We start from the raw sequence: 230,686 nt of genomic DNA on the forward strand, positions 1-230,686 counted from the left end.
GAAAATCGGACCGATAAATCCGCCAATATTTTTTAGTTGGGATGCACCTAAATAAGTGGCTTTTTGTGTATCTGGTGCAATCTCCTCAATCATGGCATTCATCATAGGAAATGCAAAAATCTCACCAATCGAAAAGACAATCATCGCTACAATAAATAATGTCCAACTCGATGCTATGTTAAATAATATGAAGCCAGAAGCGAAGAAACACATCCCTAAACTCAAGCTTTTGAGAGATGAAATTTTTTCCGAATACACGCTGATTGGTAACTGGAACAATAAAACGATTGCAGCATTGATCACAAGTAAGGCTGAATATAATTGTACGCCATCTTCCACTGAAAGATTTACCAGCTGAGGCAATGTGGAATCGTATTGTGAGTAACCTAGACTAATAAGCACGCCGCCAGCCAGTAAAAGAAGTAGCTTTGTATCTGTTCCTACCACTCTTAGCATCTGGGAAAGTGTCTGTCTTTCGGCCGCTAATTGCTGACGCATTTCAAAGTGGTTTAATAAAGCAATAAGGACAAAACCATAAACAGCATACATCACGCCGGTAATAATAAATGGCATAACCGCACTCGATAAACTAGAAATCCATACACCTAAAACAGGCCCAATCACACCAGCAATGTTGATGCTTGTATATCGTATTGAAAATAGCCTTCTACGTTTCTCTTTTTCTGTAAAATCGATCATTAAAGCTTGCGTTGCGGGCTCAAAAAAGGATCGACATAATCCGTTTATACTACTAAGAACCGCAAATAACACCACACTCTTAACTATAGCAAAGCCAATAAAGACACCGCTCCAAACAAAAATAGTAAAAATAATAACAAGTTTCCGACCTAATTTATCTGTTAAAAATCCCCCAAAAATCCCTCCAAAGGTTGCAAATAATTGAGCCGCCCCCAGAGTTATTCCAATAACTAGCGGCGAAGCATTCAACTCGTTATGTAGATATAATGCGAGAAATGGAATGGTCATAAAGCTTGCTGCACGAGTGAAAATAGTGCCAAGTAAAATACTCCATACTAAAGGATGGAAATAACTTAATCCCTTCAAAATAAACACCTCTATTTGTCCCACTACTGTAACTTAGTGACCAATAAAAACAAAGTGCATTTAGCACTATTTGGATATTTGGAAATTTGGAAACTATTTTATCAACAAAAAATGAGTGTCTCCGATTGAACCGGCTTTGACACTCATTGCATGGTATTTAGACTTACTTTCTTACCATTCCTTGTAGTTGTTCTGCAACATCAGCTAAAGAACTAGTTGAAGAGGACACTTCATTTAATGCATGAGAATTTTGTTCGGATGCCGCTGAAATTTCCGACATTTTTGAAGAAGAATTAAGAGCTAATTGTGATACATCCTCAAATGATGCATTTACTTGTTCTGTACTTGCAGACATTTCTTCCACTACTGCGGACAATTCTTGTGTTTGAGCACTTACATTTTCAATAGATGTTATAATTTGAGTAAATGTTTTACCTGTAACCTGTACTAATTCCAATCCGTTTTTCGTCTCTTCTGTTGCTTTATTCGTCATCACATAGGCCTGATTTGTATCTTCTTGAATTAACTTGATAATTTCCTCAATCTGTTTCGAAGCTTCCTTTGACTGTTCCGCTAAGAGCCTTACTTCGTTAGCCACAACCGCAAACCCTTTTCCATGCTCACCCGCACGTGCAGACTCGATTGCTGCATTTAATGCTAATAGGTTCGTTTGATCGGCAATCCCTGTAATTACCCCTATAATGCTGCCAATTTTTGTTGATTTACTTTCTAACTCTTTCATAACAGAATTCGTTTCATGATTTACTCTATAAATAGAGTTCATTTGTTTATCAATTTCTTGGATATACTTATTCCCTAAATTTGCTTGAGTGGTTGTTTCTGAAGCGGATTCAGCGACGCTATTTGTAGTTTGAGCTACACGACCAATTCCAATAGTAATCTCACTCATTGCCGAGGCACTTTCTTGTATGTTCTTACCCTGTATATCTACACTACTAGCAACCTCTTGAATGGACGCTGCCATTTGGTTAGTTGATACATTTGTTTGCTCAGTTGATGACTTTAAACTACTTGATGATTCTACCAATCGTTCAGATAAGCTATTTAATTGACCAAAGATTGATTTAAGATTCTCACTCATACCTATTAAAGATTGAGATAGTTCGCCAATTTCATTTTTCATTTTTGATGTTTTATCAATATTTAAATCACCACTCCTAATCTGTCTTGCATTATGTATTGTTCTCTTCAAAGGTAGGGAAATAGATGTATATGTATAGATTGTACTAACCACTAAAATGACGATTCCAACAGCACTAATGATCAAAGTCTGGTTAGATGTTGCAAACAGCATATTAACTATTGATAAACCAAGTAATAACAGATTACCTACAAAAATTCCTTTGGTCGCTTTAATGCCCATATAGTTTACATCTCCTTATAAATTTAGTCTCTTTATAACAAAATTAACATTTTTCTGAATACTTAGCCATAGAGCTAAAGTAGTCAGACAAGGACTTTAGAGGAATAAAAAAGAGAAGTATGTTAGTTCATACTTCCCATTTATCTTCTTATTAGTTTTAAAGAATCTTATAAAACTGAGGAATTCTCATGATTGAATCGTCCTTCTTCCGATTGACACTTCTCTTTATATTTTTCTTTGTATTTTTCTAAGACTCTATTAAATTGTGAAGCAAGGATTTGCTGGAACAGCATACCAAATACTACCGGCATTACAACTTTGGGCGGGAAGTAAGTCGTTGCAATTACTACCCCCACGGCAATATTCCGCATTCCTCCTGTAAAAACAACGGTCGTAATGATTTCAAAGTCTTTGAATAAGTAATGTCCTAAAACTAAGCACATTATATAACCAGAGATGGCCATCAAAAAAACCACCACGATAATCCAAATGATTTCCCACGTAATGTTTTTTAAGTATGGAGCAATGGCACTACTATTAATTCCTACAATAAGAAATAAACTTAGCTTCTGAAATGGCGCTAGTGTTTCACCAAGGGTTCGGTTTATTTCACCCTTGGTCCACTCGTTTAACAAAACTGCTAAAATTGAAGGTATTACGATCATCCACAATAAATCGAGCATAATGGACATGGTATTAATTTCAATTTTTTCACCGACAACAAAGTGAACTATTATTGGTAAGATAACCGGCGAAAGGATTGTATCTATTAAAATGATGGATAAGCAAAGCGGGAGGTTCCCTTTACTAATACTAGCCCAGATAAAGCTAGTTACTCCAGTGGGAACGGCCACCGAAAGAATAAATCCGATTACCAATAAATGATCATCAAATAAAAGATTTGAGATGAAGTACGCCCAAACAGGCATGAGGATATGTAAAAATGCGATGGTGATGAGAATAACCCAAGGGTACTTTATGAAACTTCGCAAGCCTTGAAAATTCATGCTTAAACTACCAGCAAACGTCATAAATGCGAATAACCACGGTACAAGAAATACTAATTGCCCTCCAATATCCTCGAGAAGAACACCTATTATTAAACTAAGCGGTGTTAAAATCGGCATTAGTTTTTGGAGTTGTTTATTGAAATCGGCTAACATCGAAGTCCTTCTTTCTAAATTCTATAAACTTTACTATACGCCAATTTACATTAGTTAGTAAGTAGTTGTTTAAAACAAAAGTAGCTTGCGGCATCAATATTCGCAAGCTACTTTTATTTATTAATAATTTGATAATTTATCATTTCCAAAATTTCCACCATATTCTCTTATTTTTTTCATTTTCCTTTTCTCTTTCCGCTTCGGCAGCTGCAGCAAGCTGTCTTCTTGTTTCCATGGACTCCTTCATGGCAAACATTAATTTTTTGTCGCGTTGTTCAATGCTGTTTTTTATATAATGTTCCTGTTTAATTAATTGTTCTAGAAGGGTTTTATTGAATTCCATTTGTTCATTTTTGAATGCTGCAAATTCTTCAAGAAGAGTATTTATGTCCCTCTTCTCTTCGGAATTCTTTTGATGGCTTTCATGGAGTTCATCTATAGCTGTACCAAGGATTTCACTTACAGCTTGTTTGATTGTCAGGGAACTAGAGTTTTTTAGGTCAACTATTTTTTTTATGATTTCAATGTCTTTTTTGTAGTAAATGCGATGTCCATTTTTGTTCTTTTGAAAGTCGTAATGATGTTTTTGCATCAAGGTACAGTAATTCCTAAGAGTCCTTTCGTGAACACCTACTATCTTACTAACCGCCAACGTATTATAAATAAGATCTTCACCCGTTGATATATCCGCTACTACTATTACATCTGACATACATATCACCCCTTACTCCATACAATTCGCAAAAAAATACTATACTCCTTTAAAAATCGTTCTACAAATATAGACAGAAATTTCAATTTAGGCATAATAAAAACTCACAAGGAATCTCCCTTTGTGAGTTTCTATTTTTAGATTCTATTTTTAAAATCAAATGTGTCATCCGTAATTGGCGCCATTTTCGCTTTCGCGTAAGTAGATCCCTTCTGACTAAAAAAGTCATAGGTAGATCCTTCATTACGAATGCCATTCATGACAATTGGATTTACTTCTTCTTCAGGGAACATTGCCTCAAAGCCCACATTCATCAAGGCTTTATTGGCGTTATATCGAACGTAAGCTTTTACGTCTGGAGAAAGTCCCGTTTCTGCATACACATCATCCGTATAGCTCATTTCATTTTGATATAAATCAAGCAGGAGATCATATCCCCAAACCGTTAACTTATCTTGCTTTTCCTTCGAAAATTGTTTGAAAAGATTTTGAGCAAAGAAGCCTACTGCAACACCATGGATGGATTCATCACGTAATATTAATGAAATTACTTCTGCTGAGTTACGTAAAATTCCTTGTCCCCCTAAATAAAGTGGATAGAAAAATCCTGAATAGAATAGGAAGGATTCCAGCATCACAGAAGAAAACATTGCCTTCCATAAGCTTTCTGGATTCCCTTCTTCAATACCGTTATAGATATCCCCTATTTTATTGGCCTTGTATTGTAGATACTCATTTTTCTTGACCCATTCAAATAATTCATCAATTTCCGTATTTGTGCAAAGGGTAGTAAATATATATGAATAGGATTTGGCGTGAATAGCTTCAAAAGCTCCAAAGACAGTAAACACAGCTTTCTCTTGTAAATCTGTTGCATACGTAGCAATTTGATTCATGCCAATATTGGTTTGAACCGTGTCCAGTAATGTCAGGCCAGCAAATACCTTTTTATATGTTTCCTGATGCTCGAAGCTTTGCCACTGCTTTACATCCTTACTAACAGCAATTTCTTCAGGGAACCATATTTGTTTCCATTGCTGGTCCCAAAATATTTGAGCGAGCTCACTTGTTGGTTTATTCCAATTGACTGCCTCATAAACTAAATTTGACATGCTACACACTCCTCTAATGTTTGCAAACGTTGTCGTACATAGTAAACCGACTTGATTCCTCTCATCCAAGCGTAAATATAAATTTTTGCTAGTTGTTCGGTTGTCCACGCATCAGTCACATATAACGTCATCGAAATCCCTTGATCGACATGCTTTTGTGCAGCAGCGTACAAATCGATTAAATCATAAGCATTCACATCATAAGCCTCCACATAGAGGTGTGCATTATCATTCGTTAAATATGGCATTGGGTAAATTGTGCGGCTATCTGCGTAATCTCGCACTTCTACGCGTTCTGTGCATGGTGAGATGGACGCCGTGCAAGATCTTATATAACTGATTGAACCAGTTGGAGCAATTGCCATTCTATAGCTATGGAATAAACCATATTTTTTTACATCTTCCGCTAATTCCTTCCACATTGCTGCAGTAATAATCGGCACATTCCCTAGCGCACGAATCGTTTCTGAATGGAATGGCTCTTCTACTTTGTTGATATATGGTTCAAAGTAGTTCCCATTGGCATATTCACTTTCTTCAAATTGGTAAAAGGTTTCTCCACGCTCTTTCGCAATTTCCATCGAACTTCTTAGAGAATAGTAGTTTAACGCTTCCATAAAACCATCAATAAATTCAACGGATTCCTTTGAACCATACATTATTCCTTGTGTCACTAAATGCCCATGTAAGTTCATGACACCTAAACCAACTGAATGCATTAACTTATTTGCTTTTGCAACAGAAGGAACGTTTTTGATATAAGTCATTTGAGATACATTTGTTAATAGCCTCATTGACGTATCGACTAGTTTCCCAAAATCAGCTACTTTACTCGCTTCATGTATATCAATGGAACCTAGATTACAAGATACATCTAATCCATACTCATTTGGTTCGTCTTGATCTGTGATAATACTCTTTTGCTGGACTTGTAAAATTTCCGTGCACAAATTCGACATTTGCACTCGACCTATGTTTTTTAGTGGATGCACTTCATTTACGTTATCATCAAAAATTTCAAATGGGTAACCCGATTCAAATTGAGCTTTTTTGACTTCTGTATAAAGCTTTCTTGCATTTAATCGTTTTATTTTGCGGATTTTTGGATTATCCAGCAACTCGTAATACATCTCCGAAATAGAGATTTCAGACATCCGTTTACCGTATTCTTTGTAAATATCGTAAGAGCTAAAGAGAACGATATCCTTATCTCTTTTCATGAGTTCAAAGAAAATGCTCGGAATGATAATACCTGTAGATAGTGTCGCCAGGCGGATTTTATCATCAGCATTTGGTTTTTTGGATGAGATGAAATTCTCGATATCTGCATGGAAAATATTTAAGTATACAACGCCTGAACCATTGCGTTGACCGAGTTGATTGGAATAACTAAAGGAATTTTCTAGAAGCTTTGCAACCGGGATAACACCACTTGCACGATTAAGTATCCCTTTTATAGGATCTCCTAATGGACGCAGATCTGTTAAATTAACACCAACCCCACCACCAAGGCGAGATAGTTCCAAACAGTAACCAATATTTTCGGCGATACTGTTCATTGAGTCATCCATCGATAATTTAAAGCAGCTTACCAGCTCCCCACGAGCTTTCTTTCCACTATTCAAAGCTGTAGGTGTAGCAGGTTGGTAGCCTTCCATCATGGCTTCCACCGCTCGTTCTGCTAGGTCTGCATCACCTTGCGCTAAATACAATGCAATAATCACAATTCGATCTTCATATTTTTCAAGAATCTCTTCACCATCACGGCTTTTCATAGCATAGCTGTCATAGAATTTACTCGCACTCATAAAAGAAGGGAAGCGGAAGTTGTAATCATATGCTTTTTTATATAAGTGTTTAATAAATTCTAGGTCATACAGTTCAATAAATTCTTTTTCGTAATACCCTTCTTCTACTAAATAACGAATCTTCTCTTCTATATCGATAAAGTAGCGTAAGCGTACGTTTACATATTCTAAAAAGTAACGTCGTGTCGCCTCACGGTCCTTTTCCAGCTCTAATTGCCCGGTTGTGTTATAACGATTCAGCACATCATTATTTAGTTTCAAATATGTTTTCATTCAATGACCCTCTTTTCATAAAACTGTTGAATCGCATTATAATCTTCCTGATACCCACGCAAGTCTAGTTTACGTACTAACGGGATACGGTAACTTGATGCAATTTTTTCCCCTGCGCCACCAAATACATGATGTCCAAAGTTGCTATTTCCGCTCACAACGACCCCTTTACAAAAGGCTCCATTTCGCTCTAAAAATTGCGCAACTTTCAGTGGAATGTCCCCAAGCCCATCTGTATATGTAATCAAAAGAAAGGGCTTGTCCAACTGCAATCCTTCTTTTATCTCAACGGCTTCACCCTGTATTTTTGAAGCAATATAGCGTACGTTTCCAGTTCGACTCGCATAAGCAATCACCCTGCGATCAGCTCAATTTGAGAAACAATCTCTTGCACATCCCCTACCAGTTGTCCATCAAACTCTAAAACAGGTACTGAAAGGAAGCCTGCGTCTATAATCGTTTGCTTTGCTTCTTCGTCTTGATCGATATTCACAACTTCTACTTCAAGCCCTGCTCTTTGCAGTTCTGATTTTACCCACATGCATTTTGGACAGATTGTTTTTGTATATAATTTCATAAAATCCCTCTTCTCTATTAATCTCTTTTTTTCTTCAATACCACCTTGTACAATGTGTAAACAGAGGTAGAAATTACTAATTTTTAGTAAAAATTAAAAGGTTATCTCTTCGAAAAAAGATAACCTAAAATTGGAAACGTCCTAAGTGAATTGTATAAAAAGGATGCGTCCCCATTTCTCAATCCCCGAAGAAATGATTGATCTGTTTTACTAGGCAGGTCTCCTGGCTTAGCTTCACACTTTGATTCCCTTCCCATGTATTTACACAGTGGCACACGAATCATTGTCAGCATTACAGTTGCGGGGACAGCGTCGGATTTTCACCGAACTTCCCTATTAAACTACATATAGTAGTACCTACATAAAACAAACACAATATATAGTTTTAATTTACGAAGATAAGTGTAGCACATATCCCAATATGATGTAAATGAGTAAAATTTCATTTACCATATTAAATATATGCTATCAAAATAAAGTCCATATGGAGGTGAAATTTATGGCGGTATCCGTTTTAATTACGAGTGATTTACACGGAAGACTGGATCGCTTTGAACATTTAATAAAAAAAATGAAGGCTTTGAATCCAGATTTAGTGATAGATAACGGGGATTTTTTAGATGGAAGTCCAGCATCTTTTTATTACAAGCATTTTCATAAAAAAAGGCACCCGATGATTGAGCTAGCAAACGAAATCTATGATGTTGCCATTTTCGGTAATCATGAATTTCATAATAATCTAAAAGCTATAGAAAGCTTTCGTTTCGATTGTCATTTCCCTTGGATTAGCTGTAATATGGGGGACTTTGCCAAACCCTATTTTATAAAAGATATTGGTGGAAAAAAATTTGTTGTTGTTGGTGCGACAACTCATTACACACGCATTTGGGACGAGCATGGATATCTAGAGGAACTTCAATTTGAAAATACGTTAAAGGCTCTACAACACTGGGTGGAGGTTGTAAAAACAAGTGAAAAACCAGATTATCTCATCGTTTCCTATCATGGCGGTTTTACCGAGGATCCCACAACAGGCACCGTGTTTCAAGAACGCGTTGGTGAAAATCAAGCAAATGAAATTTTAGAATTGATCCCTGACATCGATTTACTCATTACTGGTCACCAACATCTATCTATAAACACAAGAGTAAAGGATACTTTAATTATTCAACCTGCCTCTCATGGAAACGGGTTCTTCGAGGTACAAATAAACTTTGAAACAAGGCAGCATGAAGCAAAGTTTCACCGATTAAAAAAAGGTGAATTTTCATATCCGCAAGAGGTAGAAGAGTGGCTTGAAAAAGAGGTTGCATACATTATGGATGATTATTCTTATAAGGGTTTATTGTCATCCCGACTTTCAAGCCATCCCTTTATACAACTTATTCACGATATGCAACTCAAAGCTACAAATGCTCAAATCTCAGTTTGTGATTTATTGTATCTAGAGAATGGAGGATTTTTTGGTAGGATCACGAATCGAGACTTAATTAATAACGCACCTCGAGAACATAAGCTAAGGGTTATTTCACTATTAGGGAGTGAAATAAAAGAGTTAATGGAACAAAGTGCTGCCGTATTTGCACTCAATCAAGAGGGTAAAATTGATTTTAGTTCAAACGTGTATCCTGATATTCCCCAGCCTTATCAATACGATTTTTGGGGAGGGATTTCCTATATCATCGATGTGAAGGAACCCGCAGGCCATAGGTTGAAGAATGTGACATTCCAAGGTGAGCCTCTGGTAAATGAGCAAAACTATAAGGTTGTATTGAACAGTTACCGGTTAACAGGATATGATTTTCCTTTATTGAAAAATCGGCAGTTTTTCTATGAATCAACTAGAACAGTTCCTTTTCTATTAAAAGATTATGTACAATCTGACTTTCCTTCGACTGTTCCTACTCATGGAAATTTTAAGGTGATTTATTAGAAAGACTCACCTCGAACAAAGCCTTAGTTATACCTAAGTGAATTTAGAAAGGTTATCTTTACCCTATAATAAAGCCCTCCAAGGGATTTGGAGGGCTAGTTTTTTCTATTTTGTTTGTTTAATTATTAGTAACCATATCCACTGCTAAAGTAGTATGCACCAACAATAATTAAAAGAATGAATAGTACTACTAATAAAGCGAACCCTGAACCATTTCCACCATTGCTATATTCATACTCACCGCCACTTTGTTTACCCATTCTAAAACACCTCCTCAATTTCGAACTCTGTACAATATATGCACCCAGGAAATTGTGTTCTAGACGAATGTAATGGTGTAAATGCCTAGTTTGTAGCATCCTCCCTATTCACATAGCTAAATTGCTTGCAAATACTCTTTAGCAAGGGGCATTTCCTTCATTTAAAAAATGTTCTATTTAAATTAAAAAAGACCGATAAGCAAGTATAAGGCTGTACCCCAGATAAAAAGGGCGGAGCATTTATTAAATAATATAAATATTTGGTTCTGTATATGGATTTTCTTCAAGGTTGATCCTAAAATTGCCAATCCCAAAAACCATATCCATGACACCAAAACGCATGCAAATGCAAAAAGTATTTGTTCTTTCCCACTATATTTCATAGCACTTGTCCCAATTACACCGATCGTATCTAATAATGCATGGGGGTTTAATAAAGAGACAGAAAGCGCAAATATGATTTGCTTTTTTAAAGGTAATGCTTCTTCGCCCTCAACAACAGCTTGCGGCGAGTACCATATCACTTTTCCCATATATAAAAGAAACAGGATCCCTCCTACTAATAAAACAATCCTTAACCACTCAAATTGCAGAACAACTAGTGATAATCCCAAAATAGCAAGCAAAATCAGAACCGTATCACATATTGCCGCAGTGATTGTTGCTGGTAAAGCTTTCATAATCGTCGGTTGCGTAACACCTTGCGTAAATACAAAAACATTTTGCACCCCTAAAGGTAAAATAAGTCCAAATGCCAGTAATATTCCATGTAATAAAGGTTCCATCTTTCAAACTCCTTTCCTCTCTATCATACATGTGATATAAATAGAAAAAAGGTCCAATTGGGTGGACTTCTTCCCACCCAATTTTAAAGGAGATATAAAATGAACTGGCAACCGAATCGCTCCTTAACCACAAGCTTAACAAAACAAATTGTTCAATGGATTACAGAACAAATACAAAATGGTGATTGGCCACTCGGAACGAAATTACCTCCACAACGTCAGCTGGCACTGTCCTTCGGCGTTAACCGCAGTACACTTCAAGAAGCGATTGATGAGCTAAAGGCGAATGGTCTTTTATCTTCTATAGCCGGCTCTGCTACATATGTAACGAATGATTCCTGGAATGTATTTGTGAAGCAAAAACAAACAAATTGGCAGCACTATATTGAAACAAGCATCCATAGAGCAAACTACCAAACCATTCAATTAATTAATGAATTCGAGCAAGATGAGCACATTTTACGATTAGGTACAGGTGAGCTAAGTCCATCGTTATTACCAACTGCTGAACTTCAGAGCTCCCTTAGCGAGGTGAATTTAGATGGTAAAGCAATCGGTTATTCCTCCCCTCAAGGAAGCATGAGTTTACGTCAGGCTATTTGCCAATATGTGAAAAAGCGAGGAATCGAAACGTCGCCCGAAAATATTTGTATCGTCTCGGGGGGCCTTCAAGCACTTCAATTAATTGCTCTTGGACTATTAGAAACAGGTTCATTTGTTTTTCAAAACCAATTTTCTTACTTAAATTCCATTCATACTTTTCAATCCTTTGGTATGAACCTATATTCTCTAACAAATAATCTGCTTACTACCGAAGCAATCGAAAGAATCCGCAAAAAAAGACAAGCCATTTTATACACAATCCCTACTCTTCATAATCCAACTGGCATGAGCATGACTCTAGAAGAGAAAAAAAATTTATATAATTTAAGTGAAGCGATACAATTACCGATGATTGAGGACGATGTTTATTTTGAATTGCTCTTTGATGAGCCGACGCCTGCTATAAAATCCTTTGATCAAGCAGGACAAGTTCTTTATATTGGGAGCGTATCAAAAACTTTGAGCCCCGGCTTGCGAATTGGCTGGGTAATCGCCTCTACCCCAGTTATTAAACGATTAGCTGATATTAAAATGCAATTGGATTATGGCTCAAGCGCAATCTCACAGCAAATCGTCGAATACTGGTTAAGGACAGGCAAATATGAAAAGCATATTGAGCACTTAAGAGTTGAACTAAGGAAACGGGCAGCACTTATGGAGTACTTATTAAAACAGTATTTTGGCAATATTGCTTCATGGGAATCTCCCAAGGGTGGATTTTATGTATGGTTAAAATTCCATAAACCTATTGTTACCACCGAGCTATTTATGAGATTGCTCAAGAAAAAAGTACTTATTAATCCCGGCTATATTTATGGACCGAATGATGCCCACCATATGCGCCTCTCTTTTGCATATAGCTCTGAAGTGGAGTTAAGAAAGGGAATTGAAATTCTTTATCAAGAAATAAATCATATGCTAAGCATTTCTTATGATTATCCTAAGGAAAAAAATTAAAGACCTGAGCCATAATCAGACTTAGGTCTTGGAACCGCAAAATCAAATAGAACATCTTCAAGGAATTAACCTCTTTCTCCTACGATATATACCCCATTTTATATGCATTCGCCACCATATGGGTACGATTTCTGGCATTCAATTTCGTTAACAAATTTTGAACATAATCTCGAATCGTATACTCACTCAAAAATAATAAAGAAGCAATTTCTTTATTGCTATATCCCTCTGAGATTAAATACAGAATACTTTTCTCCTTTTCGGTTATACTGACTTCATTGTCAATTCGATAGGTTGAAGGCTTTCTAGCCAAAAACATCCCTAATCGAATACCCGCTATTTCTAAAGTATCAAGTAACGGTTTTGAATATTCAAAGGACTCTCCCTTTTGGTCGAAAGAGAGCCATCCAAATAATTGTTCACGATATATGACCGGTATGAAAATAATAGAGGATAAATTAAAATATTGGATTACCACATCTACGACATAAGAAGATGGATCCTGTAAATATAAAGGAATTTTCAGGTTAAATACTGGATGTTCCGCTGTTAACTTTCCTTTAATTCTCTGAACCAGCTCTAAATCATCCCCATATATACCATAAAATTCATTTGACCATGCATTATAAGCGTAAAAGTTACAGCGCTTAAAAGCAAAAATTTCCTTCATTTCATTAATAATAATGGGAATTTCTTCGGATCCTGAGGATGAAATGAGAATTTCACTCAATTTGTCTAATTTTTCCAGATAGATCGAGTTTTGATTTGATAGACTATTGATTTGATCAATGGAAGCAAAGTATTGATTGGTTAAATTTGTGATGAGCCTCGACTGAAAAATGAAAATTTGTTCCGTTTGTGGATGACGTTGGTTAAAAAGTAAACGAATCATGGCTTGTTCAATAATGGAACGGAAATGGCTTAAAAACATTCCTGAAATCTCGTGGGTATAGACTTGAATAAATAAATGTAATTGAGTCGATAAATCATTCGTATTTTTGACATCAATTTGCTTAGAGATGAACTTTAAGAAATCCTCAATAAATAAAGCTAGATTCTCTTTCTCCTTTACTGACAGCTCTTTAGTTTGTTGAATATAGGAATTTGTATTTTGAATAATATGAGTGCGATTGATTTTACAAAACAGTACATATTGTATGGCTGTAATCATCTTACCCTCCCTATAAATGTAGGTGATTTTTCTAATATAATACCCTATTTTAAGGGTTATCTGTATGTAAAAATAATTATAAAATAGTTTATGAATATAATATGTGAGGAGAAATGATAATGAATCTTCAAAATGTAAGCGTTGCCGGAAGTGGCGTTTTAGGCAGTCAAATTGCATTCCAAACTGCATTCTTTGGCTATGCTGTTACGGTTTATGATATTAATGATCAAGCTTTAGAAAGTGCAAAAGAACGCTTTACTAAGTTAAAAGGTATATACGGTGAGTATTTCAACGATGCAGAAAAGGCTGAAGCTGCTTTCAATCGTCTAGTTTATAGCTCTGACCTAGCTGAAGCAGTTAAAGAAGCAGATTTAATCATTGAAGCTGTTCCCGAAGTTCCAGAAATTAAAATAAATTTCTATAAAAATTTAAGTGAGGTAGCACCTGAAAAAACGATTTTTGCTTCAAATTCTTCTACAATGTTACCAAGCCAATTTGCAGAGTTTACAGGTCGTCCCGAGAAATTTTTAGCTCTTCATTTTGCTAATGAAATTTGGAAAAACAATACAGCTGAAGTAATGGGACATGTAGGTACCGATGCTAAAAATGCGGATATCGTAGAGGAATTTGCAAGATCTATCGGTATGATTCCATTCCGTTTACACAAAGAACAACCAGGGTATATTTTAAATTCTTTATTAGTGCCATTTTTAGATGCTGCAATGAATTTATGGGTAAAAGAAGTAGCAGATCCTCATACTATTGATAAAAACTGGATGATATCAACTGGAGCCCCAACTGGTCCATTTGCTATTTTAGACGTTGTAGGTATGGCAACACCTTATAATCTGTCTTTGGCAAAAGCTGAAAAAGGTGTACCGTTTGCTAAAGAAATTGCAGAAAAAATTAAAGCAGAATATATCGATCAGGGGAAAATGGGCGTAAGCAGTGGAGAAGGCTTCTATAAATATCCGAATCCCGCATTCACTAATCCAGATTTCTTAAAATAAACTAATAGAGAACTTTACAGCCAGTTGCCGACGTTGTTCGGTAACTGGCTAAAGATTTTTCGCATTTTTATCTTTCCAATGAACGTCCCTATAACGATTTTAATGAAATCCTTGTCCTCATTAATGCATCTGCTAATTCAATATTTCTTTTTAAGTAAATGGGTACCTCGGGATGGGACAGGATTTCCACTGTACTCAACCAAATAACAGCCTCAACTTCATCGGGACTTTTTGCGAAAGGCTCACCCGATTCAAACTCACAAAGAAAAACGATATCAACCACATTTTGTCCTGCGTCTGTCACAAAGGAAGAACTATTTACATATTCAAGGTCCTTAACTGTTATCCCTATTTCTTCAAATATTTCACGTTTAAGAGTTCTTTCAAGGATATCTGTTGAATCTCTTTCTTTTTCCACCTTCGCGCCAACTAAGGAAAGTGTTCCTCCTGCATGTTCTTCCTTTTTGCTGCGTTCAATTAATAGCCAATTTCCATCCTTATAAATGGCACCTTCAACATTTACGATAAACATTCTATGACCCCCTTCAAATTAAGTTGATTCAAAAATCGCCTAATGAAATTAATTAATGTCCCCTAGATAAACGGATAAATTCTTGCCTGCCATGTAATCAATGATCGACTCTCGCATTGTCTGAGGGTAAAGTCTGAAATCTAATAACTCTTTCAAAGCTAGCCATTCCACGCCAATTTGACCTTCATCAGGGACTATTCCATTGCCGATATCTTTACTTTCTTCACTAAGCTTACATAAAAACATATACTCTGTTTGATGGACATTTGAATCAAACTCAAAATGCTCATGATTTTTCCCAATGTATTCCCGTATAAAGAGCAGATCGCCTATTTCCACTTCAGTATTTATCTCCTCAATGCACTCTCTCTTTAGAGTTTCATGAAGATTTTCTCCATGCTCCTGACCGCCACCAGGTAAAATATAATAGTAGCCGTCCTTATCTTCTTTTTTAATGGCTAACAGCTTATTATCCTTTACAATAATTCCTTTTGCCGAATTTCTTATTGCCATTTTTTCTACCTCCATCTCAACACTTAGTTTTGATCTTTATTTACTCTCAATTTGATTTCGTCCATTTTTTTATAGAAGCTATCTTCTAAGTCAATATCTAAGTAGTTTGCGAACTTTACTAAATACGCGATACAATCCGAAAGTTCCTTCCCGATATTTTCTTTGTGCTGATTTTTGGCGATATTAAATGCTTCCTCCTCATTCATGCCTTCATCTGAAACTAGTTTGTATGTTTTATTAAAAATAGCTCTAAACTCTTCAGCTACCTCACTAACTTCAGTTGTCAGTAGCATATAGTTATGTAAGATTGAATCTTTGGACTCCCTATAGTTTTCTTCAGAGATTTCCCAATTCATCTCTCTTTGAAAGTTACTCAAAAATGCTTGTATCTCCCGCATCGCTTGCACCTCTAATTTGATTGGTTTTAACGACTATTTTAACATAAATATCCAAATTATTATGAATAATAAAATAAAGTTGCGTTTTGTCGTAGACTATTAACGGTGTTTCTCGAGCTTTATTGTCCACGAGATTGTTTATCGCGGACTATTAACATCGTTTCTTGAAATTTATTGTCCACGAGATCGTTTATCACGGACTATTAACATCGTTTCTCAAGCTTTATTGTCCACGAAATTGTTTGTCCCGGACTATTAACATCGTTTCTCAAGCTTTATTGTCCACGAGATCGTTTATCACGGACTATTAACATCGTTTCTCAAGCTTTATTGTCTACGAGATTAACTATCGCGGACTATTAACGGTGTTTCTCAAGCTTTATTGTCCACGAGATTGTTTGTCGCGGACTATTCACATCGTTTCTTGAGCTTTATTGTCCACGAGATCGTTTATCACGGACTATTCACATCGTTCCTTGAGCTTTATTGTCCACGAGGTTGTTTGTCGTGGACTATTCACATCGTTTCTCAAGCTTTATTGTCCACGAGATCGTTTATCATGGACTATTAACATCGTTTCTTGAACTTTATTGTCCATGAGATTGTTTGTCGCGGACTATTAACGGTGTTTCTCAAACTTTATTGTCCACCAGATCGTTTATCACGGACTATTCACATCGTTCCTTGAGCTTTATTGTCCACGAGATCGTTTATCGCGGACTATTCACATCGTTCCTTGAGCTTTATTGTCCACGAGATCGTTTATCGCGGACTATTCACATCGTTCCTCAAGCTTTATTGTCCACGAGATTGTTTATCGCAGACTATTCACATCGTTTCTTGAGCTTTATTGTCCACGAGATCGTTTATCACGGACTATTCACATCGTTCCTTGAGCTTTATTGTCCACGAGATTAACTATCATAGACTATTCACATCGTTCCTCAAGCTTTATTTTCCACGAGATTGTTTGTCGCGGACTATTCACATCGTTTCTCAAGCTTTATTGTCCACGAGATCGTTTATCGCGGACTATTCACATCGTTCCTCAAGCTTTATTGTCCACGAGATTGTTTATCGCGGACTATTCACATCGTTTCTTGAGCTTTATTGTCCACGAGATCGTTTATCACGGACTATTCACATCGTTTCTTGAACTTTATTGTCCACGAGATTAACTATCATAGACTATTAACATCGTTTCTCAAGCTTTATTGTCCACGAGATTGTTTATCACGGACTATTCACATCGTTTCTCAAGCTTTATTGTCCACGAGATTATTTATTGCGGACAGCTATCGTTAATCTAAAATTTTTACTGTTTCAAAATATTTAATATTGACAAAATTCACACACTTGCATACAATATGATTCAATAAAAGCATACAAATTCGTTGATGAGAAAGAGTAGTGTTTCGTCTTGTTCCCCAGAGAGCTGACATTTTGGTGAAAGTCAGTGTTCAAGTGTTGCATGAAAATCCTCTCTGAGAAGGTTAGCTGAAATCAGTAAGCGAGCCCGGGTGTCTACCGTTAATAAGAACACGTATGATTGTACGTTGCTAAGTGCTATTGGACCTGCCTTCAATAGAATTAGGGTGGTATCGCGGTTAACTCCGTCCCTTACTTGGGACGGAGTTTTTTGTATGCCTTTTATACAAATCGTATAGGAGGAATGACTTTTATGGGGAAAGAATCGCTGCAACACCGAGAACAAAGAATTCGACAGTTTTGGGAGACGGAGAAGATTTTTGAAAAGTCCATTCAAAACCGGAAAGACAGTACACCCTTTGTCTTTTATGAAGGCCCACCGACTGCTAATGGTTTACCACATGTTGGTCACTCATTGGGGAGAACTGTTAAGGATGTCGTTGCTCGCTACAAAACCATGCAAGGCTACTTAGTTGAACGGAAAGCCGGCTGGGATACCCACGGTTTACCTGTTGAATTAGGTGTTGAAAAACAGCTTGGCATTTCAGGGAAGCAAGAAATAGAGCGTTTCGGGATTGAGCCCTTTATCGAAAAATGTAAGGAAAGTGTATTTACTTACGAAAAAATTTGGCGTTCATTCACAGAAAAACTTGGCTATTGGGTCGATCTTGACAATCCATATCTAACATTAAGTAATGAGTATATTGAAAGTGTCTGGAATATTCTTAGTAAGGTTCATCGAGATCAAATGCTTTATAAAGGGCATCGCGTTTCACCCTATTGCCCTAGCTGCCAAACTTCTTTAAGCTCACATGAAGTAGCTCAAGGTTATAAAGATGTAAAAGATTTATCCGCCACGGTTAAATTTAAACGAGTAGATGCAGACGAATATTTCCTTGGCTGGACTACAACACCCTGGACATTACCCGCAAATGTGGCACTTGCCATCAATCCTAGCCTGACTTATGTAAAGGCTGAGCATAAAGGCGAAACATATATTTTATCAAAATCGCTTTTATCATCTGTAGTTGGGGCTGAAGCAAGGGTAATTAGTGAACATAAGGGAACTGAATTTGAAGGAGTAGCCTACAAAGCACCCTTAAACTATGTGACTGTTGAAAAAGGTCATATTGTAGTAATGGCTGATTATGTAACAGAAACAAGTGGTACCGGGATTGTTCATATGGCACCAGCTTATGGTGAAGATGATTACCGGACTGTTCAGCAAAATGGGCTATCTTTTGTTAATGTAGTCGACCAACAAGGGCGTTATACAAAAGAAGTTACAGATTTAGAGGGACAATTTGTAAAAGAATGTGATGTAGAAATCATCAAATTATTAGCTGCTTCAAACACCCTTTTCCATAAGGAGAAATACGAGCATAGCTACCCCCATTGCTGGCGATGTGATTCACCTTTACTTTACTATGCAACAGATAGTTGGTTTATCAAAATGGGGTCACTTAAAGAGCAATTGCTTGAAAATAATGCATCCGTAACCTGGTATCCTGAGCATATTAAAGAAGGCCGCTTTGGAAATTTCCTTGAAAATGTAGTGGATTGGAATATTAGTCGTAATCGCTATTGGGGTACCCCTTTAAACATTTGGGTTTGTTCCTCCTGCAAACACGAATTTGCACCTGGAAGTATAGAGGAACTAAATAGTTTAGCGACAGGAAAGCTGCCAGAAAATCTTGAATTACACAAACCATATATCGATAACGTCAAATGTTCTTGTCCTAAATGCCATAGTGAGATGCAACGAACACCTGAAGTAATTGATGTGTGGTTCGACAGTGGCTCCATGCCATTTGCCCAGCATCACTATCCTTTTGAGCAAGCTGCATTCCAAAAACAGTACCCTGCAGATGTGGTCATTGAGGGGATCGATCAAACACGAGGATTTTTCTATAGCTTGCTAGCCGTTTCAACACTTTATAAAGGGAAAGCCCCTTATAAAAATGTTTTATCCCTAGGCCATGTTTTAGATGAACACGGGCAGAAAATGTCGAAAAGTAAAGGAAATGCATTAGATCCTCTCGAGCTAATGCAAACTTTCGGTGCCGATGCATTACGATTTTCCTTATTAGTTGATAGCTCACCTTGGAATCCTAAACGCTTCTCAACGAAAATTGTGCAAGAAGCAAAATCCAAATTACTGGATACATTTGAAAATACCTTTCACTTTTATCAGCTGTATGCATCCATCGATGGATTTATTTACGATCCTCTGCGTCCCGGCAAAAAGACGAAATTGGATGAATGGGTGCTTTCCCGACTCCACATCACCATTGGAAAAGTGACAGCTCTAATGGATGACTATCAGTTCACTCAAGCATGTCGTGAAATGGCTAACTTGGTGGATGAAGTAAGTAACTGGTATGTACGGAGATCTAGGCAACGCTTTTGGGCATCAGGCTTTACAGAAGACAAACGTGCAGCCTTTAATACTTTATACGAGGTGTTAAGTGAGGTTTGCAAATTATTAGCCCCCTTTACACCATATATTGCTGAGGATATCTATCAGCAATTACATGGAAACAGTGTTCATTTAGAGGACTATCCAAAAGTGAAAAAAGAGATTATCCAAGGTAATTTAGATGAAGAAATGAATACCGTACTCAAAATTGTTGAGTTGGGTCGTAGCTTAAGAAATACTAAAAGTCTAAAAGTCAAACAACCTCTAGCTGAGATGATTATTTGTTCGACTGCTTCCCTGGAGAAATATCAAAAAATTATTCAAGAAGAGCTTAATGTGAAGAAAGTTCGCTGGACAGCAAATTTAGTTGGACTGGAAGAAATAAACTTGAAGCTTAATTTTAAAACAGCTGGTGCTGCGTTTGGGAAAAAAGTAAATGAAGTAAAAAAACATATCGAAAACCTCTCGTCAGCAGAAAAAGAGAAGTTCCTGGCTGAAGGCAAGCTAAAAATAAAGTTAGCCGAAGAAAGTGTTGAAGTACTTCAACACCATATTTCAACGGATTCCCAGTTAAAAGATGGTTACGCACTTGCTGAGGATGGGTCATTGAAGGTATTACTTAAAACTGTATTAAATGAGGAATTAATCGCAGAAGGTCATATTCGTGATTTTATCCGCTGCATCCAGGACAATCGAAAGAAGATGAATTACCCTATCGAAAAATATATTACCCTTCACATTTATTGCCCTCCTGAGTGCCAAGAATTGATCACTAGATTTGAGCAACTTATAAAGGCGAATGTATTGGTTGAAGATATTTTATTCGTTCATGAAAACCATTCATATTCCGCTATTTCTTATAAACTAAATCAGTATGAACTCAACTTCGCGATGCTCTTGAGATAACCAAAAATCAAAACGCATTTTACTTAACTTTGGTAAAATGCGTTTTTTCTATTTTATACTTATTTAAAAATTTAACAGCCGCTTCATTCGTTTTATATGAAGAGGTGCCAAGCCAAATTAAGTGACCCCATGTATCAAGTAAGCATAGCTCTGAACTAGAAATGCTTTCATGTGCAAAATAAGCATGGTCCAAAGGGACAGACCCATCAAATTTGCTATGCATAATTAATGTTGGACAAGCTACCGATTCTAAATCATCTACGGTTAAGTCATTCACCTGTTGCAAGTCGATTAAAAAACCGTAACCTGATCTTTGACGATTATTCATCTTTCTAATCTCCTCTGTATCCCACTCAGCTATTTTTTCCTTTGCTTCCTTATAGTTTAAAGAACTAAAGGAGGGAAACATTTGCTTGAAGATGAAAGAAGGAAATTTGTTGTTCATGAACGAAATTAACTTCCATGTAACTTTTTCTGCTTTAGGATGGAATATTTTACTTGCAACCTTGTATTCAATATCCTTTGGGGTAAGCCATTCCTTTGTTACAGCAGATTGCAGGATTAATGTTTTAACGAAATGAGGATATTTTGAAGCGAAATAAATACCACTAGGTCCACCAGCTGAAATAGCTAGAACATGAATTTTATCTAGGTTTAGGTGGTTTAATAATTTCACATAGAAATCACAAGCCACCGATATACTTTCACCCATTTCTTTTGAGGATTTTCCATAACCAGGTCTAGATGGCGTAATTAATGAGTAACCTTGTTCAATTAAAAAGTCATAGCCAAACTCCTCATTACAATTCGAATGACCGCCGTGCAAAACGAATATAGGTTCACCTTCTCCTACAATTGTAAATTCCACTTGAAATCCTTCTAGTTGAATCACTTCTGTTACTCGTTCTTTCACTGATACACCAACCTTCTTCTTGGATTAACTTTCCTTGTACAAACCAAACTATTTAACCTAAATAGAATGGTGTAATTTCTGTTTCAATAACTTTAGAATCTACTTTTTTAACGAAATAAGCTTTGGCTTCCACTCTAGAACTTACTGTTTTGGTTAAAACGTCATCGATAAAATGCAAAGCTACTCCATCATCAACTGCATAGCCTTCTTTTATTTCACCATTTAAGATAGATTGTCGATAAGCGGGCTTTCTTTTATTTTCACCATCATAATGAGGACAGTTGCTCCCCTCAAGTAAACCTAAACAATCAATTTTATGTAAGGGGCCATTTAATGGGTCTGTTAGTCCTTCTTCAAACCAACAAATTGAACCTGCACTTAAACCAGCAAGTATGATTCCTTTTTCATAGGCAGTTCTCAATACTTTGTCCAAACCCCAATCCTTCCATAATAGAAGCATGTTTCTTGTATTGCCGCCCCCCACATAAATAATGTCTTGTTCGAGCACAAATTTTTCAAGATTATTGAAGTTCGCATCAAATAATGATAAGTGACTTGTTTCACATTCCAATGTCTTAAATGCTTTATAAAATCTCTCTATGTAATTATCCTGATCTCCACTGGCCGTTGGGACAAAACATACTTTGGGTGATTGTTTTCTAGCTTGTTTTAAAATAAATTGATCTAGCAAAAGATTTTTTGGTTCCATAGAGAAACCACCGCCACCCATGGCTATAATTTGCCTCATCCTATACTCCTTCCTATACAATTTTCTTAAGCGTTACTTATAATATTTTAATTTCTACAATTTTCAATTAATACCTCTGTTTTACGTTGAAAATTACTTATACCTATCCGTTTTGTAAATAAAAAATGACAAAAAGTTCTATAGGAACTTTTTGTCATCTTTTCAATCTATTTAGTATAACAACTATTTTTTTCTTCGCATAAGAAGGAAAGCTCCAATAATGACTGCAATTAAGACAATCATGATTACTGGAATTAACGGCGATGTTTCTTCATTACTTTCTGCTTCCTCAGTTGCTTCCTCAGTTGCTTGTTCATTACTTTGTTCTACTTCTTGAGTCGTTTCTTGTTCTGCTTGTTCATTTGCTGCTTCAGTTGATGAAACCGAATCGGGGACATTCACTGTAAAAGAGTAATCTCCTTCCATTAAGTGGCCATCTGCACCAATAATACTCCAATTTACAAGATACTCTCCATTTTCCAATGGACTTGCCATGGTACCAGTCATTATTCCTTCTTCTATAGTAATATTTTCAATAGGAATATTTTGTCCTTCATTACTCAACTCAAATGAACTGCTTTGTTCAATCTTCCCTTCAAAATTTAATGTAATTTCACTAAGCTCTTCCGTCACTTCCTGCCCATCTTCTGGTGAAGAGCTACCTAAATGCGTATGTGCAAATGCGTTTGTTGAAGTAGCCAATATAAATAAAAATGTAGCGAAAATTATTTTCTTCATTTTAAAACCTCCATATACAAATAATTAATAACTTACTGAACTACGAATATACTCGTTTCTTCGTACTATCCGTTCCATGAACTCAATGATGATGTTCATGTACTCCTTCATTTGTAGGTATATCTTTTTGTAAGTATTCCAATTCCTCTTTAGATAAATCCCCTACCACAAACTGTTTTTGGGGCATAATGATGGAACCGTTCTTACTTGCATGAACTTTTATATAGTATAGACCGTTACTATCAAAATCCTTGCTTAAAGCATAAATACCGTTCCCCATTTCCTTTGCCGGTTCCATATAATAATGGAGAGTTCCATCTTGTTTCCATATCTCAAAGTGAACATAATCAGCACCTTCAACTTTTTCTCCATTTTGAGTCAGGACCGCTTTAATAATCTCCTTCTCATTATTTACAAAGGTATCAGGTATAATTATTTCCGCTTCCATGGGACTTTCTTTTTTGTAAAGTTCGGCAACATCCTCTTTGAGAGAGCAAGCACTTAACAGTATGCACGACACCGAAACAAAAAATATATACTTCATTCTCTTCATGGTTCTACACCCTTATCTTTTTTATGCATTCATAAATTTTTTGACCGCAGGAATTCTTTGAATCACTAAAAGATCAAGTATCCATACGAATATTAGTGATAAACCAACTAGCGGAAACAGTAGACCTAAACCAATCAAGACAATCAGGAAAAGTTTCATTTTTTTAATGCTAGGTGCTTTTGGTGCCCCCATCTCTTTTTTAGGCTTTCTTTTCAGCCATAAATAGAACCCGCTAACCGTTACCAAGATCATGCCTAAACAGATAAGAAGGCTAACTATTTGGTTAATCATTCCAAATTGTGTACCTTTATGTAGGGTAATACCCCAAGCAATGATCTTCCCCATTAAACCATAGTGATCATATCTGTAATCAGCTAAGATTGCCCCTGAGTATTGGTCTATGTGCATCGTTACCTCATCCTGTGCTTTTGGAGGAAAGGCTGACAATGTATATACGCCTTCTTTTTCATTTGGAATATAGATTGTATAACTAGGATGTATTCCTTCTCTATTAGCTATTGATACCACATCGTCAATAGGAAGCTTAATCAATCCTTGTATGTCTGAAATTGGTACATCCAGATTTTCTGCTGCCCAAGGGACTTCTGCTATGTCTTTTGTTTTTACGTCAGACGCAGGAGCATTTCCTACCCATACTGAAGGTGGGTATCCTGTCCCTGTATTTGTTACAATCGTTTGGAAGTTAGTACCCCAAAATCCAGACCACGGTAAACCGGTCATTATTAAAAACAACATCCCCCCTGTAATCCACATGGCAGGAACAGCATGCAAATCTCGACGCAAAATTCTTCTTCCTTTATTAAAGCGAGGTATTACAACACCGAATATTTTTTCTTTCTTCCTCGGGAACCATAGAAATAAACCTGTTATGATTAACACTACTGCCCAACAGGCTACCAATTCCACAATGCGGTCACCTATCGTACCTGCCATAAGTTCTCCATGAATTTCTTCTATCTTATCCATAATTCGATCATCGTTATTTAATGTGCCCAATGAATCACCTGTATAAGGATCGATGAATACTGTTAGGGACTCGTTATTTTGGCTAATACCTACTTCACTTGAGCGAGTCTCCGTTTCACCAGGTCGATATGTTGTCACTATGGCATCTGGATATAACGCTTTCACTTCTTCAATTTGTTGTGACGCCGGGAGTTTTTCACCATTTTGTGTAACCACCCAGTAATCTTTGTAAATCATTTGCTCAATTTGGGGCTTAAATAAATAGACCGATCCTGTTATTGCTAGAATAAGAAGAAACGGGGCAAAAATAATCCCAGCATAAAAATGCCACCTCCAAATCGTACGATAGACCGAATTGGCCGTTTGTATCTTATTATCATTAGAGGTACTTTGAACTGTTCCCATCGACTTCTCCTTAAAAAAATGTTTTTGATGACTACGTGCATAAAATCTATGAAATCTTCATAACGAATGTTCATTTTGCTTTTCATTTACACTTGTATCGAAGCTTATTGTAAATTCACAACACTTTTTATGTAAATAGCTCACACGGGCTATTAGAAATAATGACTTTTTAGTTATACTTATTAGAGATTTAGATTTATTAAGGAGCGAACTCACTTGTCTTATCGACTTTTACAATTTCTCTGTGTACTATTGCCAACCTTGTTAATTGGTGGATTCGAATATGTACGTCATGATTTCCTTTTGCACTCGCTATCAATGGAAACCGGAAATTTATATATTACAATTCTTACTTTTGTACTTTCTCTTTTATTTTCAGCATGGATGTTCCGCATTATCAAAGCGATGAATGAAAAGCTTGTTAATGAGCAGTCCAAACGCGCAGTATATGAAGAACGGGAAAGACTAGCTCGAGAGCTGCACGATGGAATTGCCCAGTCCATTTTTTTTATGAATATCAAACTTAAACAAGGTGATATGGAAGCAGCATCTCGAGCCCTTTCTACTATCGATAGCCATGTTCGTCAAGCGATTTTTAATCTAAGGTCAGAACCAGAGATTGATGATTCCATTAACTCGAGAATAACTAAATGGCTTTCTGAATGGAGTTCTATGACAGCAGTTGAAGTAGAAGAAGATTCTCAGATTCCTCCTAATTTCTTCACAACGAAGGAGGAAATTCAAATTTTCGCCATTATTCAAGAAGCATTCGCGAATATAAGAAAACATGCAGAAGCTTCAAAAGCAGCCATTATTATCAGGGAAACAGAAAATGGATGGCAATTGAGGATAAATGACAACGGAAGAGGCATCGATTCCTCAAAGAAATCGAGCCGGCAATATGGTCTGACGATGATGCAGGAGCGTTCAAAGCAACTCGGAGCAATATTAACAATAAGAGATAGTGAGTTTAGCGGTACGGAGATAATCGTAACAAAGGAGGACCATTAAAATGCAATGCTACAATGTGATAATTGCGGATGACCACCCCTTGGCAAGAGAAGGAATTCGAAGTGTACTTGAATCAGATCAGTCTTTTTGTATTGTAGGTGAAGCCACTGACGGCCATGAAGCCTTTGAACTTTGCCGTGAACTAGAGCCCGATCTACTCCTTTTAGATATCAACATGCCTAGATTAAGTGGACTGGAAGCAGTAAAAAAAATACGGTTATCCTTCCCTCAAATACACGTTGTGATGTTAACAGTATCAGATGATGTAAAGGATTTGTTCACAGCCATACAATTTGGAGCACAAGGTTATTTACTGAAAAATATGGAGCCGGATGACTGGATTGAGTATTTACATGCCCTCCTCGGTAATCACACAGAAATTTCCCGTGAGATTGCAAGTCAATTACTCTATCGTTTTCGTAGCGGTAATAGCTATGCTGACGAACCAAGCCCTCTTAGTTTGACGCCTAGAGAGTGTGAGATTCTATCAAGAGTAGCAAATGGCGACACGAACAAACAGATTGCCCATCAGCTTTTTATAGCTGAAAATACGGTGAAAAACCATATTAAAAACTTGCTCGAGAAGCTTCAGCTTGATAATCGCGTACAGCTTGCCGCCTATGCTGTTAGGCATGGTTTGACCTTAGAGTAAGAAAACATTAGAAGCCAACTTATCTTTCAGGTTGGCTTCTCTACTAGCGGATTCTATTTTTTATATCGTTAGCAGTCTGCTGAGGTATCCGTTTCAAGAGACTCTATCGATTTTTTAGCTTTCGACGAAGTTTCACTTGTTCATGGAGAAGCCGATCTTCTTCAGTTTGAATCTTGACTTGTGGTACCTGACGAGGTTTACCATTTTCATCAACAGCTACCATCGTCACAAATGATTCTGTAGTTAATGTACTTTTACCTGTGTCGACTTGAAAAGCCGTTACACGGACAAATACTGTAATAGATGTCTTTCCTGTGTAAACTACTCTACCTTCCAATTCTAGGAGATCACCAACTCGTGCTGGCGATAAAAAATCAACAGAGTCAATGGATACTGTTACAGTATTACTACCTGCATGCTTCATGGAAGTAATCGCTGCAACTTCATCGATATAAGCAAGTACTTTTCCACCAAAAATAGTACCATGATGATTCGTATCAGGCGGTAAGATTAAATGTGCTTGAATCGTTCGCATATTTCCTCCTCATTTTCGCTACCATTATTAAAACCCGTTAACTCATTTTTTACATTTAAAAATGCATAATTAATTACATGATCATCTTCAGGATATTCGCAAATTAAATCTTTTAATAACTGATTGAAAGAAATTAACTGATCATCTGTCAAAGCTTTCATAATATACTCTTTAAACTTCTCCTCATAATAATAAATCGATTGGGGGGACATAAGTTTTCGCTCCTTCTATTCATCGAAAGATGTAGCAATGAAGATACCTTATAGTATCCTTCTATAAAAATCCAGTTATATCATTATATCAAAATAGCAATTTACATCGAATAAAAGGTACCTACTTTCTAATAAAATTAGGTACCCCAAATCATTGCTTTTAAGTTAATTTACGATTGTCTCCTTAGAAGCATCACGTAATAACTTCGCTGCTTTTACCATATTCGTAAGTGCAGCAACCGTTTCTGACTCCTGTCGGGTTTTTAAACCACAATCTGGATTCACCCAAAACTGGTCCTTTGATAATACTGCCAGACTTTCTTGTAAAATATTCTCCATTTCAGCTACATCAGGAACACGTGGACTGTGAATGTCATAAACACCTAAGCCAATCCCCAGCTCGTATGGATTTTCTTTTAATGAGGATATCAATTCACCATGACTTCTTGATGTTTCTAATGAAATCACATCTGCGTCAAGTGCTCGAATTGGTTCAATAAAATCATTGAATTCACAATAGCACATATGTGTGTGAATTTGCGTTTCAGTCTTTACACTAGATGTCGCAAGTTTAAACGCATTAACAGCCCATTCTAAATAGCTTGACCAATTTTCTTTTCGAAGTGGTAATCCTTCACGAAGGGCAGGTTCATCGACTTGAATAATTTTTATGCCTGCTTGTTCTAATGCTTCTACTTCTTTGCGAAGAGCTAGCGCAATTTGATTGGCAACCGTCTCGCGAGGGAGATCATTCCGAACAAACGACCAATTTAATATGGTAACAGGTCCAGTGAGCATGCCTTTTACGTGTTTTGTTGTCAGTGTCTGTGCATGTACTACTTCCTTTACTGTCATAGGCTTCGTCCATTCTACATCTCCATAAATAATTGGCGGCTTCACACAACGTGATCCATAGGAAACTACCCACGCTTTTTCAGTAAATGCAAATCCTGTTAATTGCTCACCGAAATATTCGACCATGTCTGTTCGCTCAAATTCCCCGTGAACAAATACATCTAAACCAATATCTTCTTGAATCGAGATCCAGCGTGCTGTTTCTTCTCTTATAAATTGTTCATATTCTTCATCTGACAGCTCATTTTTTCGCCAGGCTGCACGAGTTTTCTTTACTAGTGCCGATTGTGGGAAACTCCCTATCGTTGTAGTTGGAAAATCCGGCAATGATAGTGCGCACTTTTGTGTTTCACGACGCACCTCAAAGCTTTCCATCCTTACAAAATCTTTATTTGATATCATTTTGATTAAATTTTCTACACGATTATTGTTTCGTACCGGGTGTGTAGCAAGCGCTTCGATGCATTGCATACTTTCCGATACAACACCCTCTTTTGCCCAATGCTGTGTACGTATGAAATGCCCAACATGGACAATCTCATTTATTTTTTCATCGGCAAATGATAGAGCGTTAAGCAAAACGGAATCCAGCTTTCGCTCGTTCACCGTTGTAACAGGTACATGCTGTAAACTACAAGAAGAGCTTAGCCATACATTGCTAGCTCCACTTAAAATAAGGACAGCCTGCACATCACTTGCTACCTCTGCTAAATTGGCCGACCAAATATCTCGACCATTTACAATCCCGATATTTAAAACTTTATCTTTCGGGAATCCCGATTTTCGAAGTGCCTCAAGGTTTTCTTTCTTCCCATGTACAAAGTCGAGTCCAATACCCGCAACTGGTAACTGAATAAGATTTTCATAGGATGTTAATGCCTCAAAATAAGTTTGCAGCATTACTTTGGCTTCTGGGACACTTTCTGTTAGCTGTTTATATATCTCTTCTACTAACTGTACTTCAGTTGAAGATAAATTTTTCGTTAGGGAGGGCTCTTCTAATTGAATCCACTCCGCACCAGCCTCTACTAGCTCTTTCAAAACTTTTGCATAGAGCGGAATTAACGCTAAAATAAACGCAGCCCGCGATTTTTCATCGTAACCTTTCGATAAATCAGCAAATGTATAGGGTCCGATTAATGTCGGTTTTGTTATAATGCCTAGTTCATTTTTTGCCTCTAAAAAATACGTTAGCAATCTATTTTCTGTTAAGTGTAGGTGTTGTCCCTCATATTCAGGCACAATATAGTGATAGTTGGTGTTAAACCATTTTGTCATTTCACAAGCAACTACCTGATCTGTCCCTCTTGCCATCGCATAATAGCGAGTTAATGTGGATTCATTTTCTAACGCACTGTTATAGCGATCTGGAATCACATTAAACATCAATGCTAAATCCAGCATACGATCGTAATACGTGAAATCCCCTATCGTTATTAAATCCAGGCCTAAAGCTTGCTGACGACCGATATGCTGCAAACGCAAAGCCTTCATCTGCTTTTCAAAATCTTGCTCAGTCATTTCTCTTTTCCAAAATCCCTCAACAATTCGTTTCCATTCACGGTTTTCTCCTATATAAGGATAACCAACTACAGTACTTACGATCTTCATATAATACGCCTCCTTTTCCTTTGCTCTACATAACCCCAAAAGAAAGAAGCTATTTCTTTGTTGAGAAATAGCTTCGGACATATCTATGCATGACTAAAAAGCGTAAATAAATTTACGTTCATTTCGCACAGAACACCACCTATTTCCACGTAGGTTTGGGTGTGTACTAGAACTAGGCAGGTCTCCTGACTTATCATCAACGCGCCTCATGCCTTCCCGTTTTCACAGTGGCTAACAGATTTGCTCCGAATTACAGTTGCGGGACAGTGTTGGATTTTCACCAAGCTTCCCTTTTAAGCTTACTCTCATAAGCACCTAATCTTACACGTTATGTAATTGGTTTACACTATAACATAAAAAGATATACTTATAAACTAAAATTTCCGACTTTTCAAACAGGATAATAGATAGTAAGTAATTATACCAAGTTAATCAAATAGTTTATTAAGTTAATTACCCTATAAAATAATATAATTCTCAGTTTAAAAATATATAATAGGATAAAGAATAGCACAATTTGTCAGTTCGTTTTTAAAGGATACCTAACTCAGCGATATTGCAATTAAATATTCAACTAAGGGAAGAAGGGTTCTGATGAAAATTAGTAAGTTTGGACAAGTAAATAACTTAACCATTGATGCCATACGCCATTATATGGATTTAGGATTGCTTGTACCTGAGAAAAAAGGCGGACATTACTTTTTTGATGATAACTGCCAAAAGGACTTAGAATTGATTATCGAATTTAAGTCAATGGGGTTTAGCTTGAATGAGATCAAAACAATTTTGACTTTCAAAAATCTTGGAATGCTTGCAGGGTATGAGGAAAATGCCTATTATCAGTCTTTATTCAATCATAAATACGAGAAGACAGAAGAGGAAATTGCAAGATTAACAGCCGCGAATGAAAAAATCAAAAAGAAAATCGATGAATTTAACGAGAGACCCGGACACTCCAAAGTGCCTATGGGGATTAATATAAACAACCTAAACCTTCTAGTCTGTCCAAAATGTGATGCTCCTCTTTCTCTTGAAAATGGCTCAATCAATAGAAATCAAATCATTGATGGAGACCTTGTCTGTAATTGCCAAACATATAAGGTTGAATCTGGAATCCTTTTATCCGGTACTTCCAATGAGATAGTTCCAATTTCAAGTTCAGATGAGTACATATCAGATTATATTTTAAATACTGATTCTTTTTATCTGGAGACTCTTCAAAAAGGACTACAAACAGTAAAGCGGAAAATTACAGGACTCGATTTAGAGAGTAAGGTAGTTCTTGAACCTGGTACTGGAATTGGATTCTTACTAAGAACGATTTATAATGTCCTTCCAGATAACTGTTTATATATTGCGGTTGATTATAATATTGAAAAGCAGAGGTTTCTAAAAAGCATCCTAGAAAGAACTGGAATCAAGAAAGATATTCTATTTATCTGTGCTGATTTCTCAGCAATCCCTATAAAAAAGAATTCTGTTGATATTATTATAGATAATGCGGGGACAAGCAATTACAGTTTTAAGCATACTGATTTTCTGATAGAGATGCTAGAAGATCTCATTAAGAAGGAGGCCTACCTACTGGGGACATACTTGGCCTTTAAGAAGTTTAGCGTCAATAGTAAAATTCTTCCCCAATATCGTGACAACTTCATTCCATTAAAAATACGCAGCAAAATCGAAGGACTCAAATTTAAGCTCATTGAGGAATTTGCATCGGATGTTTTAAGCAAAGGCGGTATCTATGAGGATTATTTCGTCCAAGGGGAAGAGGTTTTTAATTATTTGTTCTTTGGAAAAAGATAGGGTCCTCCCTATCTTTTTTATTTTTTTATTTAATAATTAGTTTTCTTGCCTATTGTTCCGGGGTTTAGCCAACCACTTACACTTGGTTTAACAAATGATTTAGTGATTGATAGTCACTGATTTAAGACCAAAGAGTATACCAGGAGGCAAAACTATGGAAACACGTTTAGACGAAAAAAAAGAAATTAGAAATTTGGGGCTCTATTCATCGGGGAAAATCATTTCCGTTTTCGGAACATCAATATATAACTTTGCCATCAGTTTCTACGTATTAAAGTTAACTGGTTCGGCATTAAGTTTTACCATTACATTGTTGCTTGGAATATTGCCGATGATACTTATTAATCCTTTTGCAGGAGTAATTGCAGACAAGGTTAATAAAAAGAAGATGATTATACTTATGGATTTTCTTAGCGGAACATTGTTTATTTCAATGTTTATCGTAAGCAGTTTTTGGGGCCTTCATCTATTACTCATTTATCTAACAGCTTTCTGTTCAACTATTTTTGTCACTTTTTTCGGAGTTTGTATGGAAGCGGCCAAACCGAATATCGTTTCTAGCAAAAGGTTGATGAATCTTAACTCTATTGGAAAAATCATAGACTCTATATCTTCCATACTTGGTCCAATGCTAGGTGGAATGGTCTTCGCTTTTTTCGATATAAGGATATTTATCATATTTAATGGGATTTGCTTTATTATTTCAGGATTGTCGATGCTGTTTATTGATTTTAACTTCAATAAGAGTTTACAGGAATCGGTCAAAGAAGCTGTAAAAATCGATTTTATCAAAGATATAAAAGACGGGTTTCAATATTTGTACGAGCGAAAGAATATTATGGGCCTGTTCCTGATTTTGATTTCATTAAACTTCTTTTTGAGTTTAGCAGTCACTATCCCTGTTCCATATATAATAAATACCATTCTGGAGCTAGGATCAAATACCTTCGGAGTCATCCAAGCTTCACTCCCAGTCGGCCTAATTGCTGGAGCCCTTGTTGTCAAGAAACTGACAGAGCGCATCCCTTATTCAGAACTAATAAGGGTTGTGACAATCTTCTTATCTGTTTGTATGATTGCGGCAGGACTTCCGCTAATATTTGAGGGTGCTCCATTCAGTCATATGATTTATGGCATTTATTATTCTTTACTGATGTTTAGCTTGGGGATTGTGATAGCTTTTATTGATATTCCTATAGCATATTTCATGCAAAAAGAAGTGCCCGAAGAGTACAGGGGCAGAGTAATGAGTATTGGAATAAGCATTGGAAAGACTATGACACCTGTGGCAATGGTAGTCTCCGGCTTTCTTCTCGAATTGATCCCACCATATGTCTTACCGATTGGGGGAGGGATTTTTTATTTGCTACTTAACCTCCTATACTCCAGAAAGATATCAATTAATCTATCTACCGAACTTAAATCTTCGTCCAACTGAGTTTTTCCTTGAGTAGCTAAAATTGATTTCCGTTGTGGAGAAGCGCATCCAGGGCCAGGCTCGAGCCTGTAAAATAAAAAGAGTTGGCTCCGGTTCTTAAGGAGAAGCCAACTCACGAATTTTTTTAGGGTGTGAAATGCAATGCAATAGTCACTTATTGAAACTATACATTCGATCGATTATTTACGCCAAAAAGTATTACAGTCTGCCTTGTCCAAAATGTTAAATTCAATAATTTTCTCAAGCAATTCATAGTTTACTGGCTCATTCCATTTAATTCGAAAAAGCCCTTTGGTAGCACTGTAGCCGGCTTGTGCAATGTCATCCGCAAAGTGCCCCATCCCAAATTCTTCAGGTGAAACGCTTAAATGATGCTTCGCTGTGGAAAAGCCGATAATATATGTGCCATGATCGGTAAACATAGGCTGATTCCATTTAAGTTCTGGTTGTAATTTAGGGAATTTTTCCAATATCCATTTAAAAATTTCTTCTACACGTTCCCGCTCTTGTGGTTCATCGATACCCGACAAATACTCTGTAAAAGCTTCTATGCTAATCCCTCCTACAATAAAAAATCCCTTTTGGATAATGATATCCAAAAGGGACGGGACGATGCAACTTTAAAAATTTCAGTCTCTATTTCTTACAAAGAATAGTCTGTCCACTTGAATAATGATTAATGGTACTATCGCCAATCCATAAACCATTAATAATTGTGAGCGACTTAATATTGCTACATCGAATAACCCAACTATCAAGACGATATTTAATAAGACGAAACCAATAAGAAACGCTATCCAAACAGTTAAATTAGAGAATAATCCGATCTTAAATATTGATTCATCTGAACGACAGTTAAATCCATGGAACAATCTTGATAAACATAAAGTTGCAAAAGCCATCGTGGTAGCTACCATTGAATCCCCGGTGGCTAATCCTATTTGGAAGGCAATAATGGTTACGGCTGCAATGATTAAGCCTTCCATCCCTACCTGAGAGACAAACTTCTTATTTAATAAAGACTCATCGATATTTCTAGGCTTTTCATCCATTAGTTTTTTGTTATGTGGCTCTAACCCAATGGCAATAGCAGGTAAACTATCTGTTAACAGGTTAATAAATAACAAATGAACCGGTGCAAATGGCGCTGGCAAGGCAAATAATGTTGCATAGAGCACGACCAAAATGGCTCCAGTATTACCTGATAGTAAAAACTTAATCGCATTTTTGATATTCGCATATAAACTTCTACCATTTGAAATGGCTTTAACAATAGTCGAAAAGTTATCATCCGTTAAAACCATGGAAGAGGCATCTTTTGCAACTTCTGTACCCATGATGCCCATTGCTACGCCAATGTCTGCTTGCTTTAACGCAGGTCCATCATTGACTCCATCCCCCGTCATCGCCACGACATTCCCTTTGTCTTGCCACGCTTTTACAATACGAATTTTATGTTCTGGAGACACTCGGGCATATACTGAGATGTTTTGAACTTTATCTCTCAATTCTTTATCTGATAAATGTTCTATTTCCTTACCTTCAATTGCTTCTGAAGGGTCCTTCAATATCCCGATTTGTTTGGCAATCGCTGCTGCCGTAATTTTATGATCTCCTGTAATCATCACTGGTTTAATGCCAGCTTTGATACAATCGGCTACAGCTTGTCTTGATTCTACTCGTGGTGGATCCATCATCGCCACTAAGCCGACAAAGGTTAAGTCCATTTCATCTCTTAAACTTATTCCGAGGGACTTTACTTCTTTATAGGCAAATGCAAGTACTCGTAATCCTTCATTAGAAAACTTATTGTTTGCTTGTTTAATAGCCTCTATTTGCTGCTTTGAAATGTTGGATACCCCTTGAGCATTTTCAATTTTTACAAGTCGAGACAGGAGGACATCAACTGCCCCCTTTGTAATCATAATATATCGATCGCCTACTCGGTTAACCGTACTCATTAATTTTCTGGTTGAATCAAATGGTACTTCTCCAAATCTCTTATACATCTCTCGTATATTCAGCTCGTCTATATTATATTGGTTACCCATCCGAACTAACGCTATTTCTGTTGGATCTCCTATTTCTTTCTCTTCGAAGGTAACCGAATTATTACATAGTAAAGCCAAGTGCATCAATTTATGGTGAACTTTATTATCCAGGTGCAGCTGATCATGTTGGACAACCTTTTCACTTACATATAATTTTTGCACGTTCATTTTATTTTGAGTAAGCGTTCCTGTTTTATCGGAACAAATAACCGAAATACTTCCTAGACTTTCGACTGCATGAAGTTTGCGAACAATTGCATTTTCCTTAGCCATTTTCTGTGTTCCAAACGCGAGAACAATGGTCACAATAGAGCTTAATGCTTCTGGTATTGCGGCAACCGCTAATGATACTGCGAACATAAATGAATCTACTAACTCACGCCCACGTAGAATATCCAGTGCAAAAATGATTAGACAGATGACAATAATCCCGATTGCAAGCCGTTTTCCAAAATCTTCGAGGCTTACTTGGAGAGGTGTTTTCTTCTCTTTGGCATTATCTAGTAAGTTCGCAATCTTACCAATCTCCGTCTCCATTCCGATAGATGTCACTATCGCTTTTCCACGTCCATTTGTTACGAAACTGCCAGAGAAGACCATATTTGTTTTATCACCGAGAGCCACTTCTTGATCATGAATCACATTCACCATTTTCTGGATCGGAAGTGATTCCCCGGTTAGAGAACTCTCGTTGATCTGTAAGCTATGACTTTCAAAAATACGTCCATCCGCGCTAATAAAATCGCCAGCATCTAACAGAAGAATATCTCCCACAACAACCTCTTTTGAAGGGATTTCAGCAACTTGTCCATCCCGTAATACTCTTGCTATCGGAGCAGCCATTTCTTTCAAGCTATCCAACGATTTTTCAGCTTTTATCTGTTGTACTGTACCAAGTATGGCATTTAAAATGATAACCACCCAAATAACGATTGAACTTTCTACTTCTCCTAAAAATACAGAGATTAAAGCAGCTACCATTAGGATAATCACTAAGAAGTCTTTAAATTGTTCTAGAAAAATAATCATTGCACTTTTCGGTTTGCTCTCACGAAGTTCATTATAACCATACTTTTTGTGCCTCGATCGAACTTCATAATCTGTCAATCCTTGCTGTGTTACCTCAAGTTCATTCATTACTTTTTGTATAGGTTCCCTGTAGTATTCTGACACATTCATATAATTATATCCCCCATATTCTAGTAATTCGTTTTCCTTGATCACTGGCAAAAGGAACTCTCAATAAAACTATTTTTCCCCATAATTCATGAACGACTTTGCTATTAAACTCCCTAATAGGAAGCACCCCTGTGAGTGAAGTACTATAAAATTATATGTAGGAGAAGGTAAAATATGAGAATTTATTTCTAATAATATAATTAAAAATATGAGATCAAATCTAACTAGAGATTACAAATAGAGAATAATTACAAAAAGCGCTAATTCATTTTTTTGAATTAACGCTTATGTAGACATATAAAACTTCTGAGATACTAGATTTTGAATATCCCTATTAAGATTAAAGCAATTCCTGGCAGGAAAGTAAGTTTCTTCACCCATTTCATATTTCTAAAGATTAAACCTATATTAATACCTGCTATAACAAAAATGACACTCGAAACTGTTACAACAATTGAGAATAATATAGGCGGCAAATCAATTAAAGCCGCACCGATCCCTGCACCAAATGAATCCAAAGACAATGCCAAACCTAGAAATAAGGCTTCAGTGCTTCCAATAGTTCCAGAGCGATCAAAATCGGCTTCTGTAGGTTTTTTTAATATCTTAATGATCAGGCCCAGCCGTTTAATCTCTAGATCAACAATTTTAATAGTACTTTTTCGTTTTTCCGAAGTATCCTGGGAAGTTAGGAATTGGTAAAGAACCCAAATCCCGATTGCTATCAGGATGATTCCACCCACTCTTTCCGCTGCTTCATAGGAGATAAATAATTCGATAATCGAACCAATACCCATTGCCGTTAATAATACAATGAAAGTGCAGGCAAAGATGATCACAAATGATTTAACTGGTATCGTAACCTTACGCATTCCATAAGTTAAGCCGACAGTGAAACTATCAAGACTTACTGCAATCCCTAAGAGCAGTAGTGAAAGTAAGTCACTCATTTTTTTCTCCTTTCAGACGTTACTACCCTCTTATCGTATGAACTGACTTTGAAAAGTGTCCCCTCTTTCACACTACCTCTAGAAATCTACACTAGTTGTTGAACCATTTATTGTGGGAAGGCTTCTTGTTTAGAAACGCGTACCATATTGTCAGGAAAGTATTTCTTAAAATACTTCTCTACTTTTACATGTAATTCTTGTTGATACCACTGCGATAATTCATGAGCCTCAAATAATTGAGGCATTCCTAAACGTGCAGAACGTTTCCCCATAGAGCCATCGCCAATGCTTAATGTATCAATCCAAATATGATCAACAACTCCTTCTAACATATTGGGGAAATCAGGGGTAAATGGCAAAGCAGGTGAAATAGAGGCTTGAGTAGGTATTCCCGCATCATGCACTGCCTTTAAAGCTTTTAACCTCAATTTTATACCTGGAGCATATGGAGCAAATATCCTCTTTATATCTTCTCTGTCTGTTTCAACCGTCATTGAGACAAGAACTTTACTTTTCTCCTTCAACCTTGCTATTAGCTCAATATCCCGTTCAATTAGCGGACTTCTTGTTTGAATTTGTAGAAAGTCTGGTGGATCTTCAATCATCGCTTCTAATAATCCTCGCGTTATATTGCTTTTCCTCTCAATTGGTTGATAGGGATCTGTTGCAGAGGACATAAATATATTCACAGGGTTATTTTTCTTGCGAAGCTTCTTGATTTCATTCCGATAATTTTCTGCAGCATTTATTTTAATATCCACCCATTCTCCCCAGGGAATGTCTTTAAATTTTTGAATCGGCATTTCCCTGACATAACAATAAAGGCAAGAAAAACTACATCCACTATATGGATTAAGAGAATGGGTGAATCCAACATCCAAATATCCTTTTGCTTCCGTTAATATTTTTCTGGAAAGTATTTCTTTTAACTGGATATTCATTTTTATCTCTCCTTTCCATTTGCTTTGATCATGAGTACTTTTTATCCATTCTCTTCGATATAACTGATTTAATAGATGTTTCTTTATAGAGTTAATCCTTAGCTTGGTATTTTCTTTTTGCATTTCACAATTAACTAATTTTTTTAAAGTCACGGTTAATCTAGTTAAAAAATATTAGAGGAATAATAAACAAACCTTGATGCAGTATATGGTAATACTGCATCAAGGTTTGTATTGATATAGGTGATTTTATACTATTACTTCGTCATGAAGTTACTGCTGTATGATTTGAATCAGGTTTCCACATGTATCGTCAAAGATGGCTATTTGGATTTCGCCCATTTTTGTCGGTTTCATCGTAAACTTTACACCTTGTTCTACTAATCGGTTGTATTCTGCTTGAATATCCCCAACTCCGAACATTGTGACTGGGATACCTTCAGCAAATAACTTTTCTTGATACTCTTTTGCAGCCGGATGGTTATTCGGTTCCAGTAATAGTTCGGTACCCTTTTGGTCCTCGGGGGAAACTAGCGTTATCCATCTATATTCTCCTGTAGGGACGTCATGCTTTAATTCAAATCCGAGCGTTTCTGAATAAAATTTCAGTGCCTTCTCTTGGTCTTCTACAAAAATACTCGTAACAATAATTTTCATACTGTTTTGGCCTCCTTTGATAGTTATAGTTATAATGCATGGTGTGCTTTACTGATAATCTGGGTGCAGGCAATTCATCATACACATTTGTCAGAATTGCTGTTCCAATAAAATTATTCTATCCATCCTTTCAACAAATCCTTGAGTGGTTCATTGTTGAATACAAGTACTCGATATTTTCCCTTTCGCTCTGATATGACGAGTCCCGCCTCTTCCAAAATGGAAAGATGTTTTGCAATCGCTTGTCGCGAAATGGAAAGATTATGATTCATAATCAATCGTACTGTGAGCTCATACAACGTTTGCTCGTTGCCTTCTTTTAGTTCGTCTAATATTAGCCTTCTAGTCGAGTCGCCTAGTGCTTTGAAGATTGCGTCTTTGTTCCAATTCATCTCTTGAGTATAAGCAACTATTTGGTTGCTTGTCAAACATAAGAAACTATTTGGTTGTGTATGATTTTAGCTTTGCTTTTATCGATACAAACGCAATAATCTATATTAGTTTGAATATAAAAAATCGTATTTAAAAGGAGATAGTATCCTTTTAAATACGATTATCTATTTTAATTAAGATATAATTATTTTAAGTCTAGTCTAGTCTTATTCAACCGTAACGGATTTAGCTAGGTTACGTGGTTTATCAACGTCACAGCGACGGTGAAGTGCTGCATAGTAGCTGATTAGTTGAAGCGGTACTACAGATACAAGTGGTGTTAGTAATTGGTGAACTTTCGGGATGACGAAGCGATCGCCTTCTTCTTCGATTCCCTCCATTGAAATAATGCATGCGTTAGCTCCGCGCGCTACGACTTCTTTCACATTACCACGAATATTTAACGACACTTGCTCTTGTGTAGCTAAAGCAAATACTGGTGTACCCTCTTCGATTAGAGCGATTGTACCGTGCTTTAACTCCCCACCAGCAAAACCTTCTGCTTGAATATAAGAGATTTCTTTTAGTTTTAACGCACCTTCTGAACTTACATAGAAGTCTAAGTTACGTCCGATGAAGAATGCATTTCGTGCAATTTTTAAATAGTCTTCTGCAATTTGCTCTAGCTCTTCTTTCGAATCAACCATTGTTTGAATGCCGTTTGCAGCAATCGCTAATTCTTGTTTTAAGTCAAAATCGATTTCTTTCCCTTTTGCTTTCCCTGCAACATAAGCAGCAATCGAAAGTACAGCAACCTGTGCCACATATGCTTTCGTTGATGCAACCGCAATCTCGGGACCTGCATGTAATAACAATGTATAGTCCGCTTCACGAGAAAGCGTAGACCCCGGTACATTTGTAACTGTTAATGCTGGGTAACCCATTTCTTCTTTTACTTTCACAAGTACTTGACGGCTATCTGCTGTCTCCCCTGATTGGGAGATGAAGATAAATAATGGCTTTTCAGATAAAAGTGGCATATTATAGCCAAATTCACTTGAAATGTGAACCTCTACTGGAATTCCAGCAATTTTTTCGAAATATTGTTTTCCGATTAAACCTGCATGGTAACTAGTTCCTGCCGCAATAATATATAAACGATCCGCTTCTTTAATCGCTTCTAGAATATTGTCATCAATTGTTAAGTCATCATCAGAATTGCTATATGCTTGGATGATTTTACGAACAACAGCAGGTTGCTCATCCATTTCTTTCAACATGTAATGAGGGTATGTTCCCTTTTCAATATCACTTGCATCTAGTTCTGCTTTAAATGGTTTACGTTCAACAGGTTTGCCTTCTAGTGTTGAAATTTCAACTTTATCTCTGTGAACTAATACTACTTCTTTGTCGCGTAGCTCTACGAATTGATCTGTAACTTGCAGCATTGCCATTGCATCTGAAGCAACAACGTTAAAGCCATCTCCCACACCTACTAATAATGGAGATTTGTTTTTTGCTACGTAGATTGTATCCTCATCTTCTTGGTCAAGTAGTGCTAACGCATATGAGCCATGTAATAGGGATAACGTTTTACGGAATGCCTCTACTGTTGATAATCCTTCTTTTGCAAATAAATCAACTAGCTGAACAATAACCTCTGTATCTGTATCTGATTTCATTTGAATGCCTTTAAGGTAAGCTTTTTGCAATAAGTGATAGTTTTCAATTACCCCATTGTGAACTAAAGTATAGCGACCTGTTGTACTTTGATGAGGGTGTGCATTTAATTGGTTGGGTACCCCATGAGTTGCCCAACGAGTATGTCCAATTCCAATTGTTGCATCAATATCATCGTCTACGGCTGTACGTAAATCAGCAATACGCCCTTTTTCCTTAAACACCGTAATTCCTTCGTCGTTGCGAACAGCGATACCAGCTGAGTCATATCCACGGTATTCTAATTTCTCTAATCCTTTTAATAAAATTTCCTTTGCATCAATTTCACCATTATATCCAACGATTCCACACATAATATATTAATCCTCCATTTTTAAAGCAATACCAAAAAAGACAAACTAAAAAGAGTGAGCTTTAGAATACTATGCAGGAATTCTGTCTAATTCCTCTTCATAGGTATAGCTCTATGTTTTGATATTGCTTTTGCTATTTAGTTGCCTTTTCGTTTTTCTGTCCATAGAATTACTTCTACGTTTTAAAACGAAACTATCGACCGGGCATGCGATCGGGAGGTATCCGCCGAAGATTCGATAATCCTCCACCTCGTCAACTAAGGATGAAAACTACCATCCGATTTCCTTAGCTCAGGCGCTATAATTGTTTTCCTTTTTACTTGTATCGCGCTAAACCTTTCCTCCTTACGATGCGCTAGCTTGAAAATTTGAAGAAAACTGGAATATTCTTCAAAATGTTTTTTTCAAGCACCTTCATCATACAGAATATGCTTCAAATCGTCAATCATCCAGTCATATTTCCTAATTTCTGATATATTAATCTCTAATTTCAGCCACTAATTTCAACGATCACCTTCACTTTCATGTTGCCTGAAAAAATCCACTGGAGGCTCAAGCTGAAAGCATCCAGTGGATAGTTTAATTAGAAAATATAATTTAAACTATAGCTCTTTTTCTTTTAGTAAATTTACGATTTCACGATTGAATGCTGGTAAATCCTTTGGTGTACGGCTTGAAACAAGCTGTTTTTGGCATACAAAAACTTCTTCGTCATGGAACTTAGCCCCAGCATTTTCTAAGTCAACTTGAATTGACTTATAGCCCGTAATATCGCGACCTTCTAAAGATCTGGCTGTAATTAAAAGTTGTGGTCCATGACAAATAGCAAATACCGGTTTCATATCACTCATGAATTTTTTCGCAAATGCTACAACACGATCATCATCTCTTAATAAGTCCGGCGAGAATCCTCCAGGAATGAATAAAGCATCAAAATCGTCCGGGTTTACGTCATCGATTCCATAATCGATTTCTACACGAACTTCTCCCTGTTTTCCTCGAATCGCTTTATTTCCCTCTTTATCAATCGTTACGACTGTATGTCCTGCTTCTTGAAGTGCTTCCTTGGGACTCGTAAATTCAATATCCTCAAACAAATCAGTAATTAATGTGGCTACTTTTGCCATTTGCTATCACTCCTTTCAAACTTACTATTTCCCTTTTATAAGACAAATAAACAAAGAAAGAAGGATGTTCAATTAGAAAAACCAGTAAACTCGACTGTAGTTAATACAATTGGTTTACTGGTGATATTTTAAGTTATTCAGTTAGCCCTAATTCTTGACGAACAACGTCTGAAATTCGGTTTACGTAGCTTTCACATTCCTCTTCAGTTGCGGCTTCTACCATTACGCGAACAAGTGGCTCTGTACCAGATGGTCTTACCAATACTCGTCCATTTCCTGCCATTGCTGCTTCTACTTCTGAAATTGCTTTCGCAACTTTTTCATTTTGTGTTACAGCATGCTTATCCACTACTCGCACATTCACCAACTTTTGTGGAAATACTTTCATTTCAGCAGCAAGTTCTGATAAACGCTTATCTGTCGCTTTCATGATATTGACAAGCTGGATAGCCGTTAATAATCCGTCACCTGTTGTATTGTAGTCCAAAAATACGATATGGCCTGATTGCTCTCCACCGAGGTTGTACTCGTTTGCTCGCATTTCTTCAACAACATAACGATCTCCAACTGCCGTTTTCACACTTGTCATCCCGTTTTCATCTAGTGCTTTATAGAAGCCTAAGTTACTCATAACAGTTGATACAACCGTATTTTTCTTTAAACGACCTTTACTGTTTAAGTATTTACCGATAATGAACATGATTTGATCACCATCGACGATTTGTCCTTTTTCATCGACTGCAATCAGTCTGTCTCCATCTCCGTCAAATGCCAGACCTACATCAGCTCCACGCTCTAAAACAAGAGCTGCAAGTTTTTCAGGATGCGTTGACCCAACACCATCATTAATATTTAGCCCATTTGGCGATGAACCCATTGATGAAATATCAGCTTCTAAGTCTGCAAATAGATGTGTAGCTAACTGTGATGTTGCACCGTGAGCACAATCTAATGCTACATGGATTCCCAAGAAGTCTTCTTCCACCGTTTGCTTTAAGTATGAAAGGTATTTTTGTCCGCCCTCGAAGTAGTCACTTACCGCGCCTAAATCACCACCGACTGGACGTGGTAACGAATCCTCTTCTTGTTCGAGCAGATTTTCTATCTCAGCTTCCTGAGCATCAGTTAATTTAAATCCATCAGGACCGAAAAACTTAATTCCATTATCAGCCACTGGATTATGAGAAGCGGAAATCATAACGCCTGCATCAGCATTCATAACACGTGTTAGATAAGCTACACCAGGAGTACTGATTACACCTAATCGCATAACTTCTACTCCAATTGAAAGTAGCCCAGAAACTAATGCACCTTCAAGCATATGTCCAGAAACCCTTGTATCTCGTCCAATTATAACCTTTGGGCGTTCCGTCACATGCTTAGTAAGTACGTACCCACCAACACGACCCAATTTAAATGCTAGTTCAGGTGTTAACTCTGAATTGGCGACACCACGTACGCCATCAGTTCCGAAATATTTTCCCATTACTTTTCTCTCCTTCAATGCTAGACATTCCATGCTTCATATACAAAATCTTATCCTTTAAAGATTCTAAGAAATACACTTAAGAATTTGTATCTGTATTGTTTTCTTCGTCAGCAGGTGTTTCTTCTTCTGGAGTTGTCTCTCCAGTATTTGTTCCTTCTTCTACTACTTCTTCTTCTGGTTCTGTTCGTCCTGGCACAGGTTCTTGTCCATCTGCATTTTCATCCTCTGTTTCGGTTACTGCCTTAGTAACATTAGCTTGTACCTCAATGGTATTTTTTGAAACCTTCGTTACTCCATTTGGTAGAGGTACTTTCACTTCATAGGCACCAGATTTTTGAATTTCTGATATGTCAAATTCTACTTCTAACCTTGTGATAGGGTCAATAATTGATTTTGGACCAAACACTTCAATGACTTTCGTCTGAGAGGTTATGCTATTGATTGTAACCCCATCCATTGGTGTTCCTGTTTGCCTTATGGTTAGAGGTACTTTTCGACTATACTCTTTCACATCAACATTCACTTTAACTATCTCAGGGTCAATAGTCACATCTAGCTTGTTCAAGCTACTGTCAAGTACTTTCACATTCGCTTCTTTACTAAATGAATTTGTAATTCCTTCTTCACTATTGACCGTTGCTTTTACAAAACTAATACTTTCAATTACACTTTTAGCACCCGTAACAAAAACAGTGCTTGGCTCTGCTGTCATGCCAACTAGCTCGTAACCTTCTGCTATTAGACTGTTATTTATCTCTGGTTCTATTTTCACTTCTTCTGTTACTTTTTCCTCTATGCTAATATCAATGACTTTAGGATCAATGGTCACATCTAATTTAGGTGAAAAGTTTTCATGTTGAATTGTAACACTATGCTCACCTATTAGCAGTGAATTTAAGTCAACGAACACCTTAAAGTCTTTTGTTAACTTTGTTTTTAATACAATTTGCATCGGACCTTCGATTGTAACATCGACTGTTTCAGGTAACCCTGAAACAATTAGATTTTCAGTATCATAATAAACCTCTAGTGGAACATCTGTAATAATATCCATTTGTGGACTTGACGGAGAGGTTTGCCCGTCATCTAATTGAGCTTTCGCGTAAAAGAACAGTAAGAGGGCTAAAATGAGGGCTGTTACACGTAATGCCCAATAACTATCAAATAGTTTATCCATTTCTTTTCCCCCTCCAAGTCCACTTAGAGGCAAAATCCGAATCTTGTTCAGGTCCAAACCACAATTTTCTTAATTGTGTTTCGAATTCCTCTATTGATAGATTTCGATATAAATTACCGTTACGAGTTAAGCTGATAGCCCCAGTTTCTTCTGAGACAACAATTGTAATTGCATCCGTAACTTCACTTAAGCCAACTGCTGCTCGGTGACGCGTTCCTAGTTCTTTTGAAATAAAAGTACTTTCCGATAATGGTAAATAACAAGCAGCCGAAATAACTTTATCTTTTTGTACTATCACTGCACCGTCATGTAGTGGTGTGTTAGGTATGAAAATATTAATTAGTAATTCTGAAGTAATTTCTGCATTTAATTTAATTCCAGTTTCAATATATTCTGTTAAGCCCGTTTCATTTTCAATTGAAATAAGGGCACCTATTCGTCGTTTTGCCATATAGCTTACAGCCTTTTTCATTGCTTCTACTAAACGTGTTTGTTCATCTTCCAATTGCCCGGTTGAACGCTGAAAAATCTTTCCTCGACCTAATTGCTCCAATGCTCTTCTTATTTCAGGAGTAAAGATAATTATGATGGCTAAAAAACCGTAGTCAATTATTTCTTGCAGGAACCAACCGAGGGTATCTAAACCGAAAACGACAGTTGCGAACCTGGCAAAGATAATGACAAATATCCCTTTTAATAACTGAACAGCCTTCGTTCCTTTAATGAGGGTTAATAATTTATAAATTACGTACCAAACTAATAGTACATCTAATATGCTAAACACAATATTTACAGGCGTAAAGTCTGTAAATTGCTCAATAATTTGCATGTGGCATCCCCCACTTTTTCCTTGCTATTTCATTTATATCAATTACATCACGGTGTTATTACGCAAAAACGGAAAATTGTTAAACAATAAAAATCAATTGGATAAAATGATTGCTAGTACTATTATTACCTAATTAATGCAATAAATATATGCAGCCTTCAACCTTATCAGGCTGTCAAATTCCCGTTAAACGAATTTTGGGAAGCATCTAACTCTTACTTATTTTGATAAAAATAGTATACCATAATTCATACATATAAAGCTTTTATCAAGCAAAAAGTCTACTCCTAAAGAGTAGACTTTTTGCTTTTCTTATTTGATGGGGATACCTTATTCTTCAAACAAGTTCATAAAATCATTGCCCATGGCTTTCATCTCATACCACAGCCATTCAAATACCTGGTCAATTTCTTTTATTTGCCCTGTCACAACGGAAGTAGAGGCCATATATTCTCCGTTTATAACGATTACATCACCATCGACTTCACCTTCAATAATAAGATCGCCGTTTTTTACAACAATATCGCCTTTAACGACTTCACCTTCTGGCACAATAACAGTTTGCCCATCTACTATCAGATTCGGTTGTTTTGTAACCGAAAATTCATCATTTGAATAACTACTTAACATCGTTGCACTCATAAATAAGAAAAACACAGCTGCTGCCACCATAATTGGATGCCGTCTAAACCATTTCTGTATGCCTACCCTATTTTTACCTTTAGGTAGACGCTTCATTACTTTTTCCTCAAAATGCGGAGGTGCTGTAATATGAGCTGCACTCTTAACAAAAGCAATCGTGTCACTCAACTCGTGCATATGTTGTCTACAATCAGAGCACAATTGCAAATGTTTCTTCAGCTGTTGTTCATGTTCACGACTAATATCGCCATCTAAATATTCGTGCATATAGTCAACAATGTATTGTGGACACGTACTCATGCGGTTACCCTCCTACAGATTGTTTAATTGCTTTCTTAGCGCTTCACGCCCTCGATGGATTCTTGTTTTTACCGTTCCTAAAGGCATATCTAAGATTTCACTAATTTCTTGTAATGATAATTCTTCTATATATTTCAAGACGATGACTGAACGATACTTATCGGGCAGCCTACTAATTTCATACTGAATTCGATCCTGCAGCTCCATCTGTTGCACAGTTTCTTCTGGTAATTGTTCGCTTGATGCAATCTGCGAATACATATTCAATCCTTCTGTACCTGCTACTTCTGCATCTAAGTAATAATCTGGCTTTTTCTTTCTAATTCGATCAATACACAGATTCGTTGCAATTCGATACAGCCATGTTGAAAATTTCCTTTTCTGATCAAATGTATGAAGGTTTATGTATGCACGGACAAATGCTTCCTGCGAGATATCTTCCGCTTCTTGCTTATTGCCGAGCATACGATAGCATATTTGGTATAACTTGTGCTGGTAGAGGCTCACAATATCTGAAAATGCGTTTTGATCACCTTTTAGCACTTGCTTTATTCTCTTGTTCACTAACGCATCCATTTATGTTTTCCTCTCCACCTTTACGGCTTATTATTATGTACGCAAGACTTTAAAAAAAGTTTCGCGGATTTTGAGAGATTCTATAAAATTTTAATCCCTAAGAGTATAAATTAGTATATTTTACCAAAAAATACAAGAGCCGAAAACACTAAATTACACAAGCTTTTCACCAAGTAGCGATCCCATTAATGCAACAGCAACATCTGCAGTCTTATTTCGTTCATCAAGAATTGGATTAACTTCAACAAATTCAGCCGATGTAATAATTCCTTCTTCCTCCAGCATTTCCATTGCCAGATGACTTTCTCTGTATGTTATTCCCCCTGGTACCGGTGTTCCTACTCCAGGTGTATATAAAGGATCAAGTCCATCTAAATCTAACGATAAATGAATTCCATCTACTTTTCTATTCTTCAAATAAGCAATTGACTCTTCAATGATTCTCGTCATACCCATTCGGTCAATTTCATGCATCGTATATACTTTAATGCCCTTTTCTTTTATTAATTCTCGTTCTCCTGGGTCGACGGAACGAGCCCCTATAATAATAATATTTTCAGGTTTAACTTTCGGTTTAGGTCCACCAATATGAACTAATCGCTCGTCTCCTAAGCCAATACTTACTGCTAGTGGCATACCATGGATATTTCCTGAAGGTGAAGTTGAAGGAGTATTTAAATCTGCATGCGCATCATACCAAATAACACCTAAGTTTTCATAGTGTTTGGCTAATCCCGCAAGTGTACCGATTGCAATACTATGGTCACCACCTAAAACTAGTGGGAATCTCCCTTGTTCGATCACTTCAGAAACTTTATTTGAAAGCTGTGTACATACTTCCACAACCTCTTTTAAATTTTTTAAATTTGTATCCATTTGCGTATTGTTCAATGGTCGTTTCACTACAATATCGCCTTCATCTTTAATCTCATACCCAAGACTTTCTAATCTTTCAGAAACATCTGCATAACGAATTGCACTCGGCCCCATGTCCACCCCACGTCGTTGTTGACCGTAGTCAGATGGTGCTCCAATAATAGAAATATGTTTTTTCCCCAATTTAATGACCCCCTTGTCGATATTCTCTATTCTATATGGAAAAGCCCTAATGGCTCAACTCAACAAAATTTTGAATATTTATTCATTTATTATTCTTAATTTGGCTGCAAAAAATCATAAATGTGGCTAGTGAATCTAATAGGTTATATAGAAGAAGATATAAGGGTTTTTAAGGTAATAAAAAAATCCCCCACTCTATTGAGCAAAGGATTGGAATTATGTATTCTTGTTAAGAAATGGCTGGGGTACCAGGATTCGAACCTGGGCATGACGGAATCAAAATCCGTTGCCTTACCGCTTGGCTATACCCCAAAAATGGTGGAGGGGGACGGATTCGAACCGCCGAACCCGAAGGAGCGGATTTACAGTCCGCCGCGTTTAGCCACTTCGCTACCCCTCCAGATGAAAAAATTATGGTGGAGGATGACGGGCTCGAACCGCCGACCCCCTGCTTGTAAGGCAGGTGCTCTCCCAGCTGAGCTAATCCTCCATAATCAGGTAAGTATTTTCATCTATATAATATTATTGGTGACCCGTACGAGATTCGAACTCGTGTTACCGCCGTGAAAGGGCGGTGTCTTAACCACTTGACCAACGGGCCTATATATGTATTTTTGTCAATGTTTCGAACAAGACAAGATTTATAATAACATCATTTTTTTTCAAATGCAACTACTTTTAGCATCTTTTTTAAAATTAATTATAAAATCTAATTTAGCCTAAAATGAATTAAATCAAAATTATTTATTTTTAGTGTTAGATGCTAGCTTTTGTCTATTTTCTGGCAAAAAAAATGGCTCCGAAGGTAGGACTCGAACCTACGACCAACCGGTTAACAGCCGGTTGCTCTACCACTGAGCTACTTCGGAACAATAATATTCTATTCAATTATTTACTGCACATTTATTATTATAATAATTCAGAAAAAATATGCAAGTATTTTAACTAAAATAATTTAAAATTAAGAAAACTTTTCTAAGTTTGAGTGTACGAGAATATAGTATGTTAGTAATTGAATTTTTCTTCAAAACCTTGAATCTTTTGTTTGACTGGTTATTTCTTGTTCAGAGCTTTTATTGACAATTCCTTCACATTGACTTGATTTTTGGCTTCTGCAATCCACTAGCGCCTTCAGAGAAGGAAATTCATCTTATGACCTCTCTATACGATTATTAGTGTGTTCGTTTATACTAGCAGCTAAAATCCTTTCACTAAAAAATGAATCCGTTTATGTAATGATCTTTATTCCTCCATAATTTAAACCCCTTTTACTCTAAATAGAAGAGAACTCTAGGAAAAATAAAAAAGCCACTACTGACTAAATCAGTAACGACTTCTTGAGCCTAGCGACGTCCTACTCTCACAGGGGGAAGCCCCCAACTACCATCGGCGCTAAAGAGCTTAACTTCCGTGTTCGGTATGGGAACGGGTGTGACCTCTTTGCCATCATCACTAGACCTTTATTTAACTTATTATGTATAGAGAGTTTGTTCTCTCAAAACTGGATAAAGACATTGAATGCGTTCAAGATTTGGTTAAGTCCTCGATCGATTAGTATTCGTCAGCTCCATGTGTCACCACACTTCCACCTCGAACCTATCTACCTCATCGTCTTTGAGGGATCTTACTTACTTGCGTAATGGGAAATCTCATCTTGAGGGGGGCTTCATGCTTAGATGCTTTCAGCACTTATCCCGTCCACACATAGCTACCCAGCGATGCCTTTGGCAAGACAACTGGTACACCAGCGGTGTGTCCATCCCGGTCCTCTCGTACTAAGGACAGCTCCTCTCAAATTTCCTACGCCCACGACGGATAGGGACCGAACTGTCTCACGACGTTCTGAACCCAGCTCGCGTACCGCTTTAATGGGCGAACAGCCCAACCCTTGGGACCGACTACAGCCCCAGGATGCGATGAGCCGACATCGAGGTGCCAAACCTCCCCGTCGATGTGGACTCTTGGGGGAGATAAGCCTGTTATCCCCGGGGTAGCTTTTATCCGTTGAGCGATGGCCCTTCCATGCGGAACCACCGGATCACTAAGCCCGTCTTTCGACCCTGCTCGACTTGTAGGTCTCGCAGTCAAGCTCCCTTGTGCCTTTACACTCTACGAATGATTTCCAACCATTCTGAGGGAACCTTTGGGCGCCTCCGTTACCTTTTAGGAGGCGACCGCCCCAGTCAAACTGTCCACCTGACACTGTCTCCTACCCGGCTTACGGGTATGGGTTAGAATTTCAATACAACCAGGGTAGTATCCCACCGACGCCTCCCTCGAAGCTGGCGCTCCGAGTTCTCTGGCTCCTACCTATCCTGTACAAGTTGTACCAAAATTCAATATCAGGCTACAGTAAAGCTCCACGGGGTCTTTCCGTCCTGTCGCGGGTAACCTGCATCTTCACAGGTACTATAATTTCACCGAGTCTCTCGTTGAGACAGTGCCCAGATCGTTACGCCTTTCGTGCGGGTCGGAACTTACCCGACAAGGAATTTCGCTACCTTAGGACCGTTATAGTTACGGCCGCCGTTTACTGGGGCTTCAATTCAGAGCTTCGCTTGCGCTAACCCCTCCTCTTAACCTTCCAGCACCGGGCAGGCGTCAGCCCCTATACGTCACCTTACGGTTTTGCAGAGACCTGTGTTTTTGCTAAACAGTCGCCTGGGCCTATTCACTGCGGCTCTCATTGCTGAGAGCACCCCTTCTCCCGAAGTTACGGGGTCATTTTGCCGAGTTCCTTAACGAGAGTTCTCTCGCACACCTTAGGATTCTCTCCTCGACTACCTGTGTCGGTTTGCGGTACGGGCACCTCCCGCCTCGCTAGAGGCTTTTCTTGGCAGCGTGAAATCAGATACTTCGCTCTAAAGAGCTCCCCATCACAGCTCAACGTTACAGGAAGCGGATTTGCCTACTTCCACGCCTTACTGCTTGGGCGTACTCAACCAACGGTACGCTTATCTTATCCTACTGCGTCCCCCCATTACTCAAACGGCGGGGAGGTGGTACAGGAATATCAACCTGTTGTCCATCGTCTACGCCTATCGGCCTCGACTTAGGTCCCGACTAACCCTGAGTGGACGAGCCTTCCTCAGGAAACCTTAGTCATACGGTGGATGGGATTCTCACCCATCTTTCGCTACTCATACCGGCATTCTCACTTCTAAGCGCTCCACCAGTCCTTCCGGTCTGACTTCAACGCACTTAGAACGCTCTCCTACCACGGACATCTTAGATGTCCATCCACAGCTTCGGTGAATCGTTTAGCCCCGATACATTTTCGGCGCAGCGTCACTCGACCAGTGAGCTATTACGCACTCTTTAAATGATGGCTGCTTCTAAGCCAACATCCTGGTTGTCTAAGCAACGCCACATCCTTTTCCACTTAACGATTACTTTGGGACCTTAGCTGGTGGTCTGGGCTGTTTCCCTTTTGACTACGGATCTTATCACTCGCAGTCTGACTCCCGTGTATAAATATCTGGCATTCGGAGTTTGTCTGAATTCGGTAAAGCGAGATGCCCCCCTAGTCCAAACAGTGCTCTACCTCCAGTATTCTCTATCACGAGGCTAGCCCTAAAGCTATTTCGGAGAGAACCAGCTATCTCCAAGTTCGATTGGAATTTCTCCGCTACCCACACCTCATCCCCGCACTTTTCAACGTGCGTGGGTTCGGGCCTCCAGTGAGTGTTACCTCACCTTCACCCTGGACATGGGTAGATCACCTGGTTTCGGGTCTACGACCACGTACTAATTCGCCCTATTCAGACTCGCTTTCGCTACGGCTCCGCCTTCTCAGCTTAACCTTGCACGTAATCGTAACTCGCCGGTTCATTCTACAAAAGGCACGCTATCACCCATTAACGGGCTCTAACTACTTGTAGGCACACGGTTTCAGGTTCTATTTCACTCCCCTTCCGGGGTGCTTTTCACCTTTCCCTCACGGTACTGGTTCACTATCGGTCACTAGGTAGTATTTAGCCTTGGGAGATGGTCCTCCCGGATTCCGACGGAATTTCACGTGTTCCGCCGTACTCAGGATACACTCAAGAGAGAATGAACTTTCGACTACGGGGCTTTTACCCGCTATGGCGGACCTTTCCAGATCGCTTCGCCTAATTCATTCCTTTGTAACTCCGTATAGAGTGTCCTACAACCCCAAGAGGCAAGCCTCTTGGTTTGGGCTCTTCCCGTTTCGCTCGCCGCTACTCAGGGAATCGAATAATTTCTTTCTCTTCCTCCAGGTACTTAGATGTTTCAGTTCCCTGGGTCTGCCTTCAAGACGCTATGTATTCACGTCAAGATACTGTTCCATTACGAACAGTGGGTTCCCCCATTCGGAAATCTCCGGATCAAAGCTTACTTACAGCTCCCCGAAGCATATCGGTGTTAGTGCCGTCCTTCTTCGGCTCCTAGTGCCAAGGCATCCACCGTGCGCCCTTAATAACTTAACCTAATTCGGCTTCCAATACACATCATTATCCAGCGTCAACTGCGCTCACTCACATCCTCATGTACCTAAGTACACTGCGGTGTTCATTCGCTTGTTTCCTTGTCTAACTCGTGTCTTGAAACCCTCAGTTTATAGTTACTGCTTTTCTTATAAAAAGAAAAGACTTAAGAACTTTACGATAAATTACTTGAATTTTGTTGCTTTCAATGTCGTTTTATCCAGTTTTCAAAGAACAAATCAGCTGACTTCAATCACATCGTGACTAAACATCAGTGAAATACTCCGTGCAGATTTGCGACGAAAGCTTTGAATTACTTCCTAGCTTTTCTTCGCGGCAGGAGCACAATTTGAAAATTCATTACTGAACCTTCAAAACTGAACACAAAACGTTAATGTTGGTTTGACCAAAAGGTCAACCATTCCGTTAAATATCCTTAGAAAGGAGGTGATCCAGCCGCACCTTCCGATACGGCTACCTTGTTACGACTTCACCCCAATCATCTGTCCCACCTTCGACGGCTGGCTCCCAAAAGGGTTACCCCACCGGCTTCGGGTGTTACAAACTCTCGTGGTGTGACGGGCGGTGTGTACAAGGCCCGGGAACGTATTCACCGCGGCATGCTGATCCGCGATTACTAGCGATTCCGGCTTCATGTAGGCGAGTTGCAGCCTACAATCCGAACTGAGAACGGTTTTATCGGATTAGCTCCCCCTCGCGGGTTGGCAACCGTTTGTACCGTCCATTGTAGCACGTGTGTAGCCCAGGTCATAAGGGGCATGATGATTTGACGTCATCCCCACCTTCCTCCGGTTTGTCACCGGCAGTCTCCTTAGAGTGCCCAACTAAATGATGGCAACTAAGAACAAGGGTTGCGCTCGTTGCGGGACTTAACCCAACATCTCACGACACGAGCTGACGACAACCATGCACCACCTGTCACCACTGTCCCCGAAGGGAAAGCTATGTCTCCATAGCGGTCAATGGGATGTCAAGACCTGGTAAGGTTCTTCGCGTTGCTTCGAATTAAACCACATGCTCCACCGCTTGTGCGGGCCCCCGTCAATTCCTTTGAGTTTCAGTCTTGCGACCGTACTCCCCAGGCGGAGTGCTTAATGCGTTAGCTGCAGCACTAAGGGGCGGAAACCCCCTAACACTTAGCACTCATCGTTTACGGCGTGGACTACCAGGGTATCTAATCCTGTTTGCTCCCCACGCTTTCGCGCCTCAGTGTCAGTTACAGACCAGAAAGTCGCCTTCGCCACTGGTGTTCCTCCAAATCTCTACGCATTTCACCGCTACACTTGGAATTCCACTTTCCTCTTCTGCACTCAAGTCCCCCAGTTTCCAATGACCCTCCACGGTTGAGCCGTGGGCTTTCACATCAGACTTAAAGGACCACCTGCGCGCGCTTTACGCCCAATAATTCCGGACAACGCTTGCCACCTACGTATTACCGCGGCTGCTGGCACGTAGTTAGCCGTGGCTTTCTAATAAGGTACCGTCAAGGTACAGCCAGTTACTACTGTACTTGTTCTTCCCTTACAACAGAGTTTTACGATCCGAAAACCTTCTTCACTCACGCGGCGTTGCTCCATCAGGCTTTCGCCCATTGTGGAAGATTCCCTACTGCTGCCTCCCGTAGGAGTCTGGGCCGTGTCTCAGTCCCAGTGTGGCCGATCACCCTCTCAGGTCGGCTACGCATCGTCGCCTTGGTGAGCCGTTACCTCACCAACTAGCTAATGCGCCGCGGGCCCATCCTATAGCGATAGCGTAAACCATCTTTCAACATTTCAACAGGAGATGAAATGTATTATTCGGTATTAGCCCCGGTTTCCCGGAGTTATCCCCAACTATAGGGCAGGTTGCCCACGTGTTACTCACCCGTCCGCCGCTAACTTGACAGGAGCAAGCTCCCATCAAGTCCGCTCGACTTGCATGTATTAGGCACGCCGCCAGCGTTCGTCCTGAGCCAGGATCAAACTCTCCATAAAAGAGAAAATTTGATTAGCTCAAATTTTGCTGGCATCAATTTTGATGTCCAAAATTTCGTTTCCCTAAATTAATAGAAGAAACTATGTTCATTAACGTTTTGTTGTTCAGTTTTCAAGGTTCATTTTGTTACGTTATCGCGTTATCTTGCGGCGACTTTTCTATAATACACTGATTTATTCATGAAAGTCAACACTATTTCATAAGTTTTTTATGAGACTCTATTTTTCATTTTTAAAATTAGCTAATAAAAGGGGTAGATTCATGGTTCGCAAGCTTTTGGTAACAGCCGTTTTAGTGGTGATTGTAACATTATTTGTTTACCCACAGAGAGATTCGATTATTTCTGTGTTCCGCATGACTGATGAGCCACTAGTAATTTCTAAAGGAAATTATGGACAATCTTTAATTGTAGAAATTTCTTTTTCCCACGATGGTCTAGAGGAATGGTTACAAACGTTAAAACAGCCTTATCCATTATTGATGCTAGATGCAGATTGGATTGCCCGGTCACCTAAAATAGTGGAGCAACTAAAAAAACAGAACATCCCTACAGGACTTCTTGGTGGTAAGGGAGCTGAAAATAGTTATAGCATCGAAGATTTCAACAAAGACTTACAAATTTATGAGAAACATTTTAATAACAAGCCTCTTTGGTTTATGACTTCAGATTATGAATTTGGATCAAATCTACAACAATCAGTTTTTGACCAAGAAATAAATTTACTATCTCCATCTATGATTTACACAAAGGATACTTATAAAAAAACTGACGGCGCTATTTACTCGCTTAAGTTACACGAGAACAGTAAAGTTAACTTTGAAGAATATTCAAAGTTAATCGAAAATGAGAAATTCGTCTCTATAGAAGAAAATGTGTTTGGATATACAATTAAGACGAAAAAAATTCCAAAATAAGATAGAAAGGCTAAAACCATCAAGTAAAATGGTTTTAGCCTTTTTTTATGCATTCGCATTTGTTGATTTTGCTTTTCGCTCAAGCTTGCGTTCTTTTTTACGTTCTTCCAGTCTTTTACGATCTTCATCTGATTTCGAATTATATTTCGGCAATACTAATAATTGATAGGCATTAACTGCTATTAACGGGAACAATAATAAAGCAACGTATGTATCGATGTTACCTTGACGACCCATGAGCGCAATAATCCATTCTAAAGAAGTGATGACAATCATAAAGAAAATTGCTGATACTAGTACATGTTTTTTGCCTGTTAGTTGAACTTTTTTTATAGCTGTAGCTATAGCTGCAAAAATTAAGAAAACTAATAAGCCAATATAAAACAGCCAATCTTTTGCTCCTTGTGCACTTGGAGCAAAGCGGAATACAACTAAATCTACCAGGAGAATGACTACTAGAAGCATTTGTACCCAATTCCATAAAGTCAACGTCTTAAAGATTCCTACTCCTACCTGATGTAATGTTAAATAAGCAAAGAATCCTGCTTGGGCAATAACACTCATTGTACATCCTAATAAAATCATCCATCCAAAGGCGGCAAAAAATTCACCAAAGTCACCTGCTGCTATATATGGTTGAAAGAAGCTCCAGCGTACAAAAATTCCAGCAATACCAGTAACAACACCACCAATAAGCAGACACATCAAGAAGAATTTTACCCAATTTCGTATTGTCACGACTTAACGTCCTCCATTTATTAAATACTTTTATCCGTTCCAACGGAAATCATCCCATTTTTAGATACTCTAAATTGTTTATCTAATTAGGAGCTCGACTTATCATTAGAAAGCAGATTGACCAATATCCTGTTTTCCTCACAAACTTTACACAATTTTTTTGCTTTTCGCATTCTAATTATTATTTTACATGTAGAATCACTCTTATGTATCGCCTGAAAACAAGTAACTATTTAAAGTTCCATTTTATATTTTAACAATGCATTGTTAAAAAAGCTAATCGAAGTCACAATCGGATACATATTCTAAGCAGGGATTGTGAACAATAATTGAAAGAGAGAGCCTTTAAGAAAGGACTGATAAAATTGATTAAACGAATAGTTCCACTATTGTTCGTCGTTCTTATACTTGCGAGCTGCGCTGAGCCATCTAATCAATCGCTTTCCTATGAAGAAGTTAAAAAAATCATGATGGACTCCATTCAGACTGAAGATGGCAAAAAAGCTATTCGCCAATTGCTTCAAGATCCAAGTTTCCGGGATTTAATCGTACTTGAGCATGAAGAAGTACAGACAGCGATCAACGCTACGCTTTTATCTGAGGATTCAAAAGAATTTTGGACAAAACAATTTGAAGATCCATCATTTCAAGAAAATATAGCCAAAAGTATGAAAGAGCAGCAAAAAGAAATTATGAAAGAGCTTATAAAAGATCCATCCTACCAGGAAGATCTTATTTCATTCTTCGGACAATCCGAGATGCAAAAAGAGCTCGAAACAGTATTAAAAAGTGCCTCTCTTCGCAAACAAATGGAAGAGGTTGTCACGCAGACAATTGAAAGTCCTCTTTTACAAACAAAATGGCAACAACTTATTAAGGAAAGCGGCGGCGCTGCTTCAGGTGAAAAATCTGAAGAAGAAGGCGGCGGTGGCTCTAGTGAAGAAGAAGGCGGCGGTAGCGGCGGCGGCTCCGAAGAAGAGTCCGGCGGCGGTGGTTCATAAAGAAAAAACGGATTGTATACCTACTGGTACAATCCGTTTTTTTAATGCTTATTATGATAATTTATCGATAATTTTTTGAGCTGCCTCTAAATAAATTTTCCCAGTCGGATGGTCTTCTTCATAAACAGAGGGTGCAAAATCCTCACTTGTCCAATCAGGTTGTCCAAGCGGGATTTGACCTAATAATTCCGTGCGTAATTCGTCAGCAAGCTTTGGTCCGCCGCCTTGTCCAAATACGTATTCACGCTCACCTGATTTCGATTCATACCAAGCCATGTTTTCAATAACTCCTAGAATATCATGGTTTGTTTGTAAAGCCATGGCACCAGCTCGAGCTGCAACAAAGGCAGCTGTTGGATGAGGTGTTGTGACGATGATTTCTTTAGAAGAAGGGAGCATTTGATGAATATCTAAAGCAACATCCCCTGTACCTGGCGGCAAGTCTAAAAGTAAGAAGTCAATATCTCCCCATTCAACATCGCGGAAGAATTGGTCTAGTACCTTTCCAAGCATTGGTCCACGCCATACGATTGGAGCATTATTTTCTACAAAGAATCCCATTGAAATAACTTTTACCCCTTTACGCTCAACAGGGTAAATTCGTTCGTCTTTGACAACAGGCATATCTTGAATTCCCATCATGTCAGGAACACTAAATCCATAAATATCTGCGTCGATTAGCCCTACTTTTTTACCTAGTCTGCTAAGTGCTACAGCTAAATTAACCGAAACAGTTGATTTCCCAACACCACCTTTACCAGAAGCAATGGCCAAGAATTGCACTGTAGATAATGGAGACAATAAATCATGTACCTCTGATTCAGTAGCTTTGCCTCGGAATTGCTCCAAGTTTTCTTGAGATAGCTCTTCAAAACGAATCCCTACCGTGCTGGCCCCAGCTTCTTTTAATGCTTCTACAATTTTCATTTGTAATTGCATTTGCTCTGGCGTATTTGTTTTTGCTATCGCTACTTTTACACTGACATGATTTTTTTCTTCTTTAATGGATACGTTTATGATGCCATTTGTTTCAGCAAACGTTCTATGTAAAAAAGGATCTTGTAATTGTCCTAAAACCTCTCGGACCTGCTGTTCGTTTATCACTTGAAACACTCCCCTATTATTGTTTCTGATGTTAGTATAACATAGTGTAATTCTACTACTTATTTGAATTGCACTCCACTATAACTACTTGCCCAACAGCCGCTTAGTATAAGAAATGTTATCCGTAAAGTATCCATCTATGTTTAACTGTTTCATTTTTTCCTGCTGTTCTTCCATCGTCTCAGAATCATTGAAGAATACATGCACTTCTTTCCCTTGGCTATGCAGTGCATTAACGGCTTCAGCAGTTACATCTGTTGATTCCATACCAATCACAGGGAAATCTACTTCCAATGCTTTGTCTAATTCAAATTCTCCCTCTCTAAATAAAAGTGTCAAACGCAAATCAGGTGCTAAATCCGCCATTTTTTCTAAGCTTTCTACCGAGAAAGATTGAATGGCTACTTTTTCTTTATCCAATAAATTATAATCCGATAGCATTCTAACCAGGACTTCTTCCATAGCAGTTTCTCCGTAAACTAGTCGAGTCTCAATATAAAATTTTTGACTACCGCCAAAGGCTTGGAAAACTTCCCCTAAGGTCGGGATTTCTTCCATTGTAATTTCCCCATTATATAATCCTAGTGTGACACAGGATTTAATGTCCCTAAGAGTTAATTCACTCACCCTTCCAGTCCCATTTGTAGTTCTGTCAATGGTTTCGTCGTGCATGGCAATTAACACATTATCCTTTGTCATACGTAAATCAATTTCAATAGCGTCGACATTCTCCTCACTTGCAATTTTATAGGCTGTAATCGTGTTTTCGTTAAACTGATTGATCGCCCCACGATGGGCAAATATTTTGGGAGATGCTACAACTCCCGGCTTAGGTACTTCTTCTGCTTCCGGTTTACTTTTTCCAAGAAATCCGAAGAGACAAAGGAGCAACACGATTAATATCGTAAATAAAAAAATATCCCTTCTTTTGCTCATTCGTGATTTACACTCCCTTTTTTCATTTGTTTATTCTATGTAATTAGCGTTTTAGAATTTACTTTGCTTTTATCTTTTATTTTCTATATAGAAAAAGAATAAAACGAGAAAACCTCGCTTTATTCTCAACTCTACTTATTCACCGCGTGCGGCATTTGCTTTTTTAATTGCCTCATTGAACTGTTCCACAGCCGTATTATAGGCTTGATCTACTTCTCCACCATTATAAACTGTTTCTAGTGCAGTCTCCATGATTTTACGACCTTCTGGAAGCATATCCATTAAGGCACCTTGAGTCGCATACGACGATTTTGTATCTTGCAGCTGGTCAACTGTTACTTGTAATTGAGGTTTTTCTGCGTAAGCATCTTTTACAACCTGCTCATCATACGCAGCTGGGTTGATAGCAAAGTAACCTGTCCCGACATGCCACTGAGCTTGCACTTCTGGTGTCTGTAGGTATTTCATGAATTCCCAAGCGGCTTTTTTCTCTTCTTCAGGTTTACTATCGATCATCCAAAGGCTAGCACCACCAATGACAACACCTTGACGTTCCTTCGCTTCTGGATGTGGTAAGTAAGCAATTCCCACTTCAAATGGGGCATTATCGATTACATCTCTTGAACTTGCAGAAGATTGTAAGAACATCGCAACATCCCCTGCCAAGAATCCTGCAACCATGTTATCACCGTTTGTACCATAGTTTGCAAAAGTTCCATCATCAACCATTTGTTTTACCCAATTAAAGATTGATTTTCCTTCTTCTTCAGACCAACCGATTTCAGTAGGAGTATCTGAACGACCATTATCATTATTTAATAATAATGCCCCTTGGTTAGCTAATAGCTGTTCCCATAACCAACCATATGCTTGTAACGCAAAACCTTTCATATTTGGGTTAACTTCGGCAATCGCTTTATTGGCTTCAATAATTTCTTCAAATGTTTCTGGTGCAGCTTCTGGATCTAGTCCTGCAGCTTCAAAGGCTTCTTTATTGTAATACATAACTGGCGTTGAAGAGTTAAATGGCATTGAATAGAATGTTCCGTCCAACGAATAGTAATTCGTTATATTTTCTTCTAGTCCACTCATATCATATCCATCTGCATCGATAAATTCTTGGATTGGCGCGACTTGTCCACTGTTAATCATCGCTTTTGTGCCAATTTCAAAGGTTTGAATCATTGTTGGTGCACTATCACTACCGGCAACGGCATTGAATTTAGTTAAGGATTCGTCATAAGTTCCTTGATATTCTGCATTTACTTGAATTTCATCTTGTGAGCTATTGTATGATTCAACAATCGAGTTTAACGCTTCTTGACCGGCACCTCCCATAGAGTGCCAGAATGTAACGACCTGTTTTTCTTTTGGTTCAGAGTTTTCTGTTGTTTCACTTGCATTACCAGAATTTGTTTCTGCTTCTACTTCTGTTTCCGATGAACTTTCGCCTGAACTACATGCTGCTAATATAACAACAAGTAGCACCATTAAAGATGATAGTAAAAATTGTTTTTTCATTTTCCTACTCCTTCTTGGTTCATTTAATAATCTATATATTTATCCTTTTGTTTTCAAAAGGGATAAACCAGATAAAAGTGTTACTTTGGACTAAAAGCTAGTTGATGCTACTTTATAGCCCCTTCTGTCAAACCCTTTTGTAATTGTTTTTGTCCAAGGAACAACAAGATCAATGTCGGGATAATGACGATAATGGCACCTGACATAATTACTCCCCAGTCATTTAATTGCTCCTGAGTCTGTAATTGTTTTAAACCGATTTGCACTGTTCTAACTGTGTCGTTTGTCGTTGAAAGCAATGGCCATAGATACATATTCCATGAAGTTAAGAACCCATAGGCACCTAAAGTAACCAAACTCGTTTTGGCAACCGGCAGCACAACTTTTAAGTAGAATTTAAAATCTCCCATGCCAACAATTTGACTAGCTTCCCTTAACTCTTTTGGGATTTGCTTAAAGTTTTGACGAAGCAAAAATGTCCCAAAGGCTGTAGCGAAAAATGGAACAGTTAACCCCGGATATTTATCGATCCAATCTAGATCACGGATGATATGGAAATTTGGAATAATGGATGCTTCAAAAGGAACCATCATCGTGGCGATAAATAGAAAGAACAGAATATCCCTTCCCTTGAATTCTAAAAAAACAAAGGCATAGGCAGCTAAACTAGACAAAACCAATTGACCAATTGTTATGACTACCGAAACAACTAAACTATTAAATAAATATTTTAATAACGGGAATTGCTCGAAAGCTTTGACATAGTTATCGATTGATAGGGATTGTGGCAAACTCCCCGTCATAATATCCTTGTTATCCATGAAGCTCATGACAAATGCCATTAACGCTGGTGCGAACACGACAAGTGCCGAGATTGAAAGTAAACTATAAAATAGGATTTTTTTGCTGATTGGCATGGTCATTGATAATGAACCTTCCTTTCACCAAGCTTAAATTGAATAATCGTCATAATAAGGATGATGATAAATAAGACAATTGCTTGTGCACTAGCTGTACCAAATTGATAGTTTGAAAAGGCCTCACGATAAATCGAATAAACAATTAGATTTGTCGTGTTTTGAGGACCACCTTGAGTTAGAATATCGATTTGTCCAAACGTCTGAAAAGCATTAATAATGGTTACTGTAATCACGAAAAACAGTGTAGGGGACAGCATCGGAATTGTAATCCTTCTTAATTTATAAAAATAGCCTGCTCCATCAATATCTGCACTTTCATATAAATAAGAATCAATGGATTGTAAGCCACCAAGCAACACTAAAAAGGTAAATCCTAGGTTCATCCATATAGTTGTCACTGCAACTGCAATTAGAGCCCAGTTCGGGTCTGTTAACCAACCGATCGATTCGAAGCCTATTAACTTTAGAAGTTGATTTAAAAATCCGATTGATGGATGGAACATGTATAGCCAAAACACCGAAGCAGCAGCTACTGAAATTCCCATCGTTGATGAAAAAATAGTTCGAAAAAAGCCAATACCTTTTAGCTTTTCATTCGCTAATACTGCTAATAAAAGCGCGATGATTATTGTTGTTGGTACAGTATAGAGAACAAAGAGAAAAGTTGACTTCATGCTTTGATGAAATATAGGTGAAGTGAACATTTCGATATAATTTTGTAACCCGACAAAGACTGTTGTTTCACCTCGAGCATTTGTTAAGAAGAAGCTTAAGTACATTGTTTTAAATAAGGGATAGAATAAAAATGCTCCAAATAACACAATAGAAGGTAGAAGGAACAGCATTCCCTTTGTAAAACTCTTCACTCGTTGCTTCTTTTTCACATTTTCAAAATTAATCTCATGGATTCCTGTGGACGACGCAGAAACTGGATTAGTCATACTCATCTTTTCACAACCTCTTGTTTGTGAGTGAATGTTGCTTCTTGAATTAAGCTTCCAGTGTCAGCATCAAAGAAACACATGTTTTCTACAGATATATGTACCGGCACTTTATCTCCTACTTGAACTAACCATTGTCCAAGCCATTTTGCTGTCCACAGTTCTGTACCAACTTCAAAGGATACTAATGTTTCATTTCCTAAATGTTCTACATTCACGATTTCAACTATTTGAACGTGTTGGTTTTCTGTACCAGAGGGCATATGTTCGGCACGAATACCAATAACTAAATTTCGATTATGTAAGCTCTGTGGCACCTGTTGATCGAACGAAATCGTCAGTTCATTTTCAATAACAAGCATTGAGTTATTTAAAATCGCTTTTCCTAGATTCATTTTGGGGGAGCCGATAAAAGTCGCAACAAATAAATTGGACGGTTTATTATAAAGTTCTATTGGTTCACCAACTTGTTGAATAATGCCATCATTCAATACCATAATTCGATCGCCCATTGTCATGGCTTCCACTTGGTCATGTGTCACATAGACCATCGTTAACCCCAACTTTTTTTGAAGGCGACGAATTTCAATTCGCATATTTGCACGTAGCTTGGCGTCTAAATTCGATAATGGCTCGTCCATTAAACAAAGCGGCGCTTCACTAACGACCGCGCGTGCTAGGGCTACACGTTGTCTTTGTCCCCCGGATAACTCTCGTGGCTTGCGTTTTAAAAGCTCACTTAACCCCATCATCTGTGCCGTTTCTTCTAGTTTCTTCTTTTGTACTTGTTTATCTACTTTTTTAGCATGTAGCCCAAATAATATATTTTGTTCAACGGTTAAATGCGGATAAAGTGCATAGTTTTGAAAAACCATCGATAAATTACGATCCTTTGGAGGAAGATGGTTCACGATCTTTTCACTAATTTTCAATGCTCCTCCAGAAATTTCCTCGAGCCCTGCAATCATACGAAGCAGCGTACTTTTCCCTGAACCGGAAGGACCGACAAGAACGAAAAATTCACCTTTTTCAATTTTTAAATCAATTCCATTTAACACATTACTTTGCTTGTTATAGGATTTTGAAATGTCCATCAGTTCGATGTACCCCATACATAAACCTCCTTCATAGAACTAAGTCTATTCAACCATATCTGTTAGCTCAAAACGATGCATTTGGAAGCTTTTTACACTTATTATTATTGGGTTAATAAAGTTTACATTTAATTGGAATTTTATTAATAAAATTTAAAATACGCCCAAGGTTTGCTACGAGTGTATTGAATTCTGAATATTCACGATTGTTTGTGTACCTGGTACACAAACAATTCAAAATTAAAAAACCATCCACAAAATGTGAATGGTTTTACCTCTTAGAGACGTATCATTATGTATTATTTTGCAGATTGGTTCTTGCAATTTGCATTATTTTCATACATAACAATCGCATATATTATTCGAATTCTAGATTTACATAGCTCTCGATGCCACCAACAATTGCTGTTGCCATCTTCTCTTGATAATATTCACTTGATAGTAAATCACGTTCTTCATTATTACTTAAGAAACCTGTTTCCACTAATACAGCCGGTACTTCAGCTTTCTTTAGAAGATACACTTGTTTAATGGCTAGTGCTTCACGCTCTGTATTCTGCAGCGATTCTTTTATTGTTGATTGAATAGATTTTGCTAAAAGCTCGCTATTTGCATGCCCCTCTCGATGATAAAAGACTTGTGCACCTCTCCATTTTTCTTCAGGGATAGCGTTGGCATGAATTGTCACGAAAATATCTGGTTCATTTTTACGTACAAGATTTGAACGCAAGAAAATGTCTTCCTTTTTTCTTTCTCTTAAAGTTGAGAATTCTTCACTTGGTGCATGCTCTTCTAATACATCACCATCTGTAGAGCGAGTCATAACAACAGTAGCACCTAAACGCTTTAATTGTTTTTCAACCTTTGATGCAATTGCAAGCGTTACATCTTTTTCAATTACTTCTCCGGATGAAGCCCCACCATCAACTCCACCATGGCCAGCATCGATAACAATTTTAACGCCACCCAATGGTTCAGGTAAAAAGAAACTTCGATCCGATGCGCTTGTCTCATAAACAACAATGCCCAAACATCCTAACAGTATAACACCTAGTGCAATCCATCTTTTCAAACTATTACACCACCTTTTGCAACCTTTTTCACTACTATACGCAAGAATTGGGACGAGTATGCGTGAACTTTCTTACTTCCAAAAAGTGTTTTAGGTATAGGAATAATTAAAAAGGACACGCTAAACATCTTATGTTTGGCATGTCCCGAATATTTATCTAACACATAATTATTTCATGTTAGGTTCGCTTCTATCATGAGAATAGCTATGCCCTGTGGAAATTTAAGAAAGAGGTCTAATTTAGAACTTGCAACTTACTATTTGAGATGCGCAATTCTACTAATTACTTATAACTTCTACTGTACTTGCAATTGATGCTGTAACGAAGCATATAAGCCATTGTTCATCATTAAGGAATCATGATTTCCTTGCTCCAAGATTGCGCCATCTTTTATAACAAGGATTTGATCGGCATTTTCGATTGTTTTTAATCGGTGGGCTATGACAAAGCTTGTACGCCCTTGCATCAAGTTATTTAACCCCTTTTGTATGTGCACTTCTGTCATCGTATCAACACTTGAAGTTGCTTCGTCTAGAATAAGAATATCCGGATCTTCTAAAATCGCCCGAGCAATTGCAATTAGCTGACGCTGACCCTGACTTAAGTTCATGCCGCCCGAAACAAGCATCGTATCATAGCCCTTTGGCAAGTATTTAATAAAGTTGTGGGCATAGGCAATTTTTGCTGCTCGTTCAACCTCTTCATCGGTAGCCTGCAACTTCCCATAGCGGATGTTTTCACGAACTGTTCCAGAGAACAAATACGTATCTTGCAAGACTACACCAATGTGCTCTCGCAGGTTTTCCATTCTGTAATGCTTAATATCATTGCCGTCTATTATGATTTCTCCGTGCATTGCATCATAAAAACGGTTAAGCAACTGTATAATACTTGTTTTTCCCGAACCTGTCGGACCAACTAGCGCAATCGTTTCTCCAGCCTTTGCTCGGAATGATATATTATGAAGTACTGGCTTATTTGCTTGATAATAAAAGCCCACATTACGGAACTCGACATCCCCATCGTAATGTTTTTTTGTTATCGCATCTGGCACATCTGCGACTTCATCTTGTTCATCTAATACTTCAAATACACGTTCTGCACCTGCAATAGCCGATTGGAATGTGTTGAAAAGGTTGGATAGTTGATTGATTGGACGGAAAAACTGTCTTGTGTAGGTAACAAAGGATGCAATGACCCCTACACTTACGCCCAAATTTCCGATTACCAACAATGCCCCTACACCGATAACTAAACCAATTCCAAGGTTATTAATAAAGTTATTGATGGGGCCAAGAAAACCTGAGGTAATATCCGCTTTTAGAGCCGAAGTGCGTAGTGTTTCATTCGCTTCTTTAAATTGAAAAACGGTCTGCTCCTCTTTTCCGAATAGTGTTGTAATATCGGAGTTTGAAATCGTTTCTTCAATAAAACCGTTTAAGTTTCCTAAATCTCTTTGTCTTTGAGAGAAGTTTTTACTGCTTCGTTTTATTATTAGTTTGGTGGACCAAATAATAATTGGAATAACAAGTATCGTCACACACGCTAAAATCCAATTTAAATAAAACATCGCAATCCCCGTACCGACTACAGATAAGACCGTTGACACGATTTGGATAACACTTTGTGAGACTGCCGCGTTTAGATTATCGATATCATTTGTCATGCGACTCATTAAATCGCCTTGTTGACGCTTATCAAAAAGGGAGATTGGCAAGGATTGAAACTTTTCAAACAAATCCTGGCGAAGCTCTCGTATCGTTTTTTGGGAAACTCGAATCATCATAAAGGTTTGTAACCAGGTAAATACAGCAGACACAATATAAATGGCTGCCAATACGAGCACCATTCTAATGGCGCCATCTAGATCGAATTTTAAAATATAATCATCAATAATTATCCCGATCATCAATGGCCCTACTAAACTTAATAAAGTAGATACGACTACAAAAATAATCGAGCTAATGATACCCATTCTTTGGTTATTTAAATACGCCCATATTCGTATCAGGGTTGCTTTTTGATTTTCAGCTTTTTCTGCCGGACCATTAAATCTTGGCCCAGGATGTCTGCCAATAGGAGGAGGTCCAGCAGGTCGGCTATGCGGTTTATTCATTTAAAGACCCTCCTCTTACCAATTGCGTCGCAACAATTTCTTGATAGATTTCATTTGTTTCTAGCAGTTCTTCATGTGTCCCTTGTCCAACAATCACACCGTCATCTAGAACTAAAATATTGTCGGCATGACGTATTGAAGAAATTTTAGATGAAACAATAAACTTAGTGCTCTCTTTAAAATTTTCCTTAATGGCTTTTTGAATTCTATTTTCCGAGATGCTATCTACAGCAGATGTCGTATCATCCAAGATTAGAATAGCCGGCTTCCTTATTAATGCACGAGCCATGGCAAGGCGTTGCTTCTGGCCACCCGATAAATTCGTAGCACCCTGGGTAATCATATATTGTTCCCTTGCTTCTAGTTTTTCAACGAATTCAATGGCGCAGGATGATTCTAAAGCATCTATGAATTCCTCTATCGTTGCTTCGTCATTCCCGTATTTTACATTCTCCTCGATTGTCCTCGAAAATAAAGTTGCTTTTTGAGGTGTAAAACCAATTGCCCCACGCAGGGTTTGTAAATCATATTCTTTAATAGGTCGACCATCTATCCTAATAACACCTTGGTCAGCATCAAGCATTCGGGGAATTAATTTGACGATAGATGATTTGCCGCTCCCTGTCATGCCAATAATCCCGATAGTCTCTCCAGGATTTGCTTTAAAGGAGATATTTTTTAATACTGGTTCATTGTTTTTATTATAAGCAAAGCTAACATGGTCAAATTCAACTTCGCCTTTAATAGTTGTAATCACGGGTTTTTCCGTATTAATAATTTCAGACTGTTCTTCAAGCACCGCTACAATACGATTTGCACTCGGGACAGCACGAGCAATTTGCATTAAAACGTTTGAGGAACTCATTAGCCCTCCCATAATCATCATTAAATAGTTAATAAATGCTAAAATTACCCCTACTTCGATTGTGCCATTCTCTACTTTGAAGGCTCCCATCCAAAGAGCAGCAATAATACCCATATTGACAACAAAGGCTGTTAAGGGCATTAAAATACCAATAATTTGATCTGCATGGGTATTTCTTTTCATGAGGTGTTCATTCACATCTGTGAATTGATGAATTTGGTGATTTTTGCGATTATATGCCTTGATCACTCGAATGCCGGCTAGATTCTCTTGCACTTTTGTATTTACGCTATCCACAGCTTCTTGTACCTTTAAAAATAGCTTTCCAGATAGTTTTGTGAAAAAGAATATCGAAAAAGCTAGTATTGGGACAACAACCAATAATATCGGAAACAGCTCCCGGGCAGTAAGAAATACAATAACGATTGCTCCAATAAAAGTAAATGGACCACGAACAAATATCTTTAGTAGCATTGTTAAGGCTCTTTGTAGCATCTCTACATCACTTGTAATGTTTGTGATGAGTTTTCCTAGTGTAAAATGGTCCTTATTACTATTAGAAAAGTAGGTTATCGTTTCATATAAATCTGCTCGAATATCTGCTGCAAAGTTAATCGCAGTTTTGGACGCATAAATAGAGCAGCCTGCTCCTCCAACTAAACCTATTACCGCGCATAAAATCATTAGCCCAAACATCTGGATGACATAGGATGTATCATCTCTAGCAATTCCATTATCGATAATATGCTGCATGATTGTTGGCTGCACCAAATCCATTGCCACCTCCAGCAGCATCATTAAAGGAGCAATGATTGCAAAGGCCATATATGGCTTTAAGTACCTTTTCAAGGATAATACCGATTGCATGAAGTACCTTCTTTCTATCTCACTATAACTAAATTAAATTTTGCCTTTTGCAAAAGTAACATTTATTCTGTAGGATCTTCCTCTACAGAGTGGGTGTTCGAAATTTCATCCAGCTCAAAGGCTGCTTTAAAATCATTCATAATTGCTTCTGTCGCTTTTAGTTCCCCTGCAATCACTTGTTGGATGGATTTTAGTTCTTGTGATTCTAATTGTTGCTTTAAAGTATCTCGTCTCACTATTAGTTTTTCGTAAAATGCCAGTGCTCTTCCGCGTCTAAATGTTTTGGCACCATGGTGCCCTCTTCCACGTCGATCGTGGCGTTCTTTTCGATTCATCATCTCTTCTTCCCGGTTTTTCTCATTTGATTCGTTTTTCATAAAAAATCACCCCTCGTATACGATTGTATACATAAGTATACAGATTTACAATATTATTTAACTTAAATTAAGCAGGAATTTTTTAATACGTATTTAAATACATCAAGAAGAAATTTTTTTATAATAGAGTCATCAAATAAATTTATAAAGAGGGTTGTCTATGAAATTAAGAGTTTCGGCAGTTCAATATCATCTTCATACAATTGAGTCATTTGAAGATTTTGCAAAGCAAAGCGAACACTATATTAAGGCTGCATTAGAGTTTGAAACCGAATTTATTTTGTTCCCTGAGTTTTTTACTACCCAATTACTTTCCATAAAAGGGGAAAATGGCAAACCACTAACTATCAATGACCTGCCTTCATTTACTGAACAGTACCACGAATTGTTCACTCAGCTCGCCAAACAATACAATATCCATATTATCGCTGGTACACATGTGGTAAATGTGGATGGGAAGCTACGAAATACAGCCCATTTATTCTATCCGGATGGACGAATTGGCACTCAGGCAAAGCTTCATATTACGCCCACTGAAGTACACGAATGGAACATGTCTGCTGGGGAAGGCTTAGAGGTATTTGAAACTGAGAAAGGCACAATTGCTATTTTAACTTGCTATGATATTGAGTTCCCTGAAATTGTCCGAATGGCGAAAGCTAAAGGGGCAGATGTCATTTTCTGCCCATCTTGTACAGATGATCGTCATGGTTTCCATCGCGTTCGCTACACAAGTCATGCTCGAGCAATTGAAAACCAAGTATATGTAGTTTTAACAGGAACAGTCGGAGCATTGCCAACTGTTGACTTTATGAGAGCAAACTTCGGCCAGGCAGCAATCATTACACCAAACGATGTACCATTCCCTCCAAAAGGGCTTTTAGCTGAAGGGGAAATTAACAACGATATGTTAGTGACAGCCGACCTTGATATTGAACTACTTGAAAAAGTACGCGAAAAAGGTTCTGTTACAACATGGAGAGATCGTCGTATTGACCTTTATACAGATTGGAGATAAAAGCTGTTTTACTTTATCTGTTGCGGGATAACTTTAAGAAAGCGAGGTGTATCCTTGTACCGAAGTGAACAAATATTATTTGATAAGGGTAAACCTGTTCGTATCGCTGTAAGAAATTATTCTAAAGATGATTTTGATGAATTGATTGATATTCAAAGGGAATGCTTTCCACCACCCTTCCCTTCTGAACTATGGTGGAATAAAGAACAACTAACGAATCATGTTACACTATTCCCCGAGGGGGCTTTATGTATTGAAATTGATGGGCAGGTTGTCAGTTCCTTAACAGGCGTTTGTACACATTTTGATCCAGCTCATCCAAATCACACATGGGATGAAGCAACAGACAGTGGCTATATTAACAATCATAGTACGAACGGAAATACACTCTACATTGTCGATATTAGTGTTCGACCAGCTTTTCGTTCTTTAGGGCTTGGCAAAATTATGATGCAGGCCATGTACCATGTTGTGGTTGAAAAGGGATTGGAACGCCTTCTTGGCGGAGGTAGAATGCCTGGTTATCATAAGCATGCAAAAAACATGTCAGCCGATGGATATATTGAGAAAGTAGTAAGTGGCGAATTATATGATCCGGTCATTTCATTTTTATTGAAATGCGGGCGTATGCCACTTGCAGTAGTCGCTAATTATTTAGAGGATGAAGAATCTTTAAATTTCGGTGTCTTAATGGAATGGAAAAATCCATTTAAAATTTTATAACCTAATTACAGAGGCTTAACTTGTATGGTCTCTGTATTTTTTATGAGTCTTAGGAAATTATTTAGTCTTTTTATTTCCCGGGTTACTGTAAATGCTTAGGTTGATTTGATTTATGTGGTTTATTCTCCACCTCTGTGAATAAATTGGGCTGCTGATCATTTTTCGATTGCTCCGAGAATTGAATTTGATTTGCTAAATTTGAATTCATCAGAAGAGCTAATTGGTGAATTTCTTGTTGCACTAATTGAATGTCCTTTTTAGAGGCAGGTTGTGCTTCTTCTTTTAAAATGTAACCAATACGTCCATTCGGTTCTAACGTTGCATATTGTATGTCTTTTATATCTTTTACACTCTGCTGTCTTAAAGACATTTCAAGTTGATCGACCGTAATCCTTAATTTTCTTAAATTTTGTTCATGTAATGACCCATTTTCGATTAATATTTTCGATTTGCCTGTAATGAACTTTTCAACTTTATCAGACTTCAGTTGAATATACTCCACCACTACTAATGTTAAGACTAACGTGATTCCTACCAAAAGTGTCGTCCAAACATCTTCACCCGCAACGGGTTGTATTAATAACGAACCCAGTCCAATCATGATCACTGTTTGAGCTAATGTCATTTGCGATATTGATTTTCTTCCAGCAATTCTGAGTATTAGCGTTCCTCCAATCACAATCAATATAGCCTTCCATATCCAATGAAAATCCACGCAATTAACTCCTTTAATGTTTTTTATAGTATTTAACTTCGTGTTTTAACTATTCGTTTAGTAGACATTTTCATATAAAAAATCTCCCACCAAAACTATGGAGAGAGATTCAATTTTTATTGATTTTTATTTAAATTCTCTTGAGCCATTCTTACAAGTTCTTTTACCATGCTGCCGCCTAGTCTGCCACCGACTTTTCCTGCCTGTTCAGAAGTTAGCTTCCCATTATAACCTTCTTTTAATGGAACCCCTACTTCTTCTGCAATTTCATATTTGGCTTGTTCTGGATCGGTTGTGCCAGCAACTTTTGCCTTTAATTGATCGAGTCCTTGACGAGCCTCAGGAACTAGAATTTTATTTCTATTTCTTCTTGCCATTATCATTCCCTCCTTTCTATCTATCATGTCCCAAAAGAGGCTTAAACATGTTCTTACATGAGAATGGATGCAAAAAACCATCCTTCAACATAGGAAATAATATACATTTTTTATAAATTAATAGTAGAAGAAGGAATGTAAAATTTGTATGTTGAACTAATATAAATAAGGGAGAAATTACTAACTAGTAACTTCCGAATTTAATAAAAGGAGCGGATGAAAATGATTCAAAAACCGTTACAAGTCAAATTAATTCCTTACACTATTGAGTCGGTTGTCGAGAACACAAACGAAACACCAAAAGGAGTCGATTTAATTCAAGCACCTACAATTTGGGAAGATAGTCATCAAGGTGAAGGCATTGTAATTGCAGTTATTGATACAGGTATTGAAACAGATCATCCCGACCTCAAAGATCAAATTATCGACGGGAAAAACTTTACTCCCGATTATGATGGAGATCCTAATATATTTGAAGATAATAATGGCCATGGTACCCACGTATCAGGAACAATCGCCGCTACCTTAAATAATGAAGGGGTTGTTGGAGTAGCTCCTAAAGCAAAAATCCTAAGTTTAAAAGCATTAACTGGACAAGGGTCTGGAGATTATGAGTGGATTATCAATGCCATTAATTATGCAGTAGAGTGGCGTGGACCCGAGCAAGAACGAGTACGCGTCATTTCAATGTCTCTTGGCGGTCCTGAAGATGTTCCTGAAATGCATAAAGCCATTCAAAACGCAGTTAGCCAAGATATTTCAGTTGTTGTCGCAGCTGGTAACGAAGGGGATAGTAGTGAAGATACATTTGAGTATTCTTATCCCGGTAAATACAATGAGGTCATTCAAGTTGGAGCAGTTGATAATAACTTAAAGCTCGCGCCTTTTACGAATACAAATGAAGAAATAGATTTGGTTGCTCCAGGAGTAGAAGTTGTTTCTACTTACTTAGGAAGCAAATATGCTTCTCTTTCCGGCACATCCATGGCTACTCCTCATATTGCCGGGGCTATAGCACTGCTAATTATTTTAAGTGAAAAAGAGTTTGGTCGTTCTTTAAGTGAAGCGGAAATTTATGCGCAGCTTATTAAACGAACTTTACCAATAGGAAATCGTAAAAGCTCTGAAGGGAATGGTTTCCTCGAACTTAACTTAGTTGAAAAAATTCAAGAGATGATGACTGCAACACATATTTAGCAACCCCGCAATTATTTAGAGCACATTTCATAAGAAAATGTGCTCTAATATTGATTGATACGTTATTGCTATACTTATTTACCTTCTGTAGATTGAAAATAGATGTTAGTTAGAAAAGATGCCTTACCTAATCCATAACAAGTCCACCGTCTACCACCAAATTTTGTCCTGTGATTGCTCGCCCCCACGGTGAAGCAAAAAATAGGGCAACATCTGCTAATTCTCTCGGAGTTGTAACCTTTTGCAACGGTGTAGAAGATTCAATGATTTGGAAAACTTCTGCTGTTGTCACTTTACTTGCATCAGTTTGCTTTAGAAGCCCCCCAGACATCATATTCACCGTAATACCATAAGCACCTAACTCTTTGGCCATATTACGAGTAAAGCCGACTAATGCCGCTTTGGCGGTCGTATATTCATGGTAGGCTACAACAGGATTCTGAAAAAGATTCGTCCCTATATTAATAATCCGCCCAAAGCCAAGTTCCTTCATATCATTTAGACAGGCTTGAACACTATTTAGAGCACCCTGAATTGTTCCTTCGAATTGCTTATTATAATCAGCCCAGCTGAGCTCAAAGGCATTTTTTTGTGTAAGCGGATTAAACTCAAAATCAATCAGTGCATTATTTACAACCGTTGTGATAGGTGTATTAAAGTATTGTTTCGCTGAATCCACCATTTGGATGACTTCTTGACGATTCCGTATATCTGCTCGCAAAGCAATTACCTTATCCCCTAACTCTTTGGCCAAATCCTCAGCCTTTTCCTGACTCTGATAATAGTTAATAACGACATTTGCCCCTTCCATTACAAATGCTCTAACAAGTTCTTCACCAACACCTCTACTTGCACCTGTTATCAACACAGTTTGTTCATTTAGTTTCATTCCCATTTCCCCCACTTAGAGCCTGAATTGTTTTTTCTATATTTGGACTTTCACAAATGACTGAAATGACAGATACTCCATCAGCACCGCTTGAACGAACTTCAGCTGCATTCTTTTCATTGATTCCACCAATCCCTACTATCGGAAAATTGGGATACTGACTTCTTGCCTTTTGCAAAAAATCAACTCCAGCAGGTGGTTGTGCATCTGTTTTGGATTTCGTTGCATAAATGGGACCAATACCCACATAATCTGCACCACTTTTAACAGCTAGCTCCATCTCCTGTTCATTATGTACAGATACACCGATGATTTTATTTTTCGCTCTTGCCCGAAATTCGGTAATTGCCAGATCATCCTGCCCAACATGAATACCATCAGCATCTAGCTTTAATGCCAGTTCGACATCATCATTCACAATAAATGGCACGCCATATGCCTTACAAAGCTTCTGGCATGCACGTGCAAATGACTCAAGTGCTTCACCAGTTAAACTGCCTTCTCCCTTTTCACGAAGCTGGAAGCACGTAATCCTTGCTTTCAGTGCTTTTTCTAGCGTTTCTAGTGGTTCCGAAGAATTTAGTGTCCCCATTATAAAGTACACATTTAAGCTGTCACGATTCATGGACTATTACCTCGCAATGCCCATTTGCCCTCTTATACGCAAAATGATTTGTCGGGCCATGTCCATTTCCAATCGATAAAGGAATAGAAATGGCTAAATGTATGAATTTCTTTGCTTCAATAATGGCCTCCTCTATCGTTAACCCTTTTGCTAAACCCGCTGTAATGGCTGCTGAAAAGGTACACCCGGTACCATGCGTATCCTTCGTTTGGACACGTGGTGTCATCATTGTAAAGAAACCACCGTTCCAATAAACAGTGTCCGCAGCAAATTCTCCAGCTAAATGACCTCCTTTCATCACTACATACTGCACGCCCATTGCCAATAGCTTTTTCGCTGCTAGTTCGATATCTTTGGCATTACATATAGACATCCCTGTAAGTGTCTCTGCTTCGGGAATGTTCGGCGTACAAATTGTCGTCAGCGGAAGTAATTTTGTTTTTAGCGCCATCACTGCTTCCTCTTGCAATAAACTCGCTCCTCCTTTGGCAACCATGACTGGATCAACGATAAGGGGAATATTTTGTCCTTTCATCACATCTGCTACAATCTCAATGAGTTCAGCAGAAAAGAGCATGCCTGTTTTAACTGCTTGAACATTAAAATCTGATAGTACAGCATCTAATTGTAGTTTCAAAAATGCAGGTGCGACTTCAGAAATTCCATGGACGCCAAGTGTATTTTGTGCTGTGAGGGATGTAATGGCTGTGGTACCAAATACACCAAGCTCCTGAAATGTTTTGACATCGGCCTGAATTCCCGCGCCTCCTCCAGAATCTGAACCGGCAATTGATAAGGCTATCATTGGCATCCCTCCGCTAATTTTTGGAGTGTATTAATGAATTTGAACTGGAATGTCCCTAACTCTTTGCCACTTTGTTCACTTGCTTCTTTATATTGTTTTAACGTAGAAGCCAAATCCTGCATTGGTTGCTCGCTACTTGCTAATACTGCTGCGCAAATAGCACTTAATAAGCAGCCTGTTCCAGTCACACGGGTTGCATATACATTTCCGCCATGTACTTGTATAATGTCTTCCCCATCAGTCACTAGATCAGCCTCACCTGTTACAACAACGATGCATTTGTACTTCCTTGCAACCTCTTTTGCCACTTGGATTGTGTCCATATCACCCTTGCCACTATCGACACCACGAGACTCCCATGCGACACCGTAGATTGAAGCCAGCTCTCCTTCATTACAACGAAGTACATCGATCTTAATCTGTTCAAGGAGTTGCATAACGACATTTTTACGGAAGGGTGTTGCCCCAACGCCTACAGGATCTAGAACAACTGGCACACCGCATTCATTTGCCTTTTTCCCGGCAACAAGCATTGCCTCACTGGTGCGGGTATTGACTGTCCCAATATTTAAAAGCAAAGCACCTGCTATCGAAACCATATCTCCTACTTCTTCTACTTCATCTGCCATTACTGGTGAAGCCCCGATAGCCAGTAAACCATTGGCTGTAAAATTCGCTACAACATAGTTCGTTATACAATGAACAAGTGGTTTTGCGTGATTAATTTTCGTTAGCATAGCCTCTCACCTCTTCCATCTAGTTTTGTTGCATGCATGGCATTTTGTCCTTGTCCATCTGATTCTGTTTGAAATTTCTTCAAAAAATGCATCTCCTTGTCCTCCTTTTAGTGATTCCAAGAGCAAAAAAGCCTCTACTTTAGATAGTAAAGGCCAAAAAAAGGTAGACTACACCCTTGATTGCTCCCTACGTCAGTCTTAACTGTCAGGTTCTAAGGGTCAGGTTTTAACCTTCTCAACACGAATGTGTCCCCCCGCAATTAAAGTAATTTTGCAAAAGAAAAGCTCTCCTCGAAAAAAGGAGAGCATACAAGCACATAGATAATTTGTACGTTGCTCCCTACGCCCGTATTAACGGATCAGGTTCTAAGGGTCAGGTTTAACCTTCTCAACACGAATCGTGTCCCCCTGCAAAACATTTAATTAAATTCTATATTACACGAAATTAATGAAAAATCTATATTTGTTTGAAATATTAGGTGATTTTTACCATTAACAATGAAAAAATATATCGTCCTTAAAACCTCATTTCCATAAAAAAAGACCCCCAAAGCAAATGCTTTGAGAGTCTTGAAACGCCAAAATTAACGTTTTGAGAACTGAGGCGCACGACGAGCACCTTTAAGACCGTATTTTTTACGTTCTTTCATACGTGGGTCACGAGTTAGTAAACCTGCAGATTTAAGTGCTGGACGGAAATCTGGGTCAACTGATAGTAACGCACGAGCGATACCGTGACGGATTGCACCAGCTTGACCTGTGAATCCACCACCGTTTACGTTTACAAATACATCATAGCTACCTTTAGTTTGAGTTGCTTCTAATGGTTGGTTGATGATTAAGTGTAAAGTTTCGAATGGTAAGTACTCTTCGATACTACGGTTGTTGATAACAATTTTACCTTCGCCTGGTACTAAACGTACGCGAGCTACTGAGCTTTTACGGCGACCTGTGCCGATATATTGAACTTGTGCCAAGGGTATATCCTCCTCTTAATAATTATCCGCGAAGCGTATAGCTTTCCGGTTTTTGTGCTGCATGTGGGTGTTCTGCTCCAGTATAAACGTTAAGTTTACCGAACATTTTACGTCCTAAAGAGTTTTTAGGAAGCATCCCTTTAACTGCTAATTCGATCATTTGTGTTGGGTATTTGTCTTTCATTTCGCCAGCTGTACGTTGTTTTAAACCACCAGCGAATTGAGTGTGACGGTAATAAATTTTACCTTCTAATTTGTTACCTGTTAAATGAATTTTGTCAGCGTTGATTACGATAACAAAGTCACCTGTGTCTACGTTTGGTGTGAATGTTGGTTTATGTTTACCGCGTAAGATAGCAGCTACTTCAGAAGCTAAACGTCCAAGCGTTTGACCTTCTGCGTCAACTACTAACCATTTACGATCTACTTCGTGACCTTTAGCCATGAATGTTGTACGCATTTATATATCCTCCTAATCGATTCGATTACCGTTATTTTTCATTAGTATACACTTATAAGTTTCGGGGCTTATTTGTGGTGGTAATGAAAATACCATATGTCATCTTATAATATATTTACACATAAGTCAAGAAAAAAAGCAACACACCTGGACGTGTTGCTTATTTATTTTAGCACACATATCTAAGTACGTGTATGACCAGATTTTGGGCGTTCTATGTCTCATTTTTATAGAAAACTTTCTCAAGGTAGAGACCCTGTGGTGGTGCGGTTTTACCCGCATTTCCGCGATCCATTGAAGCAACAATTTTCTTTAAGTCTCCTGCTTCTTTCTTCCCTATACCAACTTCCCACAAGGTACCGGCAATGATTCGTACCATGTTATATAAAAAGCCGTTACCTTCTATGACCATATGAAGCTCTTCTCCCTGCCAGGAGAAGTTCAATGAATGAACAGTACGAACTTTATCTACTACACTTGTATTCGCCGCACAGAAGCATGAGAAATCATGGGTACCGATAATATATTGTGCAGCAGCCTGCATATTATCGATATTCGGCTTCACCCCATTGGTTTCAACCGTATAGTGTCTACGAAAAGGACTTTGCTCTGATTCGCAATTCCAAATGTATCTATACCGTTTCCCCGTTACACTGTATCTAGCATGGAAATCAGCCTCTGCTTCCTCTACTGCTATCACACGGATATCTCGAGGCAATTGGACATTTAATGCTTTTTTATAACGATCCAGTGGAATTGAAAGCGATGTATCAAAATGAATCACCTGTCCAGTTGCATGCACACGGGCATCCGTGCGACCACTCGCAGTTATTTTAACTTTCTCGCCTTTATGCATTTTCGATAATACAGTTTCAATTTCAAGCTGAACAGTTCTTTCCCCTGGTTGAACCTGATACCCTGCAAAAAGAGTACCATCATAGCTAATCGTTGCTTTTAAACGTCTCAATCACGTCACCTCAAACTTATCCCTAATTACGGTAAAATACCAATAATGCCGTCATAATGACAAATACAACTAAACATACTGTGTCGCGCCAATCCCATTTTAACTGGCGATATCGCGTCCGTCCTTCTCCTCCACGATATCCTCGTACCTCCATAGCTGTTGCTAAATCCTCAGCCCGTTTAAAAGCACTGACAAAAAGCGGTACTAAAAGTGGCACAACAGCCTTCACACGATCTTTTAAAGGCCCGGCACTTAAATCCGAACCACGTGCCATTTGCGCTTTCATAATTTTATCTGTTTCATCCATTAATGTCGGTATAAAGCGAAGGGCAATAGACATCATTAAAGCTAATTCATGGACAGGCAGTTTTACCTTTTTTAAAGGGTTTAGCAATACTTCAATCCCATCTGTTATCGAAATAGGTGAAGTCGTCAAAGTCAAAATAGATGTCATAAATACAAGTACCAGGAAACGTATTGAAATAAATATCCCTTGTCTTAACCCTTCCTCATAGACTTTAAAGAAGCCAAGTTCAAGGAGAATGTCCCCTTCTCTAGTAAATAGAATATGAATTAAGAACGTAAATACTAATAGAATCATCACCGGCTTTAAACCATTAATCAAAAAGTATAAACGAATACGAGACATTAAAATAACAAGCAAGGTAAATGCTAATAGAAACGCATAGGTAATGATGTTATTCGCTAAAAAAACTACTAAGATAAAAGCAAAAACAAAGATTAGCTTAGAGCGAGGATCTAATCGATGTACAAATGAATCACCAGGTATATAACGGCCAAAAATCATTTTTTCCATCATTTAGCATCACGCCCCTCTCGTATGGCATGTGCAACTTCCGCTGCCAGTTCTTCCTCTGTTAAGCAAATTTTTGAAAGTGACTTATTCATTAACTTTTCAATCTTTCTTTGGAAACGGACAATATGCGGCAGTTCTAAACGATATTTTTCAAGAGTATCCGCATCCGAAAAAATTTCACTTGGTGTTCCGTTCAGTACACTATGACCTTCATGCATAATCGCGATTTTGTCCGCGTAGCGTGCCGCATCTTCCATACTATGAGTAACTAGTATCGTCGTTAACCCACGTTCTTTATGAAGGGAATAGAACATGTCCATAATCTCTTTTTGCCCACGGGGGTCAAGACCAGCTGTCGGCTCATCTAAAACGATAACCTCAGGATCCATTGCAAGCACACCAGCAATCGCCACACGACGCATTTGGCCACCAGACAAATCAAAGGGTGACTTGTTTAAAGTTTCCTCTGGTAAGCCTACTAGCTTAATTAGCTCGCGTGCCCGTTCTTCAGCTACTTGTTCGGACACTCCAAAGTTCATGGGTCCAAACATAATATCCTTTAGAACGGTTTCTTCAAATAATTGATGTTCAGGAAACTGAAAAACAATGCCCACCTTTTGGCGAACTGGCTTTAGCTCCTTCGCTTTCTTCCCGGCTTCAATTACACGTTCTCCGATATGTACTTGTCCTTTTGACGGCTTTAAAAGGCCATTAAAGTGCTGAAGGATGGTAGACTTCCCCGATCCTGTATGTCCTATGATTGCCTGATAGGTTCCATGAGGAATTGTTAAATCAACACCAAATAAAGCATATTTTTCAAAAGGTGTCCCCATCGAATAGGCGTAGCTTACTTGTTGAAGTTTGATGTCCATAGATCATTCACCAACTCTTCTTCTGTCATATGTTGTCCTGCTAATAACACACCATTTTCTTTGAAAAGGTTTGTCATTCGCATAGCAAAAGGTAGCTCTAAACCAAATTCCACCAACTTGTCACCAAGTGCAAAGATTTCAGTAGGCGTTCCTTCAGCATACTTTTTCCCATCATTCATAAATAACACACGATCAGCAAACAGTGCTTCCTCTACATCATGTGTAATGGAAAGAACAGTTAAACCAATTTCTTCACGTAGTGCACGAACTGTTTTTAATACCTCATCACGACCTTGTGGATCGAGCATGGATGTCGCCTCATCTAAAATCAGGAGCTTTGGTCGCATAGCAAGAGCTCCTGCGATTGCAACTCGTTGTTTTTGTCCACCAGATAAATGGTGAGGCTCATGGTTTAAAAACTTGTCCATCTTTACTTGCGCAAGTGATGAATGAACACGTTCAACCATATCTTTATAGGGTACTCCACTATTTTCTAAAGCAAAGGCTACATCATCTTGCACAGTAGCACCAACAAATTGATTATCAGGATTTTGGAAAACCATACCGATATTTGAACGGGTTTCCCATAAGTTCTCTTCTGTTAAAACATTTCTCATCACACGAACTTCTCCCTCTTGTGGAAAGAGTAATCCGCTTACTAGCTTGACCATCGTTGATTTCCCAGAACCGTTATGTCCGACAATCGCGATCCATTCTCCTTCGTTTATCGAAAACGAAACATTTTGAACAGCTTTTCGAAGCTCCGGGTTATCTGGTGTATATGAAAAACTTACATTATTAAACGATAAAATCTCGGTCACTGATCTTTGCTCCTCTCTATCTCTACTAACTAAATTACACTGTTTTAGACAGCAATGCTACCTTTTCGTATAAGGTGTCATATATATAAATAAGGTACGTTTACAAATCAGCAAAACAACGCGATTGAAACGTACTTTATTTTTGTATATGTAATTTTAAAATACCTTAAGTACAGCAGATAGACTCCAGCCGTTTTTAAGAAAATAAAAAAGCGCGCACCTCATTCAGAGAAATGCGCTTTACTTCTACATTTGTAACAAGAACACAGCTGCTCAATTCCGTGCTCTTTTTGAATGAGGTGCGGAGAGCTAGACGAGACGCCATCAACAAGTGATCCGCTCATTATAACGCTCAAGCCATTTTATTGTCGTATAAATCATTTAATAAAAATAGAGGGGTCCGGGTTCAACCGGTGAACCGGACACCCTCCTACCTGTTTACATAAGAAATCAAATATTAAACTAATTCGATAACTACTACAGGTGCACCGTCACCACGGCGAGGTCCTACTTTAAGGATACGAGTGTAACCACCTTGACGCTCAGCGTAACGTGGTGCAACATCATTAAATAACTTTTGAAGTGCAAATGAAGTTGTTTCGTTACCTTCAGCATCAGTAGTTGTTACTAATTCACGACGGATAAATGCAGCCGCTTGACGACGAGCATGTAAATCTCCACGTTTACCTAAAGTAATCATTTTATCAACTACAGAACGTAATTCTTTCGCACGTGCTTCAGTAGTTTCGATGCGTTCGTTGATGATTAAGTCAGTAGCTAAATCACGTAATAACGCTTTACGTTGAGAACTTGTACGACCAAGTTTTCTGTAACCCATGGATGTTCCCTCCTTTAATCTAGAATGCTATAAGTAAATTCACTTGATTAGTCTTCTTTACGTAATCCTAAACCAAGTTCTTCTAATTTAGCTTTTACTTCTTCTAGTGACTTACGACCAAGATTACGTACTTTCATCATGTCGTCTTCTGATTTATTCGCAAGTTCTAATACCGTATTGATACCAGCGCGTTTTAAACAGTTATAAGAACGAACTGAAAGATCTAACTCCTCAATCGTCATCTCTAAAACTTTTTCTTTTTGATCCTCTTCTTTTTCGACCATGATTTCAGCAGTTTGTGCCTCATTCGTTAAGCCTACAAAGATATTAAGGTGCTCAGTTAGTATTTTCGCTCCGAGCGATATCGCCTCTTTTGGACCGATGCTACCATCTGTCCACACATCAAGTGATAACTTGTCGAAATCAGAATTCTGTCCAACACGAGTGTTCTCTACTTGAAAATTAACGCGTGAAACTGGAGTGTAAATAGAGTCGATCGGGATCACGCCAATAGGAAGATCCTCACGTTTGTTTTGATCAGCAGGAGTATATCCACGGCCACGACGAGCGTACATACGCATACGTAAATGACCATTTTTAGCGATTGTTGCAATATACAAATCTGGATTCAATATTTCAACGTCACTGTCATGTGTGATATCAGCAGCTGTAACCGTTCCATCACCTTTCACATCAATCTCAATAACTTTTTCTTCGTCAGAGTAGATTTTAAGTGCAAGTTTTTTGATATTCAAAATAATTGAAGCAACATCTTCTACTACGCCTTCTACAGTTGAGAATTCGTGTAATACACCATCAATTTGAATAGATGTAACAGCAGCCCCTGGTAATGAAGACAGAAGGATACGACGTAAAGAATTACCCAAAGTGTTTCCGTATCCGCGTTCAAGCGGTTCTACAACAAACTTGCCATATTTGGAATCTTCGCTGATCTCAACAGTTTCAATCTTTGGTTTTTCAATTTCGATCATTCAATTTACCCTCCTTCAAAACATCGAATGTATAGGTTCATAACATCATAATAGTCAAAATTTATTGACTTTATAAGATTTGCACAAGATTTTGTTTTGTACAAGCAATGATGAACTCAAAAAGTACTTTGAGATGCACCCATTACACACGACGACGTTTTGGCGGACGGCAACCGTTATGTGGTACTGGAGTAACATCTTTGATTGCAGTTACATCTAAACCAGCAGCTTGAAGTGCACGAATTGCAGCTTCACGACCAGCACCAGGACCTTTAACAGTTACTTCCAACGTCTTCAGACCATGTTCAACGGACGCTTTTGCAGCAGCTTCAGCAGCCATTTGAGCAGCATAAGGAGTAGATTTACGTGAACCTCTGAATCCAAGCGCACCAGCACTAGACCAAGATACTGCGTTACCTTGCATATCTGTAATCGTTACGATTGTATTGTTAAATGTAGAACGGATGTGAGCAATACCAGATTCGATATTCTTTTTCACACGACGTTTACGAGTTTGTTGTTTACGAGCCATGTTAAGAAGGAACCCCCTTTACTTATTATTTTTTCTTGTTCGCTACAGTTTTACGAGGACCTTTACGCGTACGCGCATTGTTTTTCGTATTTTGACCACGAACAGGTAAACCACGACGGTGACGGATACCACGGTTACAACCGATTTCCATCAGACGTTTAATGTTAAGTGAAATTTCGCGACGTAAGTCACCTTCCACTTTGTAAGTATCTAATTGTTCACGAATTTTGTTTAACTCATCTTCAGTAAGATCGCGTACGCGAGTGTCTGCGTTAACACCAGCAGCAGATAATACTTTTTGAGAAGTAGTTTTACCAATTCCGTAAATGTAAGTTAATGAAATTACCACGCGTTTGTCGCGAGGAATGTCAACTCCAGCAATACGTGCCATGTACGTTGTGCACCTCCTTATAATTATCCTTGTTTTTGTTTGTGTTTAGGATTTTCACAGATTACCATTACTTTACCGCGTCGGCGAATTACTTTACATTTTTCGCAGATCGGTTTCACAGATGGTCTCACTTTCATCTAACCCAACCTCCTTAATAGTCCGGAGTGCAAAAGATTATTTAAAACGGTATGTGATACGACCGCGAGTTAAATCGTATGGAGATAACTCAATAGTAACCTTATCTCCAGGTAAAATACGGATAAAGTGCATACGAATCTTTCCAGAAACGTGTGCAAGCACCGTGTGCCCATTTTCTAATTCTACCTTAAACATCGCGTTTGGCAAAGTCTCAACAACTGTTCCTTCGACTTCAATTACATCGTCTTTCGCCATCAACCCTATCTCCCTTCTATATGCGTTTTTCGATTCTCTAACATACACGATAAAGAGAATCTATGCAACTGTTTTTATTCAATAGAAGCAACTTCACCAACATATGCTTGGATTGTATGAGAGATGTTCGAAAGACGCTCGTCTGGTTTCGCTTCACACAATCCAGGGAATGACTACTTCCGATAAAGAAATGGAATCCATTCTTTACTCGATATCCCGGAATGTCTTGGATGAGAGATTCATACCCGTTACAAAGATGCTTCCACGAAACCCATAACACTTACCACAAAATAGATTCTATCACATTTGTGTCTCGTGTATACCGGGCACAATATGCTTTTGCAACTCTCAATAAAGTTTATTTTGTTGCACCCGCAAATTCTCCCGCGAAAAGCAATTGACTCTCGTCTAATGCCGGGTATCAGCTGCGGCTGCCCTGTAGTAATAGAGCGTCAAGATCAGCAAACACTTTTACGATATCTTGCTGTCCATCGATATTTGTTAAAACACCTTTAGATTCATAGAAATCAAGTAAAGGTTGTGCTTGATTCATATTTACTTCCAGACGGTTTGCTACCGTATCAGGATTATCGTCCGCACGTGTGTATAATTCGCCGCCATCTTTGTCACATTTACCTTCCACTTTTGGAGGGTTGAATAGGACATGATAAGATGTACCACAAGTTTTACAAATTCGACGACCGCTAAGACGTGCAACTAGTTCATCTTTTTCAACTTGGATATTGATAGTATGATCAATTTTCTTCCCAAGTTCATCTAGGATGCTATCTAAAGCCTCAGCTTGTGGAACTGTACGTGGGAACCCGTCTAATAAGAAACCTTTTTCACAATCTTTTTGTGCTAGTCGTTCACGAACGATACCAATCGTAACTTCATCTGGTACTAGAGCACCTTGATCCATATACGATTTAGCTTCTAAACCTAATTCTGTGCCCGCGCTAATAGCAGCACGGAACATGTCGCCTGTAGAAATATGAGGGATTTCGTACTTCTCAACAATTTTGTCTGCTTGTGTACCTTTACCAGCACCAGGTAGACCCATTAAAACGATATTCATACGTTTCACTCCCCCTAAAGCTTGCTGGCTTAGGAAACATAAACGTTTCCTAAAACCTGCATTTATTTCATAAAGCCTTTATAGTGACGTTTTACAAGTTGAGCTTCTAATTGCTTCATTGTTTCTAAAGCAACACCAACTACGATAATTACACTAGTACCACCAATTTGTGCCGAAGCAGGTAGGTTCATGAAATTAATAAATAGGATCGGCAATACTGAAATAACAATTAAGAATAGTGCACCAACAAATGTTAAACGGTAAAGAACTCTTGTTAAGTAACTTTGCGTATCGTTACCCGGGCGTATGCCAGGAATGTACGCACCTTGTTTTTTCAAGTTGTCGGACAAGTTCTCAGGATTCACTTGAATGAATGCATAGAAGTACGTAAACGCAACAATCAGTGCAATATATATAATCATCCCGACAGGTTTATTATAGTCAAACGTGTTCATGATGAAGGTAGTGAAACCATTTTGTCCGAAGAACGTAGCTAAAGTTTGAGGTGTAACAATAAACGCAATCGCAAAGATTACCGGAATAACTCCTGCAGCATTTACTTTTAAAGGTAAATGTGTTTGTTGTCCACCAGCTTGTGGCGTACGACCCGCAACTCGTTTTGCATATTGAATTGGAATTTTACGCAACGCTTGTTGAATATAAATAACTCCAACTACAACTGCAAGCATAACTAAAACAAGTAATACTAGGATAGCAATCTTAATGAATAGCTGATCACCAGCATCCTCGATTTGTTGTGCATAGATTTGGTTCACTGTTGTTGGAATTGCAGCAACAATCCCTGCAAAGATAATGATTGAAATACCATTTCCAACACCATGTGAAGTAATTTGTTCACCTAACCACAGTAAGAAAGAAGTACCCGCAGTTAACACGACCGCGATTGTTAAGTATGATAACACACTCGTATCAGTGATTAACGAACCACCGTACATTTGGTTGAAACCAAATGACATAGCGAACGCTTGAATGAAGGCTAAAATTACTGTTAAGTAACGAGTGAATTGTGCCAGCTTACGTCGACCAACATCACCTTGTTTTGCCCATTCTGCAAACTTTGGAACTACATCCATTTGTAATAGTTGAACAATAATTGAAGCAGTAATGTAAGGCATAATTCCCAATGCAAAGATTGAGAAGTTAGACAATGCACCACCGCCGAAAGTATTAAGGAAACCAATTAAGTTAAACTCATCGGCTACCTTTAATACTTGAGAGTCGACGTTAGGTACTGGAATGAATGTTCCAATACGGAAAACAATCAACATTAATAATGTAAAGATGATTTTATTTCGTATATCTCGAACGCGCATAAAGTTAGAGATCGTCTGAAACATTAAATCACCTCAGTTGTTCCGCCAGCGTTCTCGATTGCTTCTTTAGCTGAAGCAGAGAACTTGTGAGCTTTAACTGTAAGCTTTTTGTTAAGAGTTCCATTACCTAGAATCTTAATTCCAGCTTTTTCATTACTCACAATACCAGTTTCTAGTAATAATGCAGGTGTTACTTCTGCACCATCTTCGAAACGGTTTAATGCATCAAGGTTAACGATTGCGAATTCTTTACGGTTGATGTTCGTAAAGCCGCGTTTTGGTAAACGACGGAATAGTGGGTTTTGACCCCCCTCAAATCCAGGACGAACGCCGCCGCCAGAACGAGCGTTTTGACCTTTATGACCTTTACCTGCAGTTTTACCGTTACCAGAACCGATACCACGACCAACACGGTTACGCTCTTTACGTGATCCTTCTGCTGGTTTTAACTCATGAAGTTTCATATGGGTGGCACCTCCTTGTTCAATGTTTGAAAATTAATTTCCTTTTACAGTAACTAAGTGAGCTACTTTATCTAACATACCGCGAATAGCTGCGTTGTCAGCTTGTTCTACAGTTTGGTTCATTTTACGTAAACCTAGAGCTTCAACAATTTTACGTTGTTGAGGCTTAGTACCGATTAAAGATTTAGTAAGGGTAATTTCTAATTTGTTTGTCATTATAATTCCCCCCCTTAACCTAATAGTTCTTCCACTGATTTACCGCGAAGTTTTGCAACGTCCTCTGCGCGTTTTAGTTCATTTAGACCAGCAACAGTAGCACGTACCATGTTGATTGGTGTGTTTGAACCTAGAGATTTTGAAAGAATATCAGTAATACCAGCAAGTTCAAGTACGGCACGTACAGGACCACCAGCGATAACTCCAGTACCTGGAGCTGCAGGCTTAATTAAGATTTGACCTGCTCCGAAGCGACCAACAACAGCATGTGGAGTTGTTCCACCAACACGTGGCACTTCGATTAAGTTTTTCTTCGCGTCTTCTACAGCTTTACGGATCGCGTCTGGAACCTCTTGAGCTTTACCAGTACCGAAACCTACATGACCGTTTTTGTCACCTACAACAACTAGTGCTGTAAAGCGGAAGCGACGACCACCTTTAACAACTTTAGCAACGCGGTTAATCGTAACTACGCGTTCTTCAAGTTCAAGTTTGTTTGCGTCAATGCGACTCATGAAGTATGTCCCTCCTTCTTATTAAAATTCTAAGCCGTTTTCACGTGCAGCTTCAGCTAAAGCTTTTACACGTCCATGATATAAGTAACCACCGCGGTCAAATACAACAGCAGTAATATTTTTTTCCGCAGCGCGTTTAGCGATTGTTTCACCGATTTTTGTCGCAGCTTCTACATTGCTACCTGCACCCTCAAAACCATTTTCTTGAGAAGTTGCACTAACAAGTGTTACACCAGCAACATCGTCAATAAGTTGTGCGTAAATGTGTTTGTTTGAACGGAATACATTTAAACGTGGACGCTCAGCAGTACCCGAAATTTTTGTACGAACACGCACATGACGTTTTTTACGAACTTGATTTTTATCTTGTTTCGTAATCACAGAGGTCACTCCTTTCTAATGCTCTAAGCAGCATTATTTACCTGTTTTACCTTCTTTACGACGTACAAATTCGCCTTCATAACGAATACCTTTACCTTTATAAGGCTCTGGTGGGCGAACATCACGAATGTTAGATGCTAATGCACCAACACGTTCTTTGCTAATACCTTTAACGATCACTTTAGTGTTTGAAGGAACTTCGATTTCTAGACCTTCTTCAGGTGTGAACTCTACTGGATGAGAGTAACCTACGTTAAGTACAAGTTTTTTACCTTGTAATTGCGCACGGTAACCTACACCGATAAGTTCTAGTGAACGAGTGAATCCTTCAGAAACACCAGTAACCATGTTTGCTAATAGCGCACGAGTTGTACCATGAATAGTACGGTGTTGTTTTGACTCAGAAGGACGAACAACGTTGATGATGTTGCCTTCTAATTCAATTTTCATATCTTGGTTGAATTGACGAGTTAATTCGCCTTTAGGTCCTTTAACAGTAACTGTGTTATCGTCAGCGATAGTAACAGTTACGCCAGCAGGAACCTCGATTGGTTTTTTACCTACACGAGACATTTAGTTGCACCTCCATTCTTTTATTGCTTATTACCAAATGTAAGCTAAGATTTCTCCGCCAACTTTTTTAGCACGTGCTTCTTTATCAGTTAATAAACCTTGAGAAGTTGATACTAAAGCGATACCTAAACCGTTAAGTACACGAGGTACTTCGTCAGTTTTAGCATATACACGTAAGCCAGGTTTTGAAATACGTTTTAAGCCAGTGATAACACGCTCGTTTTCTTTTCCATATTTTAAGAAGATACGGATGATACCTTGCTTATTATCTTCAACATACTCAACATCACGAACGAAACCTTCACGCTTTAAAATTTCAGCGATTTCTTTCTTTAAGTTTGAAGCTGGTACTTCTAACTTCTCGTGACGAACCATGTTAGCATTACGGATGCGTGTTAGCATATCTGCGATCGGATCTGTCATTGTCATAAATTTTACCTCCTTCCCAATTTAGGGGATTACCAGCTAGCTTTTTTAACGCCAGGAATTTGTCCCTTATATGCAAGTTCACGGAAACAAATACGGCAAAGTTTAAATTTACGATATACAGAATGTGGACGACCACAGCGTTCACAACGTGTATATTCTTGTACTTTAAACTTTTGCTTACGTTGTTGTTTAACGATCATTGATTTTTTAGCCACGTTTTCGCCCTCCTTATTTTATTACTTTTGGAACGGCATACCGAATTGTGTCAATAACTCGCGAGCTTCTTCATCAGAATTCGCAGTTGTCACGATTACGATGTCCATACCGCGTACTTTCGAAACTTTATCGTAATCGATTTCAGGGAAAATTAATTGTTCTTTTACACCTAATGTGTAGTTTCCACGACCATCAAATGATTTTTTAGAAACACCGCGGAAGTCGCGTACACGTGGAAGTGAAATAGCAATTAATTTGTCCAAGAATTCATACATACGTTCACCACGTAATGTAACTTTTGCACCGATAGGCATACCTTCACGTAGACGGAAACCAGCGATAGACTTTTTCGCTTTTGTTACAACTGGTTTTTGTCCAGTGATGATTGTTAATTCTTCTACAGCAGCATCTAATGCTTTAGAGTTTTGTACAGCGTCACCAACACCCATGTTGATAACGATTTTGTCTACTTTAGGCACTTGCATTACTGATTTATATTCAAACTTGCTCATAAGAGCAGGAGAAACTTCATTTAAATACTTTTCTTTTAGGCGGCTCATGTTCGTACCTCCCTTCTCAAATTTCTATTTAGTCGATTACTGCACCTGATTTTTTTGCAACACGAACTTTTTTACCATCTTCGATTTTGTAACCTACACGAGTCGGCTCGCCAGATTTCGGATCGATTAGCATTACGTTCGATACGTGGATTGCTGCTTCTTGGCTTACAATACCACCTTGTGGGTTTAACTGGTTAGGTTTAACGTGTTTTTTAACAATGTTAATACCTTCTACAAGAACTCGGTCTTGTTTTGGGAAAGCAGCTAAAACTACGCCTTCTTTACCTTTATCTTTACCAGTAATAACTTTTACTTTGTCGCCCTTTTTTACATGCATTAGTGTCGCACCTCCTTGATTGGTACTATCATGAAATTAAAGAACTTCTGGAGCTAATGAAACGATTTTCATGAAGTTGCTATCACGTAGTTCACGTGCAACAGGTCCGAAAATACGAGTTCCGCGTGGTGACTTATCGTCTTTGATGATTACGCAAGCATTCTCGTCAAATTTAATATAAGTACCATCTTTACGGCGTACACCAGATTTTGTGCGAACGACAACAGCCTTAACAACGTCACCTTTCTTGACAACGCCTCCTGGTGTTGCTTTCTTAACTGTTACAACAACGATATCACCGATGTTAGCAGTTTTACGGCCAGAACCACCAAGTACTTTAATTGTTAAAACTTCGCGTGCACCTGAGTTGTCAGCAACTTTCATACGACTTTCTTGTTGGATCACTTAGGTTACCTCCCTTCGGAATTCGAATGTTTCCGAAAATGTTATTAAATAATAACAGCTTTTTCTACGACTTCCACTAGACGGAAACGTTTTGTAGCTGATAACGGACGAGTTTCCATGATACGTACGATATCACCGATTTTCGCTTCGTTCAACTCATCATGAGCCTTAAATTTTTTAGAGTACTTTACACGTTTACCATATAATTTATGTTTCTTATAAGTTTCAACAAGAACAGTAACTGTTTTGTCCATTTTATCTGAAACTACACGGCCCGTGTAAACTTTGCGTTGATTACGCTCAGTCATACTAAAGAACCTCCTTTATCAGTTATTTGCACTGATTTCTCTTTCACGAATCACAGTTTTCATGCGCGCAATTGCTTTACGAACTTCGCGGATGCGAGCTGTGTTTTCTAATTGCCCAGTCGCCAATTGGAAGCGAAGGTTGAAAAGCTCTTCTTTCAGTGATTTCACTTTTAATTCAATTTCAGAAGTGGCAAGGTCACGGATTTCATTAGCTTTCATTAGATTCACCACCAGTTTCTTGACGTTTAACAATTTTACATTTAACAGGAAGTTTGTGTGATGCTAAACGAAGTGCTTCACGTGCGATCTCTTCAGATACACCAGCAACTTCAAACATAACTTTTCCTGGTTTTACTACTGCTACCCAACCTTCTGGAGAACCTTTACCGGAACCCATTCGAACCTCTAGAGGCTTTTTAGTGTAAGGTTTATGTGGGAAAATTTTAATCCAAACTTTACCGCCACGTTTCATGTAACGTGTCATTGCAATACGGGCAGATTCGATTTGACGGTTAGTGATCCAGCTAGCTGTAGTTGCTTGTAAGCCCCATTCGCCGAAAGATACTTCTTTACCGCCTTTCGCTTCACCACGCATGTTTCCACGGTGTTCACGACGATATTTTACGCGTTTTGGTAATAACATTGTTATTTGCCTCCTTCCACAGAGTTCTTCTTCGTTGGAAGGACTTCACCACGATAGATCCATACTTTAACGCCTAATTTACCATAAGTAGTGTCAGCTTCTGCGTGAGCATAGTCGATGTCTGCACGAAGAGTATGAAGTGGAACAGTTCCTTCACTGTAATGTTCAGCACGCGCGATGTCAGCGCCACCTAAACGACCAGATACTTGTGTTTTAATTCCTTTAGCACCAGCACGGATTGTGCGTTGGATTGCTTGTTTTTGAGCACGGCGGAATGATACGCGGTTCTCAAGTTGACGAGCGATGTTTTCTGCTACTAAACGAGCATCAAGATCAGCTCTTTTGATTTCTACGATGTTAATGTGTACACGTTTACCAGTTAGATCGTTAAGGTATTTACGTAAGTTTTCAACTTCCGTACCGCCTTTACCGATTACCATACCTGGTTTCGCAGTGTGAATTGTAATGTTTACGCGGTTTGCAGCGCGTTCGATTTCTACTTTAGAAACTGAAGCTTCTTTTAAAGCAGATTCGATATATTTACGAACTTTGATATCTTCGTGTAATAAAGTCGCATAGTCCTTCTCAGCGTACCATTTTGACTCCCAGTCACGAATAATACCAACTCGTAGTCCTATTGGATGTACTTTTTGACCCACGGATTAACCCTCCTTCTTCTCAGATACCACTAGAGTGATGTGGCTTGTGCGTTTGTTAATTGCGCTTGCACGTCCTTGTGCACGTGGACGGAAACGTTTTAATGTTGGACCTTCGTCAACAAAAACTTCTGAAACAACTAGGTTGTTTACATCTAAATCATAGTTATGCTCAGCGTTTGCAACTGCAGATTTTAATACTTTCTCAACGACTGGAGACGCCGCTTTTGGAGTATGACGTAAAATTGCAACTGCTTCACCAATTTGCTTACCTCGGATTAAGTCTACTACTAGACGAACTTTACGAGGAGCGATACGCACTGTGCGAGCGATAGCTTTAGCTTGTGTCATTAGGATTTACCTCCTCTCAAAATTAGCGTCTTGTTTTCTTGTCATCTGCACCATGACCTTTATAAGTACGTGTTGGTGCGAATTCGCCTAGTTTGTGACCTACCATATCTTCTGTCACATATACAGGAACGTGTTTACGTCCATCATATACAGCGATTGTTAAACCGATGAAGTTCGGGAAGATAGTAGAACGGCGTGACCAAGTTTTAATAACTTGTTTTTTCTCTGAACCTTCTTGTGCTTCAACTTTTGTCATTAAGTGATCATCCACAAAAGGTCCTTTTTTCAAGCTGCGACCCATTTAGGAACCTCCCTCCGTGACTCCACCACGGCTCTATGTACGAACCGTAGTACAATCACATTATTTTTTACGAGAACGAATGATAAACTTACTAGTTTTGTTTTTCTTTTTACGAGTTTTGTAACCAAGAGCTGGTTTACCCCATGGTGTCATTGGTGATTTACGTCCGATTGGAGAACGTCCTTCACCACCACCGTGTGGGTGATCATTAGGGTTCATTACAGAACCACGAACTGTTGGACGTTTACCTAACCAACGAGAACGACCAGCTTTACCAATGTGGATAAGTTCGTGTTGCTCGTTACCAACTTGACCGATTGTTGCGCGGCAAGTTGCTAATATTAAGCGAACTTCACCAGATTGTAAACGAACGATTACATATTTACCTTCACGACCAAGTACTTGCGCAGAAGTACCAGCAGAACGTACTAATTGTCCGCCTTTACCAGGTTTTAACTCGATGTTATGGATTGTTGTACCCATTGGGATGTTTGCTAATGGTAAAGCGTTACCTACTTTAATGTCAGCATCTGGACCAGAAACGATTGTTTGACCAACTTCTAATCCTTTAGGTGCTAAGATGTAACGTTTTTCACCGTCAGCATAATTAATTAATGCGATATTCGCAGAGCGGTTTGGATCATATTCAATAGTAGCTACGCGTGCAGGAATTCCGTCTTTAGTACGTTTGAAGTCGATTACGCGGTATTGCTTCTTATGACCACCACCATGATGACGAACAGTAATTTTACCTTGGTTATTACGACCAGCTTTGCGTTTAATTGGTTCTAATAATGACTTTTCAGGCTTATTAGTTGTGATTTCCGCAAAATCAGATGAAGTCATATTACGACGTCCATTTGAGGTTGGTTTATACTTTTTAATCGCCATGTGTTTTCCCTCCTTCTTGAATGTTCGATTTCTTTCCTTGTCGGAAATTAGATATCAAAAATTTCGATTTCTTTGCTATCAGCAGTTAATTTAACGATTGCTTTACGACGTTTGTTAGTGTATCCGCCGAATTTACCAACACGTTTAAATTTACCTTTGTAGTTCATGATGTTAACTTTATCAACTGTTACGCCAAAGATTTCTTGTACAGCATCTTTAACTTGAGTTTTGTTAGCGCGAACATCAACTTCAAAAGTGTATTTTTTCTCAGCCATAAGCTCAGAAGAACGCTCAGTAATGACCGGACGTTTTAGAATATCACGTGCTTCCATTATCCAAGCACCTCCTCAACTTTTTCTACAGCAGCTTTTGTGAATACAACTTTTTCGTGACCTAAAAGATCAAGAACGTTGATTCCAGAAGCCGTTAAAACAGTTACGCCAGGGATGTTACGAGCAGATAATGCTACGTTTTCATCTAATTCAGCTGTAACGAATAAAGCTTTCTTTTCGATGTTTAGGTTACCTAAAATCGCTTTGAAATCTTTTGTTTTTGGTGCAGCTAATTGCAATGCATCAAGAACTAATAAGTTTTGTTCTCCAACTTTAGCTGATAAAGCTGATTTAAGAGCTAAACGACGAACTTTTTTCGGTAATTTGTAGCTGTAGCTACGTGGAGTTGGACCGAATACAGTACCACCGCCACGCCATTGTGGAGAGCGGATAGAACCTTGACGAGCACGACCAGTTCCTTTTTGGCGCCATGGTTTACGTCCACCACCAGCAACTTCAGAACGGTTTTTAACTTTATGATTACCTTGACGTAGAGAAGCGCGTTGTGCTACTACTGCGTCGAATAATACTGCTTCATTTGGCTCAATACCGAATACTAAATCGTTTAATTCGATTTCACCTACAGAAGCGCCTGTTTGACTAAGTACAGATACTTTTGTCATTCCTGTTTCCTCCTTTCTTCGAGAAATTATTTAGATTTTACAGCAGTTTTCACTGTAACTAATGCTTTACGAGAACCAGGAACATTACCTTTAACAAGTAGTAAGTTACGCTCAGCATCTACTTTTACGATTTCGATGTTTTGGATTGTAACTACATTTCCACCCATTTGACCAGGTAAATTCTTTTGTTTGAATACGCGGTTCGGAGCAACTGGACCCATTGAACCAGGACGACGGTGGTAACGAGAACCGTGGGCCATAGGACCACGAGATTGTCCGTGGCGTTTAATAACACCCTGGAAACCTTTACCTTTAGTAACACCTGTTACATCTACTACATCGCCTTCTGCGAAAATTTCTACTTTGACTTCTTGACCAACCTCGTACTCTTCCACACTTACGTTGCGGAATTCACGAATGAAGCGCTTAGGAGCAGTATTCGCTTTTGCTACGTGACCTTGTTCTGGTTTGTTAGAAAGCTTTACGCGCTTGTCTTCGAAACCAACTTGAATTGCTTCGTAACCGTCTGTTTCAACAGTTTTCTTTTGAAGAACTACGTTTGGAGTAGCTTCGATAACTGTTACAGGGATTAAATCACCATTCTCAGCGAAAACTTGTGTCATACCAACTTTTCTACCTAAGATTCCTTTAGCCATTTGTCACACCTCCTGTGATTATTAAAAAATTCTATTTGTTTTTACCATTAAAGTTTGATTTCAATATCAACGCCAGATGGTAAATCAAGTTTCATTAACGCATCAACAGTTTGTGGTGTTGGGTTAATGATGTCGATTAAACGTTTATGCGTACGCATTTCGAATTGTTCACGAGAATCTTTGTACTTGTGAACCGCACGAAGAATTGTGTACACAGATTTTTCAGTTGGTAACGGAATCGGACCTGATACACTAGCACCTGAACGTTTAGCAGTTTCCACAATTTTCTCAGCAGATTGATCTAAAACACGGTGATCATACGCTTTTAAACGGATACGAATCTTTTGTTTTGCCATAATTTTCCCTCCTTTTTTTCGCCTAATTACTAGACATTCTCCACGAAAATTTCCCACACACTCGCCATGGCAAAGCGGCCGGGTGTGTCGGCAACCTCCCGCTTCATCGCAGTCAAAGACCAACATTCAACATTATATACAATAAAAAAAGAATAAGCAAGTGTTTTTGCTAAATTCTTTTCAATTGTCGTCTTTTATACTTCGCTTTTCTACATAATGTTTCAAAGCCTTTATTAGTATATAAGAAATCTTATACTATATCAAACATTTCTTCATACTTTATAAGTGGTAATTTGAGTTCCGATTCCTTTAATATGTAAAATCGCTTCCCGTTTGTGCAGGAAGCGATTTATTATACTATTCAAATATCTTACCTATATAAATAGAGTTTCTTCTATTATAATGATTCTCTTACTACCTTCTTATAGTATTGTATTGAAAGGATCGCAAATACTGCATACATGATTATATAAAGAGTCATTATAATAACTAACGGTGCAACCAGCTCTGTACCAAATAGCCACCAGCCAGATTTTACTGCAAAGTAACTGTGTAATAAACCAATAGCTAATGGTACCCCAAAATTAAATAATTGTTTTGCGTAAATTCCCTTTAATAGATCATTTGTCGAAAATCCGATCTTACGAAGAGTTTTGTAAGATTCTCTTTCATCCTCTGCTTCTGCCATTTGTTTAAAGTACAGGATACTGCCTGTAGTTAGTAAAAAGGCAAGTCCTAAAAAGGCCGTAACAAAGATGGTTAATCCTAAGGATGTAATATTTCTTTTTCTTATTTCTTCATAGGATTGCAAGGCAAAGCTATAATTATTTTCTTCTGCAATCACTATAGTTCTTTCATCTTCTAGATCTTTATAAATCTCTTCAGCTTGGTCCTTATCTTGCTCATCGATAAGATTTATACCTATTTGAGAAGTGTATTTAGTTTCTTGTAGACTTTTTAACTTTATCTCTTCAAATACTTCATCCGTTACTACTAATATTGGACTTCCGAATGTTACTTGTTCTGATAGCATAAAATCTTCTCGTATTTCTTTGATATATAACGGTACCTCGGTCTCGCCTGCTTTAACTGTAATTTCTTTTCCGGCTTTTAGGGGCAATATCTCGGCCAAGACATTAACATAGCTGGTTAATAAAGCTTCCCCTTCCGCGAGCTGTACATCCGGTTCTACTTGGTGTAATTGACTTAAAGAAACAACGGTAGTTTCCGATTCTCCTTCAAATAAAGTAATTTCTTCTAAATGATCCGATACCAAATCCCTAATATTAAGCATTACACTCGAAATGCTATATGTGTCTTGTTCGAATTCGATTCCTTTACTCTCTAATTGCTCTATAAACTCGGTACCTTTGTTGTTTAATAGAATATAGTCATATGGTGATGACTGTCTGGCATTTGTTCCTGAGGAATAGTATGAAATATAAGATAAACTCATTATTCCCACTGCTAATCCCGTTAATAGTGTGATGAGTGTAAGTGATTTCGAATTTCCTTTCATTCGATGCATAATAGGCGTTACTGCTAATACATCCGTTACTTTCAAATGACCTTTCTTTTTTGCACGTATCCCATTCATTACAAGCGAAACAGAATAACGGAAGAAAAGGAATGTACCTAACATAGTGGCAGCTAATATGATAATCATGTTTAAAAACAAATTATTTAAGATTCCTGATTTAACATCAAATAAAATTGTTGAAAAATAATATCCAAAGGCAATTAAAAGCAACCCTATTAACCCCATCACTGATTGGAAGATACTAAATCGTTTCACTCGCTCATCAGCTCTTTTTGAAGCACTAAACAAAGATAATAATGAAACTCGTCGTACCATCCAGACTAGCTGCAAGATAATTACTACTAATAGAATCGCGAAGATTGTAACCGATTGTTTGAATGCTTCCTGGGAAAAGGATAGATTGATCACCATATCAATCTCCAACATTTTAATTAGAATCATGGCAAATAATCGGGAACTTAAAAAGCCAAAAATCATTCCTATACAAACTGCTAATACAAATAGAACAATATTTTCTAATGCAATTAAACGAACAACTAATCCCTTTGTCATTCCGATTAGTTGATATAGACCAATCTCTTTACTTCTTCTTTTCATGAAAAGTTGGCTTGCGTAAAGAACAAACAACGTAATAATTACATATAAAATATAGCTTGCAGCACTGAAACCTGCATTTGCTGTTCCACTTCGTTCTAGTGCCTCAGTTACACTCGGATTATATTGTAATGTGGTAAAGGAAAAGCACAGCGTCACACTAAAAATAAGAGCAAAGAAGTATAAATAATACTGCTTGAGGTTCTTTCGCATACTTCGGAAAACTAATCGACTAAGCGTCATAACCATCACCACCTAGTACACTTTGCGTACTCATAATTTGTTGGAAAAATTGTTGTCTAGTTTTATCGCCTCTATAAAGTTCAGTGTAGATTGCACCATCCTTTAAAAATAGCACCCGTGAACAGAAACTTGCAGCAACCGAGTCATGTGTTACCATCATGATTGTAACTGATTTTTGTTGATTTATTTTTTCTAAATTCGTTAATAATGCTGTCGCCGATTTTGAATCCAGGGCACCTGTAGGCTCGTCGGCGAACACTAAGGCAGGGTTTGTTATTAAGGCACGCGCAGCTGAAGTTCTTTGCTTCTGTCCCCCTGACGCTTCATTTGGATATTTATTTAGGATATCTTCAATTCCTAGTAAACCGACAATCTCCTTCAACCGACTTTCCGCAACTGCTCTTGGCAGCTTACTAATAGAAAATGGTAGTAAAATGTTCTCTTTCATTGTTAACGTATCGAGTAGATTATAATCTTGGAAGATGAACCCTAGCTGTTCACGTCTAAATCGAGCAAGTTCCTTTTCTTTCATCCCATTCAAGCTTTGGCCATTGATTTCTACCACGCCTTCTGTTGGGTGATCAATCGAGCATAATACATTTAATAGAGTTGTTTTACCTGATCCAGATGGCCCCATGATTCCAACAAATTCACCTTTACTTACTTCTATATCAATACCTTTTAGTACCTCTTGTGCTGTTGATTTTTTTCCATATATTTTTCTTATCTTTCTACCAACTAAAACCGACACTTCATCATTCTCCCCTTTCTTTAATTATCTTCATTGTACAGCTGATATATTCTTTCTACCTCCGATTTAAATGACAAAAATAAAGGGTAGGTGACAATTTTGTCATCTACCGAAACTATTTTGATATTCATTTTGTAATGGGAGTTTTAATGTGAAAACTGACCCTTTATTTAACTCGGAATTAACTAATATCGCAATTCCAAGACTTTCACAAGCCTTTTGTGCTAAATAAAGACCCATCCCCGTTGATTGTACAGATTCACGCCCTATTGTCCCAGTGTATGACTTTTGGAAGATTCGAGGTAAATCTTCAGGGCGTATACCGATTCCAAAGTCTTTAAAGTGCAGAAGCAAGTGACCTGCATCGTCTATTTCCGTGTATATATTGATTTCACTGTTTTCTCGGCTATATTTTATAGCATTTGAAAGAATTTGACGTACGATAAAGGATAGCCATTTCTTGTCTGAAATAGTCTCCTGCACTAACACGTCTATCTGAAAACCAATCCCTTTATCCATACACCATGACTGAAATTCGCGTATTTCTTTGAAGACGACAGATTTCAAGGCAACTTTCTCTAAACGATTATCCTTTTCAATCGAAGCTAACCTTGTGTGATGTAATTGTTGATCCAATAACAAATGTGTTCTCATCCATTCATTCTCAAGCCTAGAGCGAAGCTTGAGATCCTCTACCTGCTCGATCATCAGCTTCATCGCTGTAAGTGGTGCTTTCATTTCATGTACCCAGGCGAGTTGAGCTTCCGTATCCTCCAGTAGCTGTACTCTAGATTGATTCAATAGATTTTCTTTTTGTTCAATAACATTTAGGAGCTCCTCAAAATATTTCCGTTGAAAAGGTGTAAGAGAAGTGTTTTCTGAATATAAGAACTCTATTGGATTCGACAAATTTCCCAGGAAATGAGCTAACCCTTGAGTTTCTTTAATGTACCGCCAAATTAAGAAGAATAGTACCAACATTAGCGTGATTATATTAAAATAACTAACCGATATCCCAGAGAAACCCGCATCTAAAAAGAATAGTATATTAATAAATAAGAGTAAAATGAAGATAAAAGTTATCCATGCCCAACGCTCTTTTAAAAACAATAGAAAAAACATTTGTCACCTCTATAATGTAATGGCCATATAACCAAGGCCCTTTTTCGTTACAATAGCATCCTTTAAACCTATCTCTTCAAGTTTGATACGTAAACGATTTACATTGACCGTTAACGTGTTATCGTTAACGAAGCGCTCATCATCCCAAAGTTTGCGCATCAATTCATCCCTTGCAACAACTTTATCTACCTGTTGTAAAAGCAATCTTAGTATAAAGAGCTCATTTTTCGTCAGCTCACATGATTTACTGTCTAACAGGACAATCCCTTTACTATAGTCTACCGTTGCACTATTCCATCGAATGAGCTCTGGTTGTTCTTCAGTATAATCATATGTGCGTCGTAAAATAGCTTGTACCTTCGCTAACAAAACATCCATATTAAAGGGCTTCTGTATAAAGTCGTCTGCTCCCATCTGCATGGCCATCACCATATCCATTGGATGATCCCGAGAAGATAAAAATAGGATAGGCACTTTGGAGATCGTACGAATTTCCCTGCACCAGTGGAATCCATCATATGCGGGTAATTGTATATCAATAATGACTAACTGTGGTTTTTCTTCGATAAAATAATCCATCACTTTTTGAAAGTCGGGAGGGCCAATGATTTGCATTTGCCAGCTAATAAAGCGTTCCTGAATCATTTCAAAAATTGATTGATTATCTTCAATTAAAAGTACCTTGGTTAACATATCACCACTCCTCTTACCTATTGTAACATTGAGAGTAATCTTTAAGGGAAAATTTTACAACATTAATTCTATTATAGGTAGGTTTGCGTATTGTTTTTCATAAAAAAAACCAATTCGCGAGCGTCCCCACGAATTGGTCGAAAGTTTAAGTTATAAACTTTATTATTTTTGGATTGAAGCTACTACTCCAGCTCCAACAGTACGGCCACCCTCACGGATAGAGAATTTAGTACCTTCTTCAAGAGCGATTGGAGAGATTAACTCAACGTTCATTTCGATGTTGTCACCAGGCATAACCATTTCTACGCCTTCTGGTAAGTTGATAACACCAGTTACGTCAGTTGTACGGAAGTAGAACTGAGGACGGTAGTTAGAGAAGAATGGAGTGTGACGTCCACCTTCTTCTTTTGATAAAACGTAAACTTCTGCTTTGAAAGTAGTGTGTGGAGTGATTGAGCCTGGTTTAGCTAATACTTGTCCACGTTGGATATCTTCACGAGCAACCCCACGAAGTAAAGCACCGATGTTGTCACCAGCTTCAGCATAGTCTAATAATTTACGGAACATTTCTACACCAGTTACAGTTGTAGATTTAGCTTCTTCGTCGATACCAACGATTTCTACTACGTCACCAACTTTAACTTGACCGCGTTCTACACGACCAGTAGCAACTGTACCACGACCAGTGATAGAGAATACGTCCTCTACTGGCATCATGAATGGTTTGTCAGTTTGACGTTCTGGAGTTGGGATATACTCGTCAACAGCGTTCATTAATTCAACGATTTTTTCTTCCCATTCTGCTTCACCTTCAAGAGCTTTAAGAGCAGAACCTTTGATTACTGGTAGATCGTCGCCTGGGAATTCGTATTCAGAAAGTAAATCACGTACTTCCATTTCTACTAATTCTAATAATTCTTCGTCATCAACCATATCACATTTGTTTAAGAATACTACTAAGTAAGGTACACCTACTTGACGTGATAAAAGGATGTGCTCACGAGTTTGTGGCATTGGACCATCAGCAGCAGATACTACTAAGATACCGCCGTCCATTTGAGCAGCACCAGTGATCATGTTTTTAACATAGTCAGCGTGTCCTGGGCAGTCAACGTGTGCATAGTGACGAGCTTCAGTTTCATATTCTACGTGAGAAGTGTTGATTGTGATACCACGTTCTTTTTCTTCTGGAGCGTTATCGATATCAGCGTATGATTTAGCTTCTCCACCCATTTTTTTTGAAAGAACTGTAGCGATTGCTGCAGTTAATGTAGTTTTACCATGGTCAACGTGTCCGATTGTACCAATGTTAGCATGCGTTTTCGAACGGTCAAATTTTTCTTTAGCCATTAGAGTTAGCCTCCTAAATATGAGTTTATTATTTTTTTATGTTATAACTGCTGGCTGAAAAGGGCCCTTATCAGCCAGTCAATCATAGCTTACAAATTATTTATACTTGATACAAGATGAAATTTCAATTATTCACCTTTATTTTTTTTGATGATTTCTTCAGAAATCGATTTTGGTACATCTTCATAGTGATCGAATACCATTGAGAATACACCACGACCTTGTGTTGCAGAACGTAATGTAGTCGCATATCCGAACATTTCAGCAAGTGGAACCATTGCACGAACAACTTGTGCGTTACCGCGAGCTTCCATACCTTCTACACGTCCACGACGAGAAGTGATGTTACCCATGATATCACCAAGATATTCTTCAGGAATTACTACTTCTACTTTCATAATAGGTTCTAAAAGAACTGGGCTACATTTAGAAGCCGCTGCTTTAAGAGCCATAGATGCAGCGATTTTGAAGGCCATTTCGTTTGAATCGACATCATGGTAAGAACCATCATATAATTTCGCTTTAATGTCGATTAATGGATAACCAGCAATTACACCACGGTCAAGTGAGTCACGAAGACCCGCTTCAACAGCTGGAATGTATTCACGTGGTACAACCCCACCAACTACTGCGTTTTCAAATTCAAAACCTTTACCTTCTTCATTTGGAGAGAATTCAATCCAAACGTCACCGTATTGTCCACGACCACCAGATTGGCGAGTGAATTTACCTTGTACTGCAGCTGAACCACGGAAAGTTTCACGGTAAGAAACCTGTGGAGCACCCACGTTAGCTTCTACTTTGAACTCACGTTTCATACGGTCAACTAAGATATCAAGGTGAAGCTCACCCATACCAGAGATGATTGTTTGACCAGTTTCTTGGTCAGTATGTGCACGGAAAGTTGGATCTTCTTCTTGAAGTTTTTGTAAAGCTTGTCCCATTTTATCTTGGTCAGCTTTAGATTTTGGTTCTACAGATAAAGAGATAACTGGTTCTGGGAATTCCATAGACTCTAGAATAACAAGATTTTTCTCTTCGCAAAGAGTGTCTCCAGTAGTAGTATCTTTAAGACCTACAGCAGCAGCGATATCTCCAGAGAATACTTTCGAAATTTCTTCACGAGAGTTAGCGTGCATTTGCAGGATACGACCTACACGTTCACGTTTACCTTTTGTAGAGTTTTGTACGTATGATCCTGATTCTAATACACCAGAATACACACGGAAGAATGTTAACTTACCAACATAAGGGTCAGTCATTACTTTGAATGCTAATGCTGAGAATGGCTCTGCATCGTCAGAATGACGTACAATTTCTTCACCAGTGTCAGGATCGATACCTTTAATTGCTTCTACATCAGTTGGAGCTGGTAGATAGTCAATTACAGCATCAAGCATTAATTGAACACCTTTGTTTTTAAATGCTGTACCACAAATAACTGGGTAGAATTGTACAGATAGTGTAGCTTTACGGATACCAGCTTTAAGCTCTTCAACAGTGATTTCTTCACCAGCGAAGTATTTCTCCATAAGATCTTCATCTAATTCTGCAACTGCTTCAATTAGTTTTTCGCGGTATTCTTCAGCTTGCGCTTTATATTCTTCTGGAATTTCACGCTCTTGGATATCAGTACCAAGGTCGTTACCATAGAAAATAGCTTTCATTTCAACTAAATCGATAATTGCTTCGAACGCATCTTCAGCACCGATTGCTAATTGAATTGGGTGAGCGTTAGCTTGTAGACGATCATGAAGAGTACCTACCGAATACAGGAAGTCTGCACCAATTTTATCCATTTTGTTAACGAATACAATACGTGGAACTCCGTAAGTTGTAGCTTGACGCCATACAGTTTCAGTTTGTGGCTCAACACCTGATTGAGCATCAAGTACTGTTACTGCACCATCAAGTACACGTAAAGAACGTTCAACCTCTACAGTGAAGTCTACGTGTCCTGGTGTATCGATGATGTTAACACGGTTACCTTTCCATGAAGCTGTTGTCGCAGCAGAAGTGATAGTAATACCACGTTCTTGCTCTTGTTCCATCCAGTCCATTTGAGAAGCACCTTCGTGAGTTTCACCGATTTTGTGAATCTTACCAGTGTAATAAAGGATACGCTCAGTTGTTGTTGTTTTACCAGCATCAATGTGAGCCATGATCCCAATATTACGTGTATTCTCTAGTGAGAATTCGCGTTTCATAGGAAATTTCTCCTTCCATATTGGGTGTTACTATTGTTTGAATATATATTTAAATCTACGTACTAGCCAGCAGCTAGCACGTAGTCTAAAATACTACCAACGATAGTGTGCGAATGCTTTGTTTGCTTCTGCCATTTTGTGCATATCTTCGCGTTTTTTAACTGAAGCACCAGTGTTGTTAGATGCATCAAGAATTTCGTTAGCTAAACGCTCTTCCATAGTTTTTTCACCACGAAGACGAGAATAGTTAACTAAATAACGAAGACCTAAAGTAACACGACGTTCTGGACGAACTTCAACTGGTACTTGGTAGTTTGAACCACCAACACGGCGAGCACGTACTTCAAGAACTGGCATAATGTTGTTTAAAGCAGCTTCGAATACTTCGATTGGATTGTTGCCAGAACGTTCTTGAACTAATTGGAACGCACCGTATAAAATCTTTTCAGAAGTACCTCTTTTACCATCAATCATCATTTTGTTGATTAAACGAGTTACTAGTTTCGAATTATAAATTGGATCTGGTAACACGTCACGTTTGGAAACAGGACCTTTACGAGGCATGTGTTTTCCTCCTTTCGAAAATTATCTATTTTATATAATTAAATTGCCGTTTGTACTTTATACTTAGAATTAAAACCGTGGCCACGATTCATATGAATTCCAATCTACATACAAATAACAAAGGCTAGTTTGTCTTTTAGGAAACTAAATTATTTTTTCTCTTTTGGACGTTTTGTACCGTATAGAGAACGTGATTGCATACGGCCGTTTACACCAGCAGTATCAAGAGCACCACGTACGATATGGTAACGTACCCCTGGTAAGTCTTTTACTCGTCCACCGCGGATTAATACTACGCTGTGTTCTTGTAAGTTGTGACCTTCACCAGGAATGTAAGCTGTAACTTCAATTTGGTTAGTTAAGCGTACACGAGCATATTTACGTAACGCTGAGTTTGGTTTTTTAGGTGTCATAGTACCAACACGTGTACAAACACCACGTTTTTGTGGAGAGTTAACATCTGTTAAAGATTTTTTAAAGCTGTTATATCCCTTATTTAACGCTGGTGAATTTGATTTCGTAGTTTTGGATTTACGAGGCTTACGTACCAATTGGTTAATTGTAGGCATCGGTTTTTCCTCCCTTCATTTATTCCTTTTTAATACCACACATCCAGGTGGTTCATTTTTAGGGTAAAAACAAAGTCTTTGTGTTTTTACACAAAAACTAACTTGCAGCGATTGCAACAACCGCAGCTCCAACGTGAATACCACAAGCTTTGCCAAGTTCTTTTTTAGACTCAACGAGACTCACTGGTACGCCGACTTCTTTTGCAAGAATAACCACTGGATCGGTTACCCAATTGTCTGCATCGAGTGCAACAAAGAGTTCTGTAACTTGACCAGCCCGGATTGCTTTCACTGCTTGCTTTGTACCTATGATTGTTTTACTAGCCTGCTTCACTCTTTCATAAGACATTTTCATATCCTCCAAAGTACAGACAGTTAACTATCAACCTTAAGTATATTAACACTATCAATTTAAACTGTCAAATATTTTATTAAAATTCTCTTGGGAGAAGAGTAGATCTCCCAAGGAATTTTTAATTTTCATTTAAATAAAATGAATAATTATTCTGCGGAAGTAAGTTCTTCCATTTCTTCTGCTTCTTCGATACGAATTTGACGGTAACGTTGCATACCAGTACCAGCTGGAACTAGTTTACCGATAATTACGTTTTCTTTCAGACCTAGAAGCTCATCACGCTTACCTTTAATTGCAGCATCCGTTAACACACGAGTTGTTTCTTGGAATGATGCAGCAGATAGGAATGATTCCGTTTCAAGAGACGCTTTCGTAATACCAAGGATAACAGGACGACAAGTTGCCGGCGCCTTACCGCTTAGAATTACATCTTTGTTTGCCTCAGAGAATTGGTGAATATCTAATAATGAGCCAGGTAATAAATCTGTATCCCCCGCTTCAATTACACGAACTTTACGAAGCATTTGGCGTACCATTACTTCGATATGTTTGTCTCCAATTTCTACCCCTTGCATACGGTATACTTTTTGTACTTCTTTTAATAGGTATTCTTGAACAGTGGCAACGTCCTTAACTTTTAATAATTGTTTAGGATCGATAGAACCCTCTGATAGAGTTTGTCCGGGTTTAATCTCGTCTCCAAGTTGTACTTTTAAGCGAGCATTATATGGCGCTTGGTACTTACGAGTTTCGATTTCACCTTGGATTGTAATTTCTTTCAAGCCTTCACGGATTTCCTCAATTTCAGAAACTTTACCAGAGATTTCAGAGATTACCGCTTGCCCTTTAGGATTACGCGACTCAAAAATCTCTTGGATACGTGGAAGACCTTGTGTAATATCATTACCAGCTACCCCACCAGTATGGAATGTACGCATTGTTAACTGCGTACCAGGCTCACCGATTGATTGAGCAGCAATAATACCTACCGCTTCCCCAACTTCAACCTCTTCCCCTGTTGCTAGGTTAATACCATAACATTTTTTACATACTCCGTGTTTTGTATTACACGTGAATGCTGAACGAATTGTCACTTCTGTAATACCTGCATCTTCAATAACACGAGCAATATCTTGAGTGATTAATTCGTCACGATTTAAAATGACAGCACCAGTTTCTGGGTGGTAAATTGTTTTCTTCGTATGACGACCGATAATACGCTCATCTAATGTTTCAATAACTTCTGTACCTTCCATTAAGGCACCGATAGTTAGACCACGATCCGTTCCACAATCGTCTTCGCGGACGATAACATCTTGTGCTACGTCTACTAAACGACGAGTTAAGTAACCTGAATCGGCTGTTTTTAATGCTGTATCGGCAAGACCTTTACGAGCACCGTGAGTAGAGATGAAGTATTCCAATACTGTTAAACCTTCACGGAATGAAGATTTGATCGGAAGTTCGATAATACGACCAGCCGGGTTGGCCATTAATCCACGCATACCTGCAAGCTGAGTAAAGTTGGATGCATTACCACGGGCACCAGAGTCACTCATCATGAAGATTGGGTTTGTATCCGGTAAAGAGTCCATCAGTTTAGACTGAATTTCATCTTTCGCAGCAGACCAACTTGAAATGACGCGATCATAACGTTCTTCCTCCGTAATTAAACCACGGCGGAATTGAACCATTACTTTATCTACTTTTTTCTGTGCTTCTTCTAGGATTCCGCCTTTTTCTGGTAATACCACGATATCTGAAATCGCAACTGTAATACCGGCTTTAGTTGAATATTTAAATCCTAGGTCTTTCATACGGTCAAGCATTTTAGAAGTTTCTGTAATATGGAATTCTTTAAATACTTCTGCAATGATATTACCTAAGAATTTCTTGCGGAATGGGCTAATTGTTTTAACAGAAGTAAAGTGTTTCACTAACACTGCGCGACGCTCAGCCTCAACTTTTTCACTATCCGAAAGTTCGTTGTATCCTTCAGATTCTTTAAGCTGTTGTAATGTTTCTTCATCTATTGTTAAAGATGCAAAGTATTGTTCTGGCGTTTTTTGCTCTAAATTCACAGATGTTGGTTCATTAATGTAAGGGAATGATTCAGGAAGAATTTCGTTGAAAATCACCTTACCAACCGTTGTTAATAAGAACTGGTTATTTTGCTCTTCAGTAAACGTTGGATTGTTTAATGAACTTGCTTTAACGGCAATACGAGTGTGTAAATGTACATTACCTGTTTGGTATGCAATTAACACTTCATCTGTACCATAAAAAACAGAACCTTCACCACGTGCGCCTTCACGCTCAAGAGTTAAGTAATAGTTACCTAATACCATATCCTGAGATGGCGTAACAACCGGTTTACCATCTTTCGGGTTTAAGATGTTTTGAGCAGCTAACATAAGTAAACGAGCTTCCGCTTGTGCTTCAGCTGATAATGGGACGTGGACCGCCATTTGGTCACCATCGAAGTCAGCGTTATAAGCTGTACATACTAATGGATGAAGACGAATCGCACGGCCTTCTACTAATGTAGGCTCGAAAGCTTGGATACCAAGTCTGTGAAGCGTCGGTGCACGGTTAAGCAACACTGGATGCTCACGGATAACATCTTCTAAAACGTCCCAAACTTCGTTGTGCATACGTTCAATTTTGCGTTTCGCACTCTTAATGTTATGGGCAAGACCACGTTCAACAAGCTCTTTCATAACAAAAGGCTTGAATAACTCGATCGCCATTTCTTTTGGAAGACCACATTGGTACATTTTTAAGTTTGGACCTACTACGATAACGGAACGACCAGAATAGTCTACACGTTTACCAAGTAAGTTTTGACGGAAACGACCTTGTTTCCCTTTTAGCATATGTGAAAGGGATTTTAAAGGACGGTTACCTGGACCTGTTACCGGACGACCACGACGACCATTGTCGATTAGCGCGTCTACGGCTTCTTGTAGCATACGTTTTTCGTTTTGAACGATGATGCTTGGAGCACCAAGGTCAAGAAGACGTTTTAAACGGTTGTTACGGTTAATAACACGACGGTATAAATCGTTTAAGTCAGAAGTTGCAAAACGACCACCATCTAATTGCACCATTGGACGAAGCTCTGGTGGAATAACAGGAAGTACATCTAAAATCATCCATTCTGGTTTGTTACCGGAATTACGGAATGATTCAATTACTTCAAGGCGTTTAATCGCACGAGTACGACGTTGACCTTGAGCAGATTTTAGTTCTTCTTTTAATGTATTTGTCTCGCCCTCTAGATCAATTGCTTCTAAAAGCTTTTTAATCGCCTCTGCACCCATTGCCGCTTCGAAAGTAGCACCGAATTTTTCACGGTATGCGCGATATTCTTTTTCAGATAAAAGTTGTTTTTTATCTAAGCTAGTATCGCCTGCTTCGATTACAACATATGAGGCAAAATAGATTACTTCTTCCAATGCACGAGGTGACATATCAAGGATAAGTCCCATACGGCTTGGAATACCTTTAAAGTACCAAATATGTGATACAGGTGCTGCAAGTTCAATGTGACCCATACGTTCACGACGAACTTTCGCACGAGTTACTTCAACACCACATCGGTCACAAACTACACCTTTATAGCGAACACGTTTGTATTTACCGCAGTGACATTCCCAGTCTTTTGTAGGTCCGAAAATGCGTTCACAGAACAGACCATCTTTTTCTGGTTTTAACGTACGATAGTTAATTGTTTCAGGTTTTTTTACTTCTCCATAAGACCAAGAACGAATCTTGTCTGGTGAAGCTAAACCAATTTTCATATATTCAAATTCATTAACGTCTATCAAGGAGCCTACCTCCCTTTAGTATAAGTCCTCTAACGACTTTTCGAAGCTCAACAATTAATTCATTTATTTATAGTTAAAAATCGGGCAGGCAGAATGTTCTTCCTCCTGCCCGATGCAATAAGACTACTCTACAGACTCAACAGCATCTTCTTTTTCACTAGCAGGTAAAATATTTAGTGCATCAGTTGGTTGAAGCTCATCTTCGTCATCTAAATCACGAAGTTCAACTTCTTCGTCATTGATTGTTAACATTTTTACATCTAAACCTAGTGATTGAAGCTCTTTGATTAATACTTTGAAAGACTCTGGAACGCCTGGTTCTGGAACACTTTCACCTTTAACAATTGCCTCATAAGTTTTTACGCGTCCAACAACATCATCTGATTTGATCGTTAAGATTTCTTGAAGTGTGTAAGCAGCACCGTATGCTTCAAGTGCCCATACCTCCATCTCACCAAAACGTTGTCCACCAAACTGCGCTTTACCACCAAGTGGTTGTTGTGTAACAAGCGAGTAAGGACCTGTTGAACGAGCGTGAAGTTTATCGTCAACCATGTGGGCTAATTTGATCATGTACATGATCCCAACAGATACACGGTTATCTAATGGTTCACCCGAGCGACCATCATAAAGAATTGTCTTACCATCACGGTTCATACCTGCTTCTTCCATCGTTTCCCAAACATCTTGTTCATTGGCACCATCAAATACTGGTGAAGCCATATGAAGACCTAAGTAACGAGCCGCCATACCTAAGTGAAGCTCTAATACTTGTCCGATGTTCATACGAGATGGTACCCCTAGTGGGTTTAACATGATATCAACAGGTGTTCCGTCTGGCATAAACGGCATATCTTCCTCAGGTAAGATACGTGAGATTACCCCTTTGTTACCGTGACGTCCGGCCATTTTGTCCCCAACGCGGATTTTACGTTTTTGAACAATATAAGCACGTACTAATTGGTTAACACCTGGTGGTAACTCATCGCCATCTTCACGATTGAAGACTTTAACATCTAGTACAATACCGCCTGCTCCATGAGGTACGCGTAGAGATGTATCACGAACTTCACGAGCTTTCTCACCAAAGATAGCATGTAGTAAACGTTCTTCTGCCGTTAACTCAGTTACTCCCTTAGGTGTTACCTTACCTACTAAAATGTCGCCGTCGCGAACTTCCGCACCAATACGGATAATTCCACGATCATCTAGGTTACGAAGAGCGTCTTCACCTACGTTTGGAATATCGCGAGTGATTTCTTCAGGCCCTAGTTTTGTATCACGAGATTCTGACTCATATTCTTCAATATGAACAGATGTATATACATCATCTTTAACAAGACGTTCATTCATAATTACAGCATCTTCATAGTTAAACCCTTCCCAAGTCATGAAGGCAACTAATACGTTACGACCAAGTGCAAGTTCACCAAGTTCCATAGAAGGACCATCAGCTAAAATATCTTTTGGTTTAACGCGATCGCCAACTTTAACAATTGGGCGTTGGTTAATGGAAGTACCGTGGTTAGAACGAGTGAATTTTTGAAGTTTGTACTTCGTTAATTCACCTTTAACTTCTTTACCATCAATTTCTTCAATACGACGTACGTGAATTGAGCGAGCTTCTACATGTTCAACAATTCCGTGGAACTTGTTAACTACAGCAGCCCCTGAATCACGCGCATCTACGTGCTCCATACCAGTACCAACGAAAGGTGCCTCAGGGTTTAATAATGGAACTGCTTGACGTTGCATGTTCGCACCCATTAATGCACGGTTTGAGTCATCGTTTTCTAAGAATGGGATACATGCTGTCGCTGCAGAAACAACTTGTTTAGGTGATACGTCCATGTAGTCAACACGATCTCTTTTGAAAACAGTGTTATCCCCACGGAAACGCCCTAAAACTTCTTCGTTTACAAATGAACCATCAGGATTTAATAGTGAATTTGCTTGCCCAACGATATAGTTATCTTCTTCATCAGCAGTTAAGTAATCAATATGCTCAGTTACTTTACCTGTTTCAGGATCCACACGACGGTACGGTGTTTCAATAAAACCAAATTTGTTAACCTTCGCAAATGATGATAATGAGTTAATTAACCCGATGTTCGGACCCTCCGGTGTCTCGATTGGACACATACGACCATAGTGAGAGTAGTGAACGTCACGCACTTCCATACCAGCACGTTCACGAGTTAAACCACCTGGCCCTAATGCAGAAAGACGACGTTTGTGTGTTAACTCTGCTAATGGGTTTGTTTGGTCCATGAATTGCGATAATTGAGAGCTACCGAAGAACTCTTTAATTGAAGCAATAACAGGACGAATATTGATTAATTGTTGAGGTACGATAGACGCTGTGTCGTTAATAGACATACGTTCACGTACAACACGTTCCATACGAGATAAACCGATACGGAATTGGTTTTGTAACAGTTCACCAACTGAACGTAAGCGACGGTTACCTAAATGGTCGATATCATCTGTATTTCCTACGCCATATAATAAGTTGAAGAAATATGACATTGAAGCAATCACGTCAGCAGGCGTGATATTTTTCACTTCTTCATCAATATAAGCATTTGAAATAATGTTGATCTCTTTTTGCGCTTCATCATTTGGTGCGTAGATTTTAATTGATTGGATTGTTACGTCCTCTTCTAATACACCACCTACTTGCGATAATGTACGGAAGCCGATTCCATTTTCTAAATAAGGAATAATACGATCCAAATTACGGCGGTCCAATGTTGTACCCGCTTCAACTAAAATTTCTCCTGTTTCAGGATCCACAAGAGTTTCAGCAATCGTTTGGTTGAACAAACGATTTTTAATATGAAGCTTTTTGTTCATTTTATAGCGTCCAACGTTTGCTAAATCATAGCGTTTAGCATCGAAGAAACGAGAATATAATAAGCTTTTTGCACTTTCAACCGTTGGTGGTTCACCAGGACGAAGACGCTCATAGATTTCTAAAAGCGCTTTTTCAGTGCTATCAGTATTATCTTTTTCAAGCGTATTGCGTAGATACTCATTATCACCAAGAATATCGATGATTTCTTGATCTGAGCCGAATCCTAGCGCACGCAATAATACTGTAACTGGTAATTTACGTGTACGATCAATTCGTACGTAAACTACGTCTTTCGCATCTGTTTCGTACTCTAACCAAGCACCACGGTTTGGAATTACAGTAGCACCAAAGCCTTTTTTACCGTTCTTATCAGTTTTATCATGGAAGTAAACGCTTGGAGAACGAACTAATTGTGAAACAATTACACGTTCGGCACCGTTAATAACAAATGTGCCTGTTTCTGTCATCAAAGGGAAATCCCCCATGAAAACATCTTGCTCTTTCACTTCATCTGTTTCTTTGTTGTGGAGACGTACCTTTACACGCAATGGTGCTGCATAAGTAACGTCACGTTCTTTACATTCATCCACATCATATTTAGGTTCACCTAAACTGTAATCGATGAATTCAAGTGAAAGATTACCTGTAAAATCTTCGATTGGAGAAATGTCGCGGAACATCTCACGCAACCCTTCTTCAAGGAACCACTCGTAAGATGCTGTTTGAATCTCAATTAAATTCGGAAGCTCCAGCACCTCTTTAATACGCGCAAAGCTTCTACGCTGGCGGTGTTGTCCGTACTGAACTAGTTGACCTGTCAACTCATTCACCCCTCATTAAAGCGATAATAGGTCTTTGCAAAACCACCTAAATGGTGTATGATTTCCAAAGACAAAAAGAAAACGAGTCTTTTCTCAAGAATCATTTTCGGTTAAACTAAACTTATTCATGGTAAGTATACCCACATAAAATGCATTGCATACAAAAGGGCACACTCCCACAAAATAATAATTTTGCATTTTATTATGTTATCATAGCCAATTTGTCAAGTCAATATTTTATACTCTTAGAGCTTTTATTTCCAGTTACAATTTATAGGGAAAAGGAAATAAAAAACCTATTTTTTCGCTCGTATAATCCAGTAACCCTTCTTCTTCTCGACTACTTCAACCTCAGTAAACATTTCTTCTAAATGATTTACCGTAGATGGCGCACCTTGTTTCTTCTGAATAACAATCCACAATTCTCCACCAGCCGATAACTTTTCGTAAGCACCGTCATAAAACTTAAAAACAGTTTCTTTACCAGCTCGAATCGGTGGGTTAGTTAATATTGCCGCTACTTGTAATCCATCTTCTACAGAAGCTAGACCATCACTTTCAAAAATTCGTACATTTTGAACTCCGTTTACTTGCGCATTTTTCTTCGATAGCGCAACCGCCCTTTCATTGATATCCATCATATAGACGGTGCATTCCGGATTTTGCTTTGCAATCGACAGTCCGATCGGACCATAACCGCAACCAACGTCTAATATTGCACCTTCTATTTCTGGCATTTGAAAGGTTTCAATTAATACACGGGATCCAAAATCTACTTCGCTTTTACTAAATACTCCTGAATCCGTTTCAAATATAAACACATTCCCGAGTAACGTAAATTTCCATTGGCGTGGTTTACTTTCAGTTTGAGGCTTATTTGAATAATAGTGTTCAGACATCGCAACGTGCCCTCCTCAAAGAAAATGAAGAAAGCCCGTCAAAAAGACGAGCTTTCTTTATTTATTGAAAATAAGGTAAGTGAGAAATTATTTAACTTCGATTGAAGCGCCAACTTCTTCAAGTTTAGCTTTCATTTCTTCAGCTTCTTCTTTAGATACGCCTTCTTTTAATGCTTTAGGAGCGTTATCTACTACTTCTTTAGCTTCTTTTAAGCCAAGACCAGTGATTTCACGTACCACTTTGATTACTTTAATTTTTTGGTCACCAGCAGATGCTAGTACTACGTCAAATTCAGTTTTTTCTTCAACAGCAGCTGCACCGCCACCTACTACTGCTACAGGAGCAGCAGCTGTTACACCGAATTCTTCTTCGATTGCTTTTACTAAATCGTTTAACTCAAGAACTGTCATAGCTTTGATAGCTTCTAAGATTTGATCTTTGTTCATTTTATTTTCCTCCTATATGGATGTTTATAGTTTTTTAGGCTATTTGCCTTAAGATTGTTGTTTTGAAGTTTAGGCTACTATTAAGCGCCTTGCTCTTCTTTTTGTTCTGCAACAGCTTTTGTTGCAAGTGCGAAGTTGCGCACTGGAGCTTGAAGTACAGATAAAAGCATTGAAAGTAAACCTTCGCGTGATGGAAGTTCAGCAAGAGCTTTCACATCATCAGCTGAAGAAACGTTACCTTCGATGATACCTGCTTTAATTTCAAGAGCTTCGTTCTTTTTAGCGAATTCATTGATGATTTTCGCTGGAGCTACTACGTCTTCGTTAGAGAACGCAACAGCGTTTGGACCAGTTAAGAATTCGTTAATTGCTTCAACACCAGCGATTTCAGATGCACGACGAGTTAAAGTGTTTTTGTATACTTTGAACTCAACACCCGCTTCACGAAGTTGTTTACGAAGTTCTGTAACTTGACCAACAGTTAAACCACGGTAATCCACTACAACTACTGAAGCTGCAGCTTGGAATTTATCAGCGATTTCTTGTACAACTGCTTTTTTTGTTTCGATTACATTGCTCATGATTGACACCTCCTATTAGAATGGGTCATTTATACCGACAAAAGAAAAGCCTCTAGCCATATAAGTAGACTAGAGGCGGAAAATTCATCATCTTAAAAGAATCCGATTTCTGTGTCCTCGGTAGGGAGATTTAAGTGCTTAGCACCCCTACTGTCTACGGTACAAATGGATATTCACAACGTCATTCATCTTAACAAGAATGATGACAGTTGTCAATAATATTTATAATTAAATTACTTGCTAATATTTTCTATTATTTAACAACTACGCTAGAAGAATCAATTTTCACTGATGGTCCCATTGTAGATGTAACATTTACAGATTTCATGTAAGTACCTTTAGCTGCAGCAGGTTTTGCTTTTTGAACTACGTCAAATACAGCTAAGAAGTTTTCAACTAATTTTTCAGTTTCGAATGAAACTTTACCGATAGGAGCGTGAATGATACCAGCTTTGTCAGCACGGTATTCTACTTTACCAGCTTTAATTTCGTTGATAGCTTTAGTTACGTCAAAAGTAACTGTACCAGTTTTAGGGTTTGGCATTAAACCTTTAGGTCCTAATACACGACCAAGTTTACCAACTTCACCCATCATGTCAGGAGTTGCAACGATTACATCGAACTCGAACCAACCTTGTTGGATTTTGTTGATGAACTCTGCATCGCCTACATAGTCAGCACCAGCAACTTCAGCTTCTTTAAGTTTTTCACCTTTAGCAAATACTAATACACGTTGAGTTTTACCAGTACCGTTTGGTAATACTACTGCACCACGGATTTGTTGGTCGTTTTTACGAGTATCAATTCCAAGTTTGAAAGCTACTTCAACTGTTGCGTCGAATTTTACTGTGCTTGTTTGTTTTGCTAAAGCGATTGCTTCTTCAGCAGTATATAAAGTTGAACGGTCAACTAATTTAGCTGCTTCTTGCAGTCTTTTACCTTTTTTTACCATTATAATTTCCTCCTTGATTGTGGTTATAGCGGATATTCCTCCCACGAATAGAGGTTGCGCTTGTTCCCAAAGAACTTACCGCAACCTCCAAAAAACAAAAGCCTTCTAATCATCAAGTAAACAAGATATTCGTAACGAATTAGTCTTCGATTACAATACCCATGCTGCGTGCTGTACCTTCAACCATCGCCATAGCTGATTCAACTGAAGCAGCGTTTAGGTCTGGCATTTTTTGTTCAGCGATTTCGCGCACTTTATCACGTTTAACCGTTGCAACTTTTTTACGGTTTGGTTCACCTGATCCAGATTGGATACCTGCTGCTACTTTAAGTAATACTGCTGCAGGTGGAGTTTTTGTAATGAAAGTGAAAGAACGGTCTTCGAAAACTGTGATTTCAACTGGGATAATTAATCCAGCTTGATCAGCAGTACGAGCGTTGAACTCCTTACAGAATCCCATGATATTAACACCTGCTTGACCTAATGCAGGACCAACCGGTGGAGCTGGATTTGCTTTACCAGCAGGGATTTGAAGTTTTACAATTTTAATAACTTTTTTAGCCACGAGACACACCTCCTTAAGTCCGTGATGTGGTAATTGGGTTGCCCCTCCCACTCAAATATCTGTCTGTCAGCTAATTGCCGATAACATTAAAAGATTAATTTTCATAGACAAACTGTACTTGGACAGTCTGACCTATGAAATGATATCACTTTTAAGTTACATTAGCAAGTAAAATCTTATTCAAAAATATCATCCGTGTTGTAGAACTATAATTTTTGAATTTGTTCAAAGTCAAGTTCCATTTTAGTTTCGCGACCGAACATATCAACAATAACTTTAACTTTCCCTTTGTCCGCATCAATTTCTTCAACCTTACCTTGGAAATGTGCAAACGGTCCTTCTAACACCTCGACCACTTCTCCAACAGTGATATCCAATTCGCCAACTGTCTTTTTCGAGATACCCATTTGATGCAATAAACGATCCACTTCTTCAGGTAATAGCGGTGTTGGTTTTGCACCACCACCTGATGAACCGATGAATCCAGTAACACCTGGCGTATTACGTACTACATACCAAGATTCGTCTGTTAAAATCTGTTCTACTAATACGTAGCCCGGGAAAACTTTACGCATTACCGTACGTTTCTTCCCATCCTTTAAATCTGTTTCTTCATGTTCTGGAACAATTACACGGAAAATATTATCTTGCATCCCCATTGTTTCAACACGTTTTTCAAGGTTCGCTTTTACACGATTTTCATAACCTGAATAAGTATGAACTACATACCATCTTTTTTCCATAACATTTGCCGGACTATTTGTCCGTCCCTCCTTCACTCATCACATACGCCTAACCAATGCAATTTAAGTAAAACAAATGAAAAAAACCCGTTAACATTTAAAGACGGGCCATTTTCAAAATATTAACATTACTTTTTATAAATCTATATACCAGCGGAATAGTTCTGAAACACCTAAGTCAACTAACACAAAAAAGATAGCCATAATAATTACCGTTGAAACTACGACAACTGTATATTTTGTAAGCTCTTTACCTTTTGGCCAGCTCGTCTTTCTCATTTCAGACATTACATCTGATAGAAACTGTTTAATCTTGCCCATTCTAGCTTAACCTCCGAACAAATCATCTATTCTATGTTTCAATCTAATTTACTAAATCAAATGCGTAGGCGCGTAAGTCCGCCGAGAATTTATGAAATACATCCGATAAATTTGGCGCAGGCATCCGCAAAATAGACTTTAACTTCAATCAGCTGTTTGAATACGTATAGAGCTATAGAACCGCTTCGTATTCACTGGACCTTTCAAACTAATGCGAGACCAATTCTGAATGAAAGTAAAATTATCGAGTTTGTTTATGCACCGTATGTTCATTACAATGTGAACAAAACTTTTTCAATTCGAGACGCTCATTTGCATTGGCTCTTTCAGGAACTGAATAATTTCTGGAACCACATTTTTCACAACATAAAACGATTTTCTTATGCATTTTGAAAATTCACCTATTTTTTTGCATTTTGTCTTTTAAAGACTAACACCTAAACCTATTACTGTCAATAAGAGCAAAGTTTCGCTCTAACTTTGCTCACCTATTTCCAGGTGACGTTCTAGCTTACGTTTTACACGTTGGAGAGCATTATCAATTGACTTAACATGACGATTCAATTCTTCGGATATCTCATTATAAGATTGCCCATCTAAGTATAAAGCTAAAACCTGTTGTTCAAGCTCACTTAGAATTTCGCCAATTTTCTCCTCAAGATGAGAATATTCTTCACGATTAATCATTAAATGCACTGGATCATCTGACTCTGTACTTGTGATAATATCCATCAATGTACGATCTGATTCTTCATCATAGATTGGTTTATCAAGAGAAACATAGGAATTAAGCGGAATATGCTTTTGACGTGTCGCTGTTTTAATAGCAGTAATGATTTGACGTGTAATGCACAGCTCCGCAAATGCTCTAAAGGAAGAAAGCTTGTCCCCCTTAAAATCTCTAATAGATTTATATAAACCTATCATTCCTTCTTGAACTATATCTTCCTTATCTGCTCCAATTAAAAAATAAGAGCGAGCCTTCGCTTTGACGAACAGTCGATACTTCGTAATTAAATAATCTAACGCTTCTGTATTACCGTGATGTACTTCTTCAATAAGTTGTTCATCTGAAAGGTCTTCAAATCGTTGCAATACTTGTGTTTGACTTTCTTTTAGCATCGGCATCACCCCAGAACGTTCATATAGTGTGTTAGGATAAGTATAACGGAACTGGAAAATATAGGTCAACCTAGTTATTTCAAACCTCTTCTCCATTTCTCAAAAGCTAGTTCTACTTCTTTAGATAATTGAATCCTAGATTTAGGTTTTTCTTCATGAGTTATTTTTACTTTCTGCGTGATATTAGACTTTATAATTTCCATTTCTATTTCTAGTTCTCTTGCCGACTTACGAAGGGCACCATTTCCGAAAATCACATTTTGCTCTGTCATATCAGAAGTGGCTACATAGATTTGTATTTTACGACCCTTTAATTCATTTGTTAGCTTTTCAATCTGTTCATCTGCTGTTTCATTTTTTCTAGTATAAATGATTTCAACCGCATTTTGCACATAGGTTTGTTGTACTCCTGGAACTAAGTGGGCATCAAACACGACAATCACTCGCCCCCCCATGGCCGCTTTATATTCAGCCATGTGTTCCAGCAAGCGATTGCGCGCTTCCTCAAAATTCGTATCGCGAAGAGGTCTTAATTCTTTCCATGCGCCAATCATATTGTAGCCATCGACAATTAAGATCGTTTGCATAAGACAACTTATCCATTCTTTTCTTGGCGCTTGCGATACACTTCATACATTAAAAGGGCGGCAGCTACAGAAGCATTCAATGAATTTACATGGCCGATCATTGGCAAGTGATATAAAAAGTCACATTTATCCTTTAATAATCTACTCATACCGCGACCTTCACTGCCGATAATCACTGCTAATGGCAAGGTTGCATCCATTTTACGATAATCAGCAGATCCCTTAGCATCCGTCCCCGCAATCCAAACGCCCTTCTCTTTTAATTCATCCACTGTTTGCGCAAGGTTTGTTACCCTTACAACAGGCACATGTTCAATCGCACCCGTTGAAGCCTTCGCTACTACAGCAGTTAAACCTACCGCACGTCTTTTCGGAATAATAATGCCATGAACACCGATTGCATCAGCTGTTCGCATAATTGAGCCAAGGTTATGTGGATCTTCAAGTTCATCTAGAATAAGGAAAAATGGGTCTTCATTTTTTGCTTTCGCAGCATCAAACAAATCCTCTAACTCCGCATACTTATAGGCAGCAACAGAAGCAACAATACCTTGGTGATTTTCACTTGATAATTGGTCTACTTTTTTCTTAGGGACAAATTGAACAAGTACCCCACGCTCACGGGCTAAATCCAAGACCTCGTTAATACCTGTCTTCTTTACACCTTCCGCTACCCAAAGCTTATTAATTTCTCTACCTGAACGTAACGCTTCTAGCACAGGGTTTTTTCCAGCAATCATTTCATTATTGTGTTCAGTCATTTACGATGCCCCCTTTGATTGCTCAACAATTTTAATAGCATAATCAATCATTTCATTAACTCGTTCATATTGTTTAGTTAAATACAAGCTTCCTAAAACCGCTTCAAAGCCGGAACTATTTCGGTAGGTTTGTACATCTGTATTTTTCGGAACTGAGCCTGATTTTGCGTTGCGTCCTCTTTTAAAAACAGCAACCTCTTCTTCTGTGAGGTAATTTTCGTCCATTAATCGGTGCACGATCATAGATTGAGCTTTTGCAGATACATAATTTGTTGCCTCTTTATGTAATCGATTTGGTCTAGCTCGTCCACTCAATAGAAGATGTTCCCGAACTTTTTGTTCGAGAACAGCATCTCCCATATAAGCCAATGCAAGTGCATTTAGTTGTTTTACATCTTCAATACGAAGTTGTGCCATATTACAAACCTCGTTTCCAACGTGTACCTTGACGTGTATCCTCTAGAATAATATTCAGATTTAAAAGCTGGTCACGAATTTCATCTGAACGAGCAAAATCTCGATTTTTACGCGCCAGGTTACGTTCTTCGATTAGAGCTTCAATTTCATCATCTAAGAGTTCATTTTCCACGACTAATTTAATACCCAGGACGTCGCCAAGTGCATCGAATGTTGCGATAAACGCTTTTAACACACGTTCTTCTGTATTTGCTTCGCTTAGGTAGATATTTGCAATACGTGCTAATTCGAAGAGTGTAGAAATAGCATTTGCAGTATTGAAATCATCATCCATCGCAATTTCAAATTGTTTTTTCACTTCATCGATTTTTTCTAAATACGCTCCGCCATTATCAGCCAGGTTTGTTGAAGCAGATAATCTGTATTGAATATTCGAATAAGCCGTACGAAGTCTTTCTAATCCAGCTTGAGCCGACTCAACTAAATCCTGTGCAAAGTTAATAGGGTGACGGTAATGTACAGATAACATAAAGAAACGCAATACCTGTGGGTCGATTTGCTGACGAATATCATTCACTAACACAAAGTTCCCAAGAGATTTAGACATCTTCTCATTGTCAATATTAATATACCCGTTGTGCATCCAATAACGTGCAAATTCTTTTCCGGTATAGGCTTCGGATTGAGCAATCTCATTTTCGTGGTGAGGGAAAGTTAAATCCTGACCACCTGCATGAATGTCAATTGTATCACCAAGATGCTCGCGAGCCATTACAGAACATTCGATATGCCATCCTGGACGTCCTTCACCCCATGGGCTTTCCCATTTAATCTCACCTGTTTTTGCAGCTTTCCATAGAGCGAAATCTAGAGGATCCTCTTTTTTCTCACCCGCTTCAATACGAGCTCCCACCTTTAAATCATCAATTGGTTGGTGTGATAACTTACCATATCCGTCAAATTTACGGGTACGATAATACACATCTCCCTGCGATTCGTAGGCATAGCCTTTTTCGATTAAAACACCGATAAAATCAATAATATCCTCCATATGATTGGTTACTCGGGGGTGTACGTCTGCTTTTTTGCAGCCAAGCGCCGTAATATCCTCAAAATAAGCATTAATAAAGCGGTTTGTTAATTCGAAAACGTCCTCACCTAATTCATTTGCTGCTTTAATTATTTTGTCATCCACATCCGTAAAGTTAGAAACATATTTCACATCAAAACCTTTGTATTGGAAATAGCGACGAACAGTGTCATATACAATAACCGGTCGTGCATTCCCGATATGAATAAAGTTGTATACTGTCGGGCCACATACATACATTTTGATTTTTCCTTCTTCAAGTGGTACAAATGGTTCTTTTTGTCTTGTTAAGGAATTAAATATTAGAATTGTCATTTCACTCTCTCCTTTTTTAATTTACTTTCTAATTTGCATATCGGTTTTAATAAAAAAACGCCCCTATCTTTTCACATGAAAAGACAGAGACGTATTAAACGTGGTTCCACTCTGATTTGAAAGCATTAAACAATTAAATGAAATGCTTTCCACTCGAAAAGTCCGTTAACGCCAGACGACTCGACTTGCCTACTAAGAAAAACACAATTCCTCACCGGAATGGCGAAAATGATGTGTTTTTCATATGCGGAAATCCCAAAATCAATCCGCCTACGTTTCAGCTAAGTGCTCAAAGGTGCATTTCCATAAAATAGAGGCCCAGGTCACTTTCAGCCGATGATGACCCTCTCTTTTAAAACATATTTTATGTACTTCTCCTTATCAACGCTTTTACTATTATTTTGTCAATCCATCACGACTTAAAGTAATTTCATTTTACAATAGGCAAACTAAAAGTCAATTAATTGGAATCATTATTTTACGTATTTTTCGATACGAGCGATTGCTTTTTCTTTTCCGATCAATGCAATAGCATCCGCTAATTCAGGGCCGTGTGTTTGACCAGTTGTTACTACACGAATTGGCATGAATAGGTTTTTCCCTTTATGCCCCGTTTCTTTTTGAACTGCTTTAACAGCAGCTTTAATAGAAGGTGCATCAAAGCTTTCAAGTGCTTCAAGCTGCGCTTTGAATGAGGCCATTACTTCTGGAATCTGTTCACCGGCTAATACTTCTTTCGACTCTTCATCATACTCAATTTCTTCCGCAAAGAACAAGCTTGATAGCTCTACAATTTCAGCGCCAAAGCTCATTTGATTATGATATAAACTGATTAGAGCTGTAGCCCATTGTTGCTGCTCTTCGTTTAATTCTTGCGGAAGTAAACCCTCTTTTTGTAAATGTGGTAAAGCTAATTCTACCACTTTTTCTAAAGGCAGCTTTTTAATATACTGATTGTTCATCCATGTTAGTTTATTTTTATCGAACATAGATGGTGACTTCGAAAGACGTTTTTCATCAAAAATTTCGATGAATTGTTCTTTAGTGAAGATTTCTTCTTCACCTTCTGGAGACCAGCCTAAAAGGGCAAAGAAGTTAAACATTGCTTCTGGTAAATAGCCAAGCTCTTTATATTGTGTAACGAATTGAATGATAGACTCATCACGTTTCGATAGTTTTTTATGGTCTTCGTTTACGATTAATGTCATATGACCATATTGCGGATACTCCCAATCAAATGCATCAAAAATCATCATTTGTTTTGGTGTATTAGATAAATGCTCTTCTCCACGGAATACATGTGTAATGTCCATAAAGTGATCGTCTAAAACAACGGCATAGTTATATGTTGGAATACCGTTCGCTTTTACAAGCACCCAATCTCCAATATCCTTTGATTCAAACGTAACATCCCCACGTACTAAATCCGTGAAGCGGTAAGTTGTGTTTTCAGGTACGCGCATACGGATTGTATGTGGGATACCTTCAGCTTCTTTTGCAGCTACTTCTTCTTTTGTTAAGTGACGGCACTTTCCATCATAAGTAGGGGCTGCGACACCTTTTGCTCTTTGTGCTTCACGAGAAGCTTCCAACTCTTCTGAAGTACAGAAACATTTATAAGCAATTCCACGCTCCAATAATTCTTCCGCGTGTTTTGTATAGACATCTAAACGTTCCATTTGGCGATATGGTGCGTACGGTCCACCAATATCAATCGACTCATCAGGCGTAATTCCTAACCAACGTAAGTTATCAAGCTGAGATGCTTCTCCACCCTCTACATTACGTTCAATATCTGTATCCTCAATACGAACGATAAATTTACCGTTGTGATGTTTTGCAAATAGATAGTTAAATAACGCTGTACGTGCTCCACCAATGTGTAAAAAGCCGGTTGGACTTGGTGCATAACGAACGCGAACTTCCTTCGTCATAATTATTGCCTCCTATATTAGGTCAGTAAGTTTGTTATATTTATTGAGAAATCGCAAAGCCAACACTTCTCAAGTAACCTTGTACATTTTACCACTCAAGGTTAAGAAATAAAAGTGGAGCGGGCTCGTACAGCCGTGAAAGAAACTGGAGGGGCTGACTGTAAGGACGCTCTTTGTCCTTGTAGTCAGCACCGAAGTCCCTACTGGCAAATCCCCTTCAATCCACCTTAAATCTCCACCCATTCTCTATAATATGCACGAGATTTTTATTTCTTAATTAGTAAAATCGTTGCCATTGCCGCAATTCCTTCTTCACGGCCAGTGAAACCTAATTTCTCGGTTGTTGTTGCTTTCACATTAACCTGTGATGGATCTGCTTTTAAAAGCTCTGCAATTCGATTGCGCATTGGTTCAATATAGGGAGCCATTTTCGGACGCTGTGCCATAATTGTGCAATCCACATTTCCAAGCACATAGCCTTTTTCCTCTACAATATTCCAAATGTATTCTAACAATTTTGCACTATCTGCGTCTTTAAATTCTGGATCTGTATCAGGAAAATGGTGCCCAATATCCCCTTCACCAATTGCACCTAATGCAGCATCCGTTACCGTATGCAACAACACGTCTGCATCGGAATGCCCAAGCAACCCTCTCTCATGAGGAATTTCAATCCCGCCAATTATTAAAGGACGCCCTTCTGCAAATGCGTGAACGTCAAATCCTTGTCCTACTCGAAACATATTAATATTACTCCTTCTAGTTATTACGATGCTTTAGTATCGCTTCTCCAAATATTAAATCTTCTTTTGTTGTTATTTTTACATTTTCATAGGTACTTTCCACAATATGAACTTCTTGTCCCAGACGTTCAACAAGCATCGCCTCGTCCGTTCCTAAGAAACCTTGTTTTTCTGCTGTGTCCTCTGCCTGCTGCAACAATTGGAAACGAAAGGCTTGCGGGGTTTGTATCATCCACAAGCTCTCTCGATCAACCGTTTCAGCAATTACACCATCTTGCACAATCTTCATCGTATCTTTTGCCTTTACGCCGGCAATGGCAGCCCCTTTATCATGCGCTGCTTCTACCAAGCGAGAGATTGTAGGTTTCGTTATAAATGGTCTTGCTGCATCATGCACTAACACAATTTCTACTTGTTGCATTTCTTTAATACATGAATGGACAGAATGCTGTCTTTCTTGCCCTCCATTTGGGAGACCTTTTACTTTTGTAATGCGGTATTGATCTAATAATCCCTGGATGTACTCACGTTCCTCTGGTTTGACAGCGAGCCAGATACCTGAACAATTTTCATCACCTTGAAAAACTTCTAATGTATGCATTAGAATCGGTTTGTTATCAAGCTGTAAAAATAATTTATTTTGGCCTGCTCCCATTCTTTTTCCGCTTCCAGCTGCCGGGAGCACTACTTCATATTGCACAAATTCACTTCCCAATCTGTTAAAGCCTCATTTTTCTTCAAAGAGATTTCATTCTATTATGCTACTTGTTCGTCTTTAGGCTTGGCAAATATCATGCGCCCAGCTGATGTTTGCAGCACACTTGTAACCGTAACTGTAATCGCTTGCCCAATATAGCTTCGGCCACCTTCAACAACAATCATCGTGCCATCATCCAAATAAGCGACACCTTGATTTTGTTCTTTCCCGTCCTTTATCACAACTACCTGCATATCCTCGCCAGGGATTACAACAGGTTTCACAGCATTTGCCAGATCATTAATATTTAATACTTGGACATGGTGTAAATCGCAAACTTTATTCAGATTAAAGTCATTGGTTAAAATTTGCGCACCTATTTTCTTCGCAAGACGTACTAGTTTTAAATCAACCTCTTGTACATCCTCAAAATCTTCTTCAGAGATTTGTACAGTTGTAACACGTTCGTCTTGCAGTTTCTTCAACATATCTAGCCCTCTACGGCCACGAGTACGTTTCAATGTATCTGAAGAATCCGCTATATGCTGAAGCTCCGTGAGAACAAACTGAGGAACAATAAGAATCCCTTCAATAAATCCTGTGGAAGAAATATCTGCAATTCGTCCATCAATAATTACACTCGTATCTAACAATTTGTATAATTGCTTTTCCTCAGCTTGAGAAGAGACCGCATCAGTCGACTTCTTCTTTTGTGCTGTATTGGATTTTGAAAACATTTGACTTAGTTCATCACGCTTTGTAAATCCAACACGGAATCCTAGATATCCTAGTAAAATGGATAGTATAATCGGTAAAAATTCAGTAATGATCGGTATTTGAATTCTTTCAATAGCAAAGCCAATGAGAAAAGCTACCATTAACCCTACAATTAATCCAAGGGACCCAAATAACAGGTCAGCTGCCGGAACTTTAAATAAAATCCCTTCCATCCAAACAATTAGCTTCACAAAGTAATCTGATAATGCGAATGATAAAACGAATAATAATATTGCACCTAATGCTACCGAGACATATGGATTGTTAAGCCAGGGATTAGATGATAAATTAATAAACTCGTATAATGGCGGTAAGAAAATAAAACCTAACGCTCCTCCGATAAATAGGAATGCAAATTGAATTACTCTTTTTAACATACTCCCACCTCCTTTTCTTATTATTAATTATACATAGTTCATCTACGGTTTTCGCTATAAACACTTCAACAATTTTAAAAATTAGGTAAAATATTCTTTGGTGTATAAAATAAGGTATGTTCTATTTTTACCCAAAATTAAAAGGAAAAATGCCCATACATCAAAAATGATTGTATAGGCACGGGTTTAGGACATTTTTTAGGCAATATCCTTCATTTATAAATCGTTAAAACAAGCTCTTAATGCTTCATTTATTGTTTCGATGCCAACTACTTGAATACCACTAGGATAATCCCATCCTCCTTGGTTGGAAGCAGGGATAAATGCCCGCTTAAAGCCTAGTCTCGCAGCCTCTTGAACTCGTTGCTCTATTCTCGATACACGGCGTACCTCTCCCGTTAATCCCACTTCTCCAATAAAGCAGTCCGTCGATTTTACTGCCTGATCTTTAAAGCTCGATACAATGGAAGTTAAAACCGCTAGGTCGATGGCAGGCTCATCAAGCTTTACGCCACCAGCCACTTTGATATAAGCATCCTGGGCTTGCAGCAGTAACCCCATTCGTTTTTCCAAAACAGCCATTAACAGCTGCACCCTATTTTGGTCTACCCCAGTAGACATACGTTTCGGATAATTAAAGCTCGTTGGCGTGACCAATGATTGAATCTCAACTAATATCGGCCTTGTCCCTTCCATAGAGGCAACAATTGTGGAACCTGCCGCATCATAGGAACGCTCCTCTAAAAACAGTTCTGAAGGGTTGGATACTTCCTTTAAGCCAGCTTGCACCATTTCGAAAATAGCAATTTCATTGGTAGAACCAAAACGATTTTTAACACTTCGTAAAATTCGATACGTATGATGGCGTTCCCCTTCGAAATATAGAACAGTATCTACCATATGTTCTAGTAAACGAGGTCCAGCGATTTGTCCCTCTTTTGTTACGTGGCCTACTAAGAAAATAGCAATCCCCTTTGTTTTGGCAATCCGCATTAACTCTGCGGTACATTCACGAACTTGAGAAACACTACCAGGGGCACTTGTCACTTCCGGGTGGTGAATGGTTTGTATTGAGTCAATTATGACAAACTTCGGCCCGACTTCTTCTATCGTTTGGTTAATCAACTCTAGATTTGTCTCGGAGTAGATATAGAGTTCTGGTGATTGCACACCCAACCTGGATGCACGAAGCTTTGTTTGACGCATTGATTCCTCTCCGGATATGTACAAAACGCGATGTGCTTTGTTGGATAAAAGGGCAGATACTTGCATAAGCAAAGTCGATTTACCGATACCAGGGTCTCCACCAATTAATACTAGGGAGCCTGGGACAATGCCCCCACCCAAAACACGATTCAACTCTTCCATTTCTGTAGGAATTCGAGGTTCATCCGAGGTTTCAATATTTATGATAGGCGTAGCTTTTTGTGAAATAGAATTGGAATGCTGAAAAGCACCACGTGGACCTTTTGATACGACTTCCACTTCTTCTACCATCGTATTCCAGCCACCACAGCCCGGGCAGCGCCCCATCCATTTTGGAGATTCATAGCCACATGAATTACAACAAAACTTTGATTTCTTTTTTGCCATCTTGTCTCTCCTCCCTAAATTAATTCTTTAGTCAATTGTACATGACAACCTGTGAACCTCCTAATATATTACCAGGAGGTAAATTGAATTTTATAATTTCGAAAAAATTGTTACCCTGTTGAAGTATATCACCGAAAAACAGAAGCGGCTGACCGTGAAATCAGTCAACCGCTTAATAGCTTTAAATTATTTAGTTAGCACTGCATTTTTTGGCCTTACGATAAATTCATTATCAGCATAATCGATAACGACACTTTGACCTGTGCTGATTGTACCTTTTAATACCTCTTCAGATAGGCGGTCCTCCACATGTTTTTGCAGCGAACGACGTAATGGACGTGCACCATATTGTGGATCATATCCTTCTTGAGCAATTTTCTCAAGTGCGGCATCTGTAAGCTCCAGCTCAATATTTTGTTCTCTTAGGCGGTTTGTCAAAGATTTCGCCATTAGAGCGATGATTTGTTTTAACTCGTCTTTTTCAAGTGAGTGGAACACAATCATCTCATCGATTCGGTTTAAGAACTCCGGACGGAATGCTTTTTTCAATTCTTCAAGCATAGTGCCCTTCATATCTTTATACTTCGTTGATTCGGCGCTGCCAACACCAAAGCCTAATGATTTTTGATATTTAAGTGCATCAGCACCAACGTTCGATGTCATGATTACCACTGTATTTCGGAAATCTACAGTACGACCTTTAGAATCCGTTAAACGGCCATCATCTAGTACTTGAAGTAAAATGTTGAACACATCTGGATGTGCTTTTTCAATTTCGTCAAGCAATACAACAGAATATGGTTTACGACGAACTTTTTCTGTTAATTGTCCGCCTTCATCAAAACCTACATAACCTGGAGGTGAACCAACTAAGCGAGAAGTTGAATGTTTCTCCATGTATTCGGACATGTCAATTCGAATCATTGCGTCCTCATCGCCGAACATTACTTCAGCAAGGGCACGTGCAAGCTCAGTTTTACCAACCCCTGTAGGTCCCAAGAAGATGAATGAACCGATTGGGCGTTTTGGATCTTTTAATCCTGCACGAGCACGACGGATTGCACGAGAAATGGCTTCTACCGCTTCACCTTGACCTACAACACGTTTGTGTAACTCATCTTCAAGGTTAAGAAGTTTTGCAGATTCCTCTTGAGCAATTTTTGAAACAGGGATTCCAGTCCACATAGAAACCACCATTGCGATGTCCTCTACTGTAACTTCGGACTCTTCTTTCCCTTGTTTTTCCTTCCACGTTTTCTTTGTGGCCTCTAATTCATCTTTAATTTTTTGTTCTGTATCTCTTAATGCTGCTGCTTTTTCAAACTCTTGGCTTGATACGGCTGCATTTTTTTCAGAACGCACACCTTCTAATTTATCCTCTAAAGCTTTTAAATTTGGTGGAACAGTGAATGAACGTAAGCGTACTTTTGACCCCGCTTCATCAATTAAGTCAATCGCTTTATCTGGCAAGAATCGATCTGAAATATAACGGTCTGATAATTTTGCTGCCGCATCAACAGCTTCATCTGTAATTTTCACACGGTGATGTGCTTCATAACGATCACGTAAGCCTTTAATAATTTGAATTGTTTCATCCACCGATGGTTCATCTACTTGAATTGGTTGGAAACGACGCTCTAAAGCAGCATCCTTTTCAATGTATTTACGATACTCATCCAATGTTGTTGCACCAATACATTGTAGTTCGCCACGTGCTAATGAAGGTTTTAAAATGTTTGAGGCATCGATTGCTCCTTCTGCACCACCAGCACCAATTAATGTGTGTAGCTCATCAATGAAAAGAATAACATTACCCGCTTGGCGAATTTCATCCATCACTTTTTTCAAGCGATCTTCAAACTCACCACGATATTTTGTTCCGGCAACAACTGTACCCATATCCAATGTCATCACTCGTTTATCACGAAGCGTCTCAGGTACTTCATTGTTTACGATTTGCTGTGCTAAGCCTTCTGCAATCGCTGTTTTACCAACCCCCGGTTCACCAATTAATACAGGATTGTTTTTTGTACGACGAGAAAGCACCTCGATTACACGAGTAATTTCTTTACTACGACCGATTACAGGATCTAGTGAGCCTTCACGAGCAATCGCCGTCAAGTCGCGAGCTAAACCATCTAATGTTGGTGTATTTACAGATTGAGTAGGATTGCTCGCGTTTTGAGCAGCATCATTGTTACCAAGTAATAAAAGAACTTGTTGACGCGCTTTGTTTAAGCTCACTCCAGCGTTCGCTAATACTCGAGCCGCTACCCCTTCACCTTCACGGATTAAAGCAAGTAAAATATGCTCTGTTCCGATATAGGCATGGCCTAGCTTTCTAGACTCGTCTACTGATAATTCAATGACTTTTTTAGCTCTTGGCGTATAGTGAACAATCGGACCAACATCCTTTGCACCTTTTCCAACCAGCTCTTCAATGCCTGATTCTATAATTTGCGGGCTCACATCAATTGCTTCTAGGGCTTTTGCTGCAATTCCCCCACCTTCACGAATAAGGCCAAGTAAAATATGTTCTGTCCCAATGGATTCGTGTTTCCAACGAATTGCTTCTTCTTGTGCTAATTGCAATACTTTTTGTGCACGTTGAGTAAAACGGTTAAACATCATATCTTTCCTCTCCTTTTTCCAATAACTTTTGATTATTCAAATTTAACTTTTCACGTAATAGTTTTGCTCTATACATATCTCGTTCACTAGCTTGAAGAGTTGTACCTGCATACTGCTGTACAAAGCCTGGTTGTATAAGAATCATGCACTCATTTAATACATTCAATGGGACATCCTTAATGATGCCTACATCAACTCCAAGGCGAACATTTGATAAACAAGAAGCAGCTTCTTCGCTCGTCATGATTCGGGCATACTTTAAAGTACCTAACGAACGATTAAAGCGGTCTTCTAATATTATTCGAGAATTTTTTAATAATGCCTCTCGAGCACCGCGCTCATTTTTGATAATTTGTAACGCGACCTCTTGCAGGTCTTTTAAAATCTCCTCTTCCGATTTACCTAGTGTTACTTGATTAGAGATTTGATAAATATTCCCTAAATTTTCACTGCCTTCTCCATATATACCCCTTACTACCATTCCTAATCGTGCAAGCATCTGTGTAACTACTTTTATTTGTTTAGACATGGTAAGGGCCGGCAAATGCATCATAACTGATGCTCGAAGTCCTGTGCCAACATTGGTTGGGCAGCTCGTTAAGTAACCAAATGACTCATTAAAAGCATAAGGAAGATGAACTTCTAATTTGCTATCTAGCTTATAGGCATTTGCATAGGTTTCTGCAAGCTGAAGTCCTGGAGCCAAGCATTGAATCCGCAAGTGATCTTCTTCGTTTACCATTATACTTATTGCTTCATCATTCGATATATGAACAGAGGCGGACTTCTCTTTTTTTGCTAAAAGAGGACTGATCAGGTGCTTTTCAACTAAAACTTGCCTTTGCAGTGCAGGCATTTCTTTAATGGTAAAATGCGAAAACTTATGGCCCTCAGCTTTAATAGAATTTAACGCTTCGTTAACCATTTCATCAATTTGATGGGCTTCATTTTCTGTAAAGCTTAATGGGAAACGATAACCATCCAAGTTTCTGGCTAAACGAATACGTGTGCTCAAAACAATGTCTGCATCAAGTCCTTTTACATCCATCCATCCTGGTGCACCGCTTTTTAAAAAGTGTTCAAGATTCATGGTGTATCAACACCCCCACGTTCCAACCTACGCTCCATCTCTCGAATCTCATCACGTAAGCCAGCCGCATCTTCAAAACGTTCTTCATGTATGGCTAATTGTAATTGTTCCCGAGTAGACTCTATTTGCTTTTTGATCCACTCGTTATGATGATTCGGCTTTCCAGGTGCTTTTCCGCTATGAGTGGTTCCTGCTTGTATTTTTGTCAGAACAAGCGGAAGTTGTTTACCAAAGGTTTCATAACATTGTGGACAACCAAGCTTCCCTTCATTCAAAAATTTACGAAACGTGAAGCCACACGTCGGACATTTAGCACTTTTTTGAGTAGTTGATTGTGCTTTTTCCTGTGTCCCGCTATTCCAAACAGGTAATCCAAATAAATTAGAAACAAGCTGATGAATTGGAATTTGTTCTTCTTTATGAAAATCTAAATTAAAAGGATGAAAATTTTGTGCACAAACCTCACAATAATGTTTTTCACTTTTTTGGCCATTAACTACTTGTGTTACTGTTACTGTAGCTTGTCGCTCTTTACAGTGTTCACAAACCATGACCTCACCCCTTTTTTAAAAATGTATTTATAATGATCGAGAGCTCCTAATAATTTGAGCCCAAGTTATTTATCGTATTTTAATGTGGTCAACATAGATTGCAGTATATAGGATCTTAACTCGTCTCTAATCGGTAATTGTAGTCGAAGTGTAGACCTATCGATTGCAGCCAGCATTAGTTTTGCTTCGCGTTTTGAGATTACTTGTTCATCGATTAAACGATAAATAATATCTTCTGCCATTGCTTGTGTTGCACCATGATTAATTTGGCTAATCATATCCTCCAGCAAATCAATTCTGGAATGTGCTTTAACACGTAAGATTCGGATATAGCCACCGCCTCCTCGTTTACTTTCAACAAGATAACCTCTTTCAGCAGTAAATCGCGTATTGATCACATAATTTATCTGCGAGGGGACGCATTGAAACTTATCTGCCAACTCACTACGTTTGATTTCAATATGTCCTTGACCACCTAATTCGATAACTTGTTTCAAATAACCTTCAATGATGTCAGATATATTTCTCATTTTTTATTCCTCACCCCAATCACACACTGACTTTGACTATCTTTGACTATATTATATAAACATCAAAATCAAAATGCAAATCAAATGCCCAAGATCAAAATCCCAATTTTCATGCCGAACTACCAGGAATCCTCGAATACAGATTTATGCCTAATAAAATAAAGAGGCAATCTCTTTTCAACATGAGACCACCTCTTTCAAATACGTTTCACAGGAACTTTATTTTAAGAAATAGCCCCAAAAAGTATTTAATAACTACTTTTGGTTCATTTCTTATTATGATGTTAATTACTTTAATCTAAACCCTAATTTTTACAATTGGCTTATACCCAACGTCCAACAATCGGGTAATTCCATTTTTCTTCGTTTAACGCTTTTATAATTCCGATAACTGGAACAACGATTGTCATGATGACGAAGACGATTAAGAACGGAATCCCTATCAAGATGAAGCTAAAGAAGCTGGATATCCCGATTAACAGCCACATCACTACCTGGAATAATAATGCTTGTATAGAAAGTCGCTTAATATCCTCCTCCGTGCTTAATAACCAAAATAAAATCGGCACCAACATCGGAGCAAAAAATGCACTTGCATGGATAATTACTTTTCCCCATTTACTTTCCATCTATCTATCAGCCTTTCTTTTCAATTATGTTTTATTGTATATTACTTTTACGGTTGAATTCCAAAATAGTTTCAACTTAAAATACCCTATTTTAGCAGCTCTTATTATGAAAAAGAAAAAATCCGCAAGTATTAGTTACTTGCGGACAGGATTATTTTGAAGTTTTTTTCTTCATATTCATCGGCTTTGGGTCTGGCTTTTCTTCATCGTCATGCGGGAATAGGATATAAGCTACAAAGCCTGAGAATAATGTAGCCACCACTACGAGTAATACACTATCTCTTGTTGAAACCTCTTGAAAATAGTTTCTTAACATTAAAATTGCCCCAACAGCTACTACCACCATTGATGGAATGACAAATTTAAATCGGCGTTTCTCCATTTTTTAACGTCCTTTACATAATATTATCTATTTGTATTATTTACTTACATTCCTTTGTTACCTAAACACCTCGTATTTTACATGGGATATTTCTAAATTACAAATCGAGGTACATAGAATTATTAAACTATTAATATTTTCTATCGTAACCTCACATCTTTATGGAATATACAAACAGATTTAATGTATCATAGATATAAAGTATCATTTCTATAAAATAGTAGAACGGAGAATATAATGTCTATTTTCAAAAAAAATCTACAAAAACGGAATTCCCGCTATTTCGATGTAGAAAAATACATACAGGAAGTTACATTAAATCTATCTAATTACCCAGATCTTCAGAATCAAGTTCAACTGATTAATTTAACAGTTGAAGACCTAGCTATCTTAAAGCAACTAAAACCTTTAACTGAACAATTTATTCCCGAAATGGTTAATCAATTTTATGACGCACTGATAAAGAGTCATCATCTAATGAGCATTATCAATCAACATTCAAAAATTGAACGATTAAAGGGTACATTAACAAAACATTTATCTGAAATTTTCGAAAGTAAAATCAATGATGACTATGTAAGACAAAGAAATACAATCGCTGCAACACATGTACGTATCGGCCTAGAATCGCAATGGTATTTAAGCTCATTCCAATCATTGACGTCTACTTTTAACAATTTTATAAACGAGCTGGATATTTCAAAAGAAGATTCTCTAAAAGCAATCAATGCTTTCTCTAAAATTATTAATCTTGAACAACAGCTAGTTATTCAAGCTTATGAAGCGGAACAACAACGCATCCGTACACAGGATGAAGCCATCAAAAATGCTTTGATTTCTTCCGTTCAAAATACAGCAGAGGAGTTAAATGCAATTAGTCAAGAAACGACTGCCTCTTTATATGGCATCTCTTCTCAATCAGGAAGTATTGCGGCTGCCACAAAACAAGGATTGGATTTTGTGGCGGATACAGAGGAAAAGTCTAGTTTAGGGAAAAACCATTTAGAGACTCAAACTCAACTGATGCAAGTTATTTTAGAAAGTGTTAATATGCTTGAAAAGTCAATGAGTAATTTGCGTACTTCATCCCAAAAGATTTCAGAGATTGTTGCACTCGTAACAGGTATTGCTGATCAAACAAATTTATTGGCATTAAATGCATCCATCGAAGCTGCACGGGCTGGAGAGCATGGAAAAGGCTTTGCAGTTGTAGCAGATGAAGTAAGGAAACTAGCTGAAGAAACGAAAAGTGCTGTTCAAAATGTCTCTTATTTAATCCATGAAACAGAGACAAATATCAAGCATATGACTAACTCTGTCAATAATGTGGATGATCAGGTACAAAGAAGCGTTCAAACTCAGCAAAGCCTAGAGGAATCCTTCAACTCTATTGCAAAAGCAGTGTCTGGCATTAAAGAGCAATACACAAGTACTACAACTGACATCACAAAAATCTCAAAATTAATTAGTGAGCTAACAGAAAGTGCATCTCAAGTATCTTCTTCTTCAGATTCACTGCTAAATATCGTTCACGAATTAACTGAATAAAGTTTTAAATAACCATATAGAAAGAACCTTCTAAAAAGTTATATTAGTCTATTTAGAAGGTTCTCTTATTTATTCAAGATTTTCTAATAGCTTCCTACGTGCCATCGTATTTTGCCTTTTAGCTTGCCGCAATTCTCTACGAGCCGACCCCGTTTCGAAAAGCTGACGTTCTCGATCGGTTTCCGGGTAAACCTTCGGGACTTGTATCGGTTTTCCTGATTCATCTACAGCCACCATTGTGACAAATGATTCCGTCGTTAGCTTTTGCTCACCAGTCATGATGTTATGGGCCATAACCCGGACGTAAACTTCCATCGACGAGCGTCCAGTAGATGTGATCATAGCTTCTAATTCAAGAATATCCCCCTCATAAGCAGGTGATATAAAATCAACCGAATCAAAGGAAGCTGTAACAACCTCTGACTTGGCATGTTTCATAGAGGTGATAGCAGCAATCTCATCAATAAAAGCTAGAACTTTCCCACCAAAGATGGAATGATGATGATTTGTATCTGGTGGTAATACAAGGTGTGTCTGAAAAGAACGAGAATAACTTATCGGCACTTCATTTGTCATATAGACCCTCCACTACTTCTCTTCGATGATAATACTGTTTACACTGTTTGATACATGAAAGAGTCAAACCACATTAACTTCATTCAGTTTAAATTTCTCAAGTACTAAATCAAATTATATTGTAGTTTTAATCGTAATAAACTTCAAATCTGTCATTTCTTCAATTGCATATTTAATGCCTTCTCTTCCGTATCCACTATTTTTAACCCCACCATATGGCATGTTATCAACTCTGAATGTTGGAATATCATTAATCACAACAGTTCCTGCTTCCATTTCTTCTGCCGCCTTCATAGCATCAGTCAAAACATTTGTAAAAATCCCTGCGTTTAAGCCCAAATCTGAAGCATTGACTAAAGAGATTGCCTCATCCAACGTTGAATAAGGTACAAGTGACACAATAGGTGCAAAAGTTTCTTGGCAAACTACTTTCATATGAGGCTTTACATTCACCATGACTGTTGGTTGTAATGTCCTTTGCGTAAACTCTGCACCTGTGGCTACTTTTGCCCCTTCGGATTTTGCCTCTTCAATCCATTGTTTAATTCGTTCAAGTTCTTTTGGATTAATCATCGCACTAACATCCGTTGAAGGGTCAAGTGGGTCACCTAATTTAAGCTTTCTTGTTTTTTCTATAAAAGCTTTAGCAAATTCATCATAAATCGAGTCATGCACATAAACTCTTTGTAGGGAGATACAAACTTGTCCTGCATATCCAAATGCACCGGCTACACAGCGCGAAATAATTTCATCTATAGGTGTACTTGGCTCGACAACTACTGCAGCATTAGAGCCTAATTCTAACGTAAGTTTACGTAGTCCCACTTTTTCTTTTATTTTCAATCCAACTGCACCACTACCTGTAAATGTTACTTTTTTAACAAGAGGATGGGTTACAAGTGAATCACTTAACTCACTGCCAGAGCCTGTAACAATTTGAAGCACTCCATCCGGTAATCCCGCTTCCTTGAATACTTCCGCCATAACAAGTGAAGTTAATGGCGTTTGTGTAGCAGGCTTCAATACAACGGAGTTTCCAACAGCAATTGCTGGCCCTAATTTATGGGCCACCAGGTTAAACGGGAAGTTAAATGGTGTAATGGCAGACACAACACCAATTGGAACCCTTTTAGTATAACCAATCCGGTCTTTCGTTCCTGGAGCAGCATCTAATGGAACAGTTTCCCCCGTAGATTGTTTTGCTGCTTCAGCCGAGAATTGATACGTTGCGATTGTTCTGTCTATCTCTGTTAAGCTAGCAGACAATGGTTTTCCCGCTTCCAAAGCTAAAATTCGCGCGAACTCTTCTTTTCGTTCACGCATAATCTCTACTACTTTATATAAAATTTCTGCCCTTTCATAAGCAGTTGTTTTCTTAAAAGATTGAAATGACTTATGTGCCCCTTCAATCGCACGTTCCACATCTTTAACAGAAGCCTTCGCTACCTCTGCAATAACTTCTCCAGAATAAGGTGCAGTTAATGAATAAGTTTTTTGGGCATTTTCCCAATTTCCATTAATCCATAATTTTGTTTCTTCCAACCGAAAACAACCTCCTCTAGCCTTCTTATTCTATTGTATCACTGTTGTCCAAAACTCACTCTTATGTAAGATTAATGATTAGTTAAAAAAATCGAATACATCCGAAATTCCACCTGATGGAATGATGGAACCTAGCTCTAAGACAAAGTCGACAATATCAAATAAAGTTAAGATGCTTGTTAAACCTGAAATATCAATTAAATTATGCACCTCAACTAAATCATGAACAATCTTTTGAATGGCTACAATCAATGCATAGTCCTTGACGTTTTTAAAAATCTTCTGCCCCATTAACTGATTATGTAAAGAAGTAAGTTCGTTTATTTTTGAATTATCTGTTGCAGCTAAAGCTAAAACACCCAAATAAGGGTAATGAAGTTTTTTCACTTTTACGCCTCGTTCTATCAGTTCTTCCCTTAGCTTCACAACATATTCCAACATAATTTTATTATAATCTTCACTATACACAGTCATGATTTGTGCTAGTGCCTGTAAGTGGTTTCCCATTGTAAATTGATTATTTCTTAGGTTGCTGTAGTACTTCATTATCGTATCTGCTTGAGTTTTTGGTTGTACATTCGAGTTTGCTGTTAAAAAAACAGCATATGGAATATCTTCTTTGGACGTTAAAAACCGTTGATTTCGGTTCATTTCATCATATAATTGCTTTGCTCTTTGTGCATGCTCCAGATTACTTGGCTGTAAAAATAAAGCTCCTACTATTCGATGTGGTGTCTTTTTGAATTTGACTTGATCTAATAGTAGGTCATTCGCTATGATGTGTTTGATTTCCTTGTTCCTATCCTCCTGTTGTAAGAGGTGGAAGGCTAATTTGTAGCTTGTATTCGACTCCAATCGTGTCGGTAATGCCTTCTCTCCACTTTCTTGAATTTCTTCTATTATTTTTTGTAGAATGACTCCACTAAATTGTTTTTGAGCAAGTGTATATCTGCATGCTAATGAATGCATTAGCTGAATGTCATGACCACCGGTATAATTGAAAAGACGATTATAATTGTCTTGAAACGCCTTTATGAATTGCTCTTCACTCATCTAAATCACTCCCATCATTAACTACTACTTTTCTCGGGAAATAGTTTCATAGAAAACTTAACTAAAGAACTATTTGCAGATTAAATCAAAAAAGAGGTTCCCTGCCAGAATATTCTAGCAAAAAACCTCCCACCTTTATATTAGTTGTGCTAACTCTTCTGATGTAAAAGCTCTAGATCTAGTAAGAAAACGTTTCCCCTCGACACCCTCTAACGAAAACATTCCTCCTCGACCTTCCACTACATCAATAATGAGCTGCGTATGCTTCCAATAATCGAACTGGCTTTTGTGCATATAAAACTTGGCTCCACCTATCTCACCAAGTAGAATATCGGCATTCCCAATGATTAGATCTCCTTCTGGGTAACACATCGGCGAAGAACCATCACAGCAACCACCCGATTGATGGAACATGATTGGACCATGCTTGTCCTTTAACTTTTCAATCAATTCAAGTGCGGCATCGGTAGCAGTTACACGTTGAACCACATGAGCCCCCCTTTACTAAAAAAACGCGCCTTATTAAGAATTAGAAGAATCCAAGTTTGTTAGGACTATAGCTTACTAGTAGGTTTTTCGTTTGTTGATAATGCTCTAGCATCATCTTGTGATTTTCACGGCCTACGCCAGACATTTTGTAGCCTCCAAATGCAGCGTGCGCTGGGTATGCGTGATAGCAGTTTGTCCATACACGACCCGCTTCAATACCTCGACCAAAACGGTATGCAGTATTCATATCACGTGTCCAAACCCCTGCACCTAAACCGTAAAGCGTGTCATTTGCAATTTCCAACGCTTCTTCTTTTGTTTTGAACGTTGTAACTGCCACAACAGGACCAAAAATTTCTTCCTGGAAGATACGCATACTGTTATCCCCTTTAAATACAGTTGGCTGAATATAATAGCCATCTGACAGGTCACCTTCTAAAGCATTACGATCTCCTCCTGCTAGTACCTGTGCCCCTTCTTGTTTTCCGATATCTAAGTAAGAGAGGATTTTTTCCATTTGCTCAGAGGAAGCTTGGGCACCCATCATTGTACTTGGATCTAATGGATTTCCTGTTTTAATTTCTTCAACTCTTTTTAACGCACGCTCTATGAATTTATCGTAAATTGACTCTTGAATTAATGCACGTGATGGACAAGTACATACCTCTCCTTGGTTAAGTGCAAATAATACAAAACCTTCAATTGCTTTATCTAAAAATTCATCATCTGCATCCATTACATCTTCAAAGAAGATATTTGGTGATTTCCCACCTAATTCAAGTGTTACAGGAATAATATTTTGTGAGGCATATTGCATAATTAAGCGGCCAGTTGTTGTTTCACCAGTAAACGCAATTTTGCCGATACGTGGGTTAGAAGCAAGTGGTTTTCCAGCTTCTAAGCCAAAACCATTCACAATATTTACAACACCTGGTGGCAATAAATCTTCAATTAGCTCCATTAATACCATAATGGAAGTTGGTGTTTGCTCTGCTGGTTTTAATACTACGCAGTTTCCAGCCGCCAATGCTGGTGCTAATTTCCAAACAGCCATTAGTAGAGGGAAATTCCAAGGAATGATTTGCCCTACTACACCAATTGGCTCATGGAAGTGGTATGCAACCGTATCATTATCAATTTGGCTCAATCCGCCTTCTTGTGCACGAATGGCACCTGCGAAATAGCGGAAGTGGTCAATAGCAAGTGGTAAGTCAGCATTTAAAGTTTCACGAACTGCTTTACCATTTTCCCAAGTTTCCGCGACAGCCAGCTTTTCTAAATTCTCTTCAATTCGATCTGCAATTTTATTTAAAATATTAGCACGCTCTGCAACGGATGTTTTTCCCCAAGACTCTTTTGCTGCATGCGCTGCATCCAACGCCAATTCAATATCCTCTTCAGTTGAACGAGCAACCTCTGTAAATGCTTTCCCTGTAACTGGTGTCACATTTTCAAAGTATTGACCTCTAGTAGGTGGTGTCCATTTACCTCCGATATAATTATCATACTTATCCTTAAAATTCACTACTGCACCTTCTGTGTTTGGAAATGCATAAGCCATTGTTAATACTGACATAATTATAGTCTCCCCTTTACAGCTATTAGTCTTCCTATACCTTTACACCAGAGTATCCCAATCTAATAGAAAAGGTATTTAATAATATATATTGTTGTAGTTGCAAGAATATATCTAAAAAACACAAATTTTTACAGAAATTTTTTCGACAAATACTATAGATTTTGTAATTGCAAAAAAAGTTAAACGGGGATTTAATAGGAATGTTTCTTCCATTTGTAGTCAACAATAGTAGAGCCAATGAAATTGATTATTGTATACTTGATTTACTACAAGTTATTAGGAGAGTTTATGAGAATAAATAAATTTTTAAGTGAAACCGGCGTTACTTCACGCCGTGGTGCAGATAAATGGATTGAGGAGGGCCGGATTACAATTAATGGAGAGCTTGCCACTGTGGGTAGTCAGGTGATTGAAGGTGATGTGGTCTGTGTAGATGGTAAGCCTGTCAAAAAAGAAGAAGAGCTTGTCTATATAGCGTTAAATAAACCAGTGGGCATAACAAGTACGACAGAAAAACACATTAAGGGAAATGTAGTTGATTTTGTTGGTCACTCTAAGAGAATTTTCCACATTGGCCGGCTTGATAAAGAATCGGAAGGACTACTGCTGTTAACGAATGACGGAGATATTGTCAATGAAATCCTGCGTGCAGAAAACCATCACGAAAAAGAATATGTTGTTCAAGTGGATCGACCAATTACAGATCAATTTTTAAAACAAATGGCTTCCGGTGTGGAGATTTTAGATACAAAAACGTTGCCCTGCAAGGTAGAAAAAGTGTCATCTCATGTCTTCAAAATCATCTTGGAGCAAGGACTAAATCGTCAAATTCGCCGTATGTGCTCAGCCCTGGGTTACTCTGTAAAAAGACTTCAACGCATTCGAATTATGAACATCCATCTTGGAAACCTGAAAGTTGGTCAGTGGCGAGACTTAACCCATAAAGAAAAAAACGAGTTGTTTACTCTATTAAAGTATCAACCGAAAAGCTAATGAATTTCACGCAAAAAAGGGAAGCCATTTTCGGCTTCCCTTTTGTTACAAGCCCCCAAGATAGGCTGCTTTTACTTGTTCACTTTCTTGAAGTTCTTTCGCTGTTCCGGAAAGAACTATTTTACCTGTTTCGATTACATAAGCACGATTTGCGATGGATAGTGCCATATTCGCATTTTGCTCTACCAATAAAACAGTGGTTCCTTGCTCATTCACCATTTTAATAATTTCAAAGATTTGCTTTACGATTAACGGAGCTAACCCCATGGATGGTTCATCTAGCAGTAATAGCTTGGGCTTCGCCATCAGTGCACGACCCATTGCGAGCATTTGCTGTTCCCCACCTGATAATGTACCTGATGGCTGTTTACGGCGTTCTCCTAAAATCGGGAATAAATCATAGACATTTGCCATATCCTTTTTAATTCCATCACGATCATTACGTAAATACGCGCCTAGCTCCAAGTTTTCCTCTACAGACATCGTCGAAAAAACGCGTCTACCTTCTGGAACATGTGAAATACCACTTTTTACAATTGTCTGTGCGGCTTTCCCGCCGATTGGCTGTGTTTGATACAAAATTTCGCCTTTTTTAGGCTTCAATAAACCCGACAATGTTTTTAACAGCGTTGATTTCCCTGCACCATTTGCTCCGATTAATGTAACAACTTCACCTTCATTTACTTCCAAGGAGACATCTTTTAATGCATGAATGTTACCATAAAATACCTCGATGTTATTTACCTTTAGCATTAATCAGCCACCTCCTCGCCAAGATATGCTTCAATTACTTTAGGATTATTCCGAATTTCTTCTGGCTTCCCATCAGCAATTAATTGACCGTGGTCAAGCACATAAATACGTTCGCAAATCCCCATAACCAAATGCATATCATGTTCAATCAACAAAATCGTTAAATCAAATTCTTTTCGGATAAACGCTATTAACTCCATTAAATCATGCGTCTCTTGAGGATTCATACCAGCAGCCGGTTCATCCAGTAATAATAGCTTAGGTTTGGCAGCTAAAGCACGTGCAATTTCCAAACGACGCTGCATCCCGTATGGTAAGTTTTTGGCTAATTCATCTTTATAAACGTCTAAACCAAAAATCTTTAAAAACTCAATGGATTCCTGTTCCATTTTTGCTTCTCCGCTAAAATGACTTGGTAGACGGAAAATAGAAGAAATAATGGAATGCTTTGCAATATTGTGGTTGGCAACCTTTACATTATCTAAAACTGATAAATCCTTAAATAAACGAATATTTTGGAAAGTACGACTCATTCCAAGCTTTGTTACCTGATAAGGCTTTAGCCCTTTTAAATTTTTGTCATCAAAGGTAATCGTCCCAACAGTTGGTTGATATACACCCGTTATCATATTAAACGTCGTTGTTTTCCCCGCACCGTTTGGACCGATTAAGCCCACTAGCTCGCCTTGATTTAAATACATATTTACATTTTGAACAGCTTTCAAGCCCCCAAATTGAATGCCCACATTTTCTGCGTTTAGAAGGTTACTTGTCATATTTTAGTACCTCCTTTTCTTCCAAATTTAAATAAAGACGTAATTTCCTTTGTCCCCATTAAACCTGTTGGACGGTATAGCATTACTAAAATTAGCACTAGTGAATAAATAATCATACGTGTTTCCGGGAAGTTTGCTAAAAACGCTGATACAACCGTTAAAAAGATCGCTGCAATAACTGATCCGGAAAGACTTCCTAATCCACCTAAAACAACGTAAATTAAAATATCAAAGGATTTTAAGAAGTTAAAGGTAGTCGGTTGAATAATGAAAAAGTTATGTGCATAAATAGCACCGGCTAGCCCTGCAAATAACGAACCGATTGTAAAGGCAACAACTTTGTAATAGGTTGTATTGATACCCATGGCGTCTGCTGCAATTTCATCTTCACGAATAGAAATCGCTCCACGACCATGTCTTGAATTTGTGAAGTTAGAAATAACAATGATTGTAATGAAAACACCCGCGAAAGCATAAGTCCACGTAGTCATATTCATAACCACCATACCTGCTGCTCCACCAACATAATCCACATTCAAAAAGATAATACGAATAATTTCTGCAAACCCAAGAGTCGCGATTGCTAAATAGTCCCCTTTAAGGCGTAATGTCGGTAAACCGACAAGTAAACCTGCTAAAGCTGCTACACCTGCTCCTAATATTAGTCCTACAGGAAGTGGCAAGCCTAATTTCATAGTTGCAATGGCACTGAAATATGCACCTACAGCCATAAAACCAGCATGTCCAATCGAAAATTGTCCCGTAATTCCAATAACGATATGTAAACTAACAGCAAGCATAATGTTAATACACATTTGCACTAAAATATTTTGATAATATAAATCTAGTATTCCACCTGAAATTAAACCTTGAACGACTGCATAGATTACTAGCGCTAAAACAGAAAATACCCAAAAGACTTTAGACTTTTTCATTTACCACCTCACCTACACTTTCTCTCGAGTATTTTTGCCGAATATACCCGATGGTTTCAAGATTAAAATTAAAATTAATATAACGAATGCTGCCGCATCGCGCCATAAAGAAAAACCTAATGCACTTACAACGGTTTCAACTACACCTAAAGATAAGCCTCCAACCATTGCTCCCGGGATACTTCCTATACCACCAAATACAGCCGCAATAAATGCTTTTAATCCAGGTAAAACCCCCATTAACGGTTCAATTCTAGTATAGTAAACACCGAAGATAACACCGGCTGCTCCCGCTAAAGCAGAACCAATAGCAAATGTTGCAGAAATTGTATTATCTACGTTAATTCCCATTAAACGGGCTGCATCTGGATCTAGTGATACCGCACGCATTGCTTTTCCGATTTTTGTTTTATGGACAATAAATTGCAGCAAAATCATTAAAACAATGGTTACTGCTAAAATTAATATTGAAATTGAACTAATACTTACACCTAAAATATCAAATGATGTTTTTGGAAGAACCTCTGGATATGCTTCAGGAGATGCTCCTCGGAAGAATATTACGGTATACTCAATCAATAATGAAACACCAATAGCTGTAATAAGGGCTGCGATACGAGTTGCATTTCGTAACCTTTTATAAGCAACACGTTCAATTATTACCCCAATAACTGCACATAGTACCATGGAAATAATTAGCGCTGGGAAGAACCCGATCTCCCATCTTGCAATAGCATAAAAACCAATAAACGCTCCTAGCATGAATACGTCACCATGAGCAAAGTTGATCAGCTTAATGATCCCGTACACCATTGTATATCCCAATGCAATCAATGCGTAAATACTACCCAATGATATTCCATTTACTAACTGTTGAATCCATTCCATGAGCTCTCACTCCTTTTCCCTTCAATTCTTTAGCTGAATGAATTAATTATCTAATTGTAAAAAGGGAGGCTAAACTCGCCCCCCTCATTTGTTCCATTCGTTTAAACGTAAATTTACGGATTAACTTTAGAGTTGAACTTTTGATTACCGTCAACATATTCTAGTACTGTTGCGGATTTTACTGGGTTGTGTTTTTCGTCAACTGAGAATGTACCTGTAATTAAGCTTAAGTCTTTTGTTTCAGCTAAAGCATTTTGAATCGCTTCGCCATCTGTTGAGCCTGCACGTTCGATTGCATCTTTAATGTAGTAAACAGTGTCATAGCCAAGTGCGTGGAATGCGTTCGGTGACTCACTGTATTTTGTATTGAATGCTTCAACGAAACCTTGAATTGTTTCTTCAGGATCTTGAGAAGAATAGTGATTTGTAATGAATGTGTTATTAAGTGCCTCTGCACCTGCAAGTTCTACTAGAGTTGGAGAGTCCCAACCATCAGCCCCCATTAAAGGTGCATCAATACCTAATTCACGAGCTTGTTTAACAATTAAACCTACTTCTTCATAGTATCCAGGGATAAAGATGAAATCTGGATTTGCTGATTTGATACGAGTTAAAGTTGATTTAAAGTCTGTATCATCTGCAACGTAAGCTTCTTCAGCTACTACTGTTCCGCCATTTGCTTCGATTTGTTCCTTAAATGACGCCGCTAATCCTTTTGCATAGTCAGATGCATTATCTGCATAGATTGCTACATTTTTTGCTTCAAGTTCGTTTGATGCAAAGTTTGCTGCAACAATTCCTTGGAATGGATCAATGAAGCATGTACGGAATACAAAATCATTGATTGTTCCATCCTCATTTTCTGTTACATTTGGAGCTGTTCCTGAAGCAGTAACAGTTGGAATTTTATATTGATTTGCAATTTGAGCTGTTGCAATTACGTTACCTGAAGTAGCTGGAGCGATCATTGCTGTAACTTTATCTTGAGTTGCTAGTTTAATAGCGGCATTTGTCGCTTCTGCGTTTTCCGATTTATTATCAACTGGTACAAATTCAATTTGTTTTCCATCAATTCCACCAGCAGCGTTAATTTCTTCAATCGCTAACTCCGCACCATCTTTAATAGATGAACCATAAGATGCAACCGCGCCTGAAAGTTCTAAGTTCGCACCAATTTTAATCACATCGCTGCTTTCACTTGATGAAGAACCTCCGCTTTCTATTGATGTCCCTTCACTAGAACTACAACCCGCTAGAGCTCCTGCGATTAATGATGTTGCTAAAAATACTGATGCAAATCTCTTTAATGTTTTCTTTTCTGCCATTGTAATTTCCCCCCGAAATTTTGATGCCTAGATTTATAAGTTTTAATAATTATAATATTCAGATTAATTAACATCAATAGGTAATCTAAATATTCTGAAATCAGCAGCTAAATTGAAATTTATCTTCAATCAATTGACTTTATGATTGTAAAACATTCTTTATATTTAGTCTAGTATGATTTTTTAGTAAATTTAGATATTTTAGAAATATAGCTATATTCTTTAATGGAATTTTAGTTGTAATCATTATTTTAATAGATAGTTTTGTTTGCATTCACGCGCAAGAAAGTCATCTTAAACTATAAATAGATGGATTGAATATTATTCTAATAGCTATAACCTTCAACTAATATCTATCTAAAAAAAGATATCGAGTTATTGGATGCACGAGAACTCTCTCTAACTACTTTTCTTAAAGCTTCTTTGTGTGCTGATTCTTTCCAAAAGAAAAACTGACCAGAATCTTAACATTCTAAAGTCAGTTTTGCGGTTTTATTTTTTTTGAAGATATAAATCTCGGCTTTTGTACCCTTCACTTAAGATATTTTTCATTTCATTGCGGCGTTTTTCTTTTGTCGTTTCCTGTTTTGCACTATAAACATAGCGCGCCCAATCCTTTCGATAACCAGGTGTTAACGATTGATAAAATTCTAAAACCTCAGGTACATCCTGCAAATCCTTTTCGATTTGCGGAATCATCTCGATGTAATCATCCACACATTGACTTGCTTTGGTCGATTGGGTATTTTTGGATTTAGCATCTTCCTTCAATCCTACTACCGTAAACACATCATCCAATGCCACCATTCGGGCGAATTTAATCGTACTTTCTTTGATATAGCCCTCTTCATCTGCATTTAACCCTGCCATTAAATCATCTCGATGTATAAATGTAGAATATACTTTATTCCCTTTTTTAGGATAAGCTATATAGATATAACCCTTTTTGCTTAGAACACCTTTTTCTATTATTTCATTTACAACAGATTGTAAAGACATCATATCTAAAACAAAAGCAAAGATAAGATCATAGGATTTTGACTCAACTAGCTGTGAATCGTAGTCAGACAATTCTTCAAAATGTGTAGAACCTTCTGGAACCTGAAGTAAGGCAACCTCTTTATATTTTTGTAATTTAAGCTTTTCAACAATACCAGGCAATGTTAGACCTCCCAAAACAATGATACTTGTCCTAAAATTTTCAGAACTAACATTTAGTCCTCTTTAGCAGCTTCTTCTAATTCGGCAATGTTAATTTTTTTCATCTGCAGTAAAGCCTTCATGACACGATTATACTTTATACTTTCCGCATCTGTTAACAATCCTGTAAGCATTGTCGGTACAATCTGCCATGAAATACCATACTTATCCTTCAACCAACCACAAACTTGCGCTTTTTCGTCTCCACCCGCAGAAAGTTTCCCCCAATAGTAATCAAGTTCTTCCTGAGAGTCACAGTTAATGATAAAGGAAATAGCTTCAGTAAATTGATATTGGGGGCCGCCATTTAAAGCGACAAAAGAATTTCCTTCCAACTGAAACTCGACTGTCATGGCATCTCCCTCAGAAAGACCCTCAATAGGATGGCGTTCTTTTCCATAACGTGTTATTTTCCCAATTGATGCATCCTTGAATATTGATGTATAAAAGTGGGCTGCCTCTTCTGCTTGTGTATTAAACCATAAGTTAGTTGAAATCTTTTGAATACCCATCCTACTGCCTCCAAATCTATTTAATCCATTTGTTTTTTTTAATATATAGTATTACCTGGAGATTTCGCCTTAGACAATTACTTGGTTATTTCATAAAATCTGTTCCTATAAAGGGGAGATGGAATCCCTGATTATGACTTCATCTATGATGAACAGTTACTTTTTGGATGGGAAACAAATAGCAACGGTTGTCCCATTTCCCTTTGAACTTTTATAAACTATCGAGCCATTATATTTTTCTACAATATTATTACAAATCATCAAACCGAGGCCAGTTCCCTTTGCCTTTAATGAGTAAAACGGTGTCCCTAGTAAAGCAATCTGTTCCTCAGACATGCCAATCCCCTGATCGGTTACCTTTATTTCTACCATATTGTCTTTTATTTTTTTGGCTGTCACAGTTATTGTTCCACCAACATTAGAAGCTTCTATTGCATTCTTTACAATATTAACCAGTAATTGATGCAGCTCCATTTTATTGATTTCTATAAAACTATCTGCTTCAACCACCACTTCAATTTTATTATCATTTAAAATACCATAGGATTGAAGTAATTCGGCCACACTGTTGATAGCTTTCTGAATATCTACATTCTCTGTTATTAGTTTTTTCGCTGGTTGTGATAACGATAGCAGCTGTGAAATGACTTGTTCGGCACTATCTAGTTCTTCTATTAACATGGGCAGACTTTTCTTCATCGTATTATTTACGGATTCATCTTGTTCATATAGCTGTAGATACCCCTTAACTACTGTTAAAGGATTACGGATTTCATGCGCTACTGCCGCTGCCAGCTCTCCTGTTGTTTTCAATCTTTCAGCGTGCTTTACTTGCTCATAATATAGCTTCAATTTAGCAATACGCTCTGATGTATAGTAAAATATGAAGTAAAGAAATACTTGACTTCCAATAAAAGTGATAATATTTCCAACGGTGTCACCTGTTACATTAGGATACAAACTTTCTTGTCCGCTACTGATTATGTAAGCAATTGCACCTACAATTAATATATGATTCAGAATAATAGAGGTATAAAACAGCTTCTTATCAAAAAATATAATTGCGATAGCCGGTATAAAGTAAATCAATAAAATAGTTGAGCCTGTTTCAGGGTAAACTAAAAATAATGTATAGAATAGTAAAGTAGATACTAAAACAATTAACCAACGCAAAACTCTCGTTTTATATTTTGGATAAATTAATATGCAAGCAGAAAATAAACCTGCAAACAATAGATGGAAATAGTATCCAACATGTCCTTCTCCATACAGTGGATTTTTATAGTATAACCCCACAATCATAATGACCATCAATAGATAGATAATCATGTAATATCTTTTAGCACTCATTTCTGTTACAGTTTCTCTCATAATTTTTTCATTCTTACCCTTCTTTTTTTCCTTCTCAAATTAAGCCCTTTCACCCTACAATAATTGTACCTTTTTACAATATTTACTACAATTAACTTTTACCTATCATTACAGAGCTTCTTTCTTCATATCATTAAATTTATTAGAGATCATACAATTTCAAAGAGGAGTGATATGATGAAAAAAGTGGAATGGAAAATTTCTATAATGCTATTCCCCACTGTTTTACAATGGTTTTTGAATTTTTGCTTGATTATTTTAGCTTTCATTCTATCATTCCTTCTACTAAAGGAAATATTGGAGTTTTTAAAAATTTTATTATTAGGGGATAGTTACGATTACACGCACTTCCTCGCTAATATTCTCCTGTTTTTCCTATACTTCGAATTTATAACCATGATTGTTAAATATTTTAAGGATGACTACCATTTTCCCCTTCGTTATTTTCTCTACATCGGAATTACTGCCATGGTACGATTAATCATTGTGGATCACGAACATCCCCTCGACACATTAATTTTTACATTAGTTATTTTGATTTTAATCATTTGTTACTTCATCATAAATATTACGCCTCTTGAAAGACCCAAACGTTCTCAGCTTTTTACTAAAAAGGACGAAAATCAATCTATGAAATGAAATCCCCTTCTACCTTACGTCCTTCGTTCATTGACATTATATTTCTAATACCCTCATTCCCAAATTTTTCATCAGTGCATACAATAATGAAAAAACGGAGGATTTTTAGTCTTATGTATAATGGCTATCCCTATTATCAAGCGCAATATGTCCCGGTGAATATGAACCAAACGAATACGATCAACCCGTATAATCCAATACACCCTCAGTATGTACAGCGAAACCCGCAACAAAAACCAAGTGTTCAACAGATTATGCAAACAATACGCAGTCAGCACGGAAATCTTTACACCCAGCTACAGCAAGCCGGAGTAAACCGCCAATTAGCTGAAACGTTCTTTTTTTATGTCGTAAACTTTACTAGAAATCAAGCAAATATGAATCAAACTGCTAGTCAGGTATATACACAATTCCAGAGGGAAACTCCTTGGTTTAATTCCTTAGTTCGCTCAATGAATATTCCTTTAAATACATTAGATAGAGTATTAACAAGGGTCATCGAGATTACATTAAACATTCTTAGAGAAAATCAACCAAGCCCTGGTCCAGGTCCGACTCCTCCTCCAACTCCTGGTCAAGGATGGGCTGATTGGGAAAGTCTTGGCGGAACTATTGTAGGTGCTCCTACTGTATCCTCTTGGGGCGCAAATCGCTTAGATGTATTTGCTAGAGGAACGGATAATGCACTTTACCATATTTGGTGGGACGGTAACCGTTGGAGCAACTGGGAAAATCTTGGTGGCGTCTTAACTTCTGTACCTGGCGCTGTCTCTTGGGGGCCAAATCGCATCGATGTCTTTGTTAGAGGAACAGATAACGCACTATATCATAAATGGTGGGACGGTGTAAGGTGGAATGATTGGGAGAATCTCGGCGGCACACTTACAAGCGGTCCTGCTGCATCCTCACGCCGTGCCAACCAACTCGATGTCTTTGTTAGAGGAACTGGCAATCGACTTTATAAGAGAACTTGGAACGGATCGAATTGGGAACAGTGGGAAGACCTTGGTGGAAATCTAAACTCCGAACCTGCAGCTATTTCCTGGGGAACTAACCGTATAGACATTTTTGCAAGAGGACAAAACAATGATTTAATACACAAATGGTGGAGCGGAAATAATTGGAGTGATTGGGAAAGCCTTGGTGGAACATTAACTAGTGCGCCAACAGTTTCATCACGCCGTGCAAATCATCTTGACGTCTTCGTTAGAGGAACAGGCAACCGTCTATATAAACGCACTTGGAATGGTTCTCGCTGGGATAGCTGGGAATCCATTGGCGGCAATCTCACTAGTGCTCCGGCAGCCGTTTCTTGGGGCCCTAACAGGACAGATGTTTTTGCAAGAGGACAAAACAACGATCTAATACACACTTGGCAAGGTCGTTAAACTTTTACTGGCCTGCATCTAATCGACCTCCAAGATTTAGCCGGATAGAGAAAACACTTTCTCTATCTGGTTTTGTTTTTGATGCAGCATATGTGCTTAACTAAATTCAGTTTATGAACTGCATCTGCTAGCTTTTGCTCATTATTATAAACTTTATCCCCCTTACGAATTGCCTCAGTAATTTATCCGTACCTTTTAGAGCTCCTATAATTATTCCTCCATTTTAAGCTCAATTAATTTAAATCTTGGAATCTTTAACAATATAATAAAATAGGCAGTACTTTTTTCAATACATTTTACTATCTTAGAATTGCAAATTTCTCATTTAATATAGTCCCCTTATTGAAAAAGCACTTTAAAAAGGAGAGATTTTAATGGAGAAGGAAAACCTGCAATTAGTTACAGATTTACGACACGAATTGCATACACATCCCGAGCTATCCTATGGAGAGGTTTGGACGAGACAACGATTAATTAACTTCCTAAAAGAGCACACTCCCAATCTTGAAATAATTGATGAAGGGAAGAAATATTTTTATGCTGCTTACCGAGCAGGTGAAGGGAAAAAGAATATTGCCTTCCGCGCGGACTTTGATGCCCTTCCTATTCCGGAAACCATAGATATTCCTTGGGGGTCTACTATTCCTGGAGTTGCCCATAAATGCGGTCATGACGGTCACTCTTCCTCATTAGCCGGGTTTGCACTTGAGGTGGATCAAAAGGGAGCAGATCATAATATTTTCTTTCTTTTCCAGCACGCAGAAGAAACCGCACAGGGTGCAATTGAGGCACAAGAAATACTTCAAAAGGAAAAGATTGATGAAATCTATGGCTTTCATAACATGCCGGGTATTCCGTTAAAAACAGTAAGTATTATTGATGGGACAGCTCATTTTGCTTCCCGCGGAATGTCCATTAAGATGATTGGCTTGCCTTCACATGCTAGCGAGCCGGAAAAAGGTATCAATCCTTCGTATGCCATTGCAAAAATAATTGGTGCTATACCTAAATTTACTTCTTCTGAAAATAACGAAGGACTCGTTCTTTGTACAATTATTCAAATTGATGTTGGCTCAGAAAACTATGGAATTGCTGCCCATAGTGGAGCTTTAAAAATGACGATCCGTGCAGAAATAGAAGACGAATTAAATCAGTTGCAAAAAAAACTTGAAGACTTTGCAAAGCAGCTAGGTGAAGCACAAGGTATTAAAGTAAGCTTCCAATACAATGATATTTTCCCGGAAACAGTCAACACAAAGGAATGCTCCGACATTGTAAGAAATGTTTGTACAAAAAAAAGACTGGCATGGGAGGAATTGCCGAAACCATACCGTGCTTCAGAGGATTTTGGTGAATATTTAAAACAAGTCAAGGGTTCTTATTTTTATGTAGGAAGCGGTGAAAATCATCCAGGTCTCCACACTCTCGATTATGACTTCCCAGATGAAATTATTGAAACTGTTGTAGAAGTCTATAAGGGGATTTCCGGAACTAAATCGTAAGCCAAAATTAAAATCCGTTTCTAGGGACTTCCCCTCTGAAACGGATTTATTTATATAAGAGATATTATCATTCCACCTACAATGCCGGTTATTACAATAATCCAGGGGGCCATCTTCCAGTAAGTCAGCATACTGAATAGTAAAACAGCCAAAACAAAATCCAATGGTTTAATGATTGCAGATGTGAAGATTGGATCATATAGAGCAGAGATTAATATCCCTACTACCGCAGCATTCATGCCCATGAATGCCCCCTTCATTTTTCCATTTTTACGTAGTGCATTCCAAAAGGGTAATGCCCCAAAAACAAGTAAAAATGCTGGTAAAAAGATTGCTGCTGTTGCAAGAATACCTCCTAGCCAACCATCCATGACAGCTCCTATATATGCTGCAAAGGTAAACATGGGACCCGGTACTGCTTGTGTAGCTCCGTACCCGGCTAAAAATGCTTCTTCACTAATGAATCCCGTTGGTACAAACTCCCGCTCTAGTAAAGGTAGCACCACATGTCCACCTCCAAAAACAAGAGCCCCTGCCCGATAAAAGCTATCAAACATTGCCACCAACCGGAAAGAAGTTAACTCTCTTAGAATTGGAAGGAAAATCAATAGACCAAAAAATAACGTAATACAGAAAGCACCCAATTTCTTGGTAATAGGAAATGTTAAGCTAGTAGCATTTTCCTCATTTACTTGTCGAAAAAGAAAGTACCCCAATACCCCTGCTAGTACAATGACAGATACTTGTGCGAATGCTACTGGCCATAACAAGACAAAAGCTATAGCAAAGATGGCAATGGCCTTTCGCGATAAATCAGGTGTTAAATTTTTCGCCATTCCTAAAATGGCATGAGCTACCACCGCAACAGCCACAATTTTGAGCCCATGTATCCACCCTGCATCACTGACATCTAAACCTTGTACAAGCAATGCAAAGATAATTAATGCAATGACGGATGGCATAGTAAATCCTAAAAACGATATAACGCCTCCTAAGATACCACCTCTTATTACACCAATGCCAATTCCTACCTGACTGCTGGCAGGACCAGGTAAAAATTGGCATAGAGCAACCAGCTCTGCATACGCTTTTTCATCAATCCATTTTTTTCTCTGAATATATTCTCCATGAAAATAACCTAGATGTGCTGTTGGTCCACCAAAGGATGTAAAACCTAGTTTTGTTGAAACTTTAAATATCTCAAATAAAGCTTTAAACGAAGTTGATCTTTGATTTGAATTCATCAATGTTGGTCTTTTGCTCCTCTTTTTTCATAAATCTTATCAAATGGGAAAACGCTATACAGCATTCTAAGTATTTCTTTACAAAACTTTAAATTATATTTGAATAATAATTTGCGCCCTTTCCTATTTAACAGAAAAAGAAGAGAAATCTAAATTGCTGACTTCTCTTCTATAACTATGATTTATACTTTTTTAATTTTTTCTAACTCTTTTGCTTTATCCATCTTCAAGTCCTCGGATACATCATCCATTACATCTTTCGTGGATGTTTTAAACTCTCTTAGCGTATCACCAACCGCTCTACCTAATTGCGGCAATTTTGATGGTCCAAAGATAATTAATGCCAAGACAAGAATGATTATTAATCCTGGTACGCCTATACTTGCCATGAAAATACCCCTCCTTTTTTCTTCTAAATTCCCTTAAGTTAATTCACCATTATCAGAGTAAGATAGTTCCCTTTCTTTCCTCTTCTTTTCTGCCCAGCTAGAAACGCTGATGCTTATTTCAAATAGCAGCAATAGCGGAATAATGATGACAATATCTGAAATAAAATCTGGTGGAGAAATGGAAACGCCTACAATTATCAAAATAAAGTAAGCAACTTTTCGCATTTTCCGTAATTTATTTGGTGTCATGACTCCTATGTTCGTTAAAAATAGAATGACCACTGGCAACTCAAATACAAGTCCAACTGGAATCGTGAGATTAAATAGCAAGGAGAAATATTGCTGAATCCCATAGGTTTCGATAGCACCAATCGAAACATTTACGTTAGAAAGGAAGTTGAGCATTAAAGGAAACAAAATAAAATAACTAAAACTAATCCCTATTAAAAATAAGAAAAACGAGATAGGAATATAAAAAATTGTCCCCTTTGCTTCCCGCTCATTTAATCCTGGTTTTACAAACAGCCATATCTGCCACAAGGCAATAGGAAGTGTAATCAAAATACCCAAGATGAGTGCACACTTCACATAAATCATTAATCCATCTGTGTACCCAAATAGATTCCAATCAACTCCTTGAGCTGTTGGCTGGTCTTTAATAAGATTTAACGTTTTTGGCGCAAACCAAAATCCAATAAGAAGTGATAAGACTAACGTGACTGCAACTATAATTACCCTTTTTCTTAATTCTTCTAAATGTTCTACGAGCGTTAATTCATTTTCTTCTTTCATTTTTATCACCCAAGTTTCTAAATAGCCGAATTATTTTCTTTATTGTTTGCAGAAAAGCAAAAGTTATTCTCAATAAAAATGTTATAAAATATATATAATTTCGAGCAAATTCGTCAAAATATTTAATAAGGATTTGACCCAAGTAGTGAACCATAGTATATTTCTCTCATAATTCAAAAAGAATAGGTGTTAAATTTGTCGAATTTATTTAGAAAAAAACAGATTGGTGATTTATTAAACAAGAGAGAAGGCACTCAGCTTAAACAAACGTTAGGGGCTTTTGATTTAATCATGCTCGGCGTAGGGGCAATTGTTGGGACAGGAATTTTCATACTTCCGGGAACTGTCGCTGCAACACACGCTGGTCCAGCTATTGTCTTTTCCTTCATCATTGCAGCTTTTGTTTGTGCTTTAGCTGGAATGTGTTATTCCGAATTCTCTTCTGCTATCCCAGTTACGGGGAGTGCTTATACATATGGATACATTGTATTTGGCGAGATTATCGCGTGGCTTGTAGGTTGGGCACTTGTATTAGAATACGGTTTAGCCGCTGCCTCGGTTGCAACTGGCTGGTCTTCTTATTTAACTTCTTTGTTAGAAGGACTTAATATTACGATTCCACACAGTTTGTCCGGGCCATTTGATCCTGCAGGTGGAACATATATTAACTTACCAGCTGTACTAATCGTTTTAGCTATTTCTTATTTGCTTTCACGAGGCATGCAGGAATCTGCGAAAATCAATAAAATTATGGTTTTTGTTAAAGTTGGAGTAATTCTTCTCTTTATCATTGTTGGGGTATTTTATGTGAAGCCTGATAATTGGCAACCATTTATGCCATTTGGTTTTGATGGTGTCTTAGCTGGTGCCGCTTTAGTGTTCTTTGCTTTCTTAGGATTTGATGCTGTCTCTTCTGCAGCAGAAGAAGTAAAAAATCCACAAAGAAACTTACCAATTGGAATTATCGGTTCATTATTAGTTTGTTCACTGCTTTATATTACAATTTCTTTAGTAATGACCGGAATTGCTCCTTATACAGAGTTAAACGTAAGCAATCCTGTGAGCTTTGTAATTCAACTTGTTGGTCAGGATTGGATTGCGGGGGTTATTTCTTTAGGTGCTGTAACAGGGATGATGACAGTAATCCTTGTCATGCTATATGGCGGATCACGACTTCTTTTCGCGATCGCTCGAGACGGTCTACTTCCTAAAATGCTGTATAAAGTAAACCCTAAAAATCAAACTCCAGTATTAAATACTTGGATTTTTGGTTTTGCGGTTGCTTTTTGTGCCGGATTTATTCCGTTAAATAAACTAGCAGAGTTAGTTAATATGGGCACATTACTTGCCTTTATGATTGTTTCGATTGGTGTGCTCTACTTAAGAAAAAACAAGGAGATTCCATCAGGTGGCTTTAAGGTTCCATTGTTCCCAGTGCTTCCAATCATATCGTTCTTTGCTTGTCTATTTTTAATTACACAATTATCAATTCATACGTGGATTGCTTGTGGTACCTGGTTTGTGATTGGGTTAATCTTCTATTTCATCTATGGACGAAAAAACAGTAAATTAAATCATTAAATGAAAAGTGAGTCCTCTTCTAAATTGGACTCACTTTTTTTAGTTCTCGTTTTGTAAAAATTTTTGGTAAAGATAGGCACACCATTTACAATGTTCATGCTCTTTTATATTTTTTAACAACCCTTCAAGCACGACTCTGCTTAATGTCGGCTCATGTAAATCCTCTTTTAATAATTGTAAAGATTCTTCAACAAGTGCATCATCTAGAATCTCTGCCTGTATAGTATTTATTAGTTCAATCAATTGTTCCTTTGTTAGTTTAGGGACTTTATTTATATAGGATAAATACTCCGGTGTAACGATTTGGATTGTTGCTTTTTCAGCAATAATCGTAACCTTTTCAACAATTGACCTACATAACAAATTTAAATTCAACTTATAATCATCAATTATGAATAATTCCGAATAGCTTTTGACTAAACCATTAATAGTAAATACTAAATCTAAGTACATTTTCGATGGCGTCTGTGCAAATTGTCTTTCAACAATTGAATAAATTATTCTATTGAACATGGCCATGTAATTCTGCATTCTTTCAAAAAGATCCTTATTATAGGATAGTACTTGCTCTGTTATAAAAAACTTAGCAAAATTCGCTTGTTTTTGGAATTCACCTAATGCGATGTTTAGAAAATTATATAACAGCTCCTCACGTGATTGCGTCTCACTGACTGCCTGTTCAAGATCTGTTAGAATACCAGTCATAAACTGGTCAATTAAACTATAAATAAGCTCATCCTTAGATTTGAAATATAAATAGAAAGCTCCCTTTGATATCCCACATCGCTCTGTTATCTGCTGTACCGATGTTGCTTCAAAACCGTTTTCAGCAAACAACTCTAGCGATTTCTCCATTATGAGTTGTTTTTTTACCAATTAAAACACCCCTACTCTTTCATTTGACAACTGACCAATTAGTCATTAGTATAAATAAATGTAAAATAGGAGTCAAATTTTTAAGGGCAGGTGTAAAAGTGAAGGGTTTAGTAAATTTTGTACTGAAAAATAAACTAGCTGTATGGTTGCTAACAATTATTATCACGGTATCTGGTATTTATTCCGCTTCAAGAATGAAGATGGAGTCAATCCCTGACATCTCAATTCCTTACTTAATTGTTATGGGTGTCTATCCAGGTGCTACCCCAGAACAAGTAATGAACGAATTGTCGATCCCGATGGAAAAGGCTGTTGAAGGCTTAGAGGACGTTAACGCAATTTACTCAAGTTCTTCATCAAACGTCTCACAAATTCAGGTTGAATATGAATATGGCGTTGATATGGATGAGAAAAAACGTCAATTAGAATCAGCACTTGATGGTGTTACTCTACCTGAAGAAGTAGAATCACCTACGATTATGGCAATTAGCATGAATATGATGCCGGTTGTTGCGCTTTCAGTTAGTAGTACTGAAGAAGATATTGTTGATTTAACGTCAACTGTTGAAGATATCCTACTGCCAAAGATTGAGAAAATTGATGGTGTAGCTTCTGCTACTATTACTGGACAACATATTGAAGAAGTAGAATTTACATTTGATGATGCGAAAATGGCTTCACTTGGCTTAACAGAAGATACTGTAAAGCAAATGGTTCAAGCGAGTGATATGGCTTTATCATTAGGTTTATATGAATTTGTTGAAGGGGAAGAAGCTGTATCCGTTGATGGGGATATCCAAACAGTAGATCAATTAAAAGAGATGCTAATCCCAGTAACACCAACTGCTGAAAACCCAACACCATTTGTAAAACTTACTGATATTGCAAAAATCGAAACAGTTGGTAAAGTTCAATCTGTTTCACGTACGAACGGTGAAGATGCAATTGCAATCCAAATTGTTAAAGGGCAAGAGGCTAACACTGTAACCGTAGTAAATGCAGTAAAGGATTTAATGGAAGAAGAAGAAGCCAATATTGATGGTTTAGTTGTTGATTTATCTCTAGACCAAGGTAAACCAATTGAGGATTCAGTTTTCTCAATGGTTGAAAAGGCTGTATTCGGTGGATTAATCGCAGTATTAATCATTCTTTTATTCTTACGCGACTTTAAATCTACTATTATTTCGATAATCTCTATTCCAGTTTCAATCTTTATGGCTTTACTATTATTAAACTGGTTAGATATCACATTAAATATTATGACATTAGGTGCGATTACGGTTGCTATTGGTCGTGTTATCGATGACTCAATCGTAGTAGTAGAAAACATTTACCGTCGTATGCACTTAAAAGAAGAAAAACTTCGTGGCCGTGCTTTAATCCGCGAAGCAACAATTGAAATGTTTAAACCAATCCTTTCTTCTACATTAGTAACAGTGGCAGTATTTGCCCCACTTCTATTTGTAGGTGGTATGGTTGGTGAGCTGTTCATGCCGTTTGCATTAACAATGGCATTTGCATTAGGTGCATCCTTACTTGTTGCGATTACAATCGTACCGGCACTATCTCATTTCTTATTCCGTAAGAAGCTTTATGGTGAGAAAACTGAAAAAGCCCATAAAGAAGTTGGAAAACTGGCTTTATGGTATAAGGGTGTTCTAGAAAAATCGTTAAACCATAAATGGATTACATCCATTATTGCCATTGTTATATTAGTTGGTTCTCTTGCACTTACACCTTTAATAGGATTTAGTTTCATGGGTTCCGCAGAAGAAAAAGTTATGTATCTAACTTATACTCCTTCAGCAGGAGAGCTAGCTGAAGAAACAGAAACAAATATTGAAAAAGTTGAACAAGAATTATTGAAACGCGAAGATATCGATGTTCTTCAATTATCTATTACAGATGCGACTAACACAGACCCTTCTGCTATGATGATGGGTGGCGGAGGCGGTGCATTAATGTACCTAATCTTTGACCCAGATATGAAAGACTTCCCTGAAGTAAGAGAAGAGATCGAAGAGTATGTATTCAATATAGGTCAATCCGGTGAATGGAAATCGCAAAACTTCACTTCAATGTCTATGTCATCAAACGAAGTAAGCTATACACTTTATAGTGAAGATTTAGATGACTTAATGACAGCAGTTGACCAAGTTGAAAATGCTCTAGGAGAAGTTAAAAACTTGGAAGATATCACTTCTGATGCAGAAGATCCATATGTGGAAAACGTCTTTAAAGTATCTCAAGAGCATGTCCTTCAATATGGCCTTACAACTGCACAAATTGTAATGGCTTTATCAAATACAGGTTCTGATGAGGTATTAACTCAAGTTGAAAATGATGGAGATGAAATTGAAGTTATTATTCAACGTGAAGCAAAGGCTGCTCCAGAATCAGTTGACGATATTTTAAATACTGAAATTCCTACAGCTGTTGGTACAAATATGCCATTATCTGAATTAGTGGAATTAGAAAAAGGAACAACTTTAAATACTCTATCTCGTTCTGCTGGTGAATACTATGCGACAGTTTCAGGTACGATCATTGGTGATGATATTTCTGTAGCATCTGGAGAAGCGGATGAAAAAATTGCTGATCTTGATCTACCAAAAGGTGTAACAAGTGGAGTTGCCGGTGTTGCAGCAGACATGGCTGAAACATTTACACAATTAGGCGTTGCTATGATTGCCGCAATTCTTATTGTATACTTCATCCTTGTTGTAACATTTGGTGAAGGTCTAGCGCCATTTGCTATTCTATTCTCATTACCGTTTACAGTAATCGGTGCATTCATCGGTTTATTTGTAACAAACCATACAATTTCCGTTCAAGTAATGATGGGGCTATTAATGTTAATTGGTATCGTTGTAACAAATGCGATTGTATTAGTAGACCGTATTATTCATATGGAACGTGATGGAATGGTGATGCGTGAGGCGATCCTAGAAGCTGGTGCGACACGTTTACGACCAATCTTAATGACTGCTATCGCTACAATCGGAGCAATGATGCCAATGGCTCTTGGTGTTGGCGGCGGCGGTGGACTAATGTCAGCCGACCTTGCTATAACTGTAATCGGCGGTCTATTAAGTTCTACATTGTTAACATTAGTAATCGTTCCTATTGTTTACGAGCTTCTTTCTAAAATGTTAAAGAAAAATCGTAAAGATATCGAAGAAGACTAATTAGAAAAACACAACTCGACCAGGATAGGTCGAGTTGATGTCTTTTCTTATGCTGATTTCTTTTAAAACTTATACTTTCCTATCCGCCAAGAAATTCGGAAGGTGTCTCTCATTATGAGGCACCTTCTTTTTTATAGCTGTGAGCTGGACACATATTCAATAATAAAGAAAAACCATGAATTACATATTACCGATAATTTTCCTGTATAGGAATAGTAATCTCTGGTTAGAATAATAGATAAATAAGAATACTTTTTATTATGATTTATTAAGATACTATTTTTACAGATTAATAGATTTCAAAATAACTACAGAACGCCCATTGTTTCACATGGAACACTTTGTTAATATAATATTCTGTTTTTTTGATTTAGAAGTGAGATGTATAATATGATGGAAACGGGGTGATGGAATGAGCTTAAAATATTACTTAGACAATAATCAATTTTTGGCAGGGACAACACTAAAGGATGAAAAAAGTCCTGAACAGAATAATATGGCACTTCATGTATGTGAAAATCCCATGAATATCATTGAAAATCGCCAAAAACTCGCTTCTTCTTTAAATTGTGATATCAATGATTTCGTTTGTGCGAATCAAACGCATAGCGCAAACGTTCATCAGGTCACTTTAGAAGATAAAGGACGGGGAGCTCTAAGAACGGATGATGCAGTTGCAAACACAGATGCACTTTATACATTTGAATCCAATACATTGCTCTGTACATTTACGGCTGATTGTGTTCCTGTAATTTTCTATAATGAAGAAAATGGACTTACAGGGGTTATTCATTCGGGATGGCAGGGGACTGTTAAGGAAATTACGCTAAAAGTATTTCAACAAATTATTGAAAAACATCAAAGTAATCCAAAGGATATTAATGTAATCCTTGGACCGGCCCTTAGCCAGGAGAAATTTGAAGTAGATGCAGATGTATATGAAAAGTTTGCAGCACTTGAATATGCAAATGACTTTATGTATTTTAACGAAGAGACAAATAAATACCATATCGATAATCAATTAACCGTTAAAAAACAATGTGAATTAGCAGGGATTCCGTCAGAAAATATACTCATTGATCAAACATGCACATTTCAAAGTGATGAAGGGTTCTCTTATCGACAAGATAAAAGGAGCGGCAGACATTTAAGCTTTATTATTCGAAAAGAGAACTGATAGTAACAAAACATGAATTCGAAAAGCACTACGAATTCATGTTTTTTAGTTGGATTAAGAATTAATCTATTCTTTTAATGATTGATTTTCTCAGTTTGTAGTTCATATAGTACCTATTGAATATATTTAAGGGGAGGCTTGTGTTGTGCTTATTCATGTTGTCAGCCGTGGTGAAACACTTTGGCAGATTGCAGAACGATATGATGTACATCAGAGTACCATCCAACAAGTAAACCAATTACCGAATCCAAATCAATTATTAATTGGGCAAGCGATTGTCATTCCTACTGGTGGTGTACTTCATACTATTCAACCTAATGAAAATCTATGGGCTATTTCTCGTAATTACGGTGTTTCAGTAAATACCATTATAAATGCAAATCAAATCACTAATCCAGACCTCTTATATACAGGTGTAACACTCTATATACCGCCTATTGTTCACATTGTTCAACCTGGCCAGAACTTATTTCAAATCGCTAACCTTTACGGTACATCGATTCAAGCTATCCTCGCTGAAAATCAACTTCCAAATCCCAATCTCATTAACGCAGGCGCCCACATAACGATCCCGAGAAGAAAACCATCAATTGAAGTAAACGCCTATTCGTATCAAAAAGATGATGAGGCTGCGGAAACAGTAAATGAAATTGGAAATTTTCTTACTATTTTTAGTCCCTTTGCTTATATAATTAAAGAAGACGGGTCCCTTGAGCCATTTGCAGATAATTCAATGCTTGCTGCTGCACATGCTAAAAATATTATTCCAATGTTAGCCATTACAAATTTATCCGTAACTTCAACAGGATCAAACCTTGCTCACACGGTATTATCCAGCCCTGAAAAAAGAGAAAAATTACTTACAAATGTACTTCAACTCATGAAAGATAAAGGCTACAAAGGATTAAATATCGACTTTGAATACGTACGGCCTGGGGATCGTGAAAACTATAATCAATTTCTTCAATTGGCAGTAGACCGTTTACATCCGCAAGGGTATTTTGTTTCAACAGCAGTAGCACCGAAAACTAGTAGTTCACAAGAAGGATTATTATATACAGCACATGACTATGAGGCACATGGAAGAATTGCTGATTTTGTCATCCTTATGACTTATGAATGGGGATGGAGAGGTGCATCACCACAAGCGATTTCACCAATCAACCAAATGCGGAGAGTAGTGGAATACGCTTTATCTGTCATACCTGCTAATAAAATTTATCTAGGGTTTCAAATCTATGCAAGAGACTGGAAGATTCCACATACAAAAGGAGCTACTGCTGAAACCTTCAGTCCTCAAGAAGCTGTTCGTCGTGCTACAAAATTTAATTCGATCATCCGATACAACGAAACTGCCCAGTCGCCATTTTTCCGGTATGTTGACGAACAGGGGCAAGGTCACGAGGTTTGGTTTGAAGATGCCCGAAGCGCCCAAGCCAAATTCGACATCGTGAAACAATACAACCTTAGAGGCATCAGTTATTGGGCATTAGGCTACCCATACCCTCAAAATTGGGCATTATTAAATGCAAATTTTGAAATTCAAAAAGACGATTAATCTGAAAAATTTTTAATTTAATCTTTTTTGTAAAAAAACTCTGCACTAGACCAAGTGCAGAGTTCAGACTTATGACAAACGCTTTTTCGCGTAGTCAGTGTATTCTTTAAAAATTAGTAAAAATACATGAAGACTAAGTACAAGTTATTTTCTTAATTTCGCTAATACCTTTTTAGCATTCTTTGCTGTGTACATTTGATGGTCTGCTTCACTATATAAGCATTCCATATTTCTTATAGAGGAGGGAATATAGGAATACCCTATAGACATATGAATTGGAAGGGATTCATTAAAAGTATTGTGATAATTCAAATTTTGAATTACTTTATTGATAAACGTGACAACATCTTCCTCCACTACATTTGGTAAGAGTATTGCAAACTCGTCTCCACCTATTCGAGCAATAATCATCTCTTCATTGGCACAGTTCGTTAATATATTGGCTGCTTCAATAATCAGTCTATCTCCAGTTTGATGTCCAAAATTATCATTAATATATTTTAGTTGATCTAAATCACAGATAATGATGCCCATCGGGACATCCTTTACCTTATTATATAATCCTAATTTCGTTTGGAAAAAGCTACGGTTATAGACATTTGTCAATCCATCGTGAGAAACTTCATATTCCAATTGTTTTTGTAATTTTATCTTCTCATCATTATTTCGGAAGATTCCTTGTACTGCAACTAACTTTCCATCTTTATATACCGGTGTTGCATACTCCTCAAACCAAATATAGTTCCCCTTATCATTTAAAAGGCGGATAGTAAACGGTTTACTAAAATCCACCTTTCCTAAAACTTTGTTTTCTAGCTTTTCACGATCCTCCGGATGAACAATTTCTAAAATTTTATAAGGATTTTTCATATGCTCATCATGCGTATTGGGACCTAACTGATTTACTCCCGGGCTCAAGTAACGATATTTTAATTGCGGTGTTTCGCAATAATAAATGATATCTTTCACATTTTTAACTGTCTCAATAAGCGGTTTTACGTAATCCAATTGCTCCTTTCTTTTAGCCAATTGGTAATATTGTACACTAATAATGGCTACTAAAAGGAGGATGATTAACCCAAGAGCAACAAACCACATAGGAAACACCACTTTTCTACAATTTGATAAGATAGAACAGAAATTATAGATTCCTTTATCTTCCTTCTACTATAGTACTATATTAACACTATTTTAATGGTAAAAACTTTAAAATTATAATTTTCCACTATCCATTTTTTACATAATTTCCATAGAAAATGACACGCTTTCTATCCTTCAAAATCACATTAAACATAAACAAGATATCCATTCATATAATTTTATAACCGTAATTTATAAACAATCAACAAGGAGGAACAATTTGGACGTTTATGTAATGCCGGGAACTTCTTTTTGGTACTTAAGCCAACTGTTTTCAATACCTCTTCGATTAATAATGGATTCCAATCGAGATGTGGATTCACAATATCTAGCTATAGGCCAAAGATTAAGAGTACCAGGCTATGTCACAGTCAACTATCAAATACAGAATGGTGATTCTTTGTGGTTAATTGCTCAAAGAAACAACTTGCCTGTAGAGAGCCTCTTTTTAGTAAACTCAAATGTGAACCCTAATGCTTTACAGGTCGGGCAAACGATTAGAATTCCTCGAAGAGTAACTTGGCGAATTGTAAATGGAAAACAAAATTACGATTATCAATCGCTTATGAATGATTTATGGTCATTAATTGCTGTGTATCCATTTATGCGGATGACAAACACTGGAGATTCAGTATTAGGGAATAACATTCCTGAACTTTTAGTTGGAAATGGGGCAAAAAGGGTTCATTATAACGCTTCGTTTCATGCTAATGAATGGATTACTACACCTATTCTTATGACCTTTGTAAACGATTATCTGTTATCCCTTACGAATCAAAATTCCATACGAGGCTTATCTACTTTCCCGTATTATCTTCAAGCCATGCTTTCTGTTGTTCCTATGGTAAATCCGGATGGAGTCGATTTAGTTATTAATGGCGCTCCGGAAAACGCTCCTTGGCGAGACCAAGTAGTTCAATGGAATAATGGAAGTACGGATTTCTCAAATTGGAAAGCAAATATTAATGGCGTCGATTTAAATGACCAATTCCCGGCCAAATGGGAAGAAGAACGAGACCGCAATCCAAAAACTCCAGGACCAAGGGATTATGGAGGTGAAGCTCCATTAACAGAGCCCGAAGCAATTGCAATCGCACAATTAACTAGAAGAAGAGATTATGCTCGAGTACTTGCCTTCCATACACAAGGGCAAGTGATTTATTGGGGCTTTCAAAATATGGAGCCACCTGAATCAGAGATACTTGTCAATGAGTTCAGTAGAGTTAGTGGATATGAACCAGTCCAAACCTTAGACAGCTATGCCGGTTATAAAGATTGGTTTATACAAGATTGGCGTCGGCCTGGGTTTACTGTCGAGCTCGGATTAGGTGAAAACCCTCTTCCTTTAAGTCAATTTGATGAGATTTATGAAGATGCCTTAGGAATTTTCCTAGCTGGATTATATATGTAATGAAGTATTTGCCGGAGAATTTTTTCTCTGGTATTTTTTTGTAATCAGAATCACCCTTTTTGTGTTTTTGAATATCCTACAAAGAATGCGATTTTTAAAAACAAAATTCAACGTCCTTTTAAAGGATTTCGTTGGAGGATAGGAGAAACATGAAAAGATTATCACTTTATCTTTCACTTGTTACTTTTGTTTTTTTAGTTGGATGTAGTGACTCAGATTCTAAGAAAGAAAATACGACAACAACTGAAGAACCAGTTGTAACTGAGGAAACGTCATCAACCGAACAATCAGGAACTGAAAATGAATCTGAAACTAAAACTGAAACTGTAACTTCCAATCCAGATTCAGAACTAGCTCAAGATTTTACAAATTATATTGATGAAATCATTTTATTGGCTCCGGAAGAAGATCGAATAATTGGTCTTTATGATAGTGTGACTGGAGCTAACTATGTTAGTGATGAAATTCTTTACTATACATTACTAGATGATGTTCTTCCAGGTTATCGACAATTTGTTGTAGAGCTAGAGACCATCATGCCGAAAAACCCACGTATACAAGACCTTCATGAATTATATATTGAAGGAGCAAATACACAATATAATGCCTTTACATTAATGATTTCTGCTTTAGAAGAGCAAGATATGGAAACAATGACGCAAGCTAACCAAGGCTTGGATCAAGCAAGAGCACTGCTTCGGGATTGGTTGTATGAATTGGAAGCCATCTCGGCTGAAACGGGCGTTAGTTTACAATAAGCACTCTAAATAGTGTGTCTCAAAAGTTATAGGTGGCTTTTGAGACATCTCTTTTTTATTTAGGTTTTTTTAATTTGCGAAAATGCTAATTTTTAATGATAAAAATCTTACCAGAAGCCATATTAAATAGGAATTCAAATCGAAAGGAGATTTCCTTATGGGAAGAGACGACAGCAAAAGTAAAGGTACGAACAAACAGTCACTACCGCAAACACCAAAAAATGCAAAAATTGCACCTGGTGAAATGCGAGAGGAAATTGCTCAAGAATTAAACGAACTTCATCAATTAGCGCAAAAAGCAAAGAAGAACCAAAGTTAAGGAGGCTGCTCTCGATGGATTATAATCGTGCACAAGAAATTGTTGCTTCATCTAAGGAGTTTGAAGTTAGCTATAATGGTGTTTCTGTTTGGATTGATAAATTACATGATGATGGTAAAACTGCCACAGTTCACTTAAGACATGCTCATGAAGAACATTCTGAAGTAAACATTTCAGAGCTAAAAGAAGAATATCTCATTCAATAAATCGTACAATCCCACTGATTTAGTATTCAGTGGGATTTTCATTTACATACATTTAGATAGATATAAATGCATACTATTTGGTAGGAGTATAACTCGGGTAACATTCGTAAAAAAGTAATCAGAATAATAATGGAAAAATCAGTTAATAATGTATATGAAAATTTTACCATAGTGAAGGAAGGTATCATGGGGAAAAAATACATTATGCTATTTGGAATTTCCATTGCTCTTTTAAACTTGTTTGATGGAATTGTAACGAACTATGGGTTAATGAAAAAATTAATAGAAGAAATGAATCCCATCATGGATTTCATTATTTCTATTAACCCCGCTCTATTTATAGGTTTAAAGGTGGGCCTATCTCTCCTTATCCTTTTTGTCTCCTATTGGGTTTATACGAATAGTCAAGTCTACTTTCAAAAGCTCTATTTATTTTCATTGGTTGGCGTGTTTTGCCTTTATTTCGGTATTTGCAGTATACATCTTTATTGGCTTTCATTACTTTAGAGACCACATATTAGCTAAAGTATCTCTAAATAGTTCATCGAGTTGATTGGTTATATGCTTTTGCTCTCCCTTTTGTGAGGAAAGGCGTTGTTGAATAGTGCGTATCTCAGCTTCGATAAACTCCTTTGTTACAGGGTAATTTAAAGGAGAAACCTTCTCCTCCCCTAAATGTTTTTGTTTCACCAATTGTTCAACCTCTTGCTTCACTTTTTCATCATTCATAACCATTATTAGATCCTGGATTCGATTAGGTGGAAAAGAGTTGTACCTATCAATCCACTGACATGACAATAATGATTTTAGAATATATAAGTAGATTTTAATTTTCACATCTTTTCCTTGGAAATATTTCTTGTAGTTACCCATTGCAAGGTTAAAGTAGTGATGCAAGATTGGAACTTTATTGAGAACAGCTGATTCAAGTACATGTATTTTTTCCACAAACAGTTCATTTTGAAGATAAATTAAATCACTTCTAAGCCACTCAAAAATGGTTGGATTGCTTTTTCTAAAAAGACGTAAAGATTTTGTAAGCTCCCAGCCACTGATATCTAAATTTTTATGATTCGAATAGTCAATGACATCTTTTTTTGAACCTGTCCCTTGAGGATCAATGGAAAGATACCATTCTGGTGGATGAACATAGATAAATCGCACATCATAATCGCTTGCACCTGAAGCAAATCCCCATGCACGACTTCCAGATTCTACTGCAAGTAGAACTCTAACATGATATTGTTTTTCAATTTCTTTTAATTTATCTAATATTACTTCTTCCATTTTAACCTCATCGTTTAAATCTATTATAAGGAATGCTTCTTATTTTATTCCCTTTTAAATAACCCTCTTGCAAAAAACAAGAGGGTTTAAGCCATGATCTAAACTAGCCTTTTAATAAGAATTCGTTTCCATCCTCATCACTAAACTGTACAAAAGTTCCCCATGGCATTTGTTGTGGTTCACCTTTAAAATTTACCCCATTGGCCTTCATTTTTTCATAGGTTTCCAATACATTCTCACAATCAAATACGATGGAAGCTTTGAGGTTTTCTGATCCTTGCATCATTGTTTTAGGATAAATAACAAGTCTGCTTTTTTCATCTGCAGGTGCTACTTCAAGCCAAAATGCATTTGGTCCCATTTCGTGCTCCGCTATTACTTCAAATCCTACTTTCTCTGTCCAAAAAATTTTTGCATTTTGTTGATTTTCTACATAAACTGCCACTGTTCCAATATTTGTAATCATATTTTTGGGTCTCCTTTAGTTAAATCATCAATATTATTCCCCATTTTATAACAAATCTACTTACTATTCAAAATGAGGTGTCCTAATTGGAACACCTCATCAATTTACATATTATCTTTCGATTGCCCACTTTATAAATTCTTCGGATGTTAATGGTCTAGAGAAGTAATATCCTTGAATAAGAGGAGCTTCCTCCATTGAATAAATAAAATTATATTGTTCCTCAGTTTCTACACCTTCAATGACTATTTTCAAATTTAAAGAGTTCGATAAAGTAATAATTGATTTTAATACAGCGGAATCCTTTTCCGAATTGGAAATTCCATCTACAAAGGATTTATCAATTTTAATTGTCGATATCGGCATTCTCTTTAAATACGATAGTGAAGAAAGCCCTGTTCCAAAATCATCTAATGCAACTGACAAACCGATTTCCCTAAATTTATTAATCGCTGTTATTGCATGTTTAATATCATGAACGACACTTGTTTCTGTGATTTCCAGTTCTATATATCTACTATCAACCTTATATCTTTCGAGGTTTGAGGTAATCACTTCATACAGTCTGGATGAGGTAATATAAGATCCAGGGATATTAATAGATACCTGTTCAAATTCTACTTCATCTTGTATCCAACGTGAAATTTGCTGACATACATGCTCAAAAATCCAATCCGTTAAATCAAATATTTTATCCCCTGCAGCTTCAACAATTGGAATAAACATACCTGGGGAAACCAATCCTTTTTCTGGATGTCTCCAACGAACTAAAGCTTCTACTCCAGAGACCTTTTTTGAATGCGATTGAACTTTTGGCTGGTAAACCAAAAATAACTCGTCATTTACCATGGCTTTATCAATATCTTCGACAATTTGTCTATCTACATTATAGGTATGGATCTTCGGATCGAATTCTATGACATTTTGGTCATAATTACTAGAAGGATAATGGAGTACAGCTAAATTGTTTGATAATAGCTCTAAAACACTTTCCTTATTCTTTGAAGAGGAGATTGCACAAACTGTATCTACTACTATTGAGTAATCATCTATTTCAATCGGCTTTTTTAAACTAGAAGAGATGCTTTCCATTAAGCCCTTTAATTTATCAGATCGGTCAAAAGTATACACGGCAAATCGGTTTCCTTCTATTCGATAAATCTTAAAAGAAAGTAATTTGTTATTCTCAAGAACCTCTCCAATCGCTTTTATGACCTTATCACCAAATACATAACCATATTGGTTAATCCATTTTTCAAGATCTTGTATTTGTAGAATCGCAAGACTACCTGTTGTCTTTAAATTATTTGTATCCTTTTCGAGCTGACGTTGATTTGGGAATAATGTTAAGGCATCATAGTAATTTAAACGGTAATCTACAAAGCGTTCTAAAACACCTGTTAGTCCGATAATAATAAATAATATTCCAACAGATGCTAATACGATAACCGATAAATCCATATGGAAAATATGCATATGGTCAGCCACTTTTATAGGTCCCTCTAAATAGAAAACAACAGCCGACATTCCAGTATAATGCATGCTGGAGATGGCAATTCCTAACAAAATCGCTGTAATAATTTTGATTAACCGATTTCCCATATATTTTTGTAAGGTAGAGAACACAAACATGGCAACCATAGACACAACAATGGCAATAAAAATAGAAAGGATAAATAAACCTGGCTTATAAAAATACTTGGCTTCTGTTTTCATTGCTGCCATGCCTATATAATGCATAGAAGCAATTCCTAATCCCATAATAATTCCTATAATCGGATAGGAAAGAAGTGTTTGATGTGACTTATTGGCAAAACTAAATGCCACATACGATGCAATAATAGCAGGTAGGATAGAAATAATCGTTAAGAAGAGGTCATTTCTCATTGGTATAGGAAGCATAAACGCACTCATTCCTATAAAGTGCATCGACCATATCCCTAGTCCCATTGCCACTGAAGAGAGTAATAACCAAAAAGCTTTTGGGAAAAAGCCATTCTCTTGGATTCTTTGATTCATAAGTAATGCGGCATAAGATGCACAACAAGCAATAAAAACAGATAAGACGACTAATGGGACAGAATAGTCTCCATGCAGGATGGTAATCCCCTGGGAATCAGGAATAGAAAACATGATTGAACCTCTGTTTCTTAGTTAATTTGTCTTAAATTATATATGAATCGGATTCAATTTTATATATTAAGTTACTTATGAATAAAAGTAATAATTTTCTGTAAATCCATTATTTTCTTATAATGGAAATAGATCAGGTAGTAAAGAACTAGTCCTTACTACCTGACCCTAACAATCATTTGTTTCAAACAGCTTTGCCTTCATGTTTCATTTTGAATAAATGATTCACAAAATAGAAAGAATCTATTTATTCCTACGTTCATCCTTAGGTTCGAACGTTTTACAGCACGTATCTCGGGAATTATTTGCTTCTTCAGAAATTTTCTCAAAGTCAAAATCTGATGCAAATTCTGTATTCTTGTTTTTAGAATGGTAATCCATATCAATCTGAATTTTTTCCGCTCCACAAACATTTCCTTTTTCATGGAAAATACAGTTCGAAACAGCACAGCTTACTTCTACATTTGGCATTGCTATCCTCCTCAAAAGATTGTCGTAAAAAGTATAAAAAGAATTATGCATTATTCTTATTTACACTCTTTTCGCATTTATTTTGCCCCAATTAAAGAATTTTATTTTAATTTGAACCAAGTTCATAAACTACCCAAAAAAACCCTCAAAGAAAGATCTTTGAGGGTCTTAGCGCAACTTTAAGGTTTTTTAATGGAAGTATTTCCAGTTTCTTTAACATCTGTTGATTTGGTATTGGATGCTTCTAAATTGATATAAAGTTTTCCAGCTGCTTTTGCTCGGGTTTCATTATTAAAGCTATCAACAGCTTTCACTTCAATTTGTGCGCCATCTGCAATTGTTCCATATGGGACTGTATAATATCCAACATAGTGTCCTGAGCTTTCTTCCATCATAGGTAACTCCGTTGCGTTTTGCAGCTGGCCACCTACGTTAGTCAAAGGCATATGAACCATAAATGTAGCTCTTAAACCTGGTTCACTATCAAATTCAATTTTTACGCTCTTACCAGTGACTAAGTTAAGATCAGTTGCTGGTTTCACGTTTTCAATAACAGGTGCATCAAAATCTGCGGATACAGTAAGTGATTTTGTTGCACGATTGCCTGCTAAATCCTGTGCAATTACTTTAATATTATTTGTTCCATTTTCCAGTAAAATACGTTGCGAGAATTTACCATTTGTTATAGTAGCTTTTTGCCCATTTACCTTGACAAATTCTAGGTTAGCATCTTCAACAGTACCCGTGACAGTTACTGACTCCCTTTTAATTTTCTCTCCATTTGCTGGGGCTGATATAGTAATTGTTGGGTTTGCTGAGTCTAATACAACCGTTACCGGCGAAGATTCTCCAGTTTTTCTGCCATCTAATGTGGAAGTAACTTTTAACTCGTTATTTCCCTCCACAAGCGACACCGGAATTTCAAATTGGCCGTTTTCGCTTACATTAGCAGAGCCAGCTGATTCTCCATTTTGTAGTAGCTCAATTGTTGTAGTTGGAGATGCCGTTCCTGTCACAGTCAATTCAGCTTCATTTGTAATAAAACTTTCCGTCGGAGCCGTAATGACTGGTGCATCTACTTCATAGCTTACTCGTGCACGGATCATATAGTTCCCTTCCTCAGCAGGGGACGGAGACCAAGAACCTGAGACAAATTGATAGCTTCTTCCAGCATTTGTACCATTTTCATCTGTACCCAGTCCCGGTGAATTCGTATTAGCAGCTGCTTGAATGTAAACCATATAGAAATCACCGTTTACAGTGATATTGTGTTCACGTAAGTCCACTACTGTCCATTCACCATTTCGAAGCGCCGTTGCATCGATCGGTCCGGCGATTTTTTTACCAGGTGCTCCACCTGATCCAGTTGCATCCCAAACTTCAATTTTAAAGTTCGTGCCTCCAGGGCTTGGCCAAGAAGTATCCCAGAAACGGAATACACCGTCTGTTACAATACCGCTTTTTTCACCATCCGGTAGTGACATTTTAACTGCCCATCCATTCCCGGCATCATAGAATGCACGAGCATTTTCTGCTGTACCGTCATCATAACCAATTTCTCCACCTGGATATGTGTAGAACGGTTCAAGGGAAACATCTTGTATTGCACCATCTGCATCGATTGAAACAGATACTTCTTTGCTATGGTATCCATTCGCCACAACTTTTAAAGTATAATCACCTTCGTAGGCAGTTAATGAATACTCTCCACTTGCATCAGTTGATACCGGTGTAATGTTAGCATCCTCTACAAGAAGTAAAGTTGCTCCTTCAATTGGCTCACCAGTTTGTGCATCACTAATTGAACCCGTTACTGTATTCTCAGGAAGCTCTTCTAAAGTAAAGTCGGCCGTAACAGCTTGATCAGCATCTAACGCAACCGTCTGTTCTTCTGATTCATATCCATACGCTCCAGCTTTTACAGTAAATGTACCCGCACTATGCATTAATGAGTAGGACCCATCAGCAGGATTTGTATAAACCGAACGACCTGATTCAAGAACACTAACTTGTGCACCAAGTGGAAGAAGAGTTGGATTTACAATCGTCTCAACGATTGGTGCTTTTGCTTTTTCAGGAAGCACTGGCTCAATTTTCGTTGGATCAACAGGCTTTTGCGTTTTGTCCTTTTCATTTTCAGCAGCCTTTTCGTCTTTTGTTAGTTTTTTCGATTTTTCAGCTTTAATCTTTTTAATAACGCCTAATTGATTTTTCGTAAGGGCTGTATTAGATAATGCCACATCATCAATATACCAGCCATCACGTAAAACACTGCCATCTGAATAAGCATTAAAACCAATATACACTCGTTGGCCTGCATACTCCGTTAAATTAATCTCTGAACTTAACCAACCATTCGAAACCCCAGATACTTGCTGTAATTGAGTCCAGTTTTCTAAATCAGTAGAAATAACGACATGACCATAATCCCATGCTCTTCCTGAAGAAGACATCTCAAAATTATGCCAATGCTTAAACTGCAGATAGCTGCTGCCCTCAGGTAAATCCACTGGAGGCATAATCAATGTTGCATTCATATTACTTTCATATGTGCCATCTAAATTAGTTGCATATACTTTCTCTCCCGAAGCTGCATTGCCTGGACCTGAGGTTGGTATTCCCCATTCCCAGCTATTTTCATTACCAAAGGAGCTCCAGCCAATAGGTTGTCCTTCAAAATCCTCAGAATAACCTGTTGTAATGCCTGGCTTTACTTGAACTGTATATTCATCACTTGTTACTTCATTATTACCAAAGTCATTGATTGTCCAGAAGTAAGTAAACTCATTTCCTGTAATCCAACTTCCTGGAATGACTACTGCAAACTCACCGGATTTGTAGTCGCCTGATGTACGTCCAGCTTCAATTGTTTGTACATCACCATTTCCATCAACATAGTTTAGGTTCACAGATGAAACGCTAATATTATCTGTAATAGAAATCGATAATGATAAATCCATTCCAGCATAGGTTTCCACAGGAGCTTCATGTTCAAATGTTGGTTCTTCCGTATCTTCCCCTTGCTTTGTTACTTGACCTTCAATTGTTCCAAGACCAGAAACAATAGATGATACAGCAGAATATGCATCCACTAAACCATAGCCATATCCATGGTTAGGAGAGGATGGATACTCCCCGTCTGTTAAAGGTGTTGCTGTATTTAATAGAATTTCTTCCATTTCATCAACCGTAATATTCGAATTTACTTGGCGAAGAAGGGCCGCAACTCCTGCTACAGCAGGACCAGCCATGGATGTACCATTCCATCCACCCTCATAGCCACCGCCTGGTACAGAAGAACGAATGTTAACCCCTGGAGCCGAAATATCTGGTTTGATTTCTTCATAAGGAGATGGTCCACGCAATGAGAAGCTTGCTACTTTGTTGTTGATATCAATTGCTCCTGTAGCAAAGGATTCAGGGTAGTTAGCAGGAGCTGCAACTGACCCTGGGCCACCTGGATTGAAGAGCGTTGTATTACCTGCTGAAAATTCCGGGAAAATTTCAGCTGCACGCCAGCTAATCACAACATCTCGGTACCATTCATCAAGTCCAGGTCCTCCACCCCAAGAGTTGTTTACTACATCTGGAGCTAGGTCAACTCGACTATTCCCTTCAGAATCTGTTGGAGCTAAAATCCATTCCGCAGCTTCTAAAAGATCTGCATCTGTACCCCCAGCAGGAGTGAACGCTTTGACGGAGATAAATTCTGCACCAGGTGCTACGCCGATTTGGTTTGAGCCATTTGGTTCGCTACCAACCATTGTACCTGTTACGTGAGTTCCATGCCCATCGTCATCGTATGGTTCAGCTTGTCCTGCTGTTGCGTCAAACCAGTTAAAATCATGATTTACATTACCCGTTGCCTCATTATAGCCTCGGTATTTTTCCTTCAAGGCTGGGTGATCCCAATCAACGCCCGTATCAATACTAGCTACAACAGTCCCAGAGCCATCAACGCCCATTTCCCATGTTTCAGGAGCCTTAACACGAGAAACATTCCACTCGACGTTAGCAACTTCTGATGCAGGAGTTTTAGCTTCTTCCGTTTTAGTTGTAACCAACTGTCTAGTTTCATTCGGAAGTACTTTTTCTACCTCAGTAAAGCTTGCAATCTTTTCGGCAATTTCTTTTGTTGCTGTTACTGCCATTCCATTAACAACATAATAAGAATCAAACTCTTCTACATTCCCATTTTTTTGTTCTTGCTCAAGAAAATTAATAACAGATGCTTGCGAATCAATGGAAGTTGCCTTCAACTCTGATACCACCGCAGAACGTTGAACTAACTTCGTATTTTGAGCGGATAAGTTTTTTTCTTCTGCTGTTTTACGAGCCTGATCGGCAACCTTCTGGGCATCTGCTTTTTCTTTAAACTTGACTAGAAAGGTAACCTTTTCTTTGTCCTTAAAATTCGTTAGTAATCGTTCACTAATTTTTTCTTTTGCAAGACCATTAGACACACTAGATTGTCTTAAAGACTCATGCAGCTTATTGACTTCTTGCGCACTTGCTACGTTAGGTGCTATTAATGATACTGTCATAAGTAAAGAAGCTGTAATGCTTAAAACTTTGGTTGAACGTTTCTTTTTCAAAAAACTCTCCTCCTCCCGAAATTAACAACAACCTGTTCACCTACCGTATTGTCTAATCCAGTACTCCTTTCTTTACGAGAATTGAGGTTAACAGCAGCCCCAGATGTTCTTAATCGTTCTAGTTGTAAAAACTACTATATAGTAATGTAAGTATATTTTTTGTCTAAATTTGTAAATTATCTTCCATCATTTAGTAATTTGATTATTTGTAACTATTTGGGAATAATTGTTTTAAGTCATTAGAGGGAAGTATCCTAGTCTGAAATTACTCAAAATGCGGGAAATAGAAAGTTTTATAAGGGGAAATATACAGCAAAAGAAAAAAAATGATTAGTTAATCCTATCCAGTCAACTTAAACTTACAATCAGCGCTTAAAGAATAAGAGATTTTAAAAGTAAAAAGTACTAATTACCATTTCAAAATGATAACAATCACCCCCTTTTTCAGTCCTACACAACTTGCATTTTAAGTCATTTTAACTAGTTGAAAAAATGAAGGTTTTCTTTTGTATCGATTTTCTCATTTAATCTGACCTTAAAACTTTTTAAAAAAGTGATACTTTTTTTAATACCAGTCATCTGCTATTGTTATCTGTAAATTCTTAAAGTAAGAAAGGATATTTAAGATGCAAAAAACACTCGATTATTCAAGCACACGAACAAAAACCTTTGATTTAATTATTTCGGCACTCCTTATTGCACTCGTATTTGTTGCTACAGTCTTCTTAAATATTAAACTACCAATTGGAGGAAATGGTGGTTTAGTTCATCTTGGCACTGGAATGCTCTTTGTCGCCTCCATTTTGTTTGGCCCTAAAAAAGGCGCTATCGCAGGCAGTTTAGGGATGGCATTATTTGATTTAATGTCAGGATGGACAATTTGGGCACCAGGCACATTTATCGCCCGAGGTTTGCAGGGGTATATAGCAGGGAAAATAGCTTGGTCAAACGGGAAAAATGGTAATAGCGTTGGATTAAATTTACTTGCCATGATCGTTTCAGTTCCTGTGATGCTAGTAGTCTATTATCTGTATGAGTCCATTATTTTTGGCAACTGGATCGTGCCTTTAGGCTCAATACCAGGGAACCTAATACAAAATGCTGTAGGGATGCTTGTAGCTATTCCAGTTTGTATTGTATTAAAAAGAACCCCTCTATTTAAATAAATTTCTAAAAGATTGGAAAGGAGAGAGCTTAATATTATAGCTCTCTCCCTTTTTGTGATTTATTTAGTTTACCTCTAGCAAGCTTTTTCTTAGCCAAAGTACATCGGCTACTGATTGAGGTTCCACACCATATAATTCTTGTGTTTTATAAGCATGGACATTTGTGTAAATTTCACTCATTTTCTCTAATACCCAGTCTTCGGCACATTTCTCAATAGACCAACAGTAAATATCCATTTTATTTAATTCCTTTGAGACATTGTGGATTCTTTCATAGCCGATATTCTCCATTTTCAAAAAGCCATGACGTTCATAAAAACGGATTCTTTTTTCAGAGTCACCATCCTCTATTGTAACAGGCTCTACTTCCAGAATAATGGCCTTCCCTTTTTCCTTAAACAGGTTTAATACCTTGCCTCCGATTCCCTTCCCACGAGTGTTTCCTGATACTAATATATAATCTATAAAAACATAATCCTGTTGTTCAAAATAAACAACAACATAATCGTTCCCTTCCATTACTTGATAGAGTTCATTTTTCTCTTTTAAAAGTGTTTCAAAGTGTTGCTTCGATTTCATCTCTCTCTCTGGAAAATATTCCTTCAGTCTTTCATACCAGTCTTTTCCCCCAAGTAACTCTCCAACTAGACTTTCTCTTCTCTGAATTAGCAATTTAAAATTCTCCCTTAGTGTCATTTTTTTCTCTATTCACAGAAGCCTGAAATTTTAGCCATTCACATTTTATCATTAGCCTCGTCGACATATACATAGGATAAAATGTAAAAATTGTTAATGTTTTTGAAATCTTTAGAATATTTTGTCGAAAGGATTTCAATTCGTTTTTTTTTTAGTAAAATAAAGTTCGCAAAGATTCTTTTGCTTTAGCAAGTCAAAAATATTTTCAAGAGACGGGAGATTTTTGGAGAATGAATGCAAATCACAACCAAACAACTGCACTACTTGGATGGAGTCTACAAGCAATCGAAGCAATCGATAAAATGGGGCGTCCCTTTGTTGTCGTCGGACCGCCTGAATTTCAAGCATTTGCTGATAAAAACGAAATTTCATTTGTACCATGGCAGTTCAATACCCCAATTGAACGATCATTTGAATTATATGAAAAGTTAAAAGAACTGAATGTCAAATTAACGGTTCCTATATACGAGGAAACAGTGGAATGGGCTGGCATGATGAATTCTTTACTCTTTGAAAACCCTAAACTATTTAACAAATCCCTATTACTACGAGATAAAGGATTAATGAAACGTCGTGCCCACATAGGAGGACTTCGTGTAGGTATATTTGAAGAAGCCTACAATAAAGAAGATATCACTCGATTCTTCAAAAGAATCAATCAAGCACTAATCAGACTAGATGAGGACCAGCTTGAACCAATTCACGTGAAACCCTTCGATAAAGCCGGTACAGTTGGTCATCGAATGATTAGAGAAGAAAAAGATATTGATGAAATTGATGATGAGGAATTCCCGTTATTAATGGAAAGTCACTTAGAGGGACAGGAATTTTCATGTGAAGCCTTTATTCATAACCGCCAGGTAAAATTTTTAAATATAACGGAATATGTAAAGCTTGGTCACTCCAACTTTGTTCCAGCCTCTCCTACACTGGAAAAGTGGAGACCTCAAATTCTTGGAGAAATTGAAAAGCTTGTAAATGCCTTTGAAGTAGACTTTGGCATCATTCATCCTGAATTTTTCATCACTCCTAATGGCGAAATTTATTTCGGTGAGGTAGCAAATCGAATACCGGGTGGTCATATCTTCGAGCATATCGAAAAAGCTTATGGCTTTAGCCCATATCAAGGCCAAGTTCTTTGCTGTGACCCAGATACAACAGAAGAACAGCTAAACGCCTTTTTCCCTAAAGAAGTCGTATCAGCAAAAGGGCACTCTGGCAACTTAATGGTTTATCCAAAAGTTAAAGCAATTTCAAGGCTCAATATCCCAACAGAATTAAAAGAGCACCCTTATTTTGTGAAACACAATATGTTTATTCCGGCCTCATCTAAAGTAGCTGAACGTGTAGGGTTTGGTAATCATTATGGTTCCATCAATTTTTTTGGTGAAGACGCAGAGGAAATGAGAAAGCTTTTAGAAGAATTTGAAAAACATAATTTCTACTTATAAGGAGTGTATTAAAGGATGAGTCCTACTGTTACAACGGAAAAAAAGTCTACTGCCCAAACGAAACGACGAGCAACAGGTGCCTCCAGAACAAGAAAAGCTGTAAAACCAATCGATCTTCTAGAAAACAAATTTAAAGAGGCATTGACTATTCTCAATCAGGCAAAGCCTTTTGCGAAAGGTTTGTATCAAACAGATGTTTTCCAGTTAGCTAATGAGTTGGCATGCATGGATGGAGGAATGGCTGTACTTGATAAATATGCCCATCAGTTTGATGAAGCAGGTGTATTCCTCTCTGGGGATTGGGAAGATCCAACGAAGTTACAGCCTCCATTCGTAGGGAATTCTTTAAGATTAAGAGGTATTTATTCCATTCTCGAATTGCTGAGCGAAATGCGTATGCTAGCCATTGCAAAGGGGACTTACAAGCATGAAAGCATCTCAAAAGAAGAAGCTTGTGTATTTTTAAATGAAGTGGTTGCTCTAAATCTCAATCTTCTATCTCTCGAAGATTCTGCAACTACAGACGCTCCACCAGAAGAACATATCGTTCGCGCACAAAATCTTTTAACTTATCTTGGCCAAGAACTATCATTTAAAGAAGTAGCTGACCAGATGATTATAGAGATTGACCGATTAACGGTGCAACGCCCAATTATCACTCGCAGAATTATAGAAATGATTCAGTTGTCTCAGCAATTAGCAACTAGCGAGCTTGATCACGAGACTTTAGAGGCAATAGATAAATATACAAAGGCGATTGGTGCTCCAACACCCATAAGTAATCAAGCATCTAACCAAAGGGAATACCGATTAAAAATAGAGCATGCAACAGAGGAAGAACTAACTGTCGAGGCAAAATTGTTTGCTCAATCCATGAAGGAAACTGGCCTAGTTTCACCTTTCCATACGGTGTTAGTTCGCTTCCTGAACCGAAAAAAACCTACTATACTCCCAACTGCCCTTTCATTAACAGATTCAGGCAGTGCAAGCTTTGATGAAAATCAAAAGCTAATTTATGATATTGTGCAGATTGCCATTTATCCTGAAACGAGACAAGCCATTTACGGTCTTTCAAGTATGTTGAATCGAGGAGTGCTGAAGATTGAATCTTTAGTTCCTTCCATTCAACAATTATTTGAACTGCCTATACATGCGGAAGTACGAAGAGCCGTTTCAATTTTTGTTCATGAACAAAGTGGAATTAGTCTAAATGGTATCCTAATTGCCGGGGTAATAAGTGTGCTTGGGCAACCACTTGGTATTGGTCAAGGGCAAAATCCTATATGTCAATCTGCAAGAGCACTCTCTCTTTGGGCACAGTTTAATCCTAGTCAATTGCTGACGTATATTATCCATGCAGCACGTGATAACAATATCGAGATGACCTTTGAGAATGAACCTATCAATTCCAGTCTTTTAAAAGAAGGCGTTGCGGGTAGCATCCAACAGGATTTAGATGTTGTCTCGAATTTGTTGGTCCCTCATCTTGATAAAATCTATAACGAGATGATTAAACGGACTCTTCTACGCGGAGAGGATGGTCATAAGTGGGTAAACCGTGAGTTTTATGGTGAGTGGATTCCTAGTGGTTTTCTCAATGCGATTGACCAGCTTACATTAAACGTTACAAACTACTCGGCGTTTGTAAAATTGTTCTATGCTACACACCACCCTGAGTACAATGAGGGCTCAAAACTAATTTATCCCAACCCAGTAGGCATCTTCCTTACAAATGTACACGGGGAGCTTTTAGGCCTTCACGCCGTTTCTATCCAACGAATTGAGCGTGATAAGAACGGGGACTATCGAGTTTATTTCTATAATCCAAATAATGATAGCACACAAAATTGGGGGCAAGGTATCAAGGCAAGCGTGTCAGGCTTTGGTGAATTAGAGGGGGAATCCAGCCTTCCTTTCTATGAATTTGTTTCTAGAATGTATGCCTACCATTATAATCCGTATGAACAAGGTGATACGTTTATGGTAGAAGATAGTTTAGTAGATACCATTGAATCTCTAGCTAAGGAAAGCTGGGGCAAAAGCTATACTTGGGCGTAAATTTTGTTAGCATGTTACTCTTAAACGAAAAAAAAGATGATGTCTGGAATGTACAGGCGTCATCTTTTCATTTACTTTACCAATTAAATATATTCAATTGAACCATAGAGCGTACCATTCCGGTTATTTCCCATTAGCCAAACTCCATTGTGATGAAGCGAAAAATTCTTTTATTTTAATTGCTAATTGTTCCTTATCTTCACTTTTTCTTATTTTATGCTCTATTATTAAACTTGATAGTTCCTTGTTCGTTTCAAATACCTCTTGGTGTTGCTGATATAACTGATACACTTCCGGATAGTTGCTAGATAATTTATCCATCTTGGTATTTATTTTATGTTGAGGTGTTCCAAAGCCCAAGGAAGTGTAAATAGAAAAAGCAATGTCGATTAAAATATCTAAAATAAACATTTTTTTCACCTCATATTATTCAAATGATTTAGTGTGAATTGTGTAAATCTAAAAAAAGGTTACCCCTTTTGTTTGGAATGTTGTTATTCAAGATACAGTAAGGTTATTTAAATAACCCGCACTTCTTGTTAATAGGCAATATTTATCCATCGAAAAAGGAAAAATAGTAAAATTACTCTTTGTGGGAGCGGTCTATTATCTGGAATTTCTCAGTAGTGTAATTTATAATTACTGTTAATATCTTGAAACTATCTATAATCTAACTGATATCTTCCCAAAATAAAAGTAATAATTTGTAAATTTTTAAGAACGGTAAATTATGAATATTGTAACGACATCATTAGACAACAAACTTCAAACAATTAAGAAAAAGGATACAGGACCATTTATTTATTTTTTTCCAAATAATACTCGATTGTAAATAAAAGTTATTCATGTTATATCATTCTTTTATAAAAACAATTCCTCATCTATTAGGAATGTTCCCAACGTAAAATTCACTGTTCCATCAACACCTTTTCGAAATAAGTTCCAATGTTATTCCCCAATATTAAAAGCTTCAGTAGATCTGCTCTAAGATTTTTTTATTTTGAACTGACTTTCTTCTAAATTAATTCACCGTTCCTTGGTACATTTACCAAAAAATTAAATATTCTAATAATAATGCAATTTCTCCCGTTATTAACAAAAATTGTTTAAAAACCGTCAAATTTGTCAATTGTAATTTATAGGAAAAATACGGGAAAGGAGAATGAGTTATGGGACTTTACCTTTTCTCATCTGAGAATGCATTTCAAAAAGCCTTTCAACAATTGTTACAAGTACCCTTATTAAGTAAAAAACTCTATCAAGAAACAGTTTTGACCGAAGCCTTGAATTTTCTTAAAGAGCCTATTGGTTTAGATAAATTGTATCAATATGCCCCTTTATTCGATCAATCAGGGCTTTTTCTAGGAAAGCCTTGGGAGGACGTTCAAAAACTTGATGCTACCTTAGTTAGAGGAACGCTTCATGCAGGGGGTACCACAGCTGCTGCTGAGTCCTTGAGTGATTTAAGAATTCTTGCCATTGCAAGAGGCGACTATGTTCATCCCCAAATGTCCTCTTATGAAGCAGCAGATTTTTTAACGAAGGTTTTGGCATTAAATATTGATTTGCTCATTATGAAGGAAACAGAGGAAAATCGAGTAAAGCAGCTCTATAAAGACGAACAGGCATCAGAGCTCTTGCATTTTATCTCACAACATTGTTTTTCATCTCGTGTTTTTGAGAACCTCTACCAAGAGATTGATAATCTTGCTGTTCAAAGGCCTATTGTAACCAATAAAATCCTAAAGCTCATCGCTAGTGCCCAGAAGTTAGCTGGAGGATTAGATGAAACAAATCCAAAACTAAAGGATTATGAAAGAGCTGTCTATTCGCCCTCGGTTTTAGCCGCGGGTCCATTAGAAAGCTATGAGCAAAAATTAAAGACGTGCAATGATGTGGTATTAGCGAAAGAAGCAGCGCAATTTCGTCACACTATGCTACAAACCGGGTTAGCCTCTCCTTACCATGTTGTATTATTACATTATTTAAATAATGAGAAGCCACACCTGCTAAAAGAATTACTTGCTGTGGATGAAATAGCGAAGAGCAATTTACAAGCGAATTTATCCCTAATCTCATCACTTATTAATTCTTCCATTACAATTAAAACTAGAAGAAGTATTTATGGATTACTTCGTTTTTTACAACGCGATATTTTTACTCCTGAACTCATAAAAGAATTGGAAGAACTAATGAAAGCTCCTACCTCCGAGACAATCGCAAACATTCTTTCTCCAGTTCATCAATTGACCAATAAAGATGCTTTAAGTGCTGTTCTAATATCCGAAGTGTTAAATATATTAGGAACACCTTTAGGGATTGGGCAAGGCTTTAATCCGACATGCCAATCAACAAGGGCCATCAGTTATTGGGCTCAGAAGAAGCCGGTTCTGCTCCTGAAAATATTGAATGAGTTTTTAAGGACAGGTACACTCTCCTTTACTTTTGAAGGTAGAGAGATTTCGACCAAGACACTTGCACCCGTCCCACTAGAAGATACCATTAATATTGATGCAATTTCCTTACTGTTAGTACCACATTTGGATGCAATCTATTTTGAGTTGTTAAAATTGGCTGATGGTCGCGGGCAAGATGCACATAAATGGATTAATCCTGCATTTCATACGATAGGCGTATGGTCTGGATTTTCAGATATTTATACTGATTTAGAGTTTCAAATGAATTTCCGTCGTTACTATCATCCGATATACAACCCAAACGTCAATGAAGGTCTTCCACAGCCTGCAGGGATTACGATTTATAACCGTTCCGGTCAGGTATTAGGGGCTCATGCTATTCTCATCCAAAGGATTGATACAGATCCATCAGGCGTCATACGTGTTTATTTCTACAACCCAAATAATGACAGTCTTCAAATTTGGGGAAAATCAATCCATACGAGCGTGACTGGAAATGGCGAACTTGAAGGCGAGTCTTCCCTTCCTTTTGAAGAATTTATTACTTTTTTATATGCCTTCCATTACCCAATACAATAGCCGAATTTAGATGAGTGGGGTTTATTAGGAGGATAACAAATGTAGCGCGAATAGATCCCACTTATGCATACTAAATACCTTGTTTAGATGGATTAAATCTTCCTTTGATGCATCTAAATAAAGTATTTTTTCATTATTAAAAGGAAATGCGAAATTTCACATTTCCTTTTACCTAACTTTTCAACTATTCAATCAATTCTAGTTACCAAGCTGCAACGATTCCATCCGTTCTTGATTCGGTGCCTCCTGCTAAAACGCCAGTTTGTGCATTTCTCCAAATTATTTGCCCTCGTCCAAAGCTACCACCGTCAGGCAGAACTTCAATTTCATGGCCTTTTCTTTGTAATGCCTGCACTAAATAATTCGGAAACTCCGCTTCCACATGCACCCTCTTTCCACCAACCCATTGCCATCTCGGTAGATCAAGTGCCGCTTGTGGATTCAACAAGTAATCAATTGTATTTGAGACTACCTGGAAGTGTCCTTGAGGTTGCATATAGCCGCCCATCACCCCGAATGGGCCCACAGCATCTCCATCCTTCGTTAAAAATCCTGGAATAATTGTATGGAATGTTCGTTTCCCTGGCTTTAAATAGTTCGGATGGTTTTCATCCAAAGAAAAATCTGCTCCACGATTTTGTAAGCTGATGCCAGTACCAGGAATAACAATACCAGATCCAAATCCCATATAATTACTTTGAATAAATGACACCATATTCCCCTCATCATCCGCAGTAGCTAGGTATACTGTGCCACCCTTTGGCAATTCATAAGGCTTTGGATCAATTGCCTTTTCATGAATTTCATTTGCTCGGATTGAAGCGTAATCTTTTGATAGTAATCGTTCAACACTGATAGGCATTTCCTTTTGTTCTGTGATAAACGCCTGTCCATCAGTAAATGCTAGTTTCATAGCCTCAATTTGCTGATGATATGTATCTGCATTTTGCCATTTAGGCTCTTCTAGCTCTTCAAATATATTTAGCGCCATTAAGGCAACCATGCCTTGACCATTCGGTGGGATTTCCCAAACATCGTAGCCTCGATAATTTGTGGAAATTGGTTTTACCCATTCTACTTGGTATGAAGCTAAGTCACTTTTTCTTAGGAACCCCCCATGCTCTATCATGAATTCCTCCACTTTTTGAGCCAATTCACCTTCATAAAAATCTCTGGCATCTGTTCTAGCAATAGCTTTTAATGTTTCAGCATGCCCCTTTGAACTCCATATTTCACCGATTTCAGGAGGACGCCCATTGGGTGCAAATGTCTCAAACCAATGTGAAAATTCCGATCCTTCCAGCTTTTTATAGGCATTATATGCTCTGCTCCAATATTTCCCGAGTATCGGTGTTAAAGGAAAACCTTCCTCTGCATAAGCAATAGCTGGCTTTAACGTTTCTGCTAGAGACAATCTACCAAACTTTTTAGAAAGCTCTGCCCAAGCAGCAGGAGCACCCGGCACAGTAATTGGAGTTAACCCCAATTTTGGCATTATGTCATAACCTTGAGCTTTGACTTTATCGGCAGTTAGTAGTTCAGGAGAAGGGCCAGATGCATTTAGTCCATGAAGCTCTCCCTTTACCCAAACAAGCGCAAAGGCATCCCCACCAATTCCATTTGAAGTAGGTTCCAAAACCGTGAGTGCTGCTGCAGTAGCAATAGCAGCATCAATCGCATTGCCACCTCTTTTAAGTATTTCAAGCCCCGCTTGAGCTGCTAGGGGTTGTGAAGTTGCGACCATGCCCTTTTTCGCAAAAACTGTATGTCTTTTCGATGGAAATGGATGATTTAAGTAATCCAACTGTTTCACTCCTCTAAGATATTAGTAATCTAATAGTTTAAAAAAACGGCTTTGCCCTAATGGACAAACCGTTTTTTTAATATTGTAACAATTATATCATTTTGTTTATTAAACTACTTTCTTCAAAACCGGTATGAGAGAAATAATAAATGCCACTATAACGCAAAGGGAAAATACCAGAATCGCGATAAACGGTGTTGTTACTATTAAATGATCCTTGTACAAGAAATTAAGATAACTGCTTTCACGGAAGTATTGTAAAAAGAATGGATGCATTAAATAAACACCGAATGTTAATGCACTAATTTTCGTCAGAAGTTTTGTACGCTTCATTTTAAAATTAAATGCATATTTGAAGAATACAAAGATGGCAATGGACATGAATAAAACATTCGGTGAATAATATTCATATAAAATCGAATAAAAACTGCCAGCTTTTAAAGAGTAAAAATGGGTTACTATAAAGGTCATTAAATATCCAACGATTCCCATGAAATAAATTATAAGTCTTTCAGTTTTTTTAAAGGATCGGTTAAATAGAACGTAGCCTAATAAAAAATAGCCTAAGTAAGTACCAAATACGCCAAAATTATTAATATTTAAAATGGGAATCATGCTATTAATAAAAGGAACGATAGAGCACAAGGTAAACCATACGATCAATATATAGATATTAATTTTTTCATTTGAATGTTTCACAAATATTATCAGGATAGGTGCAAATAAATATACTGCGATTAGTGCATAAAAGAACCATAGATGTGTTGCTATTCCATTATTCGCTAAACCTACGATAAAATGACGAATGTCTACTGTCTGACTGGAAACTAAAAAATAGAAGATACTAAAAAATAAAAATGGTATCAAAATTTTGCTAAATCTTTTTTTAAGGAAAAAATTTAAATCGAACTCTCTTTTCGAATTTAGTAATAGTGCACCACTAATCATGAAGAATATAGGTACACTCCATCGAGTCGCACTATTTATGATATTCCCTTGAATGAAATGCTCTGTGTTGCTTTCAGTTATTTTTACTAATAACGGTGCAGATGTATGCAAAAGGACAACTGCAAAAGCAGCAAATATCCTCAAAAAATCAATATAAACGATTTGCTCTTTATGCTGTTCTTTCATAGAATTTAAGATTCCTCCGGCTGTCTTCTAAGATGAAAAAATAATAGTTACAGTTTAACTAATAACAAATCACTTAGGAAGCTTCTTTCTATAAATTTCATCTTTTTGTAGAAATCCATCCAAAATTTTCTAAATCTCTTCAGAAAATGTAATGGAATCGATATAACAAGGACCATTTCCCTTAAAAAGATTACCGAGTTTAATTTCTCCTTACTTCAAAATCTACTTATACTTCCTAAATACTTATTCTTTACAAAGATTTCTTTATAATATGCGTTAAATGGGAAACACTAAAAAACCCCCGTAGCTTTATGCCATACGGGAGTTGAATTATTACTGTTCTTCTACAATTTCTTTGACTTCATTTAATTGTTGCTTTGCTTGCTCTAAAAACTCTTTATTTTGTTCAACAGTATCCATATGCTCGTTAACTTGAACAGCATTTTGGAATGCATTTTCTGCATGTTCTATTGAGTTGAAAGCATGCTCAACCGCTATTTCCTGAGGATGGGACATCGCTTGTTTTACTGCACGATCTGCTTTTTGAACAGAGTTACTAAACAACGTACTTGGATGGTCTTGTTTCCAACTTGTATCTGAGTGCTTAGCCAATTTTGCATCTTCCCTTCAAAGAGATTCGATAACACGACGTTTATCTAGATTTAGTATTGTAATAACTCCGGAAAATATGCGCAGGCTAAAGCGAAGAAAATATTGAGAAATTAATCCACTAATAACAACCGAATTTATAAAACAGTAAATGACATTTCCACTGGCTATGAATACTTTAACTGAAGTAGTCGAGCGAATAGAAGGTTTAGTGAAAAAGATATAAAAGTAAAATCCTAAAAAATCCTTAGCTCATTTTTAGAAGTAAAGATTTTTTAGGTTTTCCAGAAAATGAAATGATCCTTCTACTTTCATCTCAATCGCTCGATAAAATATTTTAGAATTCGAGCTGTCAGTCCCCATATGGTATAGCCTTCAAAATCAAAAAACCATTCTTCGATGGCACGTGCTCTCCATTGATACTTAGCTCCATTCACGATTTTATGGAATGGAAAATCGATTGAAGGTCTTGGTTCCACTGATACCAAATGACAATATGGCTCATAATTCAATAACCATTTTAGTGGTACAGTAAATATTTTCTCTACTTCGTCTTTATTATAAGAATCGAGTGAATCGGCATGAAGAACAGCTACAAACGGATAGACGACAAATGAAGAAGAAGTGACAAATGGACTTAAATTTGCAATTACTTCAATTGAATCTTTTTTAATCCCTAATTCTTCATGAGTTTCCCTTATGGCTGCTTCTTCGGGAGATGCATCTGTCGGATCGATTTTACCGCCAGGAAAACTAATATCTCCAGGTTGCTTTCTCATCTTAAGCGAGCGAACCTCGAAAAGAACATGCCATTCTTCCTCTACCTGAACTAACGGAATCAACACTGCCGAACGAAAAGCCGTATCCTCTCCTATAAATAGAGGTTGTTTCTGATTTAATTGGTCCCTCAGTTTATCTACACCCATAACGTTTCCCCCAAAATGCTTTCTTTCTCTCTTTATCGTATCACGACAGATATATCGGTTAGAAGATTTACATTATTTATTAACTTAAAAGGTATTTATGAGGTTGAATTTGGTTTTATTTAAATATATTCAGTTCGAGTTCAAAAATATAGCTCTCAACACAAAATACCCAACAAACAAATTCGTTTGTTGGGTATTTAACTTCTATAATCCGATTGAAAACAAGATAACGGCTAGAATTGTTCCGATTGCTGGAACAACCACGGTTAATGCACCAAACATTGGATAGGCATCCTTGTGGGTTTCTCCTGCAATAGATCGGATGGTTGTCACTACATACCCTCCTGATGGAAGTGAATCAAGGGAACCAGAGGATATGGCAACAACTCGGTGTAAGGCATCAGGGTTAACACCTAAATCTAGATAGTGCGGTGCTAGTAATGGTAAGGCAATCGCCTGCCCTCCTGAAGATGAACCGGTTAAGCCGGCTATAACCGCTACGGCCAGTGCCCCTCCAATTAGAGGACTGCCGGGAATATCCGTCATAAAAGCAACGGATTGTTCAAATGCTGATGTAGCTTTTACTACTCCGCCGAATCCTACTACTGCAGATGTGTTGGCAATCGCAATAATCGCACCAATTGTACCATCCGTAATCGCTTTTCCAACATTTGTAAAGTACTTTCGATTAATTAAATACGTTGCAATACTTCCACTTGTTAATGCAATAATCAATGCGGACTGCTTCAAAGAATCATGGAAGATAAATGAAATTACCAAGACCACAATTAAAGGAATTAAACTAAGCAATGGATTTGGTAATGCTTCTCTAACCTCATGATGATCTGATTCTCTTTCAATAAATGTTTCACCTTTATTAACAGCTCTTTGTATGACTTTCGTTAACCACCAATAGCCAAAGATCATCATAAATACAGCCACAATTAAACTAACCTGCCAACCTGCATAAGCGTTCGTTCCTAAAAATTCAATTGGAATCCAGTTTTGAATTTCAGGTGACCCTGCTGAAGTCATTGTAAAAGTAGTTGAACCAAAGGCAAGTGCCGCTGGAATAAACCTTCTCGGCAAGTTCGCCTCCTTAAATAAGCTAAGTGCCATTGGATATACTGAAAATGCCACTACGAACAAGCTTACTCCACCGTAGGTAAGTACAGCACAGGCAATAATAACTGCTAACGCCGCACGTTTCATCCCAATTTTTGAAACTATCCATTTTGATATACTATCAGCTGCACCACTATCTTCCATAACTTTTCCAAAGATAGCACCAGTCAAGAACATTAAATACCATGAGGCAATAAAGCCCGAAAACCCGGTCATATAGTTCGTTAAAAAGTTTGCCGCACCTTCTTCAGCAAGCTGCGGAAACAATGGTAAACCATTTAAAATTGTTACAAACAACGCCGAAAGCGGAGCTGCAATTAGTAAGTTCATCCCCTTCATGGATAGATAGATCAGTAATGCTAATCCACCAAATAACCCAATAAACCCCAACACCATCTATTCACCCCTTAATAGTTATATGATACTATTCTTTATTTCCATATCTACGGACACGCAATAAGGCTTGCTCTGCATGTCCTGCAAAGTTCTCTAGCTGACATAAACGTGCCGCATATTCTCCGATGTAAGCAGAAGCTTCTTCTGTTACTTTCTGATAGGTTACTGTTTTGATGAATTTTCCAACCCAAAGACCGCCAGTATAACGTGCCGCACCTTTTGTTGGGAGCGTATGGTTTGTACCGATAACTTTATCACCATAAGCTACGTTTGTTTCTGGCCCTAAGAATAGACACCCATAATTCGTCATATTTTCCAAGAAATAATCAGGGTTTTCCGTTAAAATTTCCACGTGTTCGAACGCTAATTTATCTGCTTCTACTACCGCTTCTTCTAAACTATCAACTATTAAAATTTGACCATAGTCTTCCCAAGATACACGTGCAACATCAGCTGTTGGCAATATCTGAAGCTGTCTTTCGATTTCCTCGATAGTTTCTTGTGCTAATTTTTCCGATGTCGTAATTAATGCACCTGGTGAAGTTGGACCATGCTCTCCTTGACCAAGAAGATCTGTTGCAATCATCTCTGCATCAGCTGTTTCATCCGCAACGACTAATGTTTCAGTTGGACCTGCAAATAAATCAATTCCAACACGGCCAAATAATTGGCGTTTTGCTTCAGCAACAAAAGCATTCCCCGGCCCTACTATCATATCAACAGACTCAATTGTTTCCGTACCAATCGCCATCGCTGCCATCGCTTGAATTCCACCTAGTAAATAGATTTCATCAGCTCCTGCTAGATACATAGCTGCAATTGTAGCGTTTGGTACTTCACCGTTAATAGGTGGTGTACAAGCAATAACGCGTTTAACACCGGCAACCTTTGCAGTTAGAACACTCATATGTGCAGACGCAACCATTGGATAACGTCCTCCAGGAATATAGCAACCTACACTACTTACAGGGATATTTTTATGACCTAAAATAACACCAGGAATATTTTCAACTTCTACATCATGAAGTGATGCTAATTGAGCTTCAGCAAATTCACGTATATTTTTCTGAGCAAACTTAATATCTTCAATTGTTTCTTCCGGAACTTTTGCTACAATTTCACGAATTTGATCATTAGTTAAACGGAAAGATTCTGGAGACCATTTATCAAATTTCTCCGAATACTCACGTACTGCCCCGTCTCCGCGATTTTCGATATCTTTAATAGCGTTCGCTACGATTTGTGTTACTTCTAAATCATTCTTTGAAACTTCCTCTTTTGACTTACCGGCTTTAATGACCTTTACCATTATTAATTCCTCCTCTTAAGTTGTGAATACGCTTTCACAACTATCTTGAAAGCGTATTTAAAATAATAAAATTAGCATTCCTTTATAAATGAATACGTATGCAAAAACTTTTAAAAGATATACGTATCCATCCATTATGAATACGTATGCAAATAAGCTATAAGACAAGAATATTCTGATAATACGAAAATGTCAATACCCTTATGTTGTTTTTCTCTCGATTAGTTCTCCATTTATCTCTATATTCCCGATTCTATCTGTGTATTCTTCAATTTCGGAAATGATGTATTTCACAGTTTCTTCCGCCATTTGAGAAATTGGTTGCTCCCAAGTTGTTAAATTATAAATTGGCCAAGCCGCCATTTCGATATTATCAAATCCAATCACCTTCGTTTCTGATGGAACCTCAATTGATTGCTCACGAAGGGCATCTAAAACGCCTAATGCCATAATATCGTTTGCCACGAAGAAAGCGCCAGGAACATCTCCATTTTGGACAATCATCTTTGCTGTTTTATAACCACCATCATAAGAATAATCGGAATGATAGACTTGGTACGGCACATTGTATTTTATTAATATTTCTGAAAAACCTTTTTCACGTTCAATACTTGTAGACGTGTTTCTTACCCCTGAAATATAGACCATGTCCTGGCAACCTTTTTTTATTAAATACTCGGCAATTTGACGGCTCGCTACCAAGTTGTCTGTACCTACTGAAAAGAAGTTTTGTTCTTCCACTTTTCGGTTAAATAATACCACTGGTATTTTATTATTTTTGAACTCCGCTATAACCTTCAATGAAAGTGTAGCGTCCGTAATAATAACACCTGCCACATTGTAGTGTAACAGCATTTCGATATCCTCTTTTTGTATTTCATCGTGGTTTGTATGGACAAACAAAATACTATAACCGAGCTCTTTAAAATGCGTCGTGAATTCTTTTAATACCTGTGGATAGAACGGGTTATGAACTCCCTTCATCACAAGCCCAATCAATCTCGTTTTATTCGTAATTAAACTGCGAGCAAACTCATTCGGAACATAACCTAATTCCTCAGCAGCAGCTAGCACCTTCTTCCGTGTTTTCTCCGAAACGGTAGCCCCTCCAAAAAATACTCTCGAGACAGAAGATTGTGATACTCCTGCAAGTTTAGCTACATCCCTAGCATTAATTCCATTACTCATAATCTATCTATTCCTACCCTCATCAAATCAATAATTAAAGTAAATTATACACCATCTGAGAATTTTCAAGTAGGAGAATGCCAAGGTGGAAAAATGTAAGTCCACCTTTCATGTAAAAAAACAGGAAACTCAGAGCCATCCCTTAATTAGAAATTGCCAGAAGGAATTTGATCCCCTTCAAAGATATTTGCAATATTTAGATACAGGTCTTTTATCTCCTTGCTATTTTAGAAACGATTGGTTAAAATCAATATAATTTAATTTTCAAAAATTCTGTGAAAAAGAGAGTAATCAATAAGAACGGCAAAGCGAATTAGGGTTGGTGGGAGCCTAATCTGGAAATATTGATGAAACGTACTTTGGAGAAGTTTCTTGAAACGAAAGCTGTAGAGAAAACCGGGGAAGGCACCTCGTTAACAACGAAAAAGCGGCCGATTGGTTTGTGGCAACTAGAGTGGTACCACGGGAACTTATGCTCTCGTCTCTGTATATAGAGACGAGGGCTTTTTTTATTTTAAGGAGGTTATGACGGTGAAAACAAAGTTTGCAGAGATTATTTCAATTGCATTGGAAGAGAGTTACTCAGCTCGCGAAATAGAAAGTTTATTAGAAACACCTAAGCATTCCGAGTTAGGTGATTTGGCATTTCCCTGTTTTACGTTAGCAAAGAAATTTAAGAAATCACCTGCCTTAATTGCAAAAGAAGTCGCAGAAAAAATCCATGGAGATTTTATAAAAGAAGTACGTGTGGAAAATGGATATATCAACGTCTTCTTCAATCAATTACAATTTGCAAAAGAGGTCATGAGAAAAGTAATTACTGAAAAAGATCAATATGGGGCGAAACCAAAAAATGGCCAAACAGTTGTTTTAGATTTCTCTTCACCAAATATTGCAAAGCCATTTTCAATGGGTCATCTTCGCTCAACTGTAATTGGAAACGCCTTAGCAAACATTTCCGAAAAACAAGGATATGATGCAATTCGCATTAATCATTTAGGTGACTGGGGCACTCAATTCGGAAAGTTGATTGTTGCCTATAGACTATGGGGAAATAAAGCAGCCATTGAACAAAATCCAATTGAAGAATTACTGAAAATTTATGTGAGATTCCATGATGAGGCTGAACACAATGAAGCACTAAATGAGCAGGCTCGTCACGCTTTTAAAGAACTGGAAGAAGGTAATCCAGGAGCAATGGATTTATGGGAATGGTTCCGCTCAGCTTCATTAAAGGAATTTGAACAAATCTATCATATGCTCGGAGTTTCATTTGATTCTTTCCATGGCGAAGCCTTTTATAACCACAAAATGCAGCCGGTCGTAGATGAGCTTACCCAAAATGGGTTACTTAAAGAGTCTGATGGAGCGATGGTTGTCCAGCTAGAAAATATGCCCCCTTGTTTAATTACAAAAAAAGATGGGGCCACGTTATATGCAACACGAGACTTGGCTGCTGCTATTTACCGCCACAAAGTCTATCAGCCAGCAAAACTATTGTATATAGTCGGTAATGAACAATCTCTGCATTTCAAACAATTATTTGCTGTTCTTAAGAAAATGGGCTATGAGTTTGCGGATAACTGTGAGCATATCCCTTTTGGCATGATGTTAAAAGACGGAAAGAAAATGTCTACTCGTAAAGGGAAAGTAGTCTTGCTTGCCGATGTTTTAAAAGAGACGATTAAAGCTGCTAAGAAAAATATTGAAGAGAAAAATCCCGACCTTCCAAATAAAGAAACCGTAGCAAATGAAGTCGGCATTGGCGCAGTCATTTTCAACGATTTAAAAAATGACCGCATGAACGACATCGAGTTTTCCATTGAAAAAATGGTAACCTTCGAGGGAGAAACGGGTCCTTATATTCAATACACAAATGCGCGTATTCAAACACTTTTAACTAAAGGGAAATTTACTCTATCAGACGGCAATTTAAATTACCTTGACGAAGAGGCATGGGAAATTATTAAGTTAATCGAATCCTTCCAAACGGTTATAGAGACAGCCTTTACGCAATCAAGCCCGGCAATCATTGCAAAATACAGTTTGTCTTTAGCAAGAAGTTTCAATAAATATTATGCAAATACGAAATTCTTAACAAATGATTCATTGGAAAAAAAGAGATTGATAGTTGCCTATGCTGTATCCATCATTCTAGAGGAAAGCTTACGATTATTAGGGATTAAAGCTCCAAAAGAAATGTAATGTTGAAGACTTTTACACTTGAGCCAATTCAAGAAATAACCTTGAATTGGCCTTTTGTATTTTTATTAAAACTTCTCTCTCAAAGAATTTAAATAGATGTACATTCCATCTTTCTATATTAAAATTAAAAGATACAAAATTTGGATATTTTAAATACTCAATCTATCTAATTCTGTTTAATAGGAAGAGGGGGAGAAAATGAAGCTATATAAACAACAGGTAAAATCAAAAAAATTATACATAAAAGCGTTGATAGTGGTTGCTGCGTTGTTCATTTTTATAGTTAGCGTCAAATCAATAATAGACTTCCTAAATACTGAAGAACCGCAGCAATTAACGGTACCGGAGCCCGCATCTGTAGATTTTCGCATGTATGATGATCGGACAGTGGAAATTACCAAATATGAACTATTTTATCGGGATTCTTCTTTGTACACAAAGGAGGCAGTTGAATTCTTTAGTTTATATGAGACGATCGAAAAATTTGCCCTTTTTCATTATTTGGATAAATTTGGTTATAAAATAGATGAAGAGCGAATTGATAGTTTAAGGAAGTTTGCCAAAATGACCATTGAGTATGATATGAAGAATACAAATTTGAAGGCCTATTACGATAAGATGTTTGCTGAACTACAAATTACAGAGTAGGAGTATATAGAATATTATTTATTAGTAAACAAAGAATATGAATCACTTAAACAAGAGATGTTAGATAAAAGTATAGGCTTAGAGGAAAATGATTACCCAGTTGAAGAGGCTATAAAGGAATATCAAGAGCTAATCGGACTCCCTGAAAACTACTTGAATGACCTAGCAGAAAAAGAACCTGAACCACTTGAGCCAATGGAACCACAGCCGCAGCTTCCATATAATACGGAGAATTTTGAACTAAAGGTTACTACAAATGAGCAGGGGGAATATATTTTTGTACAAGGTATGCGTTTTTATTTTTTTATTAGTCCAGTCTATCGCGATTTTTTAAGTGAGCTCAGTTATAAAATTCTAAAAGAAGATTTAACTCGCTCTTCATTCGAACGTCAGCAAATAGCTCTAAAAAATTTTCATAGCGAAGACGCTCAACAAATGAAGATAGCAAAAGAAGTCGCATCAATCCTTGAAATTCTAGAGCGAACAATTGAAATGGAATATGACTTTACAGCAACAGATAATAATTAATAAAGACAACAAGCCTATTCAAGATCTGCTTGAATAGGCCATGTCATATTAAATAGTTGCTGCTGAAGAAGCTGCTCCTTGGTCCGCCTTTACACAATCAATGGCAACAACGAGTGCTATTATAATAGCCTCCATGTCCTCATCGATTATTTGGACCTTGTAACTATCCCCCCACGTGAACCATTCTTTACTCACATTACCGACTACTTCTCCATTCTGTACTATCTCAAAATTCATATCCCACCAGTTACCCCGAACCTCAATTCCTGCTGCCTCAATCGTATAGCGTGGCTTAAAAAAAGAAAACTCCTTCTTGATGGTTACCGCTTCTTTACCATTCACCTCGACAAAAAACTTTGGCAAAAAGCTAAACACCTTTTTCGTTATAAGCGCCACTTCAGCTCTAGATGTATCCATAAGAGAGAAAGTCTTTGGAATTTGCATAAAACTGCCCTCTACATAATACACATCGTTCTCCTGCTGATCCTTGACAGTAAACTTCCCACTTAAGCTAAAGACCTTTTGTTTTATATAAAGTTGTTTCATCTTGAACCTCCTAAGTTTAGATGTTAAACGTAATTTTTCTCTAAAATCGTCGCGATTGCTCCTATCCCAAAAATTTTATTTACTCCTGTATACGAGTCTAATATGAAGAAAGTTCTGTTAGTATCCATCTATTTTTAAAATTCAAATTTAAAATTGCAAGACAAAAATCCGCATTGCTGCTTTTAACAATGCGGACTTCATATTTATGATACTACTTATTCATCTTATTAAGAAAATCCCCTAGCAGACTGTCTAGATCAAACTCTGCATTTTCTTCATGTTGCTCATTTTTATCATCACTTTGGTTTTGTGTCGCCCTTTCCCAATCAAACGCGTCTAAATCATCTATTGTTTCTAAATCAATCGAAGCAGTTGTTTCTTCAATAGGATCGACAATGTCCTCCACGGGGTATGTTTCTTCCATACTAGGCTCTGCATGGGATACTTCTTCTTGCAAATACAAGGCTTCATTTATATCTAAGGAGCTGCTATTTAATGATGCAAGCAAAGCCGTGGCACGAACTGGATCCATTAATAGTTGGTAAATAATTGTTCCCAATAAGGCCTCCGAATGCTCATGCTTTAACCAATTCCGCTGTGATTTACTTAGTTTATGAGGAAGAGGAATCGTGATTGTTTCCCGTTCCTTCGAAAAAGATTGTCCGACACCTTGAAGTACAAACTCGGCCATTTTACTCGAAAAATTCCTTCTCTCCGTTTCCTTTAGCTTTTGTAAGTGCCTTAAAAGATGGTCAGGCGTATCGGAAGGAATTCGAAATGAAATGGCTTGGCCTCTCTTAATCCCATTCTCCTTCGCACTTTTCATATAATCACCCTAATTTTTCACAGGTTCTTGGGATTGCTTATGCTTTTCTGACTTTCTGATAAAATCATTAATGAGTTTATAATACGCATTGGCCATCATCCAAATGCTCTCTTTTTCATCTTCAAAGAAATCGATATTATAACCATCTAGATTATTATTTAACGTCTTAATGTATTCCTTTAAAACATTTGCTCCACCGCCAACGAAATAGCAGATTTCTGTTTGCGAATTTTTCTGCCATACATTTCGTAATAAGCGATACTGTTTTTTAGCTAGTTCCAGTAAGATGCGATCTGTAATATCATGAACACTTGTCCGACTTCCTTTTACCATAATGTGATTACGATCATTTTTTCTTGTGATAATTTCAACCACATCACGACGGCTGTCTAATTCAATGCCGTGTCTCGACCTAATTTCTTCTCTTATGGCTTCCAATGATTCCGATACGCCAAGGTTGAATCCTTGAGCCTTATCGTCATCTACATTTCGATTCTTAATGACCGCTATATCTGTCGATAGGCCACCTATATCCTGAATAATAATTCGTTTGTCAATTAAGTCTTTATTAATAATTTTAAGTTGATTATCCATTACAAGATTTATATAAGCTGCAAAGCCTTCCGGATAAATCTTCACTTCATTGAATTTAATATTCACTTTCAATCCCTGGTATTTCGGTGTAACCAGAAACTCCACCTGATGGACGGAGCCTACCAATTTTGAGCGGTAGCCAGCATCCTTTCCTTCCTTCACTTCGCGTAGAGGAAGTCCAGTGCCTAATGTGTAATTTGCATCGATTACATTTTTTGTTCGTGGGAAATTACTCGTATTTTTTTCGTTAACAGCATCTAGCGCCAGCGTAGCAAAAAGCATGATCAATGTTTGATCTTCCTCCGATTTAGCACTGCCTGGATCTAATTCAGTGGCATTGCTGCTCTTTGTTGCCAAATTACCTACTCGATAGATGGCATTATTTTCTTTTAATGCAGGGGAGTGCACCTTGATATGAATTCCTTCTAGCGGATTTTTAGTATCTAGTTCTTCTATTCCAATAACCGGACGATCTTCTGTATCCCTTGCAACAATATTAGGAATATTTAATTCGTACTCTACTTCACCAAAAATTGCCTTAATGGAGTCATTACCAACATCTACAGCTGCAGTTCGAGAGCTAATCATGTAATCATCCCTTTTCATTTTATTATTAGATTTTAAAGGATAATTTTGTAAAATCCTTTAGTTCTAATTAAAGGTTATAAGAGTTTACTCTATTCTTCAATGAGGTTTACCTAAAAGAAATACAACTGTAAACACCTCGTAAACTGCGGCTATTTGTAGACATTTCCGTAATCTTTGGTAACAAATTCGTTTACATCCCATATATTCAACATGTACACGGTATTGTTTACATGTATACAGAAATGTACACGTATCGTTTACTGAATGTGTACATGTAAACATATTTGTAGACTTACCGCTTCTAGTTATCGAACATCTACTTTCTTCAGCTATTTGACAAAATCTAAATTCCTAACTAATTTTAAAAGTAAAAGTTAGAGTTTTTATTATTGGAAGACCGAGGAGAAGTTCAATATGTCAGTTCCTAAAAGTAACAGAACAAATGAAGGAAAAAAACGTGCAGCTTCATTAGACTTAGCACGAGGTACGATGCTGCTGCTTATTGTACTTGCTCATGCACCACTTCTAATCAGAGCTAAAAAGAGCTAGGATTATTATTCATAGCTCTTTCACTCCTTTTAATTCTTTCTCATTTCCTAGATGTGACTGGCAATCAGTTCATTTCCCTTGTCCTTGTACATGGCTCTATCTGCAATTTTGATCATATTGTCTAAATTTGCATGGGGAACATCAGTAGTGTAGGCCCACCCCATACTAGCAGAAACACTTATCATTAGATGATCCAAGACGATTGGCTTATCCAGAGCAAATTGAATACGCTCCGATAAACTTTCTAGTATTAGATTGTCGATATTGGATACTAAAATCACAAATTCATCTCCACCTAATCGACAAAGTAAATCCGTCTCTCTCAGTACACCACTTACCCTTGAAACAATTCCCTCTAATAATTGATCCCCTATTTCATGTCCATATGTATCATTTATTTTTTTAAATCCATTCATATCCATGAATAATAGTGCGATCGAATGGACTTTTAATTCTTTTTGTAAATCAAACTTTTCCTTGAGTAGTAACCGATTTGCTGCCCCAGTTAAAGGATCCTGATACGCTAATTTCTGGAGCTTAACGTTTGCCTCTTTTATCTTGTGAATAAAAGTTAATAGAAAAGCTGTAGTAAATAAGCCAAACAAAACAAGATAAACAAAATCCTCCTTTACGACATTCGGAAAAATTTCATTATGAAGATAAAAGAAAGAATAAAATGTAAGAATGATAGAAGCAATACCTGCTATCACTACCAATCGAGAATTTTGATAGATGGCACTTAGAGGTAAAGCTAGCCACATGAATAAATAATTTACTAAATACGGAGAATCAGTCAGTAAGAAATAGATATAGATATACATACAGCTGACCATTACATACATAGTTATTTTGGGATTTACTTTTTTGTGAATGAATAGTATCAGAAGAATGCCAAAAACGGTAAATAAAAAAGCTGGAGGGAAAATACTTGCTAATCCTTCAATGAAACTATTAACCGTTACTTGCACGAAATAAAAAACACTTATCAAAACAAATAATATTGAATTTCGACGATGAATTAATTCATTACTAATCATAGCTAATCTTCCTGTTCTTGTTGAAATAGGGCATGGTTCTTCGGTATGTATCACTAAAAATACAAAAAATTCTACTATTTCACTTTATTATAGCTTATGGAAGATATCCATGACTTTGTTAAATAATAACAATTTTTTATCTACTTACCTTTCTTCTATAAAACTTTAGGTAATTATGTCGATTATTATATTGTTATAGCTTTAAAAAGAATTTATCTTACACTTTTGGAAGAAGGTAATAGTCATGAGTATTTTTGCAAAAAAACAAGCAGCTGGTTACTTGAAAGAGGAAAGCGACAAACATATACAAAATGTAAGAATTGATATCCGTAAACACAAAAGTTTATTACAGCAGATATCCATCATTGACCTAACTATAGAAGATCTAGCGGTAGCAAAAGCTCTACAACCAATAATTCAAGAGAATATCGAGAAAATTTATAACCCCATTTACAACCATTCTATTGAAGGAATTCGTAAAGTTGTCGATATGACTCCGATTGGGCTTGATTTAGAGCGCTCCCAAAAATACGTTGTTGGTTTTTTTGATGGAAAAATTGATGATGCTTTTGCTGAGATGAAATACCAACTTGGAAAATATTATTTAAAGGTTGGTGTCGAAATAAAATGGTACCTTTGTGTAAATCAATTCCTAATGAACAACATACACGATATTTTAAAACAAGCGTTCAAAGAGGATAAAGATAGTCTAGCACTCGCTTCTAACGTACTTAGTAAGATATTCAATTTAGAAACACAACTTTCATTATCAGCTTTACAAGAACTGCAGAATGAAGAAGCCGCCATGCATGAAATGAATGCCAAGCAAAACATCAAGCAAACAATTGGGACAATAACGGAAGAGTTGGCCGCAATGTCAGAAGAAGTCGGCTCATCCGTTGCAGATGTCATAGTCCGTTCAGAAAGCATGAAGTCTGAATTAGAGGAAGGATTACATTCATCCATTAATACAACTGAGATTTCACAAAAGGGAAGACATCAATTAGATCAAGTAATTAACCAAATTGCTATCTTAAAAGATAGTGTATTTGGAATTAAATCGAGTATCAGTTCGTTGGAAACAAACTCTAGGGAAATTGGAAGCATCGTTGAAGTCATTACTTCCATTGCTGAACAAACGAATCTTTTAGCACTCAATGCCGCTATTGAAGCAGCAAGAGCTGGAGAACATGGAAAAGGATTTTCAGTAGTAGCAACCGAAGTAAAAAAATTAGCGGAACAAACAAAAATGTCGTCGAGTACAATTACCAATTTAGTAGATACAACAACAAAGCAAATTGAAAATGTAGTTAACGAAATAAACAATGTAAATTCTCAAACTTTGTCAGCGAATCAGAATGTCCAAGATACGGTAAAAAGCTTTGACGAAATTCTAACAGCAAGCGAGACAAGCAAGAAACAAAATGAGCGTACCAACCAAGAAATGATTAATTTTACAAGCATTTTAAAAGAAATTGAACAAGCCGGTTTAAAAGTTGCACAAATAGCAGATCAATTAAATCAGACGATGCAAGGATATTAGAAAGTTAATAAAACGAATAATATTTTCATATCCAATGGGATTTAAATAACTCTCCTCAATTGAAATTACTTATTATTTCGATTGAGGAGCATTTTAAGATATAGAATAAAGCTATCCACAAAGAGTCAGGTTTATCTAACTCTTTAGGACAAACTTCTTACTAACTAGATTTAAAGATTAACGAGCTGTCATACCGCCATCGATAATAAATTCTGAGCCAGTCGAGTAACTTGATTCATCAGAAGCTAGGAATAATACCATTTTTGAAACTTCCTCAGGCTGTGCAACGCGCCCCATTGGAATATGCTTTGCAAATTCTTCTACAGCAGCTTTAGTATCCTCTTGAACAACCATTGGCGTTGCGATTACACCTGGATGTACAGAGTTAACACGAATTCCAAAGTTAGCACACTCCATTGCTGCAGCTTTTGTTAAGCCGCGTACAGCAAATTTCGTATCTGTATAACCTACAGCACCCGCAACTAAACCGTTCATTGAGGAGATATTGATAATAGAACCGCCGCCTCCCTTTTGCATAGATGGAACTACTGCTTTCATCCCTAAGAATACAGACACCTGGTTAATCTCTACAATACGGCGATAGTCTTCTAAAGTTGTCTCCATCAAAGATTTTGCCATAGTAATCCCGGCATTATTTACTAATATATTTATAGGGCCAAATGCTTCTTCAGTTTTAGCAACAACTATTAACCAATCTTCTTCAGATGCTACATTCTGTTTTATGAATCGTGCGTTTTCACCAAGTTCTGCTACTAAAGCTTGGCCTTTCTCTTCGTTTAAGTCTGTAATAACGACCTTTGCGCCTTCATCCACGAATAATTTGGCATGGGCTGCTCCCATCCCTTGTGCTGCTCCAGTAATAATTGCTACTTTATCTTTTAATCGACCCATGAAGTAGACCTCCTAATAAGTTTAACTAATAAAGTGATAGTTAACTATCACTTTTCAATTACACTTTATCAAAACTCCCGTTCTTAGGTCAAACAAATCGCTCTAGATCTTCTCAAGGCTTGATAAATTCCAAAAACATAGCCTTCATGAGCTCAATCTGCGCTAATGAGTCCGGTGATGTAACCGGCACGATCTGCGGATTTGTTGTCGCAATTTTAACGCAGAAAAAGCTAAAACTATGGACAATAGTTGTCACGAGTAAATGTTGATCGATATCTTCACGAATGGAACGGTCTACTTCACTGTCTTTGACAATTTGCATCAAGGTTGCCAAAAAGCGCTCTCTAGACTGACGGTAAGGTGTCATCATATCATCCGGATATTCGGCCATTGATGTATATAAATCAAATGAATGGTGGAAACGGATAAGCTTTGTATGAGCCTCCCCCGTCATTTCTGTGTAGTAATCTAAAATACGCGAAACTTTTTCATAGGCAGTTAATGATTGCTCGATAATCTTTCGGATATGTGTATCCATGTCTTCTAAAATTTCATTCGCTACTGTAAACACAACGTACTCCTTCTTAGGGAAGTAACGGAATAGCGTGGCAATGCCAATTTGTGCGTCATCCGCAATTTCCTGCATTTGAACCTCTAGCAACCCACGATCTAAGAACAATTCTTTTGCCACTTTAATAATCGTTTGTTTTGTTTCTAACTTCTTTTGTTCTCGTTTGTTCATATAAGCACTTCTTTTCTGTTTTTACTATTTCGCTATTATGTTTATTTCTTCAACACCTTGTTAATCCATAATAAAGGGAAGAAATTTACTATATATACAACGTATTATATCGAATTACCTTTTTTAACTCATCTGTATACTGTAATGGATTTCAGTAGAAAATAAACTACTAACGGCTTGTCCCTTTAAACTATATCAACTTAACAGAATCAATTTAAGGAGAAAAGTAGATGAAAATACGGTTCGGATACGTAGCAAATGCAATGGGATTATGGGATGCAAGTCCATCAAAAACTTTAACTTTTGCCCGGTATTCAACACTTCCCAAAGATGAACGAATGGAAAAGTTAAAATCGGTAACAGCACAAAACTTACATCATACGAAAAGAATTTTGTACTACAATATTGCCCATGAAATAGAATTATATCGGTTTTCGAGTTCTTTAGTCCCTTTGGCAACCCATCCTGAGGTGATGTGGGATTTCTATACTCCATTCAAAAATGAATGGGAGGAGCTAGGAAAAATAGTCCAACAATTTAAGCTAAGGGTAAGCTTTCACCCAAATCAATTTACACTTTTCACAAGCCCAAAAGAAGAAGTAACAATGAATGCTGTAAAGGATATGGAATATCACTATAAAATGCTGAGAGCCATGAATGCCCTACATACAGGTTTAATCAATATTCATATAGGGGGAGCCTATGGGGATAAAAGCAAATCATTAGATCGATTCCATCAAAATCTCAAACAGTTGCCACATGAAATTAAAAAACATATGACCCTTGAAAACGATGATAAGACATATAATGTACCTGAAACACTTCTAGTCTGTGAAAAGGAAGGCATTCCAATGGTACTTGATTATCATCACCATATGGCTAATAAGGAGGAAGCCGACCTTCAACTTGATTTACAGCGTATTTTTCACACATGGAATTCAACAAATGTTCTACCGAAAGTTCACATTTCTTCTCCCAAATCTGATCAAGCCTTCCGTTCACATGCAGACTATGTCTCATTAGACTTTGTCCTCCCCTTCTTAAAGAAGGCAAAGGAACTGGACCAGAACTTTGACATAATGATAGAAGCAAAACAGAAGAACCTTGCTATGCAGAAACTTGTGGAGGAAATAGCTGCTATTCGAGGAGTCAAACGTATTTCGAGTTCATCTGTAGAATGGTAATCGCTAAGGAACACATCTTTTAATAATTTGGGATAATTAACGGCTGTTGGAACTAGTTTTCCTTTTCCTCTAAACAACAAAAAAAGATGAAACCTTTACGATTTCACCTAGAACTTTTTACTGTTTCATATGATTCATTTCATTCATACAATCCAGAACAAGAGTAACACCCTGACTCAACGATGGCCCACCACCTAATGCTGCAGTCACACCTATCGCTTCAATAATTTCTTGCTCTGAACATCCATGATCAAGACATCCTTTTGTATGATAAATAATGCAATACTCATCTTGAGCATGGATACTTATTCCTAATGCGATTAGATGTTTTTGCTTTTGAGTTATTGCACCATCTTTAAAGCATTCTTCTGTAAAGGCATTAAACTGACTTACAAATCCAGGCATCTTTTCGTTAAATACACCAAGACCCTTTTTATATTTGATCAGTGCTGCTTCAGTTTGATTTCCAGCATTCAATTCCAAATCCAATCAACTCCTTTTTATTTTTAGAGCAGATTTATTATGGACCAAAATGGACAAGTATATTTATTTCCAGGTTTTCTCTTTCCATAATCATGAAATCATAACTTTTGAAGCAAAAGGGATACTATAATCACAATTTAAAATGAAGGTGATATAAAATGGAAAATCAAAATTATCAGGCTGGCGATATTGTTTATGTTTTTTACAGAAATCCTCATACACAAGATGTAGCAAATGTTCAATCAGCAGCCGTGGTAAATAACCCTGAGAACGAGGATGAATTGGCTTTATTTTTATATGAAACCTATTATCCCCTTTCAACTGAAATGGCAGTTTATTCTTCAGAAGAAGAAGCAAACCAAGCCTACAACTATTATTACGGGGATACTTCAGAAGGATTTTTGCAATGAATAATCCATTTACACCTAGACTTGTCTATTTTGAACCAGCTGCATTGGACTATCCTTTAGGAAAAGAACTATATGAGAAATTTAAAAATATGAATATTGAAATACGTGAAACTACTTCACACAATCAAGTAAGGAACTTACCAGGCGATAATGACTTTAAAAAATATCGCGTTGCCAAATCCACACTTGTAGTAGGAATTAGAAAAACGCTTAAATTTGACACCTCCAAGCCATCCGCAGAGTACGCAATTCCTTTTGCAACGGGTTGCATGGGGCACTGTCATTATTGCTATTTGCAAACTACGATGGGAAGTAAACCCTATATCCGTACATATGTCAATGTAGAGGAGATTCTTGAGGCAGCGGACAAATATATGGAGGAACGCGCTCCAGAAATAACAAGGTTCGAGGCTTCCTGTACATCTGATATAGTTGGAATTGATCATTTAACCCATACTTTAAAAAGAGCTATAGAGCATTTTGGAAAATCAGAGCTTGGCAAACTTAGATTTGTGACAAAATTTCACCATGTAGACCACTTGCTTGATGCCGAACATAACGGAAAAACAAGATTCCGTTTCAGTGTTAACGCTGATTATGTCATTAAAAACTTTGAACCGGGGACTTCTCCTTTAGAAAAAAGAATAGAAGCAGCAGGTAAAGTTGCACGTGCTGGCTATCCACTCGGATTTATAGTGGCACCAATCTATCTTCATGAAGGATGGAAGGATGGCTACTATAAAATGTTTGAGCGTTTGGATGCGGAATTGCCCGTTGATGCCAGGGAAGATATTACCTTTGAGTTTATTCAGCACCGTTTTACAAAGCCTGCGAAGCGAGTGATTGAGAAAAACTACCCCATGACAAAATTAGAATTAGACGAAGAAAAAAGAAGATATAAATGGGGGAAATACGGAATTGGGAAGTATATCTATCAAAAGGAAGAAGAAGAGGATATAAAAAAATATCTTTACATGTATATGGAAAAGTTCTTTCCCAATGCAAAATTGGAGTATTTTACTTAAAGTTACGGGTTGAGCATGTCAACAATAGCTACCTTCAATAAAAAGGGTGAGTATTTCTCACCTTTTTAATATATTTTTATTCTCATTTATACATGAATCATAAAAAATAGTTGATAATATTAGATTTAATTAGTTTAAAATTCTAAGTTTAGATCTAAAATTATATATGACTATATTCGTTAAAACGTCAAAATAAGTCATACTTTTTTATTTTTGGACAAATTTAGCAACGTTTTGTGTCATTCCTTGACAAGATAATCATTTGTATATAAAAATGTATACATAATTATAATTATTATAATATAGTTACACTTTCAAAAATTAATTCCTAGGAGGAAATATAATATGTCTTTAATCGGAAAAGAAGTACAAGCATTCTCAGCAAAAGCATTCCAAAAAGGTGAATTTATTGATGTATCTGAACAAAACTTTAAAGGTCAATGGAGTGTTGTTTGTTTCTACCCTGCAGACTTCACATTTGTATGTCCAACTGAATTAGAAGACCTTCAAAACCAATACGCAACTCTAAAAGATTTAGGAGTTGAAGTATATTCAGTTTCAACAGATACGCATTTTACTCATAAAGCATGGCATGATCATTCAGAAACAATCGGCAAGATTGAGTATATTATGATTGGTGACCCTTCTCAAAAAATCTCTCGTATCTTTGACGTGTTAGACGAAGAAGAAGGACTTGCAGATCGCGGAACATTTATCATCGATCCAGACGGTGTTATTCAAACTGTTGAAATTAATGCTGGTGGTATTGGTCGTGATGCAAGTACGCTAGTAAATAAAATTAAAGCAGCACAATATGTACGCAACAATCCAGGTGAAGTATGCCCAGCTAAATGGGAAGAAGGGGCTGCGACACTTAAGCCAAGCCTAGATCTTGTTGGCAAGATTTAAGGAGCACGATTTAAAATGTTATTAGATGCAGAGATCAAAGCACAACTAGCCCAATATCTTCAACTGATGGAAGGCGATGTGCTACTTAAAGTAAGTGCGGGAAATGATGATATTTCCCGCGATATGTTGGCTTTAGTAGATGAATTAACTACTATGTCCAAACATATTAAAGTCGAAAATGCCCAATTAAATAGAACACCAAGCTTTAGCGTAAATCGCATCGGGGAAGATACTGGCATCACATTTGCTGGTATTCCACTTGGACATGAATTTACATCTTTAGTTTTAGCACTACTTCAAGTTAGCGGAAGAGCCCCAAAGGTAGATCAAAAGGTCATTGATCAGGTAAAAAGTATTCAAGGAGAATACCACTTTGACTCTTATATCAGTTTGACATGCCATAATTGCCCTGATGTTGTTCAAGCTCTTAACGTAATGAGCGTTCTTAACCCTAATATTACTCATACGATGATTGATGGGGCAGCTTTTAAAGAAGAAGTCGAAAGCAAAGACATCATGGCTGTACCAACTGTATTCTTGAATGGAGAACCTTTCGGCAATGGTCGTATGACCCTGGAGGAGATCCTTGCCAAGGTTGGCAGCGCACCAGACGCATCCGAGTTTGCTGACAAAGAGCCATTTGATGTCCTTGTTGTTGGCGGCGGGCCTGCTGGTGCAAGTGCTGCCATCTATTCTGCACGTAAAGGTATCCGTACAGGAATTGTGGCAGAACGCTTTGGTGGCCAAATAATGGATACACTAGGCATTGAAAACTTTATTGGTACAAAATATACTGAGGGTCCTAAACTCGCGGCAAGCTTGGAAGAGCATGTGAAAGAATACGAGATTGATGTAATGAATCTTCAGCGTGCTAAACGTCTAGAAAAGAAAGATTTAATCGAAATTGAGCTCGAAAATGGAGCAGTTCTAAAAAGCAAAACGGTCATTCTTTCAACTGGTGCTCGTTGGCGTAATGTGAACGTACCAGGAGAAGCAGAATTTAAAAACAAAGGGGTAGCCTACTGCCCACATTGTGATGGTCCTTTATTTGCTGGAAAACGAGTGGCCGTTATCGGTGGTGGAAACTCAGGTGTTGAAGCTGCCATTGACCTAGCGGGAATTGTGAAACATGTAACAGTTCTTGAATATTCAAATGCATTAAAAGCGGACTCTGTCCTGCAAGATCGTTTAAATAGTCTGTCAAACGTAACGGTTATCAAAAATGCACAAACAACTGAAATTACAGGCGCTGATAAAGTAAATGGGATTTCATACAAAGATCAAGAAACAGAACAAATCCATCATATTGAACTTGAAGGGATTTTCGTTCAGATTGGTCTTGTACCAAATACAGACTGGTTAAGTGATGAAGTTGAACGTACACGTATGGGTGAAATAATTGTAGATAAGCATGGCTCTACAAGCATCCCAGGTGTATTTGCTGCTGGTGATTGTACAGATAACCCATTTAAACAAATTATTATTTCAATGGGATCAGGTGCAAATGCAGCTTTAGGTGCTTTTGATTACCTAATCCGTAACTAATAAAAAATAGTAGCAGCATCCGCAAATAGCGGATGCTGCTATTTTTATGGCTTTTTTGGTTTCCATTTATATCAAGCTGTTTACCCCTACCCCATTATCAGTAAAAAGGTATTTTCCCTTCTCCATTATCATTTTTTATGATTTAGTAGCTCAAAAATAAAATTAGTTAAAGTCTTGCTTTATCCTTCATATGTATTTACTAGTACATTTTAAATAAATAATTCTATTAAATAGAGGCTACTGTCTATATTAAAATTTTCTCCTTTCATATGTTAATTTCAGAGACTAAGATTGGAGGAAAAAAATGGAAACTAAAAAACAATCTATTGCAGTCCTTGGATTAGGATTTGTAGGTTTACCCCTATGTCAGCGATTTTTAGAAATAGGGAATACTGTCCATGGAATTGATATAGATAGACGAAAAGTGGAAAGTATACTTAATGGCGAGATATATAATCCCGATATTAATAAAAATTTTATAAGTGAGTGTATTAAGAAAGGTCAATTTGTTCTTCATGACGCTTCTAAAGGAGTGGCTAACGCAGATGTCATTATCATATGTGTACCAACTCCGTTAACTAGTGAAAATAAACCAGATCTCTCTTATGTGATTCAAGCAATTTCTAACATTTTGCCCTATTTAAAAGAAAATCAACTAGTTTGTTTAGAGAGTACAACATACCCAGGTACTACAGAAGAATTAATTCTACCTAGAATAGAAGCACAGGGTTTTCAAATTGGTAAAAATATTTATTTAGCATATTCTCCTGAAAGAATTAATCCAGGAAGTACGATCCCACTTCAAGTAATTCCAAAGGTTGTAGGTGGAACTACTGAAGAATGTCTAAAACGAGCTGTTGAAGTTTATGAAAGTATTTTCGATACAGTTCATAAAGTATCTTCTACAAAAGCTGCAGAAATGACGAAAATATTAGAAAATACACAAAGATTTATTAATATTTCCTTTATTAATGATTGTGCCATTCTTTGTGAAAAAATGAATATTGATATATTTGAAGTTATTGAGGCTGCTGCAACTAAACCATACGGATTTGTTCCTTTTACACCTAGTACTGGTATCGGTGGTCATTGCATTCCTATTGATCCTCTCTATCTATCCTGGAAAGCGAAGGAATTCGGCCATGAATCAGTATTTATCAATATTGCGGATCAAATTAATAAAAAAATGCCGGAATATATTACTGAAAAAATACTCGATTTTCTACTATCTAAACCAAGAAAACTATCGTCATCTGTTCTTTTAATTGGGTTAGCCTATAAAAAAGATATTAATGATGTGAGAGAGTCCGCTTCCCTAAAGATAATGGAGTATCTTCTTCAAAAGGGCATCGATGTAGCTTATTATGATCCGTACGTACCACAAGTAATGATTAATTCCCAAATGTATCATTCGATTAGAGTAGATGAAATCAGTAATTATGATGTGAATGTGTTGTTAACGGAACATACAAATCTTCCCTATGAAAAGATTTACGCATCGCCAAAGAATTTATTAGATCTTAAAAAGTTTTTTGTATCCTCTCCCCGATACTCAAAGGAGGAAATGGAAAAGTGAATAAGATTTTAATAACAGGCGGCGCAGGGTTTATTGGTTCCCACTTAACGGATTACCTTCTTGAAAAAGGCTATCAGGTAACAGTCATCGATAATTTATCAAACGGATCTGCTGATTATTTAAGAGATGCGTTAAATAATCCCCGATTCTCCTATTACGAGGGGACAGTACTTGATCGAGTTTTAATGGAAGAATTGATTAAAGAAAATGATATTGTCTATCACCTAGCTGCTGTTTTAGGGGTAAAAAATACCGTTGATGATCCATTAAAAGTCATTGAGGGGAATATTGACGGAACAAGGGTTGTATTGGAGATTGCCTATCAATATAGCAAAAAAGTAATTTTTGCTTCTACTTCAGAAATTTACGGAAAAAATCCTGAACTACCTTATACAGAGGAGTCTAATCGAATCTTAGGGGATCCTTCTATTCATCGTTGGTGTTACGCTACTGCAAAAGCATTAGACGAACATATGTGTTTCGCATATGCAAAGAAGGGTCTACCAGTAACAGTGGTTAGATTTTTTAACGCGTTCGGTCCAAGGCAAGATCATTCTGCTTATGGTGGCGTAATACCTATTTTCATTAAAAAGGCACTAATGAATGAAAAATTACCTATTCACGGGGATGGAACTCAGCTCAGATGCTTCGGTTTTATACAGGATATTATGAAAGGGCTTGAAACAGCCATGCATCAAAATGCAAATAATCAAGCATTTAACTTAGGAGCAACCGAAAAAATTACCATTCTGGAATTAGCTAAAAAAATTATCACTTTAACTGGCAGCAATTCAGAACATGAATTTGTACCTTATGAAGTCGCCTATGGTGAAGGCTTTGAAGATATACCTGCTCGGCTCCCTTCCTTGGATAAAGCGAACAAAATATTAGGTTATCAAACGAAAACAAGCTTAGAGGAAGGGCTTATTAAAACAATTAAATGGTATGAAACTAAGCTATTAAAGCGTTAATAGTAGAAAGATAGAGCCATTGGAGGATACGTTCATTATGGATGAAGAGGAATTATCTAAGTTTTTGGCAATATCACTATTAATAGCTGAACATTCTACTATTAGATTAAAAGATTACATTATATTTTTAAAAATTTTATATGCCCTGTTTATTTCATAAATAATTAGAGACCAAAGGCATTATGAATCTAATGTCTTTGGCCTTACTAATAAAGAGTTCATGAGGTTTATGTTCCGCTTTTAACTGTAGGTTCAAAGTTGATTACTTCTAAAATTATAGGAGTTCCCAATTCAATCTCTGTTTCTTCCGGAAGTGAAACTAACAGGTTGCCAATCCCTTTTCCGCCAGAAGTATAGCTAAAAATATCATCCATTTGCAAAATACCATTAATGTAAACATTGAAATAACTGTTCATCATATTTAGTGCTGGTAATGAATCAATACGATTACCTGAGTCATCCAAAAAATCTTCAGCATTAATTCTTAACATTGAGGATTCTCCAACATTTTTCTTGAGTTCATAAAAAAAGCGTGACACTTCTGGTGCCACTACAATTTTATTTTGCATAGCCGACACCGATTTAATTATTTTAAGACCCATAATCCTCCCCCTTCCATATACTACAATATATGCAAATGGGCAAAATATGTTTTTAATAACTTTACTAAATATAATGGGAGCATCCTTCGATTCCCATAAATAGTATTCTATTATGAAGGGATGGACTACAAGTAGATGAGTATCATTAACCATCAATCTAATTTATCTAAACCTTTTCTTTCGATACCGGAATTAAACAAGAATGAGCAAACTTTATTTAAAATTCCAAAGAAAGCTACAATCTTCGAGTATTATTCAGTGTCTGATGGATATAAGAAAATATTTACAAATAATGATTCGTTAAGTGGTTATGGTGAACAAAAAATTCAGGATACTGAAAATGTTTCACTTTATAATTTATTTATCAATGGTGTCCTACAGCCAAGTGCAACATACAAAATTGAGGACGAAAAACTAATTTTAACTACAGATGATGTTCCAATAAAGGGTTCCCCTATTATTCTCCAAATGATTTTAATATAAAAAATACGTTATTCAAGTGCTTACATCATAACTACTTACTTATAAATAATGTGAATTAGAAGAATAGAAGAGGAGACATTAAGATGAAAATATTATTAGCAACATATTGGCCAATACCTCACGTTGGAGGCGTATGGAGCTATTTGAAACAATTGGCAAGTGCTCTTGAATCTTATGGTCATGAAGTTGATATCTTAGGGTACGATGAGGAGAATTTATCTGTTGGATTATATAATCAAGGAAGAGTAATCCAAAGAGAGAAGATCATTCCCATTATTAATGCAAATTTAAATGAAAAGAATTACCCTGAGATGTATGCAAATTTCTTGGTAAAATGGACTGAATTTCAACGATATGTATATGAATTAAGTGCAGCTTATTTTGGTCTGGAAAAATATGATTTAATTCACACACAAGATGTCATTTCCACTTACTGTTTAAGTAGAATAAAACCGAAGGATACCCCCCTAATCGCAACAATTCATGGATCAGTAGCACATGAAATCAGACTTCAATTGGAAACTGTCCATAAATCAGATACATCCGATATGGCACGTTCCTATTATGATATCCTTGAAAATAAAGGCGCAACTTCAGCAAATGTGACAATCGTATGCAATCAATGGTTAAAAAAGATTCTGACGAATGAATTTAATGTTCCGGAACAACAAATTAAAGTACTTCATTATGGCTTTGACACGGAACAATTTTTACTAAAATCCAGGCAACAATCCACTATGCTGCGTCCAGATAATAAAAAGGTAATCCTGTATGCAGGTCGATTGGTTGAACTAAAAGGTATAAATTTCTTAATTTCAGCTTTACGTGATTTAAAAGAAATAAGGGATGATTGGGTATGCTGGATTGCTGGTACTGGAGAGCAAGAAGCAGAGTTAAAGGCCCAGGCAAGTTCGTTAGGTCTCGATCATCATATTATCTTCTTAGGGAAAAGAGATGATGTCCCTAGTTTACTAAAACAAACGGATATTTTTGTCCTTCCTACTTTAATTGAAAACCAACCTATATCCGTTATTGAAGCTCAAATTGCTGGTAAGGCAGTCATTGCCAGTGATGTTGGTGGTATCCCAGAAGTAATCGAACACGGTGTTACAGGTTTATTAACACCAGCAAAAAATACTGCTATGTTAACCAATAATCTAAATTTGCTATTATCAAACAACAAACTTAGGAAGTTGCTTGGATCTAATGCAAAAAAATGGGGAATGACACACTGGTCTATTGACAGTGGTATGCTGAAGTTAATGGAGATCTATAAGGGTGTAATGAAAGGAAGAAGTATATGAGCATAATCTTTGTGCGTATAAGACTATTCATCCTGCTTTCTTATTTAAAACTCAAGGGTAATGTCATAAATTGGTGGAAGGGTTTATGGTTTAATCGAAATAAGTTGAACGACCCCGATTCCTCGATTGATAAAGTAACGGAAATATCCGCAATTGAACAAAATGAATATGATTCATTATTTCTTGTTAAATCGACCACCCCCCAGATTTATATGCCGAGAGCCACTTTACTCCAGATACTTCGTGCTTTACCCGATAATTATGTATTTCCAAATCCTGATACTACCGAATTATTAAAGAATGAGTTGGAAAAGTTTAATATAGCAAAAATAGATCATAAAATAATAGATCAAATCAAGAATCATTTACCTCAAAATTACAGTCTCCTTGACCCAAATGTATCTATAAGTCATTCTAATAATCCCTTTGTAGTATTAAGTTCAAATAATAAAGTAAATCATGAAGTGCATGGTCAAATCTTAAATAACCTACCAACTGATTATAAATTCAACTAATCATTCAATTGAAGTTTCACCTTAACTAGGTTTGTATACTATACAATGTCCGATAAAACAACATACTTTACTAATATGAAAATGAGAGTGAGGTATAAAGATGAAGGCAGTAGTGACAGGTGGGGCGGGTTTTATAGGCTCCCATCTAGTAGAGGGACTTATAACTAGAGGATTCGAGGTTCATATAATTGACAATCTATCATCTGGGAAACTAGAGAATGTTCCTTCACATGTTCATACACATGTTTTAGATATCCGCAGTAAAGAAGCCAAAGAATTAATCTTACAGATAAAGCCAGATGTCGTATTTCATCTAGCGGCACAAGCAGATGTGACCACATCAATTACTAATACAATCGATGATGCTAGCATTAATATAGACGGTACAATTAATATACTGGACGCTTGCAAAGAAGCAGGGGTAAAAAAGTTTATTTTTGCATCAACTTCCGCAGTTTATGGAGATATACAAAAAGATTTGATTTCAGAAGATGATTTAACGAATCCAATCTCTTATTATGGCCATTCAAAATTAACTGCTGAAAAATATATCCAATTATATAATCAATACCACCAATTATCATATACCATTCTAAGATACGGAAATGTGTATGGACCTAGACAAGTAGCAAAAGGTGAAGGTGGTGTGATTGCGATTTACATTGAAGGCTTAGGTAATAAGAATCCTTTAAAAGTTTATGGGGATGGAGAGCAAACCCGTGACTTTATCCATGTGTTAGATGTAGTACAGGCAAACTTAGCTTCCATTGAAAAAGGTAATCAGGAAATCATTCATGTAAGTACCGGACAACGTACATCGATCAATCAAATCATTCAAATCCTTAAACAACTACATGATCAGGGGGTTAGTCCTGTCTATTACGACGCTAAGCCTGGTGATATAAAACATAGCTGCTTAAGTAATGAAAAAGCTAAATGCATGTTAAATGCAGCTCCTTTGTATAATATCCAAGATGGGTTGAGACACACTTATTTGAGTGAGATTACTAACAATTAATTATACTCTAGACATCTCCTCATAAGACCATGAGTAAGTAGGAAGCCAATAACCACCTAAAATGTTTCTTCAACATTCTAGGTGGTTTATATTATAAACCTCAGTTAGTGGGATGATAGCTATAATCCGCATTTTTTAGAGTTCGATAAAACTCGTTTACTTATTGTAAGGTTAAGAGCTTATCTGCCTTATTCCAATAGAATTATGACCATTCATCAAAGGAACAGGAGCTGCACTCATCACCATTTGCAATATCTTAACCCTATAAACATCCCAACTTGAATCAAGAGCCTTCTTTAAGACTCTTATTCAAGTTGATCTTCATTAAATGGAAAAATAACATTAAATAATAGATTGTGTGCGGCTTGTTTTATTTTGAATCAAGCATAAGAAGCAAAACCGTGATTGCATCTTCTCATGGAAGCTGAAGCACTATATCATGGCTGAATCAACCAACGATGAGCCTCAGTAAACAACGGTCCCCATGTGGATTCGTGGTGCGTTCCGTCTGGAATGACGTCAAATCGGATTCTGCTATCTGCTACCCCAGCACCGGTAAGCGTCTGGATGAGCAGCGCGATGTGTTCATAAGCAATCCGGTTAAAGTCTGGATTATCGGTCTCCAGTTCTCCGATGCTGAGATAGAGGCGCAGCGTAGGAGAAATAACCGACTGCTGAATCAATTGAATGATCGCGCCGTTGTCCTGCCACATAACGAAAGAAATGCCGCCAACTCGGTTGAACTGAGCAGGATAGCGAATAGCGGTGTAGAGCGATATATAAGCACCAAAAGAGCTCCCACCAATCATGGTATGTTCTGGTCCAGGGAGGGTACGATAGTGGTCGTCTATATACGGCTTGAGCGTCTCAGCAAGGAACGCAGCGTAAGCTTCGCCTTTGCCTCCGAAGCCATATTCTGCATTAATCGTGAAGTTATATTCATTGTTGCGCTGGTCGCCTCCATGATCAACAGCAACCACAATAGTCTCGAGTGCAGGTTCATCGATCGTCATTTGCTCCAACGTCTCATCGACTCCCCACTCACTTCCCCAAGACGTCGCTTGATCAAACACATTTTGTCCATCATGCATATATATAACCGGATACCTACGAGCACCTTCGTTATAGCTTCTCGGCAGGTAAATCCATACTCTTCGCTCCGTCTGCAGCTGAGGAATCGGGAACGCTTCGATTACCCTTACATCACCGTTAATCGTATGCATTTTATCGCCTGTCAAAACTTCTCTCCACGGCAAAGCAGTATTTTTCATCATATATGATTCTCCTAGTAATATGTTTTCTATAAACTTAGCATTTGGCCCGGCTGCTATCAATACCTATTACTTTAATACGTTCTAGGTGATCTTGTCGTTACCCATTCTACTTGTGATATGGTTATGCAAAAGGAAGAATAGCGGCTGATCCGCTGTACTTCAATGTTCTATATACTAAGGCCCTACCATATAATTCATTGACATTAGACTTAAATGAATAGGAGGAGAATTTATCCATAATCGAGGTACAGATCCGCACAACAATCATGCGGAACAAAACCTTCGCAAGCAAGAACAGTCATCAAATAGTACATACAAATGGAATATAGACCTTCCAGCTGAAATTCATTCACAAACAGTAGGTAAACGAGGGCCAATTTTAGAACAAGATAACATTGAACACGAAACATTACAGACGTTTATTCATGAAAAGATTACAGAAAGACCCGTACATGTTAAGGGATGGGGTGCATTTGGCTATTTTGAAACGTTGTATTCTATGTCGAATTATACGTCCCTTTCATTTTTACAACAGCCAGGAACGCGCGTACCCGTATTTGTAAGATTCTCACTAGCAGTCAGCACAAAAGGAACACCGGATACGTCAAGAAATGTACGAGGGTTTTCTACTAAATTCTATACAGAAGAAGGCATTTTCGATCTTATTTGTAATCATATCCCAGTATTTTCAGTACGCGATCCGATTCGTTTCCCTGAAGCGATTAAGGCATTCCTTCCATCACCGAAAAACAACTTAATCGATCCTACCCGATACTGGAGTTTTGTTGCAAGAGCACCTGAGTCGTTGTTATTTACACTTCTTGTTTACTCTAATCTAGGTACAGTTAAAAGTCTGCGTCATTTACCGGGTTATAGTGTGAACACATATGTTTGGAAAAATGATGAAGGAAAACGTCATTATATTAAGTATACTTGGTCACCCATGGCAGGTCAGCAATACATTCGGAATGATGAAGCAGTGAAATTAGCTGGAGAAAACCCGGATATTGCTGGTCAGGATTTATATAATGCGATTGAAAATGGAGAACACGTAGAATATAGATTGTATGTCCAAGTGATTGATCCAGATAAATCTAAGGACTTGCCCTACGATCCATTAGACGATACGAAGATTTGGGATCAGAAACAATTTCCATTCCATCCTGTCGGTCGCATGGTGTTAAACAAAAACCCAGATAACTACATGGAGCAAGTTGAAAAAGCCGCCTTTTCACCATCGAATTTACTGAATGGTGCCGAATTATCCGATGATAAAATGTTACAAGGTCGTGCCAATGTTTACTGGGATTCTCAACGTAATCGGATTGGGCCAGATTTCCGAAATGTACCAGTAAACAAACAAGCAGATTGGTGGCCGGGTGATTTAGTTACTAGTGGTAATGGTCGATTTGTGGAAGGAGAGCTTCAACGAGCTGACCTTGAAAAACAGGATGATTTTACACAAGCTGGGCTTTTTTATAAATCTCTTTCCGAGGGACAACAAAATGATTTAATTGATAATATGGCACATGGATTAACCACAGTCTCCTCAGATGTGTTTAACCTTATATACCAATATATGAATAATGCATCCCCTGATTTAGCAAGAAAACTGAACAAAGCTGTGACAATGAAACGAGAGGGTTAAAGATTTATAGCCTTTTGTGAATGAATTTGGCATATTAGTGATATTAAAGATGGTATATACATTCAAAACCACCTAAAACATTGTATTATCAATGTTATAGATGGTTTTTTTTTATAAACTGCACTTACGATACGTAATTAAGAAAACCTTAAACAGTAACTGGAGATCGGCCTTTCCCGTTCCTTCGGGTGAATCTGGCCCCTGTGGGAGAATTGCCAGTTTTCGGGCTACTTCTTGCAGGTGACTGGAAAATCAATTTTGAACTTTATGCTAAAGCATTGAATTTAACTGAAAAAGAGAAAGAAGTAATTGTAGAGTATGACAATAAAGTAGAAGAAGTAAAAACTAACTTGAAGATAAAGTGAACCAAGAGATTTCCATTGCACCATCACAAGCAGTTAGGGATTATTTTTTATAGGAGAACTTAAATGATACATGGAAATTTTCCATACTTTTTTTGTTCATGATGCATTTAATCCCTATCCATGGCCTTTCCCTCTGTTATACCACTACTTTTGATCCGGTTCGCCTTATCTCTGTAATGCAAAAAAGACTGTCTCAAGCATCAGGCTCTTTTTATTTAGGTTCATCGAATTTTGTGGTGGAATCAAATTTTCTCCTGCGCCCTTCAATTTTCATTGACACACAATTTCGCCATGACACTAGTAATGTCATTTATTGGATAGTAATATGACAATAGAATGCGTTAAATTGGAGGCTAATGACTGATGCTTACTTATCATAACAACTCAAAAACAGCTATTGTTGTTCTTCATGAAATTTATGGCATAAATCAACATATCAGAGAGGTTTGTGGAAGATTGTCCAACATTGGATATGATGTAATATGTCCCAATCTGCTGGATAGAGACGAACCTTATAATTACGAAGAAGAGGAAATGGCATACAAGAATTTCGTGAATATTGGTTTTTCCCCAATAGTGGAAAATACACGTTCAATTCTAATGCAGTTGAGACATAAGTATCAAATGTTATATGTGATTGGATACAGTGTTGGAGCCACCATTGCATGGTTATGTGGGACAGAAAAAGGCCTGGTTGATGCCTTTGTTGCCTACTATGGGTCTCGTATAAGGGACTACCTGGATAAACAACCCCAATGTCCTTCGTTACTACTGTTCCCATCAGAAGAAATGTCTTTTAATGTTGAGGAACTTATCTGCAACTTACGTGAAAATGGTAATGTTGAGGTTCGTAAATATGAGGGTCTCCACGGATTTGCAGACCCCCAAAACAAGAACTACTCCGAATTGTTATCCAAGCAAGCATTTGAAGATACCATAAAATTTTTTTCCACTTTATCACTGCCTTAATAAGCAAATAGAAACCTTATTTGGTTTCGTTAATGAGCGCATGATTATGTAGAACGGCTTCTGTATAATAGATTCAGCACTACTACAACAGAAATGGGGAATATCTTGAAATGAAGAATGGACAATTAGAGAAACTGAATCTATACGACATTTCGAATGGGATATCAGAATATAAAAACTGGATAGTTAGTGAAGTAAATGATCATGCACTACGTATAGCTGTTATTAACGGTGAATTTCATTGGCATAAACATGAAAACTGTGATGAGCTGTTTATGGTTCTTGAAGGGGAACTCTTTATTGATTTGGAAGATAAGACGGTAGCTCTGAAACCTGGGGAAATATTCACCATTCCACGTAATGTAATGCACCGTACTTGGTCTAAAGAAAGAACGGTTAATCTATGTTTTGAAAAATCATCCAACAATATAAATGGATAAACCATAGCCGATCCATAAAGATAAAGGGAGACGATAGCTTAATAAAGCATGAGAAAAACCACTGCAAAAGTGGTTTTTCTTTTGGTTATAACGAATGCTTACTTTTTTCCTTTATTGGCATCCAAACTTCGCTATAAACATTTTCATAAGTACCATCATGCTTTGTAAATGAAATTCCAGGTAGGTCGGCAATTTCATAACCTGAAGATGGCAACCATTCCGAATATATTTTTGCAGTTGTTTCTTGAAGAGTGGCAGGGAATGGTCCTTGATTAGGGAAAATTGCCCACAAACTTTCTTCGATAGGAAGTTGTTCTAATTCAGCAAACGGATTTTCTTTAGTTGTTGCAAGACCAATCATATGAGTTAAGTAACCTTTTTCTTCTAAGTAACCATCATCAAAGTTATAAGATACATTCAAGACTTGTTGAGGATATAAATCAGCTAATTGATGCATCTCGTTTCTTTGTTTTTCGGTAATGGTTTGGGCTAGTTGTAAAATTTCATTATTGATGCCTTCAAATTGTATTGGCACCCTTTTCGATACTCCAACTATATTAAATTTCTCTTTCTTTTCAATTTTGAATTCCATGGAAACTCCTCCCCTAATATCTATAATGAATGTAAATTTGGGAAATGATTTTTGAATTTTATTTTTCGTCACTTCTGATGGTAAGAAGCCACACCATTCACGAAAGGCTCTTGAAAATCCCTCGATTGATTGATAGCCATATTTAAAGGCAACATCTGTAACCTTCGCACCGTTTATTAATTCAACATTCGCTACTGATAATCTCCTGTTTTTGATATACTCATTCAATGACATTCCTGCCATATACGAAAACATTCTTTTAAAATGATAATCAGATAGCCCAATTATATTTGATATTTCTTTACCAGAGATTTCTTTCGTTAAATTTTTTTCAATGTAATCCATTAATTGGTTGAATTCTTGTAACATTCCATTTCCCTCCTTTACAGTTACATCATATTGTATCCATTGATTTTTCACTCGATATTTTTTATACGGATGTTATCGGATTACGAATCAATAACAGCTTAGAAATACTCTAAGCTGCTTTTGTGATCTTTTCTATCCTTTTATCTTTGTATTAGGTACTATCGTCTAACTTCTCAGTGCTGGATATATTTAAGTAAGAATCCTCATTTCAGTATTTACAATGCAAATATTTGGGCTAGGTAACCCAATTTATATACATGACGAAAACGAATTTAACGTCAAAAAATGCGTGCTTATAGCATGTATGCTACGTTAAGCGAGCAATGTGCTGCAATTGTTGATGCAATTAAAGAAAGAGGGAGTGTGTTTGACGTTGATTACGTGATTTTAAATAAAACAACGACCATTGAACGTTGTATAAATCGGATTCATGAAGTATATGAGGGAAATCCTACTAACTTATCGGATTACATAAAACAAGATAGTATCATTTTAAATATTCAGCGCGCTTGTGAAGCAAGCATTGATTTAGCAATGCTTATCGTCAGTGAACGTAAGCTTGGCGTGCCAAAAGCAAGTCGTGAAGGATTTAAATTGCTACAAGAGGCTGGATTGATTAAAGCTGATTTAGACAAGACCTTAATCAATATAGTAGGTTTCCGCAATATTGCTGTTCATGATTACCAAACATTAGAAATCGATACTTTAGAAGCGATTTTAGAAAAGCATATTCATGATTTTAAGGATTATACGAAGGTTCTTTTGAAATTGGCGGAATAATCGGTGCAGTTCGTTCATGAATTTGAATAAACACCCCAATAAATATATAGTGAATTTTAGCATATAAAATGGTCCCCCTAAAACTTTGTTAAATCAACGTTTAGGGGGTTACCTTACTTAAATATAGTACGGTTATCCGCACCATATTTAAGTGTAGTTTTTTACTATTGTATTAATATGCCCGAACTATAAGAGGTGCATAATTTGTTATATATTGTTCGATTTCATTGAAAGAGGTAGTAAATAACATTGCTTTTTTATCTACTTCAGTAAAGAACCCGTTTGTTACCATATCATCATAAAATTCTTTTAATTTATCATAGTAGCCACCTACATTGAATAAAATACATGGATTATGGTGTTGTCCAATTCTTGCCCATGAAATTACCTCGGAAATTTCTTCTAGCGTTCCAGGTCCTCCAGGTAGTGCAATATAGCAGTTTCCTAATTCAATCATTTTGTTTTTACGTTCAGACATGGAATTTACAATTTCTAAACGGGTTAAATTAGAATGACATAGCTCACGGTCGACTAAAAATGTTGGAATAATGCCGATTACTTTGCCATTATGTAATAAAACTTCATCTGCAATCACGCCCATAAGACCAGCCTTTCCTCCGCCGTATACTAAAGTATGACCATTTTCGGCAATCCATTTTCCAAGTGATTTTGCTGCGTCTTCGTATAAATAATTGTTACCTAGACTTGCACCACAATAAACTGAAATATTCAAATTCTATTCCTCCTTTATGCTATCATTATAGAAGTATAAGGAGTGATTTTCATTGAATATTTTTGAATACCAAACGTGGATTACAGAATTTTATAAAAAACGTGGCTGGTATGACTTAAACGCCTTTATTCGTGTAAATTTTTTAACGGAAGAAGTTGGTGAAGTTTCAAAAGCCATTCGAACAATTGAAATTGGGCGTGATCGTCCGGATGAAGAAACTCTACCAAAAGAAAACCAAATTGAGAATTTAAAAGAAGAACTGGGCGATGTTCTTGATAATTTATTTATTTTAGCTGATAAGTACGAAATTGATTTAACTGAAATAATGTTAAGCCATAAAGATAAATTAACCAAACGATATCAATAAGTATGCTTCTAACCTTTAAAAAGCCCATACATAAATATAAGTACTAAAATAACAAAACCACCTAAATCGATGTTTTATCAACTTCTAGGTGGTTCTTTTGATAAAACCGCACTTACTTATGATACGGTTCGCCCTTGATAATCCTAAAACTTCGGTAAATTTGCTCGACTAGCACGAGCTTCATAAGCTGATGGGGAAGGGTCATTTTGCCGAAGCTTAGTTTTTCATCTGCGCGCTTGAGGACCTCTTCATGTAGACCGAGTGAACCGCCAATGACAAAGGCGACTTTACTTGTACCGTATGTCATGAGGGATTCGAGGTTCTTTGCCATGTCTTCTGAGGATTTCATTTTTCCGTCGATTGCAAGTGCAATGACGTGCGTGCCGTCATTGATCTTGGCTAGTATCCGTTCGCCTTCTTTTCGTTTGACGATTTCCATTTCGGCATCGCTTAATTGTTCGGGGGCTTTTTCATCCGGGACTTCCACTAATTCAATTTTTGCGTAACCGCCTAAACGTTTTACATATTCGTCTATGCCCATTTTCAAATACTTTTCTTTTAATTTTCCGACCGAGATGATCGTGATATTCACTGATTTACCACCTTTACATTCCATTCATAATTAAATTTTACAACATATGATTTCCAGTCAACTATTGCCTAAAGAAACCGCTTGAAACCCTACTACATATAGGGTTTCAGTTTTCACTTTTATTAGAAAATTTAAATACAAACAATTTATCCACCTTAATACTACATTTACAAACAACTTATCCACATAAGTTATGCACATATCCACAATTACGTTCTATATATTGTGTAAAGTTATTTACTTGATACAATATATGTTGCTTGCTCCTCGCAATAAGAGCACTTTGTGGATAACTTTTCATTATCCGATAATTTGTCCATAATTGGGAACTCTTGCGTTTGCGCTACAAACATGTCTAATGCGTGGTCTATATGGGTTTCACAGCTATACGTCTCCACTATTTTGTACCTCCTTTTTTTCAGAAATTTTAACAAACTTATTCACAGTTTATTCTATGTTATCCACAATCCATTGTAACAAACAAAAAAAGAGTAGGAAAGAAAAGGCTTTTCTTCCACTACTCTTTGTGCATATTTTGTTAAAAGTTATCCACAATTTTGATGCTTATCTAGACTTTTACACAGCTGTTCCTTCAGTTAATGTTAAGTTTAGCTCCACTAACTCACCTTGACGATAGACTTTAATTGTAATTGTATCTCCAATTTCTGTCTCGTTATATAAGTATTGACGTAAATCAATAGAGTTTTCAACTTTTTGTCCGCCCATTTCAACAATCAGGTCATATTGCTGCACTCCGGCTTTTCCTGCTGAAGAACCTTCGACTACTTCAGAAACGACAACACCTGTAGTTACTTCTTCAGGTAATTTTAAAGTTTGTTGTTGATAGAATGCCGGTACATCCGTTAAATCTAGTAAACCAATTCCCATTGTTGGACGCTTTACTTCACCATGTTGTTCTAGTTCTTCAATAATTGGGATGACTGAATTGATGGGAATCGAGAAGCCTAATCCTTCAATTGTATCTTGGGCAATTTTCATCGAGTTGATCCCAACTAATTCACCAGTAATATTGATTAGTGCACCACCGCTGTTCCCTGGGTTAATGGCAGCATCTGTTTGAAGGACTTCTACTTCCCAGTCTTCGTTACCATCAGCATTTAAATCCACTGGAACTGAGCGGTCTGTACCCGAAATAACACCTGTCGTGACGGAACCATAGAAATCTAAGCCAAGAGGGTTCCCAATGGCAATAACTGATTCACCCTGCTTTAATACATCTGAATCACCAAATTTGGCCACTGTTTCAACCTTTTCACTGCTTATTGAAACGACAGCTAAATCTGTCCAAATATCACTGCCTACTAATTTTGCTTCTTCTTTTGTTCCATCTGCTAATGTGACTTCCAGCTGTTTTGCACCTTCCACTACATGATAGTTTGTGATTACATAGGCCAGATCATTATCCACTTTATAGATAACCCCTGAACCACTACCTGCCTCAGCCGTAGTTGCTTGTTGGTTCCAGAAATCACTTACCTCCTGAATATTAGTAATACCTACAACTGCATCCGACACTGTGTCAACTGCTGATACAATATCTGATTTAACCTCAGTTGCAGTTTGTGTAATCGTCGATTCTGTGTTGCTATTCTTGGTCGTTGATTGACTTGAAAGCTGGTTCGTCATAGAAGGCACCAACAACCAAATCAGTAATGCTCCTATGATAATTCCAGATAGTCCACTTAAAAAATACCCTGCTTTACTGCCTCCATTTTTTTTGGAGCGTCGTTTATTTTCTTCTTCCTGCTCACGTCTTAATCGTTCTTGAAGGGGTGAGTAAGAATTAACAGATTCATGTTCTTGTTGTTTATTTTCATCATCATGATAGTAACTCACTATTTTCAGTCCTTTCCTTCTCTTCTTGTCATTATGATACAATCCAAACATTAAAATTACATGAAAATGAAATAAAACAAAATTAAAAAAAGAAGATATAACAAAGAAATTCTTGTCATACCTTCTCTAATTTAAACCGTTACTAGTAAAGTTGGCTCTTCTGCATCTGTATCATGTATATGCACGTATTCACCAGCAATAATGCCGCAGGATTGGAGAGTTTGTGTTACGCTCATTCTTGCTAAATCTTTCATATTATTATCCTTGCTTAAATGGGAAAGATATATTTGAGTTGGCTTTTCAAAAACCACTTCACTCATGGCAACTGCAGCATCCTCATTGGAAACATGTCCAACATCACTTAGAATTCGTCGTTTAACAGACCAAGGATAACGCCCCATTTGTAGCATACCGATATCATGATTACTTTCAAAAACAAAGGAATCCGCTCCACGAATAATCCCTTTCATTCGATCACTGACATAACCTGTGTCAGTAATTAACACTAACTTGCGCCCATTCTCATGAAATACATAAAACATTGGATCAGCAGCATCATGAGAAACTGCAAAGGATTCAATATTTATGGACCCAAAAGACTGCACCGTTTCCATATTAAAAACAAATTTCTGTTCTAATGGAATCTTTCCAATATGGCTATCCATTGCTTGCCAAGTTTTTTCATTCGCATAAATCGGGACATTATGTTTTCGAGCTAGAACACCGAGTCCCTTAATATGGTCACTATGTTCGTGTGTTACTAAAATCCCTGATAATTTTTTCATATCACGATCAATTTTAGCAAACAGTTGCTCCATTTTTTTACCCGTTAAGCCGGCATCGACTAGAAATGCATGTTCATCGTTCTCTACATAAATAGCATTTCCAGTACTCCCACTTGCTAAAACACTAAATCGCATACTACTACTCCCTACTTTTATCTTTTTCTATCTCCAGGTTATTTTCATCATCATCTGTAATAGCTTCTTCTACAGCTTCCTCAACTTCTTCAACCTTGGATGCATCTAGTGTTAAATCAAGTACTCCCCCTTGCACAGCATTGACAAAGTATTCTCTGACTTCACCATTTTCTGTTTGCACTTGAATTTCCCAGGTTGGTACAAATACTTGAGTTTGTGTAAATTGCACTAAGGTTGTATACCCTAGATTCATCTTGGTAATCTTTGAATTAGGTAATAGAAGCCCCTTATTATATAGATTTTGGATTGCTGTTAAAGGCGTTGATAATACCTTTTCTTCCTCATAAGCTGCAATATCTTCTAATAGAGTTTGTTCGTATTCTACTATTTCATTTTGATCATTCCAGTAGACTGTGACAAGTCCATTTAAAATGTAATAGAGTGTCCTCGTATTAACCGTTTGGAAAAATGTTGCGGATTTGTTTTCCTTATCAATTTGCCATAATGTATAGGAAGCGCCCTCATAAACATTTAATTTTAAGAAGTCGTTATAAGAAGTCGCTTCATCGATATTCTTTATTTCTACTGGTTCTTTTAAAGTAACGACCAGTTTATTTTTATCGATCCAAACATCTTTGGCGTTTTCAATTTTAGGGCTCTCTTCTTCAAAATTTACTACTTTCCCAGAAATATAAGCAGCTTTTTCAATATTCGTCGGTAGCATCCCGTAGGTAATATTGTCCTCTTTTAAGCGTGCTTCAATTGTTTTTTCACTTAAAGATTCTCCCTGAGCTAGTTGTGCTTCCGTATGGCGGTTCAGATAGAGTGAATATAAAAAGACATCTAGTATTAGAAATACCACGATGAATATAGATTTCGATTTACTCCAGTCCATATTCAGGCCCTCCTACTGGATCTGTCGTTAAACGTGCCCAACTACCCTCTCGAATAACAAACCAGCTAGGTTCAAGAGAATATACTTTAGGGTTAAGGGGATCTGGCGTTAAATAATACCCCAATACCAACTCATCAATATCCTGTAAAGTTTGAATTGTATTGACCATTTCCACTCCTGAAGGTAACTGTATAGTAGAGGATTCAGAAGCAACAAATAAGTAGTATGGTCTTTTATATTCGAAAACCTGATTTCTCCCCCATGTAACCGCTATTCGAGTTGACGTGACACTGCTAAACACAGGGAGGCCTTGTAGATATAGCTGATACTCGATAATATGCCTTTGTACATTACTATAGCTATATCTATAATCTCCTGTTAAACCGCCATGGTCATTTATAAAATCATAGCTGTCGTGTACTAACTCGGAGTGTTTAATATCAATAATACTTTCTTCTGCGGGATATACATAGTTAATGGTTTTGCTGCCCGAATCAGATGTCATCATAGCCATGCCATCCGTATAAGTAGTATTATCAAAATTCTTCTGAACGAGTTTTGTATCTTCAAACAATACATCTTTAAAGACATCAGTGGAAATCTCGTCAATATAGTATGTGTATTGTACTAAATCGACTGGATTAGCTGGAACATATAAAGAGAGCGCATTCGGTCTTACTATTTCTTTATAAGGAACAGCTTTTTGAATTGTCTTCATATAAGTAGAATTAAATTGTTCTTGTCCGATAGGTACAACTGTCGTATACAAGGTTTGTTTTTCTTTGCTGACAAAGGAAAATTGCAGCGTATTTGTTTCTTCTAAATTGCTCCAATCAATCAAAATATGGCTAAATGCAATCTCAGGCAACTCGCTTTGAGTAAATTGGAGTACCGAACGAAATGTATTGATCGGCACTTCAGCAGAAAAGAAAAGTGTTATCTGGTTTTCTGAATGCACCATATTATTCATCTTTTCATCTGATAGATTACTTTGGATAAATCTTAGTTCAGTTGCATCCAAATCCTGAATGGCTTCTATTACATTATCGATAGCAGTTGATGTTGTAGTACCTAAAAAGCTCCCATTTTCATGTATTAAAATACGGTAGGGTTTTATCACTTCTTGAATATCCTTCTTCTGCCCTAATGTAACTGGTTCACCTTGTGATTCTGGAATGTTTTGATAGTCCGGCGTATAGGTCCATATCGAAAATGTTAGTATAAGACTTAAAAAGACTAGGAGGAACAGTACAAATGATTTAATTTGTTCTACATGTTTCACTCCCAATCACCCGCCTCATCTAATTCATATGGTAACGTAAAGAAGATTGTTGTTCCTACCCCTTCCTCACTTTCGGCCCATATCTTTCCGCCATGTGCTTCAATCATCTCTTTTGCAATAGCAAGACCTAGACCTGTTCCACCCATTGCACGAGACCTAGCTCTATCGACGCGATAGAAGCGATCGAATATTTTTGTGACATTTTCTTTTGGAATCCCCATACCATCATCTGAAACCATTACTTTTAACATGTTTTCTTGTACAGTAAAACCAAATCGAATATTCCCTCCATCCGGAGAATATTTCAATGCATTGGAGATAATATTATCAATTACTTGAGTCAGTTTATCTGTATCAGCCTCAACAAAATATGATGTATCTGGAATATAACGATCAAATTTAACATTTTGTGATTTAGACATTTCAAATCGATCAATGATTCGATTAAAGAATTTATTAAACTCGACAAACTCTCTATTTAACTTATAATCTCGACTATCCATTTTTGAAAGATTTAATAAATCATTAACAAGTCGAATCATACGCTCTGTTTCGGTTTGTGTAACATTTAA

General features: G+C 37.5%; 226 protein-coding genes, 5 tRNA genes, 3 rRNA genes, 1 pseudogene, 4 riboswitches and 3 other annotated features (2 of these 242 cut by a window edge). Of the genes and pseudogenes, 54 read left to right on the plus strand and 181 right to left on the minus strand.

The genetic code is table 11. The annotated features are described in order from the left end of the window. The 8 genes from C1N55_RS19070 to C1N55_RS19105 all read right to left on the minus strand — a co-directional run. Positions 1-1,065, minus strand: the 5' portion of a protein-coding gene (locus C1N55_RS19070) for an MDR family MFS transporter (protein WP_370452551.1). The gene continues 114 nt to the left of window position 1, outside the view; only the first 1,065 of its 1,179 coding nucleotides appear in the window; its start codon is at positions 1,063-1,065; its stop codon lies off the left edge, out of view. Positions 1,066-1,228: 163 nt separating this feature from the next. Then, positions 1,229-2,449: a methyl-accepting chemotaxis protein gene (locus C1N55_RS19075; protein WP_137730261.1), complete on the minus strand. Its 1,221-nt coding sequence runs from the start codon at positions 2,447-2,449 to the stop codon at positions 1,229-1,231. Between the two features lie 167 nt (positions 2,450-2,616). Next, positions 2,617-3,612: a bile acid:sodium symporter family protein gene (locus C1N55_RS19080; RefSeq protein ID WP_137730262.1), complete on the minus strand. Its 996-nt coding sequence runs from the start codon at positions 3,610-3,612 to the stop codon at positions 2,617-2,619. Positions 3,613-3,751: 139 nt separating this feature from the next. Beyond that, positions 3,752-4,324, minus strand: coding sequence for a DUF3967 domain-containing protein (locus tag C1N55_RS19085; protein WP_137730263.1), 573 nt, complete (start codon positions 4,322-4,324; stop codon positions 3,752-3,754). 137 nt (positions 4,325-4,461) lie between these two features. After that, the gene (nrdF, locus tag C1N55_RS19090) at positions 4,462-5,436 is read right to left on the minus strand and encodes a class 1b ribonucleoside-diphosphate reductase subunit beta (protein WP_137730264.1); all 975 of its coding nucleotides are present in this window, start codon (positions 5,434-5,436) and stop codon (positions 4,462-4,464) included. Continuing rightward, positions 5,424-7,517, minus strand: coding sequence for a class 1b ribonucleoside-diphosphate reductase subunit alpha (gene nrdE, locus C1N55_RS19095; protein WP_137730265.1), 2,094 nt, complete (start codon positions 7,515-7,517; stop codon positions 5,424-5,426). Before nrdE ends, nrdF begins: the two co-directional genes overlap by 13 nt. After that, a complete protein-coding gene (nrdI, locus tag C1N55_RS19100) occupies positions 7,514-7,873 on the minus strand; it encodes a class Ib ribonucleoside-diphosphate reductase assembly flavoprotein NrdI (RefSeq protein WP_137730266.1) in 360 nt (119 codons plus the stop codon). Before nrdI ends, nrdE begins: the two co-directional genes overlap by 4 nt. After that, positions 7,870-8,094 carry a glutaredoxin family protein gene (locus C1N55_RS19105; RefSeq protein ID WP_137730267.1) on the minus strand — a complete coding sequence of 75 codons (225 nt, stop codon included), beginning with the start codon at positions 8,092-8,094 and terminating at the stop codon, positions 7,870-7,872. Before C1N55_RS19105 ends, nrdI begins: the two co-directional genes overlap by 4 nt. A 195-nt stretch (positions 8,095-8,289) precedes the next feature. Further along, positions 8,290-8,470, minus strand: a riboswitch (cobalamin riboswitch). Between the two features lie 123 nt (positions 8,471-8,593). Here C1N55_RS19105 and C1N55_RS19110 point away from each other — a divergent pair. Then, on the plus strand, positions 8,594-10,027 hold the full coding sequence (locus tag C1N55_RS19110) for a bifunctional metallophosphatase/5'-nucleotidase (RefSeq protein ID WP_168193905.1): 1,434 nt from the start codon (positions 8,594-8,596) through the stop codon (positions 10,025-10,027). 125 nt (positions 10,028-10,152) lie between these two features. Here the strand turns inward: C1N55_RS19110 and C1N55_RS19115 are convergent, their stop codons facing one another. Next, positions 10,153-10,287, minus strand: a complete 135-nt coding sequence (locus C1N55_RS19115) for a YjcZ family sporulation protein (protein ID WP_137730269.1) — start codon at positions 10,285-10,287, stop codon at positions 10,153-10,155. A gap of 182 nt (positions 10,288-10,469) precedes the next feature. Then, entirely contained in the window at positions 10,470-11,072 is a 603-nt protein-coding gene (locus C1N55_RS19120) for a LysE/ArgO family amino acid transporter (protein ID WP_137730270.1), read from the minus strand. Between the two features lie 99 nt (positions 11,073-11,171). Between C1N55_RS19120 and C1N55_RS19125 the strand changes: the two genes are divergently transcribed. Beyond that, a complete protein-coding gene (locus tag C1N55_RS19125) occupies positions 11,172-12,632 on the plus strand; it encodes an aminotransferase-like domain-containing protein (protein WP_137730271.1) in 1,461 nt (486 codons plus the stop codon). Between the two features lie 79 nt (positions 12,633-12,711). Here the strand turns inward: C1N55_RS19125 and C1N55_RS19130 are convergent, their stop codons facing one another. Further along, entirely contained in the window at positions 12,712-13,803 is a 1,092-nt protein-coding gene (locus C1N55_RS19130) for a LuxR C-terminal-related transcriptional regulator (RefSeq protein WP_168193906.1), read from the minus strand. 119 nt (positions 13,804-13,922) lie between these two features. Here C1N55_RS19130 and C1N55_RS19135 point away from each other — a divergent pair, with 119 nt between their 5' ends. Beyond that, on the plus strand, positions 13,923-14,813 hold the full coding sequence (locus C1N55_RS19135; protein WP_137730273.1) for a 3-hydroxyacyl-CoA dehydrogenase: 891 nt from the start codon (positions 13,923-13,925) through the stop codon (positions 14,811-14,813). A gap of 88 nt (positions 14,814-14,901) precedes the next feature. Here C1N55_RS19135 and C1N55_RS19140 read toward each other — a convergent pair whose 3' ends face one another. Genes C1N55_RS19140 through C1N55_RS19150 form a run of 3 tightly spaced genes read right to left on the minus strand, consistent with a single transcriptional unit; the run spans position 14,902 to position 16,235 of the window. Continuing rightward, a complete protein-coding gene (locus C1N55_RS19140; protein ID WP_137730274.1) occupies positions 14,902-15,345 on the minus strand; it encodes an NUDIX domain-containing protein in 444 nt (147 codons plus the stop codon). 48 nt (positions 15,346-15,393) lie between these two features. Then, positions 15,394-15,858 (minus strand): NUDIX domain-containing protein, encoded by a 465-nt coding sequence (locus tag C1N55_RS19145; protein ID WP_137730275.1) that lies wholly within the window; start codon positions 15,856-15,858, stop codon positions 15,394-15,396. A 23-nt stretch (positions 15,859-15,881) separates the two neighbouring features. Beyond that, the gene (locus C1N55_RS19150) at positions 15,882-16,235 is read right to left on the minus strand and encodes a MazG nucleotide pyrophosphohydrolase domain-containing protein (RefSeq protein WP_370452552.1); all 354 of its coding nucleotides are present in this window, start codon (positions 16,233-16,235) and stop codon (positions 15,882-15,884) included. Positions 16,236-17,641: 1,406 nt separating this feature from the next. Further along, positions 17,642-17,880 (plus strand) — a binding site (T-box leader). 57 nt (positions 17,881-17,937) lie between these two features. Here C1N55_RS19150 and ileS point away from each other — a divergent pair. Further along, entirely contained in the window at positions 17,938-21,009 is a 3,072-nt protein-coding gene (gene ileS / locus C1N55_RS19155; protein WP_240758334.1) for an isoleucine--tRNA ligase, read from the plus strand. Between the two features lie 19 nt (positions 21,010-21,028). Here ileS and C1N55_RS19160 read toward each other — a convergent pair whose 3' ends face one another. The 5 genes from C1N55_RS19160 to C1N55_RS19180 form a co-directional block, all read right to left on the minus strand. After that, positions 21,029-21,922 carry an alpha/beta fold hydrolase gene (locus tag C1N55_RS19160; protein WP_137730278.1) on the minus strand — a complete coding sequence of 298 codons (894 nt, stop codon included), beginning with the start codon at positions 21,920-21,922 and terminating at the stop codon, positions 21,029-21,031. Positions 21,923-21,974: 52 nt separating this feature from the next. Next, positions 21,975-22,670: a Type 1 glutamine amidotransferase-like domain-containing protein gene (locus C1N55_RS19165; protein WP_137730279.1), complete on the minus strand. Its 696-nt coding sequence runs from the start codon at positions 22,668-22,670 to the stop codon at positions 21,975-21,977. Between the two features lie 183 nt (positions 22,671-22,853). Next, a complete protein-coding gene (locus C1N55_RS19170; protein ID WP_137730280.1) occupies positions 22,854-23,408 on the minus strand; it encodes a copper resistance CopC family protein in 555 nt (184 codons plus the stop codon). Positions 23,409-23,490: 82 nt separating this feature from the next. Then, positions 23,491-23,961, minus strand: coding sequence for a FixH family protein (locus C1N55_RS19175; RefSeq protein ID WP_137730281.1), 471 nt, complete (start codon positions 23,959-23,961; stop codon positions 23,491-23,493). 21 nt (positions 23,962-23,982) lie between these two features. Continuing rightward, complete coding sequence (locus C1N55_RS19180) at positions 23,983-25,353, minus strand: PepSY-associated TM helix domain-containing protein (RefSeq protein ID WP_137730282.1); 1,371 nt, start codon at positions 25,351-25,353, stop codon at positions 23,983-23,985. 216 nt (positions 25,354-25,569) lie between these two features. Here C1N55_RS19180 and C1N55_RS19185 point away from each other — a divergent pair, with 216 nt between their 5' ends. Continuing rightward, entirely contained in the window at positions 25,570-26,364 is a 795-nt protein-coding gene (locus C1N55_RS19185; protein WP_137730283.1) for a sensor histidine kinase, read from the plus strand. Position 26,365: 1 nt separating this feature from the next. Then, positions 26,366-27,016 carry a response regulator gene (locus C1N55_RS19190; RefSeq protein WP_137730284.1) on the plus strand — a complete coding sequence of 217 codons (651 nt, stop codon included), beginning with the start codon at positions 26,366-26,368 and terminating at the stop codon, positions 27,014-27,016. 103 nt (positions 27,017-27,119) lie between these two features. Here the strand turns inward: C1N55_RS19190 and C1N55_RS19195 are convergent, their stop codons facing one another. The 3 genes from C1N55_RS19195 to metE form a co-directional block, all read right to left on the minus strand. Then, positions 27,120-27,551 (minus strand): acyl-CoA thioesterase, encoded by a 432-nt coding sequence (locus tag C1N55_RS19195; RefSeq protein WP_137730285.1) that lies wholly within the window; start codon positions 27,549-27,551, stop codon positions 27,120-27,122. Then, positions 27,527-27,763, minus strand: a complete 237-nt coding sequence (locus C1N55_RS19200; protein WP_168193907.1) for a hypothetical protein — start codon at positions 27,761-27,763, stop codon at positions 27,527-27,529. The genes C1N55_RS19195 and C1N55_RS19200 overlap by 25 nt, the downstream gene beginning before the upstream one ends. A gap of 165 nt (positions 27,764-27,928) precedes the next feature. Then, complete coding sequence (gene metE / locus C1N55_RS19205) at positions 27,929-30,229, minus strand: 5-methyltetrahydropteroyltriglutamate--homocysteine S-methyltransferase (protein ID WP_137730287.1); 2,301 nt, start codon at positions 30,227-30,229, stop codon at positions 27,929-27,931. A 157-nt stretch (positions 30,230-30,386) separates the two neighbouring features. Next, positions 30,387-30,563, minus strand: a riboswitch (cobalamin riboswitch). 260 nt (positions 30,564-30,823) lie between these two features. On the opposite strand from metE, the gene C1N55_RS19210 reads away from it, so the two are divergent. Further along, positions 30,824-32,038, plus strand: a complete 1,215-nt coding sequence (locus C1N55_RS19210) for a MerR family transcriptional regulator (protein WP_137730288.1) — start codon at positions 30,824-30,826, stop codon at positions 32,036-32,038. Between the two features lie 154 nt (positions 32,039-32,192). Next, positions 32,193-33,476 carry an MFS transporter gene (locus tag C1N55_RS19215; RefSeq protein WP_137730289.1) on the plus strand — a complete coding sequence of 428 codons (1,284 nt, stop codon included), beginning with the start codon at positions 32,193-32,195 and terminating at the stop codon, positions 33,474-33,476. A gap of 179 nt (positions 33,477-33,655) precedes the next feature. On the opposite strand, the gene C1N55_RS19220 is transcribed toward C1N55_RS19215, so the two are convergent. From C1N55_RS19220 to C1N55_RS19325, 22 genes are all read right to left on the minus strand, one after another. Beyond that, positions 33,656-34,027 carry an iron chaperone gene (locus tag C1N55_RS19220; RefSeq protein WP_137730701.1) on the minus strand — a complete coding sequence of 124 codons (372 nt, stop codon included), beginning with the start codon at positions 34,025-34,027 and terminating at the stop codon, positions 33,656-33,658. Positions 34,028-34,105: 78 nt separating this feature from the next. Further along, positions 34,106-36,706, minus strand: a complete 2,601-nt coding sequence (locus C1N55_RS19225) for a cation-translocating P-type ATPase (RefSeq protein ID WP_240758335.1) — start codon at positions 36,704-36,706, stop codon at positions 34,106-34,108. A 314-nt stretch (positions 36,707-37,020) separates the two neighbouring features. Next, a complete protein-coding gene (ytaF, locus tag C1N55_RS19230; RefSeq protein WP_137730290.1) occupies positions 37,021-37,656 on the minus strand; it encodes a sporulation membrane protein YtaF in 636 nt (211 codons plus the stop codon). 107 nt (positions 37,657-37,763) lie between these two features. Further along, positions 37,764-38,597 carry an SPL family radical SAM protein gene (locus tag C1N55_RS19235; RefSeq protein WP_137730703.1) on the minus strand — a complete coding sequence of 278 codons (834 nt, stop codon included), beginning with the start codon at positions 38,595-38,597 and terminating at the stop codon, positions 37,764-37,766. Between the two features lie 273 nt (positions 38,598-38,870). Further along, positions 38,871-39,254, minus strand: a complete 384-nt coding sequence (locus C1N55_RS19240; protein ID WP_137730291.1) for a VOC family protein — start codon at positions 39,252-39,254, stop codon at positions 38,871-38,873. Between the two features lie 113 nt (positions 39,255-39,367). Next, entirely contained in the window at positions 39,368-39,646 is a 279-nt protein-coding gene (locus tag C1N55_RS19245; protein WP_137730292.1) for an ArsR/SmtB family transcription factor, read from the minus strand. Between the two features lie 207 nt (positions 39,647-39,853). After that, on the minus strand, positions 39,854-41,659 hold the full coding sequence (gene glmS / locus C1N55_RS19250; protein WP_137730293.1) for a glutamine--fructose-6-phosphate transaminase (isomerizing): 1,806 nt from the start codon (positions 41,657-41,659) through the stop codon (positions 39,854-39,856). Between the two features lie 602 nt (positions 41,660-42,261). After that, the gene (locus tag C1N55_RS19255; RefSeq protein ID WP_137730294.1) at positions 42,262-42,786 is read right to left on the minus strand and encodes a type 1 glutamine amidotransferase domain-containing protein; all 525 of its coding nucleotides are present in this window, start codon (positions 42,784-42,786) and stop codon (positions 42,262-42,264) included. Positions 42,787-42,919: 133 nt separating this feature from the next. Continuing rightward, positions 42,920-44,272 carry a phosphoglucosamine mutase gene (glmM, locus tag C1N55_RS19260; protein WP_137730295.1) on the minus strand — a complete coding sequence of 451 codons (1,353 nt, stop codon included), beginning with the start codon at positions 44,270-44,272 and terminating at the stop codon, positions 42,920-42,922. Positions 44,273-44,351: 79 nt separating this feature from the next. Beyond that, the gene (locus tag C1N55_RS19265; protein WP_137730296.1) at positions 44,352-45,452 is read right to left on the minus strand and encodes a CdaR family protein; all 1,101 of its coding nucleotides are present in this window, start codon (positions 45,450-45,452) and stop codon (positions 44,352-44,354) included. After that, positions 45,445-46,281 carry a diadenylate cyclase CdaA gene (gene cdaA / locus C1N55_RS19270; protein ID WP_137730297.1) on the minus strand — a complete coding sequence of 279 codons (837 nt, stop codon included), beginning with the start codon at positions 46,279-46,281 and terminating at the stop codon, positions 45,445-45,447. Before cdaA ends, C1N55_RS19265 begins: the two co-directional genes overlap by 8 nt. Before the next feature lie 330 nt (positions 46,282-46,611). Then, entirely contained in the window at positions 46,612-47,223 is a 612-nt protein-coding gene (locus tag C1N55_RS19275; RefSeq protein WP_137730298.1) for an anti-sigma factor family protein, read from the minus strand. A gap of 12 nt (positions 47,224-47,235) precedes the next feature. After that, positions 47,236-47,799: an RNA polymerase sigma factor SigW gene (gene sigW, locus C1N55_RS19280; protein ID WP_137730299.1), complete on the minus strand. Its 564-nt coding sequence runs from the start codon at positions 47,797-47,799 to the stop codon at positions 47,236-47,238. Positions 47,800-47,952: 153 nt separating this feature from the next. Continuing rightward, the gene (gene rocF / locus C1N55_RS19285) at positions 47,953-48,858 is read right to left on the minus strand and encodes an arginase (RefSeq protein ID WP_137730300.1); all 906 of its coding nucleotides are present in this window, start codon (positions 48,856-48,858) and stop codon (positions 47,953-47,955) included. 237 nt (positions 48,859-49,095) lie between these two features. Then, a tRNA-Gln gene (locus tag C1N55_RS19290) sits at positions 49,096-49,170 on the minus strand. 4 nt (positions 49,171-49,174) lie between these two features. Next, positions 49,175-49,258, minus strand: a tRNA-Tyr gene (locus C1N55_RS19295). A 14-nt stretch (positions 49,259-49,272) separates the two neighbouring features. Further along, positions 49,273-49,348, minus strand: a tRNA-Val gene (locus C1N55_RS19300). A gap of 36 nt (positions 49,349-49,384) precedes the next feature. Next, a tRNA-Glu gene (locus C1N55_RS19305) sits at positions 49,385-49,459 on the minus strand. A gap of 193 nt (positions 49,460-49,652) precedes the next feature. Then, positions 49,653-49,727: transfer RNA gene (locus tag C1N55_RS19310), tRNA-Asn, on the minus strand. Between the two features lie 472 nt (positions 49,728-50,199). Further along, positions 50,200-50,315: ribosomal RNA gene (gene rrf, locus C1N55_RS19315) — 5S ribosomal RNA — on the minus strand. Between the two features lie 74 nt (positions 50,316-50,389). Next, positions 50,390-53,309 (minus strand): 23S ribosomal RNA (locus tag C1N55_RS19320). Between the two features lie 437 nt (positions 53,310-53,746). Beyond that, positions 53,747-55,300 (minus strand): 16S ribosomal RNA (locus C1N55_RS19325). Together the 16S, 23S and 5S rRNA genes with 5 tRNA genes alongside form the textbook arrangement of a ribosomal RNA operon. Positions 55,301-55,562: 262 nt before the next feature. On the opposite strand from C1N55_RS19325, the gene C1N55_RS19330 reads away from it, so the two are divergent. After that, a complete protein-coding gene (locus C1N55_RS19330) occupies positions 55,563-56,216 on the plus strand; it encodes a hypothetical protein (protein ID WP_137730301.1) in 654 nt (217 codons plus the stop codon). Between the two features lie 45 nt (positions 56,217-56,261). Here C1N55_RS19330 and C1N55_RS19335 read toward each other — a convergent pair whose 3' ends face one another. After that, complete coding sequence (locus tag C1N55_RS19335; protein ID WP_137730302.1) at positions 56,262-56,954, minus strand: KinB-signaling pathway activation protein; 693 nt, start codon at positions 56,952-56,954, stop codon at positions 56,262-56,264. A 365-nt stretch (positions 56,955-57,319) separates the two neighbouring features. Between C1N55_RS19335 and gerD the strand changes: the two genes are divergently transcribed. Beyond that, positions 57,320-57,955 (plus strand): spore germination lipoprotein GerD, encoded by a 636-nt coding sequence (gene gerD, locus C1N55_RS19340; RefSeq protein WP_255502426.1) that lies wholly within the window; start codon positions 57,320-57,322, stop codon positions 57,953-57,955. 51 nt (positions 57,956-58,006) lie between these two features. Here gerD and C1N55_RS19345 read toward each other — a convergent pair whose 3' ends face one another. The 10 genes from C1N55_RS19345 to C1N55_RS19390 form a co-directional block, all read right to left on the minus strand. After that, positions 58,007-59,059, minus strand: coding sequence for an Mrp/NBP35 family ATP-binding protein (locus C1N55_RS19345; protein WP_137730303.1), 1,053 nt, complete (start codon positions 59,057-59,059; stop codon positions 58,007-58,009). 84 nt (positions 59,060-59,143) lie between these two features. Beyond that, positions 59,144-59,995 carry a glycerophosphodiester phosphodiesterase gene (locus C1N55_RS19350; RefSeq protein WP_137730304.1) on the minus strand — a complete coding sequence of 284 codons (852 nt, stop codon included), beginning with the start codon at positions 59,993-59,995 and terminating at the stop codon, positions 59,144-59,146. A 135-nt stretch (positions 59,996-60,130) separates the two neighbouring features. Then, the gene (locus C1N55_RS19355) at positions 60,131-61,516 is read right to left on the minus strand and encodes an ABC transporter substrate-binding protein (protein ID WP_137730305.1); all 1,386 of its coding nucleotides are present in this window, start codon (positions 61,514-61,516) and stop codon (positions 60,131-60,133) included. 107 nt (positions 61,517-61,623) lie between these two features. Next, positions 61,624-62,439: a carbohydrate ABC transporter permease gene (locus C1N55_RS19360; RefSeq protein ID WP_137730306.1), complete on the minus strand. Its 816-nt coding sequence runs from the start codon at positions 62,437-62,439 to the stop codon at positions 61,624-61,626. After that, positions 62,436-63,377: a carbohydrate ABC transporter permease gene (locus C1N55_RS19365; RefSeq protein WP_137730307.1), complete on the minus strand. Its 942-nt coding sequence runs from the start codon at positions 63,375-63,377 to the stop codon at positions 62,436-62,438. Before C1N55_RS19365 ends, C1N55_RS19360 begins: the two co-directional genes overlap by 4 nt. A gap of 2 nt (positions 63,378-63,379) precedes the next feature. After that, on the minus strand, positions 63,380-64,489 hold the full coding sequence (locus C1N55_RS19370) for an ABC transporter ATP-binding protein (protein WP_137730308.1): 1,110 nt from the start codon (positions 64,487-64,489) through the stop codon (positions 63,380-63,382). Positions 64,490-64,829: 340 nt separating this feature from the next. Then, positions 64,830-65,543, minus strand: a complete 714-nt coding sequence (locus tag C1N55_RS19375) for an N-acetylmuramoyl-L-alanine amidase (RefSeq protein WP_137730309.1) — start codon at positions 65,541-65,543, stop codon at positions 64,830-64,832. 296 nt (positions 65,544-65,839) lie between these two features. Next, on the minus strand, positions 65,840-67,660 hold the full coding sequence (locus tag C1N55_RS19380) for an ABC transporter ATP-binding protein (RefSeq protein ID WP_137730310.1): 1,821 nt from the start codon (positions 67,658-67,660) through the stop codon (positions 65,840-65,842). Beyond that, positions 67,653-69,392 (minus strand): ABC transporter ATP-binding protein, encoded by a 1,740-nt coding sequence (locus C1N55_RS19385; protein WP_137730311.1) that lies wholly within the window; start codon positions 69,390-69,392, stop codon positions 67,653-67,655. The genes C1N55_RS19380 and C1N55_RS19385 overlap by 8 nt, the downstream gene beginning before the upstream one ends. A 62-nt stretch (positions 69,393-69,454) precedes the next feature. Further along, positions 69,455-69,769, minus strand: coding sequence for a 2-keto-3-deoxygluconate kinase (locus tag C1N55_RS19390; protein WP_240758336.1), 315 nt, complete (start codon positions 69,767-69,769; stop codon positions 69,455-69,457). 160 nt (positions 69,770-69,929) lie between these two features. Here C1N55_RS19390 and C1N55_RS19395 point away from each other — a divergent pair, with 160 nt between their 5' ends. Both C1N55_RS19395 and C1N55_RS19400 read left to right on the plus strand, forming a co-directional pair. Beyond that, positions 69,930-70,787: a carbon-nitrogen hydrolase family protein gene (locus tag C1N55_RS19395; RefSeq protein ID WP_137730312.1), complete on the plus strand. Its 858-nt coding sequence runs from the start codon at positions 69,930-69,932 to the stop codon at positions 70,785-70,787. Between the two features lie 54 nt (positions 70,788-70,841). Beyond that, the gene (locus tag C1N55_RS19400) at positions 70,842-71,510 is read left to right on the plus strand and encodes a GNAT family N-acetyltransferase (protein ID WP_137730313.1); all 669 of its coding nucleotides are present in this window, start codon (positions 70,842-70,844) and stop codon (positions 71,508-71,510) included. Between the two features lie 82 nt (positions 71,511-71,592). Here C1N55_RS19400 and C1N55_RS19405 read toward each other — a convergent pair whose 3' ends face one another. Together C1N55_RS19405 and C1N55_RS19410 are read right to left on the minus strand one after the other, a co-directional pair. Next, positions 71,593-72,225 carry a DUF421 domain-containing protein gene (locus C1N55_RS19405; protein ID WP_137730314.1) on the minus strand — a complete coding sequence of 211 codons (633 nt, stop codon included), beginning with the start codon at positions 72,223-72,225 and terminating at the stop codon, positions 71,593-71,595. A gap of 116 nt (positions 72,226-72,341) precedes the next feature. Further along, positions 72,342-72,602, minus strand: a complete 261-nt coding sequence (locus C1N55_RS19410) for an alpha/beta-type small acid-soluble spore protein (RefSeq protein ID WP_137730315.1) — start codon at positions 72,600-72,602, stop codon at positions 72,342-72,344. Between the two features lie 222 nt (positions 72,603-72,824). Between C1N55_RS19410 and C1N55_RS19415 the strand changes: the two genes are divergently transcribed. Continuing rightward, complete coding sequence (locus C1N55_RS19415; RefSeq protein ID WP_137730316.1) at positions 72,825-73,799, plus strand: S8 family peptidase; 975 nt, start codon at positions 72,825-72,827, stop codon at positions 73,797-73,799. A gap of 127 nt (positions 73,800-73,926) precedes the next feature. Here C1N55_RS19415 and C1N55_RS19420 read toward each other — a convergent pair whose 3' ends face one another. The 74 genes from C1N55_RS19420 to C1N55_RS19785 form a co-directional block, all read right to left on the minus strand. Further along, on the minus strand, positions 73,927-74,688 hold the full coding sequence (locus tag C1N55_RS19420) for a 3-oxoacyl-ACP reductase (protein ID WP_137730317.1): 762 nt from the start codon (positions 74,686-74,688) through the stop codon (positions 73,927-73,929). Next, entirely contained in the window at positions 74,675-75,313 is a 639-nt protein-coding gene (gene thiE / locus C1N55_RS19425) for a thiamine phosphate synthase (protein ID WP_137730318.1), read from the minus strand. Before thiE ends, C1N55_RS19420 begins: the two co-directional genes overlap by 14 nt. Continuing rightward, on the minus strand, positions 75,303-76,118 hold the full coding sequence (gene thiD, locus C1N55_RS19430) for a bifunctional hydroxymethylpyrimidine kinase/phosphomethylpyrimidine kinase (protein ID WP_137730319.1): 816 nt from the start codon (positions 76,116-76,118) through the stop codon (positions 75,303-75,305). Before thiD ends, thiE begins: the two co-directional genes overlap by 11 nt. Further along, on the minus strand, positions 76,115-76,855 hold the full coding sequence (thiM, locus tag C1N55_RS19435; RefSeq protein ID WP_137730320.1) for a hydroxyethylthiazole kinase: 741 nt from the start codon (positions 76,853-76,855) through the stop codon (positions 76,115-76,117). Before thiM ends, thiD begins: the two co-directional genes overlap by 4 nt. Before the next feature lie 167 nt (positions 76,856-77,022). Continuing rightward, positions 77,023-77,121: riboswitch (TPP riboswitch) on the minus strand. 54 nt (positions 77,122-77,175) lie between these two features. After that, positions 77,176-77,275: riboswitch (TPP riboswitch) on the minus strand. A gap of 164 nt (positions 77,276-77,439) precedes the next feature. Beyond that, positions 77,440-77,832, minus strand: a complete 393-nt coding sequence (gene rpsI, locus C1N55_RS19440) for a 30S ribosomal protein S9 (protein WP_036200707.1) — start codon at positions 77,830-77,832, stop codon at positions 77,440-77,442. A 22-nt stretch (positions 77,833-77,854) separates the two neighbouring features. Further along, positions 77,855-78,292: a 50S ribosomal protein L13 gene (rplM, locus tag C1N55_RS19445; protein WP_137730321.1), complete on the minus strand. Its 438-nt coding sequence runs from the start codon at positions 78,290-78,292 to the stop codon at positions 77,855-77,857. A 214-nt stretch (positions 78,293-78,506) separates the two neighbouring features. Further along, positions 78,507-79,259, minus strand: coding sequence for a tRNA pseudouridine(38-40) synthase TruA (truA, locus tag C1N55_RS19450; RefSeq protein ID WP_137730322.1), 753 nt, complete (start codon positions 79,257-79,259; stop codon positions 78,507-78,509). A gap of 22 nt (positions 79,260-79,281) precedes the next feature. Then, positions 79,282-80,079, minus strand: a complete 798-nt coding sequence (locus tag C1N55_RS19455; RefSeq protein ID WP_137730323.1) for an energy-coupling factor transporter transmembrane component T family protein — start codon at positions 80,077-80,079, stop codon at positions 79,282-79,284. Next, positions 80,076-80,948, minus strand: a complete 873-nt coding sequence (locus tag C1N55_RS19460) for an energy-coupling factor ABC transporter ATP-binding protein (RefSeq protein WP_137730324.1) — start codon at positions 80,946-80,948, stop codon at positions 80,076-80,078. The genes C1N55_RS19455 and C1N55_RS19460 overlap by 4 nt, the downstream gene beginning before the upstream one ends. Beyond that, positions 80,924-81,769 (minus strand): energy-coupling factor ABC transporter ATP-binding protein, encoded by an 846-nt coding sequence (locus C1N55_RS19465; RefSeq protein ID WP_137730325.1) that lies wholly within the window; start codon positions 81,767-81,769, stop codon positions 80,924-80,926. Before C1N55_RS19465 ends, C1N55_RS19460 begins: the two co-directional genes overlap by 25 nt. Before the next feature lie 457 nt (positions 81,770-82,226). Continuing rightward, a complete protein-coding gene (rplQ, locus tag C1N55_RS19470) occupies positions 82,227-82,607 on the minus strand; it encodes a 50S ribosomal protein L17 (RefSeq protein ID WP_107932339.1) in 381 nt (126 codons plus the stop codon). Positions 82,608-82,654: 47 nt separating this feature from the next. Beyond that, positions 82,655-83,599 (minus strand): DNA-directed RNA polymerase subunit alpha, encoded by a 945-nt coding sequence (locus C1N55_RS19475; RefSeq protein ID WP_036200721.1) that lies wholly within the window; start codon positions 83,597-83,599, stop codon positions 82,655-82,657. 142 nt (positions 83,600-83,741) lie between these two features. Then, on the minus strand, positions 83,742-84,131 hold the full coding sequence (gene rpsK / locus C1N55_RS19480) for a 30S ribosomal protein S11 (RefSeq protein ID WP_137730326.1): 390 nt from the start codon (positions 84,129-84,131) through the stop codon (positions 83,742-83,744). 25 nt (positions 84,132-84,156) lie between these two features. Next, positions 84,157-84,522: a 30S ribosomal protein S13 gene (gene rpsM / locus C1N55_RS19485; RefSeq protein WP_137730327.1), complete on the minus strand. Its 366-nt coding sequence runs from the start codon at positions 84,520-84,522 to the stop codon at positions 84,157-84,159. 23 nt (positions 84,523-84,545) lie between these two features. Then, entirely contained in the window at positions 84,546-84,659 is a 114-nt protein-coding gene (gene rpmJ / locus C1N55_RS19490) for a 50S ribosomal protein L36 (RefSeq protein ID WP_000868344.1), read from the minus strand. A gap of 37 nt (positions 84,660-84,696) precedes the next feature. Beyond that, complete coding sequence (infA, locus tag C1N55_RS19495) at positions 84,697-84,915, minus strand: translation initiation factor IF-1 (protein WP_016839390.1); 219 nt, start codon at positions 84,913-84,915, stop codon at positions 84,697-84,699. Between the two features lie 421 nt (positions 84,916-85,336). Further along, positions 85,337-85,993, minus strand: a complete 657-nt coding sequence (locus tag C1N55_RS19500) for an adenylate kinase (RefSeq protein WP_137730328.1) — start codon at positions 85,991-85,993, stop codon at positions 85,337-85,339. Positions 85,994-86,055: 62 nt separating this feature from the next. Continuing rightward, entirely contained in the window at positions 86,056-87,351 is a 1,296-nt protein-coding gene (secY, locus tag C1N55_RS19505) for a preprotein translocase subunit SecY (protein WP_137730329.1), read from the minus strand. Then, the gene (rplO, locus tag C1N55_RS19510; protein ID WP_137730330.1) at positions 87,351-87,791 is read right to left on the minus strand and encodes a 50S ribosomal protein L15; all 441 of its coding nucleotides are present in this window, start codon (positions 87,789-87,791) and stop codon (positions 87,351-87,353) included. The genes secY and rplO overlap by 1 nt, the downstream gene beginning before the upstream one ends. 33 nt (positions 87,792-87,824) lie before the next feature. Continuing rightward, a complete protein-coding gene (rpmD, locus tag C1N55_RS19515) occupies positions 87,825-88,007 on the minus strand; it encodes a 50S ribosomal protein L30 (RefSeq protein ID WP_107932326.1) in 183 nt (60 codons plus the stop codon). Between the two features lie 14 nt (positions 88,008-88,021). Continuing rightward, the gene (gene rpsE, locus C1N55_RS19520; protein ID WP_137730331.1) at positions 88,022-88,522 is read right to left on the minus strand and encodes a 30S ribosomal protein S5; all 501 of its coding nucleotides are present in this window, start codon (positions 88,520-88,522) and stop codon (positions 88,022-88,024) included. 21 nt (positions 88,523-88,543) lie between these two features. Next, on the minus strand, positions 88,544-88,903 hold the full coding sequence (gene rplR / locus C1N55_RS19525; RefSeq protein ID WP_137730332.1) for a 50S ribosomal protein L18: 360 nt from the start codon (positions 88,901-88,903) through the stop codon (positions 88,544-88,546). A 33-nt stretch (positions 88,904-88,936) separates the two neighbouring features. Further along, positions 88,937-89,476 (minus strand): 50S ribosomal protein L6, encoded by a 540-nt coding sequence (rplF, locus tag C1N55_RS19530; RefSeq protein WP_137730333.1) that lies wholly within the window; start codon positions 89,474-89,476, stop codon positions 88,937-88,939. A gap of 30 nt (positions 89,477-89,506) precedes the next feature. Further along, positions 89,507-89,905: a 30S ribosomal protein S8 gene (rpsH, locus tag C1N55_RS19535; RefSeq protein WP_107932318.1), complete on the minus strand. Its 399-nt coding sequence runs from the start codon at positions 89,903-89,905 to the stop codon at positions 89,507-89,509. A gap of 29 nt (positions 89,906-89,934) precedes the next feature. Further along, positions 89,935-90,120: a type Z 30S ribosomal protein S14 gene (locus tag C1N55_RS19540; protein WP_004233656.1), complete on the minus strand. Its 186-nt coding sequence runs from the start codon at positions 90,118-90,120 to the stop codon at positions 89,935-89,937. Positions 90,121-90,141: 21 nt separating this feature from the next. Next, positions 90,142-90,681: a 50S ribosomal protein L5 gene (gene rplE, locus C1N55_RS19545; RefSeq protein WP_137730334.1), complete on the minus strand. Its 540-nt coding sequence runs from the start codon at positions 90,679-90,681 to the stop codon at positions 90,142-90,144. A 28-nt stretch (positions 90,682-90,709) separates the two neighbouring features. After that, positions 90,710-91,018 carry a 50S ribosomal protein L24 gene (rplX, locus tag C1N55_RS19550; RefSeq protein ID WP_036200735.1) on the minus strand — a complete coding sequence of 103 codons (309 nt, stop codon included), beginning with the start codon at positions 91,016-91,018 and terminating at the stop codon, positions 90,710-90,712. 36 nt (positions 91,019-91,054) lie between these two features. Next, on the minus strand, positions 91,055-91,423 hold the full coding sequence (gene rplN / locus C1N55_RS19555; protein ID WP_036200739.1) for a 50S ribosomal protein L14: 369 nt from the start codon (positions 91,421-91,423) through the stop codon (positions 91,055-91,057). 44 nt (positions 91,424-91,467) lie between these two features. After that, positions 91,468-91,731 (minus strand): 30S ribosomal protein S17, encoded by a 264-nt coding sequence (gene rpsQ / locus C1N55_RS19560; protein ID WP_036200740.1) that lies wholly within the window; start codon positions 91,729-91,731, stop codon positions 91,468-91,470. Between the two features lie 18 nt (positions 91,732-91,749). Next, positions 91,750-91,950, minus strand: a complete 201-nt coding sequence (gene rpmC / locus C1N55_RS19565) for a 50S ribosomal protein L29 (RefSeq protein WP_004233646.1) — start codon at positions 91,948-91,950, stop codon at positions 91,750-91,752. Next, a complete protein-coding gene (gene rplP, locus C1N55_RS19570) occupies positions 91,940-92,374 on the minus strand; it encodes a 50S ribosomal protein L16 (RefSeq protein WP_107932312.1) in 435 nt (144 codons plus the stop codon). The genes rpmC and rplP overlap by 11 nt, the downstream gene beginning before the upstream one ends. 2 nt (positions 92,375-92,376) lie before the next feature. Continuing rightward, positions 92,377-93,033: a 30S ribosomal protein S3 gene (gene rpsC, locus C1N55_RS19575; RefSeq protein WP_137730335.1), complete on the minus strand. Its 657-nt coding sequence runs from the start codon at positions 93,031-93,033 to the stop codon at positions 92,377-92,379. A 3-nt stretch (positions 93,034-93,036) separates the two neighbouring features. After that, positions 93,037-93,381 carry a 50S ribosomal protein L22 gene (rplV, locus tag C1N55_RS19580; protein WP_036200749.1) on the minus strand — a complete coding sequence of 115 codons (345 nt, stop codon included), beginning with the start codon at positions 93,379-93,381 and terminating at the stop codon, positions 93,037-93,039. 22 nt (positions 93,382-93,403) lie between these two features. After that, on the minus strand, positions 93,404-93,682 hold the full coding sequence (gene rpsS / locus C1N55_RS19585) for a 30S ribosomal protein S19 (RefSeq protein WP_137730336.1): 279 nt from the start codon (positions 93,680-93,682) through the stop codon (positions 93,404-93,406). 60 nt (positions 93,683-93,742) lie between these two features. Further along, on the minus strand, positions 93,743-94,573 hold the full coding sequence (gene rplB / locus C1N55_RS19590) for a 50S ribosomal protein L2 (protein WP_137730337.1): 831 nt from the start codon (positions 94,571-94,573) through the stop codon (positions 93,743-93,745). Positions 94,574-94,620: 47 nt separating this feature from the next. Further along, on the minus strand, positions 94,621-94,905 hold the full coding sequence (rplW, locus tag C1N55_RS19595; protein ID WP_036200753.1) for a 50S ribosomal protein L23: 285 nt from the start codon (positions 94,903-94,905) through the stop codon (positions 94,621-94,623). Beyond that, on the minus strand, positions 94,905-95,528 hold the full coding sequence (gene rplD / locus C1N55_RS19600) for a 50S ribosomal protein L4 (protein ID WP_137730338.1): 624 nt from the start codon (positions 95,526-95,528) through the stop codon (positions 94,905-94,907). The genes rplW and rplD overlap by 1 nt, the downstream gene beginning before the upstream one ends. A 26-nt stretch (positions 95,529-95,554) precedes the next feature. Further along, positions 95,555-96,184, minus strand: coding sequence for a 50S ribosomal protein L3 (gene rplC / locus C1N55_RS19605; protein WP_137730339.1), 630 nt, complete (start codon positions 96,182-96,184; stop codon positions 95,555-95,557). 47 nt (positions 96,185-96,231) lie between these two features. Further along, complete coding sequence (gene rpsJ / locus C1N55_RS19610) at positions 96,232-96,540, minus strand: 30S ribosomal protein S10 (RefSeq protein ID WP_036172433.1); 309 nt, start codon at positions 96,538-96,540, stop codon at positions 96,232-96,234. A 397-nt stretch (positions 96,541-96,937) separates the two neighbouring features. Beyond that, on the minus strand, positions 96,938-98,917 hold the full coding sequence (locus C1N55_RS19615) for an FtsX-like permease family protein (RefSeq protein ID WP_137730340.1): 1,980 nt from the start codon (positions 98,915-98,917) through the stop codon (positions 96,938-96,940). Further along, positions 98,907-99,668 (minus strand): ABC transporter ATP-binding protein, encoded by a 762-nt coding sequence (locus C1N55_RS19620; protein ID WP_137730341.1) that lies wholly within the window; start codon positions 99,666-99,668, stop codon positions 98,907-98,909. Before C1N55_RS19620 ends, C1N55_RS19615 begins: the two co-directional genes overlap by 11 nt. 102 nt (positions 99,669-99,770) lie before the next feature. Then, positions 99,771-100,790 (minus strand): sensor histidine kinase, encoded by a 1,020-nt coding sequence (locus C1N55_RS19625; RefSeq protein WP_137730342.1) that lies wholly within the window; start codon positions 100,788-100,790, stop codon positions 99,771-99,773. 9 nt (positions 100,791-100,799) lie between these two features. Continuing rightward, positions 100,800-101,483 carry a response regulator transcription factor gene (locus C1N55_RS19630; protein ID WP_137730343.1) on the minus strand — a complete coding sequence of 228 codons (684 nt, stop codon included), beginning with the start codon at positions 101,481-101,483 and terminating at the stop codon, positions 100,800-100,802. Between the two features lie 162 nt (positions 101,484-101,645). After that, complete coding sequence (tuf, locus tag C1N55_RS19635; protein WP_137730344.1) at positions 101,646-102,833, minus strand: elongation factor Tu; 1,188 nt, start codon at positions 102,831-102,833, stop codon at positions 101,646-101,648. Positions 102,834-102,961: 128 nt separating this feature from the next. After that, on the minus strand, positions 102,962-105,040 hold the full coding sequence (gene fusA / locus C1N55_RS19640; protein ID WP_137730345.1) for an elongation factor G: 2,079 nt from the start codon (positions 105,038-105,040) through the stop codon (positions 102,962-102,964). 93 nt (positions 105,041-105,133) lie between these two features. Beyond that, positions 105,134-105,604, minus strand: a complete 471-nt coding sequence (gene rpsG / locus C1N55_RS19645; RefSeq protein ID WP_137730346.1) for a 30S ribosomal protein S7 — start codon at positions 105,602-105,604, stop codon at positions 105,134-105,136. 149 nt (positions 105,605-105,753) lie between these two features. Then, positions 105,754-106,173, minus strand: coding sequence for a 30S ribosomal protein S12 (gene rpsL / locus C1N55_RS19650; RefSeq protein WP_036200765.1), 420 nt, complete (start codon positions 106,171-106,173; stop codon positions 105,754-105,756). Between the two features lie 97 nt (positions 106,174-106,270). Beyond that, a complete protein-coding gene (locus C1N55_RS19655) occupies positions 106,271-106,522 on the minus strand; it encodes a ribosomal L7Ae/L30e/S12e/Gadd45 family protein (protein WP_107932285.1) in 252 nt (83 codons plus the stop codon). 152 nt (positions 106,523-106,674) lie between these two features. Next, positions 106,675-110,358 carry a DNA-directed RNA polymerase subunit beta' gene (rpoC, locus tag C1N55_RS19660; RefSeq protein WP_137730347.1) on the minus strand — a complete coding sequence of 1,228 codons (3,684 nt, stop codon included), beginning with the start codon at positions 110,356-110,358 and terminating at the stop codon, positions 106,675-106,677. Positions 110,359-110,481: 123 nt separating this feature from the next. Next, positions 110,482-114,045 (minus strand): DNA-directed RNA polymerase subunit beta, encoded by a 3,564-nt coding sequence (gene rpoB / locus C1N55_RS19665; RefSeq protein WP_205758493.1) that lies wholly within the window; start codon positions 114,043-114,045, stop codon positions 110,482-110,484. Positions 114,046-114,332: 287 nt separating this feature from the next. Continuing rightward, positions 114,333-114,935, minus strand: a complete 603-nt coding sequence (locus C1N55_RS19670) for a class I SAM-dependent methyltransferase (RefSeq protein WP_137730349.1) — start codon at positions 114,933-114,935, stop codon at positions 114,333-114,335. 87 nt (positions 114,936-115,022) lie between these two features. Beyond that, complete coding sequence (gene rplL / locus C1N55_RS19675) at positions 115,023-115,382, minus strand: 50S ribosomal protein L7/L12 (RefSeq protein WP_107932277.1); 360 nt, start codon at positions 115,380-115,382, stop codon at positions 115,023-115,025. Between the two features lie 80 nt (positions 115,383-115,462). Further along, on the minus strand, positions 115,463-115,963 hold the full coding sequence (rplJ, locus tag C1N55_RS19680; protein WP_137730350.1) for a 50S ribosomal protein L10: 501 nt from the start codon (positions 115,961-115,963) through the stop codon (positions 115,463-115,465). Positions 115,964-115,996: 33 nt separating this feature from the next. After that, positions 115,997-116,141: a sequence feature (ribosomal protein L10 leader region), on the minus strand. 75 nt (positions 116,142-116,216) lie between these two features. Next, positions 116,217-116,915 (minus strand): 50S ribosomal protein L1, encoded by a 699-nt coding sequence (gene rplA, locus C1N55_RS19685; protein ID WP_137730351.1) that lies wholly within the window; start codon positions 116,913-116,915, stop codon positions 116,217-116,219. Between the two features lie 139 nt (positions 116,916-117,054). After that, positions 117,055-117,480: a 50S ribosomal protein L11 gene (rplK, locus tag C1N55_RS19690; RefSeq protein WP_137730352.1), complete on the minus strand. Its 426-nt coding sequence runs from the start codon at positions 117,478-117,480 to the stop codon at positions 117,055-117,057. 206 nt (positions 117,481-117,686) lie between these two features. Beyond that, complete coding sequence (gene nusG / locus C1N55_RS19695) at positions 117,687-118,223, minus strand: transcription termination/antitermination protein NusG (protein ID WP_137730353.1); 537 nt, start codon at positions 118,221-118,223, stop codon at positions 117,687-117,689. A gap of 135 nt (positions 118,224-118,358) precedes the next feature. Then, positions 118,359-118,544, minus strand: coding sequence for a preprotein translocase subunit SecE (gene secE / locus C1N55_RS19700; protein WP_137730354.1), 186 nt, complete (start codon positions 118,542-118,544; stop codon positions 118,359-118,361). A gap of 241 nt (positions 118,545-118,785) precedes the next feature. Further along, on the minus strand, positions 118,786-118,932 hold the full coding sequence (gene rpmG / locus C1N55_RS19705; RefSeq protein ID WP_137730355.1) for a 50S ribosomal protein L33: 147 nt from the start codon (positions 118,930-118,932) through the stop codon (positions 118,786-118,788). 86 nt (positions 118,933-119,018) lie between these two features. Continuing rightward, positions 119,019-119,666, minus strand: a complete 648-nt coding sequence (sigH, locus tag C1N55_RS19710) for an RNA polymerase sporulation sigma factor SigH (protein WP_137730706.1) — start codon at positions 119,664-119,666, stop codon at positions 119,019-119,021. 74 nt (positions 119,667-119,740) lie between these two features. Then, complete coding sequence (locus C1N55_RS19715; RefSeq protein ID WP_137730356.1) at positions 119,741-120,253, minus strand: NYN domain-containing protein; 513 nt, start codon at positions 120,251-120,253, stop codon at positions 119,741-119,743. Positions 120,254-120,261: 8 nt separating this feature from the next. After that, entirely contained in the window at positions 120,262-121,014 is a 753-nt protein-coding gene (rlmB, locus tag C1N55_RS19720) for a 23S rRNA (guanosine(2251)-2'-O)-methyltransferase RlmB (protein ID WP_137730357.1), read from the minus strand. Next, positions 121,015-121,431 (minus strand): Mini-ribonuclease 3, encoded by a 417-nt coding sequence (locus tag C1N55_RS19725; RefSeq protein WP_137730358.1) that lies wholly within the window; start codon positions 121,429-121,431, stop codon positions 121,015-121,017. 1 nt (position 121,432) lies between these two features. After that, positions 121,433-122,836: a cysteine--tRNA ligase gene (cysS, locus tag C1N55_RS19730; RefSeq protein ID WP_137730359.1), complete on the minus strand. Its 1,404-nt coding sequence runs from the start codon at positions 122,834-122,836 to the stop codon at positions 121,433-121,435. Between the two features lie 473 nt (positions 122,837-123,309). Further along, positions 123,310-124,770: a glutamate--tRNA ligase gene (gene gltX / locus C1N55_RS19735; RefSeq protein WP_137730360.1), complete on the minus strand. Its 1,461-nt coding sequence runs from the start codon at positions 124,768-124,770 to the stop codon at positions 123,310-123,312. Between the two features lie 266 nt (positions 124,771-125,036). Next, positions 125,037-125,513, minus strand: coding sequence for a 2-C-methyl-D-erythritol 2,4-cyclodiphosphate synthase (gene ispF / locus C1N55_RS19740; protein WP_137730361.1), 477 nt, complete (start codon positions 125,511-125,513; stop codon positions 125,037-125,039). A 16-nt stretch (positions 125,514-125,529) separates the two neighbouring features. After that, positions 125,530-126,213, minus strand: a complete 684-nt coding sequence (gene ispD, locus C1N55_RS19745) for a 2-C-methyl-D-erythritol 4-phosphate cytidylyltransferase (protein ID WP_137730707.1) — start codon at positions 126,211-126,213, stop codon at positions 125,530-125,532. 56 nt (positions 126,214-126,269) lie between these two features. Further along, positions 126,270-127,364, minus strand: coding sequence for a PIN/TRAM domain-containing protein (locus C1N55_RS19750; RefSeq protein ID WP_137730362.1), 1,095 nt, complete (start codon positions 127,362-127,364; stop codon positions 126,270-126,272). 216 nt (positions 127,365-127,580) lie between these two features. Next, entirely contained in the window at positions 127,581-128,957 is a 1,377-nt protein-coding gene (gene radA, locus C1N55_RS19755; RefSeq protein WP_137730363.1) for a DNA repair protein RadA, read from the minus strand. 186 nt (positions 128,958-129,143) lie between these two features. Beyond that, on the minus strand, positions 129,144-131,588 hold the full coding sequence (locus C1N55_RS19760; RefSeq protein WP_137730364.1) for an ATP-dependent Clp protease ATP-binding subunit: 2,445 nt from the start codon (positions 131,586-131,588) through the stop codon (positions 129,144-129,146). Next, entirely contained in the window at positions 131,578-132,678 is a 1,101-nt protein-coding gene (locus C1N55_RS19765) for a protein-arginine kinase McsB (protein ID WP_137730365.1), read from the minus strand. The genes C1N55_RS19760 and C1N55_RS19765 overlap by 11 nt, the downstream gene beginning before the upstream one ends. Further along, a complete protein-coding gene (locus tag C1N55_RS19770) occupies positions 132,675-133,229 on the minus strand; it encodes a UvrB/UvrC motif-containing protein (protein ID WP_137730366.1) in 555 nt (184 codons plus the stop codon). The genes C1N55_RS19765 and C1N55_RS19770 overlap by 4 nt, the downstream gene beginning before the upstream one ends. Positions 133,230-133,294: 65 nt before the next feature. After that, positions 133,295-133,759 (minus strand): CtsR family transcriptional regulator, encoded by a 465-nt coding sequence (locus C1N55_RS19775; RefSeq protein WP_137730367.1) that lies wholly within the window; start codon positions 133,757-133,759, stop codon positions 133,295-133,297. 323 nt (positions 133,760-134,082) lie between these two features. After that, on the minus strand, positions 134,083-134,388 hold the full coding sequence (locus tag C1N55_RS19780) for a DUF4870 domain-containing protein (RefSeq protein ID WP_137730368.1): 306 nt from the start codon (positions 134,386-134,388) through the stop codon (positions 134,083-134,085). 151 nt (positions 134,389-134,539) lie between these two features. Continuing rightward, positions 134,540-134,770, minus strand: coding sequence for a hypothetical protein (locus C1N55_RS19785; RefSeq protein WP_137730369.1), 231 nt, complete (start codon positions 134,768-134,770; stop codon positions 134,540-134,542). A gap of 237 nt (positions 134,771-135,007) precedes the next feature. Between C1N55_RS19785 and C1N55_RS19790 the strand changes: the two genes are divergently transcribed. Continuing rightward, positions 135,008-136,318, plus strand: a complete 1,311-nt coding sequence (locus C1N55_RS19790; RefSeq protein WP_137730370.1) for a globin-coupled sensor protein — start codon at positions 135,008-135,010, stop codon at positions 136,316-136,318. 69 nt (positions 136,319-136,387) lie between these two features. Here the strand turns inward: C1N55_RS19790 and C1N55_RS19795 are convergent, their stop codons facing one another. The 5 genes from C1N55_RS19795 to adh all read right to left on the minus strand — a co-directional run bounded on the left by C1N55_RS19795 (position 136,388) and on the right by adh (position 141,539). After that, on the minus strand, positions 136,388-136,894 hold the full coding sequence (locus tag C1N55_RS19795) for an acyl-CoA thioesterase (protein WP_137730371.1): 507 nt from the start codon (positions 136,892-136,894) through the stop codon (positions 136,388-136,390). 114 nt (positions 136,895-137,008) lie between these two features. Next, positions 137,009-138,436, minus strand: a complete 1,428-nt coding sequence (locus C1N55_RS19800) for an aldehyde dehydrogenase family protein (RefSeq protein WP_137730372.1) — start codon at positions 138,434-138,436, stop codon at positions 137,009-137,011. Between the two features lie 78 nt (positions 138,437-138,514). After that, positions 138,515-139,489, minus strand: coding sequence for a DUF4003 family protein (locus C1N55_RS19805; protein ID WP_137730373.1), 975 nt, complete (start codon positions 139,487-139,489; stop codon positions 138,515-138,517). Positions 139,490-139,624: 135 nt separating this feature from the next. Then, positions 139,625-139,978, minus strand: coding sequence for a DUF779 domain-containing protein (locus C1N55_RS19810; RefSeq protein ID WP_137730374.1), 354 nt, complete (start codon positions 139,976-139,978; stop codon positions 139,625-139,627). A 40-nt stretch (positions 139,979-140,018) separates the two neighbouring features. Then, entirely contained in the window at positions 140,019-141,539 is a 1,521-nt protein-coding gene (gene adh / locus C1N55_RS19815; protein WP_137730708.1) for an aldehyde dehydrogenase, read from the minus strand. Positions 141,540-141,845: 306 nt separating this feature from the next. On the opposite strand from adh, the gene rluF reads away from it, so the two are divergent. Further along, positions 141,846-142,550, plus strand: coding sequence for a 23S rRNA pseudouridine(2604) synthase RluF (gene rluF, locus C1N55_RS19820; RefSeq protein WP_137730709.1), 705 nt, complete (start codon positions 141,846-141,848; stop codon positions 142,548-142,550). Between the two features lie 45 nt (positions 142,551-142,595). Here the strand turns inward: rluF and C1N55_RS19825 are convergent, their stop codons facing one another. The 8 genes from C1N55_RS19825 to C1N55_RS19860 all read right to left on the minus strand — a co-directional run bounded on the left by C1N55_RS19825 (position 142,596) and on the right by C1N55_RS19860 (position 150,310). Then, entirely contained in the window at positions 142,596-143,303 is a 708-nt protein-coding gene (locus C1N55_RS19825) for an ABC transporter ATP-binding protein (protein ID WP_137730375.1), read from the minus strand. Continuing rightward, positions 143,303-144,079: an ABC transporter ATP-binding protein gene (locus C1N55_RS19830; RefSeq protein ID WP_137730376.1), complete on the minus strand. Its 777-nt coding sequence runs from the start codon at positions 144,077-144,079 to the stop codon at positions 143,303-143,305. Before C1N55_RS19830 ends, C1N55_RS19825 begins: the two co-directional genes overlap by 1 nt. Continuing rightward, complete coding sequence (locus C1N55_RS19835; RefSeq protein ID WP_137730377.1) at positions 144,076-145,014, minus strand: branched-chain amino acid ABC transporter permease; 939 nt, start codon at positions 145,012-145,014, stop codon at positions 144,076-144,078. The genes C1N55_RS19830 and C1N55_RS19835 overlap by 4 nt, the downstream gene beginning before the upstream one ends. A gap of 12 nt (positions 145,015-145,026) precedes the next feature. Next, on the minus strand, positions 145,027-145,902 hold the full coding sequence (locus C1N55_RS19840) for a branched-chain amino acid ABC transporter permease (protein ID WP_137730378.1): 876 nt from the start codon (positions 145,900-145,902) through the stop codon (positions 145,027-145,029). Between the two features lie 113 nt (positions 145,903-146,015). Continuing rightward, the gene (locus C1N55_RS19845) at positions 146,016-147,227 is read right to left on the minus strand and encodes an ABC transporter substrate-binding protein (RefSeq protein ID WP_137730379.1); all 1,212 of its coding nucleotides are present in this window, start codon (positions 147,225-147,227) and stop codon (positions 146,016-146,018) included. Positions 147,228-147,719: 492 nt separating this feature from the next. Continuing rightward, a complete protein-coding gene (locus C1N55_RS19850; protein ID WP_137730380.1) occupies positions 147,720-148,388 on the minus strand; it encodes a YdeI/OmpD-associated family protein in 669 nt (222 codons plus the stop codon). 53 nt (positions 148,389-148,441) lie between these two features. Continuing rightward, complete coding sequence (locus C1N55_RS19855) at positions 148,442-148,939, minus strand: VOC family protein (protein WP_137730381.1); 498 nt, start codon at positions 148,937-148,939, stop codon at positions 148,442-148,444. Positions 148,940-149,095: 156 nt separating this feature from the next. Then, the gene (locus C1N55_RS19860) at positions 149,096-150,310 is read right to left on the minus strand and encodes an ATP-binding protein (RefSeq protein ID WP_137730382.1); all 1,215 of its coding nucleotides are present in this window, start codon (positions 150,308-150,310) and stop codon (positions 149,096-149,098) included. A gap of 177 nt (positions 150,311-150,487) precedes the next feature. Here C1N55_RS19860 and psiE point away from each other — a divergent pair, with 177 nt between their 5' ends. The 3 genes from psiE (at position 150,488) to C1N55_RS19875 (ending at position 153,839) form a co-directional block, all read left to right on the plus strand. Then, on the plus strand, positions 150,488-150,949 hold the full coding sequence (gene psiE, locus C1N55_RS19865; protein WP_137730710.1) for a phosphate-starvation-inducible protein PsiE: 462 nt from the start codon (positions 150,488-150,490) through the stop codon (positions 150,947-150,949). A 113-nt stretch (positions 150,950-151,062) separates the two neighbouring features. Then, entirely contained in the window at positions 151,063-152,337 is a 1,275-nt protein-coding gene (locus C1N55_RS19870; RefSeq protein ID WP_205758494.1) for a PLL family lectin, read from the plus strand. A gap of 374 nt (positions 152,338-152,711) precedes the next feature. Further along, positions 152,712-153,839: a M20 metallopeptidase family protein gene (locus C1N55_RS19875; protein WP_137730383.1), complete on the plus strand. Its 1,128-nt coding sequence runs from the start codon at positions 152,712-152,714 to the stop codon at positions 153,837-153,839. Positions 153,840-153,889: 50 nt separating this feature from the next. On the opposite strand, the gene chrA is transcribed toward C1N55_RS19875, so the two are convergent. The 3 genes from chrA to tatC form a co-directional block, all read right to left on the minus strand. Continuing rightward, the gene (gene chrA, locus C1N55_RS19880) at positions 153,890-155,083 is read right to left on the minus strand and encodes a chromate efflux transporter (RefSeq protein ID WP_137730384.1); all 1,194 of its coding nucleotides are present in this window, start codon (positions 155,081-155,083) and stop codon (positions 153,890-153,892) included. A 182-nt stretch (positions 155,084-155,265) separates the two neighbouring features. Next, on the minus strand, positions 155,266-155,472 hold the full coding sequence (gene tatA, locus C1N55_RS19885) for a twin-arginine translocase TatA/TatE family subunit (protein WP_137730385.1): 207 nt from the start codon (positions 155,470-155,472) through the stop codon (positions 155,266-155,268). Positions 155,473-155,505: 33 nt separating this feature from the next. Next, positions 155,506-156,264: a twin-arginine translocase subunit TatC gene (tatC, locus tag C1N55_RS19890; RefSeq protein WP_137730386.1), complete on the minus strand. Its 759-nt coding sequence runs from the start codon at positions 156,262-156,264 to the stop codon at positions 155,506-155,508. Positions 156,265-156,459: 195 nt separating this feature from the next. On the opposite strand from tatC, the gene C1N55_RS19895 reads away from it, so the two are divergent. After that, a complete protein-coding gene (locus C1N55_RS19895) occupies positions 156,460-157,845 on the plus strand; it encodes a branched-chain amino acid transporter BcaP (protein ID WP_137730387.1) in 1,386 nt (461 codons plus the stop codon). Between the two features lie 39 nt (positions 157,846-157,884). Here the strand turns inward: C1N55_RS19895 and C1N55_RS19900 are convergent, their stop codons facing one another. Continuing rightward, positions 157,885-158,721 carry a TetR/AcrR family transcriptional regulator gene (locus C1N55_RS19900; protein WP_137730388.1) on the minus strand — a complete coding sequence of 279 codons (837 nt, stop codon included), beginning with the start codon at positions 158,719-158,721 and terminating at the stop codon, positions 157,885-157,887. Between the two features lie 98 nt (positions 158,722-158,819). On the opposite strand from C1N55_RS19900, the gene C1N55_RS19905 reads away from it, so the two are divergent. The 3 genes from C1N55_RS19905 (at position 158,820) to C1N55_RS19915 (ending at position 164,644) form a co-directional block, all read left to right on the plus strand. Continuing rightward, positions 158,820-161,909, plus strand: a complete 3,090-nt coding sequence (locus tag C1N55_RS19905; protein WP_137730389.1) for an efflux RND transporter permease subunit — start codon at positions 158,820-158,822, stop codon at positions 161,907-161,909. 412 nt (positions 161,910-162,321) lie between these two features. After that, the gene (pgeF, locus tag C1N55_RS19910; protein ID WP_137730390.1) at positions 162,322-163,086 is read left to right on the plus strand and encodes a peptidoglycan editing factor PgeF; all 765 of its coding nucleotides are present in this window, start codon (positions 162,322-162,324) and stop codon (positions 163,084-163,086) included. Between the two features lie 145 nt (positions 163,087-163,231). After that, positions 163,232-164,644, plus strand: coding sequence for a LysM peptidoglycan-binding domain-containing protein (locus tag C1N55_RS19915; RefSeq protein WP_137730391.1), 1,413 nt, complete (start codon positions 163,232-163,234; stop codon positions 164,642-164,644). Positions 164,645-164,788: 144 nt separating this feature from the next. Here C1N55_RS19915 and C1N55_RS19920 read toward each other — a convergent pair whose 3' ends face one another. Next, complete coding sequence (locus C1N55_RS19920) at positions 164,789-165,742, minus strand: sensor domain-containing diguanylate cyclase (protein ID WP_137730392.1); 954 nt, start codon at positions 165,740-165,742, stop codon at positions 164,789-164,791. A 262-nt stretch (positions 165,743-166,004) separates the two neighbouring features. Here C1N55_RS19920 and C1N55_RS19925 point away from each other — a divergent pair, with 262 nt between their 5' ends. The 5 genes from C1N55_RS19925 (at position 166,005) to C1N55_RS19940 (ending at position 168,985) form a co-directional block, all read left to right on the plus strand. Then, a complete protein-coding gene (locus C1N55_RS19925) occupies positions 166,005-167,195 on the plus strand; it encodes a M14 family metallopeptidase (protein ID WP_137730393.1) in 1,191 nt (396 codons plus the stop codon). Between the two features lie 149 nt (positions 167,196-167,344). Next, positions 167,345-167,953 (plus strand): hypothetical protein, encoded by a 609-nt coding sequence (locus tag C1N55_RS19930; RefSeq protein WP_137730394.1) that lies wholly within the window; start codon positions 167,345-167,347, stop codon positions 167,951-167,953. A 157-nt stretch (positions 167,954-168,110) separates the two neighbouring features. Then, positions 168,111-168,272: a YfhD family protein gene (locus tag C1N55_RS20650; protein WP_168193908.1), complete on the plus strand. Its 162-nt coding sequence runs from the start codon at positions 168,111-168,113 to the stop codon at positions 168,270-168,272. A 14-nt stretch (positions 168,273-168,286) separates the two neighbouring features. Next, positions 168,287-168,478, plus strand: coding sequence for an H-type small acid-soluble spore protein (locus tag C1N55_RS19935; protein WP_137730395.1), 192 nt, complete (start codon positions 168,287-168,289; stop codon positions 168,476-168,478). 186 nt (positions 168,479-168,664) lie between these two features. Then, positions 168,665-168,985, plus strand: coding sequence for a DUF5658 family protein (locus C1N55_RS19940; protein WP_168193909.1), 321 nt, complete (start codon positions 168,665-168,667; stop codon positions 168,983-168,985). On the opposite strand, the gene C1N55_RS19945 is transcribed toward C1N55_RS19940, so the two are convergent. The 5 genes from C1N55_RS19945 to C1N55_RS19965 form a co-directional block, all read right to left on the minus strand. Then, positions 168,977-169,765, minus strand: coding sequence for a nucleotidyltransferase domain-containing protein (locus C1N55_RS19945; RefSeq protein ID WP_137730397.1), 789 nt, complete (start codon positions 169,763-169,765; stop codon positions 168,977-168,979). The two genes, C1N55_RS19940 and C1N55_RS19945, sit on opposite strands and share 9 nt — an antisense overlap. A 103-nt stretch (positions 169,766-169,868) precedes the next feature. Beyond that, the gene (locus C1N55_RS19950; protein ID WP_137730398.1) at positions 169,869-170,231 is read right to left on the minus strand and encodes a VOC family protein; all 363 of its coding nucleotides are present in this window, start codon (positions 170,229-170,231) and stop codon (positions 169,869-169,871) included. A 111-nt stretch (positions 170,232-170,342) separates the two neighbouring features. Beyond that, positions 170,343-172,364, minus strand: coding sequence for a bifunctional diguanylate cyclase/phosphodiesterase (locus tag C1N55_RS19955; RefSeq protein ID WP_137730399.1), 2,022 nt, complete (start codon positions 172,362-172,364; stop codon positions 170,343-170,345). Positions 172,365-172,607: 243 nt separating this feature from the next. Beyond that, positions 172,608-172,835, minus strand: a complete 228-nt coding sequence (locus C1N55_RS19960; RefSeq protein WP_137730400.1) for a DUF1540 domain-containing protein — start codon at positions 172,833-172,835, stop codon at positions 172,608-172,610. 179 nt (positions 172,836-173,014) lie between these two features. Then, complete coding sequence (locus C1N55_RS19965) at positions 173,015-177,379, minus strand: S8 family serine peptidase (RefSeq protein WP_205758563.1); 4,365 nt, start codon at positions 177,377-177,379, stop codon at positions 173,015-173,017. Positions 177,380-178,056: 677 nt separating this feature from the next. Here C1N55_RS19965 and C1N55_RS19970 point away from each other — a divergent pair. Beyond that, a complete protein-coding gene (locus tag C1N55_RS19970; RefSeq protein WP_137730402.1) occupies positions 178,057-178,596 on the plus strand; it encodes an ECF transporter S component in 540 nt (179 codons plus the stop codon). Positions 178,597-178,659: 63 nt separating this feature from the next. Here C1N55_RS19970 and C1N55_RS19975 read toward each other — a convergent pair whose 3' ends face one another. Next, positions 178,660-179,268, minus strand: a complete 609-nt coding sequence (locus C1N55_RS19975) for a GNAT family N-acetyltransferase (RefSeq protein ID WP_240758337.1) — start codon at positions 179,266-179,268, stop codon at positions 178,660-178,662. Between the two features lie 254 nt (positions 179,269-179,522). Between C1N55_RS19975 and C1N55_RS19980 the strand changes: the two genes are divergently transcribed. Continuing rightward, positions 179,523-180,743 carry an ATP-grasp domain-containing protein gene (locus C1N55_RS19980; protein WP_137730404.1) on the plus strand — a complete coding sequence of 407 codons (1,221 nt, stop codon included), beginning with the start codon at positions 179,523-179,525 and terminating at the stop codon, positions 180,741-180,743. A 15-nt stretch (positions 180,744-180,758) separates the two neighbouring features. Then, positions 180,759-182,801, plus strand: coding sequence for a hypothetical protein (locus C1N55_RS19985; RefSeq protein ID WP_240758338.1), 2,043 nt, complete (start codon positions 180,759-180,761; stop codon positions 182,799-182,801). Positions 182,802-182,924: 123 nt separating this feature from the next. Here C1N55_RS19985 and C1N55_RS19990 read toward each other — a convergent pair whose 3' ends face one another. Next, entirely contained in the window at positions 182,925-183,212 is a 288-nt protein-coding gene (locus C1N55_RS19990) for a hypothetical protein (RefSeq protein WP_137730405.1), read from the minus strand. A 758-nt stretch (positions 183,213-183,970) separates the two neighbouring features. Here C1N55_RS19990 and C1N55_RS19995 point away from each other — a divergent pair. Continuing rightward, positions 183,971-185,797, plus strand: a complete 1,827-nt coding sequence (locus C1N55_RS19995; protein ID WP_137730406.1) for a hypothetical protein — start codon at positions 183,971-183,973, stop codon at positions 185,795-185,797. Between the two features lie 202 nt (positions 185,798-185,999). Here the strand turns inward: C1N55_RS19995 and C1N55_RS20000 are convergent, their stop codons facing one another. The 7 genes from C1N55_RS20000 to C1N55_RS20030 form a co-directional block, all read right to left on the minus strand. After that, a complete protein-coding gene (locus C1N55_RS20000) occupies positions 186,000-187,601 on the minus strand; it encodes a gamma-glutamyltransferase family protein (protein ID WP_137730407.1) in 1,602 nt (533 codons plus the stop codon). A gap of 108 nt (positions 187,602-187,709) precedes the next feature. Continuing rightward, entirely contained in the window at positions 187,710-188,735 is a 1,026-nt protein-coding gene (locus C1N55_RS20005; RefSeq protein WP_137730408.1) for an acyltransferase, read from the minus strand. Between the two features lie 333 nt (positions 188,736-189,068). Next, on the minus strand, positions 189,069-189,347 hold the full coding sequence (locus C1N55_RS20010) for a DUF2564 family protein (RefSeq protein WP_137730409.1): 279 nt from the start codon (positions 189,345-189,347) through the stop codon (positions 189,069-189,071). Positions 189,348-189,655: 308 nt separating this feature from the next. After that, a complete protein-coding gene (locus C1N55_RS20015; RefSeq protein WP_137730410.1) occupies positions 189,656-190,270 on the minus strand; it encodes an NUDIX hydrolase in 615 nt (204 codons plus the stop codon). Positions 190,271-190,474: 204 nt separating this feature from the next. Next, the gene (locus tag C1N55_RS20020) at positions 190,475-191,788 is read right to left on the minus strand and encodes a GntP family permease (protein WP_137730713.1); all 1,314 of its coding nucleotides are present in this window, start codon (positions 191,786-191,788) and stop codon (positions 190,475-190,477) included. A 31-nt stretch (positions 191,789-191,819) separates the two neighbouring features. Beyond that, positions 191,820-193,100 carry a histidinol dehydrogenase gene (hisD, locus tag C1N55_RS20025; protein WP_137730411.1) on the minus strand — a complete coding sequence of 427 codons (1,281 nt, stop codon included), beginning with the start codon at positions 193,098-193,100 and terminating at the stop codon, positions 191,820-191,822. A gap of 201 nt (positions 193,101-193,301) precedes the next feature. Further along, positions 193,302-194,288 carry a LacI family DNA-binding transcriptional regulator gene (locus C1N55_RS20030; protein WP_137730412.1) on the minus strand — a complete coding sequence of 329 codons (987 nt, stop codon included), beginning with the start codon at positions 194,286-194,288 and terminating at the stop codon, positions 193,302-193,304. 266 nt (positions 194,289-194,554) lie between these two features. Next, positions 194,555-194,777: a binding site (T-box leader), on the plus strand. A 36-nt stretch (positions 194,778-194,813) separates the two neighbouring features. On the opposite strand from C1N55_RS20030, the gene argS reads away from it, so the two are divergent. The 3 genes from argS (at position 194,814) to C1N55_RS20045 (ending at position 197,669) form a co-directional block, all read left to right on the plus strand. Then, complete coding sequence (argS, locus tag C1N55_RS20035) at positions 194,814-196,493, plus strand: arginine--tRNA ligase (protein WP_137730413.1); 1,680 nt, start codon at positions 194,814-194,816, stop codon at positions 196,491-196,493. A 198-nt stretch (positions 196,494-196,691) separates the two neighbouring features. Next, the gene (locus C1N55_RS20040; RefSeq protein WP_137730414.1) at positions 196,692-197,141 is read left to right on the plus strand and encodes a hypothetical protein; all 450 of its coding nucleotides are present in this window, start codon (positions 196,692-196,694) and stop codon (positions 197,139-197,141) included. A gap of 57 nt (positions 197,142-197,198) precedes the next feature. After that, positions 197,199-197,669, plus strand: coding sequence for a hypothetical protein (locus C1N55_RS20045; protein WP_137730415.1), 471 nt, complete (start codon positions 197,199-197,201; stop codon positions 197,667-197,669). Positions 197,670-197,717: 48 nt separating this feature from the next. Here C1N55_RS20045 and C1N55_RS20050 read toward each other — a convergent pair whose 3' ends face one another. The 3 genes from C1N55_RS20050 to C1N55_RS20060 all read right to left on the minus strand — a co-directional run bounded on the left by C1N55_RS20050 (position 197,718) and on the right by C1N55_RS20060 (position 200,223). Continuing rightward, positions 197,718-198,215 carry an LURP-one-related/scramblase family protein gene (locus C1N55_RS20050; RefSeq protein WP_137730416.1) on the minus strand — a complete coding sequence of 166 codons (498 nt, stop codon included), beginning with the start codon at positions 198,213-198,215 and terminating at the stop codon, positions 197,718-197,720. Between the two features lie 211 nt (positions 198,216-198,426). Continuing rightward, complete coding sequence (locus tag C1N55_RS20055; RefSeq protein ID WP_137730417.1) at positions 198,427-199,041, minus strand: hypothetical protein; 615 nt, start codon at positions 199,039-199,041, stop codon at positions 198,427-198,429. A gap of 9 nt (positions 199,042-199,050) precedes the next feature. Further along, positions 199,051-200,223, minus strand: a complete 1,173-nt coding sequence (locus C1N55_RS20060) for a ParM/StbA family protein (RefSeq protein WP_137730418.1) — start codon at positions 200,221-200,223, stop codon at positions 199,051-199,053. Between the two features lie 414 nt (positions 200,224-200,637). Between C1N55_RS20060 and C1N55_RS20065 the strand changes: the two are divergent. Continuing rightward, a pseudogene (locus C1N55_RS20065) lies at positions 200,638-200,760 on the plus strand (glyoxalase); the annotation flags it as partial. Positions 200,761-200,819: 59 nt separating this feature from the next. Here the strand turns inward: C1N55_RS20065 and C1N55_RS20070 are convergent. After that, positions 200,820-201,809, minus strand: coding sequence for a GGDEF domain-containing protein (locus C1N55_RS20070; RefSeq protein ID WP_137730419.1), 990 nt, complete (start codon positions 201,807-201,809; stop codon positions 200,820-200,822). A gap of 244 nt (positions 201,810-202,053) precedes the next feature. On the opposite strand from C1N55_RS20070, the gene C1N55_RS20075 reads away from it, so the two are divergent. Continuing rightward, the gene (locus tag C1N55_RS20075) at positions 202,054-203,352 is read left to right on the plus strand and encodes a globin-coupled sensor protein (RefSeq protein WP_137730420.1); all 1,299 of its coding nucleotides are present in this window, start codon (positions 202,054-202,056) and stop codon (positions 203,350-203,352) included. Positions 203,353-203,529: 177 nt separating this feature from the next. On the opposite strand, the gene C1N55_RS20080 is transcribed toward C1N55_RS20075, so the two are convergent. Continuing rightward, positions 203,530-204,264 carry a glucose 1-dehydrogenase gene (locus C1N55_RS20080; protein ID WP_137730421.1) on the minus strand — a complete coding sequence of 245 codons (735 nt, stop codon included), beginning with the start codon at positions 204,262-204,264 and terminating at the stop codon, positions 203,530-203,532. A 112-nt stretch (positions 204,265-204,376) separates the two neighbouring features. Beyond that, positions 204,377-205,006, minus strand: coding sequence for a TetR/AcrR family transcriptional regulator (locus tag C1N55_RS20085; protein WP_137730422.1), 630 nt, complete (start codon positions 205,004-205,006; stop codon positions 204,377-204,379). Positions 205,007-205,236: 230 nt separating this feature from the next. On the opposite strand from C1N55_RS20085, the gene uvsE reads away from it, so the two are divergent. Then, positions 205,237-206,190, plus strand: a complete 954-nt coding sequence (uvsE, locus tag C1N55_RS20090) for a UV DNA damage repair endonuclease UvsE (RefSeq protein ID WP_137730423.1) — start codon at positions 205,237-205,239, stop codon at positions 206,188-206,190. A 117-nt stretch (positions 206,191-206,307) separates the two neighbouring features. On the opposite strand, the gene C1N55_RS20095 is transcribed toward uvsE, so the two are convergent. After that, positions 206,308-206,673: a carboxymuconolactone decarboxylase family protein gene (locus tag C1N55_RS20095; RefSeq protein ID WP_240758339.1), complete on the minus strand. Its 366-nt coding sequence runs from the start codon at positions 206,671-206,673 to the stop codon at positions 206,308-206,310. Between the two features lie 158 nt (positions 206,674-206,831). Between C1N55_RS20095 and C1N55_RS20100 the strand changes: the two genes are divergently transcribed. The 7 genes from C1N55_RS20100 (at position 206,832) to C1N55_RS20940 (ending at position 213,269) form a co-directional block, all read left to right on the plus strand. After that, complete coding sequence (locus C1N55_RS20100) at positions 206,832-207,083, plus strand: transcriptional regulator SplA domain-containing protein (protein WP_137730424.1); 252 nt, start codon at positions 206,832-206,834, stop codon at positions 207,081-207,083. Further along, the gene (gene splB / locus C1N55_RS20105; RefSeq protein WP_137730425.1) at positions 207,080-208,108 is read left to right on the plus strand and encodes a spore photoproduct lyase; all 1,029 of its coding nucleotides are present in this window, start codon (positions 207,080-207,082) and stop codon (positions 208,106-208,108) included. The genes C1N55_RS20100 and splB overlap by 4 nt, the downstream gene beginning before the upstream one ends. A 345-nt stretch (positions 208,109-208,453) precedes the next feature. Continuing rightward, the gene (gene ahpC / locus C1N55_RS20110; protein WP_137730426.1) at positions 208,454-209,017 is read left to right on the plus strand and encodes an alkyl hydroperoxide reductase subunit C; all 564 of its coding nucleotides are present in this window, start codon (positions 208,454-208,456) and stop codon (positions 209,015-209,017) included. A gap of 15 nt (positions 209,018-209,032) precedes the next feature. Continuing rightward, a complete protein-coding gene (gene ahpF / locus C1N55_RS20115; protein WP_137730427.1) occupies positions 209,033-210,562 on the plus strand; it encodes an alkyl hydroperoxide reductase subunit F in 1,530 nt (509 codons plus the stop codon). A 304-nt stretch (positions 210,563-210,866) separates the two neighbouring features. Then, positions 210,867-212,138 carry a nucleotide sugar dehydrogenase gene (locus C1N55_RS20120; protein WP_137730428.1) on the plus strand — a complete coding sequence of 424 codons (1,272 nt, stop codon included), beginning with the start codon at positions 210,867-210,869 and terminating at the stop codon, positions 212,136-212,138. Next, positions 212,135-213,109, plus strand: coding sequence for an NAD-dependent epimerase/dehydratase family protein (locus C1N55_RS20125; protein WP_137730429.1), 975 nt, complete (start codon positions 212,135-212,137; stop codon positions 213,107-213,109). Before C1N55_RS20120 ends, C1N55_RS20125 begins: the two co-directional genes overlap by 4 nt. 37 nt (positions 213,110-213,146) lie before the next feature. Next, on the plus strand, positions 213,147-213,269 hold the full coding sequence (locus C1N55_RS20940; protein WP_255502428.1) for a hypothetical protein: 123 nt from the start codon (positions 213,147-213,149) through the stop codon (positions 213,267-213,269). Positions 213,270-213,336: 67 nt separating this feature from the next. Here the strand turns inward: C1N55_RS20940 and C1N55_RS20130 are convergent, their stop codons facing one another. After that, positions 213,337-213,711, minus strand: a complete 375-nt coding sequence (locus C1N55_RS20130) for a DUF4183 domain-containing protein (RefSeq protein WP_137730430.1) — start codon at positions 213,709-213,711, stop codon at positions 213,337-213,339. Between the two features lie 135 nt (positions 213,712-213,846). Between C1N55_RS20130 and C1N55_RS20135 the strand changes: the two genes are divergently transcribed. The 4 genes from C1N55_RS20135 to C1N55_RS20150 all read left to right on the plus strand — a co-directional run bounded on the left by C1N55_RS20135 (position 213,847) and on the right by C1N55_RS20150 (position 217,031). Continuing rightward, complete coding sequence (locus C1N55_RS20135; RefSeq protein WP_137730431.1) at positions 213,847-214,194, plus strand: DUF4183 domain-containing protein; 348 nt, start codon at positions 213,847-213,849, stop codon at positions 214,192-214,194. A gap of 83 nt (positions 214,195-214,277) precedes the next feature. Then, positions 214,278-215,498 carry a glycosyltransferase family 4 protein gene (locus C1N55_RS20140; RefSeq protein ID WP_137730432.1) on the plus strand — a complete coding sequence of 407 codons (1,221 nt, stop codon included), beginning with the start codon at positions 214,278-214,280 and terminating at the stop codon, positions 215,496-215,498. Next, the gene (locus tag C1N55_RS20145) at positions 215,495-216,013 is read left to right on the plus strand and encodes a hypothetical protein (protein WP_137730433.1); all 519 of its coding nucleotides are present in this window, start codon (positions 215,495-215,497) and stop codon (positions 216,011-216,013) included. The genes C1N55_RS20140 and C1N55_RS20145 overlap by 4 nt, the downstream gene beginning before the upstream one ends. 100 nt (positions 216,014-216,113) lie before the next feature. Continuing rightward, positions 216,114-217,031: an NAD-dependent epimerase/dehydratase family protein gene (locus C1N55_RS20150; protein ID WP_137730434.1), complete on the plus strand. Its 918-nt coding sequence runs from the start codon at positions 216,114-216,116 to the stop codon at positions 217,029-217,031. A gap of 437 nt (positions 217,032-217,468) precedes the next feature. Here the strand turns inward: C1N55_RS20150 and C1N55_RS20155 are convergent, their stop codons facing one another. Further along, the gene (locus C1N55_RS20155; RefSeq protein WP_137730435.1) at positions 217,469-218,305 is read right to left on the minus strand and encodes an alpha/beta hydrolase; all 837 of its coding nucleotides are present in this window, start codon (positions 218,303-218,305) and stop codon (positions 217,469-217,471) included. A 232-nt stretch (positions 218,306-218,537) separates the two neighbouring features. Between C1N55_RS20155 and C1N55_RS20160 the strand changes: the two genes are divergently transcribed. The 4 genes from C1N55_RS20160 to C1N55_RS20175 all read left to right on the plus strand — a co-directional run bounded on the left by C1N55_RS20160 (position 218,538) and on the right by C1N55_RS20175 (position 221,727). Beyond that, entirely contained in the window at positions 218,538-219,953 is a 1,416-nt protein-coding gene (locus tag C1N55_RS20160) for a catalase (protein WP_370452632.1), read from the plus strand. A 203-nt stretch (positions 219,954-220,156) separates the two neighbouring features. Further along, a complete protein-coding gene (locus tag C1N55_RS20165) occupies positions 220,157-220,318 on the plus strand; it encodes a hypothetical protein (protein WP_205758495.1) in 162 nt (53 codons plus the stop codon). 363 nt (positions 220,319-220,681) lie between these two features. Continuing rightward, positions 220,682-221,287, plus strand: coding sequence for a dienelactone hydrolase family protein (locus C1N55_RS20170; protein WP_137730437.1), 606 nt, complete (start codon positions 220,682-220,684; stop codon positions 221,285-221,287). Positions 221,288-221,397: 110 nt separating this feature from the next. Then, on the plus strand, positions 221,398-221,727 hold the full coding sequence (locus C1N55_RS20175) for a cupin domain-containing protein (protein WP_137730438.1): 330 nt from the start codon (positions 221,398-221,400) through the stop codon (positions 221,725-221,727). 85 nt (positions 221,728-221,812) lie between these two features. Here the strand turns inward: C1N55_RS20175 and C1N55_RS20180 are convergent, their stop codons facing one another. After that, positions 221,813-222,688 (minus strand): AraC family transcriptional regulator, encoded by an 876-nt coding sequence (locus C1N55_RS20180; protein ID WP_137730439.1) that lies wholly within the window; start codon positions 222,686-222,688, stop codon positions 221,813-221,815. Positions 222,689-222,988: 300 nt separating this feature from the next. Here C1N55_RS20180 and C1N55_RS20185 point away from each other — a divergent pair, with 300 nt between their 5' ends. Next, the gene (locus tag C1N55_RS20185; RefSeq protein ID WP_137730715.1) at positions 222,989-223,468 is read left to right on the plus strand and encodes a type VII toxin-antitoxin system HepT family RNase toxin; all 480 of its coding nucleotides are present in this window, start codon (positions 222,989-222,991) and stop codon (positions 223,466-223,468) included. Between the two features lie 172 nt (positions 223,469-223,640). Here the strand turns inward: C1N55_RS20185 and C1N55_RS20190 are convergent, their stop codons facing one another. Further along, positions 223,641-224,201, minus strand: a complete 561-nt coding sequence (locus tag C1N55_RS20190; RefSeq protein ID WP_137730440.1) for an LOG family protein — start codon at positions 224,199-224,201, stop codon at positions 223,641-223,643. Between the two features lie 52 nt (positions 224,202-224,253). Between C1N55_RS20190 and C1N55_RS20195 the strand changes: the two genes are divergently transcribed. After that, complete coding sequence (locus C1N55_RS20195; protein WP_137730441.1) at positions 224,254-224,568, plus strand: MazG nucleotide pyrophosphohydrolase domain-containing protein; 315 nt, start codon at positions 224,254-224,256, stop codon at positions 224,566-224,568. Between the two features lie 112 nt (positions 224,569-224,680). Here the strand turns inward: C1N55_RS20195 and rlmH are convergent, their stop codons facing one another. From rlmH to walK, 7 genes are all read right to left on the minus strand, one after another. After that, entirely contained in the window at positions 224,681-225,160 is a 480-nt protein-coding gene (rlmH, locus tag C1N55_RS20200; protein ID WP_137730442.1) for a 23S rRNA (pseudouridine(1915)-N(3))-methyltransferase RlmH, read from the minus strand. A gap of 233 nt (positions 225,161-225,393) precedes the next feature. Beyond that, on the minus strand, positions 225,394-225,558 hold the full coding sequence (locus tag C1N55_RS20205; protein ID WP_137730443.1) for a CxxH/CxxC protein: 165 nt from the start codon (positions 225,556-225,558) through the stop codon (positions 225,394-225,396). Positions 225,559-225,736: 178 nt separating this feature from the next. Next, positions 225,737-227,017: a S1C family serine protease gene (locus C1N55_RS20210; RefSeq protein ID WP_137730444.1), complete on the minus strand. Its 1,281-nt coding sequence runs from the start codon at positions 227,015-227,017 to the stop codon at positions 225,737-225,739. A gap of 131 nt (positions 227,018-227,148) precedes the next feature. After that, positions 227,149-227,937, minus strand: a complete 789-nt coding sequence (locus tag C1N55_RS20215; RefSeq protein ID WP_137730445.1) for an MBL fold metallo-hydrolase — start codon at positions 227,935-227,937, stop codon at positions 227,149-227,151. 4 nt (positions 227,938-227,941) lie between these two features. After that, positions 227,942-228,832, minus strand: coding sequence for a two-component system regulatory protein YycI (locus C1N55_RS20220; RefSeq protein WP_137730446.1), 891 nt, complete (start codon positions 228,830-228,832; stop codon positions 227,942-227,944). Continuing rightward, on the minus strand, positions 228,819-230,114 hold the full coding sequence (locus C1N55_RS20225) for a YycH family regulatory protein (RefSeq protein WP_240758510.1): 1,296 nt from the start codon (positions 230,112-230,114) through the stop codon (positions 228,819-228,821). The genes C1N55_RS20220 and C1N55_RS20225 overlap by 14 nt, the downstream gene beginning before the upstream one ends. Continuing rightward, positions 230,111-230,686, minus strand: partial view of a cell wall metabolism sensor histidine kinase WalK gene (gene walK / locus C1N55_RS20230; RefSeq protein ID WP_137730448.1) — the 3' portion only. Its footprint extends 1,254 nt past the window's final position; only the last 576 of its 1,830 coding nucleotides appear in the window; its start codon lies off the right edge, out of view — the gene reads right to left on this strand; the stop codon is at positions 230,111-230,113. Before walK ends, C1N55_RS20225 begins: the two co-directional genes overlap by 4 nt.

Source organism: Lysinibacillus sp. SGAir0095 (genome assembly GCF_005491425.1).
In the GTDB taxonomy this organism is placed as follows: Bacteria; Bacillota; Bacilli; order Bacillales_A; family Planococcaceae; genus Ureibacillus.

What these genes read in the sequence shown, in the direction of transcription:
- C1N55_RS20135 (WP_137730431.1), top strand. Translation starts at nt 213,847, where the DNA reads ATGAGTATCATTAACCATCAATCTAATTTATCTAAACCTTTTCTTTCG.
- C1N55_RS20070 (WP_137730419.1), bottom strand. Translation starts at nt 201,809, where the DNA reads ATGATTAGTAATGAATTAATTCATCGTCGAAATTCAATATTATTTGTT.
- pgeF (WP_137730390.1), top strand. Translation starts at nt 162,322, where the DNA reads ATGAGCTTAAAATATTACTTAGACAATAATCAATTTTTGGCAGGGACA.
- C1N55_RS19395 (WP_137730312.1), top strand. Translation starts at nt 69,930, where the DNA reads ATGAAATTAAGAGTTTCGGCAGTTCAATATCATCTTCATACAATTGAG.
- rluF (WP_137730709.1), top strand. Translation starts at nt 141,846, where the DNA reads ATGAGAATAAATAAATTTTTAAGTGAAACCGGCGTTACTTCACGCCGT.
- C1N55_RS20045 (WP_137730415.1), top strand. Translation starts at nt 197,199, where the DNA reads ATGTTAGATAAAAGTATAGGCTTAGAGGAAAATGATTACCCAGTTGAA.
- rpsQ (WP_036200740.1), bottom strand. Translation starts at nt 91,731, where the DNA reads ATGACTGAGCGTAATCAACGCAAAGTTTACACGGGCCGTGTAGTTTCA.
- thiD (WP_137730319.1), bottom strand. Translation starts at nt 76,118, where the DNA reads ATGATAGCCTTATCAATTGCCGGTTCAGATTCTGGAGGAGGCGCGGGA.
- rplE (WP_137730334.1), bottom strand. Translation starts at nt 90,681, where the DNA reads ATGAGCCGCCTAAAAGAAAAGTATTTAAATGAAGTTTCTCCTGCTCTT.
- C1N55_RS19145 (WP_137730275.1), bottom strand. Translation starts at nt 15,858, where the DNA reads ATGGCAATAAGAAATTCGGCAAAAGGAATTATTGTAAAGGATAATAAG.
- rpmJ (WP_000868344.1), bottom strand. Translation starts at nt 84,659, where the DNA reads ATGAAAGTGAGACCATCTGTGAAACCGATCTGCGAAAAATGTAAAGTA.
- C1N55_RS19390 (WP_240758336.1), bottom strand. Translation starts at nt 69,769, where the DNA reads ATGAAAAACGAATCAAATGAGAAAAACCGGGAAGAAGAGATGATGAAT.
- C1N55_RS19180 (WP_137730282.1), bottom strand. Translation starts at nt 25,353, where the DNA reads ATGGGAACAGTTCAAAGTACCTCTAATGATAATAAGATACAAACGGCC.
- C1N55_RS19105 (WP_137730267.1), bottom strand. Translation starts at nt 8,094, where the DNA reads ATGAAATTATATACAAAAACAATCTGTCCAAAATGCATGTGGGTAAAA.
- C1N55_RS19625 (WP_137730342.1), bottom strand. Translation starts at nt 100,790, where the DNA reads ATGTTTTTTCTATTGTTTTTAAAAGAGCGTTGGGCATGGATAACTTTT.
- C1N55_RS19195 (WP_137730285.1), bottom strand. Translation starts at nt 27,551, where the DNA reads ATGCGAACGATTCAAGCACATTTAATCTTACCGCCTGATACGAATCAT.
- C1N55_RS19795 (WP_137730371.1), bottom strand. Translation starts at nt 136,894, where the DNA reads ATGACAAATGAAGTGCCGATAAGTTATTCTCGTTCTTTTCAGACACAC.
- C1N55_RS19075 (WP_137730261.1), bottom strand. Translation starts at nt 2,449, where the DNA reads ATGGGCATTAAAGCGACCAAAGGAATTTTTGTAGGTAATCTGTTATTA.
- cdaA (WP_137730297.1), bottom strand. Translation starts at nt 46,281, where the DNA reads ATGCAAATTATTGAGCAATTTACAGACTTTACGCCTGTAAATATTGTG.
- C1N55_RS19120 (WP_137730270.1), bottom strand. Translation starts at nt 11,072, where the DNA reads ATGGAACCTTTATTACATGGAATATTACTGGCATTTGGACTTATTTTA.
- rpsS (WP_137730336.1), bottom strand. Translation starts at nt 93,682, where the DNA reads ATGGGTCGCAGCTTGAAAAAAGGACCTTTTGTGGATGATCACTTAATG.
- cysS (WP_137730359.1), bottom strand. Translation starts at nt 122,836, where the DNA reads ATGACAATTCTAATATTTAATTCCTTAACAAGACAAAAAGAACCATTT.
- rpmG (WP_137730355.1), bottom strand. Translation starts at nt 118,932, where the DNA reads ATGCATAAGAAAATCGTTTTATGTTGTGAAAAATGTGGTTCCAGAAAT.
- ahpF (WP_137730427.1), top strand. Translation starts at nt 209,033, where the DNA reads ATGTTATTAGATGCAGAGATCAAAGCACAACTAGCCCAATATCTTCAA.
- C1N55_RS19840 (WP_137730378.1), bottom strand. Translation starts at nt 145,902, where the DNA reads ATGGAATGGATTCAACAGTTAGTAAATGGAATATCATTGGGTAGTATT.
- radA (WP_137730363.1), bottom strand. Translation starts at nt 128,957, where the DNA reads ATGGCAAAAAAGAAATCAAAGTTTTGTTGTAATTCATGTGGCTATGAA.
- C1N55_RS19360 (WP_137730306.1), bottom strand. Translation starts at nt 62,439, where the DNA reads ATGACCATGCCAATCAGCAAAAAAATCCTATTTTATAGTTTACTTTCA.
- rplD (WP_137730338.1), bottom strand. Translation starts at nt 95,528, where the DNA reads ATGACAAAAGTATCTGTACTTAGTCAAACAGGCGCTTCTGTAGGTGAA.
- rpmC (WP_004233646.1), bottom strand. Translation starts at nt 91,950, where the DNA reads ATGAAAGCTAATGAAATCCGTGACCTTGCCACTTCTGAAATTGAATTA.
- C1N55_RS19725 (WP_137730358.1), bottom strand. Translation starts at nt 121,431, where the DNA reads ATGGCACAACTTCGTATTGAAGATGTAAAACAACTAAATGCACTTGCA.
- rplM (WP_137730321.1), bottom strand. Translation starts at nt 78,292, where the DNA reads ATGCGTACAACATTCATGGCTAAAGGTCACGAAGTAGATCGTAAATGG.
- C1N55_RS20120 (WP_137730428.1), top strand. Translation starts at nt 210,867, where the DNA reads ATGGAAACTAAAAAACAATCTATTGCAGTCCTTGGATTAGGATTTGTA.
- C1N55_RS19255 (WP_137730294.1), bottom strand. Translation starts at nt 42,786, where the DNA reads ATGGCAAAAGTAGCCACATTAATTACTGATTTGTTTGAGGATATTGAA.
- C1N55_RS19940 (WP_168193909.1), top strand. Translation starts at nt 168,665, where the DNA reads ATGGGGAAAAAATACATTATGCTATTTGGAATTTCCATTGCTCTTTTA.
- rplW (WP_036200753.1), bottom strand. Translation starts at nt 94,905, where the DNA reads ATGGAAGCACGTGATATTCTAAAACGTCCGGTCATTACTGAGCGTTCT.
- C1N55_RS19965 (WP_205758563.1), bottom strand. Translation starts at nt 177,379, where the DNA reads ATGACAGTATCATTAATAGCACCTAACGTAGCAAGTGCGCAAGAAGTC.
- rpsE (WP_137730331.1), bottom strand. Translation starts at nt 88,522, where the DNA reads ATGAGTCGCATTGACGCAAACAAACTTGAACTTGAAGAACGCGTAGTT.
- rplQ (WP_107932339.1), bottom strand. Translation starts at nt 82,607, where the DNA reads ATGGGTTACAGAAAACTTGGTCGTACAAGTTCTCAACGTAAAGCGTTA.
- C1N55_RS19950 (WP_137730398.1), bottom strand. Translation starts at nt 170,231, where the DNA reads ATGATTACAAATATTGGAACAGTGGCAGTTTATGTAGAAAATCAACAA.
- C1N55_RS19350 (WP_137730304.1), bottom strand. Translation starts at nt 59,995, where the DNA reads ATGAGCAAAAGAAGGGATATTTTTTTATTTACGATATTAATCGTGTTG.
- thiE (WP_137730318.1), bottom strand. Translation starts at nt 75,313, where the DNA reads ATGAATCGTGACAGCTTAAATGTGTACTTTATAATGGGGACACTAAAT.
- C1N55_RS19135 (WP_137730273.1), top strand. Translation starts at nt 13,923, where the DNA reads ATGAATCTTCAAAATGTAAGCGTTGCCGGAAGTGGCGTTTTAGGCAGT.
- C1N55_RS20075 (WP_137730420.1), top strand. Translation starts at nt 202,054, where the DNA reads ATGAGTATTTTTGCAAAAAAACAAGCAGCTGGTTACTTGAAAGAGGAA.
- C1N55_RS19945 (WP_137730397.1), bottom strand. Translation starts at nt 169,765, where the DNA reads ATGGAAGAAGTAATATTAGATAAATTAAAAGAAATTGAAAAACAATAT.
- rplX (WP_036200735.1), bottom strand. Translation starts at nt 91,018, where the DNA reads ATGCATGTAAAAAAGGGCGACAAAGTAAAAGTTATTACTGGTAAAGAT.
- rpsH (WP_107932318.1), bottom strand. Translation starts at nt 89,905, where the DNA reads ATGACAATGACAGATCCGATCGCAGATATGCTAACACGCATCCGTAAT.
- C1N55_RS19920 (WP_137730392.1), bottom strand. Translation starts at nt 165,742, where the DNA reads ATGTGGTTTGTTGCTCTTGGGTTAATCATCCTCCTTTTAGTAGCCATT.
- rplC (WP_137730339.1), bottom strand. Translation starts at nt 96,184, where the DNA reads ATGGCTAAAGGAATCTTAGGTAGAAAAGTTGGTATGACACAAGTTTTC.
- C1N55_RS20100 (WP_137730424.1), top strand. Translation starts at nt 206,832, where the DNA reads ATGGAAAATCAAAATTATCAGGCTGGCGATATTGTTTATGTTTTTTAC.
- C1N55_RS20940 (WP_255502428.1), top strand. Translation starts at nt 213,147, where the DNA reads ATGGATGAAGAGGAATTATCTAAGTTTTTGGCAATATCACTATTAATA.
- C1N55_RS19960 (WP_137730400.1), bottom strand. Translation starts at nt 172,835, where the DNA reads ATGCCAAATGTAGAAGTAAGCTGTGCTGTTTCGAACTGTATTTTCCAT.
- C1N55_RS19980 (WP_137730404.1), top strand. Translation starts at nt 179,523, where the DNA reads ATGAATGCAAATCACAACCAAACAACTGCACTACTTGGATGGAGTCTA.
- C1N55_RS19245 (WP_137730292.1), bottom strand. Translation starts at nt 39,646, where the DNA reads ATGAATTGGAACAAAGACGCAATCTTCAAAGCACTAGGCGACTCGACT.
- C1N55_RS19670 (WP_137730349.1), bottom strand. Translation starts at nt 114,935, where the DNA reads ATGTCTGAACACTATTATTCAAATAAGCCTCAAACTGAAAGTAAACCA.
- C1N55_RS19115 (WP_137730269.1), bottom strand. Translation starts at nt 10,287, where the DNA reads ATGGGTAAACAAAGTGGCGGTGAGTATGAATATAGCAATGGTGGAAAT.
- C1N55_RS19125 (WP_137730271.1), top strand. Translation starts at nt 11,172, where the DNA reads ATGAACTGGCAACCGAATCGCTCCTTAACCACAAGCTTAACAAAACAA.
- splB (WP_137730425.1), top strand. Translation starts at nt 207,080, where the DNA reads ATGAATAATCCATTTACACCTAGACTTGTCTATTTTGAACCAGCTGCA.
- C1N55_RS19855 (WP_137730381.1), bottom strand. Translation starts at nt 148,939, where the DNA reads ATGGGTATTCAAAAGATTTCAACTAACTTATGGTTTAATACACAAGCA.
- rpsG (WP_137730346.1), bottom strand. Translation starts at nt 105,604, where the DNA reads ATGCCTCGTAAAGGTCCTGTTTCCAAACGTGACGTGTTACCAGATCCA.
- rplL (WP_107932277.1), bottom strand. Translation starts at nt 115,382, where the DNA reads ATGAACAAAGATCAAATCTTAGAAGCTATCAAAGCTATGACAGTTCTT.
- C1N55_RS19110 (WP_168193905.1), top strand. Translation starts at nt 8,594, where the DNA reads ATGGCGGTATCCGTTTTAATTACGAGTGATTTACACGGAAGACTGGAT.
- C1N55_RS19785 (WP_137730369.1), bottom strand. Translation starts at nt 134,770, where the DNA reads ATGGAGAAACGCCGATTTAAATTTGTCATTCCATCAATGGTGGTAGTA.
- rplO (WP_137730330.1), bottom strand. Translation starts at nt 87,791, where the DNA reads ATGAAACTTCATGAGTTAAAACCAGCAGAAGGATCACGTAAAGAGCGT.
- C1N55_RS20140 (WP_137730432.1), top strand. Translation starts at nt 214,278, where the DNA reads ATGAAAATATTATTAGCAACATATTGGCCAATACCTCACGTTGGAGGC.
- rplP (WP_107932312.1), bottom strand. Translation starts at nt 92,374, where the DNA reads ATGTTATTACCAAAACGCGTAAAATATCGTCGTGAACACCGTGGAAAC.
- C1N55_RS20130 (WP_137730430.1), bottom strand. Translation starts at nt 213,711, where the DNA reads ATGGGTCTTAAAATAATTAAATCGGTGTCGGCTATGCAAAATAAAATT.
- psiE (WP_137730710.1), top strand. Translation starts at nt 150,488, where the DNA reads ATGAAAAAAGTGGAATGGAAAATTTCTATAATGCTATTCCCCACTGTT.
- hisD (WP_137730411.1), bottom strand. Translation starts at nt 193,100, where the DNA reads ATGGTAAAGGTCATTAAAGCCGGTAAGTCAAAAGAGGAAGTTTCAAAG.
- C1N55_RS20650 (WP_168193908.1), top strand. Translation starts at nt 168,111, where the DNA reads ATGGGAAGAGACGACAGCAAAAGTAAAGGTACGAACAAACAGTCACTA.
- nusG (WP_137730353.1), bottom strand. Translation starts at nt 118,223, where the DNA reads ATGGAAAAAAGATGGTATGTAGTTCATACTTATTCAGGTTATGAAAAT.
- ytaF (WP_137730290.1), bottom strand. Translation starts at nt 37,656, where the DNA reads ATGAGTGACTTACTTTCACTACTGCTCTTAGGGATTGCAGTAAGTCTT.
- uvsE (WP_137730423.1), top strand. Translation starts at nt 205,237, where the DNA reads ATGAAAATACGGTTCGGATACGTAGCAAATGCAATGGGATTATGGGAT.
- C1N55_RS19355 (WP_137730305.1), bottom strand. Translation starts at nt 61,516, where the DNA reads ATGAAAAAACAATTTTTACTATCATCTTTAATGGTGCTACTTGTTGTT.
- C1N55_RS20215 (WP_137730445.1), bottom strand. Translation starts at nt 227,937, where the DNA reads ATGCGATTTAGTGTTTTAGCAAGTGGGAGTACTGGAAATGCTATTTAT.
- C1N55_RS19225 (WP_240758335.1), bottom strand. Translation starts at nt 36,706, where the DNA reads ATGAATGTGTCAGAATACTACAGGGAACCTATACAAAAAGTAATGAAT.
- C1N55_RS19380 (WP_137730310.1), bottom strand. Translation starts at nt 67,660, where the DNA reads ATGAATAAACCGCATAGCCGACCTGCTGGACCTCCTCCTATTGGCAGA.
- tuf (WP_137730344.1), bottom strand. Translation starts at nt 102,833, where the DNA reads ATGGCTAAAGAAAAATTTGACCGTTCGAAAACGCATGCTAACATTGGT.
- C1N55_RS19750 (WP_137730362.1), bottom strand. Translation starts at nt 127,364, where the DNA reads ATGTTAAAAAGAGTAATTCAATTTGCATTCCTATTTATCGGAGGAGCG.
- C1N55_RS20080 (WP_137730421.1), bottom strand. Translation starts at nt 204,264, where the DNA reads ATGGGTCGATTAAAAGATAAAGTAGCAATTATTACTGGAGCAGCACAA.
- C1N55_RS20150 (WP_137730434.1), top strand. Translation starts at nt 216,114, where the DNA reads ATGAAGGCAGTAGTGACAGGTGGGGCGGGTTTTATAGGCTCCCATCTA.
- C1N55_RS19475 (WP_036200721.1), bottom strand. Translation starts at nt 83,599, where the DNA reads ATGATCGAAATTGAAAAACCAAAGATTGAAACTGTTGAGATCAGCGAA.
- C1N55_RS19085 (WP_137730263.1), bottom strand. Translation starts at nt 4,324, where the DNA reads ATGTCAGATGTAATAGTAGTAGCGGATATATCAACGGGTGAAGATCTT.
- C1N55_RS19210 (WP_137730288.1), top strand. Translation starts at nt 30,824, where the DNA reads ATGAAAATTAGTAAGTTTGGACAAGTAAATAACTTAACCATTGATGCC.
- rplF (WP_137730333.1), bottom strand. Translation starts at nt 89,476, where the DNA reads ATGTCTCGTGTAGGTAAAAAACCAATCGAGGTTCCTGCTGGCGTAACT.
- C1N55_RS19935 (WP_137730395.1), top strand. Translation starts at nt 168,287, where the DNA reads ATGGATTATAATCGTGCACAAGAAATTGTTGCTTCATCTAAGGAGTTT.
- C1N55_RS19875 (WP_137730383.1), top strand. Translation starts at nt 152,712, where the DNA reads ATGGAGAAGGAAAACCTGCAATTAGTTACAGATTTACGACACGAATTG.
- C1N55_RS19930 (WP_137730394.1), top strand. Translation starts at nt 167,345, where the DNA reads ATGAAAAGATTATCACTTTATCTTTCACTTGTTACTTTTGTTTTTTTA.
- rlmB (WP_137730357.1), bottom strand. Translation starts at nt 121,014, where the DNA reads ATGACTGAACACAATAATGAAATGATTGCTGGAAAAAACCCTGTGCTA.
- C1N55_RS19365 (WP_137730307.1), bottom strand. Translation starts at nt 63,377, where the DNA reads ATGACTAATCCAGTTTCTGCGTCGTCCACAGGAATCCATGAGATTAAT.
- C1N55_RS20180 (WP_137730439.1), bottom strand. Translation starts at nt 222,688, where the DNA reads ATGTTACAAGAATTCAACCAATTAATGGATTACATTGAAAAAAATTTA.
- adh (WP_137730708.1), bottom strand. Translation starts at nt 141,539, where the DNA reads ATGGCTTATGCATTTCCAAACACAGAAGGTGCAGTAGTGAATTTTAAG.
- C1N55_RS19860 (WP_137730382.1), bottom strand. Translation starts at nt 150,310, where the DNA reads ATGAGAGAAACTGTAACAGAAATGAGTGCTAAAAGATATTACATGATT.
- rplV (WP_036200749.1), bottom strand. Translation starts at nt 93,381, where the DNA reads ATGACACAAGCTAAAGCTATCGCTCGCACAGTGCGTATCGCTCCTCGT.
- C1N55_RS19200 (WP_168193907.1), bottom strand. Translation starts at nt 27,763, where the DNA reads ATGTCCCCCCAATCGATTTATTATTATGAGGAGAAGTTTAAAGAGTAT.
- rplA (WP_137730351.1), bottom strand. Translation starts at nt 116,915, where the DNA reads ATGGTAAAAAAAGGTAAAAGACTGCAAGAAGCAGCTAAATTAGTTGAC.
- C1N55_RS19845 (WP_137730379.1), bottom strand. Translation starts at nt 147,227, where the DNA reads ATGGCAGAAAAGAAAACATTAAAGAGATTTGCATCAGTATTTTTAGCA.
- thiM (WP_137730320.1), bottom strand. Translation starts at nt 76,855, where the DNA reads ATGCTAACGAAAATTAATCACGCAAAACCACTTGTTCATTGTATAACG.
- C1N55_RS19265 (WP_137730296.1), bottom strand. Translation starts at nt 45,452, where the DNA reads ATGGATAAACTATTTGATAGTTATTGGGCATTACGTGTAACAGCCCTC.
- C1N55_RS20055 (WP_137730417.1), bottom strand. Translation starts at nt 199,041, where the DNA reads ATGAAAAGTGCGAAGGAGAATGGGATTAAGAGAGGCCAAGCCATTTCA.
- C1N55_RS19615 (WP_137730340.1), bottom strand. Translation starts at nt 98,917, where the DNA reads ATGACGCTTAGTCGATTAGTTTTCCGAAGTATGCGAAAGAACCTCAAG.
- C1N55_RS19385 (WP_137730311.1), bottom strand. Translation starts at nt 69,392, where the DNA reads ATGCAATCGGTATTATCCTTGAAAAGGTACTTAAAGCCATATATGGCC.
- secY (WP_137730329.1), bottom strand. Translation starts at nt 87,351, where the DNA reads ATGTTTCAGACGATCTCTAACTTTATGCGCGTTCGAGATATACGAAAT.
- C1N55_RS19190 (WP_137730284.1), top strand. Translation starts at nt 26,366, where the DNA reads ATGCAATGCTACAATGTGATAATTGCGGATGACCACCCCTTGGCAAGA.
- C1N55_RS20155 (WP_137730435.1), bottom strand. Translation starts at nt 218,305, where the DNA reads ATGATGAAAAATACTGCTTTGCCGTGGAGAGAAGTTTTGACAGGCGAT.
- C1N55_RS19985 (WP_240758338.1), top strand. Translation starts at nt 180,759, where the DNA reads ATGAGTCCTACTGTTACAACGGAAAAAAAGTCTACTGCCCAAACGAAA.
- C1N55_RS19235 (WP_137730703.1), bottom strand. Translation starts at nt 38,597, where the DNA reads ATGAATATCCAGTTAAAAGAAATACTTTCCAGAAAAATATTAACGGAA.
- rpsL (WP_036200765.1), bottom strand. Translation starts at nt 106,173, where the DNA reads ATGCCTACAATTAACCAATTGGTACGTAAGCCTCGTAAATCCAAAACT.
- ileS (WP_240758334.1), top strand. Translation starts at nt 17,938, where the DNA reads ATGGGGAAAGAATCGCTGCAACACCGAGAACAAAGAATTCGACAGTTT.
- C1N55_RS19170 (WP_137730280.1), bottom strand. Translation starts at nt 23,408, where the DNA reads ATGAAGAAAATAATTTTCGCTACATTTTTATTTATATTGGCTACTTCA.
- C1N55_RS20040 (WP_137730414.1), top strand. Translation starts at nt 196,692, where the DNA reads ATGAAGCTATATAAACAACAGGTAAAATCAAAAAAATTATACATAAAA.
- C1N55_RS20220 (WP_137730446.1), bottom strand. Translation starts at nt 228,832, where the DNA reads ATGGACTGGAGTAAATCGAAATCTATATTCATCGTGGTATTTCTAATA.
- C1N55_RS19825 (WP_137730375.1), bottom strand. Translation starts at nt 143,303, where the DNA reads ATGCTAAAGGTAAATAACATCGAGGTATTTTATGGTAACATTCATGCA.
- rpsK (WP_137730326.1), bottom strand. Translation starts at nt 84,131, where the DNA reads ATGGCTCGTAAACAACAAACTCGTAAACGTCGTGTGAAAAAGAATATC.
- C1N55_RS19790 (WP_137730370.1), top strand. Translation starts at nt 135,008, where the DNA reads ATGTCTATTTTCAAAAAAAATCTACAAAAACGGAATTCCCGCTATTTC.
- C1N55_RS19775 (WP_137730367.1), bottom strand. Translation starts at nt 133,759, where the DNA reads ATGAGAAATATATCTGACATCATTGAAGGTTATTTGAAACAAGTTATC.
- C1N55_RS19275 (WP_137730298.1), bottom strand. Translation starts at nt 47,223, where the DNA reads ATGAGTACGTGTCCACAATACATTGTTGACTATATGCACGAATATTTA.
- tatA (WP_137730385.1), bottom strand. Translation starts at nt 155,472, where the DNA reads ATGGCAAGTATAGGCGTACCAGGATTAATAATCATTCTTGTCTTGGCA.
- C1N55_RS19765 (WP_137730365.1), bottom strand. Translation starts at nt 132,678, where the DNA reads ATGAATCTTGAACACTTTTTAAAAAGCGGTGCACCAGGATGGATGGAT.
- C1N55_RS20060 (WP_137730418.1), bottom strand. Translation starts at nt 200,223, where the DNA reads ATGATTAGCTCTCGAACTGCAGCTGTAGATGTTGGTAATGACTCCATT.
- chrA (WP_137730384.1), bottom strand. Translation starts at nt 155,083, where the DNA reads ATGAATTCAAATCAAAGATCAACTTCGTTTAAAGCTTTATTTGAGATA.
- C1N55_RS19140 (WP_137730274.1), bottom strand. Translation starts at nt 15,345, where the DNA reads ATGTTTATCGTAAATGTTGAAGGTGCCATTTATAAGGATGGAAATTGG.
- C1N55_RS19830 (WP_137730376.1), bottom strand. Translation starts at nt 144,079, where the DNA reads ATGACAAGTAACCTTCTAAACGCAGAAAATGTGGGCATTCAATTTGGG.
- C1N55_RS20015 (WP_137730410.1), bottom strand. Translation starts at nt 190,270, where the DNA reads ATGGGTGTAGATAAACTGAGGGACCAATTAAATCAGAAACAACCTCTA.
- C1N55_RS19805 (WP_137730373.1), bottom strand. Translation starts at nt 139,489, where the DNA reads ATGAGTGAAGAGCAATTCATAAAGGCGTTTCAAGACAATTATAATCGT.
- C1N55_RS19460 (WP_137730324.1), bottom strand. Translation starts at nt 80,948, where the DNA reads ATGGACATCAAACTTCAACAAGTAAGCTACGCCTATTCGATGGGGACA.
- rpmD (WP_107932326.1), bottom strand. Translation starts at nt 88,007, where the DNA reads ATGACAAACAAATTAGAAATTACCCTTACTAAATCTTTAATCGGTACT.
- fusA (WP_137730345.1), bottom strand. Translation starts at nt 105,040, where the DNA reads ATGAAACGCGAATTCTCACTAGAGAATACACGTAATATTGGGATCATG.
- C1N55_RS19215 (WP_137730289.1), top strand. Translation starts at nt 32,193, where the DNA reads ATGGAAACACGTTTAGACGAAAAAAAAGAAATTAGAAATTTGGGGCTC.
- C1N55_RS19780 (WP_137730368.1), bottom strand. Translation starts at nt 134,388, where the DNA reads ATGGAAAGTAAATGGGGAAAAGTAATTATCCATGCAAGTGCATTTTTT.
- C1N55_RS19630 (WP_137730343.1), bottom strand. Translation starts at nt 101,483, where the DNA reads ATGTTAACCAAGGTACTTTTAATTGAAGATAATCAATCAATTTTTGAA.
- sigH (WP_137730706.1), bottom strand. Translation starts at nt 119,666, where the DNA reads ATGCTAAAAGAAAGTCAAACACAAGTATTGCAACGATTTGAAGACCTT.
- secE (WP_137730354.1), bottom strand. Translation starts at nt 118,544, where the DNA reads ATGGGCAAGATTAAACAGTTTCTATCAGATGTAATGTCTGAAATGAGA.
- C1N55_RS20145 (WP_137730433.1), top strand. Translation starts at nt 215,495, where the DNA reads ATGAGCATAATCTTTGTGCGTATAAGACTATTCATCCTGCTTTCTTAT.
- C1N55_RS19370 (WP_137730308.1), bottom strand. Translation starts at nt 64,489, where the DNA reads ATGGGGTACATCGAACTGATGGACATTTCAAAATCCTATAACAAGCAA.
- C1N55_RS20170 (WP_137730437.1), top strand. Translation starts at nt 220,682, where the DNA reads ATGCTTACTTATCATAACAACTCAAAAACAGCTATTGTTGTTCTTCAT.
- C1N55_RS19995 (WP_137730406.1), top strand. Translation starts at nt 183,971, where the DNA reads ATGGGACTTTACCTTTTCTCATCTGAGAATGCATTTCAAAAAGCCTTT.
- C1N55_RS19415 (WP_137730316.1), top strand. Translation starts at nt 72,825, where the DNA reads ATGATTCAAAAACCGTTACAAGTCAAATTAATTCCTTACACTATTGAG.
- C1N55_RS20030 (WP_137730412.1), bottom strand. Translation starts at nt 194,288, where the DNA reads ATGAGTAATGGAATTAATGCTAGGGATGTAGCTAAACTTGCAGGAGTA.
- glmM (WP_137730295.1), bottom strand. Translation starts at nt 44,272, where the DNA reads ATGGGAAAATATTTCGGAACTGATGGCGTACGTGGTGTCGCCAATTCA.
- C1N55_RS19655 (WP_107932285.1), bottom strand. Translation starts at nt 106,522, where the DNA reads ATGTCTTATGAAAGAGTGAAGCAGGCTAGTAAAACAATCATAGGTACA.
- C1N55_RS19130 (WP_168193906.1), bottom strand. Translation starts at nt 13,803, where the DNA reads ATGATTACAGCCATACAATATGTACTGTTTTGTAAAATCAATCGCACT.
- nrdE (WP_137730265.1), bottom strand. Translation starts at nt 7,517, where the DNA reads ATGAAAACATATTTGAAACTAAATAATGATGTGCTGAATCGTTATAAC.
- C1N55_RS19240 (WP_137730291.1), bottom strand. Translation starts at nt 39,254, where the DNA reads ATGAAAATTATTGTTACGAGTATTTTTGTAGAAGACCAAGAGAAGGCA.
- C1N55_RS20050 (WP_137730416.1), bottom strand. Translation starts at nt 198,215, where the DNA reads ATGAAACAACTTTATATAAAACAAAAGGTCTTTAGCTTAAGTGGGAAG.
- metE (WP_137730287.1), bottom strand. Translation starts at nt 30,229, where the DNA reads ATGAAGATCGTAAGTACTGTAGTTGGTTATCCTTATATAGGAGAAAAC.
- glmS (WP_137730293.1), bottom strand. Translation starts at nt 41,659, where the DNA reads ATGTGTGGAATCGTTGGATATAATGGTGAAATTGATGCAAAGGAAATT.
- C1N55_RS19770 (WP_137730366.1), bottom strand. Translation starts at nt 133,229, where the DNA reads ATGGTTTGTGAACACTGTAAAGAGCGACAAGCTACAGTAACAGTAACA.
- C1N55_RS20005 (WP_137730408.1), bottom strand. Translation starts at nt 188,735, where the DNA reads ATGAAAGAACAGCATAAAGAGCAAATCGTTTATATTGATTTTTTGAGG.
- C1N55_RS19955 (WP_137730399.1), bottom strand. Translation starts at nt 172,364, where the DNA reads ATGTTTTCTATTCCTGATTCCCAGGGGATTACCATCCTGCATGGAGAC.
- C1N55_RS19165 (WP_137730279.1), bottom strand. Translation starts at nt 22,670, where the DNA reads ATGAGGCAAATTATAGCCATGGGTGGCGGTGGTTTCTCTATGGAACCA.
- C1N55_RS19970 (WP_137730402.1), top strand. Translation starts at nt 178,057, where the DNA reads ATGCAAAAAACACTCGATTATTCAAGCACACGAACAAAAACCTTTGAT.
- C1N55_RS19410 (WP_137730315.1), bottom strand. Translation starts at nt 72,602, where the DNA reads ATGGCAAGAAGAAATAGAAATAAAATTCTAGTTCCTGAGGCTCGTCAA.
- C1N55_RS20185 (WP_137730715.1), top strand. Translation starts at nt 222,989, where the DNA reads ATGTATGCTACGTTAAGCGAGCAATGTGCTGCAATTGTTGATGCAATT.
- rpsM (WP_137730327.1), bottom strand. Translation starts at nt 84,522, where the DNA reads ATGGCACGTATTGCTGGAGTTGACATTCCTCGCGACAAACGCGTGGTA.
- rplB (WP_137730337.1), bottom strand. Translation starts at nt 94,573, where the DNA reads ATGGCGATTAAAAAGTATAAACCAACCTCAAATGGACGTCGTAATATG.
- C1N55_RS19330 (WP_137730301.1), top strand. Translation starts at nt 55,563, where the DNA reads ATGGTTCGCAAGCTTTTGGTAACAGCCGTTTTAGTGGTGATTGTAACA.
- tatC (WP_137730386.1), bottom strand. Translation starts at nt 156,264, where the DNA reads ATGAAAGAAGAAAATGAATTAACGCTCGTAGAACATTTAGAAGAATTA.
- C1N55_RS19835 (WP_137730377.1), bottom strand. Translation starts at nt 145,014, where the DNA reads ATGAAAAAGTCTAAAGTCTTTTGGGTATTTTCTGTTTTAGCGCTAGTA.
- rplJ (WP_137730350.1), bottom strand. Translation starts at nt 115,963, where the DNA reads ATGAGCAATGTAATCGAAACAAAAAAAGCAGTTGTACAAGAAATCGCT.
- C1N55_RS20175 (WP_137730438.1), top strand. Translation starts at nt 221,398, where the DNA reads ATGAAGAATGGACAATTAGAGAAACTGAATCTATACGACATTTCGAAT.
- sigW (WP_137730299.1), bottom strand. Translation starts at nt 47,799, where the DNA reads ATGGATGCGTTAGTGAACAAGAGAATAAAGCAAGTGCTAAAAGGTGAT.
- argS (WP_137730413.1), top strand. Translation starts at nt 194,814, where the DNA reads ATGACGGTGAAAACAAAGTTTGCAGAGATTATTTCAATTGCATTGGAA.
- nrdF (WP_137730264.1), bottom strand. Translation starts at nt 5,436, where the DNA reads ATGTCAAATTTAGTTTATGAGGCAGTCAATTGGAATAAACCAACAAGT.
- rpsJ (WP_036172433.1), bottom strand. Translation starts at nt 96,540, where the DNA reads ATGGCAAAACAAAAGATTCGTATCCGTTTAAAAGCGTATGATCACCGT.
- C1N55_RS19500 (WP_137730328.1), bottom strand. Translation starts at nt 85,993, where the DNA reads ATGAATATCGTTTTAATGGGTCTACCTGGTGCTGGTAAAGGTACACAA.
- C1N55_RS19455 (WP_137730323.1), bottom strand. Translation starts at nt 80,079, where the DNA reads ATGATGGAAAAAATGATTTTTGGCCGTTATATACCTGGTGATTCATTT.
- C1N55_RS19760 (WP_137730364.1), bottom strand. Translation starts at nt 131,588, where the DNA reads ATGATGTTTAACCGTTTTACTCAACGTGCACAAAAAGTATTGCAATTA.
- C1N55_RS19175 (WP_137730281.1), bottom strand. Translation starts at nt 23,961, where the DNA reads ATGAAGAGAATGAAGTATATATTTTTTGTTTCGGTGTCGTGCATACTG.
- C1N55_RS20085 (WP_137730422.1), bottom strand. Translation starts at nt 205,006, where the DNA reads ATGAACAAACGAGAACAAAAGAAGTTAGAAACAAAACAAACGATTATT.
- C1N55_RS19990 (WP_137730405.1), bottom strand. Translation starts at nt 183,212, where the DNA reads ATGTTTATTTTAGATATTTTAATCGACATTGCTTTTTCTATTTACACT.
- infA (WP_016839390.1), bottom strand. Translation starts at nt 84,915, where the DNA reads ATGGCGAAAGACGATGTAATTGAAGTCGAAGGAACAGTTGTTGAGACT.
- C1N55_RS19080 (WP_137730262.1), bottom strand. Translation starts at nt 3,612, where the DNA reads ATGTTAGCCGATTTCAATAAACAACTCCAAAAACTAATGCCGATTTTA.
- ispF (WP_137730361.1), bottom strand. Translation starts at nt 125,513, where the DNA reads ATGTTTCGAGTAGGACAAGGATTTGACGTTCACGCATTTGCAGAAGGG.
- C1N55_RS19870 (WP_205758494.1), top strand. Translation starts at nt 151,063, where the DNA reads ATGTATAATGGCTATCCCTATTATCAAGCGCAATATGTCCCGGTGAAT.
- ahpC (WP_137730426.1), top strand. Translation starts at nt 208,454, where the DNA reads ATGTCTTTAATCGGAAAAGAAGTACAAGCATTCTCAGCAAAAGCATTC.
- gltX (WP_137730360.1), bottom strand. Translation starts at nt 124,770, where the DNA reads ATGACGAAGGAAGTTCGCGTTCGTTATGCACCAAGTCCAACCGGCTTT.
- C1N55_RS19420 (WP_137730317.1), bottom strand. Translation starts at nt 74,688, where the DNA reads ATGAAACTAAATGAACAAACTGTGTTGATAACAGGTGCAAGTAGAGGT.
- C1N55_RS19715 (WP_137730356.1), bottom strand. Translation starts at nt 120,253, where the DNA reads ATGCAAACGATCTTAATTGTCGATGGCTACAATATGATTGGCGCATGG.